Origin of the sequence: Paenibacillus sp. BK720 (assembly GCF_011761545.1) — a bacterium.
Taxonomy (GTDB): domain Bacteria; phylum Bacillota; class Bacilli; order Paenibacillales; family Paenibacillaceae; genus Pristimantibacillus.
Map to the genome: position 1 here is coordinate 1,060,221 of NZ_JAASRQ010000001.1, position 229,721 is coordinate 1,289,941.

Consider the following 229,721-nt stretch of genomic DNA (forward strand, 5'->3'; position numbering starts at 1 on the left):
ATGAATGAGCTTAAGCTGCAGATTGTGCCACGGATTGAACAGTTAAAGGAATTCGGCATTGATCCCGGTACTTACGAGATTTCGTTTAAGCTCGTCGACGAAGAAGACTGGGCAACGGCTTGGAAGCAGTACTTCAAGCCTATTAAAGTGTCCGAAAGGCTGACGATCAAGCCGACATGGGAAGAATACGAGCCGGCTGCCGGAGAGAACATTATCGAACTCGACCCGGGCATGGCCTTTGGTACGGGTACGCACCCTACAACCGCGCTTTGCCTTCAAACGCTGGAATCCGTTATTAAAGGCGACGAAGAAGTGATTGACGTGGGTACCGGTTCCGGTATTCTCGCAATCGGCGCGATGAGGCTGGGCGCACGCCGCGTATTGGCGCTTGATCTCGATCCGGTAGCCGTATCAAGCGCGACGGAGAATGTAAGGCTAAACGGCCTGCAGGACGATGTCGAGGTGCTGGAAAGCGATTTGCTGGGCGTGCTGGGCGGCAAAGTCGTTCACGCGGTTAACGAACGGGATGCGCTAACCACTTCGGTATCGCTACCGGTATATTTGGTAGTTGCGAACATTCTGGCGGAAATTATTCTGCTCTTTATCGACGATGTGTTCGCGGCGCTTAAGCCTAACGGCATTTATATCGCATCGGGAATTTACATGAACAAAGAAGCAGACGTGGAGGAAGGACTGCTCCGGTCGGGCTTTGAAATCGTAGATAAGCGCCGCGATCAGGATTGGATTGCATTCGTGGCGAGAAAGCCGCAGGTGAATGAATGAGCTGGGATGATTTCTTAGCGTATCCAATCGAGGATCTGCCGTTTGTTGCGCTGGTCCTGATCATATCGTTTACGGTGCATGAGTTTGCGCATGCTTATAGCGCCTACAAGTTTGGCGATAATACGCCTAAAGAAATGGGAAGAGTAACCCTCAACCCGCGCGTGCATATCGATCTGCTTGGCGCCATTCTTATTCTGATCGCGGGCTTCGGTTGGGCGAGGCCTGTTCTGATCAACCCGAGCCGGTTCAAAAAACCGCGTCTCATGGGGGTTATCGTATCGGCCCTTGGTCCTATCAGCAATTTGCTGCTTGGCGTCTTAGGCGTTCTGATTGTGTTAATACTGGATAAGACGGGTCTGATGTACGCAGGCTCTAACGGCGTTAACTTGGCGCTACAGCATTTTTTCTTTTATTTCATGTATTTGAACTTCCTATTGTTTATCTTTAACCTGATTCCGCTGCCGCCACTCGACGGTTACCGGATCATTCAGGATCTGGTCCCGCTGAAGACTAGAATCAAGATGGATCAAAACGTGCAGTGGGGCATGTACATCTTCCTGCTGCTCGTGTTTATTCCGCCGCTTCGCCGGGTGACGCTTGATCCGATTCTCGGCTGGTGGGAGCCGTTATACAATTTCTTTTTCAATTTATTCCAACCGCTGTTTTAAGCCGCATTTCATAGATTTTTAAGGCGGAAACATGCTATTATGAAGGATGGTTAGACTGACGCAATGCAGCGATATTTTGTGGCAGCGGAGCAGTTTGACGGCTCTAGCGTGCGTTTAATAGGAGAAGATGCCTTCCATGCCGTTCGCGTGATGCGGATGAAGCCGGAAGAAAAGTTTATCGCAAGCGACGGCATTTCCCGCGTAGTGCTTGCTTCGGTGCGGGAAGCTGCCTCTTCTGAGGTTGTGGCGGACATTGTGGAGGAGCTGCCCATGGACAGCGAGTCCAGCTGGTCGGTGACTATCGCGCAAAGCCTGCCTAAGGGCGATAAGATGGAGCTGGTCATCCAGAAGGGGACCGAGATCGGTGCTTACGCTTTTGCGCCATTCCAGTCGGAGCGGATGATCGTCCAATATGACGGCAAGAAGGAAGCAAAGCGTCTGGAGCGCTGGGGCAAGATCGCCAAGGAAGCAGCGGAGCAGTCGCACCGCTGCCGCGTGCCGGCGATCGAGCCGGTGCGCAGCTGGCGCGAGCTGAAGGAAGTTATACCGACGTTTAATTTAGCGTTATTTTGTTACGAACGGGAAGGCGATGCAGCAGCGGGAACGGGCATCCGTGATGCCGTTTCGAACTGGAGGCAGGCTGGCCAAATGCCAGCCGAGCCGAAGGTGCTGCTCATCGTTGGTCCCGAAGGCGGCTTTACGGAACGGGAAGCAGATGAGGCAGAGGCGGCTGGAGCCGTTATCGTAGGCCTTGGCAGGCGGATCCTGCGGACGGAAACCGCGGGTATCGTCGGGCTGACCTGCTTGCTGTACGAGGCCGGAGAAATGGGAGGAGCGTAAGAAATTTATGCCATCGGTTGCATTTTACACCTTGGGATGCAAAGTTAACTTTTACGACACGGAAGCCATTTGGCAGCTGTTCAAAAACGAAGGATACGAGCAGGTTGATTTCGAATCGACGGCTGACGTCTACCTGATCAACACATGCACGGTTACCAATACGGGCGACAAGAAGAGCCGCCAGATTATCCGCCGCGCGGTACGCCGTAATCCGAATGCGGTTATTGCGGTTACGGGCTGTTATGCCCAAACGTCTCCGGCAGAGATTATGGCCATTCCGGGGGTAGACCTGGTTATCGGCACGCAGGATCGCGAGAAAATCATGACGTTCGTGAATCAGATTCACGATGACCGCCAGCCGGTTAACGCGGTTCGCAACATTATGAAGACCCGCGAATTCGAGGAGCTGGACGTACCGGATTTCAATGAGCGTACGCGAGCTTTCCTGAAAATTCAGGAGGGCTGCAATAACTTCTGCACCTTCTGCATTATTCCGTGGTCGCGCGGTCTTTCGCGGAGCCGCGATCCGAAGAGCGTGCTCGAGCAGGCGAAGCAGCTTGTAGCTTCCGGTTACAAGGAAATCGTCCTTACCGGTATTCATACGGGCGGGTATGGCGACGACATGGAGAACTATCGTCTCGTTGACCTCCTGTGGGATCTGGACAAGATCGATGGACTGGAGCGAATCCGCATCAGCTCGATCGAAGCCAGCCAGATTGACGACGCGATGATCGACGTATTGAACCGTTCGACCAAAATGTGCCGCCATCTGCATATTCCGCTTCAAGCCGGCGATTCCTCCGTGCTCAAACGGATGCGCCGCAAATATACGACGGACGAGTTTGCAGCCAAGCTCAAACGGATCCGCGAAGCGATGCCTGGCGTAGCGATTACGACAGACGTTATCGTTGGTTTCCCGGGCGAGACGGAAGAAATGTTCGAGAACGGCTATAAGTTCATGGAAGAGGTTGGCTTCTCGGAAATGCACGTCTTCCCGTATTCGAAGCGTACGGGCACGCCGGCGGCCCGCATGGACGATCAAGTGGATGAAGAAGTGAAAAACGAACGCGTTCATAAGCTGATTGACCTGTCCGAGAAAATGCAGCTTGCCTATGCCGAGCGGCATATTGGCGCCGTACTCGACGTCATTCCGGAGCGTGACTACAAAGGCGCTCCCGGTACGGGGCTTGTGATGGGTTACTCGGATAACTATATTCAGGTTGTGTTTGAAGGAACCGAAGCGCTTGTCGGCAAGCTTTGCCGCGTGAAAATTACAGAAGCCGGCGTCAATGAATGCCGCGCTCAGCTTGTCCGCGTACTTGACGATGTACCGGCAGAAGCGATGAGAGCTTAGAGATAGCTATAACGCACGAGGATTTCTCGCTCATTTCTGTAGTATCGGAATAAGCGGGAAATCCTCGTTGTTGCATGCAAATGTCAAGCAGGCAAAAGGGGGAAACGGAAATGGTGGAAATTTCGGCAGGAGGCGTCGTCTATCGCCGGAACGAGGCTGGCCTTTTGCAAATTCAGCTGATTCAGGACCGTTATGGCAAAGTGTCGCTCCCGAAAGGCAAGATGGAGCCCGGGGAGACGGTCGAACAAACGGCGCTTAGGGAAATTGCCGAGGAAACGGGCATGATCGGGGTTATCGTTAAACCGATTGACCAAATCAAGTATCAGTATCAGGATGCGAATAAGGGAACCGTCAATAAGGAGGTTCATTATTATTTGGTTGAAGCGGTTGGCGGATCGCTTCAGGCACAGGTGGAAGAAATCCGCGGCGTTGAATGGTTTGACCCGATTGAAGCCTGGAGACGCCAGAAGCAGTCGGGCTATGAGAATAATAACCGGATTGTAGCGGGAGCCCTCAGCTTGCTTGGCGTAAAGTTTGATTAGACCGGCAGCTTGCGGAAGGCCGGCAAATAGCAGAACGGCAAGGCCATCAGCGAGCTAAGAATATTGAAAATCGTTTGAGCGTGAGCGATTTGGCTGGCCGGGGAATGGGCGAACCATTCGGATACAGCCGATAGCTCTCCCAGGAACGGCATGAAGAGCACGGCGCCGCCTGCATTTAGGATGGTATGGGACCATGCTACGTATTGGCCGGACTTTGATCCGCTGAAGGATGCGAGCAGCGCGGTGGCGCAAGTTCCGATATTCGCGCCGAGCACAACGGCTACGCCTAGCTCGAGAGGCATTGCTCCGATGGCTGCAAAGCCCATAATAATACCGATTACAGCAGCACTGCTGTGGACGATTGCTGTCAGCACCGCGCCGGCGGCTAATCCCCACCAGAGGCTGCTTGTTGATTTTTCCAGGAACCAGCCGAACATCGAGCTTTCCTGCACGGCGGGACCGATAGCCTGCATCATGGCCATCCCGGCAAGCAGCAGGCTGAAGCCGCCTAAGGCAACGGCAGAGGAACGGATCGTCTCAAGCAGCCGGATCGAGCGGGCCTGGGGCCATATTCCAAGCTCGTTCAGCATTACGGTCGCGAGCCAGCCGGCCAGCGACAGCAGAAGCAAAGGAATAGACAGTTTATTTAAGCTCAGGCCGATCAGCTCAGTCGTCAGGCAGGTGCCAATGTTGCTTCCAAGGATAATGCCAAGCGTACGGGGAAAGGTTAGCAGGCCTGCATTGACGAGTCCGATGGCAATTACGGTTACGGCCGTGCTGCTCTGCAGAAAGGCGGTAGTTGCCGTGCCGACGGCAAGGCCGTGGATCGGGGTCGCGGTTGAACGGTGCAAAATACGCTGCAGATACGGGCCGGCCAACCGGTGCAGCGCAAGCTCCATCAGCTTCATCCCGCTAATAAAGATGGTGAAGCCGATCGCCATTGGCAAAAGAATCGAATGGAGCATGGCAGGGTTCTCCTTTTTATAAAAAGTTATCGTTGATACATATGCAAACGGACAGACAAGCATGACAAGCCAGGATCAGAGAGGGAGATTAACGAAGTGAGCAAAGCGAAAGTTTGGCTGCAGAAGGGGCGCAGGAAACGTCTTGAAGCAGGCCACCCGTGGATTTACGCAAATGAAATCGAAAAGCTGGAAGGGGAAGCGGGGCCGGGGGCTCTGGTAGATGTCGTGGGATCAAACGGCAAATATTTGGCGACGGGCTATTATAATCCTAAGTCCCAGATCACGGTTCGGGTCGTCTCCTATCAGCCGCTCGAAGAGATGGACGCCGACTTCTTCCGAGAAAAGTTCCGTTTATGCGAAGCGCATCGCATCCGGTTCGTGCAGGACCGCGATTGCAGGCTGGTCTATGGAGAGGCTGATTTTCTTCCCGGCCTTGTGGTAGACCGTTTTGCCGACGTGCTGGTTATTCAAGTTTTGACGCTTGGAATGGATATCCGTAGGGAAGCGATTATAGAGGCTCTTGTCGACGTATTCCAGCCGAAAGGGATCTACGAGCGGAGCGACGTTGGGGTTAGACAGCTGGAAGGGCTGGAGCTGCGCACCGGAGCGCTGTATGGGGAGTGCCCGCGCATTCTCGAAATTGAGGAGAATGGGCTTAAACTGGAAGTCGATATCGTGGAAGGTCAAAAGACGGGCTATTTCTACGATCAACGCGAGAATCGCGCTTCTATCGAGCCCCTGATGAAGGGCTGGGGGGCGCGCAGCGGCATTCGCCTCGAGAATCGTCCGGCTGATACGGATACGGAGGTTACGAGGCTTGTACCGGTGAACCCGAACGGGAAAGAAGTGACCTTCCCTTATTGGGACGGTGCGACCGTGCTGGAGTGCTTTGCCCATACCGGCAGCTTTACTCTTCATGCCTGCAAATACGGGGCGAAAAAAGTAACCTGTCTCGACGTATCCGAGCATGCTATCGACACGGCGCGCCGCAACGTGGAGCGCAATGGCTTTACGGACCGCGTAGAATTTGTCGTGGCCGATGCCTTTGATTATTTGCGCACGCAGGTAAAAGGCGTGGAAGAGCGCGCGGAGCGAAGCCGCTCCGGCGCGGATACTTCCAAGCCGCTTAGCGGCAACGGCCGTACCTGGGACGTTGTCATCCTGGATCCTCCTGCTTTTGCCAAGACGAAGAGCGCAGTGGCCGGAGCATGCCGCGGCTATAAGGACATCAACCTGCATGGCCTCAAGCTGGTGAACGAGGGCGGTTATCTCGTAACGGCCAGCTGCTCGTATCATATGCGGCCGGATTTGTTCCTCGAGACGATTCAGGAGGCGGCATCCGACGCCGGAAAGCTGCTGCGCCTCGTGGAGTGGCGGGCTGCAGGCAAGGATCATCCGCAGCTGCTTGGCGTGTCGGAAGGGCATTATTTGAAATTTGCCGTGTTCGAAGTGCGGAGCAAATAAAGCTGAAAGAAGCCGTATGGATCCCAGGGGGAACCATACGGCTTCTTGTTCGAAAAATAGACATATTCAATCGATTGATAGAAGTGTATAATAGAAAGGTAACGCTGATAGGCAGTCGACTGCACCCAGCGGTTCCATAACGGACAGAGCAGTTCACTGCATGTCCGCTAACCCATAATCCGGCAGAGCGGAAATCCGCATGCGGGATTTTTTATTTTAATTCTAAGTATTAACAAGTTTTTCTTACAAACATGGCTTACACGCCTTAGAATTTTTCGGATTGAAACGCTCTCCGCTAAGGACGGAGGTAGCCGGTTCGCCTAGCTAGAAGGATTCTTTGAATTGCCGGCTTAGTTCGACACGCTGAAGCTTCAGCAGCCAGACCTCTTCCCGCAACGTTTTCAAATCGGAAGAATCATCGGAATTTCTCAATTGCCGGTAAAGATCAAGCATCTTCCGGTTGATGACGTCAAACTTTCTCCACAGCTCAGCGGCTTTCATCGACAGACCGTGCTGGTTTGTTTGTTCCTTCCACGCGGCAAGTGAACGGGTAATCTCCTGCTGCCACTCCAGATCACCGATTTGCTCGGCATAGTTGTATAAATCCAGATAATCGTTAATCCATTGCGTTTCTTCCGTGGTCATTACCCGTTCCTCCAATCAGGATCGCCTATTACCTAGTATTATACTCGGTATTTAAGGGATTGCAATATTTTCTTGAAAGATAACGTTTCTTCCAGAACATACGTTTGTCGTCCGGGTGAAAATAGACCCGCGATATGATAGAATTATAGATTATGAAATAGATTCAGAGGGGAAGAGTTAGATGGGGCTTCGATTTGTGCTTGGCCGCTCGGGAACGGGAAAAACAAGGTATTGTCTGGATGCAATCCGCGCCAAGATGCAAGGCGAGCCGGATGGGGCGCCGCTTATTATGCTGGTGCCGGAACAGGCTACTTTCCAGACGGAGTATGCGCTTTTGAAAGGCACAACGCTTAGCGGGACGATTCGCGCCCAGGCGCTTAGCTTCCGCCGTCTGGCCTTTCGCGTCATGCAGGAGACGGGCGGCACTGCCTTGATTCCGATCAGCGATAACGGCAAGCATATGATGCTGTTCAAGATTATACACCGGCTGGGCAAGCAGCTTGAACTATTTCAAAGCGGGGCTGAACAGCCGGGTTTTATCGAACGTCTTGGCGAGCTGCTGACCGAGTGGAAGCGATACGGCATTGATGCCAATCTGCTGAAGGAAACAACGGCATCGGTAGAAGACGCATCGCTTCTGAACCGGAAGCTGCATGATCTTCGGCTTGTTTATGACAAGCTGGAGCAGGAATTGCTCGGCCTTTATATTGATTCGGAAGATTATTTGACGCAGCTGATTGCCGGCTATGCCGCCGCGCCGGCGATGTCGGGAGCCCATCTGTGGATTGACGGCTTCCATGGCTTTACGCCTAAGGAATATGATGCGCTTGGCACGCTTATCGCTTCTTCCGCGGAAGTGACCGTTGCGCTTACGCTCGACCGTCCATACGATAACGGAGAGGTGCCGCATGAGCTTGAGCTTTTCCATCCTACGGCCGAAACGTATGGCAAGCTGGCCGCATTGGCGGCGCAAGCCGGCGTGCCTGTGCATGAAACGGTTCTGCTGGATGAAGGAGTTCCATATCGGTTCAAGGAGAGCCCGATGCTTGCTCATTTGGAGAAGCACTATGGCGGAAGAACCCCAATGCTTATTCCGGATAAGAAGATGCTGGCTGCAGACAGCCCGACCTGCGGCGTATCCCTTCATGCCTCCGCGAACAGAAGGGCAGAGGTGGAAGCGGCAGCCCGCGATATGGTTCGGCGTGCCCGCGAAGAAGGTTTGCGCTGGCGCGATATGGCGGTTATGGTGCGGAATGCGGCTGAGTATACCGATTATATTCAAACGATATTCGACGACTACGAGATTCCTTATTTCCTTGACCAGAAAAATAATACGGTCCATCATCCGCTGGTTGAATTTATTCGTTCCGCGCTTGAGACGGTGCTTCACGGCTGGCATTACGAGGCGGTATTCCGCTGCATCAAGACCGAGCTTTTGTTCCCGATTGACGGCAGCATGTCCCGCGAGCTGTTTGACCGCTTGGAAAACTATGTGCTGGCAGCCGGCGTCGACGGATGGAAGTGGCTTGACCGCTCCAGGTGGAAGCCTCTTATGCAGCAATCCCTCGAAGATGAGCCGGAAACCTTATACGAGCCTTCGGTAAAAGCCAAACGGGAATTCCAGGCCGTTATGGCGGCGAGAGAGGCCGTTGTACCGCCGCTTCGCCGGTTCGAGCAATCCTTGAAGAAAGCCTCCAACGTCAAAGACATGTGCGAAGCGTTGTACAAGCTGCTGGATCATGCGGATGCCGCTGACCGCCTCGAACGCTGGAGCCGCGAGGACAGTGCCGCCGGCCGTACGCAGCGTGCCAGATCGCACCGGCAGCTGTGGGATGGCGTCATGCAGCTGCTGGATCAGCTGGTAGAAATGGTCGGTGACGAGGATATGCCTCCGGAGCTGTTCGCCGGCATGGTGGAGACGGGACTCGAAAGCCTGAAGCTTGCGGCGGTACCGCCCGCCCTTGATCAGGCGCTGGTCGGCAGCATGGACAGGACGCGTTCCGGGGATGTGAAGATCTGTTATGTCCTTGGCGCCAACGACGGCGTTATGCCAATGCGTATTCAAGAGGACGGCGTGCTGACCGAGCAGGAGCGGGAACGCCTGGCCGAAGAAGGTCTTGTTATGGCGCCGGGCGTAAGACGCAGGCTCCTCGACGAGCGTTTCTTGATCTACAACGCTCTGACGACGGCGAGCCGGCATCTGTGGATCAGCTGGGCGCAGGCGGATGAGGAAGGAAAAACGCTGCTGCCTTCGGAAGTGATCCGGCAGGTGAGACAGCTGTTCCCGGGCATACCGGTCTATCAGAAGGCGGGGGAGCCGACTCCCGGAATGGAGACGGGCGATCAGCGATCGTATATCGAGCATCCTCAGCGGACGCTTGCCTATTTGATCACGGAGCTTCGCGCCTGGCGGCAAGGGGCGGATATTGCGCCGTTCTGGTGGGATATTTACAACTGGTTTGCGATTCGCCCCGAGTGGCAGGATAAGCTGCAACTTATGAATGCGTCATTAAGCTTCTCCAATCAGGAGACGGTGCTGACGACAACGACCGCAGAGCAGCTGTACGGGACGAAGCTGAAGGCCAGCGTGTCGAGGATGGAGAGATTCGTTTCCTGTCCGTTCCAGCATTTTGCCATTCACGGCTTGAGGCTGCGCGAGCGCCAGATGTACCGGCTTGAAGCGCCGGATGTCGGGCAGCTGTTCCATGCGGCGCTCAGCCGCCTGGCCGCAGGCGTCGGCCAGCGCTGGGGCTCGATGCCGGAAGGGCAAATCCGCGAAGCGGCGGCGAAGGCCGTTGACGAGCTGGCTCCCAGACTGCAATCGCAAATCCTGCTTAGCAGCGGCAGGTTCCAATACATTGCCCGCAAGCTGAAGGAAATCGTTGCCCAAGCTGCGGTTATTTTGAGCGAGCATTCCCGCAGGGCTCAGTTTCAGCCGGTTGGGCTTGAGGTTGATTTTGGCCCGGACGGCACGCTGCCTTCCCTAGTCATTCCGTTAGAGAACGGGGGCACGATGGAAATTATCGGCCGGATTGACCGCGTAGACGCGGCTGAGACCGAAGAGGGCTTGCTGCTGCGGGTCATGGATTACAAATCCAGCGCAACGCAGCTCAAGCTGGAGGAAGTGGCATTTGGACTATCCCTGCAGATGCTCACGTACCTCGACGTGCTGGTTACGCACGCCTCCGAATGGCTTGGAAAGCCGGCATCGCCCGCGGGCGTGCTTTATTTCCACGTTCATAATCCGATGCTTGCGGTATCTAACGGGTTATCCGTGACCGAGGTAAATGCAAGAATGCTGAAGAAATTCAAAACCCGGGGGCTGATTACGGCTGAAGCGGAGACGGCTAAGCTGATGGACGGCGACCTGGAGTCCGGCTACTCGGATATTCTTCCCGTAGCTTTGAAGCGGGACGGAAGCTTTTACAGCAGCTCGTCCGTTGTGACGGATGATCAGTGGGATGTGCTGCGCAGCTCCGTCAGACGTACCATCGGGAAGATAGGCACGGAAATCGGCTGCGGAAAGGTTTCAATCGAGCCATACCGTCTCGGGACGAAGTCGCCGTGCCAATACTGCGATTACAAGCCGGTCTGCCAATTTGACCCATTGTTCGACGGGAATGAATACACGAAGCTGAGCAAGCTCTCGGAAGACGAGATTTGGCGGCAGCTGCATGGAGAGGAGGAGACAGCGGATGGAACCGATTAATATGCCGGAGAAGCCGGAGAACAGCACCTGGACGGACGACCAGTGGCGCGCGATCGTCACGGAAGGCTCGGATGTGCTGGTTGCCGCTGCGGCGGGCTCCGGGAAAACAGCGGTACTGGTAGAACGGATTATCCGGAAAATATCCTCGTTCTCCGACGTCGACCGGCTGCTGGTTGCAACCTTCACGAAGGCGGCTGCTGCCGAAATGAAAGACAGAATCCGGATTGCGCTTGAGAAAGAGCTCGAGCGGCAGCCGGAATCCGAGCATCTGCGCAGACAGCTGGCGCTTATGAACCGGGCATCGATTACGACGCTCCACTCATTCTGTCTCGACGTTATTCGCAGATATTATCCGTTAATCGGGCTCGACCCGGGCTTTCGGATTGCGAATGAAACAGAGAGCGAACTGATGCGCATCGACGTGCTGGATCAGCTGTTCGAAGAGAAATACGAAGGTTCCGCCGATGACAGCGGGGCATTTCTGCGCTTGGCCGACCGCTACGGCGGCGAACGGGGCGACGAGCCGTTGTACAGGCTGGTTCAACAGCTTTATGACTTTGCGCAAAGCCATCCCTGGCCGGAGCATTGGCTCCGCCAGACCGCGGCCAGCTTTAGGGTTGGTAACGTGGAAGAGCTGCGCAACAGTCCTTGGGTCGCAAGCCTGAGGGCTGACGTGGAGCTGGCGCTGTCGGGCGCGGCGTCCCTGCTTAACCAGGCGATGCAGCTGACGCGGGAGCCGGCGGGTCCGGCCCCTTACGCGGCAACCTTTGAAGAGGATCTCACGGTTGTGGGAGGGCTAGCCGAGACCGTCCGCATGCATCCTTGGGAGATGTGGTTCGAATCGTTCCAGGCCGTGCAATTCGGCAAACTGAAGGCGATGCGCGGGGATGATTACGATAAAACGATGCAGGAGCAAGCCAAGGAGCTTCGCGATCAGGCGAAGAAGCTAATCAGCTCCCTGGCGGACGAATTGTTTGGACGTTCGGCGGAGGAATTCGCATGGGAGCTGCGGGAGCTTGCTCCGCTTATGTCCGCTCTGTCCGAGCTTGTCATTGAATTCGGGCAGCGGTACGAGGCCGCGAAGCGGGCTAAGGGTCTGCTCGATTTTGGCGACCTGGAGCATTATTGCTTGAGGATACTGAGATCGCCGGAATCTTCGCCGGAGCGTACGACTCCATCGCCTGCGGCTATGGAGTATCAGCGCCAGTTCGATGAGATTCTGCTTGACGAGTATCAGGATACCAACATGGTGCAGGAAGCGATCGTGTCCCTTATTGCCAATCCGCATGCCGGCAACCGTTTTATGGTAGGCGACGTGAAGCAGAGCATATACCGGTTCCGTCTGGCAGAGCCGAATTTGTTCATGAGCAAATACAAAAATTACGGCGCGCCCGGCGGTGACGGCCTCCGTATCGATCTGGCCCGCAATTTCCGGAGCCGTCTTGAAGTCGTAGACGGAGTAAATGACGTGTTCCGCGCTATTATGCGCGAATCGGTCGCGGAGATGGATTACGACAAGCGCGCCGAATTGGTATGCGGGGCTTCTTATCCGGAGCCTGACAGGCCTGGTCGTTTTGCCGTCGAGCTTGCCGTTATTGATAAAGCAGGCTCCTCGGAAGAAGTGGATGAAGCGGCATCGGCCGCGGATTCCGACGAAGAGTCCGAACAAGGCGCAGGACCGGCTGCCGAATCGGCGGAAGAGCTGCAAACGGCGCAGCTGGAGGCAAGGCTTATTGCCCGCCAGATCCGTTCGCTGCTGGATGAGGGATTTCGGGTCTATGACGGCAAGAAGCGGGAGAGCCGCCCTATGGAATGGCGCGACATCGTCATTTTGCTGCGGGCCACGCAGGCCTGGGCTCCCGTCATTATCGAGGAGCTTCAGGGTGCGGGTATTCCGGCCTATGCGGAGCTGAGCAGCGGGTATTTCGACGCGACGGAGGTAGAGACCATCCTTTCCCTGCTGCGGGTAATCGATAATCCGTATCAGGATATCCCGCTCGCGGGGACCCTTCGTTCGCCGATTTTCGGCTTGAATGCCGAAGAGCTGGCTCTTATCCGGATCGGAGCGATGCATGAAACCTACTATGACGCGGTGCTGCAGGCGGCAGGCGATCTGCTGCTGCCGGATGAGCTGAGACGCAAGCTGTCGCTGTTTCTCGACCGGCTGGACAGATGGCGGAACGATGCAAGGCAAGGCTCGCTGGCCGATTTGATCTGGAGCATTTACCGGGAGACGGGCTATTACGATTTCGCCGGCGGGCTTCCCGGAGGCGTTCAGCGTCAAGCGAATCTTAGAGCGCTTCATGACCGTGCCCGCCAATATGAGGCGACCTCCTTCAGAGGGTTGTTCCGCTTCCTTCGATTCGTTGAACGGATGCGGGACAGCGGCGGTGACCTGGGAACCGCCAGGGCGCTTGGCGAACAGGAAAACGTCGTGCGCATTATGTCCATTCATAAGAGTAAGGGACTTGAATTTCCCGTCGTATTTGTGGCAGGCTTAGGCAAAAACTTCAATCAGCAGGATTTGCGCAGCGCATTTCTGAAGCACAAGCAGCTTGGTTTCGGTCCCAAGTTTATCGACCCGGAGAAACGCGTCAGCTATCCGACTCTGCCGTTCCTCTCGATCAGGAGACGTATGCGGATGGAAATGCTCGCCGAGGAAATGCGTATTCTCTACGTTGCATTAACCCGTCCCAAGGAGAAAATGTTCCTGGTCGGCACCGTATCCGATGCCGCGGCCAAACAGCGCCGCTGGCAGTCCGCCGCGGATGCCAAGGGATATATTCCCGATTTCCGGTTAAGCTCGGCGTCTACTTTCCTGGACTGGCTGGGCCCGCTCGCATCCGCGGCGTTTAATCGGCTCCCGGATGAAACGGTGCCGGGACATGAGGCTTCAAGACTGCTGCAATGGCGCGCAGGCGTGGTAGATGCTGCTATGCTGGGGCTTGAAGCGGCGGTTGGCGCCGAGGAACGGGCGGAAGAGGATCAGGCGAGGGAAGACCGCTTGCAGGGTGTATTATCTCTGGCCCAGCTGGATCAGGTGGAACGGGATGAGGAGCTTCGCAAACGCTTGGAATGGCGTTACGGCTATAAGGCGTCTACCCTTGTCGCGGCCAAAACGTCGGTTACGGAGATGAAGAGGCTGCATTCGGAAGCGGTGGAAATGCAGGACGACAGCGCGGCTTTATATCCGGTTGATGTCCTCTCCGACGCGAAAGAAGCAGACGGCAGGAAGAGCAGCGGAGGCAGTTACACCTTCCGGTTAAGACGGCCCCGGTTCATGGAGGAAGCCGCGCTTACGGCTGCCGAGAAAGGAACGGTAAGCCATCTTCTGATGCAGCATCTCCCGCTTACCGGCGACGTGGATGCGGCCCGCCTGGAGCTGATATTAAGCGATATGGTCTCGCGCAAGCTGTTGACCGCAAGACAAGCGGAGTCGATCGATCTTCCGGCTGTTGCGGCATTTTTCGACACGGAAATCGGCAAGCGACTTGTTCGTGCCGCATGGGTAAGGAGAGAGGTTCCGTTCAGCTGCATGTTCCCGGCGAAGCGCGTTTATCCGGGATTGGCATCCGATATGGCCGGTGAACCGGTTCTCATTCAAGGAGTCATCGACTGTCTCTTCGAAGACGAGAATGGCGTCGTGCTGCTTGATTATAAGACCGACCGGATATATATGAAGCAGTGGGAACAGGCGGCAGAGCGTCATAGATTCCAATTGGAGCTGTATGCGGAGGCAATCGAGTCGGTTATCGGCCGGCCGATTGCGGAAAGCCACGTGTTCTTCTTTGATGGAGGTCGCGCTGTACGGTTATAAAGACGTTAGGCCATAGCATTCATTTCCGCGGAATGGCAGCATTACAGCCTTTCCGCGGAACAACTTTCTTTTATCGACTTGGAAGGATGAACAAGAGATGGAACAGGATAAGGAACAATCGAAGAAACGGTCCTACGCACTGCCGATTACTTTATTGCTGCTTGTATTCAGCCTTACGGGCAACGTGTTTCTATACTCGCAATCGTTGCAGGGCGCCCAGGATGATAAGTACGAGAAAGGCTTGGAAGTAATCGGAGCGGCAAAAAAAGCAGCCTCGTATTATCAAGCCGTGCTTGATGATGCAGCCGCCATTATGGAAGGGAAACCGTCCGAGGCTGGCACCGTGATCCGCGATGCGGCCGGCGTAAACGATTTTTTGCAGCAAGCGGGCAGCGTTGATGAGGATACTCCTTTTGATTCCGATAAGATCTATGCCTATTTAATTGACGTTGATAATTCTCTTTCGTACATAAAAGAGCAGGACGGTACGCTTACTGAACAGGAATCCGCATACTTGAAGGCTCTGCAGGACGCCTATTCGAAGCAGCTGGAGATCGTCAAGCAGTTTAACTTCGACGCGGACAAAACGCGCAGCGGAGCGATTCAGATAGGGGCGGGAATCGGATGGCTCGATATTGCCGAGCAGCTGGAGAAATCTATCGAAGAGCAAGCTAGCATGAAATTGTCCGCCCAGTAGCCAAAAGCCCATTTCTGCATACGATAGTAGCAGAATGGAGGCTGACAAGTATGGAGAAAAGCAAGAAGGAAAAAGGGAAGCCGACAGAGGTGAAGCCGGCTGCGGCCAAACCGGCAACCATAGCTCCTGCAAAGGCGGAGAACCAGGCACCGGCCGCGCAGGCAGCAATAACGGCACCGCAGACCCAATCGCTGAAGGATCATTGCTCCGCGCATATTCACCGTTACGTGCTCGCGCAAACGCATGACGGATGGTGTATCGACGGCATTGTCGAGTACGTGGATGACCGATATTTATGTCTGGCAGTCCCATGCAGCGGAACCATAAGCTGGGACAACAGAGCTTTCGTATCGTACCCCGGTCTTTATCCGTATCCCTACTACCCGAGAGGACGCTTCTACCGTCAGGTGCTGCCGCTGGCCGGGCTCCTCGCGTTGACGCTGCTGCCATTTTACTGATTGCAAATCCGGTACGGCAACGCGTCGCGCGTCTGCGTTCCGGCCGGCATCCTCCGATTGGACGAGCATGCCATTTGTTTGCTATAATTATTGGCATAGTATGGAATGAAGGGAGGGGCATATTTGGACTGTATTTTTTGCAAAATTATCGAAGGCTCCATTCCTTCGACGAAAGTGTACGAATCCGAGAACGTCATTGCGTTTAAAGATATTCAGCCCGCGGCTCCTGTACATATATTGATTATTCCAAAAAAACATATTCCAACGATGAACGAAATCACCGAAGAGGATGGTCCGGTCATAGCGGAATTGTTTGGGGCTGCTCGCGAAATCGCGAAGCAGCAAGGAATTGCTGAGTCGGGTTACCGGCTCATTAACAATGTGAACAGCGACGGCGGCCAGGTTGTTTATCATCTCCACATCCATTTGTTGGGCGGGGAGAAGCTAGGAGCGCTAGTAGGAAATAGTGTAAGTTGACACTTCATTTTGTTTTGTCTTATAATGAAGTGTGATAAACCGTGTTTATGTTTAATGCTCTGGACGGTCTGTTTCGGAGGGAGGGAAAACTGGTGTCTGAAACTAAAGTTCGCAAAAACGAAACTATTGATGCTGCGCTTCGCCGCTTTAAACGTTCCATCGCTAAAGATGGTGTTTTGGCAGAGGTGAAAAAACGCAAGCATTATGAAAAGCCAAGTGTAAAGCGCAAGAAGAAGTCCGAGGCTGCGCGTAAGAGAAAGTTTTAGGAGGATCCTTCCATAATGAACCTGAGCGATAGATTGAACGACGATATGAAGCAAGCCATGAAGAATCAGGACAAGTTCAAGCTGACCACGATTCGCATGATTCGTGCGGCTGTTAAAAATTTGGAGATTGATTTGAAGCGTCCTCTCGAGGATGCGGAAGTGGTAGATATACTTAGTCGTGAAATCAAACAACGTAAAGATTCCCTCCAAGAATTTAGCAAAGCCGGCCGAGATGATCTGGTTACAGATCTTTCAGCAGAAATTGAAATTATTAGTCAATACCTTCCCGCACAGCTGACCGAAGAAGAGATAAAAGCGATTGTAACGCAGACCATCCAGGAACTCGGTGCTTCTTCCAAAGCCGAGATGGGAAAAGTCATGGGTGCGCTTTTGCCAAAAACAAAAGGGCGCGCTGATGGTAAACTAGTAAATCAATATGTACAACAATTTCTGCAATAACTATATGTTCGGACGAAAACACCCCTTTCGAGGGGTGTTTTTGCTTTACTTATGACAATTTTGAAACATAATGTTCATATGTGCGTATTAACGGTTACTGATTGAAAAGGAGGAGCGACACTTTGCAAACGAAACGATGGCGCATTGCAGCTGTCATCTGGCCTCTTCTAATGCTTGTTTCTATGCTGCTGGTTACGGCAGGCGGACTGGCAACCGGCAGTAAAACCGCGCATGGAGCGGAAGGATCAGCACTTGGTCCCGCGGTTTACGTTGTGCCGGTCAAGCAAACGGTGGAATCCGGATTGAAGTCGTTTTTGGAGCGGGCATACCAAGAAGCAGCGGAAGCAAAAGCGGAGAGAGTCGTGCTGGTGATCAATACGTTTGGCGGAGAAGTAACCAGCGCGGAGGAGATTGGCGAATTGATCCGCAAAAGCAGCGTTCCTACTACGGCATACGTAGAAGGCAAAGCGGTATCCGCGGGGACTTATATTGCGCTTAATGCGCAAAACATAGTCATGGAACCTGGAAGCACCATTGGCGCTGCGGCAGTCGTTAACGGCTCGGGCGATCTCATCGATAACCCGAAGGTTGTTTCCTTCTGGGTGAAGACGATGAGGGAGGCCGCGGAGCTAAACGGCCGTGACCCGGATATCGCTGCCGCAATGGTGGATCCCGGTGCGACATTGCCGCTGCCGGACCTCAAGCAGGTGAAGCAATCCGGCCAGATTCTGACCTTAACGGCCGATGAAGCGATTAAGGTTGGATATGCCGAATACAAAGCGGAGTCCCTGGAAGACGCAATCAAATGGCTGGGGCTAGAAAATCGCGATCGGATCGAACTTAAACCTTCGATTGCGGAGAAGATTGCTTCCTGGCTCGTAAATCCGATCGTCATGACCGTGTTGTTTATCCTGGGCATCGCGGGTATTGCGATTGAGCTGTTTGTCCCGGGCTTTGGCGTTCCGGGCATTGTAGGTATTCTGTCGTTTGGCTTGTATTTCTTCGGTCATTACATTGCGGGATTTGCGGGGATGGAGTCCGTTGTGCTCTTTATTGTCGGCATAGCCTTGTTGTTGATCGAGGTATTTGTGCCGAGCTGGGGAATTCTCGGCATTCTGGGCAGCGCCTCGTTGATCGCCGGCGTGTTGACAGCGGCTTCGAATCCGATGACGGCATTTATTTCGCTCGTTATCGCGCTGGCGGCTGCTGCCGTTATCCTGTATTTTGTTGTCCGTAAATACAAGGACAGAGGAATCTGGAACAAATTCATTTTGCGCGAGAAGCTGACAACCGAGCAAGGATATTTGTCCGCGGAAACCAAAGAGGAGCTTCTTGGCCAGGAGGGGATTGCGATAACGCCTCTCCGCCCGGCGGGCACGATTCAAATTGGGGATAACCGGATAGACGTTGTGACATCCGGCGAATTTATCGCTTCCGGCAAGACGGTAAAGGTAATAAAAACCGAAGGGACTTGGGTTGTCGTAAGAGAGGTCCTGTAGGATAATAGAAAAAAATGACATGGAGGGTTATACCCAATGGACGGAATGGTATCAGTTTTAATTATTGTAGTGGTAGCGATTATTGCTCTATCGGTATTCCTCAGCTTTTTCCCGATCATGCTGTGGATTTCCGCGCTGGCATCTGGCGTTCGGATCGGCATTATCACGCTGGTAGCAATGCGTCTCCGCCGAGTAACGCCAAGCCGGATCGTGAATCCGTTGATTAAAGCAACAAAAGCGGGGCTAGGGCTTACGATTAATCAGCTTGAGAGTCACTTCCTCGCCGGCGGTAATGTTGACCGTGTCGTTAACGCCTTGATTGCGGCGCAACGCGCGAACATTCCGCTCGTCTTCGAGCGTGCGGCAGCCATTGACCTTGCTGGCCGCGATGTTTTGCAAGCCGTGCAAATGAGCGTAAATCCCCGAGTAATCGAGACGCCTATCGTAGCTGCGGTTGCGAAGGACGGCATTGAAGTGAAGGTTAAAGCCCGCGTTACGGTACGCGCTAATATCGAACGCCTTGTCGGCGGTGCCGGCGAAGAGACGATTATCGCCCGGGTCGGCGAAGGGATCGTTACAACGGTAGGCTCCTCCAACTCGCATAAAGACGTTCTCGAGAACCCGGACATGATCTCCCGTACCGTCCTTGGCAAAGGCCTTGATGCAGGCACGGCCTTTGAGATCCTGTCCATCGATATCGCGGACGTAGACGTAGGCAAAAACATCGGCGCACACCTGCAAACCGAACAGGCGGAAGCCGACAAGCGGATTGCGCAGGCGAAGGCCGAAGAGCGCCGCGCGATGGCGGTCGCACAGGAGCAAGAGATGAAGGCCCGCGTCGTAGAGATGCGCGCGAAGGTCGTGGAATCCGAATCCCAGGTGCCGCTTGCGATGGCGGATGCTCTGAAATCCGGTAAAATCGGCGTTATGGATTACATGAACCTTAAAAATATCGAAGCCGATACCCAAATGAGAAATACGATTGGCAAGCCGGACACTCCAAACGATAAAGACAACTAAGGCTCTTAAGCCGTGTCAAGCAAGGAGGTGCTGGCGTGAAAATAATAAGTTTCCTTCTCGAAAATATATATTGGGTGATCGTTGTGGGCGGAGTGCTGTTCTCGATATTCGGGCGTTCGGGCGCGAAGAAGCGCACGAACCGGATGCCGAGTTTTGGAGGAAGCAACGAGCGTGAGCCGCATAGACCGGTCAACCGTCAAGATCCGGTATGGGAAGAGGATGACCAAGAAGAATATCAGTCTCAGAAGCCCGTATCGGCTGGTTCCTCCCTTCAGGGAGAAGGGGGAGGCACAGGGGAGGGCGGCAAGTCGCAAACGCTTGAGAGGGCGGTTCAGGCGGTACCGAGCCGGCCTGCGGAGCCTCCTCGTGCGCGGCTGGCAGCAACCGCCAAGCCCCAGACGGCAGTGGCTCCTGCAGCTGCAAGTCAGAGCGAAATTGCGAATCCCAAAGCCGACGAGCTGCGCAAAGCGGTCGTATGGGCCGAAATATTGGGTCCGCCGCGTTCCAAGCGCCCCTTCGGCAAATAGATCTTATAACCATAACAGCCGGGCAATGATGCGATCATGCATCGTTGCCCGGCTGTTATTTTTTTATTCGGCTGCGCTTCCCCATATATCTCATAAATCGTTCCGACGTCGCATATTTTGGTACAGTACAATAATGTGCACTCGCGCGGCGGAGGGGGACAATGGATCAGCTATGGGCCGTATAAACCGAAAATTTCGAAAATGGACTGCCGATATATTGGATTTGCCCCAGGATGTGGTCTATGATCTGCCCCGCATGACGATGATCGGCGACCGACAGCTCTATATCGAGAATCACCGCGGCGTGCTTCATTTCTCCAGCGATAAGCTGAGACTGGCCTTAAGCAAAGGCGAGCTGGAAGTGACGGGAACCTCGCTTGTCATACGCACGATCTGGACGGAAGAGGTATTCATAGAGGGTCAAATTAAAAGTATCGAAGTAAGGGATCAGGAGGGATAAGCATGGCGGGTCAATGGCTGCAGTGGGTACGCGGTGTCGTCACGGTGCATATCAGGGGCGGACAACCTGAACGGCTTGTGAACAGGGCTCTCGAAGGGGGGCTCGAGCTGTCTTCCATTCGATGGACAAGCGGTGGGAAGCTGGAATTCGAGCTGTCTGTAGGCGATTTCTTCCGTCTTCGCCCGTTCTTGAAAGAGACAGGCTGCAGGGCGCATGTCGTTAAACGGGAAGGGATGCCCTTCTGGCTGGTCCGTTTCGAGAAAAGAAAATTTTTCGCGATCGGGATCGGCCTGTTTTTTGTCGGCATATATTTGCTGTCTTCGCTTGTCTGGTCCGTTGAGGTGAAAGGGAATGTAAAGCTTACCGAGGAACAGATATTAACGGCGGCCAAGAAGGAAGGAATCTTTCCGATGCAATGGTCGTTCAAGCTTAAGGATAAAGATCTGTTATCCAAGGAATTGGTCACCGATCTTCCCGGAACGGCCTGGGTTGGCGTAGAGAAAAAAGGGACAAGGATCGTTATTCAAGTCGTTGAATCGACGGAAGCGGAGAAGGCGGAGCTGCAAAATCCTCGGCATCTGGTAGCTTCGAACGATGCGGTCATAACGGAGATTTATACCGAGAAGGGCCGCCCCGTCGTCAAGAAGAACATGAAAGTCAAAAAAGGCCAGACGTTAATCTCGGGAACGATCGGAGGCGGTGCGTACACGCAGTCGGTTGTGGCAAAGGGGAAGGTGCGCGGCCTCGTATGGTATGAATTCAATGTGGCTTCTCCTCTCACGCAGGAGGTTAAAGTATATACGGGAGAGAAGAAAACAAAGTGGTACGCTGTAATAGGCAGCCGTGCGCTTCAGGTAAGCGGTTATGGCAAAAACCCGTTTGATTCGTCCGAGAACGTTGTTGTGGAGGAGCAGGCGTCATGGCGCGGGTTGAAGCTGCCGTTCGGGCGGCTCAAGAAAACGATTATGGAGGTCCGCACCGATGAAAGGGAGCTTACGGAAGAGGAAGCGAAAAACAACGGAATGCTCCAGGCGAAGGCCGATATCATGCTCAAAGCAGGCAAGGACGCGGTTATATTAAAGGAAATTGTTTTGCATGAAAAGACGGACAATGGTAAAGTTTATATGAAAGTTCTTTTTGAAGTGGAGCAATCAATCGTAGAAGAGATGCCACTAGTCCAGATGCAAGGAGAATGAGGTTGTTGCAGAGTGAAGCAAAAGTAGTCAAAATTCCGCTCCAAAATGCAGTAGAGGGCTTGGCCGTGTTTGGTCCCCAAGATAAGTATCTAAAGCTTGTGCAGCAACAGATGGAGGCTACTCTGTCTTCCCGCGAAGCGGAAATTGTTATTTCCGGTCCGGCGCAAGAGGTGGAGTCGCTAGAGCAGTTTTATAACGTGCTGCTTCAGCTGGTCCGCGGCGGGTATACTCCGTCCGAGAGAGACATTACTTATGCGCTTGATCTTGCGCGCAACATGCAAGCGGAAGAACTGCTCGATTTGCTTAAAGCTGAAATTACGACGACTTACAGAGGCAAGCCGATCCGCGTGAAGACGATCGGTCAGCGTCATTACGTGAAGACAATCAAGAAGCAGGATATCGTGTTCGGCATTGGCCCCGCCGGTACCGGCAAAACCTATCTTGCGGTTGTTCTTGCCGTAGCGGCGCTTAAGGAAGGCTCTGTTAAAAAAATAATGTTGACCCGTCCTGCGGTTGAAGCCGGCGAAAATCTGGGCTTCCTGCCTGGCGACCTGCAAGAAAAGGTGGATCCGTATCTGCGCCCGCTCTATGACGCGCTGCATGACGTATTAGGTCCGGACCAGACGGCAAAGGCGTTTGAGCGCGGAACCATCGAGATCGCTCCTCTTGCTTATATGCGGGGACGCACGCTGGATGATTCGTTTATTATTTTGGACGAAGCGCAGAACACAACCCCGGAGCAAATGAAAATGTTCCTGACAAGGCTTGGTTTTGGCTCGAAAATGGTGATTACGGGCGACGTGACGCAGATTGATTTGCCGCGGGGCAAAAACTCCGGGTTAATCGAAGCGCAGCGCATTTTGAGAGATATTGAGGAAATTGGTTTTATTCATTTTTCCGAGCAGGACGTCGTTCGCCATTCCTTGGTTCAGAAAATAATCGTGGCATACAACTGGGACGCTGAAAACAAAGCATAGAGAGGAATGTCCGCTCGATGAATCAGACTCAGGCCGGAAAACAAATTAACCTTCAACAGACAAAATCGGCTGGCTGGAAGCAGAGCACGGCTGTTCGAGTCCTGCTCTTGTTTTTGTTTGCGCTGCTGTTTTATTTCAGTCTCGCTCCCCATCTTGTACCGGAAACCTACGATATCCAGGTGGATGCGCCCAGCGACAAGGATATCGCAGCTCCGCATCAGATATTCGACAGCAAGGCAACGCTGGAAGCGCAGGAAGAGGCAGCGAATAAAATCGATTCGATCTATTCGAATGTCGCGTTGCGCAACGAACAGCTGATCGATCAAATTTTCGTCCGGATCGAGCAGCTTAATCTGGATGATCAGGTGACGGTGCAAAACAAGGTTGAAATTTACCGGAATGAGATTCCCGGCAAATATGATGCGTTTGTCGATAATTTCGTAAAAATGAATATGGGCACCGGCAAGTACAACGATTCGCTGCTTGAAGAAATGTCGAAGGTCATCAAGGAGCAGGCGTACACGATTCCGGAAGAGACGTTCTACAAGCTTCCGAATCTGACGCTGGATCAACTGGAGGAAATGCGCTCCGTTGGGCAGGATGTCGTCCGCAAGCTAATGAGCGAGCAGCTCCGCGATGCGGAAACGGCGCGCACGAAGGTTGCGGAGCTGGTTAACGCAAGCTCGCTGACCAACCGCTCCAGCCGCGAAATTGTGCAGGAGCTGGCACGGTTTACGATTATGCCTAACCGGTTCCTCGATCAGCAGGCAACGGACGAAGCCAAAATTCTCGCGAAGCAGAATACGCCTCAGGTTGTGATCAAAGAAGGCGACCTCATCGTGAAAAAAGGCGAGATTATTACTCCCGAGATGTACGAGCTGCTGAAGGAATCCGAGCTTCTGCAGGACAAGCGCAATTATTGGCCGCAGCTTGGACTGCTGCTGATGTCCATCATGATCGTGGTTGGCCTGTATACGTATATACACCAATACGGGACCAGCGACTCGACCAAGCCAAGCTACGGCAATACTCATCTGCTGATGCTCTGGCTCATTTATCTGATCAATATTATCACGATGCAAGTTATTTCCCTTACGCAGACCGATTCCGCGCCTTATGCCGGTTATTTAGCCCCGGCCGCGCTTGGAACGATGCTGATTACGCTGCTGCTGGATGTGAATCTGGCGATTATCAGCTCGGTTTTGTTTGCGCTTTGCGGAAGTATTATACTAAATACGCAAACCGGTCAAATTTTCGACTATCAATACGGGTTTGTTATTATCGTGGTTTCCCTGGCGGCGATATTCTCGATTCACCGGGCAAGCCAGCGGTCTACCATCCTTAAGGCGGGAATTATGGTCAGCTTGTTTGGTTCGCTGGCCGTATTGTCGCTTATGTTCCTGAAGGAGCAGCTTGAGCAAGGGCCGCTCGTTTATTCTCTTGCATTCGCGTTTGCTAGCGGACTATTAACGGCGATTCTTGTCATTGGGCTTATGCCGTTCTTCGAAATTACGTTTGGCATATTGTCGGCGCTGAAGCTCGTAGAGCTGTCGAATCCGAATCATCCGCTGCTTCGCAAGCTGCTTACGGAGACGCCTGGCACCTACCATCACAGCGTAATGGTCGGCAATCTTGCCGAAGCGGCTGCCGAGTCGATCGGAGCGGACGGACTTCTTTGCCGCGTAGGTTCGTATTATCACGATATCGGCAAGACGAAGCGGCCAAGCTATTTTATCGAGAATCAGACGAATATGGAAAATCCGCATGATACCATCGAGCCAAAGCTGAGCAAATCGATTATCGTCGCCCATGCCCGCGACGGGGTTGATATGCTGAAGGCGCAAAATATTCCGAAGCCGATCCGGGATATCGCGGAGCAGCATCATGGGACAACCTCCTTGAAGTTCTTCTACTTCAAAGCGTTGAAACAAGCGGAGGAGCAGGGGTTAACCGTGAATTTCACGGAGGATGACTACCGTTATCCGGGTCCAAAAGCGCAATCGAAGGAAGCGGCGATCGTTGGTCTGGCCGATTGCGTGGAAGCGGCCGTCCGCAGCCTGCGCAGCCCTACGGTGGAGCAGGTAGAGGCGATGATTCAGAAGATTATTAAAAGCCGCGTGGATGACAATCAATATAATGAGTGCGATCTGACGATGAAGGAGCTCGACAAGATTGCCCATTCTTTGAAAGAAAGCGTTATCGGCATATTCCACTCGCGGATTGAATACCCGGAAGACGTAAAACCAAAGGAGCGTTAACAAAGCATGAGCTTGCAATTAGACTGGAGCAACGAACAAGACAAAATGGAGATTCCCGATCAATGGGTGGAGAGACTGGAGCAGCTTCTTCAGATCGCCGGCGAGATGGAAGGACTTACGGACGGCGAAGTGACTCTGACCTTTACGGATAACGAGCAGATTCACCAGCTTAACCGCGAATACCGCAATATCGACCGTCCTACTGATGTCTTGTCGTTCGCCATGCAGGATGACGGGACGGAAGAGCTCGATATTATTTTCGAAGTGGAGAGCGAGGATGAGCTGGATCCAATCTCCGGCATGCTTGGCGATATCGTAATCTCGATTGAGAAAGCCCAGGAGCAGAGCGAGGATTACGGCCATTCCCTGGAAAGGGAGATCGGGTTCCTGTTCGTGCACGGCTTCCTCCATTTGCTCGGTTATGACCATATGGACGATGCGGGCGAAGCCGAAATGACGGCAAAACAGGAAGCCGTTCTTCAGAAGGCAGGTCTGTCGCGTTAATGCTGAAGTTTATCCGCAGCCTGTCTTTTGCTTGTTCGGGAATTGCCTTGGCTGTCCGGTCTCAGCGTCATATGAAAATTCATACGGCGGCTGCCGTTATGGTGTGTCTGTTAGGGGCGTTCCTGCCCCTGACCCGGCTGGAATGGGCGGTGCTGTTGTTAACGATGGCGATTGTGTTCACCCTGGAGATGGTTAATACGGCGATCGAAAAAACCGTTGACCTTGCGAGTCCCGGCATTCACCCGCTTGCGAAAGCGGCTAAGGATATTGCTGCCGGTGCCGTGCTGGTCGCGGCATGCTGCGCGATTATTATTGGGCTGCTCATTCTTGGGCCGCCCTTATGGCATTTTATATTGGATTAATACGAAGAATAGGAGTTGGGGCTCATGGCATTCGAGGGATTATCGGAGCGGTATTCGAACCTGCTTGAAGCAGCGAAGGAGGCCATGTCGCGGGCATACGTGCCTTACTCCAATTTCCGCGTTGGCGCCGCGCTGCTGGACGAAAGCGGCCATGTCCATTACGGCTGCAACGTGGAAAATGCCGCGTACAGCCCTTGCAATTGCGCCGAGAGAACGGCGCTGTTCCGCGCAATCGCCGACGGCAAACGTCCGGGAGAATTTCAGGTTATTGCCGTCATGGGGGATACGGACGGACCGATTGCCCCATGCGGCGTATGCCGCCAGGTACTGGTAGAGCTATGTAAGCCGGATATGCCGGTCGTTATGGGCAATCTGCGCGGGGACTGGAACATTATGACGGTTAGCGAGCTGCTGCCGGGTGCATTTACTCCGGCTTCATTAGAGAAAGGAAGTTAATTATTCACATGACTGAAACGAAATTCCGTTCCGGATTCGTGGCGATTATCGGTCGTCCGAATGTCGGCAAATCTACGCTTATGAATCATTTAATCGGGCAGAAAATTGCCATTATGTCGGACAAGCCGCAGACCACCCGAAATAAAATCCACGGCGTGTACACGACGGAAACGTCGCAGATCGTTTTCCTCGATACGCCCGGCATTCATAAACCGCAATCCAAGCTAGGCGACTATATGATGAAAACCGCGGAAGGCGCTTTAAAAGAGGTCGAGGCCGTACTTTTCCTGATTGACGTTGCCGATGGACTGGGCGGCGGCGACCGCTTTATCATCGAACAGCTGAAAAAGGTGGATACGCCCGTATTTCTTGTGATGAACAAGATTGACAAGGTTCAGCCGGAAAAGCTTCTGGAAATTATCACCCAATACAAGGATTTGTATCCGTTTGCGGAGATTGTGCCGATCTCGGCGCTTCAAGGCAATAACGTCGAAACATTGCTTGCGCAAATCCAGAAATATTTGCCGGAGGGACCGCAATATTATCCGGCCGATCAGGTCACCGACCATCCGGAGCAATTCGTCTGCGCGGAGCTGATCCGCGAGAAGATCCTGCATATGACCCGTGAAGAAATTCCGCATTCGATTGCGGTTGGCATCGAGGATATGAGAGTGCAGGAGAACGGCGTTGTATACATCGGCGCGGTTATCTTCGTGGAACGGGATTCCCAGAAGGGCATTATTATCGGCAAGAAGGGGGCCTTGCTGAAGGAAGTCGGCAAGCAGGCCCGCCGCGATATCGAAGCGCTGCTTGGATCGCGCACATTCCTGGAGCTTTGGGTCAAGGTGAAGAAGGATTGGCGCAATCAGGAGCGCGTATTGAAGGATTTCGGCTTCCGTCACGATTAAGCCGATTTGACGAATTTTGTTAAGGATAGCATTCGGCAAATTACCGTATCCTAATTACCGTCTGGGGCTTCATTTCCATGGCGGAAAGGGATGAATACGAATGCGAAATTTTTCGTGGAAGTATTTTACATTGACCGGTGATGTGGAGTCGTACATGCTCTACAAGGAAATGGATCAACTTGGTCCAGAGAATCATCCTCAACATTTGCCGGGAGACAATGAAGAGCTTGCTGCTGAGTTCGAGGAGTCGTCTGCCCTTTAATTGATTACGTTGCAGGCTGCCTTGAATCAAGCATGGGGGAGAAGGTAGTATGCTATATCGTGTGGAGGGCATTGTCATCCGCAGCATGGACTATGGGGAAGGCAATAAAATAATTACGCTGCTGACGAAAACAAACGGAAAGCTTGGCGTAATGGTGCGCGGCGCGAAGAAGGTGAAGAGCAGGCATGCTTCTCTCGCGCAGCCATTTACATACGGCGAGTTCGTATTTTTCCGAAATAAAGGTTTAGGCACGCTCAATGCTGGTGAGATTCTCGAATCTCACCATCTTTTACGTGAGAAGCTTGATTTGGCGGCTTACGCTTCTTATTTGGCTGAGCTTACGGACAAGATGCTCCAGGAAGACGAATCCGGCGCGATGCTGTTTGAACAGCTTAAGGCCGGGCTTGCCGCAATGGAGGAAGGGAAAGATCCGCAAATCGTCTCGCATTTGTTCGAGATGCGAATATTAGAGGCTTCAGGTTATGCTCCGGAATTGGAGGCCTGCGTCAATTGCGGCAGCGAGCAGGGACCTTTCCGCTTAAGTCCGCACGCAGGCGGAGTGCTATGCCCGAGCTGCGCAAGAAACGATGCCCAGGCAATTGCGATGGGGGATGGGGCTTATAAGCTTCTGCGGTTGTTCAGCCGGATGGACCTGAGGCGTCTTGGCGCCATTCAGGTGAAGCCGGAGACCAAGAAAGAGCTCAAGAAGCTGATGCGGGAACTTATGGATGTCCATATCGGCATTCAATTGAAATCGAGAACGTTTCTTGATCAAATGGATAAGTATTCCTTCGAATAAGCGGCATGCTCAGTCCGTTGACCGAGCATGCCGTTTTTTATTATTCCGTATGATTGATCTTGGGCATTAGTACCTAATAACTGGTTTGACAACTGCATGAAAAGTGTTTAATATATTTGAATATGAAGATGGACAGTGATGGAGAAAGTAGCAGTTGATGCCTTGAATTAGCGATCCGGGGATAGTGGGAGCCCGGTCAGGCTAAATTTGCGAAAGGCACTCCGGAGTCAGTTAACGAAAAGAGGATTTTCGCACGCTGCTGGAATGAGCAGCGACAAGCGGAGGTCAAGTAGGGTGGAACCGCGGGAGTCAGCAGCTCTCGTCCCTACGTCTGGGAGCAGGCGTAGAGACGGGAGCTTTTTGTGTCCCCGCCTTCGCCATACTAAACGATAAAGGAGCTAAGAGGTCATGAATTTTCAAAACATGATATTGACTCTGCAGCAGTTCTGGGCAGAGCAAAACTGTATCCTCGTACAGCCGTACGATGTCGAGAAGGGCGCGGGAACGATGAACCCGATGACCTTCCTCCGCACGATTGGCCCGGAGCCATGGAACGTAGCTTATGTGGAGCCTTCCCGCCGTCCTGCCGACGGCCGTTACGGGGAGAATCCGAACCGATTGTATCAGCATCATCAATTTCAGGTCATCCTGAAGCCTTCCCCCGACAACATTCAGGAGCTGTATCTGGAAAGCTTGAAGCGTCTTGGAATCGATCCAAAGCATCACGATATCCGCTTTGTCGAAGACAACTGGGAATCCCCCACTCTTGGCGCATGGGGCCTTGGCTGGGAAGTATGGCTGAACGGCATGGAAATTACCCAATTTACGTACTTCCAGCAAGTCGGCGGCATCGATGCCAACCCGGTTGCGGTCGAAATTACGTACGGCATGGAGCGCCTCGCTTCATACATTCAGGAAAAAGAGAATGTGTTTGATTTGGAGTGGGTAGACGGCGTAACTTACGGTGACGTCTTCCTGCAGCCGGAATTCGAGCATTCGAAATATACGTTTGAGACTTCCGATTCAGCGATGTTGTTCCAGCTGTTCAACATGTATGAGGAAGAAGCCAAAAAAACGATGGAGCATAACCTCGTATTTCCGGCTTACGATTACGTGTTGAAATGCTCCCATACGTTTAACCTGCTGGACGCACGCGGCGCTATAAGCGTAACGGAACGCACGGGCTATATTATGCGCGTCCGCAACTTGGCGCGCGCTTGCGCAGCGACTTATCTGGAGGAGCGGGAACGTCTCGGCTTCCCTCTGCTGAAGAAAGGAGTGGAGAACAATGGCTAAGGATTTATTGCTGGAGATTGGACTTGAGGAAGTACCGGCGCGTTTTGTGCGCGGCGCCATGAACCAATTGAAGGACAAGGCGGTCAAATGGTTCGACGATTCGCGCATTCCGTACGAATCGGTTGAGGTGTTCGCTACGCCTCGCCGTCTTGCCCTGTATGTAAAAGGCGTAGCCGAGAAACAGGAAGACGTCAACGAGCAGGTTAAAGGTCCTTCGCGTAAAATCGCCCTTGACGATCAAGGCAACTGGAGCAAAGCGGCGCTTGGTTTCGCGCGCAGCCAAGGCGTTGATCCGGAGCAATTCTTTTTCCAGGAGCTTGCCGGCGTTGAGTACGTGTATGCGAACAAAAGCAGCGTAGGCACGGAAACGGCTTCCGTATTGCCGGAAGGGCTGACAAACCTGATCACATCGATGTCCTTCCCGAAAAACATGCGTTGGGGCAGTTATGAACTGAAGTTCGTGCGTCCGATCAAATGGATTATCGCTTTGTTTGGGCAAGACATTATTCCGATTGAAATCACGAACGTAAAGAGCGGCAATGTATCCCGCGGCCATCGCTTCCTGGGCGAGGAGACGGTTGTTGCATCTCCGGCGGATTATAAAGAGCGTCTGCGCGAGCAGCATGTTATTGTTGACGTGGAAGAACGCGAGCAGCTGATCGTGACTCAAATCGAGGAGCTTGCCAAAGAGAAGAGCTGGGAAATCGCGATCAAGGAAGATTTGCTCGAAGAGGTCTTATTCCTGGTCGAGTATCCGAACGTATTATATGGAACGTTTGATCCGGCTTTCCTCAACATTCCGCAAGAGGTTCTTATAACGTCGATGCGCGAGCATCAGCGCTATTTCCCGGTATTAAACGCGGAAGGCCAGCTGCAGCCGTTCTTCGTAACCGTGCGTAACGGCGACCGGACTTCGATCGAGAATGTTGCGAAAGGCAACGAGAAGGTTCTTCGCGCTCGTCTGTCCGACGCGAAATTCTTCTACGAGGAAGACCAGAAGCTTGCGATTAACGATGCGCTTGCGAAGCTTGAAAATATCGTTTACCACGAAGAGCTGGGTACGGTTGCCGATAAGGTTAGAAGAATCCGCGCGACAACCGATCTGATTGCCTCGAAGCTGGGCGTCGATGCGGACACAGCTTCGGCGGCAAGCCGCGCGGCTGATATTTGCAAATTCGACCTGGTTACGCAAATGGTATACGAATTCCCTGAACTGCAAGGCATTATGGGCGAGGATTACGCCCGCAAAGCAGGAGAAAGCGAAACGGTAGCAAAAGCGATCAATGAGCACTATCAGCCTCGCTTTGCTGGCGATCGCGCGCCGGCATCCCTCGTAGGCGCCATTGTCAGCCTTGCCGACAAAATGGACACGATCGCGGGCTGCTTCTCGATCGGCATTATTCCGACAGGTTCGCAGGATCCGTACGCCCTGCGCCGTCAAGCATCGGGTATCGTTCAGATTATTCTGGCTCAAGGCCTTGATCTGAAGCTGACAGACCTGTTTGACGCGGCTCTCCAGGTGCATGAAGCACGCGGAATGAAACGCGGCGCGGACGAGATTCGCAAAGACATGAACGACTTCTTTGCGCTTCGCGTGAAGAACGTTTTGTCGGAGCAAGCTAATCGTTATGACGTCGTTGACGCAGTTATGGCAACCGGCTTTAACGATTTGCGTATTACCGTCGAGCGCGCCGCGTTGATTAACGAATTGGCTTCCGGCAGCGAGAGAAGCGAATTCAAGCTGACGATCGATGCCTTTAACCGGGTATGCAATCTTGCTTCCAAAGCGGAATCGCGCACGGTGGATTCGGCCCTGTTTGAGGAAGCGGCGGAAGGCGCGCTTTACGAGCAGTGGCAAAAAGCCCATCCAGCGGTCGCGGAAGCTATCGCCGAGGGGGATATCGCTTCCGCGCTTGCCAATTTGTCTTCGCTTAAGCAGGCGATTAACGCGTATTTCGATTCGGTAATGGTTATGGCCAAGGATGACGCCGTGCGCAGCAACCGTCTGGCGACTCTTGCGCTTATCGCGGACGACATTACGGCTATAGCTGACTTCTCGAAGCTGGTCTGGTAATACAGGTTGCACTCGTCAAAGTATCATTGTCGTCAATCCATAGAAGGAAGGGATGATGATTGTGGCAGGTTCAGCTGAAGTGATTATTTACGTCGTATCCGACGCTGCGGGCGATACCGGAGAACTGGTCGTGAGGGCGGCGGTAGCGCAGTTCCATCCGGTGCAGACGGACATCCGCCGCGCACCGTTCGTCATGGATGTGCCCACCTTGGAGAGGTTCGTTTTGCAGGCCAAGCTTTCCGGAGCTATCATGCTCTACACGCTTGTTATTCCGCACTTGCGCGAAGCAATGAAGAATCTTGCCAAGGAGCATGAAGTGGAAGCCATCGATCTTCTCGGATCGTTGATCGAAAGCCTTGAACGGCAGACCGGCCGTCATTCCCGTCAAGAGCCGGGTCTCAACCACGTTCTGGATGCGGATTACTTCCGCAAGGTGGATGCCGTGGAATTCGCGGTCCGTTACGATGACGCCAAGGACCCTTCCGGCGTCCTTAAAGCGGATATCGTGCTGATCGGTGTATCGCGCACGTCGAAAACTCCGCTGTCCATGTATCTGGCGCATCAAAAATATAAGGTAGCCAATATTCCGCTCGTCCCGGAAATCAAGCCGCCCAAGGAACTGTTTACCGTCCCGGTTGATCGGATTATCGGCCTAACGATAGGCGTGCCGTACTTGAACACGATCCGGAAGGAAAGGCTCAAGGCGCTTGGACTGCCGGACAGCGCTTCGTATGCGGCGGAGGACAGGATCCTGAAGGAGCTGGAATACGCGGAAGCGATTATGAAACAAATCGGATGCGTCATCATCGATGTGTCGCATCGCGCGGTGGAAGAAACGGCGAGTCTGATTATGGAGCATTTTCGCGGCGTTTAAGCTTGAAATGCAGGATTTTTTTGAAGTATTGCCGTATATAATAGTACGGTAATTGAAATATACAACAATAAGCGGGGATGCGTGATGGAGCTTAAACAACCGACAGTCGTCGTCGACGGCGACGCTTGTCCCGTTAAGACGGAAATTGCCCGGACCGCACGCAGCTTCCGCGTCCCGGTCGTCATGGTATCCTCCTATGACCATCGGCTTGAGCCGCAGGAAGGTGTTTCGGTTGTGCAAGTCGACCGGAGCAGCCAATCGGTCGACTTGTATATCGTCAATCATATAGCCAAAGGCGATATCGTGATTACGCAGGATTTTGGTCTGGCATGCATTGCAATCGGAAAAGGGGCTGTCGTTTTGTCTCCGCGCGGCGAAGAGTATTCGGACGAGAACATCGATTATTTGATGGAACGGCGTCATGAATCCGCGAAAAGAAGGCGCGCAGGGGGGAAAACGAAAGGCCCAAAAGCAATGAATCATGAGGATCGGGAGCGTTTTCAACAAAAGTTGACAAAAGTTTTATCAAACTTGCAGGAGAAACATGACATTTAGCGAATATTATTTACGTGTCATTAGGATGAAGGTGATGGATAATGACCTACGGTAAAATACCGGATGACGTTATTGAGGCGGTACGCCGTCATCATGACATCGTAGATACGGTGAGCAAATACGTTCATCTCTCTAAGAACGGCAAGTACATGAAAGGGCTTTGTCCCTTCCACTCGGAGAAGACGCCTTCCTTCACCGTCACGCCGGAGCTGCAGATATTCCACTGCTACGGATGCGGGAAGACCGGCAACGTTATCCGGTTCGTGGAAGAGATCGAAAGCTATACCTTTCCAGAAGCGGTCCGAGTGCTTGCCGAAGAGGCGGGCATCCCTGTTACCTGGGCTAATCCGGACGGCTCGAAGCCAACGGCAGCCGACACGGAACGAAGCGCTGTTCTTGAAGCCCATGAGCTGACTGCGAAATTTTACCATTATTTGCTGAACAATACGCAGTACGGCACCGAGGCAAAAGAATATTTGCGCGGGCGCGGGTTTGGGGACAAGCTGATCAATCAATTTATGATCGGTTATGCGCCCGAACAGTGGGATACGCTAAGCCGGTTCTTAACAGCGAGAAATTTCGATCCCTCCTTGATGGAGAAAGGCGGGCTGCTATCCGCGAAATCAGACGGAAGCGGATATGTAGACCGGTTTCGGGGACGAATCATGTTTCCGATTTGGGATCGGGACGGCAAGGTAACGGCGTTTGCGGGACGAATTATCGGCGACGGTCAGCCGAAATATTTGAACTCACCGGAAACGATGCTGTTTACGAAAAGCCGCACGATTTACAATCTGCATCATGCGCGACCTGCCATCCGCAAGAGCAAGCAAGTTGTTTTATTCGAAGGGTATATGGATGTAATTAAATCTTGGAGTGCCGGCGTAAAGAACGGGATTGCCACAATGGGAACGGCCTTGACGGAGGAGCATTGCAGCATTCTTGCAAGGCAGGCTGAGGAAATCGTGGTCTGTTATGACGGTGATGACGCCGGACAAGCTGCCGCTATGAAGTCTATTCCGATGCTCGAAGGAGCGGGGCTTAGAGTAATGGTGGCCATGCTTCCGAAAGGTAAGGATCCGGATGAATATATTACCGAATACGGTCCCGACGATTATCTTCGGGAAGTCATTGATCAGCCTGTCACAACTACAAAATTTAAGCTTATATATTCAAGAAAAAACCATATACTGCTAAAAGAAGAAGGTCGGAAAAATTACTTGCTTGAAGCCGCCGGAATTGTGGCAGAGCTTGATTCGGCTATTGAACGCGAGGTATACCTGCAGGAGCTTTCGCGCGAATTTAATTTCCCATTAGAGGTATTAAAGCAGGATTGTCACATTAAGCATCAAGAATTGCAAAAAAAGAAACCCGGAAGGGATAATAACGACAATTCGTGGAATAATGGTAGGAATGAAAATCGCCGAAGATCGGGGCCTCCCGTGCTAATGCCCGCTTATACGTATGTGGAGCGGAGGCTGCTTCATGTGATGATGCGCGACAGGGATGTGGCGCAAACCGTGCATGAAAAGCTGGGAGACGCGTTCAATATTGAGGATCACGCAGCGCTTGCTGCTTATTTATACGCTTTTTATGCGCAGGGCTATGATCCGGATGCCGGGAGGTTTATCGCCTCGCTCCAAGACGAACGTCTGGAGAGAACGGCTGCAGCCATTCTGATGATGGACGGAGATTTTCCTTTTGACGATGCAATTTTGGAAGCCGATATTCAGGACATTATCAAAGTACCTAGGTTCCGGGAGATCGACCGAAAAAAAGAGGAAATGATGCAGGCGGAACGCGCCGGAGATCATCTGCTCGCCGCGCAAATGTTAAGTGAGATTATAACCCTAGAGAGACAGCTAAAAGGAACGACTTGACGATCGGTTCTAGGGAGGAGGGAGTCGGAATATGGCGAATGATCAGCATACTGAACTAGAAGCCGAACAAAAATTGGATTTAGTGAAGGAACAATTGATTGAACAGGGGAAGAAAAGAGCCTCCTTAACTTATAAAGAGATTATGGAGAAATTATCGCCGTTTGATCAGGATCCGGAACAAATCGATGAGTTTTTCGAACAGCTCGATGATTTAGGTATTGAGGTATTGAACGAGAGGGATGAGGATCGTGATCCGCTTAACCGCGGAGAAGATTCGGATCGCGAAAATGATGATTTCAATTTCGACGATGACCTGGCTCTGCCTCCGGGAATCAAGATTAATGACCCTGTACGCATGTATTTGAAGGAAATAGGCCGTGTTCCGCTCCTGTCGGCGGATGATGAAATCGAACTGGCAAGACGAATTGAGAACGGGGATGAGGAAGCGAAGCGCAGACTTGCGGAAGCGAACCTTCGTCTCGTTGTCAGTATCGCGAAACGTTATGTAGGCCGCGGCATGCTGTTCCTGGACTTGATTCAGGAAGGCAACATGGGTCTGATTAAAGCGGTAGAGAAGTTTGACCATCAAAAAGGCTTTAAGTTCAGTACGTACGCGACATGGTGGATTCGTCAGGCGATTACACGCGCCATAGCGGACCAAGCGCGTACCATTCGGATTCCGGTTCATATGGTCGAAACGATCAATAAGCTGATCCGGGTCTCGAGACAGCTCCTTCAAGAGCTTGGGCGCGAACCGACCCCGGAAGAAATCGCCGCGGAGATGGAACTCAGCACCGATAAAGTAAGGGAAATCATGAAGATTGCTCAAGAGCCAGTATCGCTCGAAACGCCGATTGGCGAAGAAGACGATTCGCATCTTGGCGACTTCATTGAAGATCAGGAAGCACTGGCTCCTGCTGACGCAGCGGCTTATGAGCTGCTCAAGGAGCAACTGGAAGATGTTCTTGATACGTTGACGGAGCGTGAGGAAAATGTACTCCGTCTGCGTTTTGGCCTTGACGATGGCCGTACTCGCACCCTCGAAGAGGTTGGCAAGGTATTCGGCGTTACCCGCGAACGGATTCGTCAGATCGAAGCGAAAGCGCTCCGCAAGCTCCGTCATCCAAGCCGCAGCAAACGTCTTAAAGATTTCCTAGAATAAGATAGCTTTAACCGATAAGGACCTTTCTGCTCTTGCAGCAAGGTCTTTTTTTCCAATTGACCCTATCGTCATTCTACCGGAGAGGACAACATAAGGCATATGAATGAAGAGCGACGCCAGATTATCGTCAGAGAGATTGAGCACTGGAGCAGAAGCAAATTGCTGCCGGATCAATACTGTGATTTTCTGCTTAACTTGTATATGGATCATGATCAGGAAACAAAGCGAGAATCCAATCATTCGATCGCCAAAGCGGTAATGGCCGTACAACGAGCTTCCGGCAAGCATTGGCTCCTTACATTTGGTTTTTTTACCTTAATTTCCTTTGTTGTGCTTTATTTTAACGTTTTTCACCCCCTATTGCAAATTGGGGTTTCGGCCGTTGGCGTCATTGGATTGTTAGGGTTTGGCGCGCGTTTGAGGCGCCGCCACGAGCCCGCAGGTCTTGCCGTAACCGGTGCAGGCATGCTATTGATGCTTGGTGCAGGCCTATACATATTGGATCAGCATGAGATGACGGATTGGGGCTGGAAGGCAGGGATGCTTGGTTTATGCGCGCTGTTCTGGGTGGTGTACGGAATTGCGGCAAGAATCCAGCTGCTGCATCTTTGCGGCTGGCTTGCGGGAATAATGGTATATGCATGGCTGCTGGCCAAGTTTACTAGCGCTCCGGAGTGGTATGAATCGCAGCTTTACTGGATGCCGCTCTCGATTCTGTTCGGCTGGGCATGCTGGTTTGTTCACCGTTGGTCCAAGCAAGCAGCCTTGGTTTTATTTGCGGCATGCGCGATCTTATGGTTTATGCCGGAGTTATACGAAATGATTGCATGGAACGAGCCGGTTATGCTGCAGCTGCAGCTTCAATTGCTGCTGAAGATTGCCGCTGGCGGCGGGTTGTTGTTCTTTATGCGAAAACAATGGATGGTGTGGGTTGCTTAATGTTGAAATTATCGAGACGTCTGCAAAGAATCGCAGACTTTGTAACGCCGGGCTCGCGCGTAGCGGACATCGGTTCCGATCATGCGCTGCTACCGGTCTATTTGATTCAGTCGGGACGAGTGCCGTCTGCTATTGCAGGCGAACTGAATCCCGGTCCGTTCGAAGCGGCACGCAAGCAAGCGGCGGATGCCGGCCTTACCGGCAAGCTGCAGGTAAGGCGCGGGGACGGTTTATCCGTTCTGCAACCGGGCGAAGCCGACACGGTAACGATTGCGGGAATGGGCGGCAGCTTGATGAGCGGCATTCTGGAAGAGGGTTATTCCGCCGGGAAGCTGGACGGCGTCAAGGAGCTTGTTCTTCAGCCTAATATCGGCGAGGAATTTGTGCGAGGCTGGCTGCTCAAGCGAGGATGGTTCCTTGCGGAAGAATCCATTTTGGAAGAAGACGATAAAATTTACGAAGTACTGCATGCCTTCAAGTATGATGAGGCGGAATGGAAGAAACGAAATACGGAGATATATGATGCCTCTTTTCTTACGCTCCCGGCTTATCAGGAGAAGGGGGCAGCGATTTTGGAGAAGATGGGACCGCATCTCCTTCGTGCTCCGCAGGAGGTCTTTTTCAAGAAATGGCGCTTGGAGCTTGATAAGCTTCGCAAGATTGTAGCTCAGATGTCCCAATCCGATCTGGAGCAGGCAGAGCAGAAGAAACAGCAGTTCCTAGAAGAAATGAATGTAATCGAGGAGGTGCTTCAATGTTTGCAAACGGGCAGACCGTCGTCCAAATAATGGAGCAGCTGGCACCAAAGCATTATGCGGTCGAGAATGACAAAATCGGGCTGCAGCTTGGGACGTTAAATAAGGAGATCCAGAAAATCGTTGTAGCTCTGGATGTGACGGACGAAGTCGTCGAGGAAGCCATTGCCGCCGGAGCGGAGCTAATCATCGCGCATCATGCCATCATCTACCGGCCTTTGGCGAAGCTGGATACGTCTACTCCGGCAGGCAGGCTTTACGAGAAGCTAATTAAGAATGAAATCGCGGTCTATATATCGCATACCAATCTGGATGTGGCTGACGGCGGCATCAACGACTGGATGGCCGATCTGGTTGGCATTAAGGCGGAAGGCCGCCAATGTCTTGAAGAGGTGCATACGGATAAGCTGTATAAGCTGGTTGTATTTGTCCCGGAGGATCAGCATGAAAAGGTGCTTCAAGCGATGTTTAATGCCGGCGCAGGCCATATCGGCGACTACAGCCACTGCAGCTTTAATATCGAAGGAACCGGAACCTTCTTGCCTGGGGAAGGCACGAATCCGTTTATCGGCAAGCCGGGGCAATTGGAAAAAGCGAAGGAAATCCGCATTGAAACGATTGTTCCGCACAGCGTTCACCGCAAGGTTGTTCAGGCTATGCTGAAGGCTCATCCTTACGAAGAAGTCGTCTATGACCTGTATTCGGTTGATCTGAAGGGCAGATCCTTTGGCCTTGGACGCAGCGGCAAGCTTGAGCAGCCAGTTACCCTAGGAGAACTGGCCCTGAAGGTAAAGGAAGTATTCGAGGTTCCTTATGTTCGCGTGGTTGGCGATCCGAACAGAGTTATTAAGAAAGCAGCCGTATTAGGCGGCTCAGGGGGGCGTTATGCCCGTCATGCGCAATTTGCCGGTGCGGATGTTCTTATCACGGGGGACGTCGATTACCATTCCGCTCACGATGCGCTTGCAGACGGTCTTTCGATCATAGATCCTGGCCATAATGTCGAGAAGATTATGAAGCAGCGCGTAGCCGATTGGCTTAATCAGCAGCTTGCCGAACGGAAATACGAAACAAAGGCTGTTCCTTCAACCATTAATACGGAACCTTTCCGGTTTGTGTAGCAATTGGGACTATAAAACAGGTTGAGGTTTTGTAAAATACCCTGTATACTTATTCGTGCATCGGAAAGTTTGACAGACAATCGCTGGCGGCCTTGTTGCCGCGAGAGGAAAGTCCGGGCTCCACAGGGCAGGGTGCTGGATAACGTCCAGTCAGCGCGAGCTGAAGGATAGTGCCACAGAAATGGACCGCCGATGGCCGGCTTACGCCGGCACAGGCAAGGGTGGAACCGTGGTGTAAGAGACCACGAGGAGTATGGGTGACTATATTCCTGGTAAACCCCACTTGGAGCAAGACCGAGAGAACGTAGCAGCCTAGAGCTGCAGCCTTAGCCCGAGGCTCGTTCGGGTTGGTTGCTTGAGCTGTTTAGCAATGAACAGCCTAGATAGATGATTGTCGCTTCGCTGTGGGAGGGTCGTTCCCGTTAATACCACTTGAAGTACAGAACCCGGCTTACGGCAAACTTTCCGCAACGGACAACAAATTACGCCTCCTGGCATTCGCCGGGAGGCTTTTTTGTTGCTTGCTTGCGGAAAGTTTAGGTGGTTGGCTCGTAGGGGACGGTGTGTCTCTCGCTTCGCAAGAGATACCCTTTCCCTTCTCAATCGAACAACCGAGGTCGCCTCATAAGGCTTTGCCGCCTGCCGCTCGGTAAAGATTCGTTCGTATTGGGGAACAATCTGGCGATGTTGTACGAAATGCACGATATTTCAAGGTAGCAGCAAAAGGAGGCAGATATATTGCAGAAAATGCAGGATATCTCGCCCGGGAAGGCTTCAAATATGCATGCTTGGCGAAATATACTGCATTTCATACAGCATAAGTCCGATTCCAGGTTCAAGAAAGCTTATTATACTGTATTTTGTGCAAAGTGAGCAGATTGTCGTCACCCGAAAAGAAAAGCATCCTCGGCGAAATGGCAGAGGATGCTTTCCGTTTTTGTAGAATTGAACGGCGGGAGTCCACAGCGGCTGGAAGAAGATACTGTCCGCAACGAGCCATCTGCTACGCAAACGTTGGTCTTAATCCGCTTTATAGCGCCGGCTAATCGCCTCCAGGCGGCGTTCGGTTTGGCTTGGAAAGTTCTGAAGGGCGGTCGTATAGTTCGATGCCGACTTCAGAGCTTTGTCTACGTCGATCAGGCCGTAGCCGTAATAGTTATCTTTGCCTTTGTCGCCAAGATCAATGGCGGATTTGCGCATGATGTCCATAACCTCTTCATTGTTGAGGTCAGGGTTAATCGAGCGAATCAATCCGGCTAATGCCGCAACATGAGGGCTCGCCATTGAAGTGCCCGACAACGCCGCGTACTGGCTGCCCGGATACGTGCTGGCGATGCTGTCGCCAGGCGCCGCTACGTCAATGTAATCGCCATAGTTCGAGAACGAGGCTTTATTTTTACCCGCGTCCGTTGCCGCGACTGCAAACACTTCCGGATATGCAGCCGGGTATCCAGGACGGTCCGTATTATCATTGCCGCTTGCCGCAACCATCACGACGTCATGATCGTAAGCATACTTAATCGCATCGTGAAGAAACTCGGCTTGCGCATAGTTGCCTAAACTCATGTTAATGACTTTGGCGCCGTGATCCGTGGCCCAGATAATGCCTTGCGCTACGGAATAGGTCGAGCCTGCGCCGCTGCTATCGAGCACTTTAACCGGCATAATTTTATTATACCAGGAGATGCCTGCTACACCCTCGCCATTGTTGACGGTAGCGCCAATGATGCCCGCCACATGGGTGCCGTGACCAACGTCGTCATTTGGAGCGGCGTTTGAATCCACGATATTTGTGCCGTTAAGCAGCTTGCCCTTCAAATCGGGATGATCGGCTTGGACGCCGGTATCCAGAATCGCTACGATAACCTTGTCGTTGCCTTTCGATAAGCCCCAGCCCTTTTCGGTTTCGATGGAAGGCAGGTTCCACTGGTATTGGGAGTACAGGGCATCGTTAGGGGTAATAATATCCGCCGAGTCACCAGCTGTTTCGTTTGTCAGGTAGAGATAGTGAGGCTCAACGTATTCGGTTTTCCAGGATTTCTGGAAATAATGAACCATTTTATCCGCATCCATGTTCTTCGAACGGAATACGTAGGTATCGCCAATACGCTGAATTTTCTCGGCATTGATTTTTTGCTTGATTTGTTCTAATTGCTTGTTGGTCAGCTTATCCTGAAAATGTACAACCACATCCTTGACGTGATAATGACTGGCATTACCGTTGTCTTCGCCATTACGAACCGTCGTCTCGCGGTTGGTATTGGGTTCTACCGATTCAATCCGGTAGTTGCCTTCGGCCGGGTAAGGCACAAGCCGCAAATTCCGTTTTTGATGACGTTCGACCTGCATAACGATATCTTGGTTAATGACACCAACGACGCCAATGCCGTTATTTTTGCCGCTAGGAACGCCAAGCACCATGTACCGGCTGCCGGTGTCGCTCATGAATGGCTTGGAATGATAGTGCTGGCCTGCTTTTACTTGCGCTTTTGCATCGGCCACGTATTGCGAAGCCGTTTTGTCCGGAAGCGCGCCGCGCTCAACGCTCCGGTCACCGTTGATCCAGCTGATGTAGACCATATGCTTATGCATGCTCATCATATGGGCTACTTTATCGGACTGAGCTTTCATTGCGCCTTTATTGGTATCTCCGGTCATCAGCTTGCGGAATTCCTTGCTGCACTCGGTTGTGCAGAGCAAAGCGGTTGCGTCCATATCTTTGTTTAAGGTTTTGACTTTCAGTGCCTTTTCCTGATGTGCCGAGAAATTTCTTACCTCGGACTCAGGTGCTTTCCGGTCATGAAATATATATCGCGTACCGGGTACAACAATAGCTACCAGTGCTATAATGGCGCAAAGACCAACCCATTTTTTCGCATTCATTGTTTCTTTCGTCCCTTCGTCGCTTATGCCAGCGTAGTTGCAACACTAATGGTTAGGTTGCGCATCGCATGCCTGAAAATATGCGCCGGACAATGTCTGAACCGCCAGTACCAAACCAATGTAATTTGTGGTATCATGTTGTTGATGCCTAAGTTTTTTTGTTGTAGTAGAAGAAAGGGGAACTACCTATGCCATCGACCAATGCGAAATCGCTTAGTGAAACATCGCGTACAAAGTTAAAAGATGCAATTAATCAATTGGAAACGTTTCTTAACCAGTATTCGCTGAACCAATTAATCGGCGAAGAAACCGGAGATGAAGCACAAACGTTTTACAAAGGCCTCTTGTCCGATTTGAGACATCTGTTGGTCTTCTCTGAAGTCTCTGTCGAGAAACTCGGAGTACTGCTCAGACGGCCAAATTTCGATAACGATTTTGCTGAACGCGCCTTATACGATGTTTACCATCAGTGCGTGAACGCCTTCTTCTATCCGAAGAATGAATGTTATTCGGAAGACGGCCGTTATGCTTATACCGGACAAGATGCCATCCGCTTCCGCTTCAAGCCGGTGCGCGAAGCGCGCGACATCGTTCTCAGCGTATCCAAAATTTACGAAGAGCTCCGCGACGAGCTGGCGTACTACGAGAATGATTACATGACCCAGCGCCGTATGCAGGGGCAAAAATAGGACGGAATGAATCACTTTCGATCAGGGAAACTTGATATCGGAGGTGATTTTTTTATGCCGAAAGGTGTAACCTGCAGCGTATCCAATTGTACCTTCTGGAAAGAAGGCAACAATTGCGGCGCTGATGCCATTTCCGTTGAAATCGACCAGCATGCCGACTTTAACGAAGAATTCGGAGCTGACGATCTTGGGCTTTATCATCAGGATCAAGCAACTACATCACCTGCTACTTGCTGTCACACTTTTAAGCCGAAGGAGTGATGGGAAATGGATCAACGAGGCGTAAAAATCACGGATCGTCACAAAAACGATTATCCGCAATACGAAGTCTCTGCCCCTAACGCAATGCCGGATTTAAATGGCGGTAAAGTGGAAGAATGGGCGAATGAAAATAACGTGGGCAACGTCCACGAAGAAATGGCAGCGGACTTCGCTGTTGACAGCCCAGTCTCCTATGTACCGAGGGAACAAAAAATCGAAGAAGCGGCGGATGCGGTGGAATCCGGGGGAACAGCCCTTGGATGGGTAGCGCTTGTATTTGCGGCAGCATCCTGGTTCCTGTGGCCGGTGGTGCTGGGAATCACTTCTGCCGTGCTGGGCTTTATTGCTTACCGTCAGGGAGCAAGGGCGCTCGGCGGCTGGGCGATGGCGATTGGTCTAATCGCTGTATTGCTTTCATTAGTTATTGTTCCTTTTTATTACGCGGTTACTTGAAGAAAAAGCCTCGGCCAGCAACTGGCCGGGGCTTTTTCATGAATATCCATGTTACATACGGAAAAGTATTAATGGACTGTCAATAAGTTTGGATTGCCGCTCTGCCCGATTTTACCTATAATTTATAGATGTATGGGAGGGGAACAACCAATGATTATTGATATTCAGCACGCTAACTGGGAACGCGGGGACAAGCAGGTCCTTCATGATATCAATTGGAAAGTTCAGCCTAATGAGCATTGGTGTTTGCTTGGCTTGAACGGATCCGGGAAAACAACGCTGCTCAATATGATAAACGGCTATATTTGGCCAACCAGCGGACAGCTTTCGGTCCTTGGCAAAAAATTCGGGGAATACGACTTGCGCGAGCTGCGCAAAAGCATCGGTTGGGTAAGCACCTCGCTTCAGCAAAAGCTGTACGGCAGCGAAAATGCCATCAATATCGTATTAAGCGGCAAGTTTGCTACGATTGGTCTTTACGATCATACCAATGAAGAGGACCGGGACCAGGCGCTTGCCCTGCTGACGAGTCTGGGCTGTGCCTATTTGGCCGAACGCACCTATGATACGATGTCGCAAGGCGAACGGCAGCGCGTCTTGATTGCAAGAGCGTTAATGGCAAAGCCTAAGCTTCTTATCCTTGACGAGCCATGCACGGGTCTTGACGTTTTTGCGAGAGAGCAGCTTTTGTCGATGATTCATAAGGTGGCAAAAGACGGACCCACTATTATATACGTCACGCATCATGTGGAAGAAATTCTGCCTTGCTTCACTCACACGCTGTTGATTAAGCAAGGCGAAGTATTTGCCGCGGGGGTTACCAACGAGGTTTTAACCTCAGAGCGAATGAGCCGTTTCTTTGATGTTCCGGTAGAAATCGAACGCCGTGACGGCCGGAACTGGCTGTTCGTCAAACAATCGGAGTCGCTATGGAACTCGAATTAGTTCAGCCGCAGTTCCGGCCGAATCCCGAACCGCGAAGAAAAAGGTTTCTGAACTGGCTTCGTGCACGAATAGGGATCCGGCTTGAATACGATAGTTCGCTTTGGCGTTCCGGTGCAGCAGGTCTTCTGATGTTTGGCTCCGCGGCAATTATAACCGTCGCTTTAGGCATGCCGACCGGCTTTGGCGCGGCAATCGACATTGGGGCATTTGTGCTTGCCAATGCATTAGCCTTGTTGATCGCTTCTCAGCTTATAGCCATTATCTTGTCGCTAATGTATGTGCCGGTACCGCGTTTATTCGCCGGCTTTCTGCTTTATGTCGGCTTCGAGTGTTATTATATTTTGTATTATTCGGATTTTGAAATAATAAATTCGATCGTTTGCGCCGGAATCTATACCGTAATAGGCGCTGTTGTCGGAATACTGCTTGGCTGGTTCAGCAGAAGCCGCATACGGCTGATTTCCGGCGTTGTGATTGCCGCTGTTACGGTATCCGGCGTATATATATGGATTAAAGAGCCTTTTGGCGGCGGGCATGCGGCTGCCGTATTCGCGGGAGCGGAGGAGACGGGAGGTTCCGGCGTGGCGGTTATCGACGCCGATAACCCTGGTGAGCCTGGCAGCTTCGGCTATCGTTTCTTTACTTACGGCAGCGGAACCGACAAGCAGCGCAAGGAGTATGGTAAAGGCGCTGAGCTGATCTCCGCATCCGTGAATGCTTCCGAATATATCAAAAACTGGTATTGGATGAAGGAAAGGTTCTGGGGCTTTGACGAGGAGAAGCTGCCGCTGAACGGGCGGGTATGGATGCCCGATGGGGAGGGTCCTTTTCCTCTCGTGCTGATGGTTCATGGCAATCACCTGATGGAGGATTTCTCGGATGCAGGCTATGATTATTTGGGCAAGCTGCTTGCCAGCCGCGGGTATATCGCCGTCTCGGTAGACGAGAATTTCTTGAATTACTCGACTTGGTCGGGTATCCCGGATAATGATTTTAAAGTCAGAGCATGGATGCTGCTTAAGCATATTCAACAAATTCAAACGTTTAGCGAGAAATCGGATAGCGCTTTTTACAATAAAGTGGATTTCACGAATATCGCGCTTATCGGACATTCCCGCGGCGGCCAGGCTGTAGCAATGGCAGCCGACCGGGATGCCTGGTTCGCGGGCGACCGGACGCTGGACAGTCTCGATAAGCATCAGGTTCACATCCGGACGGTAATTGCTCTAGCCCCAACGGATAAAGCCATCGATAACAAGTCGGCTAACCTGACCGACGTCAATTATCTGGTCTTGCAAGGGGCGCGTGACGGAGACGTGAACGACTTTTACGGAGACCGGCAATATATCCGGACTAGCTTTACAAAGGGTTCCGGTTACATGAAAGCGTCCGTGTATTTGTCCGAAGCGAATCACAGCCGGTTTAATACCGAGTGGGGAACGATGGACGAGCGTCCGCCTGGCGGCTTAATTCTAAGCCAGCGAGGAATGATGGAGACGGCGGAGCAGCAGCAGGCTGCCAAGGTCTATGTATCCGCGTTCTTGGAGTCGACGCTGAACCATCGGGAAGAATATATCCCGTTGCTGCAGGACTACCGCACGGGCCTCGATTGGCTGCCGGATTCCACGGCTTACGTATCCAGGTACGAGGACTCGAGCTTTGATAGGATTGCCCGGTACGACGAGGACCGAAACAAAACAACGCTGCCGAAAGGCGGCAAGCTGGAAGGGTATAACCTGAAGTCCTGGGATGAGCTGGACGTGAAGGATCGGGATCACAATAATAAAGGAACGGTGGGTGCGCAGGTCGAATGGCTGGAGGACAGCTCTTATACCTTATCCTTAGCGGAGCCATTCCCGCTTGGAAGCGCGGCCGACAATAATCAGATGTTCACCTTCTCTCTAGCCAATCTGGCTTCGCAGCTTGACCCGGACCATCAGGATTCCATTCCGCAGATTCAGATTGAGTTGATGTCAACGGAAGGAGATACGATTATTCTTCCTCTGAATGCGTATATGCCGGTTCAGCAGCCATTCGTTACGACATACACCATCATTCCCTTACTTGAGAAGACAATTAAAGGCGGGAAGTACAAGCATGACACGGAATCGGTATTCCAGACATTCCGCATGCCGCTCGGCGACTTTGCTGAAGCCGTGGATCGCAAGGACTTATCGATCAGCCGGATCACATTCCGCTTTATTGGCGGTCCTGGAAAAATCATGCTTGATGATATCGGTTTGTCCAATTGAATTCACGAGAAAAGGCTCCCGCCGGGGAGCCTTTTTAACAAGTTAATCTTCTTTGAAAGTAAGCCGCCTTGCTGCGTAAAGGAAAGGAGTGGAGAAAAGAGATACGATAAATTTAATGACATAGGTCGAGAGGAAGACCGAAAGCCATACGCTTCCTTCCAGCGTTCCGGCAAATGCAATGGTGCAGAAGATAAGGGTATCAACGAATTGGCTGATCACCGTACTGCCGTTATTGCGGATCCAAAGCTGTCCCGGAGCAGGGAATACCCGTTTTAGTACGGAATAGATCTTCACGTCGAGAAATTGGCTTACGAAATACGCGCATAAGCTTCCGAGCGCAATTTGCGGCATTAGCCCAAATATCATGTGCAGGGCATCATTGGTGTCATGGGCAAGCTCGGAGCTGTCCGGGTTAAAGACAAGCGCCATCTGCATAATGATGGTTGAGGCAATCAGCGTAAAGAAGCCGAACCATACTGCTCTTTTGGCGGCACGCTCGCCATATTTCTCGTTGAGCAGATCGGATGCCAGGTAGATGGTGCCGTACATCGTGTTGCCAAGCGTAATGACGATATCGAAGGGCATTTCGACGGTTTTGACGACTTGCACATTCGCCAGTACGGTTGCCATGCCGATCCAGGCGTAGACTCCCACGCGGCCGAACAACCGGTAAGAGATCAGAAATAAGGTAAAATGGACGAGCATAAATAGCGCGCCAAACCACAAATTAAACATATTGCCTCCCTGTAGGTCTCCATATGAAAGTATGCGATGCACGGTACTTGCAGCAGGGCATCGCAAGGTGTATGATGGATTTTCTGCCTTTGATATTATAATCGCTTGTTATCAAGGGATCAATACGGTCTGACCGAAGGATGGACAGCCGCTTCACCTTGAATTCAAGCGTTTATAAGTTTTTTCTTATAAACAGGGCTTGAATTCTCCGGATTGAAACGCGCTCTCTCGCCTAAGGATGGAACAGCCGCTTCACCTTGGCAGGCAGATTTTGCTACAATGATAAACGAACTTTTTACCGTTATACGCGTAACTACGCTTGAAGGAGAGGATTAATCATGCAGGACGAGCAGCGCATAGAGGAGCAGATGCGGATAGACCGCGTGATGCGGCTGATTCGCGGGCAGCTAGGCAAGCTGCTGCAAAGCTCCAGCGGTATGCGGGAAGATATCGTGGATATCCGCAAAAATTTCTGGGACGACGTTACGCTGAATTTCGAGGATGCGGCTGAAGCGGCGGAATCCGCCGCGAGCCTGAAGCAGCAGGCAGAGGTTCTTGCGGAGCGGGAGCATAGCCATAGACATGCATCGGAGCAGGTTAAGCTGCTTAGAAAGCTGGAGCAGAGCCCTTACTTCGGGCGGGTCGATTTTATAGAGAATGGCAGTGCGGAGGAAGAGCAAATTTACCTTGGCGTAGGCTCCCTGCTGGATGAGAGCGGTTCGAATTATTTGATTTACGACTGGCGTGCGCCGGTTTCGAGTCTCTACTATGATTATTCTCCGGGTCCGGCCCACTATGTTACGCCTGCCGGATCGATAGAGGGCCGGATGACGCTTAAACGCCAATATGTCATTCGCCGCGGGCAAATTTCCGGAATGTTCGATACCGGCGTAACCATTGGAGACGAGCTGCTGCAGGAGGTGCTCGGCAAGCATTCGGATGCCCAGATGAAAAGTATTGTAGCCACGATTCAACGGGAACAAAATCAGATCATCCGCAATGAACGGGCAAGACTGCTGATCGTTCAAGGGGCAGCCGGAAGCGGCAAAACCTCGGCGGCGCTTCAGCGCGTAGCCTACCTGTTATACCGTTACCGGGGATCGCTGCAAGCGGATCAAATCGTCTTGTTTTCCCCGAATCCGATGTTTAATAGTTATGTCGCCACGGTTCTTCCCGAGCTTGGCGAACAGAATATGCAGCAGACAACCTACCAGCAATACCTCGAACACCGTATTGGGCAATCGTTTGCGCTGGAGGACCCGTTTGCTCAGATGGAATATACGCTTGGAAGCATGGATGATCCGGATTACGAGACGCGGATCGCCTCCATTCGGCATAAGTCGGGCGCATCCTTTATGAAGGTGATTGAGCGTTATGTAGATACGCTTGGAGAATCCGGTTTATTATTTAAAGCCATCAAATTCCGGGGACGGAAGCTGATTGCCGCGGAAGCTATTGAAGAGCATTTTTACAGCTTGGACAAAAGTTTCACGATTCCGAACCGGTTCAAGATGACGGCTGACTGGCTGCTGAAGGAGCTGACCCGGCTAAGCAAGGCGGAACGGAAGAAGCAGTGGGTGGAAGACGAAATGGAGCTGCTGGACAAAGAGGCCTACATCCATGCGTTTAACGAATTGAGCCGCATGGAACGTTATACCTCGGACTCCTTTGATGATTTTGACCGCGAAAAAGACGTACTGGCTACCATGATCGTCCAGGAAAGATTCAAACGTTTGCGGAGCCGCGTGAAGAAGCTAAGATTTGTCGACACGCAGACTTTATACCTGCGAATGTATGAGAGCGAGCACGCTCCTTGGCTTGTCGAAGAAAGTCGGAATGATTGGGAAGCGATCCGCAAGCTTACCGTAGACACGCTTAACCGTGGAATACTTACCTACGAAGACGCAACGCCTTACTTATATATGAAGGATTTAATTGAAGGCTTCCAAACCAATACATCGGTAAGGCATCTGTTTATCGATGAAGCGCAGGACTACTCGCCGTTCCAGTTCTACTATTTAAAAAGAGTTTTCCCCATGGCGAAAATGACGGCGCTTGGCGACCTGAACCAGTCAATCTTTGCGCATGCCGCTTTGGGGAACGGATTTGATCCGCTTGGAGAGCTGTACAGCAAGGAAGAGACTGAGACCATAGTACTGACCCGCAGCTATCGTTCGACAAAGCCGATTGTCGAATTTACGAGCAGGATGATTGAAGGCGGAAGTCGAATCGTGCCGTTTAATCGCAACGGCGATGAGCCGACGGTATCGGTTGCTTCGGACGAATCGGAGCTGCACGGGATGATTTCGGAGCGTATCCGACTTCTGCGAGAAGAAGGCGCGAATTCGATTGCGGTCATTTGCAAGACGGCAGGGGAAAGCAGGATGGCTTACGAGGCATTGGAACCGAATTGTCCCGGAATGCGGCTGATCGAAAAAGAGACGGTAACCTTCGAGAACGGTACCGTCGTTATTCCGTCTTATTTGGCTAAAGGCGTGGAGTTTGATGCCGTTATTCTGTACAACGCTTCAAGCAGCGTTTACGGCAGAGAGAGTGAGCGCAAGCTATTCTATACGGCATGCACGCGAGCCATGCATGAGCTGCATCTCTACTACCTCTCGGAACCGACGCCATTCTTGACGCAAGCTTTGCTTAAAAAATAAGTCAGCGATTACCGGCCGTTGCGGACTTCCGGCCAGATATCGCTGACTGCTACCTGCAGCTCTCCTGCGATAAGCTCAGCCGTTAACCGGTTGGGCTTTTGTATATGTCCATTTCGCAGCTTGGAGATGGTCTGCAAGGAAATGTTCGTTGCGGCAGCCATCTGGTTGGCGCTGATATCCCGTTTGGCCATCCACATCTTAAGCCGTTTGGAAGAGTCGTAGACTTGCTTAATTGCCGTTAAAGGCTCTTCGTGCGCGTATCCGCTCTTATCCTCGTAGATGATCAGCGCATATCTGGCGTCATCCTGATCGGATACGGTTAAAGCCCGGAATTCCAGATGCACCGCAATTTCTTCTTGCTTGGCGGATGTCAGGACGGTCTCCTGCGTAAAATGCAGGCTGATGTCGCATGGCAAATAGTTCGCAATTAGCAGCTCAAGGGACATTCCCTTCAGCTGCTCTTGTGTATATCCGGAAAGCCTGCAGAAGGCTTCATTCGTTTCGTGAATCGTTGTTTCTGCCTTCGATACTCGGACAAGCGTCATAGGCTGATCAAGTATTTGGAAGATTTGATAAAATGCTGTCAAAGCTGCTCCTCCCTTAATTCCAAGCGCGCCAATGCACAAAATCGAGTATAAGCTTTACGCTTGTACTATACAATAGCTTTACTATATTTAACAAAATCGTCAAGAATAAATGCAGTTTGGTTTAATAAATTAAACTTGCTGGCATGAAACGGTTCAATCATGCGGAAGCTGGCATTTCTATGACAAAAAGGTAGAGTGTTAAGCTAACAGCGAGTTTTGTATGAATCTATGTTCTCGGGTAATATAAGAAAACGCAGGTTTGAAACATAGGGGGAAAACAGTCAACATGAAAACATGCGGGATCGATAATTGCTCCAAACCGATCAAGGCAAGAGACCTGTGCTCCATGCACCATCAACGACTGATGAGGCATGGCGATCCTAATACCGTCATGCCCCGCAGGACAAAGAAACTGGTCAATTGCAGCTGGATCAATTGTACAAGTCAAGCCGTATCGAAAGGACTTTGTGTCAAGCATTATTACATCAATCGCGTTTTAAAGAAAAATAAACAAAATGATGTAAGGTAATGTCACATCCATTTTCTGAAAATGGGGTGTTTATTTTCATGAAAATATGTATAATGAAGGTAACTCCCTATTTACCAGAAAATGAATCCTTTAACGCTACGGTACCATTCTAACCAAATGGAGGCGATTGTCGGAAATGATTCAAACGGCACCATACGGCCTTCTGCTGAGCGATTTGTATCTGTTCAACAAAGGCTGCTCTCACCACAGTTACCGGTTCATGGGGGCGCATGTCATGGACTGGGACGGTAAAGATGGCGTCAGGTTTGCAGTGTGGGCTCCGCACGCCAGGGAGGTTCGGCTTGTTGGCCAGCATAACAACTGGGATGGTTCCGGTTCGTTAATGGAGCGCGTGTCTTCGACAGGAGTCTGGGTTCACTTCGTACCGGGACTTGGCGAAGGCGCTGTTTACAAGTACGAGATCGTGACCTCAACAGGACAGCGGCTGCTCAAGGCGGATCCTTACGCTTTCCTCGCCGAAAGGCGTCCTCAAACCGCCTCCGTAGTGTCTGATCTATACGGATTCCCATGGCGGGATAAGAAATGGATGGAATCTCGGCACAAGCGGCCGGCATACTCCAATCCGCTAATGCTTTATGAAGTGCACGCCGGCTCCTGGCAGCTGAAAGGGGAGGAGAACTTCCTCACCTATGAAGAACTTGCCGATCAGCTTGTTCCTTACGTTGCCAAGATGGGATATACCCACATCGAGCTGATGCCAATCAACGAACATCCTTTTGACCAATCCTGGGGTTATCAGGTCACCGGTTATTATGCGCCTTCCAGCCGTTACGGCAAGCCGAAGCAGCTAATGAAATTTATTGACCGCTGCCACGCGTACGGCATTGGCGTTATTCTGGACTGGGTTCCCGGACATTTTTGCAAGGATGATCACGGATTGCGCCGCTTTGACGGTACTCCGATCTTTGAAGGAAACGATGAGCGGCTTGCCGAAAAGCCTTTATGGGGAACACTGGCCTTCGACTTCAAACGAAACGAAGTGATCAGCTTCCTCGTCTCCAATGCCATCTACTGGATGGAAATGTTCCACTTCGACGGTCTTCGGATTGATGCCGTCGCCAGCATGATCAATCTCCACATGGATAAACCGCCCGAGCTCTTCACCTGGAACGAGTATGGCGGAACTGACAATCTAGACGCTCTCCGCTTCATGAAACGGCTTAACGAAACCGTATTTCACTACTACCCAGACGCACTAATGATCGCAGAAGATTCTTCCGCTTGGCCTGCAGTCACCTCACCTACATACTTAGGCGGGCTGGGATTTAACTTTAAATGGAATATGGGCTGGATGAACGACGTGCTCAAATACATGTCGATGGATCCTGCCGACCGCACACACCACCACCACTTACTTACTTTCTCACTTTTGTACGCTTTCTCTGAAAATTACGTTTTACCGTTCTCGCATGACGAGGTTGTACACGGCAAGCGTTCCTTGCTGAACAAAATGCCGGGCTCCTATGAGGAGAAATTTGCTCAATTGCGTTTGTTATACGGCTATTGGATCGCTCATCCGGGCAAGAAGCTGCTGTTTATGGGCAGCGAATGGGGACAATTCGACGAATGGAAGGACCGCGAACCGCTTGACTGGATGCTGCTCGATTACGAGCTGCACGGAAAAATGCACGACTATGTCAAGGCTTTGAACCATGTTTATACCCATGAACCGTCCCTATGGGAAAGAGATCAAGACGCTTACGCTTTTCAATGGATTGATGTGAATAATGCCGAACAATCGATCATATCTTTCATTCGTTATGGCAAGCAGGGCTTCACTGTTACGGTTGCCAACTTCTCCAGAAACGGTTATACCCATTATCGATTAGGCGTGCCGCAGCCGGGCTGTTATCGCATGATCCTAAACAGCAATGAGGTACAGTTCGGAGGTTCCGATTCACAGTGTATTCAGAAGCATGACAGCGAGAAAGTGAGCTGGCACGGCTATAACCAAAGCATTTCCATCAATCTCCCCCCATTATCCTTCCAATTATTCAGCTTTGCGGGCGGAGACCACATTAAGAAGGGGTTGGTGTCATGGGTCGAAAAAAGGAAATGATTGCAATGCTGCTTGCGGGAGGAGAAGGCAAGCGACTGGGGGTTCTCACAAAGGATTTGGCGAAGCCGGCGGTCTATTTCGGGGGAAAGTACCGCATTATTGATTTTACTTTGAGCAACTGCACGCATTCTGGCATCGACACGGTTGGCGTTCTTACGCAATACCAGCCGCTTGAATTGAACCGGTATTTGGGCATCGGAAGCCCATGGGGGCTGGACCGCAGGGATGGCGGCATGGCCATTCTGCCTCCATACGTGAAACAAAAAGGCGGAGTCTGGTATAAAGGCACGGCAAATGCGATTTATCAAAACATGGCGTTTATTGAACGCTACGACCCAACCTATGTTCTGGTCATCTCGGGTGACCATATTTATAAAATGGATTACGATTTGATGCTGCAGCATCACAAGAAAAGCGGGGCGGATATTACGATTGCCGGCATTGAGGTGCCGTGGAAGGAAGCAAGCCGTTTTGGCGTTATGCACGTCGATGACGAAGACCGGATTACGGCTTTCGAGGAAAAGCCTAAAAACCCGACCAGCAATATCGCTTCGATGGGCGTGTACATTTTCACCTGGTCGGTGTTGAAGAAGTATTTGATTTACGATGAAGCCAGCCGCAATTCCAGTCACGACTTCGGCAAGGACGTTATTCCGTCGATGATGAGAGACGGATTGCATCTGAGCGCTTACGCTTTCCGCGGTTACTGGAAGGATGTCGGCACGATCGAAAGCTTATGGGAAGCCAATATGGATTTGCTCGACGATAAGCCTTCGCTGGATCTGGCCGATAGAGATTGGCGCATTTTCTCCGTCAGTCCGAATCGTCCTGCCCAATACGTCGCTTGCGGGGCGAGCGTATCCTCCTCCATGGTGACGGAAGGCTGCATTGTGGAAGGCGATGTCGAACGTTCCGTTTTGTTCTTTGGCGTTACGACGGGCAAAAACAGTGTCGTTAGCCAATCGGTCATTATGCCGAATGTGAAAATTGGCGAAGGAGCCCGCATCTACCGGGCGATAATTGGTGAAGGTGCTGTAATTGAAGACGGCGTATGCATCGGCAGTCCAGATGATGATGCGATTACCGTTGTTGCCGTAGGCGAGTTTGTATCCAATGAACCGATGCTGCTGGAGGTGGAGCCGTCATGAAACATCAAGTTATGGGCGTCATAAATCTGATTCACGAAAACGATGATATGGAGCGGCTGACGCAGAACCGCTGCCTGGCAACCGTGCCGTTTGGCGCAAGATACCGGCTTATCGATTTCATCCTGTCAAGCATGGTGAACTCCGGAATCAATAAAGTAGCCGTATTCGCACATACGAAATACCGTTCCCTAATGGATCACGTTGGTTCCGGCGACCATTGGGACTTAAATAACCGTCAGAGCGGCTTGTTCCTGCTTCCTCCGGCAACGGACGACATTCAGGAAATCAGCCGCGGGGACTTATATCATTTCTACCAGCACCGCGATTATTTCAACCGTTCTACGCTGGAATATGTCGTGATTGCCCGCAGTCATATGGTTTGCAATATTGATTTCGAACCGATTATCGAAGCGCATAAGGAGCGCGAAGCGGATATTACGATCGTATGCAAGCGGGATGCCGATCTGATGGGAGGCAAGGCCCGCAAAATGAAGATGGATGGGGATGGCCGCATAACGGCCATGCAGGACCATTACGGAAGATTGAACAGCGATATCTGTTCCATGGAAATGTACGTGATGCGCAAGGATTTCCTAATGGAGCTTGTCGAAACTTCCCTTGCCCAAGGGCAGGACCATCTGGTCCGCCACGCCATTTTCTCGAGAATCGATAAACTTCGCGTCTACGGCTATTTGCATGAGGGTTATCTGGCAATCGTAAATACTCTGTCGAGCTTCTACCAGAGCAACATGAGCCTGCTTCGCCCCCAAGTATGGCGTGAGTTGTTCTTCCAGCCGGGGACGGTCTTCACGAAAGGCAAAGATGAGCCTCCAGCCCGCTATCTGGGAACATCCAAGGTGACCGACTCCCTTATTGCTAATGGCTGCCGTATAGAAGGAACGGTCGAAAACAGCATTCTGTTCCGCGGAGTCCATGTCCGCAAGGGTGCCGTTGTCCGCAACAGCATCATTATGCAAAACGGCGACATCGGCGAGAACAGTCTGGTCCAGCACTGCATTCTGGATAAGGATGTGCGCGTACAGTATGACCGCGATATCCGCGGTTCTTCCGAAAATCCGTTTCTGGCAGGCAAGCGTAAGATTATATAAATAGCAATTAAATTATGGATAGGGTATGAGGTGATCAGGCGTGAATATATTAATGGCCGCTTCCGAAGCAACTCCGCTCGCCAAATCGGGCGGACTGGCTGACGTTGCAGGAGCTTTGCCGAAGGCGCTCAAGCAGCGTGGAGCCGATGTTCGTATTATTATGCCCAAGTATGAAGAGATCCCAGATTATTATATTCAGAATTTTGAGCGAATTGCTGAATTTTATGTAAATTTTGGCTGGAGAAGCCAATATTGCGGATTGTTCCGGGCGGAAATCGACGGTGTGATTTTCTATTTGCTTGATAATGAATACTACTTCGGGCGCAGAGGCCTGTACGGCTATAACGACGATGCCGAGCGATTCGTCTTCTATTCCGTGGCGGTTATGGAGGCTGTGCGGTACCTGGATTACACGCCGGATATCGTACATTGCCATGATTGGCAGGCCGGACTTATTCCGTTCCTGCTCCGCACCCGTTACGCGAATGACCCAGCCTGGGACGGCGTGAAGTCGGTATTCACGATCCATAACCTGATGTATCAAGGGTTGTTCGGCATTGACCTCTTGAAGGAGCTTCTGGGAGCGGGAGACGAGATGTTCACCGCCGACAAGCTGGAGTTCCACGGTGCCGCAAGCTGCCTGAAAGGGGGGCTTGTCTATGGGGACAAGCTTACGACGGTCAGCGAAACCTACGCCCGGGAAATTCAGAGCTGGGAGCATGGCGAGAAGCTTGACGGGCTGCTGCGCAGCCGCTCCGGCGATCTGGCAGGCATTATTAACGGGATTGATATCGATTTATACGACCCGATGAACGATGATGCCCTACATACGCCTTACCGTTCCTCTATTTCCCGCAAGCGGAAGAACAAGCTGAGCTTGCAGGCGGAGCTTGGTCTTCCCGAGTCGGAAGATATCCCGCTGATCGGAATAATCAGCCGTCTCGTGGAGTCGAAGGGGATGGACCTCATTACCTGGAAGCTTGACGAGCTTATGCAGGAGGATGTACAGCTTGTAGTTCTGGGAGCGGGAGATTGGCATTACGAGAATGCCATGAATCAGCTGGTCGCCCGTTATCCGAATAAAGCCGCGGTATGGCTTGGTTATAATGACCGCCTGGCTAGAAGGATCTATGCAGGCTCGGATATTTTCCTCATGCCATCACGTTTTGAGCCTTGCGGCTTAAGCCAGCTGCTCGCTCTTCGTTACCGCTCCATTCCCGTTGTCCGGGAAACCGGCGGTCTAAAGGATACGGTCTTCTCCTATAATGAAGAGACCGGGGAAGGCAACGGCTTCAGCTTCACGCATTATAACGCGGACGATTTCATGTATACGGTGAGAAGGGCGCTTCACTTCTACCGCGATGATGCCGTATGGCGCCGCATCGTAGAAAACGCCGGCAAGGAAGATTACAGCTGGAGCCGCTCGGCAAAAGCTTATATAGCCTTGTACGATCAACTTCTTGCTTCTCGAAAGGGGACTGAAAGATGGCCCGTCACCTTGTAATCGGCAATGGTAAGCTGCTGCTCAATTTGGATCAACATTGTTTTATTCGGGATATTTATTTTCCGTATGTCGGACAGCTAAACCATGTGGGCGGTCACTATTGCCGGTTCGGGATCTGGATCGGAGGCGCATTTTCTTGGCTGGATGAGAAGGAATGGACATTCGAGCTGAATTATATCGAGGATTCCCTTGTGACGAACATTATCGCGAGGCATGAGGGACTGGGCGTAGAGCTGCAAATGAACGATGGCATTCATCAGCGCGAATGCATCTACATTAAACGGGTTGTTGTACGCAACAGGAGGAACGAAAGCCGGGAAGCCCGGCTTTTCTTCCATCAGGATCTGATGATCGAAGGCTCGGAAGTAGGAGATACGGCCGCTTATTATCCGGAAAACAATACGATGTTTCACTATAAGCGCTCGAATTACTTCATGTTTAGCGGCTGTACGGATGAAGGCGGCATTATGCAGTATTCAACGGGCATTAAAAGGTTTCACTCCGCGGAGGGAACCTGGCGCGACGCGGAAGACGGCGTGCTGATGGGCAATACGATTGCCCAAGGCTCGGTTGACAGTACGATTGGTCTGCGCACAATGGTTCCTGGCAACGGCGAGAAGACGCTGTATTACTGGATGTCCGTCGGCAAAAATCTCGAGGAAGTCAAAACCCTTCATAAATACGTGAAGGATAATCATCCAGAGAAGCTGCTCAGCCGGATCGTCATTTACTGGAAGCATTGGCTGCAGCGTTCCGAGGACAATTTAGGGGATTTGCCCAAAGAGGTCACCCGGATGTTTAAGCATAGTCTGCTGCTTGTCCGTACGCAGGTCGATGAGCGCGGTGCGATTTTGGCTGCGAATGATACGGATATTTTGCAGTATAACCGGGATCATTACAGTTATATGTGGCCGCGTGACGGCGCGCTAATCGCCGAGGCGATGTCGCTGGCAGGATATCAGAGCGTCATTACTCCGTTTTTTTATTTCTGCGCAAACGCGTTGTCTCCGGAAGGCTATTTGTATCACAAGTACAATCCGGACGGAACGGTAGGCTCCAGCTGGCATCCGTATATTGTGAAGGGGAGCCAGAGAATTCCGATCCAGGAAGACGAAACCGCGCTTGTCCTGTTCGCGTTATGGCAGGACTATTCGCGTAATCAGGTTATCGAGCTGCCCCAATCGCTCTACAGCAGCTTGATCCGGAAGGCAGCCTCCTTCCTAAGTGAATACATCGAGCCGGAGCTGTCGCTGCCGAAGCCAAGCTATGATCTTTGGGAGGAGCGGTACGGGATCTGGACTTATACGGCTGCTTCCGTGTATGCCGGTCTAATGGCAGGCGCCTTCTTCACCGAGCTGTTTGGGGATTATGAGCGGAGCGACCATTACCGCAATATGGCCCATACGGTCAAGACCGGAATATTAACGCATCTCTGGGATGAAGAGTCCGGACGTTTCGCCCGCGGGCTTGTGCAACGGGATAACCGGTGGGTGAAGGATATGACGCTGGAGAGCAGTATCTTCGGATTATGGGAGTTTGGCGTCTTGTCCGTTCATGATGAACGCGTGCAGAAGACGATGAATGCCATAAAGGAAGGTCTCCGGGTCAAGACTCATATTGGCGGCATTGCCCGATATACCAATGATTATTACTTCCAGCAATCCGGAGAAATCGACCAGGTTCCGGGCAATCCGTGGATCATCTGTACGCTGTGGGTGGCCAATTACGAGATTGAATCCGCGCTTACGCTGGCAGATCTGGAAGGTCCGCTCAGGACGCTGGAATGGGTTGTCGACCACGCATTATCGAGCGGGCTGCTGCCGGAGCAGCTTAACCCTTTCGACGGTTCGCCGCTGTCCGTGGCGCCGCTGACCTGGTCTCATGCAACCTTTGTTCAAAGCGTAAGCAAATACGCCGCGAAATACAAAGAGCTTCAGGGGGCAAAGCCGTAAAGCCATGAAGAAAAGCCGCTTAGCATATAGCTAAGCGGCTTTGTTGCGATCCGAAGCGGCTATTTAAAAGAAGCTGCAGGTACGGATAATGATAACCAGCAATATGAATAAAACAAGAATATAGGCAGCGCTATTGTTCCAGACTCCTTGAACCGGTCCATAGCCCATATTAGCTCCTGCTACAGGGTAACCCATTGTTCATTCCTCCCGAGTCGTTGTTGTGATTACCGATCACAAGACCAATATATGAGCGTGAAAGGGGGAGGAATTGGACATTTGTACCTGTGCAGATGGTTTTGATGAATTCGCCTAGGGAATAGAAATCAGCGTTTTTTCGTACTGCCGGATATGCTTGATCCTGGATTCCGCGGTTGTCCGCATCGCGTTGCCCGCGAGCAGGCTTGAAGTGGAGCCCACGCCGACCACGCTTATGCAGCCTACATTAATCCGCGGGCAGTGGTTTACCCGGTTGATGCGAACATCCTCTCCGGAGTCCGCTACCGGGTCGATTAGCTTGGGAAGCGGGCGGTTGAATATCGGATAAGATTCGAAGTACACGCTTCCCGCCCTCGTGTGATCGATTGCCCGTTGAACGGCAAGGGCATTCAGCTTAGGCGAGCCTACGGCGCGGTCCCCGAACTGAATAATCGCACCTATTGAAACGTCAACGACGGACACCAGTCCAATCTGGGATACCCTTATGGGATAAGACGCTTCCATCCGTACGGTTCCTCCTAGCCGGCCATCGGAGATTCGCCAACCGCTTCCTCTTCGCCCTCCGGTGTGGGGAGCGGAGCTAGCGGGCCGGCAATGACGGATTCGGGAGGCGTATCAAACATCGAATACAAGGTGACATAGTCGGAGTCGCCGATCTGGAACATCGAGGCCGCCGATACACCCAATATTTCAATGTTCCCAACGGTCAAGCCGCAATTGTGCACCGTGAAATTCACCATCGCTTACCTCTCCTGTCAGGCGCCATTGCCGCTTTTTAGCGACTGGACATATTTTTGCATGGCGGCATCCGCGTCTCTGATTGTTTTGGATAATATCATTTCTTTCTTCTCCTGCTCGGTTTGCGGATTTTGTCCTTGTCCTGCAGCTCCTGCCTCGGCCTCACCCGGCTTCAGCTGCATATAGAAATGGATGCGGGAAGGGAGCTGCTTGCGGATATCCTCCAGAACCATGCGGCGATGATAAGGATCAAGATCTACTCCGTATTCCGTCTCGAGCGCGATAAGCCTTTGCGCACCGTGCTGGCTTAAAAATCGGTCCACCTCGGCCCGTACGTCTGCATAAGGCTCGGACGGCGGAGTCAAGCCGGAGGCTGCCGCCGGATAAACGTTTGGCTTATGCGGAACCGCCAGCTGATCGATATCCCCGTCTCCGCCTGTTATTCCGGGCGGCGTCATTCCGATATTTAACGTACCTTCAAGCTTCTCGACCTTTAATTGGTCAAAATGATATTCCAGCTTCTCGATATTATAGGTTGGCTTGTTCTCCAGTTGCTTCAGCTGCTCGCTTAGAACAGCGAGTTGCTGCTCCAATGAATAGATCTGGCTCTGCTGCGCTCTTAGCTTGGCTTGTAGCTCAAGCGACCAGGCTTGCCATGGAGACAGCCCATTGCCGGGCGGCTGCTGCTGCATGATATAAGCCTCCTCTCATATTAAGCGGGATCGGGAAGCGGGACCAGCGACAGCGGGCTTTCTTCCCCTAGCTGCGGAGCGGGTCCCGTAAATCCGCCCGAATTGTACATTTGGGATAAAGATCGGATCGATCCCGCGCTTCCGACCTGCAAGACGGAGCTGTTCGATACGCTGTTTACCCGAAGCTGCTGTATGGTGATCGTCTGATAAATGGTCCAGTTCATGCGTTACACCACGGTTTCCAGATTGTTCTGGGAGTTGTCTTGAACGTCCGGATCAAGCGTGTTGGTTGCGCTGACCGCATTGTTTGAATTTGCCAGGCTTCCCGTCAGGAACGAGCCGGAGCCAGCATAGGTTTTCGTCTGACTGGAGGGCGACACTTGAACCGCGTCTCCGAAATGAACGACGGCACTGGAGCCGACGCTGACGACTTTTACAAATCCAACGATAGAAGGCATTCGTACTCACCCTTTTCCCTTAAAGCGTCTCGTATATTATCGTATGCGGCATACGCCCAGAGGTTCCGCCGCCCGCGCTGGATAAGTGCCCAGCGCATGGAAGGAAGTAGCCGCTCCACCCAGCTTCGCATATGCTAAGAGGGAACGGCTTGGAGGTGAACGGGATCGTGGAGAACAAATGGGATGAGCTCGAGAGATGGCTTGACGGCCAGCGGCTTCCAAAGGGCTTCGATGTGATGAAGGAGCCGGATTGGGTGGAGAAATTCGTCCGCAAGATGATGACCAAATCACTGCCATCGGCAGCAAATTCCATCTTGGATCAGGCGGATGAAAACGAGGGGCTTTCATTCTTTGAAACTCATCAGGACTTACTTGTGAAGTTCCACCTTCCGCGTGAGGTAAGCCGGGAAAATCTTCGATTGTACGTACGCGATGACCGATTAAGGATTGAAGGACTTCCAAATCAGCAGAAGGAAATCATCAAACTGCCTAAGCTTGTGAAGCCGACCATCTGCCAGGCGGTTGTGAAAAATTATATTTTGCAAGTCAAGCTGCGCAAAAGACCCAAGGCCGGTACTTATTATGAAACGGATATACGATGGTTGAAAGGCCGCTAATCCAGGGCCTTGCGGCCGTCGTTTTCTTTTGGGGAGAAAACGATATTATGGCTAAGCGGTGAAAGCCGTTTCACCTTGTCGCCTTTTCTTGCGGATTGCGGCTGGCGAATGAAGGGACAATCCCTTATAATGCTAATTGTGTGCTTGCATTATTACATAGGGGAGTGTATGCAGTGACTTTAGTCGATGTCAGTGACATCTCTAGATCATTATTTATTATCGGGGTCGTCTTCTTATTGCTCATTTTCGGATTATTGAGTCTTGGCATTCTTCGTATGTTCCAGCAGCGCTTTCGTTACGGATGGGTTTGTTTTGCGGGAGCGGTCGTCAGCTTTATCGTTTTAATGATTATATTGAACAAATGGTATGTATAGCGGGTTTCTGCAGATAAGTAGGGAGGGTTTCCGTTATGATGTGGACGGCGATCTGGTTTGTTATTAATATGTTTTTTGTGGCATCGGTCATTACCTTGCTGTTCATGCATCGATCCGTTACGGAAGCGGCCCTGGATCCCGCAGGCGGGGAACGACTCGCGGCGGCGAAAACAAGACGCAAATGGGTGTCGATCATAAGCATTGTGTTATTCCTGGCTATGTGTGCAAGTTTTCTGATAAACATGCGGCTGAACGGATGAATCAAGCCGCGTCTTAAGAGAGGCTCTCATTGACGAGAGTCTTTTTTTTCGGCATTATGAATAGAAAGACACTTTATTGTCGGAGGTCCTTCCATTGCATACCATAGATGAAATTATACAAAGAATGACCGGACAAGGACTTCGCATTACGGACCAGCGCAAATCGCTGGCCAAATTATTTGCGGAGACTCCGGGCTACCTGGCACCCAAGGAAGTTTACGAATATATGGGCAAGTCCTACTCGGGCCTGAGCTTTGATACCGTATACCGCAATTTGCGCGTGATGGAGGAGCTTGGGGTTATCGAGCAGGTTATCTTTGAGGATGGCGTTAAATTCAAGCTTCATTGCAGGGAAAACGACCATCACCATCATATGATTTGTCTGCAATGCGGCCATACGTACCCGATTACGTTCTGTCCGATGGAGCAGACGGTCGTGCCGGATGATTTCCGCGTGGTGAAGCATAAATTCGAAGTATTCGGCTACTGCAAAGACTGCATTCAAGAAGAGTCGGAAGCCGGGGCAAACTGATGGCGCACAGCCGAACGGCCGTAAGGGTGATGAAGGCGCCGGTCCTTTTTTACCGGAAGGTTATATCGCCGCTTACGCCGCCGACCTGCCGTTATTATCCCACTTGTTCGGCGTATGCCCTCGAGGCGCTTGAGAAGCACGGAGCTGTTAAAGGCTCATGGCTTGCCGCCAAGCGAATCGCCAGATGCCATCCGTTCCATCCCGGGGGGTACGATCCCGTTCCGCCTGTCCCGGGCGAGCAGAAGAACGATGCGGACGGAACGGCTGCTCCTTGACAATGGAGCACTCCATTGGTTATATTTTGTCATATAAGCATATTTCCTATATTCGATGAACGGATAAGTACGATGAAGATGCCATGACAGAGAGCCGGGCGACACGCTGGAAGCCGGTATGGATACACATCGGAAGATGGTCCCGGAGAATCTGTTTCCGAGCCTGCATGAGAGGTAAGGGAATCGCGTAAAGCCGGCGTTAACGGCTCTGCCGCTCAGAATGGCGGCAACACGAAGCTGCTGTGCGGAGGTTGAATCATGAAAGCGCAGCGGGAATTTGGGTGGTACCGCGTGAGTGAACTTGAACTCTCGTCCCATGTTGGACGGGAGTTTTTTGCGTTCTCTCGCTTCATTACGATCATAACGGAGGAATGACAAATGGGTAACGATAAAAAAACCTTCTATCTGACGACGCCGATCTATTATCCGAGCGATAAGCTTCATATCGGACATGCGTATACGACGGTAGCAGGCGATGCCATGGCGCGCTATAAACGTCTTCGGGGGTACGATGTCTGGTATTTGACCGGCACGGACGAGCATGGCCAGAAAATCGAACGCAACGCCAAGGACAAAAACAAATCGCCGCAGCAGTTTGTCGATGATATCGTGGTTGGCATCAAAGAGCTCTGGTCAAAGCTGGAAATTTCGAACGACGATTTCATTCGCACGACGGAGCCGCGCCATAAGGAAGCGGTTGAGAAGATTTTCGCCCAATTGCTGAAGCAGGACGATATTTACAAAGGCGAATACGAGGGCTGGTATTGTACGCCATGCGAATCGTTCTTCCTTGAGCGCCAGCTGGTGAACGGCAACTGTCCGGACTGCGGACGTCCGGTAGAGCTGGTGAAGGAAGAAAGCTATTTCTTCCGGATGAGCAAATACGCCGATCGCCTTCTGAAGCATTACGAAGAGAACCCGGATTTCATTCAACCGGAATCGCGCAAGAACGAAATGATCAACAACTTCATTAAGCCGGGTCTGGAAGATCTTGCGGTATCCCGTACAACCTTCGACTGGGGCATCAAAGTCCCTGGAGATCCAAAGCATGTCATCTATGTCTGGATCGATGCATTGTCGAACTACATCACAGCTCTCGGTTATGGCAAAGAAGGAAGCCGCGATTTGTATGACCGCTTCTGGCCCGCAGACGTTCATCTGGTCGGCAAGGAAATCGTGCGTTTCCATACGATCTATTGGCCAATCATGCTGATGGCCCTTGGACTGCCGCTTCCGAAGAAGGTGTTCGCGCATGGCTGGCTGTTGATGAAGGATGGCAAAATGTCGAAGTCGAAAGGGAACGTTGTTGACCCGGTGACCTTGATCGACCGTTACGGCCTGGACGCGGTTCGTTACTACCTGCTCCGCGAGGTGCCGTTTGGTTCCGATGGTACATTCACTCCGGAAAACTTTGTTGACCGAATCAACTTCGATCTGGCAAACGACCTTGGCAACCTGCTCAACCGTACGGTAGCGATGATCGATAAATATTTCGATGGCGAAATTCCGGCTTACGGCGGCAATGTAACGGCATTTGACGAATCTCTGCAAGTGCTTGCGGCAGAAACCGTACGCCAGGTTGAAGCGTCTATGGAAACGATGGAATTCTCCGTTGCTCTGTCGGCGATCTGGCAGTTTGTCAGCCGTACGAATAAATATATTGACGAGACGTCTCCATGGGCGCTTGCGAAGGACGAAGCGAAGAAGAACGAACTGGCTTCCGTCATGTATCATCTGGCGGAATCGCTCCGCATCATCTCGATCCTGCTTCAGCCTTACCTGACGCACGCTCCTCGCGAGCTGTGGCGCCAGCTTGGCCTGGAAGAAGGCGAATTGACCGCTTGGGACAGCACCAAGCGCTTCGGACAGCTGCCTGGCGGCACGCGCGTAAGCAAGGGAGCGCCTGTCTTCCCTCGTCTGGATGTAGCCGAAGAAGTAGCCTATATCGCTGCTGCCATGGGCGGCGGAGCCGCGGCTAAGACCGAAGCGGCTGCGCCGGCGGCAGACAACGCGGCGCAAGCGGCCGTGCCGGCGGTTGAAGCGAAGGAAGAAATCGGCATTGAGGAGTTCGGCAAGGTTGAGCTTCGCGTCGCTCAAGTCATTGCAGCCGAGCCGGTGCAAAAAGCCGACAAGCTGCTCAAGCTGCAGCTTGATCTTGGCTATGAGCAGCGCCAGGTGGTATCCGGAATCGCTAAGTTTTACACGCCGGAGCAGATGGTTGGCCGCAAAGTCATTTGCGTAACCAACCTGAAGCCGGTGAAGCTTCGCGGCGAGCTGTCGCAAGGGATGATCCTCGCGGCTTCGCATGGCGATCATTTAACGCTTGCAACGGTGCCGGATGACATGCCAAACGGCGCAGTCGTGAAGTAAATCGTAATATCGAGAACCGCCCGGATATCCAGTCCGAGGCGGTTCTCTTTCGTCATCACGTATGCACGGGTACCGGCTTGTAAATAGTAGTTAATAGTTTTTGGTTGACAGGGTGTAAGCCCGCTCGTATAATCTAGAACGTAATAGTAACGATTACTAAAAAGAGTTTCGAAATGGAGATTATACGAATGCGCTCTTTAAAACATATGAGTTTGCTGCTGTCTGCCATGATCGTATTTTTGGCAGCTTGCGGGACTAATTCGGATAAAACGCTGGTTGAAGGCAAGACCAATGTCGTTACCAGCTTTTATCCCCTCTATTATTTGGCATCGGAAATTGGCGGAGACCGCGTAAATGTCGTCAATCTTATTCCCGCCGGCGTAGAGCCTCATGACTGGACGCCCAAGAGCCAAGATTTGACCATCGCTTCGAAGGCGCAGCTGTTCTTGTATAACGGGGCTGGCCTTGAAGGCTGGACGGATGATTTTTTGAATGGTCTGCCCAAGAACACCGGCCTGATCACGGCCGAGATGAGCAAGGGAATTGAACTTATACATGGAAATCCCGAAGAAGAAGAGGAAGACCACGATCATGGCGAGCATGATCATGACCACGGGCTTGATGTCGATCCGCATACCTGGGTGAGTCCGAAGTCTGCTATGGTGATGGCGGCCAATGTGAAGGACAGCTTGATTCAGGCCGATCCTGCCCACAAGGAAGATTTCGAGGCGAATTATGATGCGCTTGCAGGCAAGCTGGAAGCGCTGAACGAGGAATTTGAGTCTAAGTTAGCGGCAGCGCCCCATAAATCGATTGTAGTCTCCCATCAGGCTTTTGGTTATTTGGCCAGAGACTATGGATTGACGCAGATCGCGATAACAGGTCTGTCTCCCGATGCCGAGCCGCGAGCCCAGGATTTGCTCAAGGTTGCGAAGTTTGTGAAATCGGAGGGCATCAAATATATTTATTTCGAAGAGATGGTATCGCCGGATCTGGCAAAAACGATCGCAAGCGAAACGCATACGAAGCTGCTCGTGCTTAATCCGATCGAGGGTCTTACGCCAAAGCAGGAAAAAGCCGGCGAGGATTATCTCAGCCTGATGGAGAAAAATCTGCAACATTTATTGACCGGATTACAGGAATAATACAAGGGGTATGGAGAGAGGAGGGCAACGATGCAAAACGCGAGTTGTCACCAAGATATAATAACGCTCGAGAACGTATCTTTTTCCTATCAGAGCCAGGCGGTTCACAAAGGGCTTAATTTTTCGGTAAAAGAACGGGATTTCATAGGTTTGATCGGCTCAAACGGCGCTGGCAAAACAACCTTGCTTCGCATGATTGTCGGGCTGCTGAAGCCGGAGAGCGGAACGATTCGCCTGTTCGGCCAGCCGGTGTCCCAGTTCAAGGACTGGGATCGGATCGGTTACGTGCCGCAGAAAAATTCGTTTAATCCGCTGTTCCCGGCAACCGTGCGAGAGGTTGTATTGTCGGGGCTGTACAGCCGGAATAAGCTTTTCCGCAAAATCACGAAAGCCGATCAGAAGAAATGCGAGGATGCCCTTCACGCGATGAATATAGAGGATCTGGCAATGAAGCGGATCGGAGAGCTGTCCGGCGGACAGCAGCAGCGGGTATTTCTCGCAAGAGCCCTGATTAACAATCCGTCGCTTCTGATTTTGGATGAACCAACGGTTGGCATCGATTCGGAGACGCAGGAAGGCTTCTTCCATATGATCAAGCATATGCACCAGCATCATAACATTACGTTTCTAATGGTATCGCACGACATGGAAATGATCCGGTCTTATCTAGGCCAGCAGCCTGCTGCAGAGAGCGGCAAGCTGAAATTTTACAAGAAGCATTCGCATGATCTGCAGAATTGCGTAGAGAACGATTTGACGCATAGCTTGAAGGAGCTTCGTCAACAAATGGAGAGCAGGAGAGAGGTCGTTACGGTTGGAGATCTTGGCTAGTGAGTTTTTTCAGCGGGCGTTAATCGGAGGCGTACTGATCGGGATAACGGCACCGCTTATGGGGATTTTTCTGGTGCTGCGCCGCTTATCGATGATTGGCGACACATTGTCCCACGTATCGATTGCGGGGGTTGCCCTAGGATTCCTGATTGGCGTATATCCGGTAGCGGTTGGCCTGGTGTTCGCGATTATTGCTTCCTTCTTTATCGAGAAGCTGCGGAAAACGTACAAAACGTACGCGGAATTGTCCATTGCCATTATCATGTCCGGCGGCGTTGCGCTGGCTTCGATATTGTTCACGATGGGCAGGGGCTTTAATATTAATGTGAACGGTTATTTGTTCGGCAGTATTTTTACCCTCGACAATGTGGACCTCATTACGATTGCGGTCGTTACGGTTGTGGTATTGGTAGCCATCCGCACGCAGCTGAAGGAGCTGTTCCTGCTTACGTTTGACGAGGATGCGGCAGCGGTTAGCGGCTTGCCCGTTCGGTTCTATAATGTTATGATTAGCGTGCTTACTGCACTTGTCATTAGCGCGTCTATTAAAATCGTGGGAGCGTTGCTTGTTTCGGCACTGCTTACTATTCCGGCTGCCTGCAGCCTGATTATAGCCCGCAGCTTTCGCCAAAGCGTCATTACGGTTGTCGTGATCGGGGAGCTGGCCGTTGTGGCCGGACTGATGCTGGCAGGCGTATGGAATCTTGCGCCGGGCGGTACGATCGTTTTGTTATTGATTGCGATTATGCTTGTTCTTCTGCTGCTGAAGCGCGGTTTGAAGATGGGAAGTTAACTTCGACTGAGGTGTTTAACTTTGGATAACATTAACGTATGGCTGGCGTTTGGCGCCGGCTTTGCTTCATTTATCTCGCCTTGCTGCCTGCCTTTATATCCTTCGTATTTATCCTACATAACCGGCATTTCCGTTAGTGATTTGAAGAATAACAATCAGACTTCCCAGATGAGAATGAGGACGATGTCGCATACCTTGTTTTTTATACTTGGATTTTGCACGGTGTATTACACGCTTGGCTACGGCTCCAATGTATTCGCTGAATTTTTCAGCCAATACGAGGATTTGATCCGGAAGCTTTCGGCTATTCTGATCGTGCTCATGGGCTTATTCCTCGCGGGTATTTTCCAGCCCCAGGCGCTTATGAAGGAACGCCGTTTCCATTTTGACCCGACCAAAAAAACCGGATATCTCGGTTCGTTTATTTTTGGCGTCGGCTTCTCGGCAGGCTGGACGCCTTGCATCGGTCCGGCATTGACCGCGATTCTGGCCCTGGCGGCGTCGAAGCCGGGAACATGGTTCGAGCTGACGACCGCGTATGCTTTAGGCTTCGCCATTCCGTTTTTCCTGTTGGCCTTTTTCCTTGGATCGGCTCGTTGGCTGCTTAAATATTCGTCCGTCGTCATGCGAATCGGCGGGGGCGTCATGGTGCTGATGGGGATCCTTCTGTTTACGGATCAGATGACCAAAATTACGATTTGGCTGAATCAGGTAACGCCTGCTTTCATGAAGTTTTAATGGAGACGCGTAAGCGAATCGGCTTGCAGTAGCATTAAAAATCGTTGTATGATACTAAGAGTAACGCCATGAGACAAGGTGTAGAATGCAGGGTTAGGGGGTTCTTCATTGCCGACTCCGAGCATGGAAGACTACTTGGAACGTATTTATAAGCTTATTGATGAAAAGGGCTATGCGCGCGTATCGGATATAGCCGAAGGGCTTGAGGTGCATCCTTCATCTGTCACCAAGATGATTCAGAAGCTGGACAAAGACAACTACTTGATTTATGAGAAATACCGCGGGCTTGTTCTGACAAGCAAAGGGAAAAAGATGGGGAAACGGCTAGTTGACCGTCATCATTTACTCGAGTCGTTCCTGACGATTATCGGCGTGCAGGAAGAGAACATTTACCGCGATGTGGAAGGCATCGAGCATCATTTGAGCTGGGATTCAATCACTTGCATCGAGACCTTGGTTGAATTCTTTAACCGTGAGCCATCTCGCTTGGACGAGCTGAGAGGGATCCGGACTGAACTGGATACGGAATGAAAGGCTCGCCGCTTGCGGCGGGCTTTTTTAGTTGTCCTGTGGGAGGCGGCCGGAATCGGGCTTGGGCACGGGGTATCTCCTTCGGCATCTGTTGTCCGGGTATGGCTTGAACAATATGCAGCCATGGCTGCAATACCCGGACAAAGGCGGACGCTACGCTCCTCCAGGAGATACCCCTTAGCCCCGGCGCCGCCGGCGGCCGCCGCAGACAACGTAAAAAAGCCCGCCGTAAAATCGGCGGGCGTAGTATATCTATCCTTTAAGGCCAAGAACATCCCAGACTATTTCTCTAATCTCCGGCACTCTTTTATCCTCGAACGACGGATGGGTTTTGAACCACCTTACATTCAGTGGAGAAGGGTGGGGGAGGACAATGGCCGGTTTCCCGTTAATCTGAGCGTTTCGAGGACCAAGTCTTCGAAATTTTCCTTTGGAAACAAATATTTCGCCGCTCGGGCACCGATGATGATATAGATCTGATTGTCCACCATCTCCATCTCTTTGGCGAGCCATTTATTCGCGCAGGCAAGCGGCGGAGGGTTGTCTCCGCCTTTAGGGTGCTTGCCGGGAAAGCAATGGGCGAGACCCGTCATATAGAAGTTATCTTCATTGTAAAAAATGTCGTCCGTAATTTGATACCACTGATACTTCAGCTTTGCCCCCGAAGGGTCATTAAACGGCAGGCCGCTCTCGTGCACCTTTTTGGAGGGAGCTTGACCGATCTGCATGATCTTCGACTGCGCTTTTCCGTGGAAGACGGGATGGGGCGTAAATCCAAATTTCTGTTTGCAATCCATACAGCTTATTATTTGTTCTTTTATTTCATGAAAGCTCATTGTCTACTCTCCGAATATCTATATAGTATCTTCTAGTTTGAACCATTTGCCGTATTGAGAGAATAACTTCCGTTTAAGTTTATCCCCAACCATAGGAAAAGTCTGCTCAAAGGAATAGTTGTAAAAATCCAATAGATCCGTCCGTACGGACCTTAACATAGAGATGAGTTCATCGTGTTTATACGAAATGCAGAACATGGCTTTTCTCTTTTCCTCAGACATTTCTTTATTCCATTTCCCTGAAAAATCATCGGACCAAACCTTAACGTTATTCTCTTCGTATTGAAGGGATGGGTAAGGATCATGACCAAGCCATGGACTTGTTCCGCCTCGTACCGACTTGTATACCTCCTGCCAATCTTCCAGTCCGCAGCAGCAGCTTGGAGTTATTACGCGTTCCTCGTCCGCAAAAGCGATTCCGCCGCTTATGGCGACTTCATCCTTTTTTATTAGCTTCTTGAAAACCTTATCCGGTTTTTGTTCAATATCTATATCGTTATACCAGCATAACAACGTCAGAAAGAGTACGGCGTCTTCCGTTGTGGAATTTTTCGATAGGATAACCGTATCTTTATAATTAACTTCCGGCAGCCAAGGGGGCTGCTTGCAGAATGGATTTGTGATGACCGCATGTATTTTTGCCATGTGACAACTCCTGTCAGCCTTGCAGGGTAAAATGGTTCTTCGCTATATTTTCTCACAACGCTAACATGTAGACAATTCTTCTTCGCATATATAATTCTGATGGAAGCCGGATTTGACACTGCTTCCGTTGTCCGGAGGATGCGGAAGTGAAGATTAACGCAGTGTTCGAAGGCGGAGGAGTGAAGGGAATATCGCTGGCAGGTGCGGTCAGAGCCGCGGAGATGCAGGGGATTCAATTCAACCAGGTGGCGGGTACGTCAAGCGGGGCTATCATTTCTGCGCTGATTGCGGCGAATTACAGCGGTCTGGACATCAAGCGGATCGTGGAGAATACGCCTTTCTCGTCGTTTCTGAAGAGATCGTTTATCTTTAACCTGAAGGTAATCAGTCCGGCTTTAAGGGTGCTTATCAAAAAGGGGCTTTATAGCGGCGAAGCGCTGGAGTATTGGATGTCATGCCTGCTGGAGGCAAAGGGGATAAAAACGTTTGGGGATTTGCCGGAATGCAAGCTTCGCATCGTAGCTTCGGATATTACGAACGGGAGATTGCTTGTGCTGCCGGAGGATGTAAGGATTTACGGCATGGATCCGCAGAAGCTGAGCGTTGCGCGGGCAGTCCGGATGAGCGCCAGCATTCCCTACTTCTTCGACCCGGTCGTCATCCGTTACTCGAAGCTTCTTTCCTTAACGGATAACGGTAAAGAGAAAGCGAAGCTTCATCAGGCTTATATCGTGGACGGAGGCTTGTTAAGCAATTTTCCGTTATGGCTGTTCGATAAGGAGCAGGCGGGAAGAACGAATCCCGTTCCGACGGTAGGCTTCCAAATGGTCGGTAAAAACGACAACGAACCGCATGAAATACGCGGTCCGTTGACAATGCTTGAAGCGATATTCGAGACGATGATGCAAGCCCATGACGAGCGCTACATTAAGAAATATGCGCGCGACCGGACGGTGAAAATTCCTACTCTAGGTGTCCGGACTACACAATTCCATCTGCCCGAAGGGATGGCGGAAAAGCTGTTCCAATCCGGCTTCAAGGCCGCAACGCAGTTTTTCGAGGGCTTTAGTCAATGATACTTCGGCAGGTCATCGTCATCTTTGCCGCCATCGATTACCCGGAACGGCGCGCGGCGGGACTTCGGTTTTTGCCGAGGTGTCGTTTTTGTTTGTTTCACGTAAGGCTGCTGTCTGACCCGGACACGGGTGCCCCATGTGTTGGGCGGATATTTATACAGCAGGAAAATGCCGCCCAGCACAATGATGGGAATTAGAAACGAAGTAAGATGCTGTCCGATTCCGTACAAAATCCCGATGGCCAGTAGCGTCAGCACGATAATTGACGATGCGTTCCATCTCCGCGGCATAATATCACCTGTCCTTTAAGTTGGAATGGATTTAAGCCTTGATGCCCATTTCCTTATCGAGCTCGCGCATCCGGTTGAAGGAAGCGATCGATACGGCGACTTGATCATCCTTGGGCTCTTTAGTCGTAAGAAGCTGAAGCCACAGTCCCGGATAACCCAGGTAGCGCAATACCGGCACATCGCGCAGGGCGTTTGTCCAGCGGAGCACTTCGTAAGAGATACCCAAGGTAACCGGCAGAAGCAAAATCCGGATGTAGACGCGTTCCCAAATGCTGTGCCACTCGAAGATCGGAAGGGAGTAGATGATAACCCCTACGATAACGGTGAAAATGATAAAGCTGCTGCCGCAGCGGTAATGAAGCCTGCTGTACTTCTGAACATTGGCGACGGTTAACTCCTCGCCGGCTTCGTATGCGCTGATGACCTTGTGCTCGGCGCCATGGTATTGGAACAGCCGTTTGATGATCGGCGTCATCGACATGAGATACAAATAGGCAAGAAGCATAATGAGTTTAATAAGTCCTTCTAACAGGTTATGACCAACTTTGTTCTCGAATACATTCTCGAACAGCAAACTTTCAATCGCTGCCGGCGCTGCGGTCAGAAGCAGCTTGCCGAATATAAAGGAAATAACCCCCGCCGCGGCAACGCCCACAATCATGCCCAGGCTCCAGCCGGACTTTTCCTTCTTCAGGGCTGCGGCTTTATCCGCCTCGGACATATCCGAGGTCTCGTCCTCCGCATAAGCCTCCATGGAGAAATTCAAATGCTGGGAGCCCTTGGCGCTGGAATCAATAATTCCTACGAAACCACGGACGAGAGGGATTTTCTTAAGAATTTGGATCCACCGCTGCGTCGTGCGGGGCACCTCGTAAAAAACGATCTCATCGTTTTTTCTGCGTACAGCGGTTACATTTACATGCTTGCCTGCGAACATGACGCCTTCGATTACCGCTTGTCCGCCGTAAATGCTTGTAGTGTTCTGAGACAAGAGCTTGTCACCTTCCTTAATAGTATCGTCCCGATCAGGTGACGAAAGGTATACGTCTATTGTACTTGATCGTTAACGGATTTGCCAACGCCATCATGTTGGTTATCCGTGGAGCTAAAGTCGCATACTAGGAGAAGACTTCAAGCGGATAAAAAAATGGAGGGGCATACGCATGGCGGTAACGAATGAAAGCAGCAAAAGCAATGGCGGCGAGCGTCAGAAAAGCGAGTACGGCGGTCAACATCATACGAATCCATGGCTGTTCAGCAGTATGATCGGATTCTTTGCGGGCTTGATCTGGGGAATCCTCCGATGGCTCTTTTACGAAATGAAATTTACGACCGAGCTGCCGGGTTTGTTTGCAGACCCGTTCTTTCAGTCTTCTTATTTAAGGACAGGCTGGGGGATCGTCGTTGGCATTGCGAGCTATATCCTATTTTCCGTTCTGGCTGCGCTGCTATATAAAGTGCTGCTAGGCAGGCTGAGAGGGCCATGGCCGGGCGTATTGTACGGACTTGCGTGGTGGGCGGTCATTTTTCTGCTGCTGGGTCCGGTACTTGGCATGTCCCGTCAAATTACGGTTGCCGGCTGGAACACGTTGTTCTCCGAGTTGTGCATTTTCCTCTTATGGGGGCTATTTATCGGCTATTCGATCGCTTTCGAATTTACCGACGAAGCATCGCGGGAACCGCTAGGCGCGCATTAAGCAGGTTGCGACTTCTCAAGAAGCGGTCATATGTGGTAAAATGGCTAATGATCTTTGGCTAGATGCAAGACTTTCGCTGATTGGGAGGTGCGGAATTGCTTAGAATTGTTGTTTTGAACGGGCCTAACTTAAATATGCTTGGCGTACGGGAGCCGGGCGTTTACGGCACAGAGACGCTGGCCCAGATCGAAGCGAAATTGCGCGAACAAGCTTTGCAGCTTGACGTGGAGCTGGATTTTTTCCAATCCAATCACGAGGGCGCCCTTATTGACCGGATACATAGCGCATTTGGGCAGGCGGATGGTATACTCATAAATCCGGGTGCATTAACGCATTACAGCTATGCGCTCAGAGACGCGTTAAGCACGGTGGCTCTGCCGGTTGTCGAGGTGCATCTGTCCAATATACATAAACGCGAATCGTTCCGTCATGTATCGGTCATTGCGCCGGTGGCGATTGGCCAAATCGCAGGCTTTGGCGGTCAAAGCTATGAGCTTGGACTTGCAGCGCTTGTTGCAAAGCTTCAAAATGGTGCAGCGTGAAAGGGGAGCTTAACATGACACTCGAAAGAGTTAACCGGCTGAGACATGCGATGGCCGAGAAAAACCTTGAAGCGATCATTATCGGAAGCGAGCATAACCGTCGTTATCTCAGCGGATTTACGGGATCGTCCGGAACGGTTGTTATTACCGAGCAGGAGCAGTTCCTGTTTACGGACTTCCGTTACATGACACAGGCACCGCAGCAGGCGCCTTCTTTCCAGGTGATCGAGCATGGATCGAAAGTCATCGGGGATATCCGCGATCTGTTGGCAGGCAAAGGAATTCGCAGCGCAGCCTTCGAGCAGGATCAGGTCGTATACAGCCAATATGCAGCCTGGAGCGAAGCATTAGGCGAGATCAAGCTGACGCCGGTATCCGGTCTTGTCGAGGATCTGCGGATGATTAAAGACGATGCGGAGCTGCAAATTATGCAGGAAGCGGCCGATCTGGCCGATGCCACGTTCCGTCACGTGCAGAACATCATCAGACCCGGCGTGAAGGAAAGCGACATCGCGCTCGAGATGGAGATGTACATGAGGAGCCATGGGGCGACTTCATCCTCCTTCGACACGATCGTAGCGTCCGGCGAACGCTCCGCATTGCCGCATGGCGTGGCTAGCGAGCGGGTTATTGGCAATAATGAGTTTGTAAAGCTTGATTTCGGCGCCTATTATAAAGGATACTGTTCCGACCTCACCCGTACGGTTGTCGTTGGAACGCCTACCGATAAGCATCGCGAAATCTATGACATCGTGCTGGAAGCCCAGCTTCATGCTCTCGAGCACATCCGGCCGGGCATGACCGGCCACGAGGCCGACGCGCTTGCCCGCGATATCATCACGAAGCACGGTTACGGCGATAAGTTCGGCCATAGCACAGGCCACGGACTCGGCATGGAAATTCACGAGTATCCGCGCCTTGCAAGAAACAGCGATACGATTTTAACCCCCGGAATGACTGTGACGGTTGAACCCGGCATCTATCTCCCCGGCTTTGGCGGAGTGCGGATCGAGGACGATATCGTCATCACGGAATCCGGTATTAAAATATTAACCTCATCCCCGAAACAATTGATTACTCTGGGTTAAGGACTATTAAAGCAGCTAATTCAGGAGGGAATTTGAAGTGACAGTTTCAGTTAACGATTTCAAAACAGGCTTGACCGTCGAAGTGGACGGCGACATTTTCTCGGTTACCGAGTTCCAGCACGTAAAACCAGGTAAAGGCGCGGCGTTCGTTCGCTCCAAGCTGAGAAATCTCCGCAACGGCAACGTTGTAGAGAAAACTTTCCGTGCGGGCGAGACAATCGGCCGCGCAATCATCGAGAACCGCGAAGTACAATACTTGTACAACTCCGGCGAAGAGTATACGTTCATGGATAACGAAACTTACGACCAATTCGGCCTGGACAAAAAGCAGCTCGAGTGGGAACTGAACTTCCTTAAAGAGAACATGAACGTAAACATCTCGAGCTACCAAGGCGAAATCATCGGTATCCAAATGCCGAACAGCGTTGAGCTGAAAGTCGTTGAGACAGATGCAGCCGTTAAAGGCAATACCGCGCAAGGCGCGACTAAGAATGCTAAAGTCGAAACAGGCCTGAACGTTCAAGTTCCTCTGTTCATCAACGAAGGCGATGTACTCCTGATCGATACCCGTGAAGGCAAATACATCTCCCGCGCATAGCATGGAAGACAAGCCGTCCGAATCCTCCGATTCGGGCGGCTTTTTCTTTTTCGACAAAATCCGTGGGCGGATATACCCAGACAAGCCGGGGATGTGCTATACTATTGACTTGTATGTTATATGTCAAGGTTGGGAGTGAATCAGCTTTGTCGTTGATTGTGATGAAGTTTGGCGGAAGCTCGGTAGGATCGCCGGAGCGGATGCAGCGTGTTGCGAAGCGGATTGTGGACAGTCAACTGGCGGGCAACCGCGTCGTTGTTGTCGTTTCCGCAATGGGAGATACAACGGATGATTTAATCGATCAGTCGAAGCTGCTTAATCCGAACCCGCCGGCGCGGGAGATGGATATGCTGCTTACGACGGGTGAACAAATATCGGTTGCATTATTGTCGATGACGATTCATCAGCTGGGCCATCAAGCCGTATCGCTTACAGGCTGGCAGGCTGGCATTCGGACGGAAGCAGTACACAGCAAGGCGAAGATTACGGATATTCGTCCTGATCGTTTGTTCAAGGAATTGGATGCGGGCAATGTTGTTATTGTCGCGGGCTTCCAAGGCATGACGGAAGACGGAGATATTACAACGCTTGGACGCGGCGGATCGGATACGACAGCCGTGGCGCTTGCCGCAGCCATCAATGCGGATGTGTGCGAAATTTATACGGACGTGGACGGCGTTTATTCGACGGACCCGCGCGTAGTGAAATGCGCGCGCAAATTGAATGAAATTTCGTATGACGAAATGCTGGAGCTTGCACATTTGGGCGCAGCCGTTCTTCACCCTCGCGCGGTGGAATACGCAAAGCATAACAATGTGAAGCTTGTCGTGCGTTCCAGCTTTACGCAAAACGAAGGTACTAGTGTGAAGGAGGAAGCGATCATGGAGCAAGGCGTAGTCGTACGCGGCATCGCTTTTGACAAAAATGTAGCAAGAATCAGCATCCTCGGCGTTGAGGATGAGCCAGGCGTACTCGCTAATGTATTCGGTTCGCTGGCAACTAGCGGAATCGACGTAGACGTTATCGTGCAAAGCGGAGTGAAAAACGGCAAAGCGGATTTCTCCTTTACGGTATCCGGCGATGACGAAGCTCGTGCGGTTGACGTCATCAACGGCATTCGCTCGGAAGTTCCGTTCAGCGAAGTTACTTCCGAATCGGCCCTAGTGAAAGTCTCGATCGTTGGCGCGGGTATGGTCAGCAACCCTGGCGTTGCCGCAACGATGTTTAAGGCGATTTCGTCGCTTGGCGTCAGCATCAAGATGGTCAGCACTTCCGAAATCAAAGTATCCTGCATTATCGCAGCCGAGCCTCTGCAAGAGGTTGTTCGCTCGCTTCACACGGCTTATGGCCTGGACACTGCGGAGCAAGTATTCGTCGGCGGACCTCAAGACCGCCGTTAATAAGTAACTTCCCATAGAAAACGGCCGTGCAGGATTTAACCCTCACGGCCGTTTTTTTGTCCCCATTAAATTGGTTAAATACAAACGAAGCATTTTGAATGATTCTGGAGAAGCGTAGCGTTCGCTTTTGTGAGGGGATTCCAACCTTGTTTAGTCTAAATGGAAGGAATCCCCGAGCAATGGCGATCGGAAGAACATTCAAATGCGCAGTTTGCTATTTTACCAATCGTCTATCCGCCGCTCATTAGCTTAAACAACTTATACAAAATCGCCGTAATCCCCGCAGCCATCAAAGGGCCAACCGGAATGCCCCGCAGAAAAATAATGCCGAATATCGAGCCGATGACAAGCCCAACGACCATTTGCGGATCAAGCTTAAGCAAATCAAGTCCCTTGGCATTCATATAGGCGGCCGCGGCCCCGCCGATCAAGGCAAGCCAGCCCGGCCAAGTATTGAAGGCGGCAATCAGCTCCTTCATCTGCACTTTGCCGGAGGCAAACGGGACAAGGACGCTTAACGTAAGGAATAATAAACCGAGCTCCAGCCCCCGACGCTCAATCGAAGGCAGGAACCGGCTGAGATGAAGCAGCTTGACGGCCAGAAGCACGCAAGCCGCTGTCGCAATAATAGGCGAACGGCCGATCAGACCAATCACAATCAAACCTACTAATATCAATTCACCAGTCATCATTCGTACCCCAGTCATGAAGCGGATAAACTGCTTGCTTCATTATATGGACAGACACTGGCGAATATGTCAGCATCAGGAACAGATCAACGTATCTCCGCGTGCCTGCAGCCGGGGAACTCCCGTAAAGGTGTCAACCTCCGAGCAGAGGTCGATATCCCTCGCCATGCCCAGCTTAATAAGCCGTTTGCCGGTTGCACCTTGCCGGAGCGTTTCTTTTATATCATTGGCGCGTTCTTGATAGAGTGATAGCATGGCGAGTCCGAAGTCATCCATCTCGAGCGGACCGGAACCCAGTTCCTGCATTCTGGCAAGAAGCAATCCTGCGCATAAACCATCCTCAATGGCAAATTCATCATGGCTTCCCGCACACAAAATAACAACGTCACGCCGAAGATCAACCGCTGCTTTCGCGCATGCGGAGGCATTCAGCAAAGCAGCTACCAGTACATAATCCGCCCGGGTTGATTTATGAATGGCCCGGGTGCCGTTCGTTGTCGTTAAGATGACACGGCGGTCCTTAATCGAATTGAGCAGCAACTCGTCAGGCGAATTTCCGAGATCGAAGCCGGCGATTTTCTTGCAGAAGCGTTCCCCGCATAAAAGATCGCCTGCCTGCTGCGCAGCCCGTGCCTCCATCACGGTCTCTACCGGAACAACGCCAGTGGAGCCTGCAGCCAGCGCGGTAACAATAGAGCTCGTAGCCCGAAGCACGTCGATAATAATAGCCGTTTTGTGGACGAATTGCGCGGAGCTGGCTTCATTCACGCTTGAAATGACTTGCACCTGCATAGCAATCGCTCTTCCTTTCTGTTGTTGCTTAAATCATGTAATGAGCGGGCTCCTCCCTCATTCCGAACTCGAAGGTGTCGGAACGGAGTCCGCGGCGCATGGCTTCAAGCGCCAAGGCATCGCTTGGCTGAATGTTGCCAAGATGAACGTTTGGACCAAACTGCTGGAGCAAATAAGCCTGCTGCTGCTTCAGCGGCGCTTCCCACATCAAACAGTCCTGGTTCGTCATTTCGGCCAGAATTTGCTCAATCGTCTGCTCGCGGCAATTGCCCTTTTCGTCAAATAGGCCAACATCGATGCCGGATTCCCTGGCTTCTACCGTAATCCATGCGGCGCCAGCCGCAAGGTCGTAATCGGCTGTAACCGCCAATTGCTCCGGATCAATCAGGGAGCCTGCCGTTTTTTTGCCGTATTCGGTAATAACCAGAAGCCCCCTTTGCTTGCCCTCTTTAATAAGCTCTGTCCGCTGTTTCCTGCTCATTTCGATTGTGCCGTCCGAAACCTCGATTCCATTAAAGCCAAGCTCGCAGATGGAATCAAAAAACGATCCGGTCAAGTGCTGCTGGACTGCCGTTTCCAATAGCGTTCCGCCTGGCATGATGATAAGCCCGTGCTTGCGGGCAAGCTCGATTTTGCGCTGCAGGAACTCAGGTTCATAGAGTACGGCGGTGCCGAAGCCAAGCTTGATCACATCCGTATACGGACCCGCCACCTGAATGAGATCGGCGAAAGCGTTTAATCCGATTCCTTTGTCGATTACCATCGTTTTACCTTTATGTCTTGCAGGGCTGTAATCGCGATATCCGCTCGGATCATGCAGAGTGCGGTGCCAGAAGCTTGCTTTTGTCATGGGAGTTGACTCCTAACATAGGATGATACCCGCATGAGGCGGGGCATGGAGCCAATATATGCAGCAACTGCTGGGCGTGTGCCCGAACGGCAAGCATGAATAGGAGACGAGCCTGCATAGGATGTAAAGATGGAATGTTGTCATACCTGTTGGAATAAGGCCAGATTCGTTACGAATGGACAAGGAGGTGAACGGTTATGTTGAATAAAATCGTCCTCACCATGGCGTCTCTGCGGATAACCTCGGGGACAATCGAAATTTGCGCGGCGCTGCTTATGCTTCGGTTAAACCAGATCGACAAAGCGCTGGTCGTCAATTCGTCGCTCGCGTTAGTAGGACCTTTTATATTAATAGCAACAACAACAATTGGACTCATAGGCATGACAGACAAGCTTTCTTTCGGAAAACTGGCTTGGGTTGCGGCGGGAGTGCTTTGTTTGCTTATAGGAATCTTAAAAAAATAGCAATCTAGCAATCTGCAAGAAGTTGGACATATTTATGAGGGTCAAGCATACAAATAAGAGTACGTACGAAGGACTTTTCATCCGGGAGTGATAACTCATGCTGGACCGTGTCATGCATCTGCTTCCGCCGGAGCTAAAGGCGGTGCTGGAGAGGCTGCCTGAATCGGCAATGGAGCATTTGGAGGAAATCCGGATTCGGGAGGGCCGGCCGCTCGAGCTCGGTATCCGGGGGCAGTCCCGCTTCGCCGCAAGCGACGGCACTCTGCGTGCAGGCAGCGACGGAGCGTACAAGCCAACTGCCGATATATGCCGTAAGCTTCTGGAGAAAATAACCAATCATTCGCTATACGCTATGGAAGAGGAATTAAAGAGGGGATTTATTACGGTAGCGGGCGGTCATCGGATAGGGCTTGCCGGCAGGACGATTCTGGATGGCGGCCATGTACGAGGGATACGCGATATCGGCGGATTCAACATCCGGATTGCCCGGGAAGTAGTCGGCTCGGCGCGAAACCTGCTGCCCAAGCTGTTGGACAAGAACCGCAAGACGGTTCATTCGACGCTGATCCTCGCCCCTCCCCAGCAGGGCAAAACGACTATCGTCCGAGACATTGCCCGCTCTATCAGCTACGGACATTGGGGGCTGTTCGAGAATGCGGCAGGCTGGGCCGGGCGCAAGGTTGGCATCGTGGACGAACGGTCGGAGATCGCCGCTTGCGTCAGGGGAATTCCGACCTTTGACGTTGGACCGCGCACCGACATTATGGATGCGTGTCCGAAAGCGGAAGGCTTGATGATGCTGCTGAGATCCATGTCCCCTGAAGTGGTTGTCGCAGACGAGATCGGCCGGCCCGAGGATGGAGAAGCGATCCGCGAAGCCAGTCATGCCGGAATCAGCGTTATCGCTACGGCTCACGCTTACGATCTTCAGGATGCTAGAGGCAGACCGGTTCTGAAGCAGCTGCTCGAGGACGGTACCTTTACTTACGTCGCCGAGTTGAAGCGAACGGCGGAAGGGTTTATGCATCGGGTTGTTGCCGCAGATTGGAAAGACAAGCTGCCTCCCGCCGCCAGGGAGCCTACTGCCGCAGTCTCCAAAGGCGAGCAGGGGCGGTCATACGCCGGAATGCAAAGGGGAGATGCCCCTTGATCAAACTGCTGGGCGCTGTACTCATCCTTTTCGCGGGTACGATGATCGGCTTTCAACAGGCTGCCAGACTCGCTGCAAGGCCGCGGCAGCTTCGCCAGCTGGCCCATGCGCTGCAGAGGCTCGAGACGGAGATCGGCTATGGCCATACTCCGCTCCCGGAAGCGCTGGAGAGAACCGCGGAAGCTGTGCCGGAACCGCTCGCTGAACTGTTTCGGGATACCGCTGACCGGGTGCGGGGGCCTGAGGGGCTTACCTTTCGCGAGAGCTGGGAGCAAGCGATGACAAGCGGATGGGGCTTAACGGCGCTGCGGCAGACGGAGCAATCGGTCATGATGCGGCTTGGTTCTACCCTTGGCATCAGCGATAAGGAGGATCAGCTGAAGCATATCCACCTGGCGCTGCTCCAGTTGAAGGCGGAGGAAGACACAGCAAGAGAGGATCAATCGCGCTATGAAAAAATGTGGAAAAGCCTAGGTGTATTGATCGCCGTACTCGTCGTAATATTGATGGTTTAGTGGGGTGCCGCATAAATGAACATGGATGTGAGCGCTATTTTCCAAATTGCGGGTATCGGAATTATCATTGGCATGATTCATACGGTACTGAAGCAGATGGGGAAAGAGGATATGGCGCAATGGGTAACCTTGATCGGCTTTGTCGTTGTACTATTTATGGTCATTCGGCTGCTGAACGATTTGTTTCAAGAAATCAAGACGATCTTCCTGTTTCAATGAGTCGTCTAGAGATGCCGCAAGTAGGTGAATAGAGTTGGAGATTATTCAGATCGTCGGCCTCGGGCTGATCGCCACCATTCTCATCATTGTCGTCCGGGAGCAGAAGCCGTTGTTCGCCTTTCTGCTTGCGGCTTTTACCGGGCTATTCATCTTCATTTTTCTTATCGGTAAAATCGATTCGGTCATCAAGGTTCTTGAGGATCTGGCTAACCGCTCCGGCATACCATCCATCTACTTGAAGACGATTCTGAAAATTATCGGTATCGCCTACATCGTTGAATTTGGCGCACAGATTGTACGGGATGCCGGTCAGGAAAGCATAGCTTCCAGAATTGAGTTCGCCGGTAAGGTGCTTATCCTCGTCATGGCGGTTCCGATTATCAGCGTCATTGTCGAGACCGTAATTGGGCTGCTGCCGGCGGGGAGTTGAACGGATGAACAAGCTCTGTAAGTATACCGTCCGTTTGCTAGCGTTTGTATGCATCGCCTGGCTGGTCAGCATGCTTCTGGCATCGCCGGTAACGGCTGCCGGGATCGCTCCGGATGACGGAGCTGCTCAGCGGCCAAGCGAAGAGGCGATGACGGACCAGCTGACGGAAAGCCAGTTGAAGGGGTTGGACACGGGGACCGTCGAGAATTACTGGAACCAGCTGAAGGAGCAATACGGCGGTTACTTTCCCGACGAGAAGATGCCGAGCTTCTTCGAGATGCTGAAGCCCGGCGGCGAAGGGCTTAAGCTATCGACCGTATTCAAGGGATTGCTTGGTTACTTCTTTCATGAAGTTCTCTATAACGGCAAGCTGCTGGTCACCATCGTTATGCTCACGGTATTCAGCATGGTCCTGGAAACGCTGCAGAACGCTTTCGAACGCAATGCCGTCAGCAAAGTAGCGTACTCCATCACCTACATGGTGCTTATCATCATTGCCGTCAACAGCTTCCATGTCGCGATCGGCTATGCCAAGGACGCGATCGGCACCATGATCCAGTTCATGCTTGCCATGATGCCGCTGCTTCTCACCCTGCTCGCCGCGATGGGCAATGTCCTAACCGTCTCGATTTTGCATCCGCTGATCATTTTCATGATCCATACGGTTGGAACCGTCATTTACACCATCGTGTTCCCGCTGCTGTTCTTCTCGGCCGTCCTTCACATCGTTAGCGCTATGTCAGACAAGTTCAAAGTGACCCAGCTTGCGAATCTTCTTCGGAATATCGGCGTTGGGATCATGGGCGTGCTGGTTACGGTGTTTCTCGGCGTGCTTTCGGTGCAGGGGGCAAAAGGAGCGGTAACCGACGGAATTACGATGAGGACGGCCAAGTTCGTCACCGGCAATTTCGTTCCGGTGGTCGGCCGGATGTTCACGGACGCGGCGGATACGGTGATCTCGGCTTCCTTGCTTGCCAAGAATGCGATAGGCCTTGCCGGCGTTATTATTCTATTGTTTCTCTGCGCATTCCCGGCAATCAAAATACTGACGCTTGCGCTTATCTACAATGTCTCCGCAGCAGCGATGCAGCCGCTCGGCGATTCTCCCATCGTCACTTGCCTGCAGACGATAGGCAAAACGATGATCTACGTATTCGCCGCTCTTGCTGCCGTCAGTTTGATGTTCTTCCTGGCCGTTACCATCGTGCTCACGGCGGGCAACGCCGCTCTTATGGTCCGATGATGACTCTGCAGCATTCCGAAGGGAGCGAGGATTCGTGATTGCTTGGCTCAGCGATTGGCTGAAGGATATTATCGCGGTTATCATGCTGGCGGCATTCGTCGAACTGCTCCTTCCGAACAAAGCGATGCTTCGTTACGCAAGGCTGGTCATCGGTCTTCTCATTCTGCTTACGATCATGTCGCCAATCCTGCGGCTGCTGCAAGGAGACTTCAATGCCAAGCTGAAGGACGGAATCACTCATTGGGACCAGCTCGAGCCGCAGCATGAGGTGAAGATGCCGACCCTGAGCGATATCCAGAAAAAAGCCGATGAGCTTAACCAACAGCAAAACAATGACGCGGCGGCATTGATGGAGCAGACGCTGGAAGCGGCGATGAAGGATGCGGTAGTCAAGCAAATGAAGCTGGCGGTGGAGGCGGTGGACGTATCCTTGAACTGGGAAAAGCAGGGGCAGAAGCTAACGCCAACGATAGCTTCGGTGCTTCTGACCTTGCCGGCGGACAAAGAGGAACCTGCCGGAACGGCCGAGCCTGACGAGGAAGACGTCAAAGAGGTTTCCGCTATTTCGGTAGACGTGGACGTACGGACGGAAACGGACGAAACGGGGAAGCAGCAGGCGGAAGCAGGCAGGTCAGAGGCTAGTAATGGCTGGGTACAGGCCAATCCTTCCGAAAGCAAGGAGATCAGGGGTTTATTAGCCGAAGGCTGGGGGATCAATCCAGCAAACGTCCAGGTGAGGCAGCGGGCAGGGAATAGCGAATAAAGGAAAAAGGAGAGGAAGCGCAGTGGCCAAATGGCTGAGTGGTCTGGAATCGATGGTGGGCGGCGGTCCGGGTGGTCCGAAGCGGGTTAAGACATTTAGGCTGCTTCTCGTTATCGGTTGTATTGGAGCGGCCCTCATGCTGCTGAACTCCTTCCTCAAATTCGACAAGGTCGATACCTTGACCCAGGGGCCTAACCCGCCTCCCCAGGATACGGCAGCATCGTCGAATTCATTGTCAACGGACACGTCGCCGTTCGCGGCAATCGAAGGACCGCTGGAGAACAGGCTGAAAGAGATATTGGAGAAAATCGTTGGCGTCGGCTCGGTGGACGTGCTGGTGACGATCGATTCCACGGAAGAGATTGAAGTCGCCAGAACGGATCAGGAGTCGCAGTCCATCACGGACGAAATCGACCGCAACGGAGGCAAGCGGCATATTACGGCGATCAATAAAGATGGCCAGGTCGTTATAGCCGAAGTAGCGGGCGATCAGAAGCCGATCGTGACCAAGACGATTAATCCGAGCATTCGCGGTGTGCTGATCGTCGCCAAAGGCGCCGAGAATCTGACCGTGAGACGCCTTATCATAGACGCGGTGGAGAAGGGCGTTAACGTACCGGCCAACCGCATTTCCGTAGCGCCAAGCAAGCAATGACAATAAACCAATATTAGGAGGGTGTTCCCATGAACACGAAAAGACAAACAATTTGGCTCGTATCGATGCTCAGCTTGATGGTCGTATTGTCCGCGTATTACCTGTTTACGCAAGATACCAAATCGCCTGACATGCTCTCTGACGGCACGCAGCAGGAGCAGAAGGCGGGAGCGACGGAAGCGGCGGCGGGCAACAGCCAGATCGTTGCGGACCAAGTGGATCCTGCCGGCAACGCGTCCGCATCGGACGACGTCAGCATCTCGGATGCCGACAAGCAGGTGCTTGACCAGCTGGAATCGCAAGGCGGAGTCGACAGCAGCGTATTTGCCCAGGCTGAAGAGAAACGCAGCGAGCTGAACAGCACGCAGCAGGATAAGCTTTTGTCCGATATCACGAACCTGCAAAACCCTGACGACAGCAAAGCGGCAATGGAGCAGCTTGATCAACTGGAAGAGAAAAATTCCAAATTGACAAGCATCGAGAACGAGCTGATGAAGACTTTCCAACAGGCTATCGTTAACGAAGAAGGCAACGGCTACAAGGTTCTGGTGGAAAGCGAGAAGCTCGACAAGAGCCAGGCGGCTAACATTATCGACCTCGTTATGAAAACATTGGGCGTGGAAGCAGACCAAGTTTCCGTTCAATTTATCAAATAAGCATGGAAGAGGCCGGCAGGGTTTCAAGCCCTGGCCGGCTTTTTTTATTTGTGCCGCCGCCTCCTATTATTCGGTTCGGAACGCAGGATTTCTTCTTCTCCGAGGGATGCCGCAGCCGTTTGCGGCAGGCCATGTTAAAAAATTGATTCGTGTTCTGCCTCGTTTATGATATAATGTTAGACGTTATGTAAAGGATAACTAGGATTATCCATCGAAACTGAATAATGCTATTTGCATCTGAGAAAACGCATACGAAGCAGAAGGCTTCGGAAACTTTTAAGGAGTGAAAACTATTCATGTTCAAATTGAGCGAGATTAAGGAATTGATCAAACTGGTTGATCAGACTTCCGTTCATGAGCTGGAGATCGAAAACGAAGGAGCACGCTTATTCATTCGCAAGCCTGGCAAAACCGAAGTGGTGAATGTACAAGCTGCAGCCCCAATTACGCATACATATACGCAGGCGCCTGTACTTGCACCGCAGCCGGTACAAGAAGCTCCTGCAGCAGCCGTACAAACCAGCACGCCTGCAGCACGTCCCAACACGGACAACCTGCATCAGATTGTATCGCCGATGGTTGGCACCTTCTACAGCTCCCCGTCTCCGGACGCTGCGGCATTCGTGAAAGAAGGCGACCGCGTAAACGAGAAGAGCGTTGTATGCATCCTTGAAGCAATGAAGCTGATGAACGAGCTCGAAGCGGAGGTTCGCGGTGAAATCGTTGAGATTCTGGTGTCGAACGGTCAACTGGTTGAATACGGCCAGCCGCTCTTCCTTGTTAAGCCGGAATAATACAAGCTCCGAATTTGGAGAAATTGTTGCCTGAGAGGAGTACAAACGTGAAATTCCAAAAAGTATTAATCGCAAACCGAGGAGAAATTGCGGTACGCATCATCCGCGCATGCCGCGAGCTCGGTATTTCGACTGTCGCCGTCTATTCCGAGGCTGACCGCGATTCCCTGCATGTACGCCTTGCCGACGAAGCGTACTGCATCGGGCCAACCGCATCCAAGGACAGTTACCTGAACCTGACCAATCTAATGAGCGTGGCTACGATCACGGGCTGCGACGCCGTGCATCCGGGCTACGGATTCCTGGCTGAGAACGCGGATTTCGCCGAAATCTGCGAATCCTGCAACATTACGTTTATCGGTCCTTCCCCCGAAGCCATCAGCAAGATGGGCGACAAGGCGGTTGCCAAGCAGACCATGAAGGAAGCGGACGTTCCGGTTATTCCGGGCTCTGACGGCCTGATTGAAAATATGGAGGAGGCCATCCGCGTTGCCCGCGGCATCGGTTATCCGGTTATCATTAAGGCAACGGCCGGAGGAGGCGGTAAAGGGATCCGTATTGCCGATGACGAGGAGTCGCTTGTTCAACAAATTACAACCGCCCAGCAGGAAGCGCAGAAGGCGTTCGGCAATGCCGGCGTGTACCTGGAGAAATACCTGACGGGCATGAAGCACGTCGAAATTCAAATTATGGCCGACAAGCACGGCAACGCTGTCCATCTGTTCGAGCGCGACTGCTCCGTGCAGCGCCGCCGCCAGAAGCTTGTTGAAGAAGCGCCATGTCCGGTTCTGACGCCGGCCATGCGCGAGCGTATGGGCCGAGCAGCGGTGCGTGCGGCGCTTGCCGTGCAATATTCCGGTGCCGGAACGCTGGAATTCCTGCTTGGTCCGGACGGCAACTTCTATTTTATGGAGATGAACACGCGTATTCAGGTTGAGCATCCGGTAACCGAGATGATTACCAATGTCGATCTGATCAAAGAGATGATCTCCGTAGCCGAAGGCAACCCGCTGTCGTTCAAGCAAGAAGATCTTCAGATTAACGGCTGGGCCATTGAATGCCGCATTAACGCGGAAGATTCGGAGCGCAACTTTATGCCGTCCCCGGGTCCGATTCCGTTCTACCTGCCGCCAGGCGGCACCGGCGTACGGGTGGACAGCGCGGTATATCCGGGTTATACCATCTCCCCGCATTACGATTCGATGATCGCGAAGCTGATTGTTTGGGGCAGAACGAGGGAGGAAGCGATTGCGCGCATGAAGCGCGCCCTCTCCGAATTCGCCATCGACGGCATCAAGACGACGATTCCGTTCCACCAGAAGCTTCTGAATCACCCGGTTTTTGTGAAGGGTAATTTTGATATTAAATTCCTCGAGGAATACGACGTTAACCAGCCGGAATTGGCCGAATAGTACAATCTGCTCCTGGTTTGTCATATTTCACGTCGAATGCTATAGTATAGAAATAAGATGCGAAGGCAACACTCCGGTATTTACCTCCAGGTAAATACCCGGAGCGCGCAACTTTAAGGAGGTGTACAACCATCATGAGTACGATTGCTGCAGATTATGAGAGAACGGACATTGGCACGATTCAAATTGCCCCTGAAGTCATTGAAGTTATCGCCGGACTAGCTGCTGTCGAAGTGAAGGGCGTAGCGGGTATGAGCGGAGGTTTTGCAGGCGGTATCGCCGAGCTGCTTGGCCGCAAAAATTTATCCAAGGGTGTAAAGGTTGAAGTTGGCCAGCGGGAAGCCGCGGTCGATGTGTCGATTATCGTGGAGTACGGCAACCGGATTCCGGAGATCGCCTCGGAGATTCAACTGAATGTCAAGCGCTCCATTGAAATGATGACGGGATTGAACGTTATTGAAGTGAACGTACATATTCACGATGTCCATTTCAAGACGGAGAGCAAGCCGGAAGAAGAAGATACGAATTTCCGCGTGAAATAACATACACACGCAAATGAATTGAATTCATATAACCCCCTCGTGATGGTTATGCCGCTTCGCGCCAGGGGGTTTTCATTCGCTCAAATGCGAGGAGGCGTCACGTTGATCAGAATTATAGACAAGCTGTTCTTGTTTATTTACAGTATAGTCATCGGCGTTATATCCGTCTTTATTGCCTGTATCGGGTTTGAGTGGATACGGGAAGACGATTTAAATAATATGGTCAGCGAGCTGTATGGTAATGACTCATTCCTCATAACCGCCATTGTTGTTGGTCTGGTTCTGCTCGTACTCAGCTTGCGCTTCTTCATTGTATCGCTGAAGCGTTCCTCCTCTTCGGCACCTTCGATCGATCAACGCACCGATTTTGGCGATATTCGTATTTCGATCGAGACAATTGAGAATCTGGCTCTTAAGGCAGCCGGAAAGCAACGCGGCGTTAAGGATCTGAAGGCGCGGATACAGGCATCCGATTCGGGGCTCAACATTATTTTGCGCGCGGTAGTAGACGGGGAAAACTCCATTCCTAGTCTTACGGAGGAAATCCAGAAGGCCGTAAAGGATCACGTTGAGGAAATCGCTGGAATTCCGGTTTCGAACGTAGCCGTTTATATTGCTAACGTCATTCAATCCGCACCGAATAAAAGTCGCGTCGAGTAAAGGGGAGAATGCCGATGTGGAGGGAGTACTGGGCAGTCTATGGGAAGCGGACGGTCGGGGCTGCCGCCGGTCTGTTTTTTGGATTTGTGTACTTGTTTGCCGGTTTTTGGGACATGCTGTTTTTCATACTGCTTGTCTCGGTTGGTTATTGGATTGGCAAACAAAAGGACTTGCAAAACGGTTCTATCCTGCCTTGGCAGAGGCTTTGGTCATGGCTCATGGAAAGGTATCGGCCGTTTAGATAATCCTGTGGTCTCCTCCGTACGCCGGAAGATGGATTGCCGCCAGTTCCGGGCAGGGAGGAGATCATAGGTTTTTTTATAAAAATAAGAGTAGATCGGCAGAAAGGCTGCCGAGGAGGAATTCATGAAACGTAGATTAGCTCGCGAGATTGCAGTATCAAGCTTGTATCAATTGGAAATGAACGAAGTTACCCCCATGGAAGCCGTGGACATGCTTATGGAGGAAGCCCGTTCCGAGAACGAGATCGAAGCGGAATTCGTGGAAAACGACCAGACGGACAAATATGTCCGAGAGCTGGTTAACGGCGTAGCGGATAACAAAGCGGCGATTGACGAGATGCTTCAGCACTATTTGACCGGTTGGCAGGTTGACCGGTTGTCCCGCGTTGACCGTCAAATTTTGCGCCTTGCCTGCTATGAAATCGCATACCGCAGCGATGTTCCGCCTAAAGCCGCAATCAACGAAGCGATTGAGCTGGCCAAGCATTTCGGCACGGAGGAATCCGGCAAATTCGTTAACGGCGTTCTGGGCAAATTGCTAAAAGAGCGTGAAGGCGAGACGGCAAATTCGGAATCGACAAATTAGAGGAGCGGCCCTACGGCCGTGTACATAGGGAGAGATGATGATGAGCGCACAAATTATTGCAGGGAAAAAGATTTCCGATATGATCCGGGAAGAAATTCAGAAGGAAACGGCTGATCTGAGAGAAAAGGGCGTTATACCAGGCCTTGCGGTTGTACTCGTGGGCGAGGACCCGGCTTCGAAGGTTTACGTCGGCTCGAAAGAGAAAGCATGTCAGCAGCTTGGTTTCCATTCCGAGGTTCACCGTTTGGAAGAGTCTACTTCGGAAGAGCAATTGCTTGCGCTTATTGATCAATTGAATAACGATGACAAAATCAACGGTATTCTCGTACAGCTTCCGCTGCCTAAACATATCAACGAAAAAGCCGTTATCGATGCGATTCGCGTCGAGAAGGACGTTGACGGCTTCCATCCGGAAAGCGTCGGCAATCTGGTTATCGGCGATGACAGCCTGCTGCCATGCACGCCTGCCGGCTGTATTGAGCTGATCAAACGCAGCGGCGTGGATATTTCGGGCAAACATGCCGTCGTAATCGGCCGCAGCAACATTGTAGGCAAGCCGGTTGCCATGCTGCTTCTCCGCGAAAACGCAACCGTAACCATCTGTCACTCCCGTACGGCCAACATGGAGGAAATCGCCAAGCAAGCCGATATCCTCGTTGTGGCTATCGGCAAAGCAAAAGCGATCGACAGCAAATATGTTAAGCCCGGTGCGGTTGTCATCGATGTAGGCATTAACCGTCTGCCTGACGGCAAGCTTTGCGGGGACGTGGATTATGATGATTGTCTGGAAACGGCAGGCTTTATTACTCCCGTGCCTGGCGGCGTTGGCCCGATGACGATTACCATGCTTATGAACAACACGATTACGGCTGCGAAGCGAGCACACAAAATCGGGGAGTGATTGATGTCCTATGGCAGATCAACCTCGGATTTATTCGATAAAAGATATTAACCGCTACATTCGGATGAAGCTAGAGTCGGATGCCTTACTCAGCGATGTTTGGTTGAGAGGCGAGATTTCCAATTTTACTCACCACTCCAGCGGCCATATGTATTTTACGCTCAAGGACAAGGACAGCCGGTTGAAATGCATTATGTTTGCTTCGCATAATCAGCGGCTTCCGTTTATTCCGCGCGAAGGCGCAAAAGTCATGGCGCGCGGGAATGTATCGGTCTACGAGCGTGACGGCAACTACCAGTTTTACGTGACGGCCATGCAGCCGGACGGAATTGGCAGCTTGTATCTTGCTTATGAGCAGCTGAAATCAAAGCTGGAGACAGAAGGGTTGTTTGCCGAATCGCGCAAACGGCCCATTCCGCGTTTTCCCCGAGCTATAGGCATCATTACTTCTCCTACTGGCGCGGCGGTCCGGGATATTATCATTACGTTGCAGCGCAGGCATCCTTCCATACCTGTATACGTGTTTCCGGTGCTGGTCCAGGGGACGCAGGCGGCACCTTCCATTGTAAAAGCGATTGAATCGATGAATCGTTTTGGCGAAGTCGACGTATTAATTGTAGGCAGGGGAGGCGGTTCTTTGGAAGAACTTTGGGCATTTAACGAAGAACCTGTCGCAAGAAGCATTGCCGCATCGCAAATTCCCGTCATTAGCGCGGTTGGGCACGAGACGGATTTTACGATTGCGGATTTTGTCGCCGATCTTCGCGCGGCAACGCCAACTGCGGCCGCGGAGCTTGCGGTACCGCATGTGGCTGAGCTGCAGCAGCAGCTGGCAAGACAACGGCAGAGGTTGGAGCAATCGCTCCGGATGATGGTGCAAGGCCGGAAAGAGCAGCTGCAGCGCGTTAGACGGTCGCCGTTTTTCGTGCATCCGCGCAAATATTTGCTGGATCAGGCACAGCGGCTGGACCGCCTGCAGGAACGCCTGCAGCATCGGACTCTGCGTTTAACCGAGCGCGGGAAAGCAAGACTTGAAAGACTTCAAAGTCAATTAGCCGGACATCATCCGGGAGAGCAGGCCGCATTTGCGGCTAAGCGTCTGCAAGGGGATGTAAAGCGGCTTGAGCAGGCGATGGTGTCCTCTCTGAAAGAGCGGCGTTTGCAGCTCCACGGCGCAATTAGGCAGCTGGATGCGCTTAGTCCTCTCAAAGTAATGGCAAGAGGCTACAGCTTGGTCTACGACGAACAGGAGAAGCGACTGATTAAATCCATTGCAGATGTTCAGCCGGGTGATCTTGTTAGGGTGAAGGTAGCCGACGGGCAGCTGGATTGTCATGTCTGGTCAATGAAAGGAGAAGATGGCGTTGAAAGCAGCGGCGAATAATGAATTGAGTTTTGAGGAAGCAATGGAACAGTTGGAGAGAATCGTCGAACGGTTGGAAAGCGGGGATGTACCGCTCGAAACGGCGATTGAGCTGTTCCAGGAGGGCATGAAGCTGTCGCAGCTTTGCGGAGGCAAGCTGGAGCAGGTTGAGCGCAAGATTGAAGTGCTGATTGAAACAGAGCAAGGTTTTCAGAAGAAGGCATTCGCTCCAATGAATGAGGAAAAAGGGGAATAACGTTGATTACAGATATCAAGACCTACTTGCATGAATGTGCTGCGCTTGTTGAAAAGTCGCTTCCCGAAGCATTGCCTGCCGAATGGAATATCCCGCCCCAGCTCAGGGAATCCATGCTGTATTCCCTTCAGGCAGGAGGGAAACGTTTGCGTCCGGCACTTGTTCTGGCTGCCGCGGAAGCCGTTCACGGTCAGGCTGCGGCAGCCCGCAACGCGCTTCCGGTTGCATGCGCAATTGAATATATCCATACCTATTCGTTGATCCATGACGACTTGCCGGCCATGGACAATGATGATTACCGCCGCGGGAAACTGACGAATCATAAGGTGTTCGGGGAAGCAATGGCGATTCTGGCGGGCGACGCCCTGCTCACGCACGCGTTTCACCTTATTCCGAAAGCAGCGCGCCTTGGCGGAATAAGCGCCGAAGTAGCTCTTGATATCGTGGAAGATTTGGCTATGCTTGCCGGAGCAAGGGGCATGGTTGGCGGTCAAGCGGCCGATATGAAGGGAGAGCAGGGAATTACCTCGATAGAGGAGCTTGAATACATCCATCTTCACAAAACGAGCGATTTGATTGTTTTCTCGGTATCGGCGGGCGGACGCATCGGCGGCGCATCCGCAGAGCAGCTTGATGCGCTGCGCCATTACGGCCGCAATATCGGTCTTGCCTTCCAGATTCAAGACGATATTCTCGATCTGATTGGCGACGAGAAAAAGCTCGGCAAGAAAACGAACAGCGATGTGGAACAGCAAAAGGTTACGTACCCTTATCTGATTGGGATCGAAGAGAGCAAAGCCCAAGTCAAACGGTTAACCCGCGAAGCGAAGGCTGCCATTCTCGAAGCGCGGCTGGATGCGCCGGATAAATTGCTGCTCATCGCCGATTACCTCGTACAACGGGACTATTGATTAGGATCGTGCAATTGGGTACATTGGGAAATGTTCAGCAATTGTGCTATAATGATTGAAATATTTTGACGTTTATTGTGGAATAAGACCTTGCTCTAAATGTCGTATTCCAGAAAGCGAGGAAGTAACGTGCTGCTTGATCAAATTAACGGACCTCAAGACCTGAAAGATTTATCAATGGGAGAGCTGGAGCAGTTAGCTGATGAAATTCGCCAGTTTCTTATTGAAAAGCTTTCCGTTACAGGTGGTCATCTCGCACCTAACCTTGGGGTTGTGGAGTTGACTCTCGTCCTCCATTATCTGTTTGACAGTCCGAAGGATAAGTTTCTTTTTGACGTAGGTCATCAATCGTATGTTCACAAAGTTTTGACCGGTCGCAAAGACCGGTTTGATACATTGCGTAAATATAAAGGGCTGTGCGGCTTTGTCAAGCGCTCCGAAAGCGAGCATGACGTTTGGGAAGCCGGCCACAGCAGTACATCCCTGTCGGCTGCGATGGGCATGGCATTGGCCCGCGACCTGAAAGGCGAGAATAACCGTGTTGTAGCCGTCATCGGCGACGGTGCCCTGACGGGCGGTATGGCACTGGAAGCCTTGAATCATATCGGCGACGAGAAGAGAAAGCTGATTGTCGTCCTGAATGACAATGAAATGTCGATTGCGCCAAACGTTGGCGCCATGCATCATTATTTGAGCAAAATCCGCACCGACCGCCATTACCAGAAGGCTAAGGATGAGCTTCAGCATCTGCTGAACAAAATTCCGGCCATCGGCGGCAAACTGGCGAAGACGGCCGAGAGATTCAAGGACAGCTTGAAGTATTTGCTTGTCAGCGGCATTTTATTTGAACAGTTCGGCTTTACGTATCTTGGACCGGTAGACGGCCACGACATGGAGCAGATGATTGAACTTTTCAAGCAGGCCGATTCCATTCCGGGGCCGGTTCTCGTGCACGTCATTACGGTAAAGGGTAAAGGCTATTCTCCAGCTGAAGTAGATTCCTTCAAGTGGCATGGCATATCACCGTACAAGATTGAATCGGGTCAAGTGGTAAAGGCGGTTGGTCCGCCAATGTACACGGAAGTGTTCGGCAGCGCCCTTATCGAGCTGGCTGAGAAGGATGAGCGCATTGTTGCCGTAACTCCGGCAATGCCGGGCGGGTCCGGCTTGCTCCAGTTCGCTGAACGTTTCCCGAAACGCATGATTGACGTCGGTATTGCCGAGCAGCATGCCGCAACGATGTCGGCGGCTCTCGCCATGGAAGGCATGAAGCCGGTCTATGCGGTATATTCAACCTTCCTGCAGCGTGCCTATGACCAGGTTGTGCATGATATTTGCCGGCAAAATGCAAACGTGGTATTTGCGATCGACCGTGCGGGCTTCGTAGGACCGGATGGCGAGACGCATCAAGGCGTATATGATATCGCGTTCCTGCGTCATGTGCCAAACCTTGTCATTATGATGCCGAAAGATGAAAACGAGCTTCGCCGTATGATGAAGACGGCAATCGATTACAATGAAGGTCCGATTGCGGTCCGCTATCCGCGGATCAACGGCCTCGGCGTGAAGATGGACGAAGTAATGCATCCGCTTCCGATCGGGAAATGGGAGACGCTTCGCGAAGGCGATTCCGCCGTTATTCTGGCGATGGGTCCTATGATTCAGGTTGCTGAAGAAGCTGCTGATCTTCTGAAAAGAGACGGCCTTAATGTTCAAATCGTCAATGCCAGATTCATTAAGCCGCTTGATGAAGAGATGCTGCTGTCGTTTGCATCGGAAGGCAAGCATATTCTTGTCATCGAAGAAAGCTCCGAGCTCGGCGGATTTGGCAGTGCGGTAATGGAATTCTACTCTCTTCGCGGTATTTACGGCATGCCGATTCGGATTATGGGCGTCCCCGATATTTTCGTGGAGCATGGTTCCATCAAGGAGCAGCGCTTGGAAGTCGGCTTGACGGGAGAAAGAGCGGCGATGGAAATCAAGAACCTGCTGCCAAGCCTCCAGAAACGCGCAACCGGACAGTAACGAAGGAGAATCATGACGACGACACCCAAGGAAAGAATAGATGTATTGCTAGTGGAACGCGGGTTCTACGAGAGCAGGGAAAAAGCGAAAGCGGCTGTTATGGCCGGTCTGGTGCTGGTCAATAACGAGCCGGTGGATAAAGGCGGCATGAAGGTTCCGCGGGAAGCCGAGATCAAAGTGAAAGGCGCTATCCATCCTTATGTCAGCCGCGGCGGGCTTAAGCTGGAAAAAGCGATCCGATCCTTCGGTATCGATTTGGCCGGGAGGGTTATGCTTGACATCGGCGCATCAACCGGCGGTTTTACCGATTGTGCCTTGCAGCACGGCGCTTCGTTCGTATATGCCATTGACGTTGGCTATAACCAGCTGGATTGGTCGCTCAGACAGGATGAACGGGTCCGAGTGATGGAGCGTACCAACTTCCGATATACGCAGCCGGCCGATCTGGACGGTCCGCCGCCAACCTTTGCCTCGATTGACGTATCCTTTATATCGCTCAAGCTGATTTTGCCGGCACTCAGCGGTCTGCTGAGCGCAGGCTCCGGAATTGTCGCCCTTATCAAGCCGCAATTCGAGGCAGGGCGGGAGAAGGTTGGCAAATCGGGCGTAATCCGGGAGCCAAGCGTCCATAAGGAAGTGCTTGATACGGTGCTGAAGGCTGCGTCGGAGCTTGGCTACAAACTGCAAAACCTGACGTTCTCACCTATTACGGGCGGAGAGGGCAACATCGAGTTCCTTGCCTACTGGACGTGGGAGAATGAGCCAAACGCCGCGATCCCTGACGAAGAGGCCATCAAGGACGTTGTCCGTCAGGCTGGCGAGACCTTTACCGTAAAACAGAAACAACCGTAACAGCCGTGAATTGCGCAATTGGCGTTATCGCCCGTTTTGGAGGCACAAGTAAACAAGGGAATGCTTCGACCGTATTGAATAGCGGCCAGCGTTCCCTTTTGTTTTTCCTCTTTACAAACATGTGTTCGTTTTGCTAAACTGAAAGCAACCAAACATGCGTTCGTCCATTTGTTTGCAAGAGGAAAATGCTCCCTTCATCACGAACCAATTAAGAGAGGTTCTTAAGGAATGGAGGGCTGCGTATGGGAATGTACGGTGACTGGTTTATAATGCTGGTCGCTGGCGCGTTTTTGTTATTCTGGGCGTATCGGGGCTTCTACCGCTGGCTTCACCAGCCTGCGAACGTCAATCGATTGACGCTTGGCAAAGGTGGCGAGCTTGCAGAAGATGACGAGAATATTCAGTTTCTGGAACGATCAGGATACGAAGTTATTTCCGGTAAGCACAGGGTTCCGATCGGAATCGAATTGGACGGACAATCACTTAACAGCCGATTGTACATTGATTATATTGCCGAACAAGATGGCAAAATGTATATTGTAAAAGCTGCCCGGGAACGTATGCCCATGGATTGGACAGGCAGCGGTGTTCGAGACCGTCTTCTTGTCTATTCCCTCCTGTTGCCTGAATGCGCGGGGGTATTGTTCGTGGACGTGAAGGAGCAGATTATTCGGCGAATTATTTTTGACATAAGCGACTAGCATGTTTGGGGAGGAAAGTTATGAAAGGCATCAGACAATACAAAATCAAGGAATTAATTACGAAGAATACGATCGAGACGCAAGAGGAACTGGTGGATGCCCTGAGGGATGCCGGGCTCCAGGTGACTCAAGCTACCGTATCCAGAGATATGAAAGAGCTTATGCTCATTAAAGTACCCGCTGGCGATGGACGTTACAAATATTCGCTGCCGCAGGACCAGCAGCGTCAGAATCCGATTAATAAGCTGAAGCGGGCGCTTATCGATCATTTCACCCATATCGACTTTACCGAAAATCTTGTGGTCATGAAATGCTTGCCGGGCACGGCCAATGCGATTGGCGCGCTGATTGACAACATGGAATGGCCCGAGGTTATGGGGACGATATGCGGCGATGATACGATTCTTATCATTTGCAGAACGAAGGAGAAGAGCGGTGAGCTTGTTGAGAAGCTGCTCGACCTTCTGAATTAAACATTGTTGGAGGTCATTGGCCATGCTGCGCGAGCTATCCATTCGGAATTTAGCCGTTATTGAAGAAGTAAACGTTTCGTTTCATCATGGATTTCATGTATTGACAGGTGAGACAGGTGCGGGGAAATCCATACTTATCGACGCACTTAGCTTAATTGTTGGTGGACGGGGCTCCGCAGATATGGTCAGGTATGGCTGCGACAAAGCCGAGATGGAGGCCATGTTCGACCTGCCTTCCCATCATCCGGTATGGGCGGTAATGGAGCGGCTTGGCGTACAGGCTTCAAGAGAAGAGATGCTGGTTATACGGCGGGAGCTCACTTCCCACGGCAAGAGCAGCAGCCGGGTTAACGGGCAGCTTGTCACGATGACGATGCTGAGGGAGGTCGGCGAATGCCTTGTCAATATTCACGGGCAGCATGAGCATCAATCACTCCTGCGTACCGAACAGCATCTGGAATGGCTGGACTTGTTTGCCGGCGATTTGCTCATTGAGCGGAAGACTGCTTACCGGGCCGTGTATCAGCAGCTTCAGCAAGCGCGTGCATCCGTTCGAGAGCTGGAAGAGACAACCCGTCATAACGTACAGATGCTTGATTTGTACCGCTACCAGATCGAAGAGATCACGAATGCCAAGCTGAAGGCCGGCGAGGATGAGCAATTATTGGAGGAACGCCGCAAGCTGCAATATGCAGGCAAGCGGATGGACTCCGTATCAGAAGCCTACGCTTTGCTCTACAGCGGTAAAGGGCTTGACGCCATTAGTAAAGCGATCGGCAAGCTGACCGATATCCAGTCTTACGATCCCGCAGTGCTGACACCTATGCTCGAACAGCTTCAGTCTGCTTTTTATCAAGCCGAGGATGCAGTATTCCAGCTTCGCGATTATCGGGACGGCATTGATTCCGATCCGGAGCAGCTGTCCATGATTGAAGACAGGCTGGACTTGATCAACGGACTGAAGCGCAAATACGGAGAGAGTATTCCGGATATTCTTCAATATTTGGAGCGCATTACGGAAGAGCGCGACAAGATTGAGAATCGTGACGAGTATTTGGATAAGCTGCGCAAAGATGAGCTGCGCCTTTATTTGCAGGCACATGAATTAGCGCAGGAGTTGTCCGAGCTTCGTTCCCATGCATCCGAACGTCTCGCAGCCGCCATCGAGCTGGAGCTTAAGCAGCTTCAAATGGGCAATACGATTTTCCGCGTGCAGCTCGACCATCCAACTGCGGCAGAAACATCCGAAATGGCGGCTCTTAACGCTAACGGCATCGATGAAGCCATCTTTATGCTGTCAACGAATCCGGGCGAGCCACTTAAACCGCTCAATAAAGTTGCTTCCGGCGGTGAAATGTCCCGAATCATGCTTGCGCTGAAGGCGATTTTCGCCGAAATTGACCAAGTGCCTGTTCTGGTCTTTGATGAGGTGGATACAGGCGTGAGCGGCAGAGCGGCACAAGCCATTGCCGAGAAAATGTCGCAGCTCTCGGCGAAATGCCAGATTTTCTCTATTACGCATTTGCCTCAGGTTGCTTGCATGGCGGATCACCATTACGAAATTAAGAAGCATATTATTGAACAACGTACTTCCACAAACGTCACGAAGCTGGTGGAGCACTCGCGTATTGAAGAACTCGCCCGCATGCTGGGCGGTGTTGAAGTAACGGAAAAAACCCGTCATCATGCTCAAGAAATGCTTGTTTTGGCGGATCGCCAGAAGGGAGCCTAAAGGAAGGTATTCAGGGAATGTTTTTGTGGTCATAAAACAAACAGTGCGGGGTAACTTAAAGGTACGCCAATGGCGAAATGTCCTTTCTCGTCATGCGATGGATTAACAGGGAGCGTGAAATCATTGAACTCCAGCCCAAGGAAGAAATGGTTTGGCCTAGTTCTCGTTATCTGCGTCTGCATGATCGGACTCTCCGCGCCGTTTCAACATTTTGCCGCATTCCCGAATGAACTTCGTTTATTCTCCGGCCAACTGAAACGATTACAATATGGAGTTCCCGTACATGCAGAAGTTACCGTGGATCCACGAATGCTTCAGATTAATGGCTCAACCCGTCAGTCATTATCAGTCAATTTGAATGACCCCATTTCGTTACAGCCGCATCAGAGCGGTCAGACGAGCATGAAAGTGAAATTATTTGGTAAAATTCCGTTCAAGACCGTCAAAGTAAATGTCATGCCTGATTTAAGGGTTATCCCGGGAGGTCAAACAATTGGCGTGAAAGTAAAATCCGCCGGTATTCTTGTCGTTGGCCACCATCAGGTCCGTGCAAATAACGGAACGAAGGAGTCTCCTGGGGAAAAAGCAGGTCTCCGCTTAGGCGATCTTATTATCAGGATCGATGGGCACAATATTAATGAGGTCAGCAAGGTAGCAAATCTGGTGGAGCAAGCGGGCAGGCAGCAGCGTCCACTCGCGATTACTTACAAGCGCAACGGTACCATCGGAGAAACAAAGCTGTATCCAGTCCGCGATGCGGAAGAGCGTAATTGGAAGCTTGGTCTTTATATTCGCGATTCAGCAGCCGGTGTGGGCACATTAACGTTTTATGCTCCTGATCAAGGTGTCTACGGCGCGCTTGGGCATGTCATTACCGACATGGATACCCAAACACCTATAGAAGTTGGCGAAGGGCAGATCCTGCAGTCCAGCGTGACGTCCATTAACAAGAGCCAAACGGGAGAGCCGGGAGAGAAACGTGCCCATTTTGTCAAGGAAGGCAAGATCTTAGGCAATATCGAACGCAACACGCCATTCGGTATTTTTGGCAAAATGAGCGAAAACCCGAATCACAGCTTTAACGACAAAGCGATTCCCGTAACGTTCGCCGAAGAAGTTAAAGAAGGTCCGGCTCAAATTTTGACTGTTGTTAACGGGCAAAAAGTCGAGCGGTTTGATATCGAAATCGCTCATGTTACGAAACAGCCTGCCCCAGCGACCAAAGGTATGGTAATCAAGATTACCGACAAACGACTTCTTGATAAAACAGGAGGTATCGTTCAAGGAATGTCAGGTTCGCCGATTATCCAGGATGGGAAGCTGGTTGGAGCCGTTACCCATGTATTTGTTAACGATCCAGCTTCGGGCTATGGCTGCTTTATTGAATGGATGCTGCAGGATGCAGGCATCTTGATGAGAGAGAAATCGACGCAAGGTACAGCTGCATAACCAATAAAATAACCGCTGATTGGGCTTTATTAAACCCTTCAGCGGTTTCTTCATGAAGACGGCTATAACGGTTGGATTTGTCGAAAATTTACGAACAGCATCATAAAATGTAATAAATTATTAATTATAACGAAAAAGATTAAAAAATCAAAGGAAAAAAATTTTCGACAGAAGGAATTTAAACCGGCATGTCGAAAACTTTATTCCAAGACAACTAGGGAAAGGTAATCGCGCAGTGAATACCATTTAAGGGAGGACCAGACCTTGCACAAGATCGAAGTATTGCTGGCAGATGACAATCGTGAATTCACCAATTTATTATCCGAATACATATCGGAACAAAATGATATGAACGTAAGCGGAGTGGCTTATAACGGTGAAGAAGTATTGTCTTATTTCGAAGAAGGCAGAAAAGTACCAGATGTTCTAATCCTTGATATTATAATGCCTCACCTGGACGGCCTGGGCGTACTGGAACGCATTAAGGAATTAAATATCACGCCAATGCCTAAAATCATCATGCTGACCGCATTTGGTCAAGAGAATATCACACAAAAAGCCGTTCAGCTTGGGGCATCTTATTATATCTTGAAACCGTTCGATATGGAGATACTTGCAAATCGGATTCGTCAATTGGTGGGCAATTCCACGTTTACTTCCTCGGCATCGTTTAGCAGCTCTGCAGCAACAACGACGATCAAATCAAATGTCGTGCCGCTTGCCAAAGGCAAGAATCTAGACGCCAACATTACAAGCATCATTCACGAAATTGGAGTTCCTGCCCATATCAAAGGCTATCAGTACTTGCGCGAAGCGATTACAATGGTGTACAACAACATCGAAATTCTGGGAGCCATTACGAAAACGCTGTATCCTGCGATTGCAGAGAAATTCAAAACAACGCCATCCCGCGTTGAACGCGCTATTCGCCACGCTATTGAAGTAGCTTGGACACGCGGCAATATCGACAGCATCTCACACCTGTTCGGCTATACGATCAACATCAGTAAATCCAAGCCAACAAACTCCGAGTTTATTGCAATGGTAGCTGATAAGCTCCGCATCGAGCACAAAGTAAGCTAAAGAATAAAACCGCTATTTATTATTGGTTCCACCCAATATGAAGGCGGTTTTTCTTTTCAAGGCAAAAAACACCCCGCCATACTCGAGGAGTAGCAGCGGGGTGTTCTATGTCTTTTTGCTTAAGCTTGCGGTTTTGGCGGTCTGGGACGTTTCGGACGGAATCTTGGGGCGACGTAATTGCGTTTGCGATCGCGGAAAAAAATCCAACCGCCAATAAAACCAACGCCGATTGCAAAGAGAACAAGTCCAAATAAGAAGCTTAGCCATGCAAAATCCGGATGAATGGCATCGTTTCCGAAATCGGAAAAGTAATTGAATAAGGCATTTTTCATCTTGAGAAAACCGATACAGGCCGCAATACCGGGTATGACGAGCAGCAGAACGGCAATTAGACGGGCAGCAACTAATCTCATATGTATGATGTTCTCCTTGTATCCGTAATTAAACATTCCTTCCTATGATACCTTTTTCTGCAGGCAGTGTCTATTTCGGAAATTTAACGATGTAAATCGATTTGAAAAAAGGTACAATAGGACGAGTGGTAATCGGATGTTTACTAAGAAGTAATTATCACGAATGCATACGCAAATAGGCTCACTAGGGAACCATTTTTTTAGGAGGTATAATACATAATGACAATCCAAGTGGATGTAGCTGTGCTTGGCGGTGGCCCGGGCGGATATACAGCAGCGATCAGAGCTGCTCAGCTGGGCAAAAGCGTAGCTATCGTGGAGCTCGATAAGCTGGGCGGCACTTGCTTACATAGAGGATGTATACCAAGCAAATCGCTGCTTCGCAGCGCAGAAGTGTATGCGACTTTGCTTGAAGCGGACAAATACGGAGTTTCGGTTACGGAGGGTGCTCTGTCACTGGATTTCAATAAGGTTCAGGACCGTAAAGAAAAGACAGTCGAGCAATTGCATAGAGGCCTGAAAGGCTTGATGAAAAAATATGATATCCAAATTATAAATGGCAAAGGCCGTATCATAGGCCCTTCCATCTTTTCGCCTCGCAGCGGTTCATTAGCCGTTGAACTGGCCGACGGGGAGATGGAGTCGGTCGTATCGACGAATCTGATTATCGCAACGGGCTCTCGCCCTCGTCATCTGCCGGGGCTAAAACCGGACGGCGTGCATATCTTGTCCAGCGACGATGCTCTACGGCTCGAGAAGCTTCCGGAATCGATGCTGATCGTTGGCGGCGGCGTCATCGGGGTGGAATGGGCCTCGATGCTGCAGGATTTTGGCGTACAGGTAACCTTGGTTGAGGTTGGCGCTAGACTTCTTCCGGGGGAAGATTCTGAAGTGTCGGCTGAGCTGACGAGACTGCTCCGACGCCGCGGCGTGCGGGTACTCACCAATGTCCAGCTCAAAACCGAAGAGCTATCGATTAACGGAGACGAGGTGTCCATTACAGCCGATACTTCCGAAGGGAATATTCTGCTTACGGCAAGCAAGCTTCTGCTGTCCGTCGGTCGTCAGGCGAACATCGAAAACATCGGTCTTGAGAATACGGATATTCAGACCAAAAACGGCGTTATTTACGTCAACGAATTCGGTCAAACAACCGAGCCGCATATTTATGCGATTGGCGATGTTATCGGGGGCGTACAGCTTGCGCATGCTGCATCCCACGAAGGCGTGGCTGCAGCCGAGCATATTGCGGGTTACAAGAAAGAAGCGGTTGATCCGAATCTTATCCCGCGGTGCATCTATTCCCGCCCGGAAGTGGCGTCTTACGGTCTGACGGAAGATGGGGCCCGGACGAAAGGGCATGATATCAAGACAGGTAAAATACCGTTTGCCGCAATTGGCAAAGCTCTTGTGCTTGGAGAAGCAGACGGATTCGTGAAGGTGATTGCCGACCGGAAGACCAATGACATCATGGGTGTCCACATGATTGGTCCGCATGCGACAGATTTGATCTCCGAGGCTTCGCTAGCCGGATTGCTAAACGCAACGCCTTGGGAAGTCGGTCAGCTTATTCATCCGCATCCAACCTTATCCGAAGCTCTTGGGGAAGCTATGCTTGCCATTGACGGCAAATCGCTCGCTCTCTAAGCGTTGGATTTTCTTTTTCGGGCAAATGCGGTTATAATAGGTAATATCAAGTCTTAGTACCTGGTTTTAAAATCAGGTTAAAGGAGGCACAACCTCATGAGTCAATCAACCGAACAAACCTTTCGTCATAACGAATTAGGCTTAACGAACGAACAGGCTCTTGAAATGTACGCAATGATGGTGCTCGCCCGTAAATTCGACGAGCGCAATTTGCTGCTGCAAAGAGCGGGTAAAATTAATTTCCACGTTTCCGGCATCGGACAGGAGGTTGCGCAAGTTGCCGCTGCCTTTGCGCTCGACCGGGAGAATGATTATTTCCTGCCTTATTATCGCGATTACGGATTTGTCCTCGCCGTCGGCATGACGGTAAAAGAATTAATGCTGTCTGTCTTTGCCAAGGCTGAAGACCCGAACAGCGGAGGCCGCCAGATGCCAGGCCACTTCGGTAGCAAGCGTCTCCGGATCGTAACGGGCTCCAGCCCGGTTACCACGCAGGTACCGCATGCGGTTGGCATTGCTTTGGCCGCGAAAATGAAAAATAAACCGATCGTCAGCTTTGTTACCTTCGGAGAAGGCTCGAGCAACCAGGGCGATTTCCATGAAGGCTGCAACTTTGCCGGAGTTCATAAGCTCCCCGTTATTTTGATGTGCGAAAACAACCAATACGCGATCTCGGTGCCGGTGCGCAAGCAGCTTGGCGGACGAGTAGCTGACCGTGCCCTTGGTTACGGCTTCCCGGGTTACCAGGTTGACGGCAATGACGCTCTTGAAGTCTTCCGGGTGGTCAAGGAAGCGCGCGAACGCGCGATCGCCGGCGAAGGCCCGACGCTCATCGAAGCGATGATGTACCGCCTGTCCCCGCATTCTACTTCCGATAACGATCTTGCGTACCGCACGAAGGAAGAAGTAGACGAAAACCGGGCGAAGGACGGCATCCCGAAATTTAAAACGTACTTAGAAGAATGCGGCCTCTGGAATGAAGAGCTTGAGGCCGAGCTTCACGCGCGCATCCGCAAGACGGTCGATGAAGCAACGGAATACGGCGACAACGCGCCATTCCCGGCGCCGGAATCCGTACTGTTGCACGTGTATGCGGAGGAGGGACGCTAAGATGGCAAAAATGGATTATATCGATGCGATACGTCTGGCAATGAAAGAAGAGATGGAGCGCGACGACGACGTATTCGTGCTTGGCGAGGACGTTGGCTTAAAGGGCGGCGTATTTACGACGACCAAAGGACTTCTTGAGCAATTTGGCGAAATGCGCGCGCTTGATACGCCGCTTGCCGAGTCGGCTATTGCAGGGGTTGCTATTGGCGCGGCTATGTACGGCATGAAGCCGATTGCGGAAATGCAATATTCGGACTTCATGTTCCCGGCGACTAACCAAATTATTAGCGAAGCGGCAAAAATCCGTTACCGCTCCAATAACGACTGGAGTTGTCCGATTGTTATCCGTGCGCCAATCGGGGGCGGTATTTTTGGCGGCTTGTACCACTCGCAATGTCCGGAGTCGGTGTTTTTCGGAACGCCGGGTCTCAAGATTGTAGCTCCTTACACGGCTTACGATGCAAAAGGGTTATTAAAAGCGGCAGTGCGCGATCCGGATCCGGTTATCTTCTTCGAGAATAAAAAATGCTATAAGCTTATAAACGGCGATGTGCCTGAGGATGATTACGTTGTCGAGATCGGAAAAGCCAATGTGCTTCGCGAAGGCGACGACATTACCGTTATCGGTTACAGCATGCCGCTCATATTCGTTGAGCAGGCAGCTGCAGAGCTTGCGCAAGAAGGAATCAGCACTCATATACTTGACCTAAGAACGCTGCAGCCGCTCGACAAGGATGCGATTCTTGCGGCAGTCCGCAAGACGGGAAAAGTATTGATTATTCATGAAGACAATAAGACTGGCGGCGTAGGTGCGGAGGTATCGGCCATTATAGCGGAAGAACTGCTGTATGAGCTGGATGCTCCTATCCAAAGACTTTGTGGTCCGGATGTACCGGCAATGCCGATTAACCCGCCGGGCGAGAAGTTCTTCTTGCTCAACAAAGACAAAGTAAAAGAAGCAATGCGCAATTTGGCGCTATACTAAGCGACAAGTACGTGTCAGGTAGGGAGATGGATAATTAATGAAATCAGTGAAGGAGATCGTCATTCCTCAGTTGGCGGAATCACTGGTCTCGGCGACTATTGATAAATGGCTGAAGCAGCCGGGTGACCGGATTGAGATGTATGAACCGATCTGCGAGCTTATCACGGACAAAGTAAGCGCGGAGCTGCCATCCACGATTGCAGGCACGCTGGTCGAGATTCTGGTTGGCAATGGCGAGACGGTACCGGTCGGGACGCCGGTATGCCGCGTTGAGACGGAAGCTGTTTCGTCCTCATCGGAAGCTGTAACAGTTGTGGAATCCACAAAATCTGACGTAAACGCGGAATCGACGGATGAAGGCGACAAATCGATGCGCAACCGCTTCTCGCCGGCAGTTCAGCAGCTTGCGGCTGAGCATGGCGTCCGTCTGGCCGATGTGCAGGGAACGGGACTTGGCGGAAGGATCACCAGGAAGGATATTCTGGCTTACGTAGCTTCGGGAGCGGGACAAGATCCTGCAGCAGCGAGACCGGTTACGCCTCCGCCGAGCACAAACGTATCGGAAGTGCGTTCGTCCGGCTTGCATTTAACGGAGACGCCTCGTACGCCAACCGTCCCTAGCCAAAGCGCCTCGATAACGGGCCGGGGGGAAGACTTCATCGACGTATCGCCGATTCGAAGCGCAATTGCCCGCAATACCATGCTAAGCGTGAACGAAATTCCGCATGGCTGGATGATGATTGAAGTCGACGTTACCAATCTGGTACAGCTCCGCAATAAAGTGAAGGATGAATTCATGAAGCGCGAAGGCATTAACCTGACTTATCTTGCTTTTGTTCTGAAGGCTGTCGTTAATGCTTTGAAAGACTTCCCGATCATGAACTCGATGTGGGCCGTCGATAAAATTATCGTGAAGCGGGATATTAATATCTCTCTGGCAGTCGGTACGGAAGAGTCCGTTGCGACGCCGGTTATCAAAAATGCCGATCATAAAACGATTGCCGGCCTTGCGCGGGAAATCGATGATCTGGCACGCCGCGGACGCGAAGGAAAACTGACGCTCAGCGATATGCAGGGCGGTACCTTTACCGTCAATAACACGGGTTCCTTCGGTTCGATTATTACGAACCCGATTATTAACTATCCGCAGGCCGCCATTCTGACCTTTGAATCGATTGTGAAGAGGCCTGTCGTCATTAACGACATGATCGCGATCCGTTCGATGGCGAATATGTGCCTGTCGCTTGATCACCGCGTACTGGATGGCGTTATCTGCGGTCGCTTCCTGCAGCGCGTGAAAGACAATTTGGAAGGCTTCAACGTAGATACGAAATTGTACTAGAAGAAACGGGGTAATCCGAGCATGACTGACACGGCATTTAAACACGTGGAGCGGCATTTGGAAGCCCGATATATACCGATGATCGGTTATGCGGAAGCATGGGAAATGCAGAAATCGATCGTGCGGCAGATCAGCCAGGAGGAGCGTCAGGAGACGCTTCTCCTTCTTCAGCATCCGCCTACTTATACGCTTGGCACAGACCGTCATCACGAGCATCTGCTGCTTAGCGAGGATGAACTGATCGAGCGCGGAATATCGGTCTTCGAAATCGATCGCGGAGGGGATATTACTTATCATGGGCCGGGACAACTGGTGGGCTATCCGATGCTGTTCCTGCCGATGGAAGGATTGGATCTGCATGCGTATCTTCGCAATGTAGAGCAGGCAATAATCAATTGGCTGGCCGAATATGGTATAGAAGCGGGAAGAAAGCCGGAATATACTGGAGTATGGGTCGGCAATGAGAAAATCGCCGCAATCGGCGTGAAATTCAATCGGGCCCGTGATCGCGGCGGTTTTGTAACAAGCCATGGCTTTGCCTTGAATATCGAGGCGGGGATAGGTAGCGAAGGCTTCAGCGGCATTATTCCATGCGGCATTCAGGAGTACGGGGTCACATCCTTTAACGACCTGTCCGGCGTTGCGCTGACCGTGGAAGAGGCAGCGCGGCAGCTGCTGCCGCATTTCTGCCGCGTATTCGGGTTTGCCAATCCCGAGCTGCTAGAGCAGCGAGCTGATTGAAGCAACAAGCGTCGTAACGACAAGGGCAGTAACAACAAGAATAGCAACTAGACGTATAAGTTTTTGCATCTTCAAGGGTAAAAACTCCTTTCTTTTTTAAAACAAGCTCCCGTCTATTGTAATCGAAAACAGAGAGCGGAGGAAATAGTTATGGTTAATCAGGAACGGATCGTCAGCGAATTTATTGAACTTGTCAAGGTAGACAGCGAGACAAGATTCGAGCAGGAAATAAGCAAAGTGCTTAAGGCGAAGTTTTCGGATCTGGGTCTTTCCGTCGAGGAAGACGATGCGATGGAAAAAACGGGGCATGGCGCAAACAATTTGTTCGCTATGCTGGAAGGCACGGGAGATGCGGGAGCGCCTACGATTTTGTTTACTTCCCATATGGACACCGTAGCGCCGGGCAACGGCATCAAGCCGCAAATTGACAGTGACGGCTACATAAGAAGCGATGGCACAACGATACTGGGCAGCGACGATAAAGCAGGACTTGCCGCGATGCTGGAAGCGATCCGCGTGCTTAAGGAAAACAATATCCCCCATGGTCCGATCCAATTTGTCATTACGGTCGGCGAAGAATCCGGACTTCTTGGCGCGCGGAACATGGATGCCTCCAAGCTGAAAGCATCGTTTGGCTATGCGATTGATTCCAATGGCTCGATTGGGGATATGGCCGTAGCTGCTCCTACCCAAGCAAAGATCATCATGAAGCTGCATGGCAAATCGGCGCATGCCGGCGTCAACCCGGAAGATGGCATCAGCGCGATTCAAGTTGCCGCAAAAGCGATCTCCCGTATGCCGCTTGGACGTATCGACAAAGAGACAACGGCTAATATCGGCAGCTTCGAAGGCGGCGGCGCAACCAATGTCGTCTGCGATTTCGTCAAGCTGGTAGCGGAAGCCCGCAGTATCGTGCAGGAGAAGCTGGACCGTCAGGTGGACGCGATGCGCGAGGCGCTGGAGAGCGCGGCGGAGGAGTTTGGGGCGAAAGCGGAATTCGAAAGCCAATTGATCTACCCGGCTTATGTCCACGACGATCATTCGCCGGTCGTCCAATTGGCCAAATCGGCAGCGACGGCAATTGGGCTTACGCCGCGCACTTTCCATTCCGGAGGCGGCAGCGACGCGAATATTTTCAATGGACTTGGCGTGCCTACGGTCAATCTGGCTGTCGGTTACGAGCATATTCATACAACCAAGGAACAAATCAAGGTCGCTGACCTCGTGAAAATCACGGAGCTCGTCATCGAGATTATCAAACAAGCGGCAAAAGCTTAAACTTCGGAGAAAAAAACGGCTTGTCCAAGCAAGGATAAGCCGTTTATTTCGATTTTTGCGGGGAGAGCAGCTTTTGAAGCGGGATATCCATTCGGGATAGCTTCCGCAGCTGGCTTTGAATTTCCCAAGCTTTGCCTACGAGTCTCAATTCATTATGCGTTAGATATTGTTTCATCCTTCACACGCTCCTTTGCGTATCTCTTATAGGCAATGGATATGCAAAAAGGGGACAGGTTATTCCATAATTCATCATTCGAAGAACAGGGGAGATTCAGGATGAGTCAGAACAACGAGCTTTGGCGGGAAGAAACAATCAGCACGCAGCCTATTTTCGAAGGGAAAATGATCACGCTCCAGGTGGATACCGTCGCGATGCCGGATGGCCGCACGGCTACGCGCGAAATTGTTAAGCATCCGGGCGCGGCTGCCGTTATGGCGCTTCTTGACGGAAAGCTGCTCGTTGTCGAACAGTTCCGCAAGCCGCTCGAGAAATTCCAGATCGAAATTCCCGCCGGGAAGCTGGATGCCGGAGAAGATCCGATGGAAGCCGCGGCACGCGAGCTGGAGGAGGAAACCGGCTACAAGTCCGACAGCCTGAAGCTTGTAAGCGCCTTTTTCACTTCGCCCGGCTTTGCCGACGAGAAGCTGTATCTGTATTTCGCGGAAAATGTGACATCAGGCACGCAGCACACGGATGAAGATGAATATTTGCAGGTTGAGGCGATTACGCTGGAGCAGGCGGAGGCTTATATTGCGGAAGGCCGAATCAGCGACGCTAAGACGATTCTGGCCGTGTACGCGTGGAAGCTTTATCAGCTGACGGGTACGATCTAAAACTTGTCCGGACCGCTCTCTTGGACGTCATACGGTGAATAAAGGGAACATACACTTTATCAACTGGACAAGAAGGGAGAGTGTTCCATGCGTTCGCCAGCTTTTCAAGACGCGGTTAAAAACCAGCTGACCTTGTATGTATTTGTCGCCGTATTGTTTGTGGTAGGAGCCATATTCGGCGGGCTGATGGTCAACGCTTTGACATTGGAGCAGCAGCAGGATTTGGCGGCGGATGTGAATCAATATATCAGGCTGGTGAATGACGGCGTGTCGCCCGATGCGTCGCAGTCGTTCTGGGACAGCTTTATATTTCATGGCAAATGGCTGTTTTTGTTATGGTTTCTAGGCATATCGGTGGTGGGGATTCCTTTTGTGCTGGCGCTGGATTTCTTGAAAGGAGCGCTGGTCGGCTTTGCGGTAGGCTCCTTAATCTCCCAGCATGCCTGGAAAGGCGTATTGTTCTCGCTCGCCTCCGTTGCTCCGCCGAATCTGATCGTAGTGCCGGCCATAATGATCACCAGCGTTGCGGCCATTACCTTTTCAACCTATGTCATCAAGAATCGCCTGCTCCAGCAAAAAGGGACTTTAGCCCCGCAAGTTGCGTCGTTTACGTCTACCGCCTTGCTTATGCTGCTGCTTTTGGCCGGAGCATCCCTGCTGGAAGCGTATCTTTCGCCTTACTTCATGCAATGGGCGGCTCCTTATCTGACAGGGGCTGAAACAGCCGTCTAACGGCAAAATGTTTGACTTTATGAATGGTTAACCCCTATAATGAAAGCAAACGTTTTCTGATGTTGGCGCAGACATGTGGTAGGGGGGAAATCATGGAAGCCCGGATTGAAAAGATAAAACAACAGTTGCAGTCGCAGGGCTACAAATTAACCCCGCAGCGTGAAGCAACCGTTCGCGTATTGCTTGAGAACGAAGACGATCACTTAAGCGCCGAGGATGTATTCATGCTCGTAAAGGACAAGGCCCCGGAAATCGGACTCGCTACGGTATACCGTACGCTCGAATTGCTGAGCGAAATGCATGTAGTCGAGAAACTTAATTTTGGCGACGGCGTTGCCCGTTACGACCTTCGTACGGACAGCAGCAAGCACCACCATCATCATCTGATTTGCGTACAGTGCGGCGCAATGGACGAGATTAAGGAAGACTGGCTTCTTCCGCTGGAGGAACGGTTAGAGCAGGAATACGGCTTTACCGTTATCGACCATCGTCTTGACTTCCAGGGCGTATGTCACCGTTGCAATGCGAATAATGACAAAACAAATGAATAAACGGCTTTGCTGCCCAGCGTATCTGGACGGCAAAGCCGTTTTGGCGTTTTATTGGGGCGGTCTTATTACCGTCAAATTCGATCCAGCTGCAGGAGTCCCGCGCCCTGCTCGTTCTCGGACTCGGAAGGCAGCGGCATCGCCCGGCTCTTAAGCTGCTCCGACACCTGGGCTGGGCTAAGTCCCGCCTGCTTGGATAACAGGAGAGCAACGCCGCCGGCAGCATGCGGGGCGGACATGCTGGTTCCGGACAGGGTCATGTATCCGCCATTCAACCATGTGGATTTGATCTGCTCGCCTGGCGCAGCCAGATCGATGCCCGAACCGCGGCTGCTAAAGCCCGTTACTTTATCCGACATATCGGTAGCGGCGATAGCCATCGTCTCGGGAAAAGAGGCGGGGGCGTCAATCATGCCGTTATCCTCCGTTCCGGAGTTGCCGGCAGAGGCGACAATAACAATACCTTGCTTATAGGCTTTTGCAATAACATCCCTGAGCGCGCGGCTGACGGTTGAACCAACCAGGCCAAAGCTCATGTTGATCACATCCATCTTATTGCGGATGCACCAGTCAACGCCGGCTATGATGCTGGATACGAATCCGCCGCCCCGGCTGTCCAAGGCTTTAACGGCATAGAGCTCGACATCGGGGGCCACTCCTTTGATCCCGTCCAGGCCTCTGGCCGCGGTTATTCCGGCAACATGGGTGCCGTGGCCGTTATCATCCGCGTAGCTTCCGCCCCGAATCGTATTGACTCCCCCGGCAATTTGCAAATTGGGATGCGCTGCAATTCCCGTATCAATAATGGCGACCTTTATCTTTCCGCCGGTTGTCCGCGGCCAAGCTTCATGGGCTTTGACGCGGCATATATTCCATGTCAGCTCGGGCGGGCAGGCCGCCATCGCATGGACCGTTGTTTTGCTTCTTCCCGCTGCCTTATGCTTCTTGAATAGATGTACCCGGATTCGGACATCGCTCTCGACCCTTTTTACTTCCGGGTGTCTCGCAATGGGCTTCCAAGGGCGGCGCTTGTCGAAATGGCAGCCGATCGTTCGGAGGGCCGGCATCCGTTTGTAAGGCTTTATCCCTTTCATTCGTAATCTTCTGAGACATTTTTTATAGGAGCGACCCGTTTTGAAGGTAATTAGTTTGCGAACGGTATTTCTGGATGGGACACGCTTTGAGCTTGTAAACAGCAGCTTTTCCAGCTTTGGCATATACATTCTCCTATTCGTTCTATATATAGACCGTCAAAGCCAATGAAAACGTGCTTGTTCATTGTATGGAGCGCCAGCCGCGTTCGTTATGGTCACCTGTACGGAATAACAGCACATATTTTTCGATCGGGCTGGAAAAGGTACGCTTATGGGCTAACATTTGTCCCTAAAGTTTCATACAACATAGTAGATAGTGCGCCATATTCCAGGAGGGGAAGCTAATGATTATCGGCGTTCCGAAGGAAATCAAATCGAGCGAGTACCGTGTTGCGCTTACCCCGGCGGGCGTAACCATGCTGAAGGCGGCAGGCCATAAGGTGATTGTGGAGACGAGAGCCGGCGAAGGAAGCGGATTCGAGGATCGGGATTACGAGTTGGAAGGCGCGGAGATTCGAGGAGAGGCATCGGAGGTATGGAAAGAAGCGGATATGATCATGAAGGTCAAAGAGCCGCTTAAGGAGGAGTTTTCCTACTTCCGCGAAGGACTGATCTTATTTACGTATTTGCATCTTGCCGCGGCTCCCGAGCTTACCCGTGCATTGATGGACAGCGGGGTAACGGGGATAGCGTACGAGACGATCCAACTCGCAAACGGAAGCCTGCCCCTGTTGACGCCAATGAGCGAAGTGGCGGGACGCATGGCCGTACAGGTGGGCTCGCAGTTTCTTGAAGCGTTTAATGGCGGCAGAGGTGTGTTGTTGGGAGGCGTACCCGGGGTGCCGCCAGCCGAGGTTGTTATTATCGGCGGCGGAATCGTAGGTACAAACGCAGCGAAGATAGCACTCGGCATGGGCGCGAACGTTGTTGTCTTGGAGAAAAGCACCGACCGCATGAGATACCTGGATGATGTGTTTGGAGGCCGGCTTCGTACGCTTATGTCGAGTCCCTATAATATTGCGGATGCCGTCGGAAAAGCGGATTTACTCATTGGAGCGGTACTGATACCGGGAGCAAAAGCGCCGCATCTGGTTACGGAAACGATGGTGCAATCCATGAAAAAAGGCTCGGTAATTGTGGATGTGGCTGTTGACCAGGGCGGGTCGATTGCAACCGTTGATCGTCCAACCACGCACAAGGATCCCATTTATATGAAGCATGGCGTGGTCCATTACGCGGTTGCCAATATACCGGGTGCCGTTCCGCGTACGTCTACTTTTGCTTTAACGAATGTTACGATGCCGTATGCCCTTGATCTTGCAAGTCGAGGGTGGGAGGCCATTAGAGCCAGCGTGCCTCTGCAGAAAGGGGTTAACACCTACCGGGGCACTGTCACTTATGAACCGGTCGCAGCGGCATCAGGACTTCCTTACACTCCGCTTCAACGATGGCTGGACAGCATCGCTTTCGACAATCTTGAGCCTTAACTTTAGGCGAATCTGGGCGTTATTCAAGGTATAACCATTAGGCCTCTCTCATAGATTGTTACGGATGGACAACCGTAAAAATAAAGGAGGAAGGCAGATGGTCCTCTCCCTGCGCAGATGGTTAAGCCGAATCTTGTTTGTTGTGATATTCACCTTGTTGCTTTTGATCGTGACGGGCAGCTATCGCTGGCTGGTTGACGTGATTGCGCCCGTCCACCCTTATAGAGAGCCTAAAGGCGCTGCGTTGAAAGTTTTCCAGGCCGATGCGGAAAAGGGAAGCATCGCGGATCGGCTGAGGTGGTTTTATTGGTATGGGGAATGATATAACCTGGTATAAAATAAAAGTGGTAAAGCAGGATTTGAACGGCCGGTTGTGGAATAGTGGAATAGCAGGATAACTTGCCCGCAGACAAGGTCCATAGCCCTATGGCCCTGATCATCCTTCTGGACGAAAGGAACCGGCATGAAAGCTCAAGTAGAATCCTTTATTCAATATTTAATGAACGAGCGCGCCTTATCCAGCAGTACGCTGGAGTCTTACGGACGCGACTTGCAAGGCTTGCTCGACTATCTGGAACAGCAATCGATCGCGAATGTGGCCGACGTTCACCGTCACCATTTGTCGCATTATTTACTGCGTCTGAAAGAGAGCGGACGCAAGACTTCGACGGTATCCCGGCATATTGCGTCCATTCGCGCTTTTTTTCATTATTTGGCGGTAAACGGTTATATACAGCTTAATCCCGCCATCTACATAGAGTCCCCCAAGCAGGAAAAGAAAGAACCTAGCGTGCTGTCGATCGAGAACGCAGGCCGGCTTCTTGAGACTCCTCAGCCGGTTACGGCTGCCGGGAAGCGGGACAAAGCGATGCTGGAGCTTCTGTATGCCACAGGGATTCGGGTGTCCGAGCTAATTTCGTTAAACGTGGACAGCGTGAATTCGCAGTTAAACATCATTCGTTGCGTGGGCAGCGGGATGAAGGAGCGGATTATCCCGTTTGGAAGAATGGCCGCATCCGCCCTTGACGATTATTTGCAGAATGGCAGAGCGGAGCTGCTTAGGCAGTCGGAGGACGAGCCTGCTTTGTTCCTCAATCAGCTTGGCACGCGGATGACTCGCCAGGGCTTCTGGAAGATGGTCAAAAAGTACGCGAAGGAAGCGGGAATCTCCGAAGAGATTACACCGCATACGCTGCGGCATTCGTTTGCGGCGCATCTGCTGGAGAACGGGGCTGATCTCCGGGCCGTCCAGGAGCTGCTCGGTCATGCGGATATTTCGACCACCCAGCGGTATACGAAGGTCTCCAAGGTAAAAATGAAGGATGTATATTCGAATGCCCATCCCCGGGCATAGCTGCAACCAAGAGTAAGAATTGCAACCAAAAAGCGCGTTGCAATTCTTAGGCTTACGCTTACGAAGTAAGAATTGCAACCAAAAGCATGTTGCAATTCTTTTAGGAGGATCCCAATGAAATTTGATCGTATTGCAGTAATTGTATTAGACAGCGTCGGCATCGGCGAATTGCCGGATGCGCCGTCCTTTGGGGACAGCGGGTCCCATACGCTTGGCCACATCATTGAACGCGTGCCGTCGATCGAGCTTCCGAACCTGCGTCGCTGGGGACTTGACCGGATCGCGGATCTGGCGGATTGGAAGCCGGAAGGGGAAGCGGCAGCTTATTACGGCAAAATGGCCGAGGTCTCGGTTGGCAAGGACACCATGACCGGCCATTGGGAGCTGATGGGGCTTAAGATTACCGTTCCGTTCCAGACATTCCCTGAAGGCTTTCCGGCCGAACTGATCCAGGCGTTCGAGGAACGCACCGGCCGCAAGGTGATCGGCAACAAGCCGGCAAGCGGCACCGAGATCTTGGATGAGCTGGGCGCGGAGCAGATGGAGACTGGGGCATGGATCGTTTATACGTCCGCCGACAGCGTGTTCCAGATTGCGGCTCACGAGGAAATTATTCCGTTAGAGGAGCTGTACCGCGGCTGCGAAATCGCCCGAGAACTGACAATGGACGAGCGGTTTGCCGTGGGACGCGTTATAGCGCGGCCTTATGTCGGATCCCCCGGCGCTTTCAAGCGTACGCCGAACCGTCACGATTATGCGGTAAAACCGCCCGAGGCAACCGTTCTGAACCTGTTGAAGGATAACGGACTAGATACTATCGCCATCGGCAAGATTAACGATATTTTTGACGGCGAAGGCATTACGGCGACTACGTCGACGAAAAGCAACGCCGACGGGATTGCGCGTACGATTGAAGCGTTGAAACAACCGTTCAAAGGCCTGCTCTTCACCAATCTTGTTGATTTTGATTCCCTCTATGGACACCGGCGCGATCCGGAGGGTTACGCGAAAGCGCTGGAGGAGTTTGACCTGGCGGTTCCGGAGCTCGAGAGCACGCTTGGGGAACGCGATCTTCTCATCGTAACGGCCGATCACGGCAATGACCCGGTCCATCCGGGAACCGACCATACGCGCGAATACGTACCGATTCTGCTGTACAGCCCGGCATTTGCAACTCCGGAGCGGCTTGACACAAGAGCCACCTTCTCGGATCTTGGCGCGACAATCGCCGACAATTTCGGCGTGCCGACACCGCCAAACGGCGCAAGCTTCTTAAGCTTGCTGAAGACAAAAGAGTAACAAGGATACAGAGGAGGAACAAACGATGAGTTCAACTACAATGACAGCAGCACAGATTAAAGAGGCCGCTTCCTATATCGCCGGCAAAGTACAGGTTCAACCGGAGATTGGCCTTATTATGGGATCCGGCCTTGGCGTGCTTGGCGACCATATCGAAAACCCGGTTACGATCGATTACAGCGACATTCCGCATTTCCCGGTATCTACGGTTGAAGGCCATGCGGGAGAGCTTGTAGTAGGCACCTTATCCGGCAGAGCGGTAGTGCTTATGCGCGGCAGATTCCATATGTACGAAGGTTACGGACCGGAGCTGACGGCATTCCCTGTACGTGTCATGAAGGCGCTTGGCGTTACGGCCCTGCTCGTCACAAATGCCGCAGGCGGCGTGAATCTCGATTACGAGGCCGGCAACCTGATGCTGATTTCCGATCATCTGAACATGACGGGCAAAAACCCGTTGATCGGTCCAAACGACAATGAGCTTGGCGTAAGATTCCCGGATATGTCCGAGGCATACAGCAAGCGTCTGCGCGCCATTGCCCGCGAAACGGCGGCCAAGCAAGGCCTCAAGCTGCAGGAAGGCGTCTATGCCGGTTTGCTTGGTCCAACATACGAGACGCCTGCCGAGATTCGCATGCTGCGCGTATTGGGTGCAGATGCCGTCGGCATGTCGACTGTTGCCGAAGTCATTGCCGCCCGCCATTCCGGCATTGAAGTGCTCGGTATTTCCTGTATCAGCAATATGGCGGCAGGGGTGCTGGATCAGCCATTGTCGCATGACGAAGTCATGGAAACGACGGAGCGCGTAAAAGCTGAATTTTTGGCGCTGGTAAAAGAAGTTATCCGACTTTTTTAGTAGATCTTTGTAATAAAAATGTAACAATTGGCTCGACGGAATATGACAGTATTTGATGGCGGGGTCGTCGTATAATGTCCATGATTATGGGATGATGGAGTGGAGAAACGTGGACAAGCTATTACTCGTCGAAATCGAGCAGCTTAGAGGGAAAATGGTTGAAAAAGCAATGAAAAAGAAAACATTTGTACATCGTGAGGTGCTCCAGCTGAGTCAAATGCTGGACGAACTGATCGTTCGGCAACAAATGCTGCGAGCGCATTCTCATAAATGACTGCGCGGCAGAAACGGAGTGAATAACATGCGAGCAGTAGATCTAATACAAAAGAAGCGGGACGGCGGAGAGCTGACTGCAAAAGAATTGACGTTTCTGGTGGACGGCTATTGCGATGGAGACATTCCGGATTATCAGATGTCGGCTTGGGCGATGGCGGTACTCTTTCGGGGAATGACGCCGGCCGAGACAGCGGCACTTACGCTTGCCATGGCGAATTCGGGAGACCAGGTAGACCTGGCTCCGATCGCGGGAGTGAAGGTGGACAAGCACAGCACGGGCGGAGTAGGCGACAAGACAACGCTGATTATTGCCCCGCTAGTTGCCTCCGTTGGCGTCCCGGTTGCCAAAATGTCCGGCAGGGGACTTGGCCATACGGGAGGAACGATCGACAAATTGGAATCGATTGCAGGCTTCCAGACGGAGCTGACGAGGGAGAAATTCCTCGAACAAGTGAATGAGCTTGGCTTGTCGGTGATCGGACAAAGCGGAAATCTGGCACCAGCGGACAAAAAGCTGTATGCGCTGCGGGATGTGACGGCTACCGTCGAATCCATTCCGTTAATCGCGAGCTCTGTCATGAGCAAGAAGATCGCGGCCGGCGCGGATGCCATCGTGCTGGACGTGAAGACGGGAAGCGGCGCTTTTATGAAGACCGTTGAGGATTCCGAGAAGCTGGCCCAAGCCATGGTGGAGATCGGCACCAAGGTCGGCCGTCAGACGGCGGCAGTCATCAGCGACATGGATCAGCCGCTTGGCTTCGCTATCGGCAATGCGCTGGAAGTCCGGGAAGCTATTGAAACGCTGCGGGGCAATGGACCGGCGGACCTTACCGAATTATGTCTAACTTTGGGCGCGCATATGGTTGTCCTTGGCGGAAAAGCTTCGACGGTTGCCGAAGCGAAAGACCTGCTGCAAAAGCAGCTGGATAATGGCGAAGCCTTAGCCAAGTTCAAGCAGTTTGTTGAAGCGCAGGGCGGAGACGTTTCGGTCGTGGATGATGTTAATCGGTTGCCGCAAGCTGCGGTGCAAATAGAGGTTAAAGCCGCTTCCGCAGGGTTTATCGCCGCGATTGATGCGGAAGAGCTTGGAATCGCCGCGATGCTGCTGGGAGCCGGACGGGCAACGAAGGAAGCGACTATCGATTATTCTGTTGGGATTACCATCCGCAAGAAGGTTGGAGATGCGGTAAGCGAAGGCGACACGCTCGCCGTGCTTCACGTGCGCGCCCAGGATTCTGCCGTGGAAGAAGTCATAGCTAAAGTCCGCGAAGCTTACGCGGTAGCGGCAGGGAAGCCCGATGAGCGACCGCTTCTTTTGTCCGTTGTTACGGCGGAAGGAACGCAGCGTTATTAGTTCCGTTCTTAAAGGGGCCGTCTCAAAAGAGAGTTAGCTGAATGAAGAACGGCTGGTTAGGTAAAATTGATGAAAAAAGCGGTGCAGCGGCTTATCCCTGCATCGCTTTTTTGTCGTTTTGGCTCCTTGTTTTTGCGTGGAATAATTTTCATGAAAGAGGTCAAGACTGGAGAAGACAATATAGCCCAATTGCGGTGTTAAAACGTTTCGACAAGAACCGCATCATCTTTGAAGGAGACCTGCACATGAAAAAAGTTTGTACGAAGCTGTTCATCCTATTCGCTGCATTTGCCCTAACCGCAATGCCAGCTGCTGCTAACGCCAATGCCGTATCCAGCGCGAAAGAGCCCGTTCCCGGCGCTCAAGGCCAGCAGCAAACCGCATCGCTCGATCTAGCACCTTCCGCGCGTTCCGCGGTCCTGATGGACGCTGACAGCGGAACCGTCATTTACGAGAAGGACAGCAACGTCAAGCTTCCTCCGGCGAGCATTACGAAGGTCATGACGATGCTGCTGATCATGGAAGCATTGGACGACGGGAAAATCAAACTGACCGACAAGGTGCCAACTAGCGAGTACGCGGCATCTATGGGCGGTTCCCAAATATTCCTCGAACCCGGTGAAGAAATGACGGTTGACGAGATGCTGAAAGGAATCGCGATGGCTTCGGGCAACGATGCCTCTGTCGCCATGGCGGAAAAGCTTGCGGGAACCGAGCAGCAATTTGTAGTGATGATGAACGAGAAAGCGCAGCAGCTTGGCTTGAAAAACACGCATTTTGCCAACTGCAACGGGCTGCCTGCGGCTGATCACTATACTTCCGCTCATGATATCGCCGTGATGTCGCGCGAGCTGCTGAAGCATTCCGAGATTACGAAATATACCGGGTCCTACCAGGATTATTTGCGCAAGTCATCGGAGAAACCGTTCTGGCTCGTGAACACGAACAAGCTTGTACGGTTCTACAGCGGAGCCGACGGTCTTAAGACAGGCTTCACGAATGAAGCGAAGTTCTGCTTAACGGCAACGGCCAAACGCGACAACCTGCGAGTGATCGCGGTCGTGATGGGCGAGCCAAACACCAAAACGAGAAATGCCGAAGTATCGCAGATGCTGGACTTCACGTTCGCGCAATACACGACCCATCCGATCTTCAAAGAAGGGGATACGATGGGAACGATCAAGGTCGAGAAGGGCGCAGTGCGGGAAATGCCGCTCGTTGCGAAGCATCCTTACAGCATTCTGCTCAAAAAAGGAGCGGCTTCTCAGGATATCCGTTACGAGCTGCAGATCGATCAACCGCTTAAAGCGCCGGTTGCGATCGGACAATCCATCGGCAAGCTAGTCGTATACCAGGGCGACCAGGTTGTGAAGGAGTTCCCGGTAGACGCGCCGCAGTCGATTGATAAAGCGGGTTGGTTCAAGCTGCTTAAACGTTCCTTCGGCGGGCTTTTCTCTTAGCGCATTTTGTCAGCTTCTAGCGCTTCTCTTCTAGTTTTGTCGCCGTGCAGGAAACCTGGGGATTCGCGGAGAAATCGTAGTGCGATCCAATAGCGAAGCCCAAAGGAGTTGAACGGCGACAATGAGTCTGCAAGCAGAACTGGAGCATTACCGTAATGTATTGATCGTGCGTCTCCGCGGAGAACTTGACCATCATACGGCGGATATTGTCCGCAATAAGATGGAGGCGGAGATCATAAGAGGGGAAAGCCACCACATTATTCTAAGCCTGAAGGATCTGCAGTTTATGGACAGCTCCGGATTAGGCGTCATTTTGGGCAGATACAAGCAGATTCGCAGCAAAGGCGGCAAGATGGTCGTATGCGACGTGAACCCGAGTGTCTACCGCCTGTTTGAAATGTCGGGCTTGTTTAAGATAATGAGCATTTACGACAATGAAAGAATGGCGATTTCTAGTCTGGAGGTGGTCTCGTAATGGGACGCAACGAAATGACCTTATCCTTTAGCGCCCGGTCGGAAAATGAGGCTTTTGCCCGTATTGCGGTGGCATCTTTCGTATCGCAGCTGGACCCGACGCTTGAAGAGCTGAACGATTTGAAGACGGCTGTATCTGAAGCGGTTACGAATTCGATTATTCACGGATACGACAGCGACCCTGCCGGCAAGGTAAACATCGAAGCGTCTATCGACGGGGACGTAGTATCGATTGCGATTTGGGATAATGGCAAGGGGATCGAGGATTTGGAACTGGCGCGTCAGCCGCTTTTTACCTCCAAGCCGGAAATGGAACGTTCGGGCATGGGCTTTACGATTATGGAAAATTTCATGGACCGTTTTGATGTGACGAGTGAATTGGGCCAAGGTACGCGGGTATCGATGCTTAAGCGTATTGAATCGAAAAAAGCGCTGTATAACTAGCGTATAGGGGTTGAACCTCATGGATGTCGATTTGAAGCAAACGGCTCAGCCGTATTTGGATGATGCGGAAGTCAAGCGCTTGATAGCGTTAAGTCAATCCGGCGATACGCTCGCCCGGGATACGCTTGTTCAATGTAACATAAGATTGGTTTGGTCAGTCGTACAGCGGTTTATCAACCGTGGATACGAGCCGGAGGATTTGTTCCAAATCGGGTGTATCGGGCTGCTGAAGTCCGTCGATAAATTCGACCTGTCCTATGACGTGAAGTTCTCTACCTATGCGGTGCCGATGATTATCGGCGAGATTCAGCGCTTTTTGCGTGATGACGGTACGCTGAAGGTCAGTCGTTCACTCAAGGAGACGGCGAATAAGGTTCGGAAAATGAAGGATGAGCTGTCCAAGACGCTTGGCCGTCTGCCGACGGTCAGCGAAGTGGCGGATCGGCTTGGCATTACGCCGGAGGATGTGGTCTTCGCGCAGGAAGCGAACAAGCCGCCGACTTCCATTCACGAAACCGTATTCGAGAACGACGGCGATCCCATTACTCTCATGGATCAAATTGCGGACGACTCTCAGGAGCGCTGGTTCGACAAGCTTGCCTTGATCGAGGCGATTGAGGGCTTAAGCGAACGCGAGCGCCTGATCGTATACTTACGTTACTATAGGGATAAAACCCAATCCGAAGTCGCCAGCCGCTTGGGGATATCGCAGGTTCAGGTGTCGAGGTTGGAGAAGAAAATTTTGCAGTCCATACGCGAACAAATTGCCCAATGAAATGGAAATTTGTTCGTCGTAAATACGCGAACAAATTGCCCAATGCGCTCCTCATTTTGCTGAGGAGCGCATAAAGACCAAATGGCCGCCGCCTTTTCAAGGTGCCGCGAAGCCATTTGGTTTTTTCTTTTTTGTATCGCTCAAGCGGACAACTTTGTCTCCATGCTCCTGAAGCTTGCCTTCAAACGCGGTTTTATTCCGTTCAAAATCGCTCGTCCACTTGAGCATCATGCGGAGCATATAAAAATCAGGCTTGTAATGACTAGTCTCCAGGCCAAGCTTTTGTTTAGCGAAGCGGGAAAATATCCTCCATAGGCGCACCAAAATCGGTGTATCCACAAAAATAATCGTCTCTGCCAACTTGTACAGGTATTGGTAGGAATCCCGGTCCGTTCCCTCCAATATCCATGCTCCGTTACGGTCGATGTCCATAATCACCTCAAGCTGCTCTTCTGCCGTCCGCTTTGCTCTTCCCGTTTCAGTATGTTGATGAACAATAGCATCAAGCTCATACCAGGGAATATGAAGCTGCTCGGACAATTGCTTGGCAAGCGTCGTTTTGCCGCTGGCTACGATGCCGACAATAAATATTTTGTTCATTCCTTGTTTTTCCCCAAGCTGTTCAGAAAACGTTTAGCCTCGCCCGGCGATTTGAGGATCACGACTTTCTTTTCCCCGGACAATTGCTGAAGTTTGCTCATGATTTCAGGTCTCCTTGTATTCGGGTATTCCCATATCCACTTCAAAAATGGCAAATCGATTTTTTCCTTGCATCCGGGTCCCATATCCGGCCTGGTTTTGTTCCGGTATCGAATGGATCTTTTGACTGCGCGGTATAGGCATAACAGTCTCGGGAAATCGAGAAAAATGATCGTATCGGCGGCATTTAGCCGGATATCGAGCGTTCCTCCGTAATTTCCGTCGATGATCCAATCCTCACGTTTGACCAGCTCGTTTTGGACGATCATTTGCTCCTGCCGCGGTACGACTACCCAATTGGGCTTCCAGAATAACGCATCCAGGTGAGTTACCTCCCGGTTAAGCGCTTGGCCAAGCTTTCGGGCCATGGTGGACTTGCCCGCTCCGCCCGATCCTATGATGACAATCCGTTTCATTGCGTCCTCCCGAAGTTGTTTATGCTCTTTACTAATTCCATCCGGCGAACGCTATTCCTTGCGGCAGTTTCAATTTATTACCTTTATAAGCATGACTATCCGCTATCTCCTTTTCTCATACTAACAGGGAAGTAAACCCTTAACGGGAACAAAGGAATGATGACAGATGGACGCAACTGAGCCATCCGCCCTCTATCTGCGACTTAAGAAGAAAGTAAGTATACGGCCGGAGCGCAGCGTAACGCTGGGACAGGTGTCCAGGCTGCTGGCGCCAAACGAGAAGCTGGAGCAAGAGCTTAACGAGCTTGTGCTGTACCGCCATCATAAAGGGGACGGGAACCGGGTTGTCATTGACCTGCTTCAGATCGTGCGGGTTGTGAGGGAGGCGGCGCCGGGACTGTCCGTGGAAGCCTACGGCGATCCGCAGGTACTTATCATGATATCCCCCAAACCCCAGAAGCCGCGTATTGTTGTGCTTGTGTTCGCATGGCTTTTGCTCTTTTTCGGAGCGGGACTTGCGATTATGAATTTCCACACGGATGTCAGCATGAAGGAGGTTCATATCCGGATTGTCGAGCTCCTGACCGGCAAGCGGACCGATCATCCTTTATGGTTCCAGATCCCGTATTCGATCGGAATCGGCCTAGGCATGATTCTGTTCTTTAACCATCTCTTCAAGAAGCGTTTCAACGAAGAGCCCAACCCTCTCGAGGTGGAGCTGTATACGTATCAGGAAAATGTAAATGCCTACGTTATTGCGGACGAAATGCGCAAAAAAAACCGGCAGCACGGAGAGCGGGGCGATGACGATGGGTGATTGGCTGATGCACTTGTTCGTGATGCTGCTCGGACTCTCAGGAGGTCTTGCCGTCGGCAGCGGACTTGTCGCGTTTCTGATCATTCTCGATCTGATCCCTAGGCTCGCCCAGATCGCTTACGCCTATCGCGTGTCCATATGGTTCGAGACGGCTGTCATTTGCGGTTCAATGTATTGGACCTTTGCCGATTTCATGGATTGGCGATTGACGCTGCCGAAGGCTTTTATTCTGACCGTTTCCGGTCTGATGACCGGTATGTTCGTCGGCATGCTGGCAGGAGCTTTGACGGAGGTTATGAACGTGCTGCCGATTCTTGCGAAGCGAATGAATCTGTCCGATTATCTGGTGGGTCTTGTAATGGCAATGGTGCTTGGCAAAACACTGGGCTCTTTGTTCGATTGGCTGTATTTCCAGTGGTAGCAAGTAAAACAGACACGAAAGGACGATGACGATGACGGATCGGGAGAAGGACCGGGAACAAAATAACGGGAAGCCCCCGTTTATGTACATACCGGAAGCGCAAAAAAAAGAGGAGCAGGGAATGGCAATCCCGACTCCTCCTTTTGAATTAACGGGTCGCACGGTCAAGCATGGCCAGACTCTCGCGGGACATGAGAAAGCCGACGGCAAGGATGATGCGATTCCTGCCAGTCTGGACGAGGTTTTCGAGCGGCTGGAGAACGAAGTGGGGTATAAGGTAAGCTTCGATATCGTGGTGCGCGAAATGACGTTTGGGGAAAGGCGCGTCGCTTTTTTCTACATGAATGGCCTCGCCAAGGATACAATCCTGACCGAAGTTCTCAAACGGCTCACATATTTGCAGCCAGACGACGTTTCGGGCGACGCCTTTCATAATTTCCTTCATTTGTATGTGCCTGCCGCGCAGGTGGAAAAGAAGGATAAATGGAATGAGATGCTGACCTTCGTCTTATCAGGCGCCACAGCGATGTTTATTGACAAAGAACCGCATGCGATCATTATCGATGCGAAGGCTTTCCCGGCGCGCAATCCGGAGGAACCGACGCTTGAACGCGTTGTGCGCGGCAGCCGCGACGGCTTTGTGGAAACCATGATGATGAACGTCTCGCTTGTCCGCAGACGCCTCCGCGATCCGCAGCTCCGTTATGAGCTTGTCAGGGTTGGGGAACGCACGCAATCCGATATTTGCATTGCCTATATCAATGATCTGGCCGATCCGGAGCTGGTCAAATCGATCAAGGACAAAATCGAACTCGTGCATATAGACGGGCTGCCGCTAGCGGATAAGCAGTTGGAAGAAGCGACCGTGCAAAGGGGTTGGAATCCCTTTCCGCTTGTGAGATACTCGGAACGTCCCGATGTAGTCGCCGCCCATCTGCTGGAAGGCTCCGTGGTCGTGTTTGTGGACACTTCGCCAAGCGCCATGATATTGCCGACTACCTTTTTTGATCTAATCCAGCACGCGGAGGAGAACCGGCAGACTCCGTTTATCGGAACCTACCTGCGGTGGGTTCGTTTTCTCGGGATTTTCTCCTCGTTGTTCCTGCTGCCTTTATGGCTCCTGTTCGTGGTTCATCCCGAGCTGAAGCCTCAGGCTCTAGCCTTCCTGGGGCCGGAAAAAGTCGGCAAGCTACCGCTGATCGTGCAGTTTCTGATCGTGGAGGTCGGCGTTGATCTCATGAGGCTCGCTTCGGTGCATACGCCGTCAACGCTGGCAACCGCCGTCTCCCTCGTTGCGGCCATCATGGTTGGCGATATAGCGGTCAAAACCGGGCTGTTCATCAATGAAGTTATTCTCTACATGGCTATTGCCGCCGTGGGGATGTTCGCTACGCCAAGCTATGAGCTTGGGCTTGCCAACCGGATTGTCAGGCTTGTGCTGATCATTGCTGTCACCCTGTTTAACGCTCCGGGGTTTATTATCGCAACAACCGCGATTCTGATGATGCTGTGCATGCAGCGTTCGTTCAACCGTCCGTATATGTGGCCGTTTATTCCGTTTGATTACAGAGCGATGTGGAACATCATCGTAAGGAAGCCGGTGCTCAAAAACCGGACTCGTCCCAACCTTCTCCGCCCGCAGCAAAGCGACAAAATGCCGCGTACCGATTAGAGGCCAAGAAATACAAATCAAATGTGAATTTATCCATTTCTCTCAAGGTTAGATTGCGATATACTGTGGCTATTGGTACAAATCGCAATCAACTTCTATTACGTCCTGTAGTAGATATCTGAGGGGGAACATCATTCGTGTACTTACATGGCACAAGCAAAATTAATGCCCGAGGACATTTGGAGATTGGCGGAGTTGATGTAACGGATCTGGCGAAGGAATACGGCACGCCGCTCTACATCGTCGACGAGACGCTTATTCGTCAACGGGCAAATGAATACGTATCCGCATTTAAGGAATCCGGCCTGAAATTCCAGGTTGCCTACGCAAGCAAAGCATTCTCGGTTATGGCCATGTGCGCGATTGCCGATCAAGAGGGCTTGTCGCTCGACGTTGTGTCCGACGGGGAGCTGTATACGGCTTTGCAGGCAGGATTTCCGGCAGCCCGCATCCATTTCCACGGCAACAACAAAACGCCGGACGAAATCAACATGGCGCTTGATGCCAATATCGGATGCTTCGTCGTAGACAACTTTGTCGAGCTGTACCTGTTAAATGCGCTAGCCGCAAACAAGGGCAAAAAAGTTAAAATTCTGTTCCGGATTACGCCGGGCGTGGAAGCTCATACGCATGAATATATTTCGACCGGCCAGGAAGACTCGAAGTTTGGCTTTGACCTTGGCAACGGTGCCGCGAAGCAGGCCATCCGTGAAGCGCTCGAGCTCTCGAATCTCGAAATTTTGGGCGTGCATTCCCATATTGGCTCCCAAATTTTCGAAGTTGACGGCTTCCGCATGGCAGTGGATAAAGTTGTGGCTTTCGCCGTTCAAATCCGCGACGAGCTTGGGCTTACCTTCAAGGTCATTAACCTTGGCGGCGGCTTCGGCATCCGTTATGTGGAAGGCGACACTCCGCTTCCGGTAGCCCAATACGTGGCTGCCATTACCGACGCGGTGATTTCGAATTTCTCGGCCGCTAGCTTCCCGCTGCCCGAAATTTGGGTTGAGCCGGGCCGCAGCATCGTCGGCGACGCAGGCACAACGCTGTACACCGTTGGCACAATGAAAGATATTCCGGGCGTACGCAAATATATCGCGGTGGACGGCGGCATGATGGATAACCCTCGTCCGGCGCTGTATCAATCGCGTTACGAAGCGATTTTGGCGAACCGCGCGAACGAAGCGGCTACGGAAACCGTTACGATCGCAGGCAAAGCATGCGAAAGCGGCGACAAGCTTATTATCGACCTTGAGCTGCCGAAAGCGGAAACGGGCGACTTGCTCGCCGTCTCCTGCACGGGCGCTTATAACTACTCGATGGCGAGCAACTACAACCGTTTCCGCCGTCCTGCCGTTGTCTTCGTGAAAGACGGCCAATCCGACCTCGTTGTGCAGCGCGAATCGCTCGAAAATATCGTCGGCAACGACGTAATTCCGGCTAGACTTCTCAAATCGCTTGCTAAGTGAGGGAGATTTTTGGTAACGTAGTCTTATTCGGACATAGAAAGGTAGATGTTAGACATGGCTAAACAAGCAAAAATCACACTTGAGAACGGCGCAGAGGTTATTCTCGATCTGTTCGACCAAGATGCTCCAAATACGGTAGCAAACTTCGAAAAGCTTGCAAACGAAGGCTTCTATAACGGCGTGGTATTCCACCGCGTTATTCCAGGTTTCGTTGCGCAAGGCGGCTGCCCTAACGGCACAGGCACTGGCGGTCCCGGCTACACCATCAATTGCGAGATCAACCCGAACAAGCATGAACGCGGTACGCTCGCAATGGCACACGCAGGCCGCAACACAGGCGGAAGCCAGTTCTACATCTGCTATCAACCACAGCCGCATCTTGACGGCCAACATACCGTATTTGGCAAAGTTGCTAAAGGCATGGAGCATGTTGACGCGTTCAAAGGACGCGATAAAATGCAAAAGGTTGAAGTTTACGAAGTTTAATGTTAAGATACTAACAAATTTATAGTTTGTGGCTTACCTTCGGGGCAGGGTGAAAATCCCAACCGGCGGTGATCGAGCGGCGCTAGCACAACAGGAATCACCTGCGTGCGGCGCTTACTCGTCAGTCCGTGACCCGGGCCGTCCCGCGCAAGAGCGATTCATCGCATTGCGAGGGAAGGAACGGTGGACCTGGTGCAATTCCGGGACCGACAGTATAGTCTGGATGGGAGAAGGAGACACATTCGATGCGTTTGCGCATAAGCGTTCATGCTTATTTTTCTTGTGCTTATTTTCACAAGTTGAATGGGTTTGTTTGAAATATAAGAAAAGTATAGGTTGTTTATATTTTTTATACTGGACTTGTATTTCATCCGCGAAACGCTTGCGGTTCTCTATGGGGGCCGCAATGCCGTTTGCGTGTGAACAGTTTCTTTTTGCAGGCATGGAATGGTTATTTTTCCCACCCCCGTTGGCTAAGCTGGCTAATGGGGGTGTTTTTGCATTTATGGAAATTTTAAACGATTCGTATTATATGAGTCTTGCTCTTGAGCTCGCGGCTAAAGCCTCCGGGCAGACCGGCATTAATCCGGTTGTGGGCTGCGTAGTCGTGAAGGATGGACGAATTATTGGCGTTGGCACCCATCTTAAACGGGGAACGGGTCACGCCGAGGTGCACGCGCTTCAGATGGCCGGCGACGATGCGGAAGGGGCGACGGTGTACGTCACGCTTGAGCCGTGCAGCCATTACGGCAAAACGCCGCCTTGCTGCGAACGCATTATCAATGCGAAGGCCGCCCGCGTCGTGGTGGCAACCACGGATCCGAATCCGCAGGTTGCGGGCAGAGGGATTGCTCGTCTCCGGGAGGAAGGCATCGAGGTCGAGGTTGGTTTGCTTGAAGAGCAATCCCGGAGCATGAACGAGAAATTCAACAAGTACATTACGACCCGGCTGCCTTTCGTCACGCTGAAGACGGCTAGCACGCTGGATGGAAAAATCGCCTCCCATACCGGAGACAGCCGCTGGATTACCGGGTCGGCCGCCCGCGAACAAGTGCATACGCTGCGCCATCAGCATGAGGCGATCATGGTGGGCATCGGTACGTTGCTGGCGGATGATCCTCAGCTGACGACCCGAGCGGCCGTTCCCGCGATTCATCCGGTTCGGATTATCGTGGACAGTCAGCTTCGCCTGCCGCTGGACGCTAGAGTCGTGACGGACGGCTTGTCCCGCACGATCGTACTCGCTTCCGCGAAGGCCGATCCGGCTCGCGAGAAGGTGCTGACCGAAGCCGGCGTTGAAGTCATCCGCTGCGGCGACGGGAAGCAGGTTGACCTGGCTGAAGCGATGCGCAAGCTTGGCGAGCTGGAGATTGGTTCGATTCTCCTGGAAGGCGGCGGCAAGCTGAACGGTGCCATGCTGGAGGCCGGATTAATCGATAAGATAATGATCTACATGGCAACCAAGATTATCGGCGGCTTTGACTCCCCCGGCACCTTTACGTTCGCCGGGTTCGAGAAAATGTCGCAAGCCATTGAACTTGACCATGTGAAGGTAGAGATGGCGGGAGAAGATATTTGCATATCCGGAAATCCGGTATACGGTAATGAATAGATTGGGGGAGTGCCCGTGTTTACCGGCCTGATTGAGGAAGTTGGCACTTTAAGACGGGTTAAGAAACAAGGCGAGGCGATGGTTCTGACGGTGGAAGCATCAAAGGTTACGGAAGGGGTTGCCCTCGGCGACAGCATTTCCGTTAACGGCGTATGCTTAACCGTGATCGCCTTCGACCGCACGTCGTTTGATGCGGATGTCATGCCGGAGACCTACCGGAAGTCCAATCTGCATCAGCTCCGGCCGGGTCAGGACGTGAATCTGGAGCGCGCGATGATGGCCGGCGGCCGGTTCGGCGGACACATCGTGCAGGGGCATGTCGACGGAGTTGGCATCATCACCGGACGCGAGACGGATGCGAATGCGGTTGTTTTCGCCATTCGGCTGTCTGACGACGAGATGATGCGTTATGTCATTCCGAAGGGCTCTATAACGATTGACGGGATCAGCTTAACGGTGGTTGGCACCCATGCCGCTGGCTTTTCGGTATCGGTCATCCCGCATACTTTGGGGGAAACCGCGCTGATGAACAAGAAAGCCGGCGATTCTGTCAATATCGAATGCGACGTCATCGGCAAATACGTCGATCATCTGCTGCATTACAAGCCTGCGGGCAGATCAGGCTCTGCCGGGCATACAGAGTCTAAGCTTAGCGCAGCCTTTTTGAGCGAGAACGGTTTTTTATAATACAAGGGTAACCGGATAGCAGGGAGGGAAATTGATGAATAGACAAGAGCTGGAACTGCAAGAAAATGTGTTTGACTCGATGGCGGCCGCCCTGGAGGATTTGAAGGCCGGCAAGCCGATTATCGTGGTGGATGACGAGGACCGCGAGAACGAGGGGGACTTGATCGCCCTGGCGGAGACCGCGTCACCCGAAGTTATCAATTTCATGATAACCGAAGCCCGCGGCCTGGTGTGCGTCCCGATCACGCGGGAGCGCGCCGAGCAGCTTGATCTGCCGCCGATGGTTCAGCACAACACGGACTATCACGGAACGGCTTTTACGGTATCGGTGGATCACGTGTCCACTACGACAGGGATCTCGGCCTATGAACGCTCGCAGACAGTCAAAGCATTGATTGATCCGGCGACGAAGGCAACGGATTTCCGCAAGCCGGGGCATATCTTCCCGCTGGTTGCGAAGGATGGCGGCGTCATTCGCCGCGCCGGTCATACGGAAGCCGGCATCGACCTTGCCCGAATGTGCGGATCGGAGCCTGCGGCAGTCATTTGCGAGATTATTAAAGAGGACGGGACGATGGCCCGCCTTCCCGATCTGATCGCTTTCAAGGAAAAGCATAACCTGAAGCTGATCACGATCCAAGGAATGATTGCTTACCGCAACGCCATGGAGAAGCTTGTTGACCGCATCGTGGAGGTCGACATGCCGACGGACTTCGGTCACTTCCGGGCGATTGCCTTCTCGAACCAGGCTGACGGCAAAGAGCATATCGCGTTCGTTAAAGGTAAGATAGACGGGGAGAAGCCGGTTCTGGTTCGCGTGCATTCGGAATGCCTGACCGGGGATGTTTTCCATTCGCATCGCTGTCAATGCGGTCCGCAGCTGCAATCGGCGCTTGAGCGAATCAATGAGGAAGGCAGCGGCATTCTTCTCTATATGCGTCAGGACAGTCAAGGGCTTGTTAACAAGCTGAAGACTTACGCCCGCATCGATCAAGGGGCGGACAAGGAAGAGGCCAAGCCAAAGATGGATCTTCGCGATTACGGCGTAGGAGCGCAAATTTTGCGAGACCTTGGCGTCCGCCAGATGCGATTGCTTACGAATAACCCCCGCAAGATCAGAGGCCTCGAGGGCCATGGAATCGAAATCGTGGAACGGGTACCGATTGAAATTCGCGAAAGCGGCAAGAAGTAATCAAGCCAAATAAAAATTTGACCTTACAAACCAGGAGGGCTTAACATGCCAAACGTATTTGAAGCAAGCGTAGTATCGGAAGGACTTCGATTTGGAGTAGTTGTAGGACGTTTTAACGAGTTTATTTCGGGGAAGCTGCTGAGCGGTGCGCTTGACGGCTTCAAACGCCACGGCGCGCAAGACAACGATGTGGATATCGCTTGGGTGCCGGGCGCCTTTGAAATTCCGCTTATCGCGCAAAAAATGGCGGAAAGCGGAAAGTACGACGCCGTTATTACGCTTGGCGCCGTTATCCGGGGATCAACTCCGCACTTTGACTACGTGTGCAACGAAGCGGCAAAAGGCGTAGCCGCAATCGCTCTGAAAACAGGCGTGCCAACGATTTTTGGCGTTCTGACGGTGGATTCGATCGAGCAAGCCATTGAGCGCGCGGGCACAAAAGCGGGAAATAAAGGCTATGAAGCGGCTGTTTCTGCAATAGAGATGGCAAATTTGTCGAAATTACTGCATAATTAGAGTAATCGCTCAAATTATGCTGCGTTACTTGTTATAGGACGTCAGCCATTTGCGCATGGCAGGGGGATCGTAAGAAGTGACGATGCACTACAAGTTGGAATCCTTTGAGGGACCGCTCGATTTGCTGCTTCATCTTATCGATAAGTCAGAAATCGACATCCATGAGGTTTCGATTAGTGAAATAACGGATCAATACATGGATTACTTGAATGCGATGAAGGAATTGGAGCTGGAGCTGACAAGCGAGTTCCTTGTTATGGCGGCAACGCTGCTGGCCATCAAGAGCAATCAGCTGCTGCCCAAACCTCCCGTATTCGAGGACTTCTATGAAGAATGGCCGGATGACGGCCTTGATCCGAGGGACGAGCTTATTCAGAAGCTGGTCGAATATCGTAAATTCAAGCAAATTGCAGAGCAGCTTCGGGAGAAGGAGCTGGAGCGCAGCCTTATCTATTCCCGCGAGCCGGACGATATGACGCCGTATATGAAAGAAGAGATCGTCAATCCGCTCGAGGGGCTGCATATCTCCGATCTGATTGCCGCATTCCAGCGGGCGCTGCGCCGAGCCGCGCGACGCAACATTGTGGCAACCGTGCAGAGGGACGAAATCTCGGTTAAGGACCGGATTCGGGACATTGTTGAGGTTCTGAAGCAGTTCGAGACCGTACGGTTTTCCCGTCTGATCCGCGAGAATATGAACAAGCATGAGGTTGTTGTGACGTTCCTTGCCATTCTGGAGCTGATGAAGATGAAACATATTCGCTGCTTCCAGCATCAGCTGTTTGATGACATCGTCATTCATTGGAGAGGAGAAGCGGCGGACCATGGATTATCCGAAGTTGAAATCGATTATTGAAGGCCTGTTGTTTATGGCAGGCGACGAAGGACTAAACAAACGGCAGCTGGCCGATATTTTGCAGCTTGACGCCGATCTGGCGGCCGATCTTGTGTATGACCTTCACAGGGATTTGGCTCGCGAGCAGCGCGGGGTGCAGGTAACGGAGGTAGCCGGAGCTTACCGGATGACCACCAATCCGGATCACGCCGCTTACTTTGAACGGATGGCGTATACGCCGACGCGTTCCCAGCTGTCGCAGGCTGCCCTCGAGACCTTGTCCATTGTGGCATACCGCCAACCGATTACCCGCATCGACATTGAGGAGATCCGGGGCGTCAAGAGCGACCGGGCGATTCAATCGCTTGTGTCAAAGGACTTAATTGAAGAGGTCGGACGGGCCGAAGCGATCGGCAGACCGATTTTGTACGGAACAACGAAATCATTCCTCGATTATTTTGGTTTGCCGAATATCAAAGCTTTGCCTGAGCCTAAACAAGTCGATATCGAAGAGGCGCTCGAGGAACAGACGCAAATGCTGTTCGAGCGTTTGGGCGAACGCCAGACGACGATTGACGAGTTTATTCCGGTTCATGACGATCAGGAATAACTCGACATTCCGATTTTTCTAAAGAATGGTCTAAGTGTTGAACAATTGGTCCGTTATTTCCCGCAGAAGCGGGATAACGGACCTTTTTACTTTTTTATCTAGTGACAATTCCGTTGAAAGTTGGTTATAATGACGGTTGTTCTTTTTTTATGAATAGGATGAACCTGTTTGTTCAGGGGATTCTAGCTGTAACGTCATACGATGGATAGCAGGAGGTAATACCACTGATTGAGCTTCTGGACATAAGAAAAACTTACGGGAATAGCATTGAAGCAGTTAAAAATATAAGCCTGACCATTCATAAAGGTGAAATATTCGGCATTATCGGACATTCCGGGGCAGGCAAAAGCACCTTGCTCCGCTGCGTGAATTTGCTGGAGCGCCCGACTTCGGGGACGGTGAAGGTAGGCGAAGTGGAGCTGACCCGGCTGTCGTCCACGCAGCTGCAGAAGGAACGCCGTAGAATCGGAATGATTTTTCAGCATTTTAATCTCTTGACGATGGCGACGGTACGCGATAATGTCGCGTTCCCGCTAGAGCTTGCGAAGATGCCGAGGGCGGCAGTCAAGGAACGGGTCGACGAGCTGCTGAAGCTGGTCGGGCTGGAGCAGCACGCGGATAAATATCCGGCGCAGCTTTCCGGCGGTCAGAAGCAGCGCGTGGGGATCGCCAGAGCGCTGGCGAACAATCCGGATGTGCTGCTATGCGACGAGGCTACCTCGGCGCTTGATCCGCAGACGACAAACGCGATTCTGTCGCTTCTGATGGACATTAATCAAAAGCTGGGCATTACGATTCTGCTGATTACGCACGAGATGCACGTTATCCGCGCGATTTGCGACCGCGTTGCCGTTATCGACGGCGGCGAGATCGTCGAGATGGGGGATGTCTTGGATGTCTTCCTGAAGCCGCAGCATCCGATTACGAAGGATTTTGTCAGCCAAATCGCGGATTCCTTCGATCCGCGGGAGCTTATCAACACGAGAAGCGGGCGTCTTATCAAAATCAATTACGTTGGCCAGATTACGTACGAGCCGCTGCTGTTTAACGCGGTCAAATCTACCTCCGTTGAATTTACGATCCTGCAAGGAACCGTCTCCCGCATGAAGAATACGCCTTACGGACAGTTGGTTATCGAGTTTATCGGCGATAACGGAGAGATTGACAGGGTGCTTGACGAGCTGCGGGCGAAAGGGCTGGAAGTAGGTGATTTGAAATGATGCTGAAGCAGAACATTGACTGGAGCCAAGTGCGCTGGGAGGATATTTGGCCCGCAACCAAGGATACTTTGACGATGATTGGCGCTTCGCTGTTATTCACCGTCATTCTCGGTTTGTTAATCGGGATTATCCTTTTCCTGACCTCCCGAAAGCAGCTGCTTGAACAGCCTGTCGTGTACGGCTTGCTATCGCTTGTTGTTAATATCCTGCGGTCGGTACCGTTTGTTATCCTGATGATTCTGATCATGCCGTTTACGAAGGTGCTGACCGGTACGACGCTAGGCGTACAAGGCACGATTCCGCCGCTTGTCGTTGCGGCAGCGCCGTTTTTCGCCAGATTGGTGGAAACATCTCTCCGCGAGGTGGATAAGGGCGTTATCGAGGCCGCGCAGGCGATGGGCGCTTCCAGATGGGATATCGTCAGACGCGTCCTGCTGCTTGAAGCAAGACCGGGCTTGCTGGCCGGAATTACGATTACGGCGGTTACGCTTGTATCTTATACGGCGATGGCAGGCGTGATTGGCGGCGGCGGTCTAGGTGACCTGGCCTTGCGTTATGGTTATCAAAGATTCCAGCTGAGCGTTATGATCGTTACGGTTTTAATGCTTATTATTTTGGTTCAACTCCTGCAGATGGCAGGCGACCATTTGGTTCGCCGGTTTAGCCGGAAGTAAGGTGGACATCATAGAAGCAACATACAGAAGATGGAGGAAAGGGAAATGAAGAAATTTGGTTTTATCCTGCTTGCCCTTACGCTTGTCATTGCGTTATCCGCATGCGGCGCTAAGAAGGAAGAGAACAACGCGAACAATACTTCGGCAGGGAGCGGCGGCAACGAAGTAAAAGAAGTCACCTTGAAGGTTGGCGCAACGCCGGTGCCGCACGCGGAAATTCTTAATTTCATCAAGCCTGCCTTGAAGGAACAAGGCATTAACCTTGAAGTCATGGAATTCAACGACTATGTTCAGCCGAATACGCAATTGTACGAGAAAGAACTGGACGCAAACTTCTTCCAGCATACGCCGTACCTTGATCAATTCAACAAAGACAAGGGTTACGACCTTGTAAGCGTTGCGGGCGTTCACATTGAGCCAATGGGCGCTTATTCCAAAAAAATCAAAAGCCCGGATGAACTGAAAGACGGCGCAAAAGTGGTTATTCCAAACGACCCGACAAACGGAGGCCGTGCGCTCCAACTGCTTGCCGCTAACAATGTGATCAAGCTGAAAGACGGTGTAGGCGTATCCGCAACCGTACACGATATTACCGAAAATCCGAAAAACCTGAAAATTACGGAAGTAGAAGCAGCAACTCTTCCGCGCGTTTTGGGTGAAGTCGATCTTGCTTTGATCAACTCCAACTTCGCGCTTGAGGCGGATCTTGTACCTACGAAGGACGCAATCTTTATCGAAGGCAGCGACTCGCCTTACGTGAATATTCTGGTTGCCCGTCCGGACAACAAGGATTCCGACGCGATGAAGAAGCTGGCTGCGGCCCTGCAATCGCCGGATGTGAAGAAATTTATCGAAGACAAATACGAAGGCGCAATTGTTCCTGCGTTTAAATAATCCAGACCGCCAAAAAACCGTGCAGATTAATCTGTACGGTTTTTTTGTCTATCAATCTAGTAGATTACCGACTTCCCCGACTGTCCCTAAGGATCCTTGCATCCCGTTTTTTTGCATGAATTTCGCTAGCCAAGCCATACTACAAGTAACCTATTTTTCATAAAGCTGGAGGAAGCATGGAATGATCGGTTATCCGTATATTTGGGTACTCGCGGCCGGTCTCATTATTGTGCTTTTCCTTCTCATTGCCTTGGTATCGCCTGTCGTGATCCAAGGAGAGATGAGACGCGATGGGGAAAATGACGACATCGAGATCAATTTCAAAGCGCTCTTCGGATTACTGCGCTATAAGTTCAAGATTCGCTCAATTGATTTCAGCGGCAAAGCGATCCGTCTGCAAGAGCATTTAATGGGTACAAGCATTGGCATGAGCAGCAAGGACGAGAAGAAGGATGAAATCGACACTCACCGCGTAATGGCTGGAATCGAGAAATATAAGCGCGCCGCGGCATTGACGTACAACCTCTCTCATTGGGCAAAACAAACGCTGGCGAAGGTCAGGCTGGAGGAGTGGAAATGGACCAGTGCCGTAGGCACGGGTGATGCGATGTGGACGGCAATGGCTACGGGCGCGCTGTGGTCGGTAAAAACAACGACCTTGGGCGTGCTGTCCCAATTCGTGAAGCTGAGGGCCGAGCCGAGAGTGGATGTGCAGCCTGTATACGCGCAAGCTTGCTTCCGAACGGAATGGACCTGTATCGCCAAGATTGGACTAGGCAATGCCGTCATGGCCGGCTTGCACCTGCTTGTGCGCCTGAGGAATGCAAAAGAGGGCGTACAGGCTTGGAGAAACTTGCTTTTTAAGGCATAAACGCTTGTGTAATTTGAGGCTGCGGTCCGTTTCGTACATAGTCCGTACCTGGGATGAGCACAATACCAAAAGTGTAGGCGAGTCCTCATCCTTAACGCACAAACACAATTTAACTTCAGGAGGAGTCACAATGCCAGAACATCCGATTCAAGGCCTTATGCAGACCGCAATGGAAAATATCAAAGAGATGGTCGATGTCAACACGATCGTCGGAGATCCCGTTCAAACGCCGGACGGCAGCATCATTATGCCGATCTCCAAAGTTGGCTTCGGCTTCGTGGCGGGCGGCAGCGATATACGCTACGACGGTTCTGCCACGCATGATCACACTTCGTCGTCGGACGGCCATAACCATCATAATGCCGGAGCTGCGGGGCCGTTTGGCGGCGGCAGCGGCGGCGGCGTTTCGATTACCCCAATCGCATTTCTGGTCGTTGGTACGCATGGCGTGAAGATTGTGCCGCTTGACAACCAAACGCATCTGATGGAGCGCATCATCGATTCGGCTCCTGTCGTATTCGATAAAGTGCAGCATATGTTCAGGACATCAGCCGCCAAGCATGACCATGACTATATCACAGACGGTAACGACACCCTCATCTAGGGAAACTGCCCGCAAGGGCAGTTTTTCGTTTTGGGGCATGTCTTAATTTGCCCATTCCGAGCATATACTGTACAAGGTGAGGGCTGACGATAGGAAAGGAGCAGCGAAAGACGTGATAGGAAGACAGCTTCGCCGGATAGGAATCGCCTTAGGGGCAGCAAGTTTGATTTGGGGGACAAGCTTTACGGCATTCGTGCACGCGGCGCCGAATCCTTACCATACAAGCGCGAATGCTTCGGCGCTGGTTGATGTGAAATCGGGGAGAATTCTGTACAGCGAAAATGGAGACCAATCGATGCGGATTGCCAGTCTCACGAAAATCATGACCGCAATCGTCGCAATCGAGCACGGTAAGCTGTCGGATCAAGTGAAGACGAGCAGCAGAGCGGTAGGCAAAGAGGGCTCTTCCATTTATCTGCAGCTGGGGGAGGAAATGACCCTTCTCAATATGCTATACGGACTTATGCTGCGTTCGGGCAATGATGCGGCAACGGCAATCGCCGAGCATGTAGGGGGCTCGGAGGAAGGCTTTGTCCACCTCATGAACGAGAAAGCCGAGATGCTTGGTTTAACCCATACCCAATTCCAAAACCCGCATGGCCTTGATGTAGACGGACATTACTCATCTGCCAACGACCTTGCGAAACTGACGGCATACGCGCTTCGGAATCCGGTATTTGCCGAAATCGTGAGCACGAAGGTCAAAAGTGTTCCGAATCCTCATGAGAAATGGCAATACAGCTGGACCAACAAGAACAAAATGCTGGCTATGTACGAAGGTGCGGATGGCGTTAAGACCGGTTATACCAAAAAAGCGCTGCGCTGTCTGGTCAGCTCGGCGACGAAAAACGGTCAGCAGCTGGCTGCGGTTACATTGAACGACCGGGATGACTGGATCGATCACCGTCACATGCTGGATTGGGGCTTTAAGCATTATCCGCTGGTGGAAGTGGCAAGCAAGGGTCAGACGATTGCCGGATATCCGTTAGCGGTGGGGAATTCCTTCTATTATCCGCTAGCCGAAGAGGAACGGGGCAGTCTGCAGTCAAGGCTGGTCGTTCTTGATATGGCTACGATGAACTATAAGCTTGGGGAACGCGGTGCGCTTGAATGGTATTTGAACGGTCAGAAAATCGGATCCATTCCTGTTTACGATATCGGCAGTGCCAGAATGAGCTTGCCGGAACGCAAGCCGCAGTCGGATGCCGCATTGCTTCTCGATTACAAAAAAGCTTCCAGAGAGCATGAAAGCTTCATCCATTCGATAACTGCTGTTATCGGTGCACTATTTTGAAATACAGGCTTGTTTATTGCTTGTATTTCGCATGCGAAACGGATGCTCATCCTTAAGCAGCCGTTTACGCTTGGCTAATCGGGGGAGGTAAGCCAATTATGGTGAACTGGATATGGTTGTTTTTTATTGTTATAAGCGTGGCTGTGGCGGCTATGAACGGACGGATCGATGCGGTAACGCAGGCGGCGTTTGATGGCGCGAAATCCGGAGTTACCATCAGCTTCGGCCTCATTAGCATTATGGTATTCTGGCTGGGGATGATGCGGATTGCGGAGGATGCCGGAGTGCTCAGAAGGATGGCCAAGCTGTTAAGTCCCGTCGTGCGGTGGCTGTTCCCGGACGTTCCGGCCAATCACCCCGCAATGGGCTATATCATGAGCAATCTGAGCGCCAATCTGTTCGGCTTGGGAAATGCCGCCACTCCAATGGGGATTAAGGCGATGCAGGAGCTGCAAAAGCTTAATCCCGACCAAGAGACGGCAACGCCGGCGATGTGCACGCTGCTGGCGTTAAATACGTCCAGCATTACGCTTGTACCTACGACTTTAATTGCAATCCGGATGAATTACGGTTCCGCAAACCCTGCGGAAATCGTTGGCACCACTCTTGCGGCAACCTTTGTTGCGACGGGTGCCGCTATTCTCGCGGACCGATGGTACCGGAGGAGGTCAGGGCCGCCTCCGGCGAATAAATTGACCTCGGGTCACGCATCCGGCAAGGCATTGCCGGCTCATACCGCAATGGATCCTCCAGTGTCGGCCGTCTCAACGGTAAAGGGAGGTGGCGATTTTGTTTGAGTTGTTTACCCGCGTTTCGGCTTGGCTTATTCCCGCCATTATCGTATTTATACCTTTATATGCGGCATTTCGGAAAGTCCCTGTATACGAAACTTTTATTGAAGGCGCAAAAGACGGCTTTGGCACTGCGATTAACATCATTCCCTCGCTGGTTGGCATGATGGTGGCGATCAGTATGTTCCGCGCCTCCGGTGCGATGGATATGATGCTTGGCGCGGTGCGCCCCTTGTTTGATTGGCTTAGCATTCCGACGGAAGTGCTGCCGCTTGGCATACTGCGGCCGCTTACTGGAGCGGGATCGCTTGCATTTACGGCCGATCTTATTGCCACGCATGGGCCGGATTCCATGATTGGCCGTATTGCGTCAACGATTCAAGGCAGCACGGATACTACGCTGTACGTGCTGACGGTATATTTTGGCGCGGTGGGTATCCGCAAGACCAAATATGCGCTTAAAGTAGGCTTATTCTCGGATTTAGTCGGATTTTTGGCTGCAATCATGATCTGCATGTACATATTCAAGTAGCCCGCGCTTGTGCTTTCTCTTCCATATCGTTATGATGGAGGTTGAGGTGAAAGCATTGGAACGTTTACAGAAAATATTAGCGCAAGCGGGCGTCGCATCCCGTCGAAAATGCGAAGAGCTTATTCTGGCCGGTGCCGTAGAGGTCAACGGCGAGAAAGTGACCACGCTTGGGGTAAAAGCGGATCCGGCATCGGATGAAATTACGGTGAACGGCAAGCCGATCCGCAGTGAGAAAAAGATCTATTTGATGCTGAATAAGCCAAGAGGTGTCATCACAAGCGCCAAGGATCCGCAAGGGCGCAAAGTGGTGGCTGATTTTTTGCCCGGCATTAGAGAGCGCGTGTATCCGGTCGGTCGGTTGGACTACGATACGGAAGGGCTGCTGCTTCTTACGAATGACGGGGAGTTCGCCAATCTGCTCACGCATCCGAGCCATCACGTGCCCAAGACCTATTACGCAACCGTAAAAGGCGTACCGCACGGATCGCTTCTCGATCAGCTGAAGAAGGGCGTTATGCTGGAGGACGGCATGACCGCGCCAGCGGAGGTCGAATACCAGGATATCGACGAAGAAAAAAATATGTCGACGATCCGCATTACCATTTACGAAGGACGCAACCGGCAGGTGCGCCGCATGTTTGATGCGATCAAGCATCCGGTGCTGAAGCTGAGACGCGTGAAATTCGGCGAGCTTGGACTGCGCACGCTGGCGAGAGGACAGTTCAGACACCTTACTCCGGTTGAGGTTAAGGAGCTTCGGGACCAGGCGCGCAAGACACATAAAGTTCATAAAAAGTAAACGGCGGCAGCGGTTATTGCCGCCCATTTTTCGTTATAATGAGTGTATTATTAGCTGACATCAATGGTGAAATGTAGGTGATGGGACGGGAATGGGCAAGTATCGAAAAACGGTGCAAGTTGTCATTCTGCTGGCCGTGCTTGTTGTAGGCGGATATGCCATAGGCAATACCCTATTCGCCGCTAAGGACGAGGGCATTCCGAAAATCGGGGAACAGCCGCCTGATTTTACGCTGTCCGATTTGCATGGCAATACGCACAATCTTTCCGATTATAAAGGCAAGGCCGTTGTCATTAACTTCTGGGGGAGCTTCTGCCCGCCTTGCGTGAAGGAGATGCCGGAGTTCGAGCGCCAGTTCGAGAAATGGAAGGACTCGGGTCTCGAGGTGCTTGCGATTAATCTGAGCGAAGATACGCTTACGGTTAACAATTTCGTTCGCAGATTTGACCTGAGTTATCCGATATTGCGCGACGTGAACCGAAAGACGGAGCGGAAATACGGGCTGGAATCTTACCCGACAACCTTTTTTGTCAAGCCGGACGGGACCATTCTGGATGTATTTGTAGGCGGGATGAGCGAGCAGGACATCGATTCCCGCGTAGACAAACTGCTGCAGTAAAGCTGACTAGGAGGTTTCACGGTGTTATCGCTACATAACACGAAATGCGAATGCGGGCATCAGAATGCGGTTGGAACGGTCTTGTGCGAGAGCTGCGGCAAGCCGCTTATGGAAGACGTCGAGAGCGATGCCCCTCTTGAAATGCGTTACGACGGCGTTGCGCGCCGGTCGCAGAAGAGTAATCCGAATCCGATAGATAAAATTTGGAATTTCTTCTCTTCCGTCAAAATCGCCGTCTACTTAATCGTCATTACGCTGGTAACGGCTATGTTTGGCACGATCTACCCGCAGGAAGGGTCTTTCCTGAACAATTTCAAGCCTTCCGTCTATTACGAGGAAACCTACGGGCTGCCCGGCAAGATTTATTATAAGCTAGGCTTGTCTCATACATACGATTCTTGGTGGTTTATTACGCTGCTGGTTATGATCGGCACGTCATTGGTCATTTGCAGTCTCGACCGCGTGCTGCCGCTGTATAGAGCTTTAAGCAAGCAGCAAATCCGCAAGCACCTGCACTTTATTAGGAGGCAGAAGGCGGTATACAACGGTCAGGTCGAAGGCGACGCGGAGGAATGGGTCAAGCAGTTCTCCGCGCATTTGAGGAAAAAACGCTACAAGATACACACGGACGGTACGGCCATGCTTGCCGAGAAGAACCGGTTCAGCCGCTGGGGTCCGTATATTAATCACATCGGTCTCATCCTGTTCCTGCTGGCTATTCTTGCCCGGAGTCTCCCGGGCTGGCAAATGGACAGTTACGTAAGCGTTCCGGACGGCGATACGGTACAGATCGAGGGAACGAACTATTTCGTGAAAAACGAGAAGTTCACCGTCGAATATTACACGGACGACGAGCTTCCGCCGGAGCTCAAAGGAACGATCCGTGCAAAGCGATACGAGACAAAGGCTGTATTATACAAGTGCACGGACAATTGCGGAGACCATGCAGAGGGAGAGCCTGTTCTGAAGCAAGTAAAGGAACAGGATATTCTCGTGAATCATCCGCTCAAGTACGACGGTCTAAAGCTCTATCAATTCGACTATGACGTAACGCCTAAGCTAAAGAGCGTAAGTCCCGTCCTCGTGAATAAGGAAACGGGCGAATCTTACGGACCGTTTGAGCTGCCGATGAAGGATGCGCCGCTGGATTATTCGCTTGGACCTTACAAAATGAAGCTGGCCGCCAATTATATGGAATTCGGCATCGGGGAAGACGGGGAGCCCGTTACGCTCAGCCGCGATCCGAATGCGCCTGCTTTTATCTTCTTGATTACGGGTCCCGGCTTGCCGGAGAAAGGCCAGCCTTATATCTATTTCCCGATGCAAAAGGACAAAGAAAAGTTTGATCAGGACAAGCTTAATGCTTCCATTTCGGACAAACTGGAAATCAAGGTAAACGGCATGGAAAATGTTCATTTCGCCGAGGCTTCCACCTATTTGAACGTCCGCAAAGACAAGGCTTTAACTTATGTCTGGTATGGCGCCGCGATTTCGATGCTTGGCCTGCTGCTCGGCTCTTATTGGCAGCACCGGCGGATCTGGCTTCGCGTTGACGACGGCAAGCTGTCGCTTGGCGCTCATACTAACAAAAACTGGTACGGCATGAGAGCAGACGTGGCTTACGCGCTCCGGAAATCCGGAATTGACGTAGATCCGAAGTCGCTCGATAACGGAGGGAATAACGCGTGAGTTATGTCGATTTCAGCAGCGATGCCTTCATCGCCGCCTTCTTCCTGTATTGCTTTGCATTCCTATTCTATGTGGTAACGATTGCAGGGAAAAAGTGGAGCAATCGTGATCCAATCAAGCATGAACAGCGCTGGTCGCGAATCTCGTTCGTTACCTCGACGCTTGGCCTTATAGCTCATCTGACCTTCTTCTTTACGCGTTGGATCGGAAGCGGCCAAATCCCGACAAGCAACATGTACGAGTTCATTACCTTCCTTGGCATGGCTATAATGATCGCGTTTACAATCGTATATGCGATCTACCGCAAGCCGCTGCTCGGAATGTTCGCTCTGCCGCTTGTTGTCCTGGTTGTTGCCTACGCATCCGTCTTCCCGCAGGAAGTGCAGCCGCTTATTCCGGCGCTAAGCTCGATCTGGCTGAAAGTCCACGTAACGACGGCGGCGCTTGGCGAAGCCTTCTTCGCTGTAGGATTTGCGGCCGGTCTGATGTACCTGCTCCGCGTGGTGGATTTCAAGCAGACCTCAAAGGAAGCTAAGCGGGATCAGTTTTGGGTAGAATTCTCTTTATATACGATTGTCCTTGTAATAGGCTTCATTGCGATCGTGTTTATTTTCAGAGGGGCTGGATACGAGGCGAAGTTTACTCAAGAAAACGTGACCATCGACAGCAAAGGCGTGGATCATTCCTCGACCGATACGGCGGAATATACGCTGCCCCCAATCGTGAAGCCTTATAACAGCAAGGCTGAACATATGGATTCCTTCCTCGGCATGGACAAGCCGCTGTTTGAGGCGCCAAGCTGGATGAACGGCGTTAACGCCGGGCGCAAGCTGAATACGGTTATCTGGTCGGTAATTGCGGGCTCGATTCTTTACGGCCTTATTCGTCTCTTGTTCCGCAAACGGATCGGAGCGGTTATTCATCCGCTTATGGAAGATATTGATCCGGACGATCTCGACGAGATCAGCTACCGGGCAATCGCAATCGGCTTCCCTGTCTTTACGCTAGGCGCGCTTATTTTCGCCATGATTTGGGCGAATATTGCCTGGGGCCGCTTCTGGGGCTGGGATCCGAAGGAAGTCTGGGCGCTTATCTCCTGGCTGTATTACAGTGCTTATCTGCACTTCCGTTTATCGCGCGGCTGGCAGGGCAAACGCTCTTCTTGGCTTGCGGTTATCGGCTTTGTCGTTATTCTATTCACACTGGTTGGGGTTAACCTTGTCATCGCTGGTTTACACTCCTACGCAGGCGTATAATAAGTCTAATGAAATTTGTTTTGAAAGGAGCAACACCGCATGTCCGACTATGCAAGCCGTATTCTTGTGGTAGACGACGAGGAACGGATTCGTCGTTTGCTGAAAATGTATTTGGAGAAGGAAGGCTATTTAATCGATGAAGCGGAAGACGGTGAGACGGCGCTTCGGCTCGCTACTGTAACCGATTATGCGCTTATTCTGCTCGATGTCATGCTTCCTGGCATTGACGGCGTGGAGGTGTGCTCCCGTTTGCGGCAAGTAAAGGCAACGCCGGTTATTATGCTGACAGCCAAAGGGGAAGAGATGAACCGGGTGCAAGGATTTGAAGTTGGCGCCGACGACTATGTCGTGAAGCCGTTTAGTCCTCGCGAGGTCATCTACCGGGTGAAGGCGATTTTGCGCCGATCGTCAGCGACGGCCTTTTTGACCAAAGAAGTAAATTCGAGCAATAACATCGTATTTCCTCATCTGGTTATCGAGCATGATGCGCACCGCGTATCGGCCGGTGGACAAGAAGTAAGCTTAACGCCTAAGGAATATGAATTGCTTCATTACTTGGCCGTATCGCCGGACAAAGTATTTTCGCGGGAAGAGCTGCTGAAGGATGTCTGGAATTATGAGTTCTTCGGCGATCTTCGGACCGTAGATACGCATGTGAAGCGCCTACGCGAGAAGCTGAACAAAGTATCGCCCGACGCGGCTTCGATGATTACCACGGTATGGGGCGTGGGATACAAGCTCGAGGTGCCGAAGTAATGAGGCTGCTGAAGCGCTGGGGGCATTTCGCCCTGCATACCGTTGTAGGGAAGCTATGGTGGACGATTATGTTTCTCGTCGCCCTTGTCCTTGTGATTCTCGGGACGTTCCTGCTTCAGTATATCGATATTGCTTTTAAAGACTCCCAGCATCAGATCAAGGTGCTGTTTATCGTGGTAGCCATTCTTGGCTTTCTGCTATCTACTTTCTTCGCTTTCTTCTTGTCGTCGAGGATTCAACAGCCTTTGCTTCAGTTGAAGAGAGCGGCGGATTCCATCGCCGGAGGCAATTATAAGACGAGGGTACAAATCCGGTCCTCGGACGAGATTGGGGATCTGGCCAAAACCTTTAACCATATGACCGAGCAGTTAGGTACGCTGATCGATGATTTGAATCACGAAAAGGAGCATCTTTCCAGCATCCTGAGGAGTATGGGGGATTCCGTTATCACGTTCGACGCCGATGGGGAGGTCATTCTGACGAACCCGCCGGGTCATATGCTGGTAAGCCGGTGGTCCGATCTGGAGATGGACATGGATTGGGAAGCGGAAGAAGCCCCGCCGTTCCTCAGCGTTCCAGGACCTCTTCGAGACACGTTTGAGCGCGTTATGCAGTCCGGACGCGACTGTACGAATAAAGTACAGGTTCTTAACAATGCATGGTCCGTTGTCATGGCCCCTCTGCAAAATGACGGGGTTGTCCGCGGGGCGGTTGCCGTTATCCGGAATGTGACGGAGGAGCATAAACTCGAGAAGCTGCGCAGGGATTTTGTCGCGAATGTCTCGCACGAAATTCGGACACCACTCTCCATGCTGCAGGGCTACAGCGAAGCGCTGCTCGATGATATCGTTGCTTCGCCGGAAGAGAGGAAAGAGCTCGTCCAGGTTATCTACGATGAGTCGCTTCGGATGGGCAGACTGGTCAACGACTTTCTGGACATGGCCCGGATGGAAGCCGGTCATGTGGAGCTCAGTCTCCAGGAATTCGATCTGCGCAATGTCATCCGCCGGGTTCACCGAAAGTTCCAGGTGTATGCAAAAGAGCGGGACGTCAGCTTGATTGCGGATCTCCCGGATACACCACTTGCCGTACGAGAAGCGGATGAAGACCGTATCGAGCAGGTACTGACGAATCTGATGGATAATGCGCTTCGTCATACGCCGGCGGGCAAATCCATTAAGATTGCCGGTCAGCTGGCGACGATCAACAACCTGAAGTTCGTTAAGCTGATTGTAGCGGATGAAGGACAAGGTATTCCAAGCGAGGATGTGCCTTATATCTTCGAACGGTTCTACAAAGCCGACAAGGCCCGCAAACGCGGTGCCTCGGGCGGAACTGGACTGGGACTAGCTATCGTCAAAAACATTATTACGCAGCATAACGGCCGCATTGAGGTCGACAGCGTCCTTGGAAAAGGCACGACGTTCACCTTGCTGCTGCCTGTCGAATCGAATCAATAGATGTCAATACGCTCCCTTCGGGGAGCGTTTTTTTGTTGAATGAGGGGGATTAATCTTGTTGTTCGTGGAACATGGCGTGGTTTTTGTTGTTTCGCGGCGGATTGCTTGGTACGCATCGGGCAATGGACGCGAGAAAGGCGGGCACTGCGCTCCGGGAAGAGCGTTCCCCCCTCACCCCTCGCGAGCCCCTTGGCCGTGCGCGCTTCGCGCCACGCCATGCTTAAGAAATGTGCGGCATGACAACAAAGCCGATTGCACTTCTTTTTTTAAGAACGGCTATCAATTGATCCTTCATGGTTTCGGGACAGATCAGCTGAATGACAACTTCGCTTTTGCGGTTGGAAGCCAGTCTTAGTTTGTTCTTATTAACCGCTAACTCGATGGCCAGTCCAATCACGAAGCCCGTAATTAACCCAATCAGTCCCCAGATCACCGGCCCCCAGCGCCATATAAAACCATAGATCGTTCCCAGCACCATAAAGACGGTGCCGCCTACCATAGCTCCGTCGAGAATACTTCTGCCGTCGACCCGATGAATCGAGTCGATGACATTCGTATGCGGATCAAGGTTTTCTAAGGGCAGTGCAAAAATACTCTCGGATGGTATGCCTAGTTTCTCTAAATCATGGATAGCCATTTCCACAAATGGCGAGTGCTCAAAGGTAGCGATGATCTTCACTATATTGTTATCCAAGACCCTTAATTGTCCCAAATTTTCAGCCCTCGTTCTTAAGTACCGTATTTGCTCGATGTCGAACAAAATATTATTCTCGTTCACAGACGCAAAAGCCTGATAAAGCGCGAACACATACATCGAAGGAAGGAAAAGAAACCATTGCCAGTCGATTAAGTCGGCCATGCTCTTGAAATCGCCAAGAAACGAATAAAGCCAGGCGCGGACGGCCATAGCCTTGTAACAGACGAATATCCACCATGCTAAAACAAACGTGCCCACAACCGTACTGCCGCTATAAAGCTGTCCTAATCCCGGGGACAAGGCAGACCAAACCAGTCCAGCCCACGGATGCTTTTTATCCAGGATTACAATATCGAAAAAGCTTACGCCCGATGGCGTAACCGGAGCATCTTCTATCTCCGAAAGGGTATGGCTCTTGTTATTCTCAACCGCGCAGCGGTAACTGTCCCATATGCTGTAGGCAAACACGGCCACATAGAGTAAAAGCCAATTCTGGTTTAACTGAGCCTTAGCCTCATCGAAACGTCCTTGAAAGGAAAGGGCGATGCCCATGTTGAGGTTCGCCTTGTTGTTGACGACCAGCTCCCAAACGATCAATACAAAACCATGCAGGTATTTTCCTAGAAACATATGCCCGAACCCGGGAAATGCGATTGACCACCAGGCCGCAACCCAAGGGGGGCGGGGATAGACCGAATTAATTCCGAAGACGGAAATATGCCCTTTGGAATAGCGAGGTTTGATGCTGGCGGACTGGAATCTCTGATGTGGCATCGATAATCTTCTCCTGAGCTTTTGGTCGTCTTTTTCTAACCTTTCCAATCACCGCCTATTTTATCTGCAGTAAGACAAAAAAGTGTGCATACCCGGTAAATATCATTAGGGGGTATCTATCAATTACAGATAGGAGATGGTTTTCATAGAGTTAGGGTGATAGACCAGTACGAGCTATTTGTCAGGTACATATAAATACAGTATATCGTTACTTATAACCAATTCAGTTGAGGGGAGTGCATCTATGAAATTAAAAAAAGCTAGACTTCTAGATTAATAAAGAAATGAGTGAGTTGAGCATGAAGAGAGGTTAGAGCATGAATGATTTAATGACGATCATTACCATTTGTACTTTCTTCCTTACGATCGGCTTTATATTCTGGAAACCCAATATTAATGAAGCGATTCCGGCATCCGTGGGAGCGATAATCGTACTTTTAACCGGAACCGTATCCTTGGCCAACCTCGGTGAGATCACGGAAACGATCAGCGGAGCGGCCATAACGATTATCGCAACGATCGTGATGGCTATCGTGTTAGAAAGCTTTGGTTTTTTTCAATGGGCTGCCGAGCTTTTGGTTCGGAAAGCAAGAGGGTCGGGCATCCGGTTATTTTGGCTGACGAGCCTGTTTTGCTTCCTAATGACGATGTTCGTAAACAATGACGGCAGTATTCTCATTACAACTCCGATTTTATTAATGCTGCTGAAAAGCATGGGACTGAAAAACCATCAAAAGATTCCTTATTTAATATCCGGCGCGCTTATCGCGACAGCATCCAGTGCTCCGATCGGAGTCAGCAATATTGTCAATCTTATCGCGCTTAAAATCGTTCATATGGATCTCTATATGCATACCGCCATGATGTTTGTTCCAGCTTCCCTTGGCCTCGTATTGCTTACGGTTCTCCTCTTTCTCCTTTTCTACCGTACCCTTCCGAAAAAACTGCCTCCAGTTGCACCGTGGGGCTTAAAGCCAGGCGGCCATCCGCTCCAAGGAGAGTCCGCTGAAGTAAAAGTAAGAAGCAACAAATTCATGCGCAATGTGCTGATCTTCGTTTTTTGCGTGCGAGCCAGCCTGTTTGTTGCGTCCTATATTCATTTTCCGGTATCTTTGATGGCGGTTATCGGTTCCGCTTGTCTGCTCGCTTGGCGATGGATTTATCTGAAGATTCCTCCTGTAGACATGATAAAGAAAACCCCATGGTATATACTCGTGTTCGCGTTTGGTATGTATGTCATCATCTATGGCCTGCGCAATCTTGGACTTACGGAATGGCTTATTCATTTCCTGCAGCCGCTTGTCGCCGGCAGTCTGGTGCATGCCAGTGTCCTGATGGGATTGCTGCTGACGGTCCTGTCCAACCTGTTCAACAATCACCCGGCCTTAATGGTAGGAACATTAACGTTAACGAATATGGGACTTGATCCGCTTACGCTCAAGATCTCTTATCTTGCAAGCGTGATCGGCAGCGATATGGGTTCGCTTCTGCTTCCGATCGGTACGCTCGCCACCATTATGTGGATGCACATCCTTAGAAAAGGCGGCGTGAAAATAAGCTGGGGGCAGTACTTGAAGGTTACGATAGTCGTCATACCGATTACCGTTATCGTGACGTTAATTTTACTAAGCTACTGGGTATCTTGGTTGTTCTGATAGGAGAGTGGCCTAAGAACCCGGCGGTAAATAAAAAATGACCTTCGCGAAGGAAGGTCGCATCATGCACATCATCAGTTTATGAGAGCCATTTGCCGTAAGCTTGGGTTTTTAGGACGCCCGGGTCCCATTTAGCAAAAAGGGCATATAAAAACGCCGGACATCAGCTGGTTGCAGCAAGATGTCCGGCGTTATTTCTATTAGAACAAGGTAATTTCTTTCGCTGTGTTCAGGTCAGGCAGGCTAGTCAATTGCTCAAGGATGTCTTTGCCCGCGTTTTTATCTACCGTCAGAACCATGATCGCGGAACCGCCAACCAGCTGACGGCCTACTTGCATCGTAGCAATGTTCACGTCGTTGTTGCCAAGAAGCGTACCGACGCGGCCGATGATGCCCGGTTTGTCGTTATGCGAGATCAGGATCAGATTGCCTTCCGGCGTAACGTCAACAGGGAACTTATCGATTTGAACGACGCGCTCGCCATAACCGGTAAGCAGAGTGCCAGCTACGATACGCTCTTCTTGTTTCGTGCGGAGCGATACCGTTACCAGGTTCGTAAAGTCTTTGGAAGCCTGGGATTTTTGCTGTACGATATTGAGGTCGCGAACTTTGGCAAGATGCATCGAGTTAACGACGTTTACTTGGTCGGAACCGAGATGATGCGAAAGCACGCCTTTTACAATGTAACGAGTCAGCGGCTGAGTATCAACCTCCGCAAGCTCGCCGGAGTAACGTACGGTAATTTCCTGTACGGCACCTTCCGTAATTTGCGCAACCAGGCTGCCAAGTTTCTCGCCGAGCGAGTAGTACGGCTGCAGCTTGCTTTGCAGGTTAGCCGGGATTGGAGGCATGTTAACCGCATTGCTGAACGGCTCATTGCGCAGGATGTGCAGGACTTGCTCCGAAACGTCGATTGCAACGTTCTCTTGAGCTTCAACGGTGGAAGCGCCAAGATGCGGAGTAACGATGATTTTAGGATGCTTCAGGAATGGATGATCCTCGGTAGGAGGTTCCACCTCGAATACGTCGAATGCCGCTCCGGCTACGATGCCGGCATCAATCGCGTCAACAAGGGCGAGCTCGTCGATAATGCCGCCGCGCGCGCAGTTGATGATACGCATGCCAGGCTTCATGACTTCGAATTGCTTCTTGCCGATCATATGACGGGTTTCCGGAGTAAGCGGAGTATGAACGGTCATGAAATCGGCGTTGCGAACGATTTCGTCAACCGTAGCCAGCTTAACGCCAAGCTTCTCGGCACGCTCTTCCGTCATGAACGGGTCGTAGCCCATGATTTCCATGCCAAATGCTTTTGCGCGTTTTGCAACTTCGCTGCCGATACGGCCCATGCCAAGAACACCCAGGGTTTTGTTGCGAAGCTCAACGCCAAGGAACGATTTACGGTCCCAAACGCCGCCAACGGTTTTCAGGTAGGCTTGCGGAATGTGACGGGCAACCGCCATCATCATCGCGAAAGTATGCTCGCAAGTCGTAATCGTGTTGCCGTCCGGCGCATTGATAACGATAATACCGCGCTGGGTTGCTGCTTCCAAATCGATATTGTCTACGCCTACGCCGGCGCGGCCCACAACTTTAAGCTGCTTGCCGGCTTCCATAATGCGCGGCGTTACGCGCGTTTGGCTGCGCACGAGCAGGGCGTCGTATTCGCCGATAATGCTCACCAATTCGTCTTCGCTTAGTCCGGGCTTTTTGTCGACTGCTACATCATCTGCGTCTACAAGCTGTTGAATGCCCAGATCACTGATGGGATCCGATACTAACACTTTAAACATATGTAGATTGCCTCCTAAAATTTTTGTGAAGTGCCGACATAAGGAGCAAACAGGGGTCTGCCCGATATGTCGGCACTTCACGTCCATTTGTATTCTGATCGTTTTGTTGCTAAAACAAAAAACCTCGTCCCGGCACAGTAACGAGAGCGAGCCGGACGAGAGGTTCGTCTTAATTGCGGGCAATCGTAAATGGCAGCTGTTGTCTCCGATGTGTGAAAAAATGCACGATTTATATCAATGCGAAACGTGATTAAACCGATATGGACAACCGTTATTATTTTATAGCATGGTGGTGGACAAATGCAATGTATAAACTTGATCAAATGTGAAATTTTCGTTATGATTCAAAGCATTGCAAGAGATAATAACAGGTCAGGGGAGAGATAGGCATTGATGGAGTGGAAGGAATTGGATCCGGAGCTGCTGCTGCAGATGCTTGCGGACAGGCAGATTGAGCCGGAGCAAATCATCGACGTGCGCGAAACATTTGAATGGGAATATTATCATTTGGAATCATCCCGGTTAATCCCCATGAATACGATCCCCTACAGTCTCGGAACCATTTCGGATGACAAACCGTTATATATAGTATGCGCGCATGGGGTGCGCAGTGCGGCCGTTTGCAATTATTTAGAAGAACAAGGCTACGGCAACCTCCACAATGTTACCGGCGGAATGGCTGCCATAGCCTCGTTGCAAGGGTTTCAATATGATTAAAGAAGCTTAAGTTAAGAGAAGAACGGAAGCTGTGGCAGAAGATCTTTATTGTAGAGCTTCGAGCGGTTCTCGGTGAAGTCGCCGCTGCGGACGGCCTCCGTATCAATCAACAGGTCCGCAATGGCGGACACCGTCTTCAAATTCAGCTTCGCGGGTTGGCCGGAAGCGATAAAATCGTCGATGCGGCTTGTCAGATCCTGCGGATAATATTCAGTGAACTGCTGACGCGAAGCCAGCTGATCTGCCATCAGCTTGTTTTTTACGATAAGGGGCAGGCTTGACCAGCTGTTGATTTGGATAACCTTAGGCGTTGTATAATTAGCAGGGATGTTCGGCTCAACGGTTGCCCCCCATTTCATCATGGCGGCGTAATAGGCCTGTTGAGCGGCCAATGCCTGCTTCACCGCAAGCTGGTAGGATCCCAGTTGCTTAATGCTGCTTTGAAGCTTCGAAGCATCCGTTGATTTCGCGCTTGCGGCCGCCGCTTTCGCCGCCTTTTCGAATTGCTCCAGGCTTCGGATATAATTCGTTTGGGCCTCTCCGAGAAGAGGAGACTTCTGCATATCGAAAGAGGAAGCCGCGGTTCTTTTCGAGTGAGCGAGCTCCGCTAAATGTTTTAGAGCGGATGAGGCGCTGCCGCCTTGGCCCTTCGCAAAGTCGTCCATCGCGTCATTCCATTCGGATTGAAATTCACGGTAAGACAAAAATACGGTATGATAGAAAGAGACAAGATCCTGCTGCTGATAGGGGCTGCTGGTTTGAACCGCTGCCGCCTGCAATTCTTTCATTTCGTACTTGGTTTCCGTTTTGGACGTTCCAAGCTTTACGCCGTAGAAGAATGCACCAACCGCGCAGACGAGCATAAAGACAAACCCCAAACTAAATATCATTGCGGAACGAGGTAAACGTTTCTCCATCACAAATCTCCTTCTATGTATTAGATATGCCGTCGTTTGTGCCCTATCAGTATAGGTGAAATGATCATAAAAGGAAATATGACCTTCTTAGACAGGCGGGAAGCTATGAAAAAATTCGATCTCCGTAATATCCGCGTTCGCCAACTATCCGTCGACGAGATTGACGACCGCATGCTGCTCGTAAATCTTTACGTAACGCAAGCAATTACTATTGTTATCGGTTTGGTTTGGGCATTATTTCAGCGTTCCAATCCATTTCTGTTATTACAATTGCCTGACAGCCCGGTTTTCTTATGGTGGGGACTGGGATTGGGCGCCGCGGTAATCGCGGTTGACCTGCTCATCTCCAGATGGGTACCGGAGGAAGCAACCGATGACGGCGGTATCAATGAACGCATTTTCCGCAACAGGCCGGTGTGGCACATTGCCGTTATCTCATTGGTTGTCGCCGTTTGCGAGGAGCTGTTGTTCCGGGGGGCTGTGCAGCACTCTTTTGGTCCTTATTGGACAAGCATTATTTTTGCAGCCATCCATGTGCGTTATTTGAGGCACTGGATTCCAACCGGTCTTGTCTTTTCGATCAGTTATGGGCTAGGCTGGATTTATATTCAGTCCGGCAGCTTATGGGCGCCGATTGTTGCGCATTTCCTGGTGGATTTCATTATGGGGCTGATTATCCGTTTTAGGAGGGAGCAAACAGAGCAGTGATGAGCAGAGTGGAGAAATTCGGTAGCTCAAGAGGAAGAAGACAACATGAACAGGCGGCAGTTCAGCCTGGCATCGCGACCGACACGAATGCAGAGGCGCTGCCGCCTAGACGCAAAGTACACCCTTCCAGTACTTATAAAGTGACCAAATGGTATTATAATGTATTATTTTTATTATTCGTTTGTCTGGTGGCAGGGCTGTTCTGGTATGGCGTCCGGTTTACGGACTGACCTGAATCGTCTCGGGGTCGATAAAGGAATACCCCTTTTCCTCGAGCTTTGCGAGCAAGCCGTCAAGCGCGGCAGCCGTCCATTTTAATTCATGCATCAGAATATTGGCTCCGGGATGAAGCTGCTCCAGCACATTGCCGATTACTTTGTCCGGATCGCCGGGAGCCTTCTGCTCCCAATCGAGCGAACCATTCGACCACGTCATGAACAGCATGCCGTGGTTTTTTGCCGCGGCCTTCACCGTATCTCCGCCGGACCCGTACGGGGGCCGGAAGAATAGCGGTTCTTTTCCGATTAAAGCTTTTACTTCTCTTTGAACATCCGCAATCTGCGACTCCACTTTGGCGGGCTCCTCTTTCTTCAGATCGATGTGATCCCAGGAATGGTTGCCGACGGACTGGCCGCGGTCGGCGATGAGTTTTAATAATTCGGGATGCTGCTTCACTCGATAGCCGTTTACGAAAAATATCGCCTTCGCCTTGTGCTTGTCCAAGGTATCGAGCAGGCTGTTTATGACCTCTTCGTTATGGGGAGCATCGTCAAAGGTAAGCAAAACGGCTTTTTTGGATGTTACGGTCTCATCGATGGGGACAAACCGGTAGGCGCTGGTCATTGTATACAAAGGAGTTTTGACCTTGGGCGCAGGGCTTGTCTCTGCCGCAGGAGTTGGCGTATGCATCGGGCTTGCCGGGGTTGGCGATGCCTGCTCGTCAACGGCTGCCGTGCCAGCGGAAGGCAGGGCATTCGCTTCTCCGGCAGTCGTGTTGGACGGCGAACCGCAAGAGGTCAATAGGGATGCAAGGGCAAAAACGGCATAAATCGTATTCAGCGCTGCTTTCTTCATTGTTTTCCCGCCTTGTTGTCAATTGTTGGTTAGCTTAAGACCATTTTACCATAACGATAACCGACTATGCCGTTTCCCGCCTCGCTTCCTTAATTTGTGGTGGATGCCACAGGTTATGAGGGAGAAAATATATGTTGCAACTATCCCCGAAGGAGGTAACGAAGCCATGAGAATCGGCGGGTTTATGTTAGGCGCCGTCGCAGGAATTGCGGCAGCCGTATACGTATCACGCAAAAGACCAGGAATGGCGGCCTGGGCATCCAGCTCGCTTGCGAGCGCATGCTCATCCATTGGCAGAAGTGCCGCATCGATGATGATGAAGCGAGGAATGACGAAAGCAATGGCGGCCGCCGATAAGGCCCCAAAGCATTCAGACGATACCGCCGCAAAGCACGGAGGAGGCTGGGAGCAGGTTGAACAGCTGATCAACAGCGATCCCGGACTTAAGGAGCAGGCGAGCCAGATCATGGCGGAATCGTCTTTCAAACCGCATTAAATGAAGCAGTTTTTTGGAATCGGTTGATGTACGCGCTTCAAGCCTAGCGCTGCTCAAGCGATTCTTTTTTTGCCTATTTTAGGTGCAATCCGGGGACAGACATGTTAAAGTAATACATAGTACGATTTGATCATTTTGATCACATCTTGCTAATAATTTCATACGCTGTTTACAACAGATGCTGCAGAGGAGGGATCCTGTCATGAAAATCGAACGGCTTAGTCAGGACAAGATACGGATTTTCCTGACGTTCGACGACCTGCTCGAGCGTGGGATCCAGAAGGAGGACATGTGGCGCGAAATTCCCAAAGTACACGATCTATTCAGTGAAATGATGGAACAAGCATACAGTGAACTTGGTTTCGATGCCAGCGGCCCTCTTGCGGTCGAAGTGTTTGCACTCCCCGCCCAAGGTATGGTGGTGATAGTCACCCGTGGCAAGATGAACGGTCTATCCGATGAACGGTCAACCGATGACGAAGACACGGAAGACGAGATATACGAGATGGAAGTTACGATGGAGCAGAGCGATATCGTGATGTATTCATTCCGGGATTTTGAGGATGTCATTAATGTATGCAAACAGCTCCAGGCTGCTTCGCTTACGGAGGATGGACGGTTGTACTCCTACAACGGAAAATGGATCCTGGCCCTTGAACCGGCTTTGATCGAAACGGCGCGTCATAACGCTGTTATCGCGCTGCTTGCCGAATACGGAGAAGCGACATCCGTTACCTACGCGATGCTGGAGGAGTACGGCAAGGTAATTATGCCATCTCAAGCTGTCCGGGAAATTTGCACTCATTTCTATAATTGAGCAGCACATGAATGTGGAGCATCGGCAGACCCTACCGTCTGCAGGTGCTCTTCTTGCATGTTCTGGACCCCTTTTGGAATATCGTGATGTATACACGCTCATATTACAAGTAGACAAAGGCGGGTGAACTTGAAATGATGGCGGATAAGAACGATGTGCTCAAATCAACACAGGTAGTAATCGAAGAAGCCCTATTGAAGCTTGGCTATAAAGAAGATATGATTGAACTCTTGAAGGAACCTATGCGTATCTTGAGCGTCAGGATCCCCGTCAAGATGGATGACGGGAAGACGAAGGTGTTTACCGGTTACCGGGCTCAGCATAACGATGCGGTTGGTCCAACTAAAGGCGGAGTCCGCTTCCATCCGGCCGTAACGGAGAATGAGGTAAAGGCGTTATCCATCTGGATGAGCTTGAAATGCGGAATCGCCGACCTGCCGTACGGCGGAGGAAAAGGCGGAGTGATCTGCGATCCCAGAAAAATGTCTTTTGGGGAGCTCGAGCGGCTCAGCCGCGGGTATGTCCGCGCCGTAAGCCAGATTGTGGGTCCCACGAAAGACATTCCGGCTCCGGATGTCATGACCAATTCGCAAATTATGGCATGGATGCTGGATGAGTACAGCCGGATTAGGGAGTTCGATTCTCCCGGCTTCATTACCGGCAAGCCAATTGTGCTCGGCGGCTCCAGAGGACGGGAAACGGCTACGGCTCGCGGCGTTGTCATTATGATTCATGAGGCGCTGGCCCTTAAGGGAATCGAGCTGAATAAGGCAAGAATTGTCATTCAAGGCTTCGGCAATGCCGGAAGTTACCTTGCCAAATTCATGCATGAGGCCGGTGCGCGCGTAATTGGTATATCCGATGTGAACGGAGCGTTGTATAATGAAGATGGATTAGATATTCCTTACTTGCTCGACAGGAGAGATTCCTTCGGCAACGTAACGAATCTGTTTCCGCAGACGATATCCAACAGCGATCTGCTCGAGCTGGAATGCGACGTGCTTGTTCCGGCCGCCATCGAGAACCAGATTACGGAGGAGAACGCTCCGCGTATCAAGGCGACTATTGTTGTGGAAGCGGCCAATGGTCCAACAACCCTCGAAGCGACAAGGATTTTAACCGAACGGGGCATTCTTCTTGTTCCGGATGTTCTGGCAAGCGCCGGAGGGGTTATCGTGTCCTATTTCGAATGGGTCCAGAACAATCAAGGCTTCTACTGGGATGAACAAGAAGTGGATGACCGGCTGCGCGTCATGATGATCCGCGGCTTTAACCAAGTATATGAGATTCACAAATCAAGAAACGTAAACATGCGGCTTGCCGCCTATATGGCAGGCGTACGCAAAATGGCAGAGGCGGTGCGTTATCGCGGCTGGGTATAACCGGCGGCTGCGCAGCCGCCGGATGCCTGGGAGGTGAAACATCGAATTGCTATTGTTTTCTGTGCTGACTGCCGCGGTGGCCCCGGGTATATCGCTGCTTACGTATTTGTATCTGAAGGACCGTTATGACGCAGAGCCGATTCATATGGTCGTTCGCATGTTTCTGCTCGGCGTCCTCATCGTCGTGCCGATCGTAGTCATTCAACGCGGGCTGCAGCTATGGTTCGGCGACCATCAGCCCATGCTGTTCTCTTTTGTAGAGTCGGCCGGCATTGAGGAATTTCTGAAATGGTTCGTGCTCTATCATATGATTTACAACCACACCGAGTTCGACGAGCCGTATGACGGGATTGTCTATGCGGCATCGATCTCGCTTGGCTTTGCAACGCTGGAAAACGTATTGTACGCGGTTTACTCGCCTTCCACGTTCGGAACCTTGCTCATGCGCGCGCTATTGCCCGTTTCCGGGCATGCGCTGTTTGGCGTCATGATGGGGTATTACGTCGGCAAGGCGAAGTTTGCTACTTCTTCCAAACGTAACGTATATTTGGCGATTTCGTTATGTCTGCCGTTGCTGCTTCACGGAACATACGACTATATCATGATTTCGTTCAAGACCAATTGGATTTACGTGATCATCCCGTTTATGGTGGCCTTGTGGGTATGGGGACTCCGCAAAATGAACCGTGCCAATTCACGCTCGCCGTTCCGCTTCATCAGCCGTGAAGACGAGGTTAAACTGTAAGTCTTTCGTCAATACTGATTAGTAATATTTGTTAAAATGACGGAGGCAAGGAATGGAACCGAGAGTTAAGGTAACAATCCGGTGCAACGTATGCGGCGAGAAGTTTGTTCTTCGCGGCAAGCGGGAAAAAGGGATGATCGACACCGGCTTCAAGCAATGTATTTGCAATAACACAAACGACCTCGATATCGAGGAACACAGCATTTGACACAGATGCATAAAGCTCCCTTCCGCAAACCAAACTAACGCTAGGTTTTGCAGAAGAAAGGAGCTTTTTTGTTATGTATAAACGTCTAAGCGCGGTGTTGTTCCCCATCATGACGCTTTTCTTAATTGGCTCAGTGTACTGGGGCTACCAAGAGCACCAAGAGAAAAACTCGATTCTTATAAAGGCCGAAAACCAGTACCAACGCGCTTTCCATGATCTCACCTATCATGTCGAGCAGCTGCATCAGCAGCTAGGCAATACGCTGGCTGTCAACTCCACTTCCCAAAGCTACCACCGCAAAGGGCTCGTGAACGTGTGGCGTCTGACAAGTCAGGCGCAGAACGAAATCAACCAGCTTCCTTTGACGATGCTGCCTTTCAACGAAGCGGAAGATTTCCTGTCCCACATCTCCAATTTCGCTTACAAAACCTCCGTCAGGGATTTGACTAAGCAGCCTTTGTCCCAAGACGAGTTCAAGACGCTGAAAACCTTGTATGCCAAGTCCGAGGATATTTCGAAGGATTTATACAAGATGCAGGAGAAGGTGCTGAGCGATCATCTGCGCTGGATGGATGTCGAGGTTGCTCTCGCCAAGCAGAACTCGCCGAATGACAATACGATTATAGACGGTTTCAAAACGGTAGACAAAAAAGTTAGCGAGTACCCTGAGATTAACTGGGGTCCTTCGGTCGCAAGCATGTACCAGAAGCGCACTATCAACATGTTGAGCGGCAGCATGGTTACGGCTGAAGACGTGAAGAAGCGAGTAGAGGAATTCCTCGGCAGGAAGCCGGCGGAAATCCGCGTGGTAGAAAACGGCAAAGGCACGGAGTATTCTTCTTACTCCGCTACGGTGACCGATCCGAAGTCGGGCCAGAAGCTGCAGATGGATTTTACGCAAAGAGGCGGAAAGCTGATCTGGTTTATGGATTCCCGCGATATCGGCGAGAAAAGGATCAGTCAGAGAGAGGCGCAAGCTTCGGCCGAGCAGTTCTTGAATGACCATGGCTTTAAAGGCATGAGGGCGGTGAGCTACAATATGTTCGATAATACAGGCGCCTTCACTTTTGTCAGCACGCAAAACGGCGTGCTTATCTATCCGGAGAAGCTGACGGTTAAGGTAGCGCTGGATAACGGGGAAGCGGTCGGTCTTCAGGCTAACGACTACGTGTATGAACAGCATAAGCGCAGCATTCCGAAAGCAAAGCTGACTAAAGCAGAAGCGCGCAAAGCGCTTAACCCGGAATTCAAGGTGGCAAACGATCAGATGGCCCTGATCGTGAACGAAATGGGCGAAGAAACTTTATGTTACGAATTTACGGGCAGCATTAACGGCAGCGATTACCGAATTTACATCAATGCGGAGAACGGTGTCGAAGAATCGATTGAGGAGCTGTCACCGCTCGACAAACGGACAAGTTCCGGCAAATAACGATATGGCTCCCCTCATATTGACGTGTTATAATAAACACCAATATGGGAGGGGAGCCAATTGTTGCCTAGAGTAAACCAAATGTTGTTTTTCGAGATCGCATCAGCTGACGAAGAAGAGGCAGCTGCCCAATACAAAGCCAGAATTGCGGATGAGCTGGAAGACGGTTTGCTTATCGAGAATCCGCTCAATATAAATTCGGGCCGGATGAAACGGCTTTTTTTAGGGGACGAGCTGTCGGTTCATTACGTATCCGACGAAGGCATAAAGCATTATTTCGACTCGCATGTCATTGGCTTCCGGGATGACGTCGTAAAGCTGATCAAGATCCGAAAGCCGGATCCAGAACGGATTACGAAGATCCAGCGCCGGCATTTCCTTCGCGTGTCAGCCGATCTTGAAATCGCGGTAAATTTGTCGGGCAATGTCCGTTTCGTCACCGTTACCGATGACGTGGGCGGTGGGGGGATTTCCTTCATTTGCGACGGGAAATGGCCGATTGCTTCCGGTATGGAAATGGACTGCTGGCTGTTGATTCCCTACAAGAACGGAACGCTTGAGCATGCTTCCTTCAAGGCGGAGGTGGTGCGGGTTGTCGATCTCGCAACGGGACGCAAGCAGGTCATGAGCAAATTTATTGCCATCAGCGACAGCGAACGACAAAAAATTATCAGATTCTGCTTCGAGAGACAGCTGGAATTCCGCGGAAGATAAGGCTGCATAAGATAGTCTCCGGTTACGCATCCTATGCTGAAAGACAAGGAAAAGGATGGAAGCCGGATGCGGATTGCAGAGGACGAAGAAGAGTTGAAAAAGCAAATGGAGGCCGTGTCGAAACGGCTCGTCAGGTTTGCTTTCATCCTTATAATCGCCGTGGTATTGTCGCAAATTTTGCTTCAAAACGACACAGTTCGACACTGGGTGACAGCCGTCGAGCATTGGGAGGGCGAAGCATACCGCTAGCCTTCTAAGCCCCGGGCGACAGCGGTTTTGGGCAATTGCGGTTTTTGCATCTGCGTATATTGTGTGGTATAATTTTCACGATCGCAGGCGGTGCCTGCTTTTTTCTTGAATTCCAAGTTATTGTGGAATTCGCCGGAGATGATACATACTCCCGGTTATTTTCAAAGGGTTTCGGCCCTTTTGGACCGGCCAAGCCGTTAATGCCTGAGAAGCAGATGCCCGCATCAACGTCAGCATTCGGCTAGCCTTTTGATTAGGCTTAGGCTATCGATGCAAGAATCAACACGTACAGCCTGAACGGGACTGCCAGTGTGTTAATTCTTTTGGGGAGGTAGAATGTTGGTGATGCAGCAAGACGGTGACAGCGACCGAATCAACATTGCGATAGACGGTCCTGCCGGTGCAGGGAAGAGTACGGTCGCACGCAAGGTTGCCGAACAGCTAGATTACATCTATATCGATACGGGAGCGATGTATCGGGCTGTTACACTAAGTGCCCAGAGGGCGGGAATTGAGCCGCGGGACAATGAAAGACTGGCTGAGCACGCTAAGACGCTGGATATCAAGCTGGCGCCGGGCGATAAAGGTCAAGCCGTCTTCTTGAATGGCGAGAATATAACGGATCTGATCCGTTCCAGGGAAGTCACGCTTGCCGTCTCGCATATTGCAGCAAATGAAACCGTAAGAGAAATGCTTAGCAAGCTCCAACGGCAACTCGCGGAGCGCAAAGGCGTTGTCATGGACGGCCGGGATATCGGGTCGCATGTGCTGCCGGGCGCCGAGCTGAAGATTTTCCTCACCGCATCCGTACAAGAACGCGCACAGCGGCGTTACAAAGAGATTGCGGGAACGCAGTCGATCACTTTGGAGCAGCTTGAACGGGAGATCGCGGAACGCGACCGCTTGGATGAGCAGCGCGAGATTTCGCCGCTCATTTGCGCAAAGGACGCCATTGTACTTGACAGCACGTCGATGTCAATCGATGAAGTTGCGGCTACCATTGTGAAATTAAGCCGAACCAAATTGGCGGAGGCGAAGTAAACTAATGTTATATGGCATTTTTAGGGCCGTGTTTAATGTCCTGTACGGATTATTGTTCCGCCTGGAAGTCCGGGGATTGGAAAATATTCCGAAAGAAGGATCCGTTATTCTATGTTCTAACCATATCAGCCTGCTTGATCCGCCTGCTGTCGGCATCAGGGTGCCGCGCAAGGTTCATTATATGGCGAAAGACGAGTTGTTCAAAATCCCTGTATTTGGATCCTTGATCCGGGCATGGGGCGCGTTTCCCGTAAAACGTGGCGTCGGCAAGGATGCGATCCGCGCCGCGCTTAACCTTCTTGGCGAAGGAAAAGTGATGGGAATTTTCCCGGAGGGCACTCGCAACAGCGACGGAGCCGCGGCAAAGAAAGGCGCAGCCATGATTGCTTACCGCAGCGGAGCTGCAATAATCCCCGTAGCGGTAGTTGGCCATTATAAGCTTTTCCGTAAAATGAGAGTTTTCTACGGCAAACCGGTTGATATTTCTGCTATTATAAATGAATCCTCGCCGGATAAGCTGGACCGTATTACGGATGCCATTATGTCTCGGATTTACGAGATGATTGAGAAGAACAAATAACAGGTGTTTTAAATACTGCTTTTCATCGTGAAAGCGGATTTAAATAAAGTTGGGGTATGAATTGAGGAGGTTATTTCCATGTCAGAAGAAATCAATGTTCAAGACCAGGCAGCAATGGACAACTTTGTGTCCTTGAAAAAAGGCGATACTGTTAAAGGTACAATCATCAAAATCGATGATAACCAAGCTTATGTAAGCCTTGGATATAAATATGACGGCGTCATTCCGGTTCGCGAGCTTTCCGCTGTGCAGCTGGATAACGCAAACGATGCCGTTCAAGTTGGCCAAGAGGTTGAACTGAAAGTTGTCAGCATCGACGACGAGAAGGAAAAGCTTGTTCTTTCGAAGCGTCTGATCGACGGCGAGAAAGCTTGGGACGTTCTGCAAAGCCGTTTCGAAAGCGGAGAAGTATTCGAAGTAGCGGTTGCCGACGTTGTAAAAGGCGGCCTTGTGGCTGACGTTGGCGTACGCGGCTTCATTCCCGCTTCGATGGTAGAGCGCCATTTCGTTGAAGATTTCAGCGATTACAAAGGCCGCACGCTCCGCGTTAAAGTAAAAGAAATCGACCGCGAGAACAACAAAGTGATCCTGTCGGCAAAAGACGTGCTGGACGCTGAGTTCGAGCAAAACAAACAACAAGTCATTGCCGGCCTGCAAGTTGGCGCGCAGCTTGAAGGTACCGTGCAACGCTTGACTCCGTTCGGCGCTTTCGTGGATATCGGCGGCATCGACGGTCTGGTTCACGTTTCCGAGCTGTCCTGGCAGCATGTTGCTCATCCGAAGGATGTTGTATCCGAAGGCCAAAAGGTTACGGTTAAAGTGCTTAAAGTCGATCCTGCGGCAGGCAAAATCAGCCTGAGCATCAAAGCGGCTCAACCAGGTCCTTGGGAATCCGCCGCCGGCCAATTCAACGTTGGCGACATCGTAACGGGTACGGTTCGCCGCCTTGTTACTTTCGGCGCATTCGTTGAAATCGCTCCGGGCGTTGAAGGCCTTGTGCACATCTCGCAAATCGCTCACCGTCACATCGCAACTCCTTTCGAAGTTCTGAAAGAGGGCCAAGAAGTGCAAGCGAAAGTGCTTGATTTCAACCCTGCCGAAAAACGCGTAAGCCTGAGCATCAAAGAAACGGAAGAAGCTCCCGAGCAGCCGGCTGCTTCCGAGCAAGCTCCTAAATCGGGCAGACCTCAACGCGAGCGTACTCCTCAGGTTAAGCCTGAAGATTTGGGCAACAACCCGAATGTCAGCTTGAACAGCTCCAGCATGAGCTACTCGCTGGGTGAGCGTTTCGGCGATAAGCTGAGCAAATTGAAATAATTTAATATCGATGTAATAAAGAGGCCATTCCTGATTAGGTTCTAATCGGGAATGGCCTCTTTTTCTATTCCGGAATTGCAAAAAACGGGAATAGCCCCTTTTATTTGGAGCATAATAGGTCAACGAGAGGTGATTTTGCTAGTGAATGCGGGATATATTTCCATCTGGATTATGCTAATGGCTGCTATTTTGATTTCAACAGGCTGGTCGGATTTTGTCGGATTGACAATTAAGCATAAAAGATGGTTTTTTATTGCGCTTGCCGTGTGCGCGGCGCTTCAGCCGATACAAGAAACCTTCGGGTTTGGATCCATTCAGCTTCATGTTTTTGCGGGAACAATCCTGCTGATGCTGATCAGCCTGCTTGCGATGCGCGGGCCGCTTGTATGGGATTCGCGAGGGTATCTTCTTATCTGTGCCCTGCTGGCCGGCATGATCTGGGGGAGCGTGAGGAAGATGTACAGCGTTGACCCCGTGTTCTTCTGGCTCGATCCGCTGCTGGACGGTCCCGTTGTAGCCGGCGTGCTGGCAGCGGCCTTCTCGTCGAAGGGGCAGCATCAATTAACCGTACTGCTGTATGCCGGCGCTGCAGCAGAGCTTGTACATGCCCTGCTGCAGCATGGCGCATATGAGGCGTCCGTCGGCTCGCTTCAGTGGTGGGACAGCATTTGGATTGCTTTTGTCGCTGCGCGCTTGATCAGCCTGCTGTTCCTGCTCGTGCGAACCGGCGTTACGCGATTTATAGCCATCCCTTGGCGGAATAAAGGAGGAAGCTCACCCGAATGAATGCTTATCTTGTGGAGCACAAAATGCTGTTAGGCGTATTGCTCGGAATCGTATTTGGCATTGTATCACGGCTTCTTATGCTGACTACCGATTACAGGCAGTATCCGACTTACCCTCACGGGCGGATCATTCATATCTCCCTTGGGGTGATTGCCGCCGCGCTTGGAGCGGTTGCCGTTCCCGCCCTTTACAACAAGGACTATACGGCGATCACTTTCCTGTCGCTTGCCGCCCAGCAATTCCGTGACGTGAGGAAGATGGAAAGAGAGACTTTAACCAAGATCGACGAGCTGGAGCTTGTCAGCCGAGGCTCCACTTATATTGAAGGCATTGCGATGGTCTTCGAGGGACGGAACTACCTGGTTATTATGACGGCCCTGGTGACGAGCTTGTTCTCTATCATTTGGAACATTTACCTTGGCTTCGCAGGCGGAATTCTGTCGCTGCTCTTTGTGCGCTTCCTGAAATCGGGGAAGACGATTTCCCACATATGCCGCACCGAGGGAGCGGAGGTTCGCGTAGACGGTCCGGACCTGTTCGTCGGCGACATCTATATCATGAACGTTGGCCTGCAGTCGAATCAGGAGATCATCAAGGAGCGTGGAATGGGCTTTATCCTGACTCCCTATAATCCTAATGGAAAAGTAACGATCGGGAACCTCGGCCAAAGACAGGCGATCCTGTACGATCTGTCCACGATTCTTGGCGTTTACCGGGATGACGGGGAGCCGGCGCTTATTCCGATGGCTAAGCTGGACATGAAGGATGGACGGCTTGCCGTATTTTTCCTGCCGCAGGAGAAAGACGCGACGAAAGCGCTCCAGATCATTAACAAAGTTCCGATTCTGGAGTCTGCCGTCCGCATGCCTACCGAGGCTTCCGTTAATAAGGAGGCTCCGAACAATGGCTAAAATCATTGCAGTCGTAACCACCCAGCACGAGAAGGTTGGCGGTGGCGCGCCTATCTTTATTGAACCGGACGATAAGGCGATGCAGCAGACCGCTTTCCTGCTTGAAAAAATTTTGGATGCCAGTGCGCATGACTTGAAAAACGGCACGATTGTCATTGTAAACCATCATTAAAAGATGTAAAGTTAGCCAAGAACGTTGTTTTTTGCTATGATGATAGTCGTGAGTATTTCTGAAGGAGTGAGCATTGACCTATGGCAAGACCCGTTATTGCAATAGTTGGTCGCCCGAATGTGGGCAAATCCACCATTTTTAACCGGGTGGTTGGCGATCGGCTGGCAATCGTTGAAGATAAACCGGGCGTAACCCGGGACCGTCTTTACAGCCCAGGAGAATGGAATGGTAAAGCATTCAGCATCGTTGATACAGGCGGTATTGAAATCGATGGCGAAGATGAAATTATGAAATCCGTCCGCATGCAAGCGGAGCTTGCTATTGAGGAAGCGGACGTTATTATCTTTATGTGCGACGCGAAAGCGGGCGTTACGCATGCGGATGACGAAGTGGCGCAAATGCTGTTCCGATCCCATAAGCCGGTCGTTCTCGCTGTCAACAAAGTGGACAACCTGAACCGGATGGACGAGATTTACGAATTTTACGGCTTGGGCTTCGGTACTCCGATTGCGGTATCCGGCTCGCATGGCCTCGGTATCGGCGACATGCTGGATGCGGCGATCGAGAAGCTTCCGGAGCTTGAAGATGACGGCTATGACGACGATGTCATCCGCGTAGCCTTGATCGGGCGCCCGAACGTCGGCAAATCGTCGCTCGTTAACGCGCTGCTTGGGGAAGAGCGCGTAATCGTCAGCAACGTTGCCGGAACTACACGCGACGCGATCGATACGCCGTTCGAGCGCGACGGTCAGAAGTACGTGCTGATCGACACGGCTGGCATGCGCAAACGCGGCAAGGTTTACGAGTCTACGGAGAAATACAGCGTCATGCGCGCTTTAAAAGCAATCGAGCGTGCCGATGTTGTGCTTGTTCTCATTAACGGCGAGGAAGGCATCATCGAGCAGGATAAGCATATCGCCGGTTATGCGCATGAAGCGGGCAAGGCTTCGATCTTTGTCGTGAACAAATGGGATGTTGTCGAGAAGGATGACAAGACCATGCAGGAATTCACGCAAAATATCCGCGACCACTTCCTGTTCATGACGTACGCGCCTATCGTCTTTTTGTCCGCGAAGACAAAACAGCGCTTGCATAAGCTGCTGCCTGTCGTAAACCATGTATCGGAGCAGCATGCCATGCGGATTCAGACCCATCTGCTTAACGATGTCGTGTCTGACGCGGTTGCTTATAACCCGCCGCCGACGGATAAAGGCAAACGCCTCAAAATCAACTATGTGACCCAAGTGGCAACCAAGCCGCCTACCATCGTGATCTTCGTGAACAATCCGGAGATGATGCACTTCTCATACGAGCGTTATCTCGAGAACAAGATCCGTGCGGCATTTGATTTTGAAGGAACGCCTGTCCGTCTGTTCACTAGAAAGAAATCGGATGAAGATTAGGGGAGAAGAAGCTTGATATACGCTGTAATCGCGGTTGTTCTGAGTTACTTGCTTGGCTCGGTATCGTTTAGCATCGTAATCGCCAGACTGGTTAAGGGCATAGATATCCGGGAGCATGGCAGCGGCAATGCAGGCGCTACCAATACGATCCGCGTCCTGGGGAAAGGGCCGGGCCTGCTTTGCTTCGTGCTTGATTTGGGTAAAGGGATCGCAGCGGTGTTTATCGGTCGCTGGCTCGGATTGGATGGGATTGACTGGACGCCTGCGTTATGCGGCCTTGCGGCGATCATGGGACATAATTGGCCGATCTATTTCAATTTCAAAGGCGGCAAAGGAATTGCGACGACGATTGGCGCAATTGCCGCGCTTGCCTTTGTCCCGGCGCTAATCGCCGGGGTTGTTACGATTATTGTCATTGCCATTACCCGTTACGTATCGCTTGGATCGCTTATTTTCGCGGCTTTGACTCCTGTACTTATTTCGATCTTCTTCTATTCCGCTCCCGTATTAACGGTCAGTCTCATTCTATGCGTATTCGCATTTGTACGGCATCGTACGAATATTGTTAAGCTGCTGCAAGGAACAGAGAACAAGCTTGGTGCTAAGAAAGGGTCGTGATCGGAAGGATGTCGCAAGCAAAGTCGGAACATAAAGGGCGTGCGGCGGTACTGGTGGCAGGCAGCTGGGGGACCGCGCTTGCCGCTGTACTGGCCGGCAATGGTTACGATGTACAGCTGTGGACGCGGTCTGCCGAGCATGCGGACCAGATGAATGCCAGTCATAAGAACGAGAAATATTTGCCTGGCGTTACTCTGCCGTTGTCGCTTCACGCGACAACGGACATGCAGGAGGCTCTAAGCGACGTGGAGCTGGCTTTATTTGTTGCTCCTTCATCGGCAATGAGGGCGGTTGCAAAGCAAGCCGCTCCTTATTTGCCGAAAGAGGCTTTGGTCGTACATGCGACAAAAGGGTTTGAGGCCGATACGCTGAAACGTATGACTACGGTTTTGTCGGAGGAGCTGAACCGTCCTGCCGATAAGATAGTCGTGTTGTCGGGTCCAAGCCATGCCGAGGAAGTAATTCGCAAGCAGCCTACAACGGTAGTGGTTGCTTCTGCGGACATGAACGCGGCGGAGCAGGCGCAAGACGCTTTTATGAGCAGCTATTTCCGCGTTTACACGAACCCGGACGTGGTTGGCGTGGAAGTGGCTGGCGCAATCAAGAATATTATCGCTCTTGGAGCAGGCTTGTCAGACGGCCTTGGCTTTGGCGACAACGCCAAAGCGGCTTTGCTTACCCGCGGTCTTGCCGAGATCAGCCGGCTTGGAACGGCGATGGGCGCTAATCCGCTGACCTTTGCGGGTCTTGCGGGCGTAGGCGACCTGGTTGTCACCTGTACGAGTCAGCACAGCCGGAACTGGCGTGCAGGCTCGATGCTGGCGGACGGCACGCCGCTTGAGGAAGTTCTGGAGCGGATGGGCATGGTCGTGGAAGGCGTAAGGACGACCCGCGCAGCAAACGAGCTTGCGAAGCAATACGATGTGCAAATGCCCATCACGGCAGAGTTGTACAGCGTGCTGTTTGCCAACAATTCTCCAAAGTCCGCGGTTGAGAATTTGATGGGCCGCTTAAAGACGCACGAAATTGAACAGTTAGGCTAAGACATGCGCCTATACCAAACATTTGCCCTCCTCATATGATGTTCCAAGGCTAATGCTTATGAGGTCTTCAGCGACATTGAAGGAGGGCAAAAGTATGAGTAACAAGAATCTTTCCAAAGATGTTCTTAATGCAATAAATAAGAAAACCGGCAAAAACATTTCCGAGAATGCGGTGAAAAAATTGGCGAACGGCGTATCGGCATCCACGATGCAGAACGAAGAAGAGCTCCGCAAGCTGATTAAGCAGGTATCGGATATGGCAAAGGTTCCGGTATCGGATAAAACGATGAACGATATTGTAAAGGCCGTGAAAGCCAGCGGCATGAGCATGGGCGGCATCGAATCGTTGATTAAAATGATGATCAAGTAAGTCAAAGCCAAAAGATCTGCCTAAAAAAGCAGATCTTTTGGCTTTTTTTGTCCTTTTTTGAGCTTGATGTTATAATGAGTGTTGCATTTATTACCGTTATCGACTAGGGAGTAGATTAGTTCATGGATCCAATGACGAAGATGTGGATTTCTTTAATCGGGATCGGATTGATGGCGATTGCCGCTGTTATCATTACGTTTGCCCGATTAAAGACCAAAGGCGTTATTAAGTTTTCATTATCCTTTGTTTCTTTTATTCTGCTTGTATTCGGTTTTCTATGCGGGCTGATTGCCATTGTCTAAAAGAAAGACCATACATATTGACAGCGTGAAAGGAACCATAGCCGCATGATTGAACTGAAGGGGAGAACAAGAACAGCGGTTGTTGAGCCCGAGATTGGGGCTACGCTGCTTAAGCACGCGCTCAAAGCCAAGGTAGACTGGTCTTCGAATTGCACAAGAGGTACCTGCGCAAGATGCCGATGCTTGATTGAAGAAGGAGCAGCGGCTCTCGAAGGAATTACGGATGCCGAATGGGACCGGATGGAGCCGGAGGAATTTGAAGACGGTTACCGTCTAGCGTGCCAGGCTGTAGTGAAGAGCGCGGATATTCTAGTGAAAGCCGTAAACAAGCCTTATTTCTAATTAGCAACGCCGGAAAGGATGTGCAGTGATGAACAAACAAACAGCTATAGAAAACGCTCTTGCTGCCATCGTCCGGGCGCTAGAGGGCGTAGGGGCCGATTGGGTACTGGGCGGCAGTGCGGGATTGATGCTGCGCGGATTGCCGCTATCGGCAAAGCCCAACGATATCGATTTGTATGCCGATGATGCCGATTACGATCTGCTCTATGAACGTCTGAAGCCGTATGCTGCCGATACGAAGCAGTTAAGCGAATGCGGTAATTATCGGTCCGTTCTCAGCCATTATGTAATAGAAGGCATTCCGGTTGAACTCGTAGGCGGCTTTGTTGTCCGTGCGGAAGGCTGCCGTTACGTAACCGAAGTCCGCGAATTGCTAAAACCGTTCTCTGAGCAGCTTGCCGTTATGAAGGGGCAAGAGGAGCTGTATGTTCCGGTTGTTCCGCTCGCGCATGAGCTCTGGTTCAATTGGATGCGGCAACGTGAAGACCGGCTGCAAATCGTCGTGGATCGTTATATGCAAGAAGAATCGCGGCATGAGGCAGCCCGATTGCTCCTTGAACAGCGGAATGTGTTCACGATAGAGGCAAGGAAGCAAATGAGTCGGCGGCTTTCCCGCAAGCAGGCAGGTGCTGCCAAATGAGCGGAAGGATTACGTTCTGGCCATCCGGAACAACGATAGAAGTTAAGCCGGGAACGCCAATCCTCTCGGCGGCAAGAAGGGCCGGCGTGCTCATTCAGACCCGCTGCGGCGGCAACGCGGCTTGCTTCATGTGCAAGGTGAAAATACTTCCGGAGAGCGATTTGATGCCGATCGCGGAGGAAGAGAAGCGAAAGCTTGCCGGTCTGGAGGAAGAGGGCTACAGGCTTGCGTGCCAGGCTAAAGTAAGAGGAGTGGTGCAAGTGGACGTTCCGCTTGATCCGCTTCGCGCCGCCGTTCAGAAGCTTCTGGCGAAGCAGGCGGAAGAAAAAGACGAGTTGTGGTAGAACGAGGAGGAGCAATAATCGATGCGGGTGAAAAAAAGAAATCCGTTGCCCGGAGCTTCCGGCCGTCTGGCAATGCTTACTATATTGATCGTAACCGTGCTGTCCTTGGGCGGCTGTATGTACCCGAAGAGCGAGCTTAAGCAAAACCAGGCCGCCCCGAAGGAAGCTGTCCGAAACGTACAGGCTGCTATTGATCAATACCAGTCGGAGACCGGGATGCTGCCTATGAAAAACAGCAGCGAGGATACGCCGGTCTATGAAAAGTTTCAGGTTGATTTTACGCAGCTGAAGAACAAAGGGTATTTGAGCTCGATACCGACGGCAGCTTTCGAGAACGGCGGCCATTATTATTTCCTGATTATCAACGAAGAGACCAAGCCGCAGATCAAGCTGATGAATCTGCTTACCTATCAGCAGATCAATGATATTCAAAGCTGGGTGAACGAATATAAGAAAAACCACGATAACCGGCTGCCTAAAGGCGAGCCCGCTTACCCCGGCTATTCCTATATCGATTATAAAACGATGAACAAAAAAGCGCCGGATCTGCATAGCGACTATTCCTTCCAGACGCTTGCGGCCATCATGGACGAGTCCGGCCGCGTGTATGCGGATTACGGCATTGACATCATGCAGGCCATGCAGAAGAAAGGCGAGGCGGGTATTGCGGCTGACACCGACCTGCGCGCCGTGCTGGTTGATTCCGACATGTACGTACCGGTTAAAGCGCCGGTCTACCATTGGGTGAATCATGAACCTCAGGCCGTTTCGGAACAAGGCAAATAAGCTTAAAACACGAATCCTCATTACCTTCCTATACGGACCGGTAGTGAGGATTTTTTGGTATAGAAATCTTTACATCTTCATATAACTCAATCTTGGAAGGGCAAGAGCGTGACTGACTTAAGGGAAAAATTGTGAAAGGAATCGGAATATTCGGTAGGCTAGGACAATATGATATTACTAGTCCAACAAGCTGTACGAGTTGCGTCGCTGGCCTGCCCTCTGAGTCCGGTGGAAGGCGGCGAACCGGAAAATCAATTGGGAGGGGATATTCAGTGGAGAAAGTGGACATTTTCAAGGATATAGCCGAACGTACCGGCGGGGATATTTACCTCGGGGTAGTAGGGGCTGTCCGTACGGGCAAATCAACGTTTATCAAGCGGTTTATGGAAACGGTTGTGCTTCCGAACATTGCAAGCGAAGCCGAGCGTGTGAGAGCCGTTGATGAACTTCCTCAAAGCGCCGCGGGTAAAACGATCATGACTACTGAACCGAAGTTTGTTCCGAATCAAGCGGTACAATTGCGCGTCAGTGAAGGACTTGATGTAAACGTCAGGCTTGTGGACTGCGTTGGTTACGCCGTCGAAGGGGCGAAAGGTTACGAGGATGAGAACGGCCCTCGCATGATTACCACGCCCTGGTTCGACGAACCGATTCCGTTCCAAGAGGCGGCGGAGATCGGCACCAGAAAAGTGATTCAAGAGCACTCGACTCTTGGCGTTGTAGTAACGACGGATGGCTCCATCGCCGAAATCCCGCGCGCCTCTTATGTTGAGGCGGAAGAGCGCGTAATCGGCGAATTGAAGGAAGTCGGCAAGCCGTTCGTGCTTATCATTAACTCCACTCGTCCTCGCGGCGAAGAAGCGATTCAGCTTCGCGGGGAGCTGCAGGCCAAATACGATATTCCGGTAATTACGATGAGCGTCGCGACTATGGGCGAAGAAGAAGTCATGTCCGTCCTGCGCGAAGTGCTCTACGAGTTCCCGGTTCACGAAGTCAACGTGAATCTGCCAAGCTGGGTCATGGTGCTGAACGAAAACCACTGGCTGCGCAGCAACTACGAAAACTCCGTACGCGATACGGTAAAGGATATTCGCAGACTGAGAGACGTCGACCGCGTAGTCTCGCAGTTCTCCGATTATGATTTCATTGCCAGGGCCGGCCTCAGCGGCATGAACATGGGGCAAGGCGTAGCGGAGATCGATCTCTTCGCGCCGGATGAACTGTATGACCGCATCCTGATGGAGGTGGTCGGAGTTGAAATCCGCGGCAAGGATCATCTGCTCCAGCTGATGCAGGAATTCTCGCATGCGAAGCGGGAATACGACCGGTTCGCGGAAGCGCTCGAGATGGTTAAGGCTACCGGCTACGGGATTGCGGCGCCAACGCTTGCGGAGATGGCTCTGGATGAGCCGGAACTCATCCGTCAGGGCTCCCGCTTTGGCGTAAGGCTGAAAGCGACTGCGCCTTCGATCCATATGATCCGCGTCGACGTAGAATCCGAATTCGCGCCGATTATCGGCTCGGAGAAGCAGACCGAGGAGCTTGTCCGTTACTTAATGCAGGACTTCGAGGCAGATCCGATCAAGATCTGGGAGTCCGACATTTTCGGAAGATCGCTCCATTCCTTGGTTCGCGAAGGCATCCAGGGCAAAATCGCGATGATGCCGGACAACGCGCGCTACAAGCTGCAGGAGACGCTCGGAAGAATCATTAACGAAGGTTCCGGAGGACTCATTGCCATTATCCTTTAAAGCTAGATTAAGAGAACGGTTGAACCGGTATAACGCCGGATCAGCCGTTCTTTTTGCGTTCTGCGGCATTCTGCCCGACGCTGTAACAAATTATTCATTGCAATTATTCGTTGTGGTTAATATAATGGCAATTGTTGAACGTTTCGATCTTTTTCGACATTATTATTCGTGTTTGTCGAGTGATTCCCATATTGTGAAAATAATACTTAAATTCCGATTGACATACTTGGTAAAAATGATATGATTACAAATAGATCATTTCATCTATCATTTTGGTTAGATAAAAAGGGAGAGAAGAAGAACATGAAAAAATGGGGTAAACTTTCATTGACGCTGCTTGTCGCAATCGTTCTTGTCATAGCATCGGCATGCGGCAACAGCAAGAACAACAACAACTCCGCTAATTCCGAAGCTAGCAGCAACGCATCGGCTAACGCGTCGGAAGCGCCTGCAGCATCGGGCAACAGCGAGCTTGACGCACTGAAAGGCAAGAAAGTAGCACTCGTTATGCAGTTCAACACAGGCACATTTTCTTCGCAATACGTAGAAGGCGTGAAAGAGCAAGTTGAGAAGTTCGGCGGCTCCGTTCAAGTTTTCGCTTCCGATAACGACCTGGCTAAAATGTCTTCCAACCTTGACGCTGCTGTCAACCAAGGCTTCGACGGTATCCTGATCGACCATGGACAAGCCGGCGCTCTGGAACAAGGAATCAATAAAGCAAAAGAAAAAGGCATCAAAGTTGTCGTATTCGACGCAGACGTAAAAGTTGACGGCGTACCTGTTCTGCAACAGGACGACCAATCGATGGCGAACCTGACGCTTGAGCAGCTGGCTAAAGACGCTGGCGGCAAAGGCAACATCGTAAAAGTATGGGTAGCGGGCTTTGCTCCAATGGAACGCCGCCAAGTTGCTTATAAAGCATTCCAAGAGAAATATCCTGACATCAAAGAAATCGCGGCATTCGGTAACGCTAACAATCCTGCAATGGACACGCAAGCGCAAATGGAAGCGATTCTGAAGCAATATCCGAACAAAGGCGACATTACGGCGGTATGGGCAGCTTGGGATGAATTCGCAAAAGGCGCTGCGCGCGCAATCCAGCAAGCAGGCCGTACGGAAATCAAAGTATACGGCATCGACATGAGCGACGAAGATCTTCAAATGATTCAAGACAAGAACAGCCCTTGGGTTGCTTCGGCTGCCGTGGATCCGAAGGATATCGGACGCGTTCAAGTTCGTACGTTGTACAAAGAATTTAAAGGCGAGGCTAACGATCCGATTACTGTGCTCAACGCCGTATACGTAAGCCGCGACGAGCTGCCAGCCGAGCAAGTAAGCACGACTCAACTGTCCCAATATATCAAAGGCTGGGGAAGCAGCACGCAAAACTATGAAGACTGGATGAAAGAGCTGGAAGGTTCGAAATAATCCAGGGGCAAAGGCTTAATGCTTACGAAGCAAGAATTGCTTCGCAATTCTTTTTAGCTGGAGAGGTGCACAACATGAGTGTTGCAAAGCAATTGCAAATGAAGGGGATCCGGAAAGCTTTTTCCGGCGTCCCCGCCCTCCGCGACGTCGAATTTAACCTGCTAAGCGGCGAGGTTCACGCGCTTCTTGGCGCCAACGGCGCCGGCAAAAGTACCCTGATGAAAATTTTATCGGGTGCTTACGGCCAGGACGAAGGCGCGGTTACAATCGACGGGCGGCAAGTTCATATCGGTTCACCTGGGGATGCCAAACAATTGGGCATCCATTGCGTTTATCAGGAAGTTGACACCGCTCTGGTGCCGCAGCTGAGCGTGGCGGAGAATGTTATGCTCGACAGCATTTCCAGCAAAGGCAGCAGCCTGTGGCTGAACTGGCGCAAGCTGGAGAAGCAGGCGGAAGCAACGCTGGCGCGGCTTGGCGCATCGATTCCGGTCAAGAAGAAGGCAGGAGAGCTGACGCTCGCCGAGAAGCAGCTTGTGCTTATTGCCAGACTGCTGACGGAGAAAGCAAAATACGTTATTTTTGACGAACCGACCGCACCGCTGAGCCTTGAAGAAGCGGAGCGGTTATTCCGTGTTATCGGACAGCTGAAGGAAGAAGGGATTGGAATCGTCTTTATTTCCCACCGGCTTCCGGAAGTATTCCAGCTCTGCGATCGCATTACGGTTATGCGCGACGGTGAGCGGGTGTTGACCGAGTCTACCTCTTCGTTAACGATTGACGACGTCGTGCAAGCTATGCTAGGCCGTGTATTCGAGGAGGAGTTCCCGAAAACGGAGGTTCCGATCGGCGAGCCGCTGCTTGAGGTGTCAGGAGTTACGCGCGGCCATCATGTCCGCAATGTAAGCTTTAATGCCCGCAGCGGTGAAGTTGTGGCCATTGTTGGACTGGTCGGAGCCGGCAAAACGGAGCTGTCGAGAGTGTTGTTTGGCGCCGATAAGGCAGATAAGGGTCATGTGACCATCGCGAGGAAAGCGATTAACAACAGCGAACCGGCGGATGCCATAGCTGGCGGCATTGTGCTGGTCCCGGAGGAACGGCGGAAGCAGGGGATTCTTGTAGGAGAATCGGTGCAGAACAACTTAAGCCTGCCGATTCTGAAGCTGCTGACGAGAAGCGGCTTCCTGTCCGGGAGGAAAGAGTCGAATAACGCAGCCGCGATTATCGGTAAGCTTGGCATCAAGACCTCTTCTCCCAATCAGAAAACCGGTCAGCTCAGCGGTGGCAACCAACAAAAGGTATCCATCGGAAAATGGCTTCCCACCGGCGCGGAGGTGTACCTGTTCGATGAGCCGACGAAAGGCGTGGATATCGGCGCAAAAAGCGATATTTTCCGCATTATCGGGTCGCTTGCCGAGCAAGGGAAGGCAATTGTTTACTTAACATGTGAATTTGCGGAAGCGATGGGCATCGCAGACCGGATTCTCGTCATGTGCGACGGAGCACTTGTGAAGGAATTTGGCCGGGGCGAAGCCACGCAGGAGCTGCTGATGCTTTATGCAAGCGGCGGCAAGGAGGAGCAGGCATGAGAGAGAAGTCACTAGATTTCATTTTTAAATTCGGATCGCTACTTGTTATTGCCTTAGTCATCCTATTCTTCTCGATGTGGGATGAGCATTTCTTTACGTACGCTAACTTGTCGGATATTTTGCGGTCGATTTCGATTACGACCTTTGTTGCGATCGGCGTAACCTTCTCTCTGACGGTTGACGGCTTCGACTTGTCGGTAGGCTCGACCGTATCGTTAACGACGGTTGTAACGGCCGCCTTTATGGTCTGGTATGAACAGCCGGTTGTCGTTGTTATCGTTGTTGCGCTGTTGATTGGCGCTTTGGTAGGTCTGCTCAATGCGCTTCTGATCGTCAAAATCCGTATTCCGGACATGCTGGCGACATTGGCGGTTATGTACATTGTAGGCGGTATTCATAAGACTTATACGAAAGGCTATTCGATCTACAACAATATGCCTATGCCTGACGGTTCCACGGCACCGGGCAAGTTCAGCGAGTCGTTTCTGTGGCTTGGCCAAGGCAAGCTGCTTGGCATCCCGGTTCCGGTTGTGCTGATGGTTATTGCGGTGATCGCCGTTCACCTGTTCTTCAAATACACCCGCTGGGGACGCCAGATGTATACAACGGGCGGCAACGAAGAAGCTGCGCGGCTGTCAGGCGTTCGGGTGCGCCGTATCCGTACGTTTGCTTATATCGCATCCGGCATTTTTGCGGCCATCGGAGGCATTCTGTACGCGGCGCGCGTCGGCACAGGCCAGATCGATGCCGGCGCTCCGATGATGATGGAATCGGTAGCGGCCGTCTTTATCGGTTATTCCGTGCTTGGGGCGGGCCGTCCCAATGTAATCGGTACGTTCTTCGGCGCGATCCTTATCGGCGTGCTTCTGAACGGCATGACGATGATGAAGGTGCAGTACTATGCCAACGACATTGTCAAAGGCGTAGTTCTTGTCCTTGCGCTTGCCGTAACCTTCATTCATTTGTCAAGAAGACGCAGCGGTTAAAATGAAATATTGATGAAAGTACGCAGAACCTCTATAGGCTACTTGAAATTGGAAATCGGCTGTATTACTATAAGTTTGTTTGAGGTCGAGGTATATTTTTCAAGTTTTCAGTAAATAAGAGGGATAAGATGACTCTTCATTTGCCTTTAGGGGAGGTGAAACAAATGAACAAAACCGATTTGATTAACAAAGTGGCTGAACTGTCCGATCTGTCGAAGAAGGATGCAACGAAAGCGGTTGATGCCGTATTCGAAGCCATCTCCGATGCCCTTCAAAGCGGAGACAAAGTGCAACTGGTTGGCTTCGGTAACTTTGAAGTTCGCGAACGCCAAGCCCGTAAAGGACGCAATCCGCAAACAGGCGAAGAGATTGATATCGCTGCAAGCAAAATGCCTGCTTTCAAGCCTGGTAAATCTCTTAAAGACCTCGTTTCCAATTAATTGCTTTTGTATAGCGCCCGGACGCCAACGCGTTCGGGCGCTTTCGTTTTTGACCAGCTGCCAAGTCTTGCATGTCGAAGCCGGTCTATAGTATAATCGAGCCCAGCAATAGGATGCTAGAGCAGACGAAGGCGCTGCACGGCAAATGCTTTTTCGAAGCAATGAAGTCCTCACAATAAGCCACAACATGGCAAATTGAGTGATGATTCATTTTAGGAGGGTTAAGATGGAGCCGAATCAAGGCGATTACATCGTTATCAAAGCGAAGGATCAGGGCGTTCAGGTGATCGGCCTCACGCGTGGTCAGGATACCAAGTTCCATCATACGGAGAAGCTGGACAAGAATGAAATCTTGATCGTTCAATTTACGGATCATACATCGGCAGTTAAAATCCGCGGCAAAGCTTCCGTCATGACCAAGCACGGTACGGTGGATACAGACCAGTAATAGAATTGATCGGACAAACTCCCTCACGCAGAAAATGCGTGCTGGGAGTTTTTTTGTGCATAGCTTGGCAGCATCGGTTGTAAAATGGGGTATAGGGGATTTTTAGTGCGTTTACTAGAGCGGAGGGAGGATTCCGTTATGCGAAAGGCATATTTGACGTCGCTTGGCGCGGCGCTTGCGGTAACGGCGGTAATCGGCCTAATGCCTCATTCCGGAATTGGTCCGGAGAGGGGAAGAGGCGAGGTGGCCGTCTTTCATCCCTCCGAGATGAAAAGGCTGACAAGCCGTAATCTGGTTGATGCCATCGTCAGCCTGCAGTTGACGGGAAGAGTAGGCAAAGTACAGTGGACCCAGGCGGTGCTGACGGTTGAAATGCGGGCCGACGACGAGAAGCAGACCGACCGTTGGTATAAAGATATGGAGAAGCTGATCCGGCTTTCATTCACGCAAACGGAAAACGTGAACCGGCTGCTGATCCGCTATGTCGACGCCAAAGCGGGCGGTCAGCTGCTGTTTGCGGCCGATGTCCGGAGGACCGACAATTGGCTTGGAGAGAATTTTAACGAAATAAGCGACGCCGATCCGCTTCATGACGAGCTGTGGAGGAAGCGACTGAGAATCGCGTATACCTCCCTGCTGGAAGACAGGCTGGGACCAATTGATACCTATTCTACCTCGCCCCTTCCATCTTCCTGACGGAGTTGTAGCTAAATAATGAACAATTTGACCTTGGAAGCTTGTTTCGTATGCTCATGACCTAAAGTTGTGCTATAATAGTTTAGATTATTTAGCGGCAATATCTGTTCGGAGGCTTACCCCATGAAACCTTATCGTATCAACGAACTCGCATCCAAGTATGTCGAGTATGACATGATTCAAACTTACACCGAGCTGCCTGCTTTTCCCGACCCGAGGCTAAGGCTGCTTCATGCCGTGTTGAGCGAGCATGAAACCCTGGAGCCTAATAGCGAGCTCTACTCGCTGGTGGTATCGCTGGTACAGCTGGGAATGGATACGCATGACCTGATAGACACGGAGGAAACCCGGCGCTCTGAGAGCGAGATGAGGTCGAGGCAGCTGAAGGTACTGGCCGGCGATTATTTCAGCAGCCGTTTCTATCAGCTTTTGTCTCAAGCCGGGCACATCGGCATGGTATCCAAGATCAGCGCTGCGGTATGCGAAGTTAACCGATTGAAGATGGATCTTTATACGAAGATGCAGCAATCGCAGCTCAAGGCTGAAGAGTATTTGAACAAGCTGACGGAGCTGAAGAGCGAGATGTTCCAGTTTTTCAGCGGAATGATGGAAGGCGCGTTCGTAAAGCTATGGCCTGAAATGCTGGAGGATGTGAGCCGTTGCGAGACGGTTTTGGATGAAATGAATCGTTTTGATTCACCATCCCGGTTTTATCAAAGCTGGGCTTATTGGCATGTCATGCAGGAAGGCACGCCGGAAGAACAGCAAAGCCTATCCCGGAAGACGGAGCATTCCTTTATTTACGATCTGCGGGGCAAATACGAGCTTCAAGGAAGACTGGTCTCCAAGCTGAAGGCTGCTGCGGACAATCTCCGCAGTACGGCAGCAAAGCTGGAGTCCGACCAGCTGAAGAATGTGATTCAGGAATTGGCGGATTCCTTCCTGGAGAAGATGGCAGCCCATAGCAGGGCCTAACGAAACGAGGGATAACACAGATGAATGCAAACACAAGCTCTGAATCAAGTTCAGGCTCCAGCTCGAAAGAACATGTGCATGCGCTTTTCGAGAACATAGCTCCCAAATACGATATGATGAACGATCTGCTCAGCTTCCGCAGGCATAAGGCTTGGCGGAAGTTTACGATGCGCAAGATGAGCGTGCGGCAGGGGCAGACGGCGCTCGATTTGTGCTGCGGTACATGCGACTGGACGATAGCGCTTGCGAAAGCGAGCGGTACCGGACAAATTACGGGTCTCGACTTCAGCCAGAACATGCTGGACGTTGGTGCCGTCAAGGTGAAGGGTGAAGGCCTGAATGAGCAGGTTACGCTTGTACAGGGCAACGCAATGGAGCTGCCTTTTGCCGACAACTCCTTTGATTTCGTTACGATTGGCTTTGGTCTACGCAACGTTCCGGATTATCTGCAGGTGCTGAAGGAAATGGAACGGGTTGTGAAGCCTGGCGGCAAGGTGGTATGCCTCGAGCTGTCGAAGCCGTTGTGGCAGCCGTTCAAGGGAATGTATTACTTATACTTCGAACGGATGCTGCCGATGATCGGCAAATGGGTGGCGAAGCGCTTTGACGAATACAAGTGGCTTCCGGATTCCCTGAAGCTTTTCCCTGACGCCAACCAGTTATCCGAACTATTTCGGCAAGCCGGACTCCGTGAAGTACAAGCCTATCCGCTGACCGGAGGAATCGCCGCGCTTCACATCGGTACAAAGGAGAAATCGCAGCAATGATTCGCAAACTACGCATTATTTTGGAAATGATAAAATTTGAACATTCCGTATTCGCTCTTCCGTTCGCCTTTCTGGGCGCTGTTCTTGGCACGTTAGCGGTTGAGAAGCAATTGCCTACATGGGGGGAGATTGGCTGGATTGCGCTTGCGATGGTAGGTGCACGCAGCGCGGCCATGAGCCTTAACCGGGTCATTGACAAAGCCATCGACAAGGCTAACCCAAGAACGGCGCAGCGGGCGTTGCCGGCAGGCTTATTGAAATCGTTCGAGGTCATTTTATTTATTATCGTATCTTTCGGCTTGTTGTTTATAGCAGCGGCAAACCTGGATCCTATTGCCATGAAGCTGATGCCGATTGCGGTTGTGATGCTGGTTCTGTATTCTTATATGAAAAGAATCACCTGGCTCTGCCATTTGTTCCTTGGCCTTACGATCGGCTTGTCTCCGCTTGGGGGCTGGGTCGCCGTAACGGGTTCCCTGAATGCCGCGGCATGGGTACTGTATTTCACCGTTGCCCTTTGGATCGCGGGCTTCGATATCGTATACGCGACTCAGGATTACGAATACGACCGCGATAAAGGCCTGCATTCGATTCCGGCGCGCTTTGGTCTCTCCGGTGCTTTGTGGATCGCTAGAGGCTTCCATGTCGTAACTGCTATCGGTTTCTTCGCTTTGTTCTGGATGACCGAACTGAGCTGGGTATACCTCATTGGCACAATCGCATCGATTCTGATGCTCTTCTATCAGCACTGGCTGGTAAGGCCGAATGATCTGTCACGCGTGCAAATTGCCTTCTTCGGCATGAACGGGACGCTCAGCGTGGTTTTGTTCGTATTTGCAATGTTCGATCTGCTGGTGGTGCACCAATGGTAGAATCAAACGGTGCAACAAGACCTAAACGCTGGGTAGTCGGGATAACCGGGGCAAGCGGGGCGATCTACGGAATCCGGCTGATCGAAGAATTGCTTCAGGCGAATTACCTTGTCCATGTCGTCGTGACCGAAGCGGGCTGGCGGGTATTGAAGGAAGAGCTTGGCTGGGATACAACGCGGCGTCAAGCCGCGCTGGAGCAGCGGTTCGGTGAAGCCGTGACTGCCGGCCGATTGGTCTTTCATCCGAATGCCGATATCGGCGCTAGCATCGCAAGCGGCTCGTTCCAGGTTGAAGGCATGGCGATTGTGCCTTGCTCGATGGGCTCACTCGCCTCGATGGCGCGAGGAATTTCGGACGATTTGCTGACCCGAGCGGCGGATGTCATGCTGAAGGAAGGGCGCAAGCTTATTATTGTTCCGCGCGAGACGCCGCTGCATGCCATTCATTTGGAGAACATGCTTACGCTTGCTCGGCTTGGGGTAAGAATCATTCCGGCAATGCCGGCCTTTTATTATAAACCGCAATCCATGGACGAAATGATTAATTTCCTTGTCGGCAAAGTGCTCGATAGCATGTCGATCGAGCATCAATTATTCAGAAGATGGGGAGATGACCTTACATGACGGGCAGACTGAATCCGCTCCGCGTCGGCCGGATTGATTATGCGAATGCATGGCCGCTTTTTCACTATTTGGAAGATAGTACTGAGCAAGCCGGCATTGAGATTGTGCTGAAGGTGCCGGCCGAATTGAACCGGCTCTTGCGCGAAGGGGAGATACAAGTCGCGGCTGTATCTTCCTTTGCTTACGGGATGAATGACAAGGATTATGTCCTGCTTCCGCATTTATCGGTGGGGTCGGAGGGAAAGGTAAACTCCATCCTTTTGTTCCTTAAACAACCGATCGGGCAGTCTGCTCCTGAGCGGATTGCCGTTACGACAACGTCGGCAACGTCGGTTAACCTGCTGAAAATATTAATGAAAAAATATTACGAGCTTGACCCCGTATACGAGCCGGCCGAACCCGACCTTGACCGGATGCTGGAATGGGCCGACGGGGCTCTTCTGATCGGCGATCCTGCGATCCGGGAGTCCTGGGAGAACAAAGGTTTGACCGTCATTGATCTTGGCGAAGTGTGGAACCAGTGGACGGGATTGGCTATGACTTACGCCGTTGTTGCGGCGCGCAAGGAAGCAGTGGAGCGTTCACCGGAAGCCTTCGAGCGGTTGTTCCAGGCTTTTACGGCCAGCAAGGAGAAGAGCGCAGCGGATCTAACGCCGCTTATCGAGAAGGCTACGAAACAGCTGGGAGGCGATCCGGCTTATTGGCAAATGTACTTTACTTGCCTCAATTACGACTTTGGACCAAAGCAGCAGGAAGGCCTTACGCTTTATTTCCGGTACGCTAGTGAGCTTGGCTTGCTCGATCACGACGTGAACCTGCACTTTTATAAAGAAGAATCTCTGCCGAACAGGTGAAAGAATGAAACTATTAGACATTTTTGCAAAGTTAAAAGGCGATATGTCCCGAATCGAGCAAGAGCTGGAACGAAGCATTTCGTTCGGCGATGAGCTGCTTAGCGAGACGTCTCTTCACCTGCTGAAGGCGGGAGGGAAGCGGCTGCGCCCCGTATTTGTGCTTCTCTCGGGTAAATTCGGCCAATACGACCTTGATAAACTGACGAAGGTAGCGGTGCCGCTTGAACTCATTCATATGTCTTCCCTGGTGCATGACGATGTCATTGACGATGCATCGACGCGGCGCGGCCAACTAACCGTCAAATCCAAATGGGATAACCGGATTGCCATGTATACGGGCGATTATATTTTCGGCAGGGCGCTCACGATAGCAACAGAGCTGGATGATCCGTTTATCCATCAAATGCTCTCGAAATCTCTTGTGCAAATGAGTATCGGAGAGATGGAGCAAATCCGGTATTTCTTCAATACCGAACAAACGATCCGCGATTATTTGCTGCGCATCCGCCGGAAGACGGCACTGCTAATCGCAATCAGCTGTCAGCTGGGGGCTGCGGCGGCAGGGGCGGATCGGTCTACGCTAAACCGCTTGTACCGTTACGGTTACAATGTTGGGATGACCTTTCAGATCCGTGACGACATGCTGGATTTGTTCGGCACCGAGAAGCAGATCGGCAAGCCTCCGGGCTCCGACATCCGACAGGGAAACATTACGCTGCCCGTCATTCTCGCCTTGAAGGATGACAAGGTGCGCGAGCCTCTGCTCGAGCAGATCCGGATTATCCGCGAGCATAACGGGAATGTTGATACCAAGCCCGCCATTTCGCTGATCAAGAGCAGTAAAGGCATTCAGCTCGCTGACCAGCTGGCGAATGATTACATCAAAAAAGCTTTGGCCGCTTTAGAGGGTTTGCCGGGTATCGGGGCGAAGAAGAATCTGATCGACATTGCGCATTTCGTAGGAAAGCGCAACTACTAGGGAATGCAGCGCTTACGAAGCAAGAATTGCTTCACAATTCTTTTAAGCGAATGCTTACGAAGCAAGAATTGCTTCACAATTCTTTTTAGGAGGTAGCGTATGGAAAGAACATTTTTGATGATTAAGCCAGACGGTGTGCAACGCGGCCTTATCGGTGAGATTGTGTCGCGGTTTGAGCGCAAAGGACTGAAGCTCGTTGCTGCCAAATTTATGGTGGTAAGCAGAGAACTTGCAGAAACCCATTATGCCGAACACCAAGGCAAGCCCTTTTACGAGCCGCTGCTGAACTTTATTACAGCCGGTCCGGTCTTTGCCATGGTGTGGCAGGGGGATAACGTCATTGCCCTGACGCGTGCCATGATTGGCAAAACGGATGCGGTAGACGCGCTGCCTGGCACCATTCGTTCGGATTTTGCCGTACATACGAATTTAAATTTGATTCACGGCTCGGATTCTCCGGAAAGCGCGGCTAGGGAAATCGCGAATTTCTTCTCGCCCGAGCAGCTCATGGAATACGAACATACCGTACAGCGCTGGATCTAAGCCATACATAACGCTGTCGTTACAACAGGAGGCGTCCATGTCGGTGGATCTGGATTTCGATCTTTTTATCCAAAGAATGAAGGCTAAGACCAATATCGATTTGTCGCAGTACAAAGAAGCCCAGATGAAGCGTCGTTTGACGACGCTGCGCCAGAAGCACGGTTACCACACTTTCGAGGCCTATTGGAAAGCCATTGAACAGGACCGGAGCCTGCTGAACGAGTTTTTGGACCGCATGACCATCAATGTGTCCGAATTCTGGAGGAACCCGAACCGGTGGGAAGTGCTGCAAAGCCGCTTCCTGCCGGAAATGCTTGGGCGGGGAGACAAGCTTAAGATATGGAGTGCCGCTTGCTCGACTGGAGAAGAGCCGTACACGATCGCGATGATTTTGTCGGAGCTTGGCGCTCTGCATAAAACCTCATTGCTGGCGACTGACCTGGATTCCGTGGTGCTGGAAAAAGCGAAGGAAGGGCAGTATTTGGAGCGTTCCCTGCGGGATGTCCCCGCTGCTTACAGGCAGAAGTATTTCCAGCCGGATCACGGAATGTACGCGGTATCGGACATGCTTAAAAACGCGATTTCGTTTAAGCAGCAGAATCTGCTGCACGATTCCTTTGATCATTCCTTTGATCTGATCGTCTGCCGGAATGTAATGATTTATTTCACGGAAGAAGCCAAGCACTTATTGTACCAAAAATTCGCAAGCGCTCTTCGGCCCGGAGGACTTCTGTTCGTCGGAAGCACGGAGCAGATTTTCTCTCCATCCCAGTACGGCTTCGAGTCGGCAGACACCTTCTTCTACAGAAGAATAACCGGCTGATGTATAGCGATTTCCATCCGTTCCAATACTAAAGGCAACCGATCTTTTATTGGAGGATGAAGATGGACAAGCGACAAGTGATTCATGCTTACCGAAGCGGAATCATAACCATTCAAGAATGCGCTCAAATTCTCGGTCTCGACAGCCGCCAGCTTCCTAATCTGATGAGTCAGATGGCAGTGAAGGTTGACCGGGAAACAAGCAAGCGCTTTGTGAACAGCTAACGCTTTTCCATAGCCGCCCGAAAGGCGGATGCCAGAGCCAGAAATGGCTTGAGCATCCGCCTTTTTACATTTGCTAGAGCTGCCGCATTTCTTGTCAAAGCCTGGAGCCTGTACTATAATGAGCAAAGATGTTTACATAACAAAAGCCCGGAATATAAACAGTTAGGATGGTACAGATCATGCGCGAACTGAAAGTTGAGCTAGGCGAACGCTCTTATCCCATTTATATCGGTGAAGGCCTTTTGCAGGAGGCGGCAGCGTATTTCAAGAAGCATCAGATCAGCTTGAAATCGCCGCTCCTTATTATTACGGATGAACATATTGCCCCGCACTATTTGGAACCGCTTAAGAGCAATCTCCGCGAAGGCGGCTTCACGGTCGCCAGTGCGGTTATTCCTGCGGGCGAGAGCTCCAAATCGTTGTCGATGCTGGAAAACCTGGTTACAAAAGCGCTTGAGGCCGGCCTTGACCGCAAGTCGACGATTGTTGCGCTTGGCGGCGGCGTTGTTGGGGATCTGACCGGATTCGTGGCGGCTTCCTATATGCGCGGCGTTAGGTTCGTACAGATTCCTACAACGATCCTTGCCCATGATTCAAGCGTTGGCGGCAAGGTTGCGGTTAATCATCCGCTTGCGAAAAACATTATTGGCGCTTTCCATCAGCCCGAGATGGTGCTTTACGATCTGAATACGCTGCAGTCGCTGCCTCCGAGGGATGTTAGCGCCGGCTTATCGGAAGTTGTGAAGCACGGTTTAATCTGGGATGCGGAATTTACGGCATGGTGCGAAGAAAACGCGGACCGTCTGCTTGCGCTTGAGCCGGATGCGCTTGGATATGCCCTTTACAAAGGCTGCAGCGTAAAGGCAGCCGTAGTCTCTCAGGATGAGCGCGAGAATGATCTGCGCGCGATTCTGAACCTTGGCCATACGATCGGCCACGCGCTCGAAGCGGTAGCCGGCTACGGCGAGCTTTTGCATGGGGAAGCCATCTCCATCGGCATGATTGGCTCGGCGAGACTGGGATTGCGTTACGGCGCGCCTGAAGAGGTTTATACCACCACGAAGCGGGTATTGTCCAAGGTTGGTCTGCCGGTGAAGCTTCCGGCGCATTTCGACGTTGACGCCATTATGGACGCCATGATGCATGACAAGAAATTCAGCGAGAGCACGATGGTATTTGTTGTGCCTACCGAGGTCGGCAAGGTGGAAATCAAGAAGGATGTTCAGTCCGCGTGGGTACGGGATATCGTTGAGCAATTGAAACTGGAGGCGTAAAAGGGATGACAGTTAGAGGGATTCGCGGTGCCATTACCGTTGACGTAAATGAAAAAGAGCCTATTTTGCAGGCAACGCTTGAGCTGCTGCAAGAGGTTGTGAAACAAAACGATATCGTGCCGGATGATGTCGCCAGCGTGTTTATTACCGTTACGCAAGACTTGGATGCTACATTCCCGGCAATTGCGATCCGTCAAATGGTCGGGTGGGATCTGGTGCCTTTAATGTGCGCGCTGGAAGTGCCGGTGAAAGGCAGTCTTGAGCGCTGCGTCCGTTTCATGATTCATTTGAACACGGAAAAAACCCAAGCTGAGATTAACCATGTCTATCTTGGCGGCGCGCGCGTGCTTCGTCCGGATTTGTCAAAATCCTGATTGACGCGAGGCCTAATCGGTAGTATATTGAGAACTAACAATAGTAAGGCAAGAGAAGAGTAGCAAGTTAATAGACAGGTTTTAGAATGAAACGTTTAACCGTCATCACAGGATGGCGCAGCCGTTTCACCTTAGGTAGCAGGCTTTTAGTTGAGTTGAGATGAGTTAAGCAGAGACGAGTGCAGAACAGTTGAGAATAGAGAGCTTGTTTATCGCAGCTAAGCGCAGGAGATCGCATCGCTATCGTGCGCCTTAGGTCTATTCTTTATTTTGTTCGCAATCTTATTTGTCATCATCTATACATTCAACGCCCCTGCTTCCGGCAGGGGCTTTTTTAATGCCCTTCTAACCAAGTAGCGAGTACCAAGAGGAGGAACCCCCCATGACAAATGAATTGCAGCAAGTAACGAAGCTGGCCGACCAATACAATATTATTCCGATCGTACGCTATATGCTTGCGGATACGGAAACACCAATCAGGCTGTTTCAGCATTTTGCGAAGGAGCAGCACGCGTTCCTGCTTGAGAGCGTAGAGGGCGGAGTGAAATGGGCGAGATATTCATTCATCGGGACGGATCCTTTCATGATGCTCTACGGGAAGAACGGCAAGATGGTACTGGAGCATAACGGTGAGAAGCAAGTGTTCGACGAGAAGCCGATTGAGCTCTTAAAGGCTCAACTTCGCGGCTACCGTAGCCCGTCGCTGCCGGAGCTCCCGCCGTTTACGGGAGGCGCGATCGGATACTTCGGTTACGATCTGCTTCAATATTACGAGAACCTCCCGGCACACCGCATCGATGACTTGCAAATGAATGATTTGCAATTTATGTTCTGCGACCAGGTCATCGCGTTTGATCACTTCAAGCAGCAGCTGCAAATTATCGGGAATGTTCATATCCCTCATGCCGCCACCAACGCGGACATCGAGAAGGCTTATAACCGTGCGGTAGCCAAGATCGAAGCTACGATCGAACGGGTGCAGCAGCCGATTACGGTTCCGGTAACGTCGGGTTCGTCGATCCCGGTTGATCCCGAGCTTGGCGATGTAAAGTCCAACCTGACGAAGGAACAGTTTATTTCGAACGTTGAGCAGGCGAAGGAATATATCCGCGCCGGCGATATTTTCCAAGTCGTCTTGTCTCAGCGCTTCAGCATCGAAACCGAGGTTGATCCGCTTCACGTCTACCGCGTGCTTCGCACGATGAATCCGTCCCCTTATATGTATTATTTGAAAATGGGTGATGAAGTGATCGTAGGCACTTCGCCAGAAGCGCTTGTAAAGGTTAACGGCGACCGCAAAATCGAGACCCGTCCGATCGCGGGAACAAGGCCGCGCGGAAAGACGCCGGAGGAAGACAAGGCGCTGGAGGTGGAATTGCTCGCCGACGAGAAGGAACGGGCGGAGCATCTGATGCTGGTTGACCTTGGGCGCAACGATATCGGCCGCGTATCGGAATTCGGCACGGTACGCTGCGATTCTTATATGGAGATTGAGCGTTACTCGCATGTCATGCACATCGTATCCAACGTATCCGGCAAGCTTCGCGAGGATAAAGACTTCTTTGATGCCTTCCTGTCCTGTCTGCCGGCCGGCACGGTATCCGGCGCGCCCAAGCTTCGCGCGATGGAAATTATCGCGGAGCTCGAGAACGAAGCGCGCGGCGCTTACGCGGGGGCAATCGGTTATCTCGGATTCGGCGGCTCGCTGGATACGTGCATTACCATCCGGACCATCGTGTTCAAGAACGGCAAAGCTTATGTTCAAAGCGGAGCAGGGATCGTATGGGACTCGGTTCCGGAGAGCGAATATATGGAGACGGTCAATAAAGCAAAAGCAAGCCTTAAGGCGATCCGCGCGGCGGAAGCGATTTTTGGCAATCGGAAAAGTTCGGCTGATCAGGCGGTTAACGCGGATTACTATGTAACAAGCGGAGAGGTGTTGTAAAATGAGTTTGGTGACAGAACAGGTAACGATGCAAGGCGCGTTAAACAAGCTGATGAACAGCACCGATCTGACGCGTGAAGAAGCGCGGTCGGTCATGGACATTATTATGAGCGGCAATGCTACTCCTTCGCAAATTGCGGGCGTTGCGACAGCCCTGCGCATGAAGGGCGAGACGAAGGACGAGATTACGGGGTTTGCGGAAGCGATGCGCCAGCATTCCAGCCATGTACAGACGAAGCAGGAAGGACTGCTCGATACTTGCGGCACGGGCGGCTCAGGCATTCATAAATTCAATATTTCCACGGCTTCCGCCATTATCGCTTCGGCGGCCGGCATTCGCGTAGCGAAGCACGGTAACCGGGCGATGTCCGGCAAAGCGGGCAGCGCGGATGTGCTCGAAGCGCTTGGCGTGAATATTACGCTCACCCCGGAGCAAGCCTCCGAATGCCTGAATCAGATCGGCATCTGCTTCATGTTCGCTCAATTGTATCATCCTTCTCTCCGCCATGCGGCTGCGCCGCGCCGCGAACTGGGCGTCCGCACGATCTTTAATATGCTTGGTCCATTAACGAATCCGGCTGGCGCCGACCGTCAGCTGATCGGCTTGTATGACCGTACCAAAACGTCCACGATTGCTGCCGTATTAAACGAGCTGGGCGTGAAACGGGCGATGGTTGTCAGCAGCATGGACGGACTGGACGAGATCAGCATCTCGGCGCCAACCCAAATTTCCGAGCTGCGAAACGGCGACGTGGTGACTTATGAACTGACTCCGGAGGAGCTGGGGCTCTCCCGCTATCCGATTTCCGAAGTAATCGGCGGAGATCCGGAGACGAATGCGGCGTTGATTCGCGCAATCTTCAGCGGCAAGCAGCGCGGCGCGTACCGCGATATCGTACTCGCTAACGCGGGTGCTTGCATTTACGTAGGCGGCTATGCGGATTCTCTCCGCGAAGGTGTCGAGCTGGCTGCCCGAATGATTGATTCCGGCATGGCAAATCAACAATTGCAAAAGCTTATTCAAACGACAGGAGAGTTGACTCATGTTTCTTGATAAAATCGTAGTAACGAAGCGGGAAGAGGTTGCTCGTCTCGCTTCAGGCTTCCAGCTATCCGAGTATGAACGCAAAATCGCTTCGCTTCCCGAATGCCGCGGCTTTGAGCGCGCGTTGACGGCGGGCCGCAAACGGGATGTCGGCCTGATTGCTGAAGTAAAGAAGGCATCTCCTTCAAAAGGCCTCATTCGTCCGGATTTTCAACCTGCCGAGCTTGCGGCCGCTTATGAGCGCGCGGGCGCGGATTGCATTTCGGTGCTGACGGACCGCGATTATTTCCAAGGTTCGAATGATTATTTAACCTTGATCAAAGAAACGGTAGCTAATCCGCTGCTCCGCAAAGATTTTATTATCGATTACCGTCAGGTATACGAGGCTCGTGTTATCGGAGCGGATGCGGTACTATTAATAGCAGCAATCCTTACATCCTCCGAGCTGTCGGAGCTGTATGACACGGCAAAATCGCTGGGCATGGACGTTCTTGTGGAGGTCCATGACCGTGAAGAGCTGGAGCGGGTTCTGGAGCTGGATAAAGCGACTTTGATTGGCGTTAACAATCGTGACCTGAAGTCTTTTGTAACCGATCTTCGAACGACGGAAGCTCTTATCGATCTTATGCCAAAAGGGGTTACGGTAATAAGCGAAAGCGGCATTGCAGGGCGGAAGGATATGGATTATCTTCAAACCGTCGGTGCGCAAGGCGTCCTGATCGGCGAACATTTCATGCGCCAGCCGGATGCCGGACAGGCTGTTATTGACCTGATGGGTCCGGTGACGCGGGCATGACGGCGTCGCCAAGAATCAAGATTTGCGGATTGAGGGATGACGCTACCATTGCGGAGATGAACGGACTTCCTTTTCATGAGATCGGCTTCGTGTTTGCGCCAAGCAAACGCCAGGTCGATGCGGAAACGGCTGCAGCGCTAATCCAGACTGCCAAGCAGCTTCGAGCGGCTGAGGGTGAAGCCCCTCAAACGGTTGGCGTTTTCGTTAATCCGGATATTGAGGAGCTGACGGCAATCGTGGCGAAAGCGCCTCTTGATGTCGTTCAGCTGCATGGGCGGGAAACTCCGGAATTTTGCCGATTAGTTAAGAGCCGCTTGGGTAAGAAGGTATGGAAAGTACTCTCAATCGGAACAGAGGGCGGGGATGCTCTGGAGCGGGTATCCGCCTATAAGGGAGCCGTAGACGCTATTCTAATCGATACAGCCGGTGGCGGTACGGGTCAAACCTTCGATTGGCAGCTCATAACGGACTACCAGAACGCGGCAGGAGCCATTGAAGTTCCTTTATACGTAGCCGGAGGACTTCATCCCGGCAATGTGGGAGAGCTTCTGGCAGGCAACCCGGTTGACGGTATTGACGTATCGAGCGGGGTTGAGACGGACGGCCGCAAGGACATCGAGAAGATTAGACTATTCGTTAGAAAGGTGATAGAACGATGAATCAAGTACCAGACGAGAACGGGCGCTTTGGCAAATTCGGCGGCCGGTATGTACCGGAGACGCTGATGAACGCTTTGCTGGAGCTGGAAGAAGCCTATAAGCATTATTCGCAGGACGAATCCTTCAAGCAGGAGGTTCATGATCTTCTGCACAAATATTCGGGACGCCCAACGCCGCTTTATTATGCGGAACGTTTAAGCCAGCAGCTTGGCGGCGCAAAGATCTACCTGAAACGCGAAGATTTGAACCATACCGGCGCTCACAAAATCAACAATACGATCGGGCAGGCGGTGCTTGCCAAACGCATGGGCAAAACCAAAGTGATCGCCGAAACCGGCGCTGGCCAGCACGGCGTTGCATCGGCTACCGTTGCCGCTTTGCTTGGACTGGAATGCAAAGTATTCATGGGCGAGGAAGACATGAAGCGCCAGCAGCTTAACGTATTCCGCATGCAGCTGCTCGGAGCGGAGGTTGTTCCCGTTATGTCAGGCACCCGCACGCTAAAGGATGCCTGCAACGAGACGCTCCGCTACTGGGTCAGCCATGTAGACGATACGTTCTATATTCTGGGTTCGGCAACAGGCCCGCATCCATACCCCATGATGGTTCGCGACTTCCAGCGTATTATCGGGGACGAATCCCGCAAGCAAATCGTCGAAGCGGAAGAACGTCTTCCGGACTATGTGGTTGCCGCAGTTGGCGGCGGCAGCAATGCTATCGGTATTTTCTATCCGTTTATTAAAGACGAATCCGTCCGTCTTGTTGGGGTTGAAGCAGCGGGACGCGGTATTGATACCGAAGAGCATGCCGCTACGATGACCATGGGAAGCCACGGCGTATTCCAGGGCTCCATGAGCTACTTGCTGCAGGATAAATACGGCCAGGTTCAGCCTGCGCATTCGATCTCTGCAGGGCTCGACTATCCGGGTATCGGACCGGAGCATGCTTATTTGAAAGATTCCGGCCGCGCGGAATACTTCCCGATTACCGATGCCGAAGCGCTTGACGCGCTCCAGCTGCTGTCCCGTGCGGAAGGAATCATTCCGGCATTGGAGTCCGCCCACGCGATTGCGCAGACGATTAAGCTGGCGCCAACCCTTGATAAAGATAAAATTGTCGTCGTCAGCCTGTCGGGACGCGGCGATAAAGACGTGGAAGCGATCATGGGTTACCTGGGAGGTGCAGAGGCATGAATTTGATTGATGCTGCTTTCGCCAAATTGAAGCAAGAAGGAAAAACGGCACTTATTCCGTTTCTGACGATCGGGGATCCGGATATCCCTACCTCAATCGCCATTATTAAAGAGCTTGAACAAGCAGGCGCGGATCTCGTGGAGCTTGGCGTCCCTTATTCCGATCCGCTAGCGGACGGTCCCGTTATTCAACGGGCATCCGAACGCGCGCTTAAGAATCATATTTCCATTCTGGATTGCATCGAGACCGCTGCTGGGGCCCGTGAAGCAGGCGTCAAGCTGCCGTTTATATTGTTTACTTATTTCAATCCGGTGCTGCAATTCGGCCTGGAGGCTTTTATGAATCTTGTCGTGGAGAAGGGCATCAGCGGTCTTATTATTCCGGATCTTCCGATTGAAGAGGATGAGGAAGTACGCACGCTGGCCGAAGCGAAGGGCGTACACCTTATTCCGCTGGTAGCCCCAACCTCCAAGGACCGCGTTGTCCGCATTTCCAAAAAAGCACGCGGCTTTGTCTATTGCGTATCCTCGCTTGGCGTAACGGGAGTCCGTGCCGAATTCCATAGCGGAATTGACGACTTCCTCGCTACGGTTCGCGAAGCTACGGATCTCCCTATTGCCGTGGGCTTCGGTATTTCCAGCCGCGAGCAGGTGGAGCGCTTCGAGAAATCCTGCGACGGCGTAGTCGTAGGCAGCGCGATTGTGCGCAAAATCGAAGAAACGCTTCCTTTATTGGGCGATTCTTCGAAGCGGGAAGAGGGACTTGCCGAAATCCGCCGTTTTGTTGCCGGGTTGAAGGGCTAAAACGAAAGGACAGAGCTTGCGTGCTCTGTCCTTTTTTTATTTCCAGGCTTGTATGCCCCTGCCAAAGGATGGCAGATATTTTGGCCAAGTGTGCTCCAATTCCTATTTTAAAAGACGACTCTTTAAAACCTTGACAAGATGTGAGACAATAGAAAACATGCGGTTAGCCAATTAGGCCAATATGACAAAGAGGTGAACGGCGATGCAGCCAAAAAGCAATATCGTGCATCTCCCTGTTTATCAGCCGGGAAAACCGGTTGAAGACGTTAAGAGAGAGCTAGGATTAGACGAGGTTATCAAGCTTGCTTCCAACGAGAACCCATTTGGTTATTCGGAACAGGCGAAAGCAGCTATCATAAATGAATTAGGTCAAATTGCCACCTATCCGGACGGCGCCAGCTTTGAGCTTACTGCAGCAGTAGCGGAAAAATACGGGGTAGAAGCCAATCAGATTATTTTTGGAACAGGCTCAAGCGACATCATCCTTATGCTCGCGAGAACCTATCTTGCCCCTGGCGACGAAACGGTTATGGCCGACGAAACGTTCTCCCAATACAAGCATAACGCGGAAATCGAAAATGCACGCATTATCGAAGTTCCATTGAAGGACGGCAAACACGATCTTCCGGCGATGCTCGCCAAGATTACGGATCGTACTAAGCTGGTTTGGGTATGCAATCCGAATAATCCGACGGGCACAATCGTCGCGGAAGAAGAGCTTACCTCTTTCCTCGATCAAGTTCCTAAGGATGTTCTGGTCGTATTGGATGAAGCGTATTGCGAATTTGTGGAAGAGCCTGGTTTCCCGGACGGCATTAAGCTGCTGAAAAAATACCGGAACCTGATCGTGCTTCGCACCTTCTCGAAAATTTACGGACTGGCATCGCTTCGCATCGGTTACGGAATCGGACACGCGGATGTCATTCAATATATGAATCAAATCCGTGAGCCGTTTAATACGACTCGCCTCGGGCAAGCGGCGGCAAAAGCATCGCTTGCCGACGATGATTTTATAGCGTTCTGCCGCCAGCAGAACCGTGCGGGGATTGACTACCTGTGCAGCCATTTCGACCGGCTTGGTTTGAGTTACTTCCCAGCGCACGGCAACTTCGTTATGGTGGACACGAAGCTTCCTTCCGCCGACGTATTCCAGTCGCTGCTTCGCAAAGGAGTTATTGTGAGACCGCGCTGGACGTACTATCCGACACACATCCGAGTCTCGGTAGGCACTCCGGAGCAAAACGAAAAGTTCATCGCTGCTCTTGAGCTGGTCCTGCAGGAAGCGGCGGTGCGCGGATAGCCTTATGACGAAGATCGCGATATTTGGGGTAGGATTGATTGGCGGTTCTTTGGCGCTTTGCTTCAAAGGCAAGCCGGAGCTTACCGTTGTGGGCTACTCGAACCGTCAGTCCTCCGTTGAAAAATACTTGAAGCGGGGAGTTGTCGATTACGCGACAACTTCCTTGCGGGAAGCAGCCGAAGGCGCCGACTTCATATTCCTGTGCGTGCCTGTCGGCATGCTGGAGGAATACGTAACGGAGCTCGGGAAGCTTGACTTGAAGCCAGGCTGCATCGTTACGGATGTAGGCAGCACAAAAGCTTCGGTGGCTGAGTGCGGCAGAAGATTGGAGCGGAATGGCGTATCGTTTATCGGCGGTCATCCCATGGCCGGTTCCGAACGCTCGGGAGTTGAAGCGGCCTCCACGAATCTGTTCGAGAACGCCTTCTACGTGTTAACGCCGGAAGAGACGACCCCGCCGGAAGCGTTGGAACGGCTTAAAAATCTTCTGGTTCATACAAGAGCGCATCTTGTCAGCGTTGACGCGAATTCGCATGACGAGATTGTGGGCGCAATCAGCCACCTGCCGCATATGATCGCGGTAGCTCTCGTTAATCAGGTCCGCGGTTACAATGAGAATAACGGCTTGTACGAATTGCTGGCTGCCGGCGGCTTCCGGGATATTACGCGGATCGCGGCCAGCGATCCGATCGTCTGGCGAGATATTCTGATCAACAACCGCGAGGTGCTGCTGAAGCTCCTGAAGGATTGGAATGCGGAAGTGGAGAAGTTTGCCGCGATGCTGGAATCGTTGAACGGCGACGCGATTGAGGAAGCTTTCGAGACGGCCGGGGAATTCCGCAGCAAGCTTCCGGAGCGCCGCAAAGGCATGATTCACTCCTTATACGATTGTTATGTGGATGTACCCGATCATCCCGGCATTATCGGCAATATTGCCAGCGAGCTGGGCAGTGCCCGGATAAATCTTAGCAACATCAATATTATCGAGAGCAGGGAAGATGTTCCCGGCGTTCTTCGTTTATCGTTCCGGACCCAAGAAGATCTGGATCAAGCGATGGAGCTGCTCGGCAAAACCGGATATACCGTCCGCCAATAAAACCTCGAAAGAGGTTTTTTTGCTTTCCAAGGCTTTCTTTCCCGATGGCAAAAAAAAGTTTAAGCGTTTTCAAAAAAACCGTTGACATTGTGGAAGCGTATACATATAATAAAAGTACAGTATGGTTTCTCTCCACTCCTATCCAAAACTATAGCGTTCAATATGAATGCTGCCACTCTTCGGAGTGGTTTTTTTTTGTTCTTTTTTAGTGGACATGCCTAACTGGCTAATTCCGACAAAATCCTGCAAGCCGGAAATTAGAGTTTACTTATTTTTTGAGACTAATGCGAATTGGTGTGTTACAATACGGAAGGATAATGGGCATTGTTAAAATATGGATTAAAATCCTTTTTGTCGAAACAGGAAGGAATTTGGCTATTGCGAATCGAATTACATACATCGTATTTATTGAAATTTTTTATGATAATGACCGCAACTTTTCGCTTCCGGTTCGGTACAATGATACATAATCGAACTGGGAAGAAGAATTCGCAGGTGAGGAGGTTCGCCTGTCATGACTGATTCCCAATTAATACGTGAGATTAAGGACGGAAACATCGAGCTTTATTCGGAGCTGATGCGCCGTTACCAACGCAAGATACTAGCATTTATCTATCATATGTTGAAAAGTGCCAAGCTGGAGCTGCTCGCTGAGGATTTGTGCTCCGAAACGTTTTATAAAGCATACCGCAGCCTCCATTCCTTCCGCGAAGTGGATGCTTCTTTTTCGACGTGGCTGTATACGATTGCACGAAATACTGTGCTTAGCGAACTTCGCAAACAGAAGTCGGCTCACGTCCCGCTTGACGAGTCGAATGTGATGCCGGCTGCACCGCCTGATCAAGTGCCAGAGCAGCATGTGCTGCGCAACGAACGGATGGCGATGGTTCGCGAGGCGATTAACAATTTACCTGAGAAACAACGCTCAGCACTCATTCTGCGGGAATATGACCAGTTGGACTACCAGGAGATCGCCAATATTCTGGGTCAAACGGTCAGCTCCGTGAAATCGTTGTTATTCCGGGCACGAGCCAGCGTAAAGTCGCAGCTTGAGCCTTACTTTGGCGAGACGCCGATGATGGAAGAATACGAAGGGATGAACACACGATGAAATGCGATGACGTACAAGAGAAGTTCGATGTCTTCGGATATTTATCAGAGGAAGATGCCGAACGGGAAGCGATGGAAGCCCATTTGCTCGATTGCGAGCATTGTTCCGAACAGTACCGTCTGTGGGAAGAAAGCGAAGAGATGATCCTTAAGCTTTCGGAAGAGGATGAGGTTGTTACGGTCCAGATGGAGCATGTCAATCGCAGCGTTATGGATCGCATTTATGCTGAACAATCGTGGCTCATGCCGGTTTCCCAGAAAAGCTATTATTTCTCGCCTGCTTTCAGGCGCAACCTTGCGATTGTGCTGTCCGCTTGTCTGGCCATATTCGCGTGTTCGCTTATATTCTTTATCAAAGGCAACGAACATGGCACACCGGAAGAAAAGATGGCGCAACTGACGGGATTAATGGATACCGCTAATGCTTCCGGCAGCGATTTCGTCATTAGCGCGGAATTCGAGGTTCCCGTGGCAAGCGTTAGTGATCCGTTCGTTCTTCAAGTCGTTCCAACCTTCCCGCAATATTGGGTCGCCCTATCTCTTCTTGGGATTGTGATGACGTTGTTAATCTTGAATTGGTTGTCTAGAACGAGAAGCTAATGCACAAGCTTAATTAAGGTGTTGTTCAGATATTCAACCTCTAACCGTGGCTGTTTTATTCGGCTGCCGCGATAGAGGTTTTCTCATTTTATTGTCGGAAAGGGCGGAATCACAATTGATTATTGGTATGGTACGACACGGCAATACCGATTGGAATGCGCTTGGGAAGATTCAAGGCCAGACGGATATTCCTTTAAATGAGCTTGGGAAAAAACAGGCGAACGCACTAGCCGAGCGATTAAGCAAAGATGAGAAGTTGTGGGATGCCGTTATATCGAGTGATCTGCAGCGCGCTCGCCAGACGGCTGCGGTTATAGCAGACAAGCTGGGTATTCCGCTTCTGGACGGAGATCCTCGTTTGCGGGAACGCAATTTCGGCGAAGTCGAAGGCCTGACCCTGCCCGAGAGGGTAGAGCGCTGGGGCGAGAACTGGCGCGAGGTTGCGCAAGGACTGGAAACGGACGACGAAGTCCGCTCCAGAGGGCTGTCATTCTTGCAGGATTGGCAGAAGCAGCGGCCGGAAGGTAGGCTGCTGGTGATATCCCATGGCGGATTTCTGGCGCAAATGTTCGATACGCTTTGCGTCGATCTCGAGAAGCAGCAGCTGGGCAATCTTTCTTACTCGATTCTCCAGCTGAAGGATGAGCAATGGATTCCGCTTCTATATAATTGCACTCGTCATTTGGAGAAGGAGCAGGAAGTAACGACCAATTGATGGTGGTTCCGAGCTTGCCATTCTCGGAAATGTATCTCCTTCCGGCCGCTGTTGTCATTCTGAATATAGATTAGATTTATAAGGTGTATTCAGAAGTGACAAAGGCGAACGCTACGCTCCTCCAGGAGATACATATCCGTTCATTCCCTCGTCAATTTATTTTTTAACAACAGTTTAGGCTGCCGTTTACATGGCAGCCTTTTTATGAAGAGCAAGGGCTGCCAAGATCAATGGCAGCCCTATTTGCTGTTCCCGCTTTTGGATTTTAAAGGCTTTTTTGTGTGGAAAACCGAGCGAGCGGAAGCGGAGCAAGCAAATGTTCATTGAGAAGCGAGGACTATGCTTTCGAAGCAGCTTTCTTCCAGAAAGCTTTTAGTTCGCTTTTGATATCCGGATTCCCCTCCATACAACTTCGAATCGAAGGGAATCCGGTATCAATGGCGATCGAAAGAACATTTGTTTGCGCAGCGTGTGCAATACGCTCATTACGCACTTAATGTGAAGCTTTTTCACACAACTAGTTTTAAAATTCAAAATTCTTCCCATAATGGTACTAATTATTGCTAGCGCATCAAATAAGCTCGCGATCGAGACACATACGGCGGGCAGTTACGGAAAGGAGAGATACCATGAATTTGTCGGATATGTTGGGCTATGCGGATATTCAGCAGTTGAGCCGAATCGCCTCCGTATATCAATGTGAGTGCAATGGCCACTCAAAAAATGATTTGATTCAGTCGATTCTCTCAACCGTCAGCCGGAAAGATGTATTTGAGGCGCAGATCAGCAGTATGAAACTGGACGAAATGCGGTTCTTGAACTCGCTGCTATTTGAATCAAGAGATTCCTTCAGTCTGGAAGAATTGATTGCAAGGGTACAGCAAAGCAAGTTTGGCGAGCTGGAGCCCCCAGCGGAAGAACCGCCGCAGAAGAAAACGAAACGCACAAAGAAAAAGCAGGCCGAGGCCGAAGCGCCCAAAGAATCGGGACCGCGCGAGATGATCTCCAGGTTCAAGCATCAGGGATGGCTGTTCAACGGAGTAACCGGAACGAACCGTTATATGTTCCAGGTACCGCAGGACCTGAGAACGAGATTCCGCGAAACGCTTCGCAAAAAGTTTGCAGCAGAGCTGCACTATACGGATGAGCCGCATATGTACCGGGACGAACAATTGCTTGTTCAAGAGGATGTTTATCAGCTGCTTCATTATATTTACCACAATGAGGTGCAGCTGTCGGCGGACGGTTCGATGTACAAACGGTTCAGCGGACAGATTCTGGAAAAGCTGGCCATTTCGGAGGAGCTGCCGGGCAAAGGCGAATGGCGATTCGGTTACGGCAGACATTTTCACCATTATCCGAACCGGATGTCTCTCCTGTTCGACTACTGCAGCTATATGAAGTATTTCGCTGACGATAATCTGGTATTGACCTTATCGCCGAGCGGCGAAGAACGGTTGCGCGGCAAGCCGGCGAGTGAAATGGAGCAGATCTATAAATTCTGGCTGAAGCTGTACAAAGGGGCAATACCGAACATTCATTCGCTTGTGCATTGGATGAACAGTCTGGCAGAGCAATGGGTTACGGTTGACTCGCTGCGCAAGGTGCTTATCCCCTTTGTCAAACCGTTCTATTACGACACGGCCGACAAGGTGCTGGATATCCGGTTAATCGGAATGATGGTTCATCTGGGCATGCTACGGATCGGCGAGCATCAGGAGCATGGTACGGTTGTGCGGATGACCAAATTGGGAAGGGCGCTGGTCGCCGGAGTAAATCTCGAAGATCAGGATCGGATGTTTCTCTATTAAATTTTCTATGAAACCAACTAGGCGATGGCATATTAATTGGAATGGGGGCAATCGTACTTATCGGCGCGCAGAATGGTGAATATGCTTAAAGTAGGAGCCGGTTCGATTGTGACTGAGAATGACGAGTTGACCTATACTCTTTCACTTGAATCACCGCGTGACGATAGTCGAAGACGATAGGATCTCTTTAACGCCGGTTTGGAGGTGTATCCTATGGACAAAATGAAAGTTGCGTATGAAGCAATGCTAGGATTAGCAGCGGAGATGGTATTGGATGAAGCCGTTCACAAGTTTCGCTCGGATCGGATCTACAAAGCGATCGATCAAGCGCTGGCCGTTGGTGACGAGGATACGTTCTACCGTTTAGCCGCTCAATTAAATCAATTAAAGAGCTAATTTGCGCGAATAGAAACTTCCGCCCTATGATGGAGGACTTAAGGATCCGTCATAGCAGCGGGAGTTTTTTTGTTGATTGGATTGGCAAAAACCCCCTTTATGGGTAACATAGAGATTACGGACGAATCTCAACAGGAAAGGGAGCAGGAAATGAAATTTAGCGACATTGCCGAGCAACAATGGGACGAGCTTAAGCCTTACCTCGACACATGCTTGCTGCCGGTCACCGGAATGACGGGATTGGAGCAGCCGCATGAAGCAACGCTTGCATTAGAAAAGTTAAGGGACGTAATGGACCTCATAGAAATTCCTTTTAAGGGAAGAATCGTGACCTATCCGGCGATGCATTACTTGAATGCGGAGTCTGCAGAGGCACTCGTTACGACAACCTGCCGGTCGTTAAAGGAATCCGGATTCCGGTTTGTCATCGTGATCTCGGCAAAGAATCAGGACGGTCTGGAATACCCGGATGCCGACCTTGTGATCTGTCCGGACGGGGAAGGGGAAGCGCCAACTTCCGCAAATGTGTCGAAAGCCGTTCAGGCTTTGTGGAACCGCGGCGACTCCTAGACGTCAATAAAGCGCTGTCATCTTCCAAACGGGTGTATTTTTGAATAAAAAAAATGGGTTTTGGGGAAACAAAAGTTAAGGCAAGGTTAAATGTGACAAATTGCCAACAAATTTGTGAATGGCATTTTATAGGTAAATAAATCGCGAGCCATATTCTTGACGCTCCCAAGCGCCTAGGCTATTATAGTTTATGTCCTAGTTCGTCAAGCGTTTTGCCGTGTGGCTGAACGCGAGAAATGGTTGGCAAAGGGGGTTAGAACAGAAGATGAGTAACCACGAACATCAAGAAACCGCGCATCGTCCGGTTCAACGCAAAGAGATGTCCCGGCGTCAATTTTTGTCGTATACACTCGGCGGTACGACTGCATTTATGGTTGGTGGCGCGGTTTTGCCTATGGTCCGTTTTGCGGTTGATCCGCTCTTGGCAAAAAAAGCTGAGGGTACATGGGTTAAAGTAGTTGAAGAGAGCAAAATAACAACTGAGCCTCAAGAATTCAAGTTCCAAATTCATCAGGTCGATGGCTGGTATGTAAGCGATCCCGAACTTTCTGCCTGGATTACGAAGGACGCGAATAATCAGATTTTTGCGCTTTCGCCGGTATGTAAGCACCTCGGTTGCACGATCGGTTGGAATACGCTTGGCCATCACGAGTATGATTGTCCTTGCCACGGTGCACGTTATACCGTTGACGGGAAAAACCTTGCAGTTGCCCCAAATCCATTAGATGAATATGAAGTGAAAGTTGAAAACGGTTTTGTGTATGTAGGTCCGATTAAAGCGAACTCTCGCGTATAGGAGGCTAATAGCAGATGTTTAAATCGATGTACAACTGGATTGACGAACGTCTTGATATTACGCCGCTTTGGCGGGATGTAGCGGACCATGAAGTACCGGAGCACGTTAACCCTGCTCATCACTTCTCGGCATTCGTTTACTGCTTCGGCGGTTTGACGTTCTTTATCACCGTAATTCAAATTTTGTCCGGCATGTTCCTTACCATGTACTATGTCCCGGACATTATCAATGCTTATGCAAGCGTTGACTACTTGAACCATAAGGTTGCATTTGGCGGCATTGTTCGCGGCATGCACCACTTTGGCGCAAGTTTGGTTATCGTAATGATGTTTTTACATACCTTGCGTGTATTCTTCACGGGCTCCTACAAAGCTCCTCGTGAAATGAACTGGGTCGTAGGGATGCTGATCTTTTTCATTATGTTAGGCCTTGGCTTCACGGGATACCTGCTGCCATGGGATAACAAAGCTTACTTCGCTACGAAGGTAGGCGTGCAGATCGCAGAATCCGTACCGTATATCGGTCCTTACATTGGTGAGTTCCTGTACGGCGGCGACATCGTAGGCGCGCAAACGTTAACACGTTTCTTCGCAATTCACGTATTCTTCCTGCCTGGCGCTCTTATTGCAATGCTTGCAGCGCACTTCCTGATGATTCGGAAGCAAGGCATTTCGGGACCACTTTAAGCGAAGGGAGGATTTATTATGGCGCATGGTCATAAATCGAACGAGAAGGTCGTTTATGTCGGCGACTCGCGGGTGAAGAAAAGCAATCATCCGAATATTCCGCCAGACTATACGTCCTACCCCGGTAAATCGGAAGCGTTCATACCGAACTTCCTGCTTAAGGAATGGATGGTGGGCTGCGTAGTCCTGGTTGGTTTCCTAACCTGGACTATTGCGGAAGGTGCACCGCTTGGTTATCCGGCGGACCCTACGAATGCATCCTTTATTCCGATGCCGGACTGGTACTTCTTGTTCTTGTATCAGTTTTTGAAATATCCATGGGTTTCTGGCGACTACATCGTGCTTGGTACGATGGGGGTTCCGGCTATTATGTTTGGCGGGTTGCTGCTTGCTCCGTTCCTGGATACAGGCAAAGAGCGCCGGTTCTATCGCCGTCCAATCGCATCATCGCTCATGTTCTTGTCCTTGATCGCCTGTGTGTATTTGACGGTTATCTCCTGGAGTCACTACACACATGAAATGGAAGCTACGAATTCGATTCCGGAACATAAAGTCCGTGAAGAGAAAGCCCGTGAAGCAGCCGAGAAAGGTCAAGAGCCTCCTAGCGCGACGAAGCCGACAAAAACGGTTGCACTGGTTGACGCCAACGACCCGGCAATGGACATTGTCAAGAAAGCGCAATGCGTTGCTTGTCATGCTAACGATCTGAAGGGCAATCCGCCGAAGATACCGGCTTTGACTGGCGTAGGCGACAGGTTGTCGAAGGAAGAACTGGTTGAAACCGTGACCAATGGCCGCGGTGGCATGCCAGCTTTCAAAGATCAGCTATCCGCTGCAGAGATTGACCAATTAACAACTTGGCTTGCGAAGCAAAAAGCGCCGGCTGAATAAATAGCACCACCATAAAAACCTGATCGTATTTATGCGGTCAGGTTTTTTCAAATCTAACCGAAGCAGGGGCGTGTATTTCAATGGGCATACCTTTATCTTGGTTCTGGAGCCGTTCTTTCTTATTAAATCGCCTCTTTTTGTGGGTAATGTTTATCTTTAATTTCCTCGGCACCGTCTACGGGTACATCTGGTATGGCAATCAGATTGAAGATACGGTGAGCCATCATCCGTTGTGGCAGGTTGTATTCGTCCCGGATAGCCCAACAGCAAGCCTGTTCTTTACTTTAACCTTGCTGTATTGGCTGTTTCCTCCGCAAGGGAACTCCCGTTTTGTCAATGGAGCGCGGATGATTATCGAAGGCCTGGCGGTTGTTACTTCTATTAAGTATGGCATCTGGGCGGTTTCTATGATTGTGGCAGGAAGCATCCAGGGGGATCCGCTCCAATGGGAACATTGGATGCTTATGGTCTCGCATACGGCAATGGCCGTTGAAGTGCTGTTGTATGCCCGTTTTATGAGAGCCGGCTTATGGGCAGCCGTAATCGGTACGTTATGGTTGCTGCTAAATGATACCGTGGATTATACGTATGATGTGTTTCCATGGCTTTCGGACAAGCTTATGGATGATTTAACCGCAGTCAAATGGTTTACATACAGCTTGACCATCTTCAGCTTTATTGTTGGCGGATTGGCATTAAGGGCAAGAAAAGAGACATAAATTTGGACATCCCTTCATAAAGTGGTCATAGCAAATGTTTATGACGTAAATCACCGCATGAGCCAACCGAAGGCTGGCCTATTGTGCGGTTTTTAGGAGGGATGTCCATGAAGATACGAATTGCGCTGCCCTTATTCTTATGTATCGTCATGACCGTCTGTTCGGTTACGGCTGCCAAGGCCTTTCCTGCGGACTTGATCGGGACAGGCCATGCAAACGAATCAAGGAATGAGCTGCTTCGCTTAGACGAGACGGCTGCTGCTTTATACGAAGCTGCTTACACGAACAATCGCCAAGCCGGCTATAAATATGTCCAGCAGCTGGATAAGCTAATGAACAAGAGCGATATCAGACAAGCGGGACAAGCTGCCGGATGGAAGCTGATGGACGAGAGTATCGCTTCGATTACTTACACGCTTAAGAACGGTAAGGTAACCTCCGATTGGCTTACGGCTGCGGCGCGTATTCATTTAACGACGGATGCGTTGCTGCGTCCGGACCATGCGTTATGGCTGCAGTATGAGAAAGTGATGCTGGAGGACTTGGAGAGGGTGAACCGCTCCTGGAACAGGCAGACGGATGATGGCGCGATCGCGGCGAGGGCGGCGATGAACAGCTTTAACCAACATTTATCGCGCATTGAAGCCGCTGCTTCCATGCAGCGGCCAACGGAACGGATTGACGAATTGCGTGATCGGATGCAATACACGAACGTTCTTCTTGAAGCGGGGATGAAAGGGCAAACCAAACAGGATTGGACGGATAATTCGATATCGGATCTTGAGTTTTCGGTAAACCGGTTATTCGATAACGGTCAACCGCAAGACGAGGAGCCGGTCGTGGCGCCGATTGGGGAAGCGCATCCCATAAGCTGGATTTTGCTTCTAGGCGCCATTATCATGGCGGTTCTTACCTACACGGGCTGGAGAAAGTACAAGCAGCAGCCTTACGGCGTAAAGCCATTGTCGTAATTTTAGTCTTCTTTGAATCCTTCGCCAAGCACATCGTGAACTTCGCTAATAACGGTAAACGCTTTGGGGTCGATACGGCGTATGATGTTCTTAAGGCGGCGCATTTCTTGCCGCTGAACAACGCAGTAGACGACCTCTTTTGATTGTCCGGAAAAAGCGCCCCTTGCCGGCATTAACGTTACGCCACGGTCGAGTTCGGAAGTGATCTGGGCAGCCATTTCCTTGCCTTGCTCGGTAATAATGGAGAAGGATTTGGCCGCATACGCGCCATCCTGAATGAAGTCGATAAGCTTGGATGCAACAAAGACCGTAACCAGTGTGTACAATACTTTTTCAATGGGTATGTACAATAAAGAAATTCCGATAATGACGGCGTCGGAAATCAATATAAACTGCCCCATGCTGAAAGCCTTTCGCCTTGATGCGATTCTGGCGATGATGTCTACGCCGCCTGTGGTTCCGCCAGCACGGAATACGATGCCAAGCCCGCCTCCCAAGGTAACGCCGGCATAAAGGGCGGCAAGCAGGTAATCATGCGAATTATGAAAGGTGACGATCCAACCTTTGTCGATCATCCATTCCATGAGGGCGAGGAAGCCCGATAAGGAAACGACGCCAACTAATGTGTAGGCCATTTCGCCAAGGCCTAATTTCCTCCAGCCGATAAGGAAAAGCGGTATGTTCAAAATCAGCGTGGAAAGAGACAAAGGAATTCCGGCCGCATAATTGAGCAATACGCCAATACCGGTTACGCCGCCTTCCATCAGCTGATTCGGAATTACGAAATAATGAAGGCCAAACGCATAGATGGCTGTACCGACCAAAATGGGCAGTACGGTTTGAAGCTGAAGCATGAATTTCCGGGACATAAATTAAACTCCTTTTAAGTTCTTGAACGGGCTATTTATGTATTATAGCTTAACAGACGGTTCAAAAAACATTGTTTTCATCGCTTCTTTACGTTAACATAGGTGATATTAGCGTTATACATAAGGGAGAAAGGGTTATTCACACATGGCAGAGAAATCTTTAGCCGATATCCAACGCGAAGTGGATGCTTATATCGGTCAATTTAAGGAAGGCTACTTCAGCCCGTTGGCGCTTATGGCGCGGATGAGCGAAGAAGTTGGCGAGCTCGCTAGAGAAGTGAATCACTATTACGGCGAGAAACCTAAGAAGCCGAATGAAGAAGAAAACTCCATTGAGATGGAGCTTGGCGATATTTTATTTATTTTGTCCTGTTTTGCGAATTCGCTCAACATTGACTTGACTGAAGCGCATAACAAAGTCATGAAGAAGTTCAATACCCGGGACTCTAACCGCTGGACGAGAAAAAACGGCGAACAGTAGAACGCACCTTTACATATGCTGTACCATCAACCTGTGTACAAGGAGGATGGGCAGATGGACGGGGAAAGCTGCGTGAAGAAGGCGTATGAGTTTATTCTTAACAGTGATTTTGAACAAGCGATTTATTGGTTCGAGCAAGCGATAGCGGCAGAACCTCTAAATGCGAGCTATCAACATATATGCGCGGTTTCATGCGCCAGAAGCGGTAAGTGGACCAAGGCGCATCAATATGCGAAGCAAGCAGTAGAGCTTGACGGAAATCATCCCGAATATCAATACTATTTGCATACGATTGAATCGAAACTACTGGTGGCTGCTGCGGAGCAGAAGCTTGCGAAAGAGCCATCGCAGTATGCGGATGCAATACCTCTGCTGCAGCAGGCGGCAGAGCTGGATCCGCTTAGCTTCGAGGCGTTTTATTTGCTAGCGTTAACCTACTCGGAAATGGGGCAGCTGGAGGAATCCGTCCTAAACGCCAGGGAAGCAATCAGACTGGATCCCGGTCATTCCGCGGCGCGCCGTTTATTCGCTGATATGAATCGGAAGCGCAGAATGCTGCGCAAACGGGTGATGGGCAAACAACAACAGAAGGAATAGGTGATCTTGGTGGCTATTAAGGTAGCAGTAATCGGAGCAAGCGGCCGAATGGGCCGGGAAGTTGTGAAAATGGTGCTGGAGGACGAGGCGCTCGAGCTCGTTGCTGCCGTCGCTCCTTCAGCAGGTCCTGTGGACGCCGGCGTATTTGCGGGCAAAGCGAATACGGGAGTTACCGTTAGCGCAACAATCGAGGAGGCTTTAAGCCGTGCAAAAGCGGATGTTATGGTTGACTTTACCGTGCCGGCACTTGCTTATCATCATACCAAGGTCGCAATCGAGCATGGCGTCCGTCCCATCATGGGAACTACCGGCTTTACGCCGGAACAAATCGAAGAGTTGGACAAGCTTTGCCAAGAGAAAGGCATTGGCGCATTGATTGCTCCGAACTTCTCGATTGGCGCGATTCTGATGATGAAATTCGCTGCTGAAGCGTCCAAATATATGCCTCATGTCGAAATTATCGAATATCATGGCGACCAGAAGCTGGATGCCCCTTCTGGCACATCCATCAAGACGGCAGAGCTCATCTCGCAGGTTCGCCAGGAGCTTCGCCAAGGCAACCCCAATGAGGAAGAGGTCATTGAAGGCGCGCGCGGCGGTTATTATAACGGCTTCCGTATACATAGTGTCAGACTTCCTGGCGTATTCGCACAGCAAGAGGTAGTATTTGGCGGTTATGGCCAGACGCTGAAGATCCGTCATGATTCTTATGACCGTGCCGGTTATATGCCGGGCGTTAACGTAGCGGTTAAGAAAGTGATGGGCTACAGCGGTTTGATTTATGGCTTTGAACATTTGATGGACTAATCTATATACAGCCTAGAAAGAGTGGGGATTATAGGATGTTGAAAATTTCTTTTATCGCGCATGACCGGAAAAAAGAAGAGATGGTTAACTTTGTAACCGCCTATGAGAGTGTTTTTGCGCCGCATGAATTATATTCTACCGGTACAACGGGTACCCGTATCATGGAAAAAACCAATCTGCAGATTCAACGGTTTATGTCCGGTCCGCTTGGCGGGGATCAGCAGATCGGCGCTTTGGTTGCCCAAAACGAGATGGATCTGATTATATTCCTGCGGGATCCGCTCATGGCCCAGCCTCACGAGCCGGATATTATCGCTTTGCTTCGTCTTTGCGACGTGCAGGGTATTCCGGTTGCTACAAACGTGGCTACAGCAGAGCTGCTCGTCCGCGCGCTAGCACGCGGCGATTTCGCATGGCGCGAGCTTGTTCACAAATATAAGCCGGGTGTGGATGCGCCATGAGCGAACCGTTAGATATTCTCGTCTTTGGCGCGCATGCGGACGATGCGGAGATCGGGATGGGCGGAACGATCGCGAAGTATACGGCTGCCGGGAAACGGGTAGGGATCTGTGATTTAACCGAAGCGGAAATGTCTTCTAACGGCACCGTGGAGCTCAGGAAGCAGGAAGCTTCCGCGGCTTCCTCGGTGCTTGGTTTATATACTCGCACCAATCTTGGATTGCCGGATCGCGGGCTCGAAATCAGCAAGCCGCACATCGATGCGATTGTTGCGGAAATTCGCCGCGCACGTCCGCGCATCGTTTTCGCTCCTTATTGGGTGGACCGTCATCCGGACCATATCGCGTGCAGCAAGCTGGTTGAAGAGGCCGTGTTTAACGCAAAGCTGCGTCGTTACATGCCGGAGCTGCCGGCCGCGCAGGTTGAACAATTTATTTATTATTACATAAACGATGTCGATAACGTCTCGCTGATGGTTAACGTTTCGGACTTTTACGACCGGAAAAGACAATCCTTAATGGCTTATCAATCTCAATTTCAAACGGCTGCCCCCGGCGAAGACCGAGTGGCGACTCCTCTTACGGATCGTTATATAGAGCGGGTTGAAGCCCGGGATAGTCTGCTTGGCCAGACCCGAGGCTGGAAATATGCGGAGGGCTTTGCTATCAAGCGCCCGCATGCCATCGAATGGTTTTAACGAAAAGAAAAAAATCTCATAATCAAAATAATGTCGAATATATAGAATATCAGCATGTTACACGAGAGGGTGGACTTACGATATGGCACGTAAATTAAAAATCGGAATCACGTGTTATCCTACCCTGGGCGGTTCCGGTGTTGTAGCTACGGAGCTAGGCAAATTGATGGCCGAGCGCGGTCATGAAATTCATTTCATTACCCATAGCATACCGTTCCGTCTCGGGAAATTTAATAAAAACATCTTTTTCCATGAAGTCGAAGTCAACGATTATTACGTATTCCGTTATCCGCCATACGACCTGTCATTAGCAAGCAAGATGGCCCAAGTGGCCAAGATGGAGAAGCTGGATCTTCTTCACGTGCATTACGCGGTTCCTCATGCCGTATGCGCGCATCTGGCTAAGCAAATGATTGGCGACGGCTTCAAAACCGTTACGACGCTGCATGGCACGGACATTACCGTGCTTGCGCAGGATGAGTCGCTAAAGGATTTGATCCGCCTGGCGATTAACGAAAGCGATGCCGTGACGGCCGTATCGCAGGACCTGATCAATGAAACCAGGCAGCTCCTGGATATTACGCGACCGATTGATCTGACGTACAATTTCGTGGACAAACGCGTTTATTACCCGCGCGACGCAGCTTCTCTGAGGGCCGATTATGCGCAGCCGCACGAAAAAATACTTATGCATATATCGAACTTCCGTCCCGTGAAGAGAGTAAGCGACGTTGTGGATGTTTTCGAGCGTGTGTCCTCGCAAATTCCGGCTAAGCTGCTGCTTGTTGGCGAGGGTCCGGAATTGTCCAAAATCCAATGCAAAATCCGCCAAATGGGTCTGGAAGACCGTGTCCATTTCCTTGGCAAGCAGGAAGACGTTGCGCAGGTGATTTCGATGGCTGATCTATTGCTCCTGCCTTCGGAGAAGGAAAGCTTTGGCCTCGTTGCGCTTGAAGCGATGGCTTGCGGAGTGCCAACCGTCGGTTCGACTGCCGGAGGGATCCCAGAGCTTGTCACTCATGGCGAGACCGGTTATTTGTGTCCAATCGGAGATGTTGAAGGAATGGCCGCTTACGCTGCGGGGCTGCTTAAGGACGAAAAGCTTCATCAGTCGTTTAAGGAAGCCTGCTTGTTCCGGGCGCGCAACGAGTTCTGCAATGACGTGATTACCACGCAATATGAACAAATTTATTACCGGGTTCTGGGAATGGAAGCCGATTTGCCAATGCCGGTATGCGAGGCTTAAATCAGGAAGGAAGTGCTTGAGTCCAATGGAAGCACGCTTCGCTTTGCCTAACCTTATGCTCCAGGCATTACCTGTGCTTGAAGCGCTTGTGCAGCAAGGCTTTGAAGCGGTATTTGTCGGAGGCTGCGTAAGGGATACCGCTATGGGACTGCCGATTAAGGATGTCGATATCGCGACGTCGGCCAGACCCGAACAGGTTATGTCTATTTTTCCGCGCTGCATTCCGACGGGACTTCAGCATGGAACGGTGACCGTTCTCCAGCATGGCGGCTCTTATGAAGTGACGACCTTCCGTACGGAATCGGAATACGAGAAGCATCGCCGCCCATTGCAGGTCGAGTTCATCGACCGCTTGGACGGCGATTTGCTGCGCCGCGATTTAACGATAAACGCAATGGCGATGAATGCCGAAGGGGAGCTATACGATCCTTTTCGCGGGCTTTCCGATCTCAAGAGAAAAACCGTTCGCTGCGTAGGAGATGCGGACGCCAGGTTCCAGGAGGATGCTCTGAGAATGCTGCGGACGATCAGGTTTGCCTCGCAATTTGAGTTCACGATTGCTCACTCTACCTGGAGAGCGCTAATCAAGCATCGGGGATTGCTTCGGCATATTGCGATGGAGCGGGTTCAAGCCGAGCTGGACCGCATGATTGGCGGAGCCCATCCCGGAAGGGCATTGCAATTGCTCGCTGCCTGCAAGCTGCTAAAGAATACCGGAACGGTCCTGCCTGCTGCAGAAAAGCTAGATCAGGTGCAGAGTACCCATTATTGTGATTTAAACAAGCTGGATGAACCGGAAACCCGTTATGCTGCGCTATTAATCACAGGAGGGATCACGCTTCGCGATGCGGAAGAAACGTTAGAGGCGCTGCGTTTGCCTGCGCGGAAGATGAACGCCATATTGTCCGTTTTGTCCGTCCAATCCGCCATGAATCAACAGAATCGGAATGCCGATCTGCGGCATGTCTGGACAAGTACGGTCCTTCAATATGGGGAAGAAGCATCCCGTAGATGGCTTACCATAATCGCATGGGATAATAAGCATAGTCTTCATCACCTGTGCAATTTGTTTGATAAATGGCTGGCAGGCATGACCGCCATAACGTTAAAGCAGCTGAAGCTGAATGGCAAACAACTGGCGGAAGGACTTCGCATGGAACCGGGAGCATGGACGGGCCAGCTGCTTAAGCGTCTTTTGCTCGAGGTTGCGCTGGACAAGCTGCCCAACGAGAAGGATGCTTTGCTAAAGCAAGCTCAAATATGGAATATCGAGGATCGATAACGATGTCAACTAACCGATTGCTTGAATTGTTTGAACAAAATCCCGGCGAATACGTGTCCGGAGAAATGATCAGCCATGAGCTCGGCGTCAGCAGGACAGCCGTATGGAAGCAGATCAAGAAGCTGGAATCGCTTGGATACGTCTTTGAAGCGTCCAGACGGCTTGGTTATAAGCTGTTGTCTTCACCGGATACCTTGTCCGTTCCCAAGCTGATAAGCGAGTTAAGGTCCAAGGTGTTCGGCAGCTCGATCGAGTGGCATGAAACGGTGGATTCCACGCAAAATCTGGCACAAAAGCTGGCGGAAGAAGGCGCTCCCGAAGGGACGCTGGTGATCGCGGAGCAGCAGCATAACGGACGAGGCCGGATGGGCCGCGGCTGGGTATCGCCGCAGGGGAAGGGCATTTGGATGAGCATGGTGCTTCGTCCTTCCGTGCCTATACATTTTGCCCCGCAATTAACGCTACTTACCGCCGTTGCCTTATGCCGAAGCTTACGCCGGCTTACAGCGCTGCCAATTGGGATCAAATGGCCAAATGATCTGCTGATCGAAGGGAAGAAGATTAGCGGCATTTTGCTGGAATCCACGGCGGAAGAGGAACGTCTCCGTTATGTCATTGCCGGAATTGGCATAAGCGTAAATTTGGAGAAGACGGATTATCCGGAGGAAATGCTGGAGAAGGTTACTTCTCTTCGAATCGCCAATGGAGGGGACGGGTTTGACCGTGTTACGGTTATAACCGATTTCCTGCAGGAGTGGGAGCAGTTGTACTTCCTCTATCTGGACAAAGGATTTGCTCCGGTTATTACGCTTTGGGAAGCGTTATCGGTATCCCTAAACAAGCCGGCGCGGCTAATCACTCCGCAAGGAACGATCGACGGCGTGCCGATTGGCCTCGATGCAAGCGGCGCTTTAACCGTTCGCAAAGAGGACGGCAGCACGGTTGTCGTGTTTTCCGCCGAAATGGGCGAGCCCGTACGCTAAAGGCGTTTACGGGCACGCCTTTTTTTGCTACTATAAAGAAAGCAGGCGGTATCTGGTAAGAGCTGCACTGCAAAGGGTAATAAATGTTGTAAACAAGCAAGGCACACTCTGCTCTGAGCCGTAGGGACCGAGACAGAAGGAAGCAATTATTTAGCATACGTTTCCTTTTTCGTTCGGGAACCTTTTTAGCAGCGGCTAAAAGGTTTTTTTGTGTTTATCCTAAAACTTAAAAGGGGATGAAGCGTAATGAGGAAACGTCTAACGATTACCAACCTCAAGAAGATGAAGCAGGACAAAAATCCAATCTCGATGCTGACCGCTTACGATTACCCGTCTGCCGTACTGGCAGAGGAAGCCGGACTGGATGTTATTCTGGTCGGCGATTCGCTGGGCAATGTCGTACTCGGCTATGACACGACGATTCCGGTCACGCTCGACGATATGATTTATCATACACGCGCCGTAGCGCGCGGTGCGAAAAACACCTTTATCGTAACCGACATGCCGTTTATGACTTATGGCATCGGCCGCGAAACAACTCTCCGCAATGCAGCGCGTCTGATGCAGGAGGGCGGAGCCCAGGCGCTTAAGCTGGAGGGCGGTACGGATATTGCGCCCGAAGTAGCGGCACTCGTAAAAGCCGGAATTCCGGTTATGGGGCATATCGGCCTGACGCCTCAATCCGTGCACCAGCTTGGCGGCTACAAAGTGCAGGGCAAGCTGGAAAAGGAAGCCGAAAAGCTGATGGAGGATGCGAAGGCGCTTGAGGCTGCGGGAGCGTTTGCGGTTGTTCTTGAGCTCGTAACCGAACCGATTGCGGAAGCGATCAGCAAAGAACTGACCATTCCTACAATAGGGATCGGAGCAGGCCGCGGCTGCGACGGCCAGGTGCTCGTTTATCATGATATTTTGCAATATTATTCTCCTTATATCGAGAAAAAAATGGTCAAAACCTATGCGGATATCGGCTCCACGATCCGGAGTGCCATTAGCAGCTATGTCAATGAAGTGAAAGCGGGAGCTTTTCCGGCTGAAGAGCATACGTTTGGCGCCAAGCCGGCAGCGATCAATCATTTGTATGGCGCAGGAGAAGCAACTGATACAAACAACAGTCAAGCAAGCAGAGAGGAGTCTCAGGGGCGTGATTTTGTGTCGAACCATAGCTGAACTCAAAAACGAACTTATTTCTATTAGAAAATCTAACGACAATGCGACAATCGGCTTAGTGCCGACGATGGGATTCCTGCATGAAGGCCATGCCAGCCTGATGCGGCAATCGGTTGCGGAGAACACCGCTTCTGTATTATCCATTTTTGTTAACCCGATGCAGTTTGGTCCTAACGAGGACTTCGAGCGCTATCCGCGCGATGAGGCGAGGGATCTCGCGATTGCGAAGGAGAACGGCATCGATATCGTCTTTATGCCGGACGTGAAGGAAATGTACCCTTCGAAGCCGCGCACTTCGGTTATTGTTAGCCAGCTCACGGATCGTTTGTGCGGGGCCTCCAGACCGGGGCATTTCGACGGCGTTGGCCTGGTCGTCAGCAAGCTGTTTCATCTTGTTCAACCGGACCGGGCTTATTTCGGAATGAAGGATGCCCAGCAGCTTGCCGTTATTCAGCAAATGACCGACGATCTGAATATTCCGGTCGAGATCGTACCGTGTCCGATTGTGCGCGAGCCTGACGGTCTTGCGCTCAGCTCGCGCAATGTTTATTTGTCGGCGGAGCAGCGTCAGCAGGCTGTTGTCCTGTCGCAGTCGCTTGCGGCAGCCAAAGCGTGGGTAGAAGAGAAAGGAATTACGCCTGAGGAACTTCTTTCACGGGTGAAAGCAAAAATCAGTGAAGCTAGCCAAGCCGATATCGACTACGCGGAATGGCTGACTTATCCTTCTCTGGAGCTGCCAGCCTGGGGCGAGCCAATTGCTGCCCAGAGCGGTAAATATATTTTGGCGCTTGCCGTTAAATTTGGCACTACGCGCCTCATTGACAATGCCCTATTCGTACCAACTACCGAGGTGAAAAATCATGTATAGAACGATGATGAAATCGAAGCTGCACCGGGCTACCGTAACGGAAGCGAACCTGAACTATGTCGGCAGCATCACCATTGACGAGGATTTGATGGATGCGGCCGATATTTGGGAAAATGAAAAGGTGCAAATCGTAAACAACAACAACGGCGCGCGTTTTGAAACGTATGTCATTACGGGCAAACGCGGCTCCGGCGTTATCTGCCTGAACGGCGCCGCTGCGCGTCAGGTTCAGCCTGGAGACCAAGTCATTATCATTTCTTACGCTTCCATGTCCAACGAAGAAGCTCGCGCGCATAAGCCGATCGTAACGATTCTGGACAGCGATAACCGCCCGCTGAAAAGCCTGTCCGAGGAAATCCACGCGACGGTTTTGTAAAGCCCGGGTTCCAGCTCTATGTAACGAATGGCATGGGGTATGAAAAGGACTCCCGAAACAAAGAATGAGCATAACACTCCTCAATTCTTTGGTGAAGGCGGGATGCGTAATGTTTCAACAAATGTTCGAAGCCATGAACGAAATGCTGGATCACCTGATTGAAGCCTATCCAACGGCAACCGGCGAGCAGAAAGCCCAATTCGACGAGCAGCTTGTGATGCTCAAGAAAATGAGCGATTCCCTCGTCGAGCACTGGATTGATTTCGAGGAAAAGTTTTCTTGTTTCGTGGAGCAGCATGCAGCTGCCTTGGAAGGCACCGTGACGCAAATGATTCCGCCGCCCATGCTGGCGATGGAGAGCAGCACGGAGCTTGGCGAACCGCCTGCTAAGCCTTCACCGGCAGCTGAACCGGCGGCGCCGTCGCCAGCCAAGAAGCCAACTGCGCCGCCGCAGACTATGCATTCTGCCAACCAGGCAGGGAAACATGAACAGGTTTCGGCAGAGGAAGCTTACAATGCGGAGCTCGATATGGAAGTGCCATACGAGTACGCGATGATGATCTCGAAGGGGCAGGGGTATTATAAATTATTTATGTTTTCCAATGCCGCCACTCATTTTCAATCCGCTGTATCTTACCTTCCGGAATGTAATCTGGCCCGGCTGTATCTGGCAATGACGCATATGCATCTGCAAAATTGGAGTGAGGCGCAGCGGCATTTCCAGTTGCTGGTTTCATTAACGGACTATCCGAAGTGGCGTGCTTTAGGCTATAATGCCCTTGGGTGCATTCAAGCGATTTACATGAATTTAGAGCAGGCGGAGCAGTTTTTCCTAAAGGCTTACGAAACCTGCCCCAGCTTCAAGGACCCGTTAAACAATTTGAAATGTTGTAAAGAAACGCCGCAGCAATTATCCTTATTTTTCGGCAGTACCGAGCTTTGCTGCTTATGAGGGGATAGAAACGTAATGAAATACGCAGTATTGGATCTGGAAACGACGGGACATGGCGTCAGCGACGATATTTTGCAGGTTGGTTTGGCCGTGCTGAACGATAACCTCGAAATCGTTGAAACCTACAGCTCCTTCGTACGCCCTACAATAGAAATCCCGGCCTTCATCACGCAGCTGACCGGCATTGACGCCGCTATGGTGGCGGACGCTCCAGAATTGGATGAGGTGCTTATGCAGCTCATCCCCCATCTGGAGGATGCCGTGCTGGTTGCTCACAACGTTAACTTTGACGCCGGATTTTTGAATCAGGCCCTTGACCGGTGCGGTTACCATCCGTTTATCGGTCGGCGGCTGGATACGATTGAGCTGCTAAGAATATTGTACCCGTCGATTACGACGTATCAGCTAGGCGCCGTAACCGAGCTTTTCGGCATTGCCCATGATCAGCATCACCGGGCCGACAGCGACGCGATAGCGACGGCCGAATTATTTGCTCAATCCGTACAGAAGCTCAGACAGTTGCCGCTGCTTACTTTGCAGCGGCTATCCTTTCTTATAGACAACGGAAGCGATCTGAGCTGGTTTATGGCCGAAACGTTGAAATATGCCGAGCTTCATACCTCCATCGATATGAATGCGTACCAGTATTTCAACCAATTCGCGCTGAAAGCCGGGGAATGGACCGATGAACAGCCTGCCCGCGCCGACCAGGAGGAGGATCCGCTCAAGGATGTTTCCTTCGAGCAATATTTGGACGGCATCCGGCAGCGTTTCATGGAAAAGTATCCGAATTACGAAGAGCGTGAAGCGCAAACAACGATGTTCCGCGAGGTATACGATTCCTTGTGCAATGACCGGCATCTGCTGATTGAAGCGGGAACGGGCACAGGGAAATCCCTTGGTTATTTGATTCCGTCGCTGTATTACGGGATTCACCAGGATAGCAAAATCGTAGTCAGCACCCATACGATCAATCTGCAGGAGCAGCTGCGCCAGCGGGATATTCCGCTGCTTCGCGAGATTTTACCTTTTGATTTCCGAGCTTCGATCTTCAAAGGCAGAGGCAATTATTTGTGTCTGCGGAAATTTGAAAGTAAAATCAATGCAAAGGATCTAGTTGCTCCCATTGATGATGCCATTACGGCTTCGCAAATGGTTGTTTGGCTCAGCGAAACGGAAACCGGCGATCAGGAAGAGCTGAATTTCGGCAATAAAGGAGCGGATTTCTGGTCGACCGTCGCAAGCGACGCGGATTCATGCCTCAACCGCCAATGTCCGTGGTTCAAGCGCTGCTATTACCATCGCGCCAAGCATGAGTCTAATATCGCCGATGTATGCATAACGAATCATTCCATGCTGTTCACGGATGTTCAAGCGGATCACCGCCTGCTGCCAAGCTACAGCCACCTGATTATTGACGAAGCGCATCATGTGGAAGAAGTAGCGGGCAAGCATCTTGGCATGCAATTAAATTATTTTTCGTTGACTCATCAGACCACGCGGCTGTTTAAGGATGCACGTTCCGGTCTGCTCCCCGCGCTTAGGCTTCGTCTTCAGCAGGAGGATGACGAGCGTGTTCAGGCTTGGACGGAAACGATCGATACGGTTATACCGGTGTTTCAGGACGTGAAGGAGCACTGGGATAAGCTGTTTGAGCTGCTGTATGCCTTTGTAGGGGAGTCGGGCGAGGCAGGAAACGATAACGGTCAGGCGGTTTGCCGTTTGCGGAGCGATACGCCTCCCAAGGGCTGGGACGACGTACTGACGATTGAGAATAACGTGCATACCGAACTGAGCCGCGTTGTGAAGACGGTTGACAAAATGGCATCGGATATCAAGGATCGGCTTGACGATCCATCCATACAAGGCCTGATTACGGATTTGAACGGCGTCGTCCGCGATTTGACTAGGGTAAAGGATGATCTCCGTACGTTTCTCAAGATGGAGCAGAACTCCGAGGTCTATTGGATCGAGGCAAGCACGACTTACCGCTACCGCTCCGTCCATCTGTACGCGGTACCGGTTGACGTAAGCAAGCAGCTTCAACAATATTTCTTCGACGTGAAGGATAGCATTATTCTTACTTCGGCAACTTTGTCCGTTCATAAATCGTTTCAATATGCGGAGGAGCAGCTCGGTCTGGAAGGCTTCGAAGATAACAATCGGCTGAAAACCGTGCAGCTGCCGTCGCCGTTTAATTACAGGGAGCAGGCGCTGGTCATTATTCCCCGCAATTTCCCGACCCTGAAGGGTTCGGCGGGCGACCCGCAGTTTATCTCCATGCTGGTAAGCTCGCTTGCCGATTCCGCGGTGGAGACAAAAGGCCGCATGCTTGTGTTGTTCACCTCTTACCGGATGCTTAAGCAGGTCTACGAACCGCTTAAGGAAGCTTTGGCGGGCTCGGGCATTCAAGTGCTTGGCCAAGGCATCGACAGCGGCAACCGGACGAAGCTGACAAGACGGTTCACCCAGCAGCCGGAGACGGTACTGCTCGGCACAAGCAGCTTCTGGGAAGGGGTGGACATCCCTGGCGAAGCATTGACATGCCTGGCTATCGTCCGCCTGCCGTTCCAGCCGCCGAATCATCCGCTTGTCGAAGCAAAATCGGAGCTCTTGCAGAAGCAGAAGCAGAACCCTTTCATGAAGCTGTCGATTCCGCAAGCGGTTATCCGCTTCAAGCAAGGCTTCGGAAGACTTGTGCGCACGGCAAAGGACAAAGGAATCGTTATTATCTACGACACGCGCGTCATTGATACGTATTACGGCAAGCACTTCCTCTATTCGCTGCCTGGTCCAAAAATCGAAACGATGCATATCGACCAGATGGTACCGCGGATGCGGGAATGGCTGCAATCGGAAGAGGAGGAAATCGGGTGAAGCAGGCGAAAATTTCGGAGGCCGTCGTCAGACGGCTTCCCATCTACCTGCAGGTGCTTAACGAATTGTACAACCGGGAAGTACAGACGGTTTCGTCGCAGGAGCTAGGCCTCAAGCTGGACCTCAATCCCGCGCAAATCCGAAAGGATCTTGCCTATTTCGGCGACTTCGGCCGTAAAGGTATCGGGTACGACGTCTCTTATCTGATAGAGAAAATTCAGCAGATATTGAAGCTCGACCAGCGGATTAACGTCGCGCTTGTTGGCGCCGGCAATCTTGGGCATGCCTTATGCAATTACAATAAGTACTCCAAGGACAACATGAAAATTGTCGCCGTTTTCGACGATCATCACAGCAAGATCGGCACGATGATCAACAATCTGACCATTCTGCCGATGGACAAACTGAAAGAGACCGTTCAAGAAAACAATATCCGCATTGGCATTATTACCGTGCCCGGTCCGGAAGCGCAAAACGTAGCCAATCAATTCGTGGAGGCCGGAATCGAAGGCATCCTGAATTTTGCGCCGGCGATCTTGCGTTTACCCGAGCATATCCGCATTCACCATGCGGATTTTACGAGGGAATTGCTTAGCTTGGCTTATTATCTGGAGAAGGAAAGGAATGAGCAGGAAAATGGCGCAGTTGTGGATTGATAACGGCCTGTTTGTGACAATGAACGACGCTAATGCGGTTTTCCGCGGCCATATGGTCGTCACGGACAATCAAATTACATATATCGGAGCGGAGCCTCCAACCGGACTGGATGAGCAAGCGGAGCGCCTTGACGGCAGCAAGCTGGCTTTTATGCCGGGCTTGATTAACACGCATGGCCATGCCGCCATGTCGCTGCTGCGCGGTTATTCGGATGACCAGAATCTGCAGGTATGGCTGGAGCAGAAGATGTGGCCGATGGAAGCCAAATACGTCGACCGGGATACGCGGGCGGGCAGCGCGCTTGCGATCGTGGAGATGCTGAGGACGGGGACAACCGCTTTTGTCGATATGTATGACCGGATGGATCAAGTTGCGCAAATGGTTGAGCAATCGGGGATCCGCGGCGCACTGACGCGCGGCGTCATCGGGTTGTGTTCGGAGGAGATCCAGCAAGCGAAGCTGAAGGAAGCGATTGCTTTTGCCCGCGATTGGAACGGGAAGGCGGATGGCCGCATCACAACGATGATTTCTCCGCATGCCCCTTATACTTGCCCGCCGGATTATATCGAGAAGTTTGTACAAGCTGCCCATGATTACGATCTGCCGGTTCATACCCATATGTCCGAGACGCTTGCCGAAGTGGAGCAAAATGTCCGAGACTACGGCTCCCGTCCAGTCGAGCATTTGGACAAGCTTGGATTCTTCTCGCGGCCGGCGCTTGTCGCGCATGCCGTCCATTTGAACGATGAAGAAATTGCCCTGCTGGCTGAACGCAACGTTGCCGTATCCCATAACCCTGTCAGCAACCTTAAGCTGGCAAGCGGAGTAGCCCGTGTTCCGGAGCTTCTGCGCGCAGGAGTGACGGTGTCTCTTGGCACGGACAGCGTTGCAAGCAACAACAACCTGGACCTGTTCAAAGAGATCAAATTCGCGGCGCTGCTCCATAAGGGAATCTCCGGAGATCCGACGGTCATTCCGGCAATGGAAGCCTTGCGCATGGGAACCGTTTACGGTGCCCGTTCGATCTGGCAGGAAGACAGCATCGGAAAGCTCGCGACAGGGATGAAGGCCGATTTTATCGCGATTGATCTGGATCAGCCTCATTACTATCCGCTCACGGATATCGTATCCCATCTCGTATATTCCGGGTCTGGCCGTGACGTCAAGCATGTATGGGTAGACGGCAAGAAGGTTGTTCATAATGGCGAATGCACGACGATGGACGAGGAAAAGATCCGTTACGAGGCTCAAGCCAGCTTTGAACGGCTGCTAAGCGCAAAATGAGAGCGACAACGAGAAAACGTCAGCCGGTGATGAGCCCGAAGCGCTGGCTGGCTGTTTTCCTTGTCGCCCTGGTTGCTGTAATTGCGGTAGTCATCATGTACTATAATACGATTCAGCAGCCGTTCTGGGATTCGGAGAATCCGATCCGGAAAGAGGCAAAGGAAGCAGCCGGTCTGACCGAGATATCATCCATCACGAAGCAGGTTTGGGATACGACATCGTGGATCGTGAAGGGCGAGAATGACGCGAAAGAAGAAATTTACGTATGGCTGATCGGTTCAGAGAAGACCGTTCAAACGGTTAAAGCCTCCGAAGCAACGGATAAAGATACCGTTAAGAAAGCCGTCTTGCAGAAGAAACCGGATGCGGCGATTAAACGCATTCAGCCGGGAACTTTAAACGGTCAGCTGGTTTGGGAAGTGTTCTATTCGCAAGGCAAGAATCCCGAGAAATACAGCTACGATTTCTATGATTTCCGCAGCGGCACGTACGTGACCGAATATCATCTTCCCGCCAAAACAGCGAGCTAGCCGCAATAACGCGGCTGGCTCCGCTTCCTGTTTTTACACCGCCTCTTTGATGCTGATATATGATATACTTTCGTATGGCAGAGTTGATATACGTCAGTGTTTCTATATAACAGATATAGAGGAGGAAACCAACTATGAAACTTCGTATTGTCCCTTTCGTGCTCTCCGCTCTAGCGACAGCCTTGCTGCTCTTTGGCGGATGGATGCTATACAAGCAGTTTGCCGTTGTTTCTCCTTTTCAGAAGTCTATTGGACAAATTGATGGTATCGCCTCGGCGAATACCCCAACTATAGATCAGAACCGCGTCTCGTTGCAGGTTACTCTTAAGCCGGACGCGAATTTGAAGGACGTCTACGAATCCATTGCCAAAGAAGGCAAAGAGGCGATTGGCAGCCGCGAATTATCGCTCGATATCGCGAATCAGGCTCCAAGCGAGCAATTGGAGAAGGTCTGGTCTTCGGTATTGTTTGACGTGGCCGAAGCGATGGAGAAGAAGAACTATTCGGAAATTCCGAATGCTCTGCAGAAGGCAACCGCTGATCATGCAGGCATTAAATACGAAACCGCTCTTGACGATAACAATGTGTATATTACGCTGAAGGATGGCAAATCGACGAAGTATGTCGTGCTTCCACGCACTCCCGCTATGTTGGAGGTGTCGGCTAATGCGTAAGTATTGGATTGAGATTACGGCAGGTTTTGTGCTGATGGCCGTTGTTTTCCTTGCTTTCAGAGGATTAAATATTTTTCCCTTCCTGATTTTTGCCGCTCTGGCGGGAGGAGTCTGGTTTGCATCGCGCGGAGGCAAAGGACGCATGACCGCTCTGCCAGGGTCAAAGCGCGGCAAGCAGATTCACTCGGTATCGATCAGCTTTGATCAGATCGGCGGCCAGGACAGAGCCAAGCAAGAGCTTACCGAGGCCCTGGACTTCCTGGTTAAACAGGACGAGATCGCAAAGCTTGGCATTCGCCCGATGAAAGGGATCCTGCTTACGGGCCCTCCGGGAACAGGCAAAACGCTGCTTGCGAAGGCAGCAGCCCATTATACGGACTCCATCTACCTGGCCGCGTCAGGCAGTGAATTCGTCGAGATGTATGTCGGCGTAGGTGCGGGACGTATTCGGGATTTGTTCAAGGAAGCTCGAGAGAAAGCAAGAAAGTCAGGCAAGAAAAGCGCCGTTATCTTCATTGACGAGATCGATGTTATCGGCGGCAAGCGGGACGGCGGACAGCATCGGGAATACGACCAGACGCTGAACCAGCTGCTGACGGAAATGGACGGCATTCATTCCGACGAAGCGCCGCGGATCCTTATTATCGCCGCGACGAACCGCAAGGAGATGCTGGACAGCGCGCTGCTTCGCCCGGGCCGTTTCGACCGTCACATCGGGGTCGATCTGCCGGATAAGAAAGGCCGCCTTCACATTTTGCGTCTTCATGCGGCCAACAAGCCGCTTGACGAATCGGTAGACCTGGAACGGGTCGCATCCGAGTCGTTTGGCTTCTCCGGCGCCCAGCTGGAGAGCGTGATGAATGAAGGAGCCATCTACGCGATGCGCGAGCAAAGCGGGACGATTCTGGAACAGCATCTGGCAATGGCTATCGATAAGGTGATGATGGGCGAGAAAACGGATCGCGAAGCTACGGCCGAAGAGCGCGAGCGTGTTGCGCTTCACGAACTTGGCCATGCTATATCTGCAGAGCTTGTTCGGCCGGGAAGCGTGTCGCAGGTTGCTTTATCCCCGCGTGGTCAAGCGCTTGGTTATGTCCGGCATAACCCGCAGCAAGACCGCTACTTGTACACGAAGGAGTTCCTGGAAAGCCAGATTATGATCGCGCTTGGCGGCGCCGCTGCCGAAGAGATTTTCTACGGCGGCCGAAGCACCGGCTCCCGAGGAGATTTCGACCAGGCGATGAACATTGTTCGCACCATGGTGGAATCGGGACTTACCGAGCTTGGCATCATTGACGCTAACATGATGACGCCGGATAAATGGGCGAACATTACCCGTTCGATTCTGGATGAGCTGATGGACAAGACGAAAGCGATGCTGGAAGCAAGACGCCTAGTATTCGTTCAGTCCCTGGATGTGCTGATCAAGGAAGAAACGCTTGGCGGCGACGATTTCCGCGCTCTTCTGAGCCGGTTGTCCCAAAGCGCATAAGAAGTCGCAAACCGTAATGAACGGCAGTTCAGGTTAAGCTGCCGTTCATTTTTTGGTGTCAACATAATTAATCGGAAAAGCGCATAAATCGTTCATGCGTTGTTCATGAGGTGTTCAAGATCCGTTCATCTTCCTGCCTTCATTCTTTGTCTGAAAAAGGGTATAATGGATGCGAGGAAGAGAGAATTATTCTCAATAACGTTTAGAAAAAGAGAAAAACATACGAGGAGAGAATCGACAGAATTATGGCAATCAAAAAAGTTGGCGTTATCGGCGCCGGTACAATGGGGCAAGGAATTGCGGAAATGCTCGCTTCTAAAGGGCTGGATGTGTATGTAATCGAAAGCTCGGAGGAACGCTTAACATACGGAATGCAGATGATCGAACTCAACCTGGATAAGCAGATTGAGAAGTGGGCTTTGACGCAGGCCGAGAAAAAACTGATTTTGAATCGTATCCATACATGCAAAAACTATGAAAATTTAACCTCTTGCGAGCTGGTTATTGAATCCATCACCGAGGATTTGGAAAGCAAAAAACAGGTAATCAAGAAGCTGGACGAGATGTGCGACCAAAACGTCATTATCGCCAGCAATACCTCCACGCTCAGCTTGACCGAGCTGGCAAGCGTAACGAGCCATCCGGAGCGCGTTATCGGCCTTCACTTTATTTATCCGGTATCCAAGATCGATCTCGTTGAAATTGTCCGCGGTTTGAAAACTTCCGATGCTACGTTCGGCGCAACGAAAGAATTCGTGGATGAGGTTATCGAGAAAAAAGGGATTATGGTATTCGAATCGCCAGGTTTTGTGACTACCCGTCTGATCTGCCTCTTCATTAACGAAGCGCTGCATGTTCTCGAGGAAGGCGTAGCTTCGGCAGAAGATATCGATAATGCGATGCGCATCGGTTATTCGTTCCAGAACGGACCGTTCGAGATGGCAGACCGCTTTGGCCTGGACTCCGTCCTTGCCGCCCTTGACCGGATGTTCCGCGAGTACGGGGAATTGAAGTACCGTCCGTCTATCGTCCTTAAGAAGATGGTGCGCGGAGGACATCTCGGCGTGAAGTCGGGCGTCGGATTTTTCAAATATGACAAGGATGGGGACCGTATCTAGATGAAAGTACTCGTAATTAACGCAGGCAGCTCTTCGCTGAAATATCAGCTCTATAATATGGAGAACGAGTCGGTGCTTGCAAGCGGGCGCGTAGAGAGAATCGGCATGGATTCCTCGATCGTGACCCATGAACCTCCCGGCAAGCCGGACGTTACGCAAGTCAGCGAAATTCTTGACCATATAACGGCGGTTAAAAAGGTTATCGACATGCTGACTCATCCCGAGCATGGCGTCGTTGCCTCGATGGGAGAAATCGATGCGGTTGGACACCGGATCGTGCACGGCGGCGAAGTGTTCAAGAGTTCGGCGCTTGTAACGGCTGACGTAAAGCAGGAAATCCGCAAGCTGTTTGATCTTGCTCCGCTCCATAACCCGGCCCATATGATGGGCATTAACGCGGTAGAAGCGAATATGCCGAACGTTCCGCAGGTGGTTGTATTCGATACCGCCTTCCATCAGACTATGCCTAATACATCCTACCTGTACCCTATTCCGAGAGTGCTGTACCGCCGACATAAAGTGCGCCGTTACGGCTTCCACGGAACTTCGCATCAATACGTAAGCGAGCAGGCTGCCAAGTACCTGGGCAAGCCGCTGGAATCGTTGAAGGTGATCTCCTGCCATATCGGGAACGGGGCAAGCGCAACGGCCATTATGGACGGGAAATCGTTCGATACCAGCATGGGGATGACGCCGTTGGAAGGCCTGATGATGGGTACGCGCAGCGGTGACCTGGATCCGGCCATCGTGCCGTATGTCATGAACAAGGAAGATCTAACCTTAAGCGAAGTAAATTCCATGCTGAACAAGCATAGCGGTATGCTTGCCATCTCCGGCATCAGCAGCGATATGCGCGAAATCGTGGAAGCAATGGGCGAAGGCGACGCAAATGCCAAGCTGGCCTTTGATATGTACACGTACCGCGTCCGAAAATATATCGGAGCTTACGCCGCCGCGATGAACGGCGTCGACGTTATTCTGTTCACGGCAGGCGTTGGCGAGAACTCGAACGTTCTTCGCAAAGCCGTTTGCGAAGGCATCTCGTTCCTGGGCGTTGAGTTGGATGAGGAACGCAACAATATCCGCAGCAAGGACGTCCGCGAAATTTCTACGGATGCTTCCCGCGTAAAGGTGCTGGTTGTGCCAACGAACGAGGAGCTGCTTATTGCCCGCGATACGTACAAAATCGTGAAAGGCGAGTCTAACTAATCGAATATGACAGTAGTTAAGGTAGCGGAGGGATCGGTTGCATGAGCAATGAGGACATGTGGAAGGCCTATTCGCGGGGGATGGCGGCCGTCATGAAAGAAGGAGGCGTGCATGTATCTGCACTGCTCCTGCGGTCTTACCGCCAATTGAATTTATCCGATACGGAAGCCATGCTGCTGCTGCAGCTGATGCTGTTCGGGGAAGCGGAAGGTGTCGAGTTTCCGACGATGGAGCAGCTGGCGGAGCGTACCGGCTCTACGACAAGAGATATTGAGCAGACGATTGGCCGTTTGATGAAAGAAGGCTTCCTGACCATCGACGAGCGGATTGATCCGGTAACGGGAATTCAATCCGAGCAATATAATTGGAGCGGCTGGCTGCTCAAGGCTGCCGAATGGGCGGCCGAAGAGAAACGGGAGACCCGGAGAACGGAGCGGCGAACCGTGAAACGGGCGACGGATCCGGGGAACATATTCTCGGTGTTCGAGCAGGAATTTGGACGTCTGTTATCGCCGATGGAATGCGAGACGATATCCGGATGGCTGGACCAGGACCGTTATGCGGATGAGCTGATCCGGTTTGCCTTGAAGGAAGCCGTGTTTGCGGGCAAGCTCAATTTCCGTTATATCGACCGGATTCTGATCGAATGGGGACGAAACCGGGTTACGAACGTGGACGAAGCAAGAGCCCATTCCCAGAAGTTTCGCGGACCGCGCGGATAGCACTCATCTTCATTATACGAAAGCCTTGTGCCTCCTGAAGAAGGAGTACAAGGCTTTTTTCATTCGGTTAGCGCGAGAATTGCTTCCTGTATTTAAGCGGCGATGTGCCGGTGTATGCTCGAAAGCAGTTGGAGAAGTAGGGGGCATGGCGGAAGCCCGTCTTGTCGGCGATAACCGCGATGGACCATTCGGTCTTCACGAGCAGCAGCTTGGCCTGCTCGAGCCGGTATTGATGCAAATAGTCCATCGGAGAGCAGTGATAGATTTCTTTCATGCACCTGACGATGTAATTGGGATGAAAATGAAGAGCCTCTGCCAGTACCGCGTTGGTCAGCTCCGATTGATAGTGCTGACGGATATAAGCTTCCGTTTTGCTTGCCAGCTTCATGGCCGGAGAGTCCGTGCTCTCGCGGTCCTTGCGTTCCTCCAGCAAGCCCAGCAGCTCGATAAAGAGCTGATGCTCCTGCCAATAAACGCCTCGTTGATGCTCGCTTGCATAAGCCAGCAGCTGAGCGAGATGCCGCTCGGCAAGCGTAAACTCATACGGCGCAGCATATTTGGGAATCTGGATGAAATACGGATTTTCAAAGGCGTGACGCAAGGGCAGAGGCGGGGAGGCGGCATCGGATGCATGCTCCTTCCACTCACCGTTGAAGTCAAAATGTACCCAATAAAACGACGTTTCGTTGTCGCAAGGCTTAGTCGAATAGTGATAGCGGTCCGGCAGAAGCAGCAACGTCTCCCCGGCCGAAACTTCCCACTGCTTGTCTTCCTCTCCGATATACAAGGTACCCTTAGTCACCCAAAGGAGATCAAACAAACCTAAGTTGCGGCGGTTGGGATGCTGTTCGCCGGGCTTGTATGAGGTTTGCCCGGTTGCGATGTAATAAGGCATGGGAGGAAGCTGCAGGGATACGTGAGTCATACGGATAGACCATCTCCTGTCAGTGTAATATTTTATAAAAAGGAAGGTTGTTTTACTTGTAGTTTCATTGTCTTCTCGAGAATAAACTAGAAAATAGCAAGAATCAAATCTTTTATATTCGAGCAGGAGGAACTTTCATGGCGAAGCAACTTAACGGACGGCTGGGAAGCAGTCAGGTACATATTGAGGATGCTTTTTGGAACCGCTTTACGGAGCTGGTGCGCGAGACCGTAATTCCTTACCAATGGGAAGCGTTAAACGACCGGATCGCGGATGCGGAGCCAAGCTATGCCATCCGTAATTTCCGTGTCGCGGCAGGACTTGAAGAGCATCCTTACGGCGGCATGGTGTTCCAGGACAGCGACGTGGCGAAATGGCTGGAGGCCGTTGGTTACTCCTTGGCGAATCATCCCGATGCCGAGCTGGAGCGTACCGCTGACGAAGTAATCGATCTTATCGCGATGGCGCAGCATGAGAACGGTTATTTGAATACGTATTTCACGATAAAAGATCCGGGCAAGCAGTGGACCAATCTTTATGAGGCGCATGAGCTGTATTGCGCGGGCCATATGATGGAAGCGGCTGTTGCCTATTACGATGCGACGGGAAAACGCAAGCTGCTTGACGTCATGAGCCGGTTCGCCGATCATATCGATTCGGTCTTTGGCCCGGAGGAAGGAAAGCTGAGAGGCTATGACGGCCACCAGGAGATCGAGCTTGCGCTGGTCAAGCTGCATCAGGCGACTGGGGAAGAACGGTATTTGAAGCTGGCCCAGTTCTTTATTGACGAACGCGGGACGGAGCCGAACTTCCTTGTGGAAGAAGGGAAGCAGCGGGATGGCTATAGCTTATGGGCCGGAGGCAAACGCCCAATTCCGACCGTGAAGCAGCTGGCATACAACCAGGCGCACAAGCCGGTTCGGGAGCAAGAAGCGGCGGTCGGCCACTCGGTCCGCGCCGTGTATATGTATACCGCAATGGCGGATTTGGCGAGATTGACCGGGGATAAGCAGCTTCTTGAAGCCTGCGAGCGGTTATGGAGCAACATGACCGGAAAACAAATGTATATTACGGGCGGCATCGGCTCCACGCATCATGGCGAGGCATTCTCGTTCGATTACGATCTGCCGAACGATACGGTATACGCGGAGACTTGCGCTTCTATCGGTCTGATCTTCTTTGCGCAGCGGATGCTGAAGCTCGAAGCCAAAAGCGACTACGCCGACGTTATGGAGCGCGCATTATATAACAACGTGGTCGGCAGCATGTCCCAGGACGGCAAGCATTACTTCTACGTCAACCCGCTTGA

The 229,721-nt window shown here is 51.5% G+C and carries 248 protein-coding genes, 1 other RNA gene and 1 riboswitch (2 of these 250 cut by a window edge); of the genes, 220 read left to right on the forward strand and 29 right to left on the reverse strand.

All coding sequences use genetic code 11. From position 1 onward, the window contains the following. The 5 genes from prmA to FHT67_RS04600 form a co-directional block, all read left to right on the forward strand. Positions 1-783, forward strand: the 3' portion of a protein-coding gene (gene prmA / locus FHT67_RS04580; protein WP_167196076.1) for a 50S ribosomal protein L11 methyltransferase. The gene continues 219 nt to the left of window position 1, outside the view; only the last 783 of its 1,002 coding nucleotides appear in the window; the start codon falls outside the window, past its left edge; the stop codon is at positions 781-783. Next, a complete protein-coding gene (locus FHT67_RS04585) occupies positions 780-1,451 on the forward strand; it encodes a site-2 protease family protein (protein WP_167196079.1) in 672 nt (223 codons plus the stop codon). Before prmA ends, FHT67_RS04585 begins: the two co-directional genes overlap by 4 nt. 63 nt (positions 1,452-1,514) lie before the next feature. Continuing rightward, on the forward strand, positions 1,515-2,291 hold the full coding sequence (locus FHT67_RS04590) for an RsmE family RNA methyltransferase (RefSeq protein ID WP_167196082.1): 777 nt from the start codon (positions 1,515-1,517) through the stop codon (positions 2,289-2,291). 7 nt (positions 2,292-2,298) lie between these two features. Continuing rightward, entirely contained in the window at positions 2,299-3,645 is a 1,347-nt protein-coding gene (mtaB, locus tag FHT67_RS04595) for a tRNA (N(6)-L-threonylcarbamoyladenosine(37)-C(2))-methylthiotransferase MtaB (RefSeq protein ID WP_167196085.1), read from the forward strand. Positions 3,646-3,755: 110 nt separating this feature from the next. Beyond that, positions 3,756-4,187, forward strand: a complete 432-nt coding sequence (locus FHT67_RS04600) for an NUDIX hydrolase (protein WP_132304364.1) — start codon at positions 3,756-3,758, stop codon at positions 4,185-4,187. On the opposite strand, the gene FHT67_RS04605 is transcribed toward FHT67_RS04600, so the two are convergent. Then, on the reverse strand, positions 4,184-5,152 hold the full coding sequence (locus FHT67_RS04605) for a Na/Pi cotransporter family protein (RefSeq protein WP_132304366.1): 969 nt from the start codon (positions 5,150-5,152) through the stop codon (positions 4,184-4,186). The genes FHT67_RS04600 and FHT67_RS04605 overlap by 4 nt on opposite strands. A 96-nt stretch (positions 5,153-5,248) precedes the next feature. Here FHT67_RS04605 and FHT67_RS04610 point away from each other — a divergent pair, with 96 nt between their 5' ends. Next, positions 5,249-6,616 carry a methyltransferase domain-containing protein gene (locus FHT67_RS04610; protein ID WP_167196088.1) on the forward strand — a complete coding sequence of 456 codons (1,368 nt, stop codon included), beginning with the start codon at positions 5,249-5,251 and terminating at the stop codon, positions 6,614-6,616. A 324-nt stretch (positions 6,617-6,940) separates the two neighbouring features. Here FHT67_RS04610 and FHT67_RS04615 read toward each other — a convergent pair whose 3' ends face one another. Further along, a complete protein-coding gene (locus tag FHT67_RS04615) occupies positions 6,941-7,261 on the reverse strand; it encodes a hypothetical protein (RefSeq protein WP_167196090.1) in 321 nt (106 codons plus the stop codon). A 181-nt stretch (positions 7,262-7,442) separates the two neighbouring features. On the opposite strand from FHT67_RS04615, the gene addB reads away from it, so the two are divergent. From addB to rnpB, 30 genes are all read left to right on the forward strand, one after another. Continuing rightward, positions 7,443-10,970, forward strand: coding sequence for a helicase-exonuclease AddAB subunit AddB (addB, locus tag FHT67_RS04620; RefSeq protein ID WP_167196093.1), 3,528 nt, complete (start codon positions 7,443-7,445; stop codon positions 10,968-10,970). Then, positions 10,957-14,787 carry a helicase-exonuclease AddAB subunit AddA gene (addA, locus tag FHT67_RS04625; RefSeq protein WP_167196096.1) on the forward strand — a complete coding sequence of 1,277 codons (3,831 nt, stop codon included), beginning with the start codon at positions 10,957-10,959 and terminating at the stop codon, positions 14,785-14,787. Before addB ends, addA begins: the two co-directional genes overlap by 14 nt. A 97-nt stretch (positions 14,788-14,884) precedes the next feature. Next, positions 14,885-15,484, forward strand: a complete 600-nt coding sequence (locus FHT67_RS04630) for a hypothetical protein (protein WP_167196099.1) — start codon at positions 14,885-14,887, stop codon at positions 15,482-15,484. Positions 15,485-15,534: 50 nt separating this feature from the next. Further along, on the forward strand, positions 15,535-15,942 hold the full coding sequence (locus FHT67_RS04635; protein WP_243711566.1) for a hypothetical protein: 408 nt from the start codon (positions 15,535-15,537) through the stop codon (positions 15,940-15,942). 123 nt (positions 15,943-16,065) lie between these two features. Beyond that, positions 16,066-16,419, forward strand: a complete 354-nt coding sequence (locus tag FHT67_RS04640; protein ID WP_167196102.1) for a histidine triad nucleotide-binding protein — start codon at positions 16,066-16,068, stop codon at positions 16,417-16,419. 92 nt (positions 16,420-16,511) lie between these two features. Beyond that, on the forward strand, positions 16,512-16,685 hold the full coding sequence (gene rpsU / locus FHT67_RS04645) for a 30S ribosomal protein S21 (protein WP_005547957.1): 174 nt from the start codon (positions 16,512-16,514) through the stop codon (positions 16,683-16,685). Between the two features lie 15 nt (positions 16,686-16,700). Next, the gene (locus FHT67_RS04650) at positions 16,701-17,144 is read left to right on the forward strand and encodes a GatB/YqeY domain-containing protein (protein ID WP_132304380.1); all 444 of its coding nucleotides are present in this window, start codon (positions 16,701-16,703) and stop codon (positions 17,142-17,144) included. Between the two features lie 122 nt (positions 17,145-17,266). Beyond that, positions 17,267-18,643: an NfeD family protein gene (locus FHT67_RS04655; protein WP_132304382.1), complete on the forward strand. Its 1,377-nt coding sequence runs from the start codon at positions 17,267-17,269 to the stop codon at positions 18,641-18,643. A gap of 36 nt (positions 18,644-18,679) precedes the next feature. After that, positions 18,680-19,663, forward strand: coding sequence for a flotillin-like protein FloA (gene floA, locus FHT67_RS04660; RefSeq protein ID WP_127496399.1), 984 nt, complete (start codon positions 18,680-18,682; stop codon positions 19,661-19,663). Positions 19,664-19,698: 35 nt separating this feature from the next. Further along, positions 19,699-20,190, forward strand: a complete 492-nt coding sequence (locus tag FHT67_RS04665; RefSeq protein WP_167196105.1) for a hypothetical protein — start codon at positions 19,699-19,701, stop codon at positions 20,188-20,190. Between the two features lie 172 nt (positions 20,191-20,362). Further along, positions 20,363-20,650 (forward strand): sporulation protein YqfC, encoded by a 288-nt coding sequence (yqfC, locus tag FHT67_RS04670; RefSeq protein ID WP_015843829.1) that lies wholly within the window; start codon positions 20,363-20,365, stop codon positions 20,648-20,650. 2 nt (positions 20,651-20,652) lie between these two features. Then, positions 20,653-21,846, forward strand: coding sequence for a sporulation protein YqfD (yqfD, locus tag FHT67_RS04675; RefSeq protein ID WP_132304386.1), 1,194 nt, complete (start codon positions 20,653-20,655; stop codon positions 21,844-21,846). Beyond that, positions 21,843-22,823, forward strand: a complete 981-nt coding sequence (locus tag FHT67_RS04680; RefSeq protein ID WP_132304388.1) for a PhoH family protein — start codon at positions 21,843-21,845, stop codon at positions 22,821-22,823. The genes yqfD and FHT67_RS04680 overlap by 4 nt, the downstream gene beginning before the upstream one ends. Positions 22,824-22,840: 17 nt before the next feature. Beyond that, on the forward strand, positions 22,841-25,081 hold the full coding sequence (locus tag FHT67_RS04685) for an HD family phosphohydrolase (RefSeq protein ID WP_132304390.1): 2,241 nt from the start codon (positions 22,841-22,843) through the stop codon (positions 25,079-25,081). A 6-nt stretch (positions 25,082-25,087) separates the two neighbouring features. Continuing rightward, positions 25,088-25,585, forward strand: a complete 498-nt coding sequence (gene ybeY, locus FHT67_RS04690) for an rRNA maturation RNase YbeY (protein ID WP_167196107.1) — start codon at positions 25,088-25,090, stop codon at positions 25,583-25,585. Continuing rightward, positions 25,585-25,947: a diacylglycerol kinase family protein gene (locus tag FHT67_RS04695; RefSeq protein ID WP_132304394.1), complete on the forward strand. Its 363-nt coding sequence runs from the start codon at positions 25,585-25,587 to the stop codon at positions 25,945-25,947. Before ybeY ends, FHT67_RS04695 begins: the two co-directional genes overlap by 1 nt. A gap of 24 nt (positions 25,948-25,971) precedes the next feature. Beyond that, positions 25,972-26,403 carry a cytidine deaminase gene (gene cdd / locus FHT67_RS04700; protein WP_132304396.1) on the forward strand — a complete coding sequence of 144 codons (432 nt, stop codon included), beginning with the start codon at positions 25,972-25,974 and terminating at the stop codon, positions 26,401-26,403. 8 nt (positions 26,404-26,411) lie between these two features. After that, a complete protein-coding gene (gene era / locus FHT67_RS04705; RefSeq protein ID WP_132304398.1) occupies positions 26,412-27,311 on the forward strand; it encodes a GTPase Era in 900 nt (299 codons plus the stop codon). Between the two features lie 100 nt (positions 27,312-27,411). Continuing rightward, a complete protein-coding gene (locus tag FHT67_RS04710; RefSeq protein ID WP_132304400.1) occupies positions 27,412-27,573 on the forward strand; it encodes a YqzL family protein in 162 nt (53 codons plus the stop codon). Between the two features lie 49 nt (positions 27,574-27,622). Beyond that, a complete protein-coding gene (gene recO / locus FHT67_RS04715) occupies positions 27,623-28,372 on the forward strand; it encodes a DNA repair protein RecO (RefSeq protein WP_167196110.1) in 750 nt (249 codons plus the stop codon). Between the two features lie 408 nt (positions 28,373-28,780). Continuing rightward, positions 28,781-29,668, forward strand: coding sequence for a glycine--tRNA ligase subunit alpha (gene glyQ / locus FHT67_RS04720; protein WP_127496388.1), 888 nt, complete (start codon positions 28,781-28,783; stop codon positions 29,666-29,668). After that, the gene (glyS, locus tag FHT67_RS04725; RefSeq protein ID WP_167196113.1) at positions 29,661-31,742 is read left to right on the forward strand and encodes a glycine--tRNA ligase subunit beta; all 2,082 of its coding nucleotides are present in this window, start codon (positions 29,661-29,663) and stop codon (positions 31,740-31,742) included. The genes glyQ and glyS overlap by 8 nt, the downstream gene beginning before the upstream one ends. 55 nt (positions 31,743-31,797) lie before the next feature. Next, on the forward strand, positions 31,798-32,616 hold the full coding sequence (locus FHT67_RS04730; RefSeq protein ID WP_132305294.1) for a pyruvate, water dikinase regulatory protein: 819 nt from the start codon (positions 31,798-31,800) through the stop codon (positions 32,614-32,616). An 84-nt stretch (positions 32,617-32,700) separates the two neighbouring features. Then, on the forward strand, positions 32,701-33,171 hold the full coding sequence (locus FHT67_RS04735; protein WP_132304406.1) for a YaiI/YqxD family protein: 471 nt from the start codon (positions 32,701-32,703) through the stop codon (positions 33,169-33,171). A gap of 41 nt (positions 33,172-33,212) precedes the next feature. Then, a complete protein-coding gene (gene dnaG / locus FHT67_RS04740) occupies positions 33,213-35,051 on the forward strand; it encodes a DNA primase (protein WP_167196116.1) in 1,839 nt (612 codons plus the stop codon). A gap of 31 nt (positions 35,052-35,082) precedes the next feature. After that, entirely contained in the window at positions 35,083-36,213 is a 1,131-nt protein-coding gene (gene rpoD / locus FHT67_RS04745) for an RNA polymerase sigma factor RpoD (protein ID WP_132304410.1), read from the forward strand. A gap of 99 nt (positions 36,214-36,312) precedes the next feature. Then, positions 36,313-37,152, forward strand: a complete 840-nt coding sequence (locus FHT67_RS04750) for a hypothetical protein (protein WP_132304412.1) — start codon at positions 36,313-36,315, stop codon at positions 37,150-37,152. Next, positions 37,152-37,940: a tRNA (adenine(22)-N(1))-methyltransferase gene (locus FHT67_RS04755; protein ID WP_167196118.1), complete on the forward strand. Its 789-nt coding sequence runs from the start codon at positions 37,152-37,154 to the stop codon at positions 37,938-37,940. Before FHT67_RS04750 ends, FHT67_RS04755 begins: the two co-directional genes overlap by 1 nt. Continuing rightward, positions 37,907-39,028, forward strand: coding sequence for a Nif3-like dinuclear metal center hexameric protein (locus FHT67_RS04760; protein ID WP_167196121.1), 1,122 nt, complete (start codon positions 37,907-37,909; stop codon positions 39,026-39,028). The genes FHT67_RS04755 and FHT67_RS04760 overlap by 34 nt, the downstream gene beginning before the upstream one ends. 64 nt (positions 39,029-39,092) lie before the next feature. Further along, an RNA gene (rnpB, locus tag FHT67_RS04765) (RNase P RNA component class A) lies at positions 39,093-39,497 on the forward strand. A gap of 551 nt (positions 39,498-40,048) precedes the next feature. Here the strand turns inward: rnpB and FHT67_RS04770 are convergent. After that, positions 40,049-41,911, reverse strand: a complete 1,863-nt coding sequence (locus FHT67_RS04770) for a S8 family peptidase (RefSeq protein ID WP_132304418.1) — start codon at positions 41,909-41,911, stop codon at positions 40,049-40,051. A gap of 188 nt (positions 41,912-42,099) precedes the next feature. On the opposite strand from FHT67_RS04770, the gene FHT67_RS04775 reads away from it, so the two are divergent. The 5 genes from FHT67_RS04775 (at position 42,100) to FHT67_RS04795 (ending at position 46,511) form a co-directional block, all read left to right on the forward strand. Continuing rightward, on the forward strand, positions 42,100-42,600 hold the full coding sequence (locus FHT67_RS04775) for a YpuI family protein (protein WP_132304420.1): 501 nt from the start codon (positions 42,100-42,102) through the stop codon (positions 42,598-42,600). Positions 42,601-42,654: 54 nt separating this feature from the next. Next, entirely contained in the window at positions 42,655-42,861 is a 207-nt protein-coding gene (locus FHT67_RS04780; protein WP_132304422.1) for a DUF1540 domain-containing protein, read from the forward strand. A 6-nt stretch (positions 42,862-42,867) separates the two neighbouring features. Continuing rightward, positions 42,868-43,314: a DUF4190 domain-containing protein gene (locus FHT67_RS04785; protein WP_132304424.1), complete on the forward strand. Its 447-nt coding sequence runs from the start codon at positions 42,868-42,870 to the stop codon at positions 43,312-43,314. A 150-nt stretch (positions 43,315-43,464) separates the two neighbouring features. Next, a complete protein-coding gene (locus FHT67_RS04790) occupies positions 43,465-44,259 on the forward strand; it encodes an ABC transporter ATP-binding protein (protein WP_167196124.1) in 795 nt (264 codons plus the stop codon). Beyond that, on the forward strand, positions 44,244-46,511 hold the full coding sequence (locus FHT67_RS04795; RefSeq protein WP_167196127.1) for an alpha/beta hydrolase family protein: 2,268 nt from the start codon (positions 44,244-44,246) through the stop codon (positions 46,509-46,511). The genes FHT67_RS04790 and FHT67_RS04795 overlap by 16 nt, the downstream gene beginning before the upstream one ends. Before the next feature lie 42 nt (positions 46,512-46,553). Here FHT67_RS04795 and FHT67_RS04800 read toward each other — a convergent pair whose 3' ends face one another. Then, a complete protein-coding gene (locus FHT67_RS04800; RefSeq protein ID WP_132304430.1) occupies positions 46,554-47,246 on the reverse strand; it encodes a queuosine precursor transporter in 693 nt (230 codons plus the stop codon). A 338-nt stretch (positions 47,247-47,584) separates the two neighbouring features. Between FHT67_RS04800 and helD the strand changes: the two genes are divergently transcribed. Continuing rightward, on the forward strand, positions 47,585-49,909 hold the full coding sequence (helD, locus tag FHT67_RS04805; protein WP_167196130.1) for an RNA polymerase recycling motor HelD: 2,325 nt from the start codon (positions 47,585-47,587) through the stop codon (positions 49,907-49,909). Between the two features lie 8 nt (positions 49,910-49,917). Here helD and FHT67_RS04810 read toward each other — a convergent pair whose 3' ends face one another. Further along, entirely contained in the window at positions 49,918-50,496 is a 579-nt protein-coding gene (locus tag FHT67_RS04810; protein ID WP_132304434.1) for a helix-turn-helix domain-containing protein, read from the reverse strand. A 665-nt stretch (positions 50,497-51,161) separates the two neighbouring features. On the opposite strand from FHT67_RS04810, the gene glgB reads away from it, so the two are divergent. Genes glgB through FHT67_RS04835 form a run of 5 tightly spaced genes read left to right on the forward strand, consistent with a single transcriptional unit; the run spans position 51,162 to position 58,818 of the window. Continuing rightward, a complete protein-coding gene (gene glgB / locus FHT67_RS04815; protein WP_167196133.1) occupies positions 51,162-53,105 on the forward strand; it encodes a 1,4-alpha-glucan branching protein GlgB in 1,944 nt (647 codons plus the stop codon). After that, positions 53,084-54,253, forward strand: coding sequence for a glucose-1-phosphate adenylyltransferase (locus FHT67_RS04820; RefSeq protein ID WP_167196135.1), 1,170 nt, complete (start codon positions 53,084-53,086; stop codon positions 54,251-54,253). The genes glgB and FHT67_RS04820 overlap by 22 nt, the downstream gene beginning before the upstream one ends. Then, complete coding sequence (gene glgD, locus FHT67_RS04825; protein WP_132304442.1) at positions 54,250-55,362, forward strand: glucose-1-phosphate adenylyltransferase subunit GlgD; 1,113 nt, start codon at positions 54,250-54,252, stop codon at positions 55,360-55,362. The genes FHT67_RS04820 and glgD overlap by 4 nt, the downstream gene beginning before the upstream one ends. 40 nt (positions 55,363-55,402) lie before the next feature. Further along, on the forward strand, positions 55,403-56,866 hold the full coding sequence (glgA, locus tag FHT67_RS04830) for a glycogen synthase GlgA (RefSeq protein WP_167196138.1): 1,464 nt from the start codon (positions 55,403-55,405) through the stop codon (positions 56,864-56,866). After that, on the forward strand, positions 56,848-58,818 hold the full coding sequence (locus tag FHT67_RS04835; RefSeq protein ID WP_132304446.1) for a glycoside hydrolase family 15 protein: 1,971 nt from the start codon (positions 56,848-56,850) through the stop codon (positions 58,816-58,818). The genes glgA and FHT67_RS04835 overlap by 19 nt, the downstream gene beginning before the upstream one ends. Before the next feature lie 63 nt (positions 58,819-58,881). On the opposite strand, the gene FHT67_RS04840 is transcribed toward FHT67_RS04835, so the two are convergent. The 6 genes from FHT67_RS04840 to FHT67_RS04865 all read right to left on the reverse strand — a co-directional run bounded on the left by FHT67_RS04840 (position 58,882) and on the right by FHT67_RS04865 (position 60,922). Beyond that, the gene (locus tag FHT67_RS04840; RefSeq protein ID WP_132304448.1) at positions 58,882-59,013 is read right to left on the reverse strand and encodes a sporulation protein YjcZ; all 132 of its coding nucleotides are present in this window, start codon (positions 59,011-59,013) and stop codon (positions 58,882-58,884) included. A 114-nt stretch (positions 59,014-59,127) separates the two neighbouring features. After that, positions 59,128-59,538 carry a spore germination protein GerPE gene (locus FHT67_RS04845; RefSeq protein ID WP_167196141.1) on the reverse strand — a complete coding sequence of 137 codons (411 nt, stop codon included), beginning with the start codon at positions 59,536-59,538 and terminating at the stop codon, positions 59,128-59,130. Positions 59,539-59,552: 14 nt separating this feature from the next. Next, the gene (locus FHT67_RS04850) at positions 59,553-59,774 is read right to left on the reverse strand and encodes a hypothetical protein (protein ID WP_132304452.1); all 222 of its coding nucleotides are present in this window, start codon (positions 59,772-59,774) and stop codon (positions 59,553-59,555) included. Between the two features lie 15 nt (positions 59,775-59,789). Continuing rightward, complete coding sequence (locus FHT67_RS04855; RefSeq protein WP_167196144.1) at positions 59,790-60,464, reverse strand: spore germination protein GerPC; 675 nt, start codon at positions 60,462-60,464, stop codon at positions 59,790-59,792. A 20-nt stretch (positions 60,465-60,484) separates the two neighbouring features. Further along, entirely contained in the window at positions 60,485-60,688 is a 204-nt protein-coding gene (locus FHT67_RS04860; RefSeq protein ID WP_132304456.1) for a spore germination protein GerPB, read from the reverse strand. Between the two features lie 3 nt (positions 60,689-60,691). Then, the gene (locus FHT67_RS04865; protein WP_132304458.1) at positions 60,692-60,922 is read right to left on the reverse strand and encodes a spore germination protein; all 231 of its coding nucleotides are present in this window, start codon (positions 60,920-60,922) and stop codon (positions 60,692-60,694) included. Between the two features lie 131 nt (positions 60,923-61,053). On the opposite strand from FHT67_RS04865, the gene FHT67_RS04870 reads away from it, so the two are divergent. The 10 genes from FHT67_RS04870 (at position 61,054) to mntR (ending at position 69,388) form a co-directional block, all read left to right on the forward strand. Further along, a complete protein-coding gene (locus FHT67_RS04870; RefSeq protein WP_208403111.1) occupies positions 61,054-61,539 on the forward strand; it encodes an Hsp20/alpha crystallin family protein in 486 nt (161 codons plus the stop codon). Between the two features lie 409 nt (positions 61,540-61,948). Continuing rightward, a complete protein-coding gene (locus FHT67_RS04875) occupies positions 61,949-62,173 on the forward strand; it encodes a hypothetical protein (RefSeq protein ID WP_132304462.1) in 225 nt (74 codons plus the stop codon). Between the two features lie 94 nt (positions 62,174-62,267). Next, positions 62,268-62,705, forward strand: a complete 438-nt coding sequence (locus FHT67_RS04880; protein WP_132304464.1) for a Fur family transcriptional regulator — start codon at positions 62,268-62,270, stop codon at positions 62,703-62,705. Beyond that, on the forward strand, positions 62,705-62,980 hold the full coding sequence (gene yidD, locus FHT67_RS04885) for a membrane protein insertion efficiency factor YidD (protein ID WP_132304466.1): 276 nt from the start codon (positions 62,705-62,707) through the stop codon (positions 62,978-62,980). The genes FHT67_RS04880 and yidD overlap by 1 nt, the downstream gene beginning before the upstream one ends. A 378-nt stretch (positions 62,981-63,358) precedes the next feature. Further along, positions 63,359-65,350, forward strand: coding sequence for a methionine--tRNA ligase (gene metG, locus FHT67_RS04890; protein ID WP_167196146.1), 1,992 nt, complete (start codon positions 63,359-63,361; stop codon positions 65,348-65,350). Between the two features lie 188 nt (positions 65,351-65,538). Continuing rightward, the gene (locus tag FHT67_RS04895; RefSeq protein WP_167196149.1) at positions 65,539-66,495 is read left to right on the forward strand and encodes a metal ABC transporter solute-binding protein, Zn/Mn family; all 957 of its coding nucleotides are present in this window, start codon (positions 65,539-65,541) and stop codon (positions 66,493-66,495) included. A gap of 30 nt (positions 66,496-66,525) precedes the next feature. Then, entirely contained in the window at positions 66,526-67,326 is an 801-nt protein-coding gene (locus tag FHT67_RS04900) for a metal ABC transporter ATP-binding protein (RefSeq protein WP_132304472.1), read from the forward strand. Beyond that, positions 67,310-68,119 (forward strand): metal ABC transporter permease, encoded by an 810-nt coding sequence (locus FHT67_RS04905; RefSeq protein ID WP_132304474.1) that lies wholly within the window; start codon positions 67,310-67,312, stop codon positions 68,117-68,119. The genes FHT67_RS04900 and FHT67_RS04905 overlap by 17 nt, the downstream gene beginning before the upstream one ends. A gap of 21 nt (positions 68,120-68,140) precedes the next feature. Next, positions 68,141-68,857, forward strand: a complete 717-nt coding sequence (locus tag FHT67_RS04910) for a cytochrome c biogenesis CcdA family protein (RefSeq protein ID WP_132304476.1) — start codon at positions 68,141-68,143, stop codon at positions 68,855-68,857. 108 nt (positions 68,858-68,965) lie between these two features. Continuing rightward, on the forward strand, positions 68,966-69,388 hold the full coding sequence (gene mntR / locus FHT67_RS04915; protein WP_132304478.1) for a transcriptional regulator MntR: 423 nt from the start codon (positions 68,966-68,968) through the stop codon (positions 69,386-69,388). A 347-nt stretch (positions 69,389-69,735) separates the two neighbouring features. On the opposite strand, the gene FHT67_RS04920 is transcribed toward mntR, so the two are convergent. Together FHT67_RS04920 and FHT67_RS04925 are read right to left on the reverse strand one after the other, a co-directional pair. Next, positions 69,736-70,185 carry a uracil-DNA glycosylase family protein gene (locus FHT67_RS04920; RefSeq protein WP_243866898.1) on the reverse strand — a complete coding sequence of 150 codons (450 nt, stop codon included), beginning with the start codon at positions 70,183-70,185 and terminating at the stop codon, positions 69,736-69,738. A 57-nt stretch (positions 70,186-70,242) separates the two neighbouring features. Next, a complete protein-coding gene (locus tag FHT67_RS04925) occupies positions 70,243-70,869 on the reverse strand; it encodes a hypothetical protein (protein ID WP_167196152.1) in 627 nt (208 codons plus the stop codon). Between the two features lie 146 nt (positions 70,870-71,015). Between FHT67_RS04925 and FHT67_RS04930 the strand changes: the two genes are divergently transcribed. Then, a complete protein-coding gene (locus FHT67_RS04930) occupies positions 71,016-71,945 on the forward strand; it encodes a patatin-like phospholipase family protein (protein ID WP_167196155.1) in 930 nt (309 codons plus the stop codon). On the opposite strand, the gene FHT67_RS04935 is transcribed toward FHT67_RS04930, so the two are convergent. After that, positions 71,939-72,235, reverse strand: coding sequence for a hypothetical protein (locus tag FHT67_RS04935; RefSeq protein WP_132304486.1), 297 nt, complete (start codon positions 72,233-72,235; stop codon positions 71,939-71,941). The genes FHT67_RS04930 and FHT67_RS04935 overlap by 7 nt on opposite strands. Positions 72,236-72,266: 31 nt before the next feature. After that, positions 72,267-73,172 carry a DUF1385 domain-containing protein gene (locus FHT67_RS04940; RefSeq protein ID WP_132305298.1) on the reverse strand — a complete coding sequence of 302 codons (906 nt, stop codon included), beginning with the start codon at positions 73,170-73,172 and terminating at the stop codon, positions 72,267-72,269. A gap of 226 nt (positions 73,173-73,398) precedes the next feature. Between FHT67_RS04940 and FHT67_RS04945 the strand changes: the two genes are divergently transcribed. The 5 genes from FHT67_RS04945 (at position 73,399) to FHT67_RS04965 (ending at position 77,560) form a co-directional block, all read left to right on the forward strand. Then, the gene (locus FHT67_RS04945; protein WP_132304488.1) at positions 73,399-73,932 is read left to right on the forward strand and encodes a YqhR family membrane protein; all 534 of its coding nucleotides are present in this window, start codon (positions 73,399-73,401) and stop codon (positions 73,930-73,932) included. 95 nt (positions 73,933-74,027) lie between these two features. Beyond that, positions 74,028-74,474 (forward strand): type II 3-dehydroquinate dehydratase, encoded by a 447-nt coding sequence (gene aroQ, locus FHT67_RS04950; RefSeq protein WP_127494392.1) that lies wholly within the window; start codon positions 74,028-74,030, stop codon positions 74,472-74,474. 14 nt (positions 74,475-74,488) lie between these two features. Further along, entirely contained in the window at positions 74,489-75,562 is a 1,074-nt protein-coding gene (locus FHT67_RS04955) for a M24 family metallopeptidase (protein WP_132304490.1), read from the forward strand. A gap of 37 nt (positions 75,563-75,599) precedes the next feature. After that, a complete protein-coding gene (efp, locus tag FHT67_RS04960; RefSeq protein WP_132304492.1) occupies positions 75,600-76,160 on the forward strand; it encodes an elongation factor P in 561 nt (186 codons plus the stop codon). 146 nt (positions 76,161-76,306) lie between these two features. Beyond that, complete coding sequence (locus tag FHT67_RS04965) at positions 76,307-77,560, forward strand: aspartate kinase (RefSeq protein WP_132304494.1); 1,254 nt, start codon at positions 76,307-76,309, stop codon at positions 77,558-77,560. A gap of 230 nt (positions 77,561-77,790) precedes the next feature. Here FHT67_RS04965 and FHT67_RS04970 read toward each other — a convergent pair whose 3' ends face one another. The 3 genes from FHT67_RS04970 to comA all read right to left on the reverse strand — a co-directional run bounded on the left by FHT67_RS04970 (position 77,791) and on the right by comA (position 79,891). After that, positions 77,791-78,249 carry a DUF441 domain-containing protein gene (locus tag FHT67_RS04970; RefSeq protein WP_132305300.1) on the reverse strand — a complete coding sequence of 153 codons (459 nt, stop codon included), beginning with the start codon at positions 78,247-78,249 and terminating at the stop codon, positions 77,791-77,793. Positions 78,250-78,324: 75 nt separating this feature from the next. Then, positions 78,325-79,041 carry a 2-phosphosulfolactate phosphatase gene (locus FHT67_RS04975; protein WP_132304496.1) on the reverse strand — a complete coding sequence of 239 codons (717 nt, stop codon included), beginning with the start codon at positions 79,039-79,041 and terminating at the stop codon, positions 78,325-78,327. Between the two features lie 28 nt (positions 79,042-79,069). Further along, positions 79,070-79,891, reverse strand: coding sequence for a phosphosulfolactate synthase (gene comA, locus FHT67_RS04980; protein ID WP_132304498.1), 822 nt, complete (start codon positions 79,889-79,891; stop codon positions 79,070-79,072). A 197-nt stretch (positions 79,892-80,088) separates the two neighbouring features. Here comA and FHT67_RS04985 point away from each other — a divergent pair, with 197 nt between their 5' ends. The 26 genes from FHT67_RS04985 to spo0A all read left to right on the forward strand — a co-directional run bounded on the left by FHT67_RS04985 (position 80,089) and on the right by spo0A (position 101,968). Continuing rightward, positions 80,089-80,355, forward strand: coding sequence for a YqhV family protein (locus tag FHT67_RS04985; RefSeq protein WP_132304500.1), 267 nt, complete (start codon positions 80,089-80,091; stop codon positions 80,353-80,355). Positions 80,356-80,452: 97 nt separating this feature from the next. Then, complete coding sequence (gene spoIIIAA / locus FHT67_RS04990) at positions 80,453-81,505, forward strand: stage III sporulation protein AA (protein ID WP_167196158.1); 1,053 nt, start codon at positions 80,453-80,455, stop codon at positions 81,503-81,505. Beyond that, positions 81,502-82,020 carry a stage III sporulation protein SpoIIIAB gene (gene spoIIIAB / locus FHT67_RS04995; protein ID WP_132304504.1) on the forward strand — a complete coding sequence of 173 codons (519 nt, stop codon included), beginning with the start codon at positions 81,502-81,504 and terminating at the stop codon, positions 82,018-82,020. Before spoIIIAA ends, spoIIIAB begins: the two co-directional genes overlap by 4 nt. Before the next feature lie 15 nt (positions 82,021-82,035). Further along, entirely contained in the window at positions 82,036-82,239 is a 204-nt protein-coding gene (gene spoIIIAC, locus FHT67_RS05000; protein ID WP_015843896.1) for a stage III sporulation protein AC, read from the forward strand. Positions 82,240-82,273: 34 nt separating this feature from the next. Beyond that, complete coding sequence (spoIIIAD, locus tag FHT67_RS05005) at positions 82,274-82,669, forward strand: stage III sporulation protein AD (RefSeq protein ID WP_015843897.1); 396 nt, start codon at positions 82,274-82,276, stop codon at positions 82,667-82,669. Between the two features lie 4 nt (positions 82,670-82,673). After that, on the forward strand, positions 82,674-83,912 hold the full coding sequence (spoIIIAE, locus tag FHT67_RS05010; RefSeq protein ID WP_167196160.1) for a stage III sporulation protein AE: 1,239 nt from the start codon (positions 82,674-82,676) through the stop codon (positions 83,910-83,912). Between the two features lie 34 nt (positions 83,913-83,946). Beyond that, the gene (gene spoIIIAF / locus FHT67_RS05015; protein WP_132304508.1) at positions 83,947-84,675 is read left to right on the forward strand and encodes a stage III sporulation protein AF; all 729 of its coding nucleotides are present in this window, start codon (positions 83,947-83,949) and stop codon (positions 84,673-84,675) included. Between the two features lie 22 nt (positions 84,676-84,697). Beyond that, the gene (spoIIIAG, locus tag FHT67_RS05020) at positions 84,698-85,330 is read left to right on the forward strand and encodes a stage III sporulation protein AG (RefSeq protein ID WP_167196163.1); all 633 of its coding nucleotides are present in this window, start codon (positions 84,698-84,700) and stop codon (positions 85,328-85,330) included. 29 nt (positions 85,331-85,359) lie between these two features. Then, on the forward strand, positions 85,360-85,986 hold the full coding sequence (locus tag FHT67_RS05025) for a SpoIIIAH-like family protein (RefSeq protein ID WP_132304512.1): 627 nt from the start codon (positions 85,360-85,362) through the stop codon (positions 85,984-85,986). Positions 85,987-86,282: 296 nt separating this feature from the next. After that, positions 86,283-86,780 (forward strand): acetyl-CoA carboxylase biotin carboxyl carrier protein, encoded by a 498-nt coding sequence (gene accB / locus FHT67_RS05030; protein ID WP_127494363.1) that lies wholly within the window; start codon positions 86,283-86,285, stop codon positions 86,778-86,780. Between the two features lie 47 nt (positions 86,781-86,827). Then, on the forward strand, positions 86,828-88,192 hold the full coding sequence (gene accC / locus FHT67_RS05035; RefSeq protein ID WP_132304514.1) for an acetyl-CoA carboxylase biotin carboxylase subunit: 1,365 nt from the start codon (positions 86,828-86,830) through the stop codon (positions 88,190-88,192). A gap of 134 nt (positions 88,193-88,326) precedes the next feature. Further along, positions 88,327-88,734 carry an Asp23/Gls24 family envelope stress response protein gene (locus tag FHT67_RS05040; RefSeq protein ID WP_132304516.1) on the forward strand — a complete coding sequence of 136 codons (408 nt, stop codon included), beginning with the start codon at positions 88,327-88,329 and terminating at the stop codon, positions 88,732-88,734. A 102-nt stretch (positions 88,735-88,836) separates the two neighbouring features. Beyond that, a complete protein-coding gene (gene amaP / locus FHT67_RS05045; protein ID WP_132304518.1) occupies positions 88,837-89,394 on the forward strand; it encodes an alkaline shock response membrane anchor protein AmaP in 558 nt (185 codons plus the stop codon). A gap of 14 nt (positions 89,395-89,408) precedes the next feature. After that, a complete protein-coding gene (locus tag FHT67_RS05050; protein WP_015843906.1) occupies positions 89,409-89,639 on the forward strand; it encodes a DUF2273 domain-containing protein in 231 nt (76 codons plus the stop codon). Between the two features lie 121 nt (positions 89,640-89,760). Next, positions 89,761-90,222, forward strand: coding sequence for a transcription antitermination factor NusB (gene nusB, locus FHT67_RS05055; protein ID WP_132304520.1), 462 nt, complete (start codon positions 89,761-89,763; stop codon positions 90,220-90,222). A 40-nt stretch (positions 90,223-90,262) separates the two neighbouring features. After that, a complete protein-coding gene (gene folD / locus FHT67_RS05060; protein WP_132304522.1) occupies positions 90,263-91,123 on the forward strand; it encodes a bifunctional methylenetetrahydrofolate dehydrogenase/methenyltetrahydrofolate cyclohydrolase FolD in 861 nt (286 codons plus the stop codon). Positions 91,124-91,133: 10 nt separating this feature from the next. Further along, positions 91,134-92,507 carry an exodeoxyribonuclease VII large subunit gene (xseA, locus tag FHT67_RS05065; RefSeq protein ID WP_132304524.1) on the forward strand — a complete coding sequence of 458 codons (1,374 nt, stop codon included), beginning with the start codon at positions 91,134-91,136 and terminating at the stop codon, positions 92,505-92,507. Then, the gene (gene xseB / locus FHT67_RS05070) at positions 92,482-92,742 is read left to right on the forward strand and encodes an exodeoxyribonuclease VII small subunit (protein ID WP_132304526.1); all 261 of its coding nucleotides are present in this window, start codon (positions 92,482-92,484) and stop codon (positions 92,740-92,742) included. Before xseA ends, xseB begins: the two co-directional genes overlap by 26 nt. Positions 92,743-92,744: 2 nt before the next feature. After that, positions 92,745-93,653 carry a polyprenyl synthetase family protein gene (locus FHT67_RS05075; protein ID WP_167196166.1) on the forward strand — a complete coding sequence of 303 codons (909 nt, stop codon included), beginning with the start codon at positions 92,745-92,747 and terminating at the stop codon, positions 93,651-93,653. 129 nt (positions 93,654-93,782) lie between these two features. Continuing rightward, entirely contained in the window at positions 93,783-95,678 is a 1,896-nt protein-coding gene (dxs, locus tag FHT67_RS05080; RefSeq protein WP_167196169.1) for a 1-deoxy-D-xylulose-5-phosphate synthase, read from the forward strand. Positions 95,679-95,690: 12 nt separating this feature from the next. Next, positions 95,691-96,530 carry a TlyA family RNA methyltransferase gene (locus FHT67_RS05085; RefSeq protein WP_167196172.1) on the forward strand — a complete coding sequence of 280 codons (840 nt, stop codon included), beginning with the start codon at positions 95,691-95,693 and terminating at the stop codon, positions 96,528-96,530. A 242-nt stretch (positions 96,531-96,772) separates the two neighbouring features. Beyond that, complete coding sequence (locus FHT67_RS05090) at positions 96,773-97,231, forward strand: hypothetical protein (RefSeq protein ID WP_132304534.1); 459 nt, start codon at positions 96,773-96,775, stop codon at positions 97,229-97,231. 20 nt (positions 97,232-97,251) lie between these two features. Then, positions 97,252-97,704 (forward strand): transcriptional regulator AhrC/ArgR, encoded by a 453-nt coding sequence (gene ahrC / locus FHT67_RS05095; RefSeq protein ID WP_015843915.1) that lies wholly within the window; start codon positions 97,252-97,254, stop codon positions 97,702-97,704. A 22-nt stretch (positions 97,705-97,726) separates the two neighbouring features. Continuing rightward, positions 97,727-99,436: a DNA repair protein RecN gene (gene recN, locus FHT67_RS05100; RefSeq protein ID WP_167196174.1), complete on the forward strand. Its 1,710-nt coding sequence runs from the start codon at positions 97,727-97,729 to the stop codon at positions 99,434-99,436. A gap of 123 nt (positions 99,437-99,559) precedes the next feature. After that, complete coding sequence (gene spoIVB / locus FHT67_RS05105) at positions 99,560-100,885, forward strand: SpoIVB peptidase (RefSeq protein ID WP_207918101.1); 1,326 nt, start codon at positions 99,560-99,562, stop codon at positions 100,883-100,885. 264 nt (positions 100,886-101,149) lie between these two features. Beyond that, on the forward strand, positions 101,150-101,968 hold the full coding sequence (gene spo0A, locus FHT67_RS05110) for a sporulation transcription factor Spo0A (protein ID WP_132304540.1): 819 nt from the start codon (positions 101,150-101,152) through the stop codon (positions 101,966-101,968). Positions 101,969-102,087: 119 nt separating this feature from the next. On the opposite strand, the gene FHT67_RS05115 is transcribed toward spo0A, so the two are convergent. Further along, positions 102,088-102,381 (reverse strand): DUF2627 domain-containing protein, encoded by a 294-nt coding sequence (locus FHT67_RS05115; protein ID WP_132304542.1) that lies wholly within the window; start codon positions 102,379-102,381, stop codon positions 102,088-102,090. Positions 102,382-102,600: 219 nt separating this feature from the next. Here FHT67_RS05115 and lpdA point away from each other — a divergent pair, with 219 nt between their 5' ends. From lpdA to FHT67_RS05145, 6 genes are all read left to right on the forward strand, one after another. Beyond that, positions 102,601-104,028: a dihydrolipoyl dehydrogenase gene (lpdA, locus tag FHT67_RS05120; RefSeq protein ID WP_167196177.1), complete on the forward strand. Its 1,428-nt coding sequence runs from the start codon at positions 102,601-102,603 to the stop codon at positions 104,026-104,028. Positions 104,029-104,124: 96 nt separating this feature from the next. Continuing rightward, positions 104,125-105,138 carry a thiamine pyrophosphate-dependent dehydrogenase E1 component subunit alpha gene (locus FHT67_RS05125; RefSeq protein WP_132304546.1) on the forward strand — a complete coding sequence of 338 codons (1,014 nt, stop codon included), beginning with the start codon at positions 104,125-104,127 and terminating at the stop codon, positions 105,136-105,138. 1 nt (position 105,139) lies between these two features. Further along, the gene (locus FHT67_RS05130; protein ID WP_132304548.1) at positions 105,140-106,123 is read left to right on the forward strand and encodes an alpha-ketoacid dehydrogenase subunit beta; all 984 of its coding nucleotides are present in this window, start codon (positions 105,140-105,142) and stop codon (positions 106,121-106,123) included. Positions 106,124-106,160: 37 nt separating this feature from the next. Next, complete coding sequence (locus FHT67_RS05135; RefSeq protein ID WP_167196180.1) at positions 106,161-107,465, forward strand: dihydrolipoamide acetyltransferase family protein; 1,305 nt, start codon at positions 106,161-106,163, stop codon at positions 107,463-107,465. 21 nt (positions 107,466-107,486) lie between these two features. After that, positions 107,487-108,206, forward strand: a complete 720-nt coding sequence (gene lipB / locus FHT67_RS05140; protein ID WP_132304552.1) for a lipoyl(octanoyl) transferase LipB — start codon at positions 107,487-107,489, stop codon at positions 108,204-108,206. 150 nt (positions 108,207-108,356) lie between these two features. Further along, positions 108,357-109,484 (forward strand): M20/M25/M40 family metallo-hydrolase, encoded by a 1,128-nt coding sequence (locus FHT67_RS05145; protein ID WP_167196183.1) that lies wholly within the window; start codon positions 108,357-108,359, stop codon positions 109,482-109,484. Positions 109,485-109,527: 43 nt separating this feature from the next. On the opposite strand, the gene mciZ is transcribed toward FHT67_RS05145, so the two are convergent. Continuing rightward, a complete protein-coding gene (gene mciZ / locus FHT67_RS05150) occupies positions 109,528-109,659 on the reverse strand; it encodes a Z-ring formation inhibitor MciZ (protein WP_132304556.1) in 132 nt (43 codons plus the stop codon). 101 nt (positions 109,660-109,760) lie between these two features. On the opposite strand from mciZ, the gene FHT67_RS05155 reads away from it, so the two are divergent. From FHT67_RS05155 to fur, 3 genes are all read left to right on the forward strand, one after another. After that, complete coding sequence (locus FHT67_RS05155) at positions 109,761-110,318, forward strand: NUDIX domain-containing protein (RefSeq protein ID WP_132304558.1); 558 nt, start codon at positions 109,761-109,763, stop codon at positions 110,316-110,318. Between the two features lie 87 nt (positions 110,319-110,405). After that, positions 110,406-111,050: a stage II sporulation protein M gene (gene spoIIM, locus FHT67_RS05160; protein WP_167196186.1), complete on the forward strand. Its 645-nt coding sequence runs from the start codon at positions 110,406-110,408 to the stop codon at positions 111,048-111,050. A 92-nt stretch (positions 111,051-111,142) separates the two neighbouring features. Next, positions 111,143-111,601, forward strand: coding sequence for a ferric iron uptake transcriptional regulator (gene fur / locus FHT67_RS05165; RefSeq protein ID WP_132304562.1), 459 nt, complete (start codon positions 111,143-111,145; stop codon positions 111,599-111,601). A gap of 71 nt (positions 111,602-111,672) precedes the next feature. On the opposite strand, the gene FHT67_RS05170 is transcribed toward fur, so the two are convergent. Continuing rightward, a complete protein-coding gene (locus tag FHT67_RS05170) occupies positions 111,673-112,692 on the reverse strand; it encodes a S8 family peptidase (protein WP_167196190.1) in 1,020 nt (339 codons plus the stop codon). 344 nt (positions 112,693-113,036) lie between these two features. Between FHT67_RS05170 and ald the strand changes: the two genes are divergently transcribed. From ald to sigF, 11 genes are all read left to right on the forward strand, one after another. Beyond that, complete coding sequence (gene ald, locus FHT67_RS05175) at positions 113,037-114,179, forward strand: alanine dehydrogenase (protein WP_132304566.1); 1,143 nt, start codon at positions 113,037-113,039, stop codon at positions 114,177-114,179. A gap of 64 nt (positions 114,180-114,243) precedes the next feature. Then, positions 114,244-114,501 (forward strand): YqzK family protein, encoded by a 258-nt coding sequence (locus FHT67_RS05180; protein ID WP_243866900.1) that lies wholly within the window; start codon positions 114,244-114,246, stop codon positions 114,499-114,501. 141 nt (positions 114,502-114,642) lie between these two features. Then, entirely contained in the window at positions 114,643-115,533 is an 891-nt protein-coding gene (xerD, locus tag FHT67_RS05185; protein ID WP_167196196.1) for a site-specific tyrosine recombinase XerD, read from the forward strand. 114 nt (positions 115,534-115,647) lie between these two features. Next, positions 115,648-116,832: a phosphopentomutase gene (gene deoB / locus FHT67_RS05190; protein WP_167196199.1), complete on the forward strand. Its 1,185-nt coding sequence runs from the start codon at positions 115,648-115,650 to the stop codon at positions 116,830-116,832. A gap of 25 nt (positions 116,833-116,857) precedes the next feature. Beyond that, on the forward strand, positions 116,858-117,688 hold the full coding sequence (locus tag FHT67_RS05195) for a purine-nucleoside phosphorylase (protein WP_207918102.1): 831 nt from the start codon (positions 116,858-116,860) through the stop codon (positions 117,686-117,688). A gap of 109 nt (positions 117,689-117,797) precedes the next feature. Continuing rightward, complete coding sequence (locus FHT67_RS05200; RefSeq protein ID WP_015843935.1) at positions 117,798-117,962, forward strand: aspartyl-phosphate phosphatase Spo0E family protein; 165 nt, start codon at positions 117,798-117,800, stop codon at positions 117,960-117,962. A 27-nt stretch (positions 117,963-117,989) separates the two neighbouring features. Further along, positions 117,990-119,318, forward strand: a complete 1,329-nt coding sequence (locus tag FHT67_RS05205; RefSeq protein ID WP_167196202.1) for a pyrimidine-nucleoside phosphorylase — start codon at positions 117,990-117,992, stop codon at positions 119,316-119,318. A 245-nt stretch (positions 119,319-119,563) separates the two neighbouring features. Continuing rightward, on the forward strand, positions 119,564-120,778 hold the full coding sequence (locus FHT67_RS05210) for a D-alanyl-D-alanine carboxypeptidase family protein (protein ID WP_167196205.1): 1,215 nt from the start codon (positions 119,564-119,566) through the stop codon (positions 120,776-120,778). A gap of 121 nt (positions 120,779-120,899) precedes the next feature. Further along, positions 120,900-121,253: an anti-sigma F factor antagonist gene (spoIIAA, locus tag FHT67_RS05215; RefSeq protein WP_132304578.1), complete on the forward strand. Its 354-nt coding sequence runs from the start codon at positions 120,900-120,902 to the stop codon at positions 121,251-121,253. Next, complete coding sequence (gene spoIIAB / locus FHT67_RS05220) at positions 121,253-121,696, forward strand: anti-sigma F factor (protein ID WP_132304580.1); 444 nt, start codon at positions 121,253-121,255, stop codon at positions 121,694-121,696. The genes spoIIAA and spoIIAB overlap by 1 nt, the downstream gene beginning before the upstream one ends. Positions 121,697-121,715: 19 nt before the next feature. Next, positions 121,716-122,471 carry an RNA polymerase sporulation sigma factor SigF gene (gene sigF / locus FHT67_RS05225; RefSeq protein WP_132304582.1) on the forward strand — a complete coding sequence of 252 codons (756 nt, stop codon included), beginning with the start codon at positions 121,716-121,718 and terminating at the stop codon, positions 122,469-122,471. Positions 122,472-122,567: 96 nt separating this feature from the next. Here the strand turns inward: sigF and FHT67_RS05230 are convergent, their stop codons facing one another. Beyond that, complete coding sequence (locus FHT67_RS05230) at positions 122,568-123,071, reverse strand: P-loop NTPase family protein (protein WP_167196208.1); 504 nt, start codon at positions 123,069-123,071, stop codon at positions 122,568-122,570. Further along, positions 123,068-123,586: a DNA topology modulation protein gene (locus FHT67_RS05235; protein ID WP_167196211.1), complete on the reverse strand. Its 519-nt coding sequence runs from the start codon at positions 123,584-123,586 to the stop codon at positions 123,068-123,070. The genes FHT67_RS05230 and FHT67_RS05235 overlap by 4 nt, the downstream gene beginning before the upstream one ends. Positions 123,587-123,752: 166 nt before the next feature. Here FHT67_RS05235 and FHT67_RS05240 point away from each other — a divergent pair, with 166 nt between their 5' ends. The 25 genes from FHT67_RS05240 to FHT67_RS05360 all read left to right on the forward strand — a co-directional run bounded on the left by FHT67_RS05240 (position 123,753) and on the right by FHT67_RS05360 (position 147,359). Beyond that, complete coding sequence (locus tag FHT67_RS05240) at positions 123,753-124,403, forward strand: stage V sporulation protein AA (RefSeq protein WP_167196216.1); 651 nt, start codon at positions 123,753-123,755, stop codon at positions 124,401-124,403. After that, positions 124,390-124,824, forward strand: coding sequence for a stage V sporulation protein AB (locus FHT67_RS05245; protein WP_167196219.1), 435 nt, complete (start codon positions 124,390-124,392; stop codon positions 124,822-124,824). Before FHT67_RS05240 ends, FHT67_RS05245 begins: the two co-directional genes overlap by 14 nt. A 31-nt stretch (positions 124,825-124,855) precedes the next feature. Next, positions 124,856-126,496, forward strand: a complete 1,641-nt coding sequence (locus FHT67_RS05250; protein WP_167196222.1) for a spore germination protein — start codon at positions 124,856-124,858, stop codon at positions 126,494-126,496. A gap of 137 nt (positions 126,497-126,633) precedes the next feature. Further along, positions 126,634-127,962, forward strand: a complete 1,329-nt coding sequence (gene lysA, locus FHT67_RS05255) for a diaminopimelate decarboxylase (RefSeq protein ID WP_167196225.1) — start codon at positions 126,634-126,636, stop codon at positions 127,960-127,962. Positions 127,963-128,016: 54 nt separating this feature from the next. Beyond that, on the forward strand, positions 128,017-128,448 hold the full coding sequence (locus FHT67_RS05260) for a peptidylprolyl isomerase (RefSeq protein ID WP_127494281.1): 432 nt from the start codon (positions 128,017-128,019) through the stop codon (positions 128,446-128,448). Between the two features lie 31 nt (positions 128,449-128,479). Continuing rightward, positions 128,480-128,687, forward strand: a riboswitch (FMN riboswitch). Positions 128,688-128,953: 266 nt separating this feature from the next. Next, on the forward strand, positions 128,954-130,060 hold the full coding sequence (gene ribD / locus FHT67_RS05265) for a bifunctional diaminohydroxyphosphoribosylaminopyrimidine deaminase/5-amino-6-(5-phosphoribosylamino)uracil reductase RibD (protein ID WP_167196228.1): 1,107 nt from the start codon (positions 128,954-128,956) through the stop codon (positions 130,058-130,060). A 15-nt stretch (positions 130,061-130,075) separates the two neighbouring features. Then, positions 130,076-130,747 (forward strand): riboflavin synthase, encoded by a 672-nt coding sequence (ribE, locus tag FHT67_RS05270; RefSeq protein ID WP_167196231.1) that lies wholly within the window; start codon positions 130,076-130,078, stop codon positions 130,745-130,747. A 34-nt stretch (positions 130,748-130,781) separates the two neighbouring features. Then, positions 130,782-131,939: a 3,4-dihydroxy-2-butanone-4-phosphate synthase gene (gene ribB, locus FHT67_RS05275; protein WP_167196234.1), complete on the forward strand. Its 1,158-nt coding sequence runs from the start codon at positions 130,782-130,784 to the stop codon at positions 131,937-131,939. 45 nt (positions 131,940-131,984) lie between these two features. Next, a complete protein-coding gene (gene ribH, locus FHT67_RS05280; RefSeq protein WP_015843951.1) occupies positions 131,985-132,455 on the forward strand; it encodes a 6,7-dimethyl-8-ribityllumazine synthase in 471 nt (156 codons plus the stop codon). 76 nt (positions 132,456-132,531) lie between these two features. Then, on the forward strand, positions 132,532-133,311 hold the full coding sequence (locus tag FHT67_RS05285; protein ID WP_132304602.1) for a segregation and condensation protein A: 780 nt from the start codon (positions 132,532-132,534) through the stop codon (positions 133,309-133,311). After that, positions 133,280-133,900 carry an SMC-Scp complex subunit ScpB gene (gene scpB, locus FHT67_RS05290; protein ID WP_132304604.1) on the forward strand — a complete coding sequence of 207 codons (621 nt, stop codon included), beginning with the start codon at positions 133,280-133,282 and terminating at the stop codon, positions 133,898-133,900. The genes FHT67_RS05285 and scpB overlap by 32 nt, the downstream gene beginning before the upstream one ends. A gap of 224 nt (positions 133,901-134,124) precedes the next feature. Beyond that, complete coding sequence (locus tag FHT67_RS05295) at positions 134,125-135,120, forward strand: methionine ABC transporter ATP-binding protein (protein WP_167196866.1); 996 nt, start codon at positions 134,125-134,127, stop codon at positions 135,118-135,120. Continuing rightward, a complete protein-coding gene (locus tag FHT67_RS05300) occupies positions 135,117-135,794 on the forward strand; it encodes a methionine ABC transporter permease (protein ID WP_132304608.1) in 678 nt (225 codons plus the stop codon). The genes FHT67_RS05295 and FHT67_RS05300 overlap by 4 nt, the downstream gene beginning before the upstream one ends. A gap of 45 nt (positions 135,795-135,839) precedes the next feature. Then, on the forward strand, positions 135,840-136,688 hold the full coding sequence (locus FHT67_RS05305) for a MetQ/NlpA family ABC transporter substrate-binding protein (protein ID WP_167196237.1): 849 nt from the start codon (positions 135,840-135,842) through the stop codon (positions 136,686-136,688). A 181-nt stretch (positions 136,689-136,869) separates the two neighbouring features. After that, positions 136,870-137,559: a DUF2953 domain-containing protein gene (locus tag FHT67_RS05310; protein ID WP_132304612.1), complete on the forward strand. Its 690-nt coding sequence runs from the start codon at positions 136,870-136,872 to the stop codon at positions 137,557-137,559. A 130-nt stretch (positions 137,560-137,689) separates the two neighbouring features. Further along, the gene (ytfJ, locus tag FHT67_RS05315) at positions 137,690-138,163 is read left to right on the forward strand and encodes a GerW family sporulation protein (protein WP_132304614.1); all 474 of its coding nucleotides are present in this window, start codon (positions 137,690-137,692) and stop codon (positions 138,161-138,163) included. Positions 138,164-138,329: 166 nt separating this feature from the next. After that, the gene (locus tag FHT67_RS05320; RefSeq protein WP_481856683.1) at positions 138,330-139,457 is read left to right on the forward strand and encodes a D-alanyl-D-alanine carboxypeptidase family protein; all 1,128 of its coding nucleotides are present in this window, start codon (positions 138,330-138,332) and stop codon (positions 139,455-139,457) included. 98 nt (positions 139,458-139,555) lie between these two features. Continuing rightward, positions 139,556-140,254, forward strand: coding sequence for a nucleoside recognition domain-containing protein (locus FHT67_RS05325; RefSeq protein ID WP_167196243.1), 699 nt, complete (start codon positions 139,556-139,558; stop codon positions 140,252-140,254). Next, on the forward strand, positions 140,247-140,780 hold the full coding sequence (locus FHT67_RS05330; RefSeq protein WP_132304620.1) for a spore maturation protein: 534 nt from the start codon (positions 140,247-140,249) through the stop codon (positions 140,778-140,780). Before FHT67_RS05325 ends, FHT67_RS05330 begins: the two co-directional genes overlap by 8 nt. Before the next feature lie 55 nt (positions 140,781-140,835). After that, the gene (locus FHT67_RS05335; protein ID WP_132305304.1) at positions 140,836-141,579 is read left to right on the forward strand and encodes a pseudouridine synthase; all 744 of its coding nucleotides are present in this window, start codon (positions 140,836-140,838) and stop codon (positions 141,577-141,579) included. A gap of 91 nt (positions 141,580-141,670) precedes the next feature. Then, positions 141,671-142,198, forward strand: coding sequence for a redoxin domain-containing protein (locus FHT67_RS05340; RefSeq protein ID WP_167196246.1), 528 nt, complete (start codon positions 141,671-141,673; stop codon positions 142,196-142,198). A 21-nt stretch (positions 142,199-142,219) separates the two neighbouring features. Next, positions 142,220-143,887: a cytochrome c biogenesis protein ResB gene (gene resB / locus FHT67_RS05345; protein ID WP_132304624.1), complete on the forward strand. Its 1,668-nt coding sequence runs from the start codon at positions 142,220-142,222 to the stop codon at positions 143,885-143,887. Continuing rightward, positions 143,884-145,143 (forward strand): cytochrome c biogenesis protein CcsA, encoded by a 1,260-nt coding sequence (gene ccsA / locus FHT67_RS05350; protein WP_132304626.1) that lies wholly within the window; start codon positions 143,884-143,886, stop codon positions 145,141-145,143. Before resB ends, ccsA begins: the two co-directional genes overlap by 4 nt. Before the next feature lie 39 nt (positions 145,144-145,182). Further along, complete coding sequence (locus tag FHT67_RS05355; RefSeq protein WP_015843966.1) at positions 145,183-145,899, forward strand: response regulator transcription factor; 717 nt, start codon at positions 145,183-145,185, stop codon at positions 145,897-145,899. After that, positions 145,899-147,359, forward strand: coding sequence for an ATP-binding protein (locus FHT67_RS05360; protein ID WP_167196249.1), 1,461 nt, complete (start codon positions 145,899-145,901; stop codon positions 147,357-147,359). The genes FHT67_RS05355 and FHT67_RS05360 overlap by 1 nt, the downstream gene beginning before the upstream one ends. Positions 147,360-147,579: 220 nt before the next feature. Here the strand turns inward: FHT67_RS05360 and FHT67_RS05365 are convergent, their stop codons facing one another. Then, on the reverse strand, positions 147,580-148,878 hold the full coding sequence (locus FHT67_RS05365; RefSeq protein ID WP_243866902.1) for a hypothetical protein: 1,299 nt from the start codon (positions 148,876-148,878) through the stop codon (positions 147,580-147,582). A 269-nt stretch (positions 148,879-149,147) separates the two neighbouring features. Between FHT67_RS05365 and FHT67_RS05370 the strand changes: the two genes are divergently transcribed. Next, positions 149,148-150,485 (forward strand): arsenic transporter, encoded by a 1,338-nt coding sequence (locus tag FHT67_RS05370; RefSeq protein ID WP_132304630.1) that lies wholly within the window; start codon positions 149,148-149,150, stop codon positions 150,483-150,485. 200 nt (positions 150,486-150,685) lie between these two features. Here the strand turns inward: FHT67_RS05370 and serA are convergent, their stop codons facing one another. Then, positions 150,686-152,278: a phosphoglycerate dehydrogenase gene (gene serA / locus FHT67_RS05375; protein ID WP_132304632.1), complete on the reverse strand. Its 1,593-nt coding sequence runs from the start codon at positions 152,276-152,278 to the stop codon at positions 150,686-150,688. A 393-nt stretch (positions 152,279-152,671) separates the two neighbouring features. Between serA and FHT67_RS05380 the strand changes: the two genes are divergently transcribed. After that, positions 152,672-152,995: a rhodanese-like domain-containing protein gene (locus FHT67_RS05380; protein ID WP_132305308.1), complete on the forward strand. Its 324-nt coding sequence runs from the start codon at positions 152,672-152,674 to the stop codon at positions 152,993-152,995. A gap of 11 nt (positions 152,996-153,006) precedes the next feature. Here the strand turns inward: FHT67_RS05380 and FHT67_RS05385 are convergent, their stop codons facing one another. After that, entirely contained in the window at positions 153,007-153,912 is a 906-nt protein-coding gene (locus FHT67_RS05385) for a hypothetical protein (RefSeq protein WP_167196252.1), read from the reverse strand. A 105-nt stretch (positions 153,913-154,017) separates the two neighbouring features. Here FHT67_RS05385 and FHT67_RS05390 point away from each other — a divergent pair, with 105 nt between their 5' ends. Then, positions 154,018-154,620: a CPBP family intramembrane glutamic endopeptidase gene (locus tag FHT67_RS05390; RefSeq protein ID WP_167196254.1), complete on the forward strand. Its 603-nt coding sequence runs from the start codon at positions 154,018-154,020 to the stop codon at positions 154,618-154,620. Further along, positions 154,617-154,850, forward strand: a complete 234-nt coding sequence (locus FHT67_RS05395; protein WP_132304638.1) for a hypothetical protein — start codon at positions 154,617-154,619, stop codon at positions 154,848-154,850. Before FHT67_RS05390 ends, FHT67_RS05395 begins: the two co-directional genes overlap by 4 nt. Here FHT67_RS05395 and FHT67_RS05400 read toward each other — a convergent pair. Beyond that, a complete protein-coding gene (locus tag FHT67_RS05400; RefSeq protein ID WP_167196258.1) occupies positions 154,840-155,694 on the reverse strand; it encodes a polysaccharide deacetylase family protein in 855 nt (284 codons plus the stop codon). The two genes, FHT67_RS05395 and FHT67_RS05400, sit on opposite strands and share 11 nt — an antisense overlap. Before the next feature lie 166 nt (positions 155,695-155,860). On the opposite strand from FHT67_RS05400, the gene FHT67_RS05405 reads away from it, so the two are divergent. The 60 genes from FHT67_RS05405 (at position 155,861) to FHT67_RS05705 (ending at position 206,140) form a co-directional block, all read left to right on the forward strand. Then, positions 155,861-156,190 (forward strand): hypothetical protein, encoded by a 330-nt coding sequence (locus FHT67_RS05405; RefSeq protein WP_167196261.1) that lies wholly within the window; start codon positions 155,861-155,863, stop codon positions 156,188-156,190. A gap of 202 nt (positions 156,191-156,392) precedes the next feature. Continuing rightward, positions 156,393-157,007, forward strand: coding sequence for a genetic competence negative regulator (locus FHT67_RS05410; protein WP_132304644.1), 615 nt, complete (start codon positions 156,393-156,395; stop codon positions 157,005-157,007). A 134-nt stretch (positions 157,008-157,141) separates the two neighbouring features. Next, complete coding sequence (locus FHT67_RS05415) at positions 157,142-158,389, forward strand: Glu/Leu/Phe/Val family dehydrogenase (protein ID WP_132304646.1); 1,248 nt, start codon at positions 157,142-157,144, stop codon at positions 158,387-158,389. A 46-nt stretch (positions 158,390-158,435) separates the two neighbouring features. Continuing rightward, a complete protein-coding gene (gene prsW / locus FHT67_RS05420; RefSeq protein WP_132304648.1) occupies positions 158,436-159,134 on the forward strand; it encodes a glutamic-type intramembrane protease PrsW in 699 nt (232 codons plus the stop codon). A gap of 52 nt (positions 159,135-159,186) precedes the next feature. After that, positions 159,187-159,342, forward strand: a complete 156-nt coding sequence (locus tag FHT67_RS05425; protein WP_015843979.1) for a hypothetical protein — start codon at positions 159,187-159,189, stop codon at positions 159,340-159,342. Positions 159,343-159,415: 73 nt separating this feature from the next. Continuing rightward, positions 159,416-160,774 (forward strand): germination protein YpeB, encoded by a 1,359-nt coding sequence (gene ypeB, locus FHT67_RS05430; protein ID WP_167196264.1) that lies wholly within the window; start codon positions 159,416-159,418, stop codon positions 160,772-160,774. A 60-nt stretch (positions 160,775-160,834) separates the two neighbouring features. Continuing rightward, complete coding sequence (locus FHT67_RS05435; protein ID WP_132304652.1) at positions 160,835-161,488, forward strand: flagellar brake protein; 654 nt, start codon at positions 160,835-160,837, stop codon at positions 161,486-161,488. A 33-nt stretch (positions 161,489-161,521) separates the two neighbouring features. Then, on the forward strand, positions 161,522-161,737 hold the full coding sequence (locus FHT67_RS05440; protein WP_208403113.1) for a hypothetical protein: 216 nt from the start codon (positions 161,522-161,524) through the stop codon (positions 161,735-161,737). Between the two features lie 336 nt (positions 161,738-162,073). After that, positions 162,074-162,778 (forward strand): (d)CMP kinase, encoded by a 705-nt coding sequence (cmk, locus tag FHT67_RS05445; protein ID WP_208403114.1) that lies wholly within the window; start codon positions 162,074-162,076, stop codon positions 162,776-162,778. Positions 162,779-162,782: 4 nt separating this feature from the next. Beyond that, positions 162,783-163,358, forward strand: a complete 576-nt coding sequence (locus FHT67_RS05450; protein ID WP_132304658.1) for a lysophospholipid acyltransferase family protein — start codon at positions 162,783-162,785, stop codon at positions 163,356-163,358. 78 nt (positions 163,359-163,436) lie between these two features. Further along, positions 163,437-164,675 carry a 30S ribosomal protein S1 gene (gene rpsA, locus FHT67_RS05455; protein ID WP_167196267.1) on the forward strand — a complete coding sequence of 413 codons (1,239 nt, stop codon included), beginning with the start codon at positions 163,437-163,439 and terminating at the stop codon, positions 164,673-164,675. A gap of 177 nt (positions 164,676-164,852) precedes the next feature. Beyond that, a complete protein-coding gene (locus tag FHT67_RS05460; protein WP_208403115.1) occupies positions 164,853-165,461 on the forward strand; it encodes a YphA family membrane protein in 609 nt (202 codons plus the stop codon). Next, positions 165,458-166,372: a YIEGIA family protein gene (locus tag FHT67_RS05465; protein ID WP_132304664.1), complete on the forward strand. Its 915-nt coding sequence runs from the start codon at positions 165,458-165,460 to the stop codon at positions 166,370-166,372. The genes FHT67_RS05460 and FHT67_RS05465 overlap by 4 nt, the downstream gene beginning before the upstream one ends. Next, positions 166,365-166,544 (forward strand): capping complex subunit for YIEGIA, encoded by a 180-nt coding sequence (locus FHT67_RS05470; RefSeq protein WP_132304666.1) that lies wholly within the window; start codon positions 166,365-166,367, stop codon positions 166,542-166,544. The genes FHT67_RS05465 and FHT67_RS05470 overlap by 8 nt, the downstream gene beginning before the upstream one ends. An 80-nt stretch (positions 166,545-166,624) precedes the next feature. Further along, positions 166,625-167,947: a ribosome biogenesis GTPase Der gene (der, locus tag FHT67_RS05475; protein WP_127494203.1), complete on the forward strand. Its 1,323-nt coding sequence runs from the start codon at positions 166,625-166,627 to the stop codon at positions 167,945-167,947. Positions 167,948-167,959: 12 nt separating this feature from the next. Beyond that, on the forward strand, positions 167,960-168,565 hold the full coding sequence (gene plsY, locus FHT67_RS05480) for a glycerol-3-phosphate 1-O-acyltransferase PlsY (protein ID WP_132304668.1): 606 nt from the start codon (positions 167,960-167,962) through the stop codon (positions 168,563-168,565). An 8-nt stretch (positions 168,566-168,573) separates the two neighbouring features. Beyond that, positions 168,574-169,608: an NAD(P)H-dependent glycerol-3-phosphate dehydrogenase gene (locus tag FHT67_RS05485; RefSeq protein ID WP_132304670.1), complete on the forward strand. Its 1,035-nt coding sequence runs from the start codon at positions 168,574-168,576 to the stop codon at positions 169,606-169,608. Between the two features lie 94 nt (positions 169,609-169,702). Further along, positions 169,703-169,978 carry a stage VI sporulation protein F gene (locus FHT67_RS05490; protein ID WP_132304672.1) on the forward strand — a complete coding sequence of 92 codons (276 nt, stop codon included), beginning with the start codon at positions 169,703-169,705 and terminating at the stop codon, positions 169,976-169,978. Positions 169,979-170,100: 122 nt separating this feature from the next. Next, positions 170,101-170,280, forward strand: coding sequence for a DUF2768 family protein (locus tag FHT67_RS05495; protein WP_132304674.1), 180 nt, complete (start codon positions 170,101-170,103; stop codon positions 170,278-170,280). Between the two features lie 45 nt (positions 170,281-170,325). Next, positions 170,326-170,622, forward strand: coding sequence for a 2Fe-2S iron-sulfur cluster-binding protein (locus tag FHT67_RS05500; RefSeq protein ID WP_132304676.1), 297 nt, complete (start codon positions 170,326-170,328; stop codon positions 170,620-170,622). A gap of 28 nt (positions 170,623-170,650) precedes the next feature. Beyond that, the gene (locus tag FHT67_RS05505) at positions 170,651-171,262 is read left to right on the forward strand and encodes a nucleotidyltransferase family protein (RefSeq protein WP_167196273.1); all 612 of its coding nucleotides are present in this window, start codon (positions 170,651-170,653) and stop codon (positions 171,260-171,262) included. Beyond that, a complete protein-coding gene (locus FHT67_RS05510; protein ID WP_132304680.1) occupies positions 171,259-171,606 on the forward strand; it encodes a 2Fe-2S iron-sulfur cluster-binding protein in 348 nt (115 codons plus the stop codon). The genes FHT67_RS05505 and FHT67_RS05510 overlap by 4 nt, the downstream gene beginning before the upstream one ends. A 21-nt stretch (positions 171,607-171,627) precedes the next feature. Then, positions 171,628-172,392: a DUF3939 domain-containing protein gene (locus FHT67_RS05515; RefSeq protein WP_132304682.1), complete on the forward strand. Its 765-nt coding sequence runs from the start codon at positions 171,628-171,630 to the stop codon at positions 172,390-172,392. Between the two features lie 272 nt (positions 172,393-172,664). After that, positions 172,665-174,143 carry a stage IV sporulation protein A gene (gene spoIVA / locus FHT67_RS05520; RefSeq protein ID WP_132304684.1) on the forward strand — a complete coding sequence of 493 codons (1,479 nt, stop codon included), beginning with the start codon at positions 172,665-172,667 and terminating at the stop codon, positions 174,141-174,143. A 303-nt stretch (positions 174,144-174,446) separates the two neighbouring features. Then, a complete protein-coding gene (locus FHT67_RS05525; RefSeq protein WP_167196276.1) occupies positions 174,447-175,571 on the forward strand; it encodes a sugar ABC transporter substrate-binding protein in 1,125 nt (374 codons plus the stop codon). 74 nt (positions 175,572-175,645) lie between these two features. Further along, positions 175,646-177,160 (forward strand): sugar ABC transporter ATP-binding protein, encoded by a 1,515-nt coding sequence (locus tag FHT67_RS05530; RefSeq protein WP_132304688.1) that lies wholly within the window; start codon positions 175,646-175,648, stop codon positions 177,158-177,160. Then, positions 177,157-178,146 (forward strand): ABC transporter permease, encoded by a 990-nt coding sequence (locus FHT67_RS05535; RefSeq protein WP_132304690.1) that lies wholly within the window; start codon positions 177,157-177,159, stop codon positions 178,144-178,146. The genes FHT67_RS05530 and FHT67_RS05535 overlap by 4 nt, the downstream gene beginning before the upstream one ends. A 164-nt stretch (positions 178,147-178,310) precedes the next feature. Next, positions 178,311-178,586 carry an HU family DNA-binding protein gene (locus FHT67_RS05540; RefSeq protein WP_127494178.1) on the forward strand — a complete coding sequence of 92 codons (276 nt, stop codon included), beginning with the start codon at positions 178,311-178,313 and terminating at the stop codon, positions 178,584-178,586. 226 nt (positions 178,587-178,812) lie between these two features. Further along, positions 178,813-179,034, forward strand: coding sequence for a trp RNA-binding attenuation protein MtrB (gene mtrB, locus FHT67_RS05545; RefSeq protein ID WP_132304692.1), 222 nt, complete (start codon positions 178,813-178,815; stop codon positions 179,032-179,034). A 138-nt stretch (positions 179,035-179,172) separates the two neighbouring features. Beyond that, the gene (locus FHT67_RS05550) at positions 179,173-179,730 is read left to right on the forward strand and encodes a hypothetical protein (RefSeq protein WP_132304694.1); all 558 of its coding nucleotides are present in this window, start codon (positions 179,173-179,175) and stop codon (positions 179,728-179,730) included. Positions 179,731-179,853: 123 nt separating this feature from the next. Beyond that, positions 179,854-180,705: a heptaprenyl diphosphate synthase component 1 gene (locus FHT67_RS05555; protein ID WP_132304696.1), complete on the forward strand. Its 852-nt coding sequence runs from the start codon at positions 179,854-179,856 to the stop codon at positions 180,703-180,705. 20 nt (positions 180,706-180,725) lie between these two features. Then, positions 180,726-181,472 (forward strand): demethylmenaquinone methyltransferase, encoded by a 747-nt coding sequence (locus tag FHT67_RS05560; protein WP_132304698.1) that lies wholly within the window; start codon positions 180,726-180,728, stop codon positions 181,470-181,472. Then, complete coding sequence (locus tag FHT67_RS05565; protein WP_167196280.1) at positions 181,469-182,344, forward strand: UbiA-like polyprenyltransferase; 876 nt, start codon at positions 181,469-181,471, stop codon at positions 182,342-182,344. Before FHT67_RS05560 ends, FHT67_RS05565 begins: the two co-directional genes overlap by 4 nt. After that, positions 182,338-182,967 carry a UbiX family flavin prenyltransferase gene (locus FHT67_RS05570; RefSeq protein WP_167196283.1) on the forward strand — a complete coding sequence of 210 codons (630 nt, stop codon included), beginning with the start codon at positions 182,338-182,340 and terminating at the stop codon, positions 182,965-182,967. Before FHT67_RS05565 ends, FHT67_RS05570 begins: the two co-directional genes overlap by 7 nt. Next, positions 182,964-183,821, forward strand: coding sequence for a menaquinone biosynthesis protein (locus FHT67_RS05575; protein ID WP_132304704.1), 858 nt, complete (start codon positions 182,964-182,966; stop codon positions 183,819-183,821). The genes FHT67_RS05570 and FHT67_RS05575 overlap by 4 nt, the downstream gene beginning before the upstream one ends. Positions 183,822-183,825: 4 nt before the next feature. Further along, positions 183,826-184,800 (forward strand): polyprenyl synthetase family protein, encoded by a 975-nt coding sequence (locus tag FHT67_RS05580; RefSeq protein ID WP_167196286.1) that lies wholly within the window; start codon positions 183,826-183,828, stop codon positions 184,798-184,800. A gap of 99 nt (positions 184,801-184,899) precedes the next feature. Continuing rightward, positions 184,900-185,343, forward strand: coding sequence for a nucleoside-diphosphate kinase (gene ndk, locus FHT67_RS05585; protein WP_132304708.1), 444 nt, complete (start codon positions 184,900-184,902; stop codon positions 185,341-185,343). Between the two features lie 37 nt (positions 185,344-185,380). Then, positions 185,381-186,166, forward strand: a complete 786-nt coding sequence (locus FHT67_RS05590) for a CheR family methyltransferase (RefSeq protein WP_132304710.1) — start codon at positions 185,381-185,383, stop codon at positions 186,164-186,166. Positions 186,167-186,228: 62 nt separating this feature from the next. Then, a complete protein-coding gene (locus tag FHT67_RS05595; RefSeq protein ID WP_165930582.1) occupies positions 186,229-186,390 on the forward strand; it encodes a hypothetical protein in 162 nt (53 codons plus the stop codon). Between the two features lie 179 nt (positions 186,391-186,569). After that, the gene (aroB, locus tag FHT67_RS05600) at positions 186,570-187,664 is read left to right on the forward strand and encodes a 3-dehydroquinate synthase (RefSeq protein ID WP_167196289.1); all 1,095 of its coding nucleotides are present in this window, start codon (positions 186,570-186,572) and stop codon (positions 187,662-187,664) included. 5 nt (positions 187,665-187,669) lie between these two features. Continuing rightward, the gene (gene aroH, locus FHT67_RS05605) at positions 187,670-188,038 is read left to right on the forward strand and encodes a chorismate mutase (RefSeq protein WP_132304714.1); all 369 of its coding nucleotides are present in this window, start codon (positions 187,670-187,672) and stop codon (positions 188,036-188,038) included. 382 nt (positions 188,039-188,420) lie between these two features. Continuing rightward, on the forward strand, positions 188,421-189,983 hold the full coding sequence (trpE, locus tag FHT67_RS05610) for an anthranilate synthase component I (RefSeq protein WP_132304716.1): 1,563 nt from the start codon (positions 188,421-188,423) through the stop codon (positions 189,981-189,983). 1 nt (position 189,984) lies between these two features. Then, positions 189,985-191,037, forward strand: coding sequence for an anthranilate phosphoribosyltransferase (gene trpD / locus FHT67_RS05615; protein ID WP_167196292.1), 1,053 nt, complete (start codon positions 189,985-189,987; stop codon positions 191,035-191,037). Beyond that, positions 191,027-191,824: an indole-3-glycerol phosphate synthase TrpC gene (trpC, locus tag FHT67_RS05620; RefSeq protein WP_132304720.1), complete on the forward strand. Its 798-nt coding sequence runs from the start codon at positions 191,027-191,029 to the stop codon at positions 191,822-191,824. The genes trpD and trpC overlap by 11 nt, the downstream gene beginning before the upstream one ends. Next, the gene (locus FHT67_RS05625; protein WP_132304722.1) at positions 191,821-192,483 is read left to right on the forward strand and encodes a phosphoribosylanthranilate isomerase; all 663 of its coding nucleotides are present in this window, start codon (positions 191,821-191,823) and stop codon (positions 192,481-192,483) included. Before trpC ends, FHT67_RS05625 begins: the two co-directional genes overlap by 4 nt. After that, on the forward strand, positions 192,480-193,676 hold the full coding sequence (trpB, locus tag FHT67_RS05630; protein WP_132304724.1) for a tryptophan synthase subunit beta: 1,197 nt from the start codon (positions 192,480-192,482) through the stop codon (positions 193,674-193,676). Before FHT67_RS05625 ends, trpB begins: the two co-directional genes overlap by 4 nt. After that, positions 193,673-194,479 (forward strand): tryptophan synthase subunit alpha, encoded by an 807-nt coding sequence (trpA, locus tag FHT67_RS05635; RefSeq protein WP_167196295.1) that lies wholly within the window; start codon positions 193,673-193,675, stop codon positions 194,477-194,479. Before trpB ends, trpA begins: the two co-directional genes overlap by 4 nt. A gap of 202 nt (positions 194,480-194,681) precedes the next feature. Beyond that, positions 194,682-195,779: a histidinol-phosphate transaminase gene (gene hisC, locus FHT67_RS05640; RefSeq protein ID WP_167196298.1), complete on the forward strand. Its 1,098-nt coding sequence runs from the start codon at positions 194,682-194,684 to the stop codon at positions 195,777-195,779. A gap of 4 nt (positions 195,780-195,783) precedes the next feature. Beyond that, positions 195,784-196,875 (forward strand): prephenate dehydrogenase, encoded by a 1,092-nt coding sequence (locus FHT67_RS05645; protein ID WP_167196301.1) that lies wholly within the window; start codon positions 195,784-195,786, stop codon positions 196,873-196,875. A gap of 514 nt (positions 196,876-197,389) precedes the next feature. Beyond that, positions 197,390-197,986: an RNA polymerase sigma factor gene (locus tag FHT67_RS05650; protein ID WP_132304732.1), complete on the forward strand. Its 597-nt coding sequence runs from the start codon at positions 197,390-197,392 to the stop codon at positions 197,984-197,986. Beyond that, the gene (locus FHT67_RS05655) at positions 197,983-198,585 is read left to right on the forward strand and encodes an anti-sigma factor (RefSeq protein ID WP_132304734.1); all 603 of its coding nucleotides are present in this window, start codon (positions 197,983-197,985) and stop codon (positions 198,583-198,585) included. Before FHT67_RS05650 ends, FHT67_RS05655 begins: the two co-directional genes overlap by 4 nt. A 115-nt stretch (positions 198,586-198,700) precedes the next feature. After that, a complete protein-coding gene (locus FHT67_RS05660) occupies positions 198,701-199,300 on the forward strand; it encodes a histidine phosphatase family protein (protein ID WP_167196304.1) in 600 nt (199 codons plus the stop codon). Positions 199,301-200,091: 791 nt separating this feature from the next. After that, positions 200,092-201,111: a hypothetical protein gene (locus FHT67_RS05665; protein WP_347880074.1), complete on the forward strand. Its 1,020-nt coding sequence runs from the start codon at positions 200,092-200,094 to the stop codon at positions 201,109-201,111. 213 nt (positions 201,112-201,324) lie between these two features. Then, entirely contained in the window at positions 201,325-201,507 is a 183-nt protein-coding gene (locus FHT67_RS05675) for an IDEAL domain-containing protein (RefSeq protein ID WP_015844028.1), read from the forward strand. A 150-nt stretch (positions 201,508-201,657) separates the two neighbouring features. Further along, complete coding sequence (locus tag FHT67_RS05680; protein WP_243866905.1) at positions 201,658-202,077, forward strand: DUF2487 family protein; 420 nt, start codon at positions 201,658-201,660, stop codon at positions 202,075-202,077. A gap of 265 nt (positions 202,078-202,342) precedes the next feature. Beyond that, positions 202,343-202,873 (forward strand): Rieske (2Fe-2S) protein, encoded by a 531-nt coding sequence (locus FHT67_RS05685; RefSeq protein ID WP_132304742.1) that lies wholly within the window; start codon positions 202,343-202,345, stop codon positions 202,871-202,873. A 14-nt stretch (positions 202,874-202,887) separates the two neighbouring features. Beyond that, positions 202,888-203,559 carry a menaquinol-cytochrome c reductase cytochrome b subunit gene (gene qcrB / locus FHT67_RS05690; protein ID WP_015844031.1) on the forward strand — a complete coding sequence of 224 codons (672 nt, stop codon included), beginning with the start codon at positions 202,888-202,890 and terminating at the stop codon, positions 203,557-203,559. Positions 203,560-203,577: 18 nt separating this feature from the next. Continuing rightward, on the forward strand, positions 203,578-204,450 hold the full coding sequence (locus tag FHT67_RS05695) for a menaquinol-cytochrome c reductase cytochrome b/c subunit (RefSeq protein WP_132304744.1): 873 nt from the start codon (positions 203,578-203,580) through the stop codon (positions 204,448-204,450). Positions 204,451-204,536: 86 nt separating this feature from the next. Further along, positions 204,537-205,169 carry a DUF1405 domain-containing protein gene (locus FHT67_RS05700; RefSeq protein WP_132305310.1) on the forward strand — a complete coding sequence of 211 codons (633 nt, stop codon included), beginning with the start codon at positions 204,537-204,539 and terminating at the stop codon, positions 205,167-205,169. Between the two features lie 107 nt (positions 205,170-205,276). Continuing rightward, positions 205,277-206,140 (forward strand): sporulation protein YpjB, encoded by an 864-nt coding sequence (locus FHT67_RS05705; RefSeq protein ID WP_167196313.1) that lies wholly within the window; start codon positions 205,277-205,279, stop codon positions 206,138-206,140. A gap of 2 nt (positions 206,141-206,142) precedes the next feature. On the opposite strand, the gene FHT67_RS05710 is transcribed toward FHT67_RS05705, so the two are convergent. Further along, complete coding sequence (locus tag FHT67_RS05710) at positions 206,143-207,009, reverse strand: YitT family protein (RefSeq protein ID WP_132304748.1); 867 nt, start codon at positions 207,007-207,009, stop codon at positions 206,143-206,145. Between the two features lie 145 nt (positions 207,010-207,154). On the opposite strand from FHT67_RS05710, the gene FHT67_RS05715 reads away from it, so the two are divergent. The 21 genes from FHT67_RS05715 to FHT67_RS05815 all read left to right on the forward strand — a co-directional run bounded on the left by FHT67_RS05715 (position 207,155) and on the right by FHT67_RS05815 (position 227,487). Beyond that, positions 207,155-207,490: a nucleotide pyrophosphohydrolase gene (locus FHT67_RS05715; RefSeq protein ID WP_167196316.1), complete on the forward strand. Its 336-nt coding sequence runs from the start codon at positions 207,155-207,157 to the stop codon at positions 207,488-207,490. Between the two features lie 54 nt (positions 207,491-207,544). Next, entirely contained in the window at positions 207,545-208,087 is a 543-nt protein-coding gene (locus tag FHT67_RS05720) for a tetratricopeptide repeat protein (protein WP_167196318.1), read from the forward strand. A 48-nt stretch (positions 208,088-208,135) separates the two neighbouring features. Continuing rightward, positions 208,136-208,894: a 4-hydroxy-tetrahydrodipicolinate reductase gene (gene dapB / locus FHT67_RS05725; RefSeq protein ID WP_208403170.1), complete on the forward strand. Its 759-nt coding sequence runs from the start codon at positions 208,136-208,138 to the stop codon at positions 208,892-208,894. 35 nt (positions 208,895-208,929) lie between these two features. Further along, positions 208,930-209,355 carry a methylglyoxal synthase gene (gene mgsA / locus FHT67_RS05730; protein ID WP_132304754.1) on the forward strand — a complete coding sequence of 142 codons (426 nt, stop codon included), beginning with the start codon at positions 208,930-208,932 and terminating at the stop codon, positions 209,353-209,355. Further along, on the forward strand, positions 209,352-210,050 hold the full coding sequence (bshB1, locus tag FHT67_RS05735; protein WP_132304756.1) for a bacillithiol biosynthesis deacetylase BshB1: 699 nt from the start codon (positions 209,352-209,354) through the stop codon (positions 210,048-210,050). The genes mgsA and bshB1 overlap by 4 nt, the downstream gene beginning before the upstream one ends. A gap of 82 nt (positions 210,051-210,132) precedes the next feature. Beyond that, positions 210,133-211,296: an N-acetyl-alpha-D-glucosaminyl L-malate synthase BshA gene (gene bshA, locus FHT67_RS05740; protein ID WP_132304758.1), complete on the forward strand. Its 1,164-nt coding sequence runs from the start codon at positions 210,133-210,135 to the stop codon at positions 211,294-211,296. 25 nt (positions 211,297-211,321) lie between these two features. Beyond that, a complete protein-coding gene (locus tag FHT67_RS05745) occupies positions 211,322-212,578 on the forward strand; it encodes a CCA tRNA nucleotidyltransferase (protein WP_243866985.1) in 1,257 nt (418 codons plus the stop codon). A 2-nt stretch (positions 212,579-212,580) separates the two neighbouring features. Beyond that, positions 212,581-213,561 (forward strand): biotin--[acetyl-CoA-carboxylase] ligase, encoded by a 981-nt coding sequence (locus FHT67_RS05750; protein ID WP_167196324.1) that lies wholly within the window; start codon positions 212,581-212,583, stop codon positions 213,559-213,561. 246 nt (positions 213,562-213,807) lie between these two features. After that, positions 213,808-214,728 (forward strand): 3-methyl-2-oxobutanoate hydroxymethyltransferase, encoded by a 921-nt coding sequence (gene panB, locus FHT67_RS05755; RefSeq protein WP_167196327.1) that lies wholly within the window; start codon positions 213,808-213,810, stop codon positions 214,726-214,728. After that, a complete protein-coding gene (panC, locus tag FHT67_RS05760; protein ID WP_167196330.1) occupies positions 214,703-215,596 on the forward strand; it encodes a pantoate--beta-alanine ligase in 894 nt (297 codons plus the stop codon). Before panB ends, panC begins: the two co-directional genes overlap by 26 nt. Next, entirely contained in the window at positions 215,589-215,972 is a 384-nt protein-coding gene (gene panD / locus FHT67_RS05765; RefSeq protein WP_015844046.1) for an aspartate 1-decarboxylase, read from the forward strand. Before panC ends, panD begins: the two co-directional genes overlap by 8 nt. Positions 215,973-216,081: 109 nt before the next feature. Beyond that, on the forward strand, positions 216,082-216,924 hold the full coding sequence (locus FHT67_RS05770; protein ID WP_167196333.1) for a hypothetical protein: 843 nt from the start codon (positions 216,082-216,084) through the stop codon (positions 216,922-216,924). Between the two features lie 15 nt (positions 216,925-216,939). Continuing rightward, positions 216,940-219,801 carry an ATP-dependent DNA helicase DinG gene (gene dinG / locus FHT67_RS05775; protein WP_132304770.1) on the forward strand — a complete coding sequence of 954 codons (2,862 nt, stop codon included), beginning with the start codon at positions 216,940-216,942 and terminating at the stop codon, positions 219,799-219,801. Continuing rightward, complete coding sequence (locus FHT67_RS05780; RefSeq protein WP_132304772.1) at positions 219,798-220,457, forward strand: redox-sensing transcriptional repressor Rex; 660 nt, start codon at positions 219,798-219,800, stop codon at positions 220,455-220,457. Before dinG ends, FHT67_RS05780 begins: the two co-directional genes overlap by 4 nt. Next, entirely contained in the window at positions 220,426-221,742 is a 1,317-nt protein-coding gene (locus FHT67_RS05785; RefSeq protein WP_481856675.1) for an amidohydrolase, read from the forward strand. Before FHT67_RS05780 ends, FHT67_RS05785 begins: the two co-directional genes overlap by 32 nt. Then, positions 221,739-222,272, forward strand: a complete 534-nt coding sequence (locus tag FHT67_RS05790) for a cell wall elongation regulator TseB-like domain-containing protein (protein ID WP_167196336.1) — start codon at positions 221,739-221,741, stop codon at positions 222,270-222,272. The genes FHT67_RS05785 and FHT67_RS05790 overlap by 4 nt, the downstream gene beginning before the upstream one ends. A 134-nt stretch (positions 222,273-222,406) precedes the next feature. Then, positions 222,407-222,946: a hypothetical protein gene (locus FHT67_RS05795; protein WP_132304776.1), complete on the forward strand. Its 540-nt coding sequence runs from the start codon at positions 222,407-222,409 to the stop codon at positions 222,944-222,946. Then, positions 222,939-224,438 (forward strand): AAA family ATPase, encoded by a 1,500-nt coding sequence (locus FHT67_RS05800; RefSeq protein ID WP_167196339.1) that lies wholly within the window; start codon positions 222,939-222,941, stop codon positions 224,436-224,438. The genes FHT67_RS05795 and FHT67_RS05800 overlap by 8 nt, the downstream gene beginning before the upstream one ends. Positions 224,439-224,683: 245 nt before the next feature. Next, positions 224,684-225,556, forward strand: coding sequence for a 3-hydroxyacyl-CoA dehydrogenase family protein (locus FHT67_RS05805; protein WP_167196340.1), 873 nt, complete (start codon positions 224,684-224,686; stop codon positions 225,554-225,556). Further along, positions 225,557-226,765: an acetate/propionate family kinase gene (locus FHT67_RS05810; protein ID WP_167196341.1), complete on the forward strand. Its 1,209-nt coding sequence runs from the start codon at positions 225,557-225,559 to the stop codon at positions 226,763-226,765. 41 nt (positions 226,766-226,806) lie between these two features. Next, complete coding sequence (locus FHT67_RS05815) at positions 226,807-227,487, forward strand: DnaD domain-containing protein (RefSeq protein ID WP_132304784.1); 681 nt, start codon at positions 226,807-226,809, stop codon at positions 227,485-227,487. A 67-nt stretch (positions 227,488-227,554) separates the two neighbouring features. Here FHT67_RS05815 and FHT67_RS05820 read toward each other — a convergent pair whose 3' ends face one another. After that, the gene (locus tag FHT67_RS05820) at positions 227,555-228,412 is read right to left on the reverse strand and encodes a helix-turn-helix transcriptional regulator (protein ID WP_132304786.1); all 858 of its coding nucleotides are present in this window, start codon (positions 228,410-228,412) and stop codon (positions 227,555-227,557) included. 137 nt (positions 228,413-228,549) lie between these two features. On the opposite strand from FHT67_RS05820, the gene FHT67_RS05825 reads away from it, so the two are divergent. Next, a protein-coding gene (locus FHT67_RS05825; RefSeq protein ID WP_167196342.1) for a glycoside hydrolase family 127 protein crosses the window boundary here: on the forward strand, positions 228,550-229,721 show its 5' portion. 808 nt of this gene lie beyond the right edge of the window; 1,172 of the gene's 1,980 nt are visible here — the first part of the coding sequence; the start codon lies at positions 228,550-228,552; its stop codon lies beyond the right edge, outside the window.

Coding starts and splice junctions, on each gene's coding strand:
- FHT67_RS04585 (WP_167196079.1), top strand. CDS start 780: ATGAGCTGGGATGATTTCTTAGCGTATCCAATCGAGGATCTGCCGTTT.
- FHT67_RS04590 (WP_167196082.1), top strand. CDS start 1,515: ATGCAGCGATATTTTGTGGCAGCGGAGCAGTTTGACGGCTCTAGCGTG.
- mtaB (WP_167196085.1), top strand. CDS start 2,299: ATGCCATCGGTTGCATTTTACACCTTGGGATGCAAAGTTAACTTTTAC.
- FHT67_RS04600 (WP_132304364.1), top strand. CDS start 3,756: ATGGTGGAAATTTCGGCAGGAGGCGTCGTCTATCGCCGGAACGAGGCT.
- FHT67_RS04605 (WP_132304366.1), bottom strand. CDS start 5,152: ATGCTCCATTCGATTCTTTTGCCAATGGCGATCGGCTTCACCATCTTT.
- FHT67_RS04615 (WP_167196090.1), bottom strand. CDS start 7,261: ATGACCACGGAAGAAACGCAATGGATTAACGATTATCTGGATTTATAC.
- addB (WP_167196093.1), top strand. CDS start 7,443: ATGGGGCTTCGATTTGTGCTTGGCCGCTCGGGAACGGGAAAAACAAGG.
- addA (WP_167196096.1), top strand. CDS start 10,957: ATGGAACCGATTAATATGCCGGAGAAGCCGGAGAACAGCACCTGGACG.
- FHT67_RS04630 (WP_167196099.1), top strand. CDS start 14,885: ATGGAACAGGATAAGGAACAATCGAAGAAACGGTCCTACGCACTGCCG.
- FHT67_RS04635 (WP_243711566.1), top strand. CDS start 15,535: ATGGAGAAAAGCAAGAAGGAAAAAGGGAAGCCGACAGAGGTGAAGCCG.
- FHT67_RS04650 (WP_132304380.1), top strand. CDS start 16,701: ATGAACCTGAGCGATAGATTGAACGACGATATGAAGCAAGCCATGAAG.
- floA (WP_127496399.1), top strand. CDS start 18,680: ATGGACGGAATGGTATCAGTTTTAATTATTGTAGTGGTAGCGATTATT.
- yqfC (WP_015843829.1), top strand. CDS start 20,363: ATGGGCCGTATAAACCGAAAATTTCGAAAATGGACTGCCGATATATTG.
- yqfD (WP_132304386.1), top strand. CDS start 20,653: ATGGCGGGTCAATGGCTGCAGTGGGTACGCGGTGTCGTCACGGTGCAT.
- FHT67_RS04680 (WP_132304388.1), top strand. CDS start 21,843: ATGAGGTTGTTGCAGAGTGAAGCAAAAGTAGTCAAAATTCCGCTCCAA.
- FHT67_RS04685 (WP_132304390.1), top strand. CDS start 22,841: ATGAATCAGACTCAGGCCGGAAAACAAATTAACCTTCAACAGACAAAA.
- ybeY (WP_167196107.1), top strand. CDS start 25,088: ATGAGCTTGCAATTAGACTGGAGCAACGAACAAGACAAAATGGAGATT.
- FHT67_RS04695 (WP_132304394.1), top strand. CDS start 25,585: ATGCTGAAGTTTATCCGCAGCCTGTCTTTTGCTTGTTCGGGAATTGCC.
- cdd (WP_132304396.1), top strand. CDS start 25,972: ATGGCATTCGAGGGATTATCGGAGCGGTATTCGAACCTGCTTGAAGCA.
- era (WP_132304398.1), top strand. CDS start 26,412: ATGACTGAAACGAAATTCCGTTCCGGATTCGTGGCGATTATCGGTCGT.
- FHT67_RS04710 (WP_132304400.1), top strand. CDS start 27,412: ATGCGAAATTTTTCGTGGAAGTATTTTACATTGACCGGTGATGTGGAG.
- recO (WP_167196110.1), top strand. CDS start 27,623: ATGCTATATCGTGTGGAGGGCATTGTCATCCGCAGCATGGACTATGGG.
- glyQ (WP_127496388.1), top strand. CDS start 28,781: ATGAATTTTCAAAACATGATATTGACTCTGCAGCAGTTCTGGGCAGAG.
- glyS (WP_167196113.1), top strand. CDS start 29,661: ATGGCTAAGGATTTATTGCTGGAGATTGGACTTGAGGAAGTACCGGCG.
- FHT67_RS04730 (WP_132305294.1), top strand. CDS start 31,798: ATGATTGTGGCAGGTTCAGCTGAAGTGATTATTTACGTCGTATCCGAC.
- FHT67_RS04735 (WP_132304406.1), top strand. CDS start 32,701: ATGGAGCTTAAACAACCGACAGTCGTCGTCGACGGCGACGCTTGTCCC.
- dnaG (WP_167196116.1), top strand. CDS start 33,213: ATGACCTACGGTAAAATACCGGATGACGTTATTGAGGCGGTACGCCGT.
- rpoD (WP_132304410.1), top strand. CDS start 35,083: ATGGCGAATGATCAGCATACTGAACTAGAAGCCGAACAAAAATTGGAT.
- FHT67_RS04750 (WP_132304412.1), top strand. CDS start 36,313: ATGAATGAAGAGCGACGCCAGATTATCGTCAGAGAGATTGAGCACTGG.
- FHT67_RS04755 (WP_167196118.1), top strand. CDS start 37,152: ATGTTGAAATTATCGAGACGTCTGCAAAGAATCGCAGACTTTGTAACG.
- FHT67_RS04760 (WP_167196121.1), top strand. CDS start 37,907: ATGTTTGCAAACGGGCAGACCGTCGTCCAAATAATGGAGCAGCTGGCA.
- FHT67_RS04770 (WP_132304418.1), bottom strand. CDS start 41,911: ATGAATGCGAAAAAATGGGTTGGTCTTTGCGCCATTATAGCACTGGTA.
- FHT67_RS04775 (WP_132304420.1), top strand. CDS start 42,100: ATGCCATCGACCAATGCGAAATCGCTTAGTGAAACATCGCGTACAAAG.
- FHT67_RS04780 (WP_132304422.1), top strand. CDS start 42,655: ATGCCGAAAGGTGTAACCTGCAGCGTATCCAATTGTACCTTCTGGAAA.
- FHT67_RS04785 (WP_132304424.1), top strand. CDS start 42,868: ATGGATCAACGAGGCGTAAAAATCACGGATCGTCACAAAAACGATTAT.
- FHT67_RS04790 (WP_167196124.1), top strand. CDS start 43,465: ATGATTATTGATATTCAGCACGCTAACTGGGAACGCGGGGACAAGCAG.
- FHT67_RS04795 (WP_167196127.1), top strand. CDS start 44,244: ATGGAACTCGAATTAGTTCAGCCGCAGTTCCGGCCGAATCCCGAACCG.
- FHT67_RS04800 (WP_132304430.1), bottom strand. CDS start 47,246: ATGTTTAATTTGTGGTTTGGCGCGCTATTTATGCTCGTCCATTTTACC.
- helD (WP_167196130.1), top strand. CDS start 47,585: ATGCAGGACGAGCAGCGCATAGAGGAGCAGATGCGGATAGACCGCGTG.
- glgB (WP_167196133.1), top strand. CDS start 51,162: ATGATTCAAACGGCACCATACGGCCTTCTGCTGAGCGATTTGTATCTG.
- FHT67_RS04820 (WP_167196135.1), top strand. CDS start 53,084: ATGGGTCGAAAAAAGGAAATGATTGCAATGCTGCTTGCGGGAGGAGAA.
- glgD (WP_132304442.1), top strand. CDS start 54,250: ATGAAACATCAAGTTATGGGCGTCATAAATCTGATTCACGAAAACGAT.
- FHT67_RS04835 (WP_132304446.1), top strand. CDS start 56,848: ATGGCCCGTCACCTTGTAATCGGCAATGGTAAGCTGCTGCTCAATTTG.
- FHT67_RS04840 (WP_132304448.1), bottom strand. CDS start 59,013: ATGGGTTACCCTGTAGCAGGAGCTAATATGGGCTATGGACCGGTTCAA.
- FHT67_RS04845 (WP_167196141.1), bottom strand. CDS start 59,538: ATGGAAGCGTCTTATCCCATAAGGGTATCCCAGATTGGACTGGTGTCC.
- FHT67_RS04850 (WP_132304452.1), bottom strand. CDS start 59,774: ATGGTGAATTTCACGGTGCACAATTGCGGCTTGACCGTTGGGAACATT.
- FHT67_RS04855 (WP_167196144.1), bottom strand. CDS start 60,464: ATGCAGCAGCAGCCGCCCGGCAATGGGCTGTCTCCATGGCAAGCCTGG.
- FHT67_RS04860 (WP_132304456.1), bottom strand. CDS start 60,688: ATGAACTGGACCATTTATCAGACGATCACCATACAGCAGCTTCGGGTA.
- FHT67_RS04865 (WP_132304458.1), bottom strand. CDS start 60,922: ATGCCTTCTATCGTTGGATTTGTAAAAGTCGTCAGCGTCGGCTCCAGT.
- FHT67_RS04870 (WP_208403111.1), top strand. CDS start 61,054: ATGCTAAGAGGGAACGGCTTGGAGGTGAACGGGATCGTGGAGAACAAA.
- FHT67_RS04875 (WP_132304462.1), top strand. CDS start 61,949: ATGATGTGGACGGCGATCTGGTTTGTTATTAATATGTTTTTTGTGGCA.
- yidD (WP_132304466.1), top strand. CDS start 62,705: ATGGCGCACAGCCGAACGGCCGTAAGGGTGATGAAGGCGCCGGTCCTT.
- metG (WP_167196146.1), top strand. CDS start 63,359: ATGGGTAACGATAAAAAAACCTTCTATCTGACGACGCCGATCTATTAT.
- FHT67_RS04895 (WP_167196149.1), top strand. CDS start 65,539: ATGCGCTCTTTAAAACATATGAGTTTGCTGCTGTCTGCCATGATCGTA.
- FHT67_RS04900 (WP_132304472.1), top strand. CDS start 66,526: ATGCAAAACGCGAGTTGTCACCAAGATATAATAACGCTCGAGAACGTA.
- FHT67_RS04920 (WP_243866898.1), bottom strand. CDS start 70,185: ATGGATTGCAAACAGAAATTTGGATTTACGCCCCATCCCGTCTTCCAC.
- FHT67_RS04925 (WP_167196152.1), bottom strand. CDS start 70,869: ATGGCAAAAATACATGCGGTCATCACAAATCCATTCTGCAAGCAGCCC.
- FHT67_RS04935 (WP_132304486.1), bottom strand. CDS start 72,235: ATGCCGCGGAGATGGAACGCATCGTCAATTATCGTGCTGACGCTACTG.
- FHT67_RS04940 (WP_132305298.1), bottom strand. CDS start 73,172: ATGTTCGCAGGCAAGCATGTAAATGTAACCGCTGTACGCAGAAAAAAC.
- FHT67_RS04945 (WP_132304488.1), top strand. CDS start 73,399: ATGGCGGTAACGAATGAAAGCAGCAAAAGCAATGGCGGCGAGCGTCAG.
- FHT67_RS04955 (WP_132304490.1), top strand. CDS start 74,489: ATGACACTCGAAAGAGTTAACCGGCTGAGACATGCGATGGCCGAGAAA.
- FHT67_RS04970 (WP_132305300.1), bottom strand. CDS start 78,249: ATGACTGGTGAATTGATATTAGTAGGTTTGATTGTGATTGGTCTGATC.
- FHT67_RS04975 (WP_132304496.1), bottom strand. CDS start 79,041: ATGCAGGTGCAAGTCATTTCAAGCGTGAATGAAGCCAGCTCCGCGCAA.
- comA (WP_132304498.1), bottom strand. CDS start 79,891: ATGACAAAAGCAAGCTTCTGGCACCGCACTCTGCATGATCCGAGCGGA.
- FHT67_RS04985 (WP_132304500.1), top strand. CDS start 80,089: ATGTTGAATAAAATCGTCCTCACCATGGCGTCTCTGCGGATAACCTCG.
- spoIIIAA (WP_167196158.1), top strand. CDS start 80,453: ATGCTGGACCGTGTCATGCATCTGCTTCCGCCGGAGCTAAAGGCGGTG.
- spoIIIAC (WP_015843896.1), top strand. CDS start 82,036: ATGAACATGGATGTGAGCGCTATTTTCCAAATTGCGGGTATCGGAATT.
- spoIIIAE (WP_167196160.1), top strand. CDS start 82,674: ATGAACAAGCTCTGTAAGTATACCGTCCGTTTGCTAGCGTTTGTATGC.
- FHT67_RS05025 (WP_132304512.1), top strand. CDS start 85,360: ATGAACACGAAAAGACAAACAATTTGGCTCGTATCGATGCTCAGCTTG.
- accB (WP_127494363.1), top strand. CDS start 86,283: ATGTTCAAATTGAGCGAGATTAAGGAATTGATCAAACTGGTTGATCAG.
- FHT67_RS05040 (WP_132304516.1), top strand. CDS start 88,327: ATGAGTACGATTGCTGCAGATTATGAGAGAACGGACATTGGCACGATT.
- FHT67_RS05050 (WP_015843906.1), top strand. CDS start 89,409: ATGTGGAGGGAGTACTGGGCAGTCTATGGGAAGCGGACGGTCGGGGCT.
- nusB (WP_132304520.1), top strand. CDS start 89,761: ATGAAACGTAGATTAGCTCGCGAGATTGCAGTATCAAGCTTGTATCAA.
- folD (WP_132304522.1), top strand. CDS start 90,263: ATGAGCGCACAAATTATTGCAGGGAAAAAGATTTCCGATATGATCCGG.
- xseA (WP_132304524.1), top strand. CDS start 91,134: ATGGCAGATCAACCTCGGATTTATTCGATAAAAGATATTAACCGCTAC.
- xseB (WP_132304526.1), top strand. CDS start 92,482: ATGGCGTTGAAAGCAGCGGCGAATAATGAATTGAGTTTTGAGGAAGCA.
- FHT67_RS05085 (WP_167196172.1), top strand. CDS start 95,691: ATGACGACGACACCCAAGGAAAGAATAGATGTATTGCTAGTGGAACGC.
- FHT67_RS05090 (WP_132304534.1), top strand. CDS start 96,773: ATGGGAATGTACGGTGACTGGTTTATAATGCTGGTCGCTGGCGCGTTT.
- ahrC (WP_015843915.1), top strand. CDS start 97,252: ATGAAAGGCATCAGACAATACAAAATCAAGGAATTAATTACGAAGAAT.
- recN (WP_167196174.1), top strand. CDS start 97,727: ATGCTGCGCGAGCTATCCATTCGGAATTTAGCCGTTATTGAAGAAGTA.
- FHT67_RS05115 (WP_132304542.1), bottom strand. CDS start 102,381: ATGAGATTAGTTGCTGCCCGTCTAATTGCCGTTCTGCTGCTCGTCATA.
- lpdA (WP_167196177.1), top strand. CDS start 102,601: ATGACAATCCAAGTGGATGTAGCTGTGCTTGGCGGTGGCCCGGGCGGA.
- FHT67_RS05125 (WP_132304546.1), top strand. CDS start 104,125: ATGAGTCAATCAACCGAACAAACCTTTCGTCATAACGAATTAGGCTTA.
- FHT67_RS05130 (WP_132304548.1), top strand. CDS start 105,140: ATGGCAAAAATGGATTATATCGATGCGATACGTCTGGCAATGAAAGAA.
- FHT67_RS05135 (WP_167196180.1), top strand. CDS start 106,161: ATGAAATCAGTGAAGGAGATCGTCATTCCTCAGTTGGCGGAATCACTG.
- lipB (WP_132304552.1), top strand. CDS start 107,487: ATGACTGACACGGCATTTAAACACGTGGAGCGGCATTTGGAAGCCCGA.
- FHT67_RS05145 (WP_167196183.1), top strand. CDS start 108,357: ATGGTTAATCAGGAACGGATCGTCAGCGAATTTATTGAACTTGTCAAG.
- mciZ (WP_132304556.1), bottom strand. CDS start 109,659: ATGAAACAATATCTAACGCATAATGAATTGAGACTCGTAGGCAAAGCT.
- FHT67_RS05155 (WP_132304558.1), top strand. CDS start 109,761: ATGAGTCAGAACAACGAGCTTTGGCGGGAAGAAACAATCAGCACGCAG.
- spoIIM (WP_167196186.1), top strand. CDS start 110,406: ATGCGTTCGCCAGCTTTTCAAGACGCGGTTAAAAACCAGCTGACCTTG.
- fur (WP_132304562.1), top strand. CDS start 111,143: ATGGAAGCCCGGATTGAAAAGATAAAACAACAGTTGCAGTCGCAGGGC.
- FHT67_RS05170 (WP_167196190.1), bottom strand. CDS start 112,692: ATGAAAGGGATAAAGCCTTACAAACGGATGCCGGCCCTCCGAACGATC.
- ald (WP_132304566.1), top strand. CDS start 113,037: ATGATTATCGGCGTTCCGAAGGAAATCAAATCGAGCGAGTACCGTGTT.
- FHT67_RS05180 (WP_243866900.1), top strand. CDS start 114,244: ATGGACAACCGTAAAAATAAAGGAGGAAGGCAGATGGTCCTCTCCCTG.
- xerD (WP_167196196.1), top strand. CDS start 114,643: ATGAAAGCTCAAGTAGAATCCTTTATTCAATATTTAATGAACGAGCGC.
- deoB (WP_167196199.1), top strand. CDS start 115,648: ATGAAATTTGATCGTATTGCAGTAATTGTATTAGACAGCGTCGGCATC.
- FHT67_RS05195 (WP_207918102.1), top strand. CDS start 116,858: ATGAGTTCAACTACAATGACAGCAGCACAGATTAAAGAGGCCGCTTCC.
- FHT67_RS05205 (WP_167196202.1), top strand. CDS start 117,990: ATGCGAGCAGTAGATCTAATACAAAAGAAGCGGGACGGCGGAGAGCTG.
- FHT67_RS05210 (WP_167196205.1), top strand. CDS start 119,564: ATGAAAAAAGTTTGTACGAAGCTGTTCATCCTATTCGCTGCATTTGCC.
- spoIIAA (WP_132304578.1), top strand. CDS start 120,900: ATGAGTCTGCAAGCAGAACTGGAGCATTACCGTAATGTATTGATCGTG.
- spoIIAB (WP_132304580.1), top strand. CDS start 121,253: ATGGGACGCAACGAAATGACCTTATCCTTTAGCGCCCGGTCGGAAAAT.
- sigF (WP_132304582.1), top strand. CDS start 121,716: ATGGATGTCGATTTGAAGCAAACGGCTCAGCCGTATTTGGATGATGCG.
- FHT67_RS05230 (WP_167196208.1), bottom strand. CDS start 123,071: ATGAACAAAATATTTATTGTCGGCATCGTAGCCAGCGGCAAAACGACG.
- FHT67_RS05235 (WP_167196211.1), bottom strand. CDS start 123,586: ATGAAACGGATTGTCATCATAGGATCGGGCGGAGCGGGCAAGTCCACC.
- FHT67_RS05240 (WP_167196216.1), top strand. CDS start 123,753: ATGGACGCAACTGAGCCATCCGCCCTCTATCTGCGACTTAAGAAGAAA.
- FHT67_RS05245 (WP_167196219.1), top strand. CDS start 124,390: ATGACGATGGGTGATTGGCTGATGCACTTGTTCGTGATGCTGCTCGGA.
- FHT67_RS05250 (WP_167196222.1), top strand. CDS start 124,856: ATGACGGATCGGGAGAAGGACCGGGAACAAAATAACGGGAAGCCCCCG.
- FHT67_RS05260 (WP_127494281.1), top strand. CDS start 128,017: ATGGCTAAACAAGCAAAAATCACACTTGAGAACGGCGCAGAGGTTATT.
- ribD (WP_167196228.1), top strand. CDS start 128,954: ATGGAAATTTTAAACGATTCGTATTATATGAGTCTTGCTCTTGAGCTC.
- ribB (WP_167196234.1), top strand. CDS start 130,782: ATGAATAGACAAGAGCTGGAACTGCAAGAAAATGTGTTTGACTCGATG.
- ribH (WP_015843951.1), top strand. CDS start 131,985: ATGCCAAACGTATTTGAAGCAAGCGTAGTATCGGAAGGACTTCGATTT.
- scpB (WP_132304604.1), top strand. CDS start 133,280: ATGGATTATCCGAAGTTGAAATCGATTATTGAAGGCCTGTTGTTTATG.
- FHT67_RS05300 (WP_132304608.1), top strand. CDS start 135,117: ATGATGCTGAAGCAGAACATTGACTGGAGCCAAGTGCGCTGGGAGGAT.
- FHT67_RS05305 (WP_167196237.1), top strand. CDS start 135,840: ATGAAGAAATTTGGTTTTATCCTGCTTGCCCTTACGCTTGTCATTGCG.
- FHT67_RS05310 (WP_132304612.1), top strand. CDS start 136,870: ATGATCGGTTATCCGTATATTTGGGTACTCGCGGCCGGTCTCATTATT.
- ytfJ (WP_132304614.1), top strand. CDS start 137,690: ATGCCAGAACATCCGATTCAAGGCCTTATGCAGACCGCAATGGAAAAT.
- FHT67_RS05325 (WP_167196243.1), top strand. CDS start 139,556: ATGGTGAACTGGATATGGTTGTTTTTTATTGTTATAAGCGTGGCTGTG.
- FHT67_RS05340 (WP_167196246.1), top strand. CDS start 141,671: ATGGGCAAGTATCGAAAAACGGTGCAAGTTGTCATTCTGCTGGCCGTG.
- FHT67_RS05355 (WP_015843966.1), top strand. CDS start 145,183: ATGTCCGACTATGCAAGCCGTATTCTTGTGGTAGACGACGAGGAACGG.
- FHT67_RS05360 (WP_167196249.1), top strand. CDS start 145,899: ATGAGGCTGCTGAAGCGCTGGGGGCATTTCGCCCTGCATACCGTTGTA.
- FHT67_RS05370 (WP_132304630.1), top strand. CDS start 149,148: ATGAATGATTTAATGACGATCATTACCATTTGTACTTTCTTCCTTACG.
- serA (WP_132304632.1), bottom strand. CDS start 152,278: ATGTTTAAAGTGTTAGTATCGGATCCCATCAGTGATCTGGGCATTCAA.
- FHT67_RS05380 (WP_132305308.1), top strand. CDS start 152,672: ATGGAGTGGAAGGAATTGGATCCGGAGCTGCTGCTGCAGATGCTTGCG.
- FHT67_RS05385 (WP_167196252.1), bottom strand. CDS start 153,912: ATGGAGAAACGTTTACCTCGTTCCGCAATGATATTTAGTTTGGGGTTT.
- FHT67_RS05390 (WP_167196254.1), top strand. CDS start 154,018: ATGAAAAAATTCGATCTCCGTAATATCCGCGTTCGCCAACTATCCGTC.
- FHT67_RS05400 (WP_167196258.1), bottom strand. CDS start 155,694: ATGAAGAAAGCAGCGCTGAATACGATTTATGCCGTTTTTGCCCTTGCA.
- FHT67_RS05405 (WP_167196261.1), top strand. CDS start 155,861: ATGAGAATCGGCGGGTTTATGTTAGGCGCCGTCGCAGGAATTGCGGCA.
- FHT67_RS05410 (WP_132304644.1), top strand. CDS start 156,393: ATGAAAATCGAACGGCTTAGTCAGGACAAGATACGGATTTTCCTGACG.
- FHT67_RS05415 (WP_132304646.1), top strand. CDS start 157,142: ATGATGGCGGATAAGAACGATGTGCTCAAATCAACACAGGTAGTAATC.
- FHT67_RS05425 (WP_015843979.1), top strand. CDS start 159,187: ATGGAACCGAGAGTTAAGGTAACAATCCGGTGCAACGTATGCGGCGAG.
- ypeB (WP_167196264.1), top strand. CDS start 159,416: ATGTATAAACGTCTAAGCGCGGTGTTGTTCCCCATCATGACGCTTTTC.
- FHT67_RS05440 (WP_208403113.1), top strand. CDS start 161,522: ATGCTGAAAGACAAGGAAAAGGATGGAAGCCGGATGCGGATTGCAGAG.
- cmk (WP_208403114.1), top strand. CDS start 162,074: ATGTTGGTGATGCAGCAAGACGGTGACAGCGACCGAATCAACATTGCG.
- FHT67_RS05450 (WP_132304658.1), top strand. CDS start 162,783: ATGTTATATGGCATTTTTAGGGCCGTGTTTAATGTCCTGTACGGATTA.
- rpsA (WP_167196267.1), top strand. CDS start 163,437: ATGTCAGAAGAAATCAATGTTCAAGACCAGGCAGCAATGGACAACTTT.
- FHT67_RS05460 (WP_208403115.1), top strand. CDS start 164,853: ATGGCTGCTATTTTGATTTCAACAGGCTGGTCGGATTTTGTCGGATTG.
- FHT67_RS05465 (WP_132304664.1), top strand. CDS start 165,458: ATGAATGCTTATCTTGTGGAGCACAAAATGCTGTTAGGCGTATTGCTC.
- FHT67_RS05470 (WP_132304666.1), top strand. CDS start 166,365: ATGGCTAAAATCATTGCAGTCGTAACCACCCAGCACGAGAAGGTTGGC.
- der (WP_127494203.1), top strand. CDS start 166,625: ATGGCAAGACCCGTTATTGCAATAGTTGGTCGCCCGAATGTGGGCAAA.
- FHT67_RS05485 (WP_132304670.1), top strand. CDS start 168,574: ATGTCGCAAGCAAAGTCGGAACATAAAGGGCGTGCGGCGGTACTGGTG.
- FHT67_RS05490 (WP_132304672.1), top strand. CDS start 169,703: ATGAGTAACAAGAATCTTTCCAAAGATGTTCTTAATGCAATAAATAAG.
- FHT67_RS05495 (WP_132304674.1), top strand. CDS start 170,101: ATGGATCCAATGACGAAGATGTGGATTTCTTTAATCGGGATCGGATTG.
- FHT67_RS05500 (WP_132304676.1), top strand. CDS start 170,326: ATGATTGAACTGAAGGGGAGAACAAGAACAGCGGTTGTTGAGCCCGAG.
- FHT67_RS05505 (WP_167196273.1), top strand. CDS start 170,651: ATGAACAAACAAACAGCTATAGAAAACGCTCTTGCTGCCATCGTCCGG.
- FHT67_RS05510 (WP_132304680.1), top strand. CDS start 171,259: ATGAGCGGAAGGATTACGTTCTGGCCATCCGGAACAACGATAGAAGTT.
- FHT67_RS05515 (WP_132304682.1), top strand. CDS start 171,628: ATGCGGGTGAAAAAAAGAAATCCGTTGCCCGGAGCTTCCGGCCGTCTG.
- FHT67_RS05525 (WP_167196276.1), top strand. CDS start 174,447: ATGAAAAAATGGGGTAAACTTTCATTGACGCTGCTTGTCGCAATCGTT.
- FHT67_RS05530 (WP_132304688.1), top strand. CDS start 175,646: ATGAGTGTTGCAAAGCAATTGCAAATGAAGGGGATCCGGAAAGCTTTT.
- FHT67_RS05535 (WP_132304690.1), top strand. CDS start 177,157: ATGAGAGAGAAGTCACTAGATTTCATTTTTAAATTCGGATCGCTACTT.
- FHT67_RS05540 (WP_127494178.1), top strand. CDS start 178,311: ATGAACAAAACCGATTTGATTAACAAAGTGGCTGAACTGTCCGATCTG.
- mtrB (WP_132304692.1), top strand. CDS start 178,813: ATGGAGCCGAATCAAGGCGATTACATCGTTATCAAAGCGAAGGATCAG.
- FHT67_RS05550 (WP_132304694.1), top strand. CDS start 179,173: ATGCGAAAGGCATATTTGACGTCGCTTGGCGCGGCGCTTGCGGTAACG.
- FHT67_RS05555 (WP_132304696.1), top strand. CDS start 179,854: ATGAAACCTTATCGTATCAACGAACTCGCATCCAAGTATGTCGAGTAT.
- FHT67_RS05560 (WP_132304698.1), top strand. CDS start 180,726: ATGAATGCAAACACAAGCTCTGAATCAAGTTCAGGCTCCAGCTCGAAA.
- FHT67_RS05565 (WP_167196280.1), top strand. CDS start 181,469: ATGATTCGCAAACTACGCATTATTTTGGAAATGATAAAATTTGAACAT.
- FHT67_RS05570 (WP_167196283.1), top strand. CDS start 182,338: ATGGTAGAATCAAACGGTGCAACAAGACCTAAACGCTGGGTAGTCGGG.
- FHT67_RS05575 (WP_132304704.1), top strand. CDS start 182,964: ATGACGGGCAGACTGAATCCGCTCCGCGTCGGCCGGATTGATTATGCG.
- FHT67_RS05580 (WP_167196286.1), top strand. CDS start 183,826: ATGAAACTATTAGACATTTTTGCAAAGTTAAAAGGCGATATGTCCCGA.
- ndk (WP_132304708.1), top strand. CDS start 184,900: ATGGAAAGAACATTTTTGATGATTAAGCCAGACGGTGTGCAACGCGGC.
- FHT67_RS05590 (WP_132304710.1), top strand. CDS start 185,381: ATGTCGGTGGATCTGGATTTCGATCTTTTTATCCAAAGAATGAAGGCT.
- FHT67_RS05595 (WP_165930582.1), top strand. CDS start 186,229: ATGGACAAGCGACAAGTGATTCATGCTTACCGAAGCGGAATCATAACC.
- aroB (WP_167196289.1), top strand. CDS start 186,570: ATGCGCGAACTGAAAGTTGAGCTAGGCGAACGCTCTTATCCCATTTAT.
- aroH (WP_132304714.1), top strand. CDS start 187,670: ATGACAGTTAGAGGGATTCGCGGTGCCATTACCGTTGACGTAAATGAA.
- trpE (WP_132304716.1), top strand. CDS start 188,421: ATGACAAATGAATTGCAGCAAGTAACGAAGCTGGCCGACCAATACAAT.
- trpD (WP_167196292.1), top strand. CDS start 189,985: ATGAGTTTGGTGACAGAACAGGTAACGATGCAAGGCGCGTTAAACAAG.
- trpC (WP_132304720.1), top strand. CDS start 191,027: ATGTTTCTTGATAAAATCGTAGTAACGAAGCGGGAAGAGGTTGCTCGT.
- FHT67_RS05625 (WP_132304722.1), top strand. CDS start 191,821: ATGACGGCGTCGCCAAGAATCAAGATTTGCGGATTGAGGGATGACGCT.
- trpB (WP_132304724.1), top strand. CDS start 192,480: ATGAATCAAGTACCAGACGAGAACGGGCGCTTTGGCAAATTCGGCGGC.
- trpA (WP_167196295.1), top strand. CDS start 193,673: ATGAATTTGATTGATGCTGCTTTCGCCAAATTGAAGCAAGAAGGAAAA.
- hisC (WP_167196298.1), top strand. CDS start 194,682: ATGCAGCCAAAAAGCAATATCGTGCATCTCCCTGTTTATCAGCCGGGA.
- FHT67_RS05645 (WP_167196301.1), top strand. CDS start 195,784: ATGACGAAGATCGCGATATTTGGGGTAGGATTGATTGGCGGTTCTTTG.
- FHT67_RS05650 (WP_132304732.1), top strand. CDS start 197,390: ATGACTGATTCCCAATTAATACGTGAGATTAAGGACGGAAACATCGAG.
- FHT67_RS05655 (WP_132304734.1), top strand. CDS start 197,983: ATGAAATGCGATGACGTACAAGAGAAGTTCGATGTCTTCGGATATTTA.
- FHT67_RS05665 (WP_347880074.1), top strand. CDS start 200,092: ATGAAACTGGACGAAATGCGGTTCTTGAACTCGCTGCTATTTGAATCA.
- FHT67_RS05675 (WP_015844028.1), top strand. CDS start 201,325: ATGGACAAAATGAAAGTTGCGTATGAAGCAATGCTAGGATTAGCAGCG.
- FHT67_RS05680 (WP_243866905.1), top strand. CDS start 201,658: ATGAAATTTAGCGACATTGCCGAGCAACAATGGGACGAGCTTAAGCCT.
- FHT67_RS05685 (WP_132304742.1), top strand. CDS start 202,343: ATGAGTAACCACGAACATCAAGAAACCGCGCATCGTCCGGTTCAACGC.
- qcrB (WP_015844031.1), top strand. CDS start 202,888: ATGTTTAAATCGATGTACAACTGGATTGACGAACGTCTTGATATTACG.
- FHT67_RS05695 (WP_132304744.1), top strand. CDS start 203,578: ATGGCGCATGGTCATAAATCGAACGAGAAGGTCGTTTATGTCGGCGAC.
- FHT67_RS05705 (WP_167196313.1), top strand. CDS start 205,277: ATGAAGATACGAATTGCGCTGCCCTTATTCTTATGTATCGTCATGACC.
- FHT67_RS05710 (WP_132304748.1), bottom strand. CDS start 207,009: ATGTCCCGGAAATTCATGCTTCAGCTTCAAACCGTACTGCCCATTTTG.
- FHT67_RS05715 (WP_167196316.1), top strand. CDS start 207,155: ATGGCAGAGAAATCTTTAGCCGATATCCAACGCGAAGTGGATGCTTAT.
- FHT67_RS05720 (WP_167196318.1), top strand. CDS start 207,545: ATGGACGGGGAAAGCTGCGTGAAGAAGGCGTATGAGTTTATTCTTAAC.
- dapB (WP_208403170.1), top strand. CDS start 208,136: ATGGGCCGGGAAGTTGTGAAAATGGTGCTGGAGGACGAGGCGCTCGAG.
- mgsA (WP_132304754.1), top strand. CDS start 208,930: ATGTTGAAAATTTCTTTTATCGCGCATGACCGGAAAAAAGAAGAGATG.
- bshB1 (WP_132304756.1), top strand. CDS start 209,352: ATGAGCGAACCGTTAGATATTCTCGTCTTTGGCGCGCATGCGGACGAT.
- bshA (WP_132304758.1), top strand. CDS start 210,133: ATGGCACGTAAATTAAAAATCGGAATCACGTGTTATCCTACCCTGGGC.
- FHT67_RS05745 (WP_243866985.1), top strand. CDS start 211,322: ATGGAAGCACGCTTCGCTTTGCCTAACCTTATGCTCCAGGCATTACCT.
- FHT67_RS05750 (WP_167196324.1), top strand. CDS start 212,581: ATGTCAACTAACCGATTGCTTGAATTGTTTGAACAAAATCCCGGCGAA.
- panB (WP_167196327.1), top strand. CDS start 213,808: ATGAGGAAACGTCTAACGATTACCAACCTCAAGAAGATGAAGCAGGAC.
- panD (WP_015844046.1), top strand. CDS start 215,589: ATGTATAGAACGATGATGAAATCGAAGCTGCACCGGGCTACCGTAACG.
- FHT67_RS05770 (WP_167196333.1), top strand. CDS start 216,082: ATGTTTCAACAAATGTTCGAAGCCATGAACGAAATGCTGGATCACCTG.
- dinG (WP_132304770.1), top strand. CDS start 216,940: ATGAAATACGCAGTATTGGATCTGGAAACGACGGGACATGGCGTCAGC.
- FHT67_RS05785 (WP_481856675.1), top strand. CDS start 220,426: ATGAGCAGGAAAATGGCGCAGTTGTGGATTGATAACGGCCTGTTTGTG.
- FHT67_RS05790 (WP_167196336.1), top strand. CDS start 221,739: ATGAGAGCGACAACGAGAAAACGTCAGCCGGTGATGAGCCCGAAGCGC.
- FHT67_RS05795 (WP_132304776.1), top strand. CDS start 222,407: ATGAAACTTCGTATTGTCCCTTTCGTGCTCTCCGCTCTAGCGACAGCC.
- FHT67_RS05800 (WP_167196339.1), top strand. CDS start 222,939: ATGCGTAAGTATTGGATTGAGATTACGGCAGGTTTTGTGCTGATGGCC.
- FHT67_RS05805 (WP_167196340.1), top strand. CDS start 224,684: ATGGCAATCAAAAAAGTTGGCGTTATCGGCGCCGGTACAATGGGGCAA.
- FHT67_RS05810 (WP_167196341.1), top strand. CDS start 225,557: ATGAAAGTACTCGTAATTAACGCAGGCAGCTCTTCGCTGAAATATCAG.
- FHT67_RS05815 (WP_132304784.1), top strand. CDS start 226,807: ATGAGCAATGAGGACATGTGGAAGGCCTATTCGCGGGGGATGGCGGCC.
- FHT67_RS05820 (WP_132304786.1), bottom strand. CDS start 228,412: ATGACTCACGTATCCCTGCAGCTTCCTCCCATGCCTTATTACATCGCA.